Raw genomic sequence first — 178,536 nt, 5'->3', positions numbered from 1 at the left:
GTTCGAGCGGGTCGCGCGGGAGGGGTGTCGCACGTTCATGCTCGGGTATCAGAGCACGGACGGGGTCCCGATCACGGTGAACGACTGGCTGCTGTCGGACGTGCTGCGTGGGGAGTGGGGGTATACGGGCACGTTGATCACGGACTGGGACAACGTGGGCCGGATGGTGTGGGAGCAGAAGGTGCAACCCGACTACGCCCACGCCGCCGCCGCGGCGGTCACCGCCGGCAACGACATGGTGATGACGACCCCGCACTTCTACGAAGGGGCATTGGAGGCCGTGGAGCGGGGGATGCTGTCCCCGGACGCGTTCGATACCGCCGTGACCCGCATCCTCACCCTCAAGTTCGACCTCGGCCTCTTCGAGAACCCCCGACTCCCCTCGCCCGGGCTCGACGCGGTGGTGGGCAGCGGAGCGCACTCCGACCTCAACCTCGAGATGGCGCGGCGCTCGCTCGTGCTGCTGGAGAACGACGGGGTGCTGCCGCTCGGCGGGACAGCGCCGCTCACGGCCGCGGATCCGATCCGCGTCGCCGTCGTGGGTCCGCTCGCCGACGACGCGCAGACGCAGCTCGGCGACTGGGCCGGCGGATCCGGACAGGCCGGCTGGCTGGACGGCCAGCCCCGAGAGATGATCACCACGGTGCTGGACGGTCTGCGCGCGGTCGACGGACTGGCCGTACGGCACGCGCACGGCGCCGACATCCTCACCCTCGAGGACGATCCGCTCGGCGCCACCTTCCCCGACGGCCAGCCCCGCCCGCAGGTGGTCGTGCCCGCGGAGCCGGATCCGCGTCTCCTCGCCGAGGCGGTGCGGGCCGCGGAGGCGGCCGACGTCGTCGTGGCGGTCGTCGGCGACCGGATCGAGCTCGTCGGAGAGGGCCGCTCCACCGCGACCCTCGAACTCATCGGAGCCCAGAACGCCCTCCTCGACGCCGTGATCGCCACCGGGACACCCGTGGTCGTGGTGCTGCTGGCGTCGAAGCCGCTCGTGCTCCCGGCATCCGCGTCGAGGGCCGCCGCCGTGATCTGGGCGGCGAACCCCGGCATGCAGGGCGGGCGCGCGATCGCCGAGCTCCTCACCGGCGCGATCGAGCCGCAGGGGCGGCTGCCGATCTCGTTCGCGCGGCACGTCGGCCAGCAGCCGACCTACTACAACCAGATCCGCGGACAGCACGGCACGCGCTACGCCGACCTCACCCAGGCGCCGGCATGGACCTTCGGCGAGGGCCTCTCGTACACGACCGTGGAGTACTCCGCGCTCGCGCTGGTGTCGTCGTCGCTCGGTGCGGACGACACGATCGTCGCCGAGGTGACGGTGGCCAACACCGGCACCCGCCCGGTGCGCGAGACCGTGCAGGCGTACGTGCGTGACGTCGTCACGAGCACGAGCTGGACCGACAAGGAGCTCAAGGCGTACCGCCAGGTCGACCTCGCCCCGGGGGAGTCGCGCCGGGTCGTGATCGAGCTGCCGGTCGCCGACTGCACGATCGTGGACGCCGCGGGCGTCCGCCGGGTCGAACCCGGTGCCTTCGAGCTGCTGGTGGGTCCGTCGTCGCGCGACGAGGTGCTCCTCACCGCGGCCTTCGAGGTGGGGGCCTGACCGTCGGATCCGACAATTCGTCCGGAATCCTTGCAAAAGTTTCCGCCCGGCGGATCCGCTCTGCTTGGATGACCTGGTGCGAACGACTGATGAGGACACCGGCTTCCGGCCCGGAGCGCTGATCTGGCTCGCCGTCGCGACCTTCTCGATGGGCATCGACGGCTACGTGCTGGCAGGTCTGCTGCCCCAGATCGCCACGGATCTGCACGTGGACGCGGCGGCCGCCGGACAGCTCATGAGCGTGTTCGCCGCGACCGGTGCGATCGCCGGCCCGGTGCTGGGCGCGCTCACCGGACGGTGGGAGCGCAAGGCGACGATCGTGCTCGCGCTCACCGTGTTCGTGCTCGGCAACCTGCTGGTTGGGCTGGCCCCCACCTACTTCTGGGCGATGGCGGGCCGGGTGATCTCGGCCGTGGGCGGTGCGCTGCTGAACGCCGTGATCGGCTCGTACGTCATCGCGCGCACCCCCGCGCACTATCGGGGCAGGGCCCTCTCGCTCGTCATGGGCGGCTTCCTCTTCGCGACCGCGCTCGGCGTGCCCGTCGGGCTCGTGATCGGGCAGACCGACTGGCGGATCCCGCTGTTCCTCGTGGTCGGCGTCGGCACGGCCGCGCTCGTCGGCATCATCGCGCGGGTGCCGCGTCTGCACCTGCCGCCGCTGTCGCTGCGCGCGGCGCTGAGCCCGCTCACCCGGCCCGCGATCCTCGCGGTTCTCGTGGTCCCGATGGGGCTCATGTGCGCGAGCTACCTCTGCTTCACCTACGCGACGCTCATCCTGGGACCGCGCATCGGCGAGGGGTACCCGATGATCGGCGCGCTCTTCGGCTACGGCATCGTCAGCCTCGTCGGCAACATCGTCTCGGGCCGCGTGACCGACCGCCGCGGCCCGGTCGCGGTGCTCACCGTCATCGTCGCCACGGTGCTCGCCGCCGCCCTGCTGGGCTGGGCGGGGCTGATGCTTCCGGGCATCGCGGGAGCCGTCGCGGGACTCGTCTGGTTCCTGGCGTGCGCGTTCTTCAACGGCGGTTCCGGCGTCGCGGCTGGCGACGATGGTGCCGCCCGCGGTCGCTGCGCTCGTGCTCGCCCTGAACAACAGCGCGATGATGCTCGGCAGCGCGCTGGGCAGCGCCCTGGGCGGGCTCGCCCTCGCCGCCGGCGCCCTGCCGGACCAGCTGCTGCCGCTGTCGGGGGTCGTGCTCGCCATCACCCTCGGCGTGCAGCTCACCACCGCAGTGGCGCATCGGCGCCGGGCCCGGAGTGGCGCGGATACGGGCGAGCTCGGTGCCTCCGTGCCCCTCCCGGAGTCGTTGAGCGAGAACCGGGCGTAGCGAGGAGCGAGACGAGACGCGGCGGTCTCTCGCGAGAGCGCCGCGTTTCGTCTCGGTCGCCTTCGGCGGCCTCGCTCAACGACCCCGAGGGGTTTCGGTCGCCTTCGGCGTCCTCGCTCGACGGCCCCGAGGGGTTTCGGTCGCCTTCGGAGTTCTCGCTCGACGGCCCCGAGGGGTTTCGGTCGCCTTCGGAGTTCTCGTTCGACAACCCCGAGGGGTTTCGGTCGCCTTCGGCGGCCTCGCTCGACGACACCGAGGGAGGGCCGTGCTCGGCGGCCCGGCGGTCGTCAGCGACCTCAGCCGAGGGTGTACCAGGCGGCGGAGTCGGGGGGCAGCACGGTGCCCGCGTCCGGGGCGCTGTGCACGAGCACCGTGGCGCCCGAGGGAAGCGCGAGCGGTGCGGAGCCGAGGTTCGCCGCGATGTGCAGCTCGCCGCGGCGGAACGCGACGGCATCGGATCCGAGATCCTCCCAGACGAGCGACCCGGATCCGAGTCCGCGCTCCTTCCGCTGCCGCAGCAGCTCCCGGTAGAGGGCGAGGGTCGACGTGTCGGATCCGTCCTCCCGGGTGCGGGCGTACTCGGCCCACTCCGCGGGCTGCGGCAGCCACGAGGCGCCGGTGTCGTTGAAGCCGTACGACGGCGCCGTGCCGCTCCACGGCAGCGGCACCCGGCAGCCGTCGCGACCGTAGCGCTCGCCCTCCGTGCGGAACCAGGTGGGATCCTGGCGGAACTCGTCGGGGATCTCCATGGCCTCGGGAAGACCCAGCTCCTCGCCCTGGTACAGGTAGGCGGATCCGGGCAGCGACAGCATCACGGTGGTCGCGGCGCGGGCGCGTGCGAGGCCGAGGGCCCGGTCGGGCTTGGGCTCGTCCCGCGGGCCGATGCCGTCGCCCTGAGGGTTGTCCCAGGTGAGCGCCAGACGCGAGGCGTGGCGCACGACGTCGTGGTTCGACAGCACCCAGGTGCTGGGGGCGCCGACGGCTCCGAACGCGTCGAGGGAGTCGCGGATCACGGCGCGCAGGTCTCCGGCGTTCCACGCGGTCATCAGGTAGTTGAAGTTGAACGCCTGGTTCATCTCGTCGGGGCGCACCCACAGCGCGATCTGATCGAGCGTCGGCAGCCAGGCCTCGGCGCAGAGGGCGCGGTCGCCGTCGTAGGCCGCGAGAACGTCGTGCCAGTCGCGGTAGATCTCGTGCACGCCGGGCTGGCCCCAGTAGGGCACGTCGTCCTGATCGCCGCCCATCGAGTCGGCGTCGGCGGCGGGCGTGTAGTCCGGCAGCCCCGCCTTCTTGATCATGCCGTGGGCGACGTCGACCCGGAAGCCGTCGACGCCGCGGTCGAGCCAGAAGCGCAGCACGCCGCGGAACTCCTCGCGCACCTCGTCGTTGGTCCAGTCGAAGTCGGGCTGGCTGGTGTCGAAGATGTGCAGGTACCACTGCCCCGGCGTGCCGTCGGCCTCGGTCACGCGGGTCCACATGCCGCCGCCGAACACGCTCTGCCAGTTGTTCGGGGGCAGCTCGCCGTGCGCGCCCTTGCCGTCGCGGAAGATGTAGCGGGCGCGCTCCGGGCTGCCCGGGGCGGCCCTCAGTGCGGCCTGGAACCACGGGTGCTGGTCGGACGAGTGATTGGGCACCAGGTCGACGATCACGCGGATGCCGCGGGCGTGCGCCGCGGCCAGCATCGCGTCGAAGTCGTCGAGCGTGCCGAAGAGCGGATCCACGCCGCGGTAGTCGGAGACGTCGTAGCCCGCGTCCTTCTGCGGGCTCGGCATGAACGGGCTCAGCCAGATGGCGTCGACGCCGAGGTCCTGCAGCGCGTCCAGCCGTGACGTGATGCCGGGCAGGTCGCCGATGCCGTCGCCGTCCGCATCCGCAAAGGAGCGCGGATAGATCTGGTAGATGACGGCGGTGCGCCACCACTCGGAACCCGGGGCGGACTGCTGCTCGATCTCGGCCATGCGATCAGGCTACCGGGACGCGGGGGATCCCGGAAACGCGGGGATCGAATCGGTTCGATCGGCGGCGGGGCGCTGCGGTGAGGTCCCGGGTCCGTGCGCAATTCAGGCTGGATGCCGTGGGGCTGGTTCCCGACCCCGCAGAATCCGCAGATCCGCAGGGGTGGGACCGGCGTCTGGCCTGAATTGTGCGCGCGGGAGTACCGCCAGTACGGGGATCCGGGCTCAGCGGGGGATGAGGTTCGCCGGCTCCTCGCCCGCGAGCATGCGCTCGATCTGCAGGCGCACGAGTGCGGCGATGCGCGGGTTCATCGCGGTCGAGGCGCCGCCGACGTGCGGCGTGAACAGCACGCCCGGAGTGGTCCAGAGCGGGTGCCCCTCCGACAGCGGCTCCGGATCCATGACGTCGAGCGCGGCGCGGATCCGGCCGTTCTCGGCGACCAGCGCATCGGTGTCGACCAGGGTGCCGCGACCTACGTTCACCAGCAGTGCGCCGTCGGCCATGCGCGCCAGCATCGCCGCGTCGAACAGCCGGTGGGTCGCGGGGCCTCCGGGCAGCGACAGGATGACGATCTCGGCCTCGGGGAGGAGCGTGGGCAGGTCGGCCAGCGCGTGCACGGCGATCTCGCCGAGGCCCTCGACGACCTCCGTGCGGGCGGTCTGGCCGACCGCCGTGACGGCGACCTCGAAGCCGGCGAGCCGGCGGGCGACCGCCGTGCCGACGCCGCCGATCCCGACGAGCAGCACCCGGCGGTCGGAGAGGCTCGACGTGAAGGCGCGGTCCCACACGCCCGCGTCCTGCGCGCGCACGAACCGCGGCAGCTCCCGCTGTGCGGCGAGGGTCAGTGCCAGGGCGAGCTCCGCCGTGGCCGGCTCGTGCACGCTCGCGGCGTTCGCGAACGGGATGCCGGCGGGAATGCGGTCGATCACGGCCTCATAGCCGATCATCTGCCCCTGCACGAGGCCGACGTCCAGGTCCGCCAGTGCGGTGAGGTGCTGCCGGCCGAGGTAGGACGGCACGACGATGTCGATGCGCTGTGCGGGCGGGGGCGTCGCCATGTCCCACACGCGCACCTCCACTCCGTCGGGCAGCGGGCCGCGGGCGATGACGTCGGCGGCGAGTTCGGCGGTGGGGACGGTGACGAGGAGGCTCACCCTACGAGCGTAGGTCGTGCGCGCGATGCCGGAGCAGGCCACTCGGCGAGGACGGGATCCGGCACTCGGCGAGGACGGGATCCGGCGCTCGGCGAGGACGGGATCCGGCGCTCGGCATCGCCGCCGGCGGTTGACATCCTCGTCAACTGTATACATAATACTGAGTGCGTCCCGCACCCGAACGGCCCTTCAACGACGAAAGAGGTGGCGCCATGCCCCGCTCGAACCCTCGCCTGCTCCGCACGCTCGCTGCGGTCTCCGCCGGCGCCCTGATGCTCGGCCTCGCCGCCTGCAGCGGCGGAGGCGGCGCCTCCGCCGGTGGCAAGACCACCCTCGTCTGGTCGACCTGGGGCAGCGCCGACGAGCTCAAGCGCTATCAGGACTTCGACAAGGAGTTCATGAAGAAGCACCCGGACATCACCGTCAAGCTGCAGCCCGTCGCAGGATACGACGACTACCACTCCAAGCTTCTCGCACAGCTCACCAGCAACACCGCCCCCGACGTGTTCTACGTGGGCGACGACATGATCGGCCAGTTCGTCGGCTCGAACCGGCTCATGCCCGTCAAGGCGCTCATGGACGGCCCGAAGAGCCAGAGCAAGCTGGACGACTTCTCGCCGGGCCTGTTCGGCGCGGCGGAGAAGGACGGCGAGATCTACGCGGCCCCGAACGACTCCAACCCCGACGTGTTCTGGTACGACAAGGAGGCACTCAAGGCCGCCGGCATCACCGACGACCCGGCCACGCTCGCCGCCGAGGGGAAGTGGACGACCGCCGCCTACCTCGACATGAACAAGAAGCTCAAGGATGCGGGCCTCACCGGCACCATGTTCTGGAACTACTGGGCCACCCAGTGGAGCTGGCTGAGCTCGCAGGGCGTGGACGCGCCCTACGACGAGAGCGGGAAGTTCGTCGCGAACAAGAACCCCGACGCGGTCAAGGCGCTCGACCAGTTCGGCTCCCTGTTCCAAGACAAGACCTTCGTCGTCGCCGACACCCTGCCCGAGGGGGCGGGCGCGGACAGCGTCTTCGTCTCGCACAAGGCCGGATTCTTCGTGCAGGGCCGCTACACGATCGGCACGGTCGAGGCCGCCGGGGTCAAGGACTCCTACGACATCGCCCCCTGGCCCACGCCCGACGGGAAGGCGGCCCCGACGGGCGTCGCGACCTCGTTCCTCGCGATCAACAAGAACACCAAGGTCAAGGACGCGGCGTTCACGTTCTGGACCGAGTTCCTCTCGGCCGAGGGCCAGACCTTCCGGCTGCAGGGCGGCGGCAACGCGGTCCCGTCCATCAAGGGCGCCGACAAGGTCGTGCTCGACGGCTACCCGGCTCACGCCCAGACGTTCCTCGACATGCGCGACATCGGCTTCGTCAACTACGCGACCGAGGCGAAGCTGCCCGGCATCCGCTCCGGCATCGGCGACCAGTTCCTCGCCCTGTACAACGGCAAGCAGGACGCACAGGCGACCCTCGACGCGGTCGGCAAGCTGGTCCAGAACGGCAAGTGACGATGAGCACGCAAGCCGTGACCACTCGGGCGTCGTCGACGGCGCCCGAGTGGCGGCGTGAGGCCGGCTGGCGGCGGCGCGACCGTCGCTGGGGCTACGCCTTCGTCGGACCACAGCTGGTGGGGATGGGCATCTTCGTGCTCCTGCCCTTCCTCGCCAGCCTCGTGCTCGCCTTCGCGAAGTGGGACGGCCTGACCGACCTGAGCTGGGTCGGCCTCGACAACTTCGCCGCGGAGCTGTCGGATCCGCTCTTCGGCCGCGCGATCGTGAACACCCTGCTGATCGCGATCATCACGGTCCCGATCGGCCTGGCCCTCGCGGTCGTCATCGCGGTCGCGCTGGAGAAGCTCAAGACCCGCACCCTGTACCTCGTGCTGTTCTTCGCCCCGGTCATGACCTCGACGGTCGCCGTGGCGATGATCTGGCAGCAGATGTTCCGCGCCGACGGGGTGCTCTCGACCACGATCTCGAAGGTCTTCGGGGTCACGCCGCCGGACTGGCTGCAGGATCCGCGCCTGGCGCTCATCGCCGTGTGCATCGTGACGATCTGGTCGTCGCTGGGCCTCAACGTGATCATCTTCCTCGCCGGGCTGCAGAACATCTCGCCCTCGGTCATCGAGGCCGCGCGGATCGACGGCGCGGGCGCCTGGCGGCTTTTCACGAGCATCCGGCTCCCGCTGCTCTCGCCGATCGTCTTCTTCTCGTCGGTGGTCGCGTTCATCTCGTCGCTGCAGACCTTCGACACGGTCTACGTGCTGGTCAAGAACGCCGGTCCGGACAACGCGACCCGCACGATCGTCTACCACATCTACGACCTCGGCATGAAGCAGTTCAACTTCGGCCTCTCCAGCGCGGCGAGCATCATCCTGCTGCTGCTGACCCTGGTCATCACGGCGATCCAGTTCGCCGCCCAGAAGAAGTTCGTCCACTACGAGGATGACCCCGCATGAGCGTCGACGCCCCGCATCTGACCACCGGAGGCCGCGCACCCGCCACCGACTCCACGATCGCGCTCGTCGCACCGGGGCGACGGATCCGGCCGAAGCCGGCCGGCAAGGGCGCGCGCCGTGCCTCCGCCACGATCCTGCACGTCGTGCTGATCGTCGCCGGGATCGGGATGGTCTTCCCGTTCCTGTGGATGCTGCTGACCTCGTTCAAGACCCTGCCGCAGCTGCTGAAGGATCCGCTGTCGGTGATCCCGAACCCGTGGACGTTCGACAACTACGCGCAGGCGTGGGAGGCCGTGCCGTTCGCGCAGGCCTACCTGAACAGCGCCTACATCGCGGTGCTCGTCGTGATCGGCACGCTGATCACCGCGTCGATGGCGGGCTACGCGTTCGCGCGGATCCGGTTCCGCGGATCCAAGGTGCTGTTCATCGTGTTCCTCGCGACGCAGATGATCCCGAAGCAGGTCACGCTCATCCCGTTCTACCTGCTGATGACGCAGCTGGGCTGGGTGGACTCGCACCTGGCGCTGATCATCCCCGGCATGATCGCGAACCCCTTCGCCGTGTTCCTCATGCGTCAGTTCGTGCTGGCGCTGCCGAAGGAGCTCGAGGAGGCGGCGCTGGTCGACGGGGCCGGGCGGATCCGCACGTTCTTCACCGTCATCCTGCCGAACCTGAAGCCGGGGCTCGCGGCGCTGAGCATCATCGTCGCCATCGACGTGTGGAACTCGTTCCTCTTCCCGCTCGTGCTGCTGAACACCCCCGACCTGTTCACCGTGCCGCTGCTGCTGCAGTCGTTCCAGGGCCAGTTCGGATCCGTGAACTACGGGCTCGTGATGGCGGCCTCGGCGATCTCGACGGTGCCGATGCTCGTCGTGTTCGTGATCGGGCAGCGCCGGATCCTGAACAGCATGGCCGCATCGGGACTGGGAGGGCGCTGAGGTGCAGCAGACCGGGGAGTGCGAAGCCGAGGCGCACGAGGGCGGCGTGCGTTCCGTCGATGGGATGACCGCGGAGTCCCTCGCGCGGGCGGCGGGGCGCCATCTCGACCTGGAGACCGCGCCGTTCACGATCCCGCGCTCCCGGCTGCTCGTCTTCCGGGCCGGCGACGGCGTGCGCGTGCACACCTCGGAGTACGAGCGCAGCCTCGAGGAGTGCCGGGTGCTGGATGCCCTCGTCGTGCGCGACGCGCACGGTCGCGTGCTCCCGGTCGCCGACGTGCAGCCGCACCGGATCTCGTTCGGCGCGGTGGCCGCGATGGCCCCGTCGCCCGGTTCGCCTGGTTCGCCTGCCTCGACCGCTTCTCCCTCTTCGCCGACCCTGCCCTCGTCTCCCACGTCGCCTGCCTCGCTGGCGGAACCTCCGCTCCCGTCGCAGAAAGTGTCGGAAAACGGGACGGAAAGCGACGATAATCGCGACCTGAGCGGGGTGTCCCTGACCTTCGACGGGCTGCGGGCTCTGAGCGTGGGCGGCGACCCCGCGGCCTCGGTGCGGATCACGCGGCCGGACGGATCGGTCGAGGAGCACCGGATCGGATCGGGCCTGCGGCTGGACGTGGCCGACGACAGGAGCGTCACGGTCGCGGCGCAGCCCGCCGGCGCCCACACGGCGGCGGAGGAGGCCCGTGCGGCCGAGTGGGCGGACTGGTTCGACCGCTGCCCGCGGGTGCGCGCCGACCTGCAGGACATGGCGGCGTTCTGCTGGTGGGTGCTCGGCGCGAACATCGTCGAGCTGCCGGCGCTCGCCGGGGCCAGGGCGGTCGTGCCGTCGAAGATCGGCTACGTCGGGCTCTGGCAGTGGGACGCGTACTTCATCGCGGTCGGCCTGCGCCACGGGGATCCGGCGCTCGCGCGCGAGCAGCTCGAGCTCGCGTTCCGCTTCCCCCGTGCGAACGGACAGCTTCCCGACGTGGTGCACGAGGAGGGTATCCTCGCGACGAGCGACGACCTGCCCGAATCGGACCGGGCGAACCTCCGCCGCGCCGGATCCCGGATCGCGGATCCCACGGCGCCGGTGCCGCTGACCAAGCCGCCGCTCGCCGCCTGGGCGCTGCGCAAGGTGCTCGAGGTCGAGGACGCACCGGACTGGGCCGCGGCGCAGCTGGAGCGCGTGATCCCCTCGCAGGACTGGTGGTTCGCCGGTCCCGCGGAGAACGGGTCTGACTTGGACGGCGACGGGCTGCCCGAGTACGGGCATCCGTACTCGTCGGGTCTCGACGACAGCCCGGTGTTCGACGGGCCGATCCCGACCACGGCGCCGGATCTCGCCGCCTACCTCGTGCAGCAGGACCGCGAGATCGCGGCGCTCGCCGCCCGGTATCTGCCCGGCCATGACCCGGCGCCGCATCTCTCCCGCGCCGATCGCACCGCGCAGCTGCTCGTGGAGCGGCTCTGGGATCCCGCCGAGGAGCGGTTCATCGCCCGCGGCGCGGGGGAGCGCATCGCGAGCGACACCGTCCTCGGGCTGCTGCCGCTGCGCGTCGAGGGGCTTCCGGCCGAGATGCGCTCCGCGCTCGTCGATGCGATCGGCGACCCCGCGCGCTACGGCCTCGCGTGGGGGCTGCCCACGGTCTCCGCCGCGGATCCGGACTTCTCCGCGGAGCGGATGTGGCGCGGGCCGATCTGGGTGAACACGAGTGCGCTCATCGCGGAGGGGCTCGACACGGCGGGCGAGCCCGAGCGTGCCAGGGCGCTGCGCGAGCAGACCGTGCGCCTGGTGATCCACGGCGGCGGCCCGCACGAGTACTTCAACCCGCGCACCGGTCTCAAGGCCGAGCGCGCGACGACCGCGTTCGGCTGGTCCGCCGCGCTGTTCCTCGACCTCGCGGTGGCGCTGAGCCGCTGACGTCGCGGCGCTCCCGACGCCCCGCTGTTCGGCGACGTCGCGCGCCGGGCTCCCGCGCGCCCGCGCGCCGGATCCGCGCTCCCAGATCCGCGTTTCCCTCCCCTCACCGTCTTTCCCTCCCCGCAACTGCGCCTGTGGGGGGAGGGAAAGACGCCCAGGGGAGGGGAACGCGGACCAGGGGCGCTCCTCGTGCTCGGGCGGACCAGGGGCGCCCCTCGCGCCCGGCCCCTGCGACCCCTCACCATCGGGAGGACCGTCGCTCGGCGGATCCGACGTAGTGTTTGCGTCACCATCCGTGTACTGTATGCAATACACAATTCTGACGAGGAGGTCATGATGAAGCGACGCGGCATGTTCGCGCTGGCGATCGGGGCGACGGCGGCCATCGCCCTCTCCGGATGCGCCTTCGGCGGCGGAGCGCCCTCGAAGAACGAGACCCTGAAGCCCGGAGCCGAGGCGACCGGCACGATCACGATCTGGTCGTGGGACGTCGCCGCGACCGCGCTCAAGCGGCTCGGCGCCGACTACGAGAAGTCCCACAAGGGCACGACGATCAAGGTCGTCGACATCGGCTACGACAACGCCTACGACAAGATCTCGGTCGGGCTGCAGGCCGGGACGGGGCTGCCGGATCTGATCACGCTCGAGACCGACCACAACCAGAGTTACATCACGCAGTTCCCCCAGGGGTTCTCCGACCTGTCTCCCGTGCTCGGCGACAAGAAGGCCGACTTCGATCCGTTCAAGTGGTCGACCGGCACCGACAAGGACGGCAAGCTGCGCATGGCGCCCTGGGACTCGGGCACCGTCGGCCTGTTCTACCGCACCGACTACTTCCAGGCCGCCGGCGTGGATCCGGCCTCCGTCAAGACCTGGGACGACCTCGTCGCCGCGGGCGAGAAGATCAAGGCGGCCACGGGGCACACCCTGCTCACCGCCGATCTCTCCGCCGGAGGATCGCTCTCGATGTACCTGCAGCAGCAGGGCCAGGGATTCTTCGACGACAAGGGCGACATCACCGTGAACTCGCCCGCCGCGGTGCGCACCCTCACCCTGCTGCAGACGATGCAGAAGAAGGGGCTGATCACCAATGCGAAGGGCTGGGACGCGAGCGTCACCAGCGCCAAGGACGGCGACTCCGCGGTGACCCCCGAGGCGGTGTGGTGGATCGGCACGCTCGAGGGCGAGGCGCCCGAGCTCAGCGGCAAGTACGCCGTGCGCGACCTGCCCGTCTTCGACGATTCCAGCGCCCCGACCTCGAACAACGGCGGATCCGGTCTCGCGATCCCCGCGCAGGCCAAGAACCCGCAGCTCGCGGCCGACTTCCTGGCCTTTGTGCTGGCGAACACCGGCAACCAGTCGAGCATGATGCAGAAGGAGGGGCTCTTCCCGGCCTACCTGCCCGCGCTGAAGAGCGGCTTCTTCGAGCAGTCCAGCGACTACTTCGGCGGCCAGAAGGTCTTCCAGACCTTCGCCGAGCTGACGCCGAAGATCCCCTCGATCTCCTTCACCTCCGACCAGTCGGTCGCGAGCGACGCCGTGGCGAACGCGGTCGGCGCCGCCGTGCTGAACGGCGAGGATCCGAAGAAGGCGCTGGACGACGCGGCCGCGCAGATCGCGAACTCGACCGGCCGCAAGATCGCGGGCTGACATGACCGTCGCCGCCGTGCGGCGCTCCGACGAGGGGAGCCGCGACGACGACCGTCGCGGCTCCCCTCGCTCGGGTCGCCGGCTCGCCGCGCGCAGGCACCGCCCCGGGATCTGGTTCGCCCTTCCCGCGGCGGCGCTGCTCGCGCTGTTCTTCGCCTACCCGCTCGCGGTGTCGCTGCTGCAGAGCCTGTTCCGCACCTCCGGCGGGGTGAGCACGTTCGTGGGCTTCGACCAGTACGCGCGGATGCTGCGGGATCCGCTGGTGCTGAAGAGCCTCGGCAACGCGCTGTTGATCCTGGTCGTGCAGGTGCCGATCATGATCGCGCTCGCCGTCGGGCTCGCCTATCTGCTCAACCAGGCGTGGCTGCGGTTCCGCGCGGGGTTCCGGCTGCTCACGTTCCTGCCGTCGATCACCACGCTCGTCGCGTACTCGGTCGTGTTCCGCGTGATCATGACGACCGACGGCGGCATGCTGAACCAGTTCCTCGCGCTGTTCGGCGCCGGGCCCATCGACTGGCTCAACAACGAATGGTGGGCGCGGGTCGCCGTGATCGCCTCGATCACCTGGCGCTGGACCGGCTACAACATGGTCATCATCCTCGCCGGCCTCCAGTCGATCCCGCCCGAGCTCTACGAGGCGGCCCGCATCGACGGCGCGGGACGCTGGCAGACCTTCCGGCACATCGTCGTGCCCCAGCTGCGCCCGGTGCTCATCTTCACGAGCGTCACGTCGACGATCGGCGCGCTGCAGCTCTTCGACGAGAACTTCATCCTCACCGGCGGCGGACCCAACAACGCCACGCTCACCCCGGTGCTGTACCTGTACAAGGTCGGCTTCCAGCAGTTCGACTTCGGCTACGCGAGCGCCATCGCCTGGATGCTCGTGATCCTCACCGGGATCATCGCGCTCATCCAGTTCCGCATCATGAGGGAGAAGCCATGACGACGCAGCTGATCACCACCGGCCGGCGTCGCCGCGCCGGCCAGCCGTCCTCGTCCGGCGGGGAGCCGCTGCTGCGGCGGGTCGTGCTGCGCGCCCCGGTCTACGCGATCATGGTCGTGGCGAGCGTGCTCGCGCTCATCCCGTTCCTGTGGATGGTGATCGCCTCGACGCACAAGACCAGCGACCTCTTCGTCACCCCGCTGCCGATCCTCCCCGGCGGAGAGTTCTGGCAGAACCTGGGCCGGCTGCAGGAGAGCGTGGGCTTCGGCCAGGTGATGTTCAACAGCGTCCTCGTGGCCGTGGTCTACACGGTGTTCAGCTCGCTGATCAGCATCATGTGCGGCTACGGCCTCGCGACCTACCGGTTCCGCGGGCGCGGGGTGCTGCTCGGCGTGATCCTGGTCACGATGATGATCCCGATGCAGGTGCTGTTGGTCCCGCTGTTCCAGATGATGGCGAGCGCCGGATGGATCGACACCTATCAGGCGCTCGTCATACCGTTCCTCGCGAACGCGTTCGGCATCTTCCTGATGCGTCAGGGCTTCCTCGACTTCCCGACGACGCTCATCGAGGCGGCGCGGATCGACGGCGCCTCGGAGCTGCGCACGTTCTACCGCATCGTGCTGCCGGTGGCCCGCCCGCAGATCGCCGCCCTCGTGATCTACACCTTCATCAGCCAGTGGAACTCGTTCATCTGGCCGCTGCTCATGCTCAACTCCGAGGACAAGTACACGGTGCCCGTCGCGCTGAACACGATGATCGGACTCAGCCGCGTGGACTACTCCGGGCTGATGCTCGGATCCCTGCTCGCGACCCTGCCGCTGTTCGTGCTGTTCCTGGTGTTCCAGAAGCAGTTCGTGGCCGGCCTCCTCGGCGGCGCCGTCAAGGGCTGACCCGTCGGGCCGTTCTCGTCCCCGCGAGACCGAACCTGCGTCACGAGACCGTGGAACTCATCCGCGGTCTCGCGACGCAGGTTCGGTCTCGCGGACGGATGGTGCGACCGTGCGACCCGCGACCGTACGGACCTCAGGCCGAGAAGTAGGCGCTCGACGAGTTGTCGAGGATGCGCTGCATGCCGTGCGTCCAGTTGACCTTGAGCGCGGCGACCGCGGCGGGGACGTCGCCGTCGGCGAGGGCGTGCGCGATCGCGGCGTGCTCGGCGGCGACGCGGTCGATCTTCACGTCGTCGGCGACGAGGAGGGCCTCGTAGCGGTGGAAGGATCCCCGCACGCTCTCGATCACGTCGAGCAGGCGCCGGTTCGGGCACACCGACAGCATGAGCGCGTGCCACTCGTCGTCCTTGGTCATGACCAGGGAGTGCTCGACGTGCTCGTCGGTGAACGCGTCGGCGAGCTCGACGAGGCGCGCCCCCACGGCCTTCAGCTGGTCGACCGGGCTGAGCTCGAGGGCGAGGCTCTCCAGGGTCGCCATCACCGGGGCGAGGTCCTCGAACTCGCCGGCGCTGAGCGGCACGAAGCGGAAGCCCTTGCCGTTCTCGCTCGTGATCTGCCCCTCCGACTCCAGGGCGATCAGGGCCTCCCGCAGCGGAGTGCGGCTGACGCCGAGCTCGGCGGCCAGCTGCACCTCGTTGATCCCCTCGCCAGGCTGCACCTTTCCGGCGCGCATGCGGGTGAGCAGCTCCTCGCGCACCTGGGAACGCAGGTTCTTGCGTTCGATCGCCATTCGTTCTTCCCCTTCGGCCGGTGCGGTCAGCCTACGGCTTGACCGTATCCCCGCTTCCACCTACGCTTGTTGTATACAGAATACATTGAACAGATCTTCTGTACAGACTCAGAGAGGAGCCTCCGTGGCGCAGCATCCCGACGGCGAGCGGATCCGCGAGGTCCGCATCGACGCCCTGGCGTACGGCGGCGACTACAACCCCGATCAGTGGTCGGAGGACGTCTGGCGCGAGGACATCCGGCTCATGCTCGAGGCGGGCGTGAACATGGTGAGCCTGCCGATCTTCAGCTGGCCCCAGCTCGAGCCCGAGCCCGGCGTGTACGACTGGGGCTGGCTGGACCGGATCCTGGATCTGCTGCACGAGGCCGGGATCCGGATCGACCTCGCCACGGCCACCGCCACCCCGCCGTCCTGGCTGCTGCGGGCTCACCCCGAGATGGCCCCCTGGGACGCGGACGGGCACCGGCTGGAGTTCGGGTCCCGGCAGACCTACTGCCCCTCGTCGCCGATCTGGCGCGAGAACGTCGCCCGGATGACCCGCGCGATCGCCGAGCGCTACGGCGAGCACCCGGGACTCGCGATGTGGCACATCTCGAACGAGTACGGCGACCACGTCTCGCGCTGCTGGTGCCCCGAGTCGGCCCGGCACTTCCGCCGCTGGCTGCAGGACCGCTACGGCGACCTCGACGGACTGAACGAAGCCTGGGGCGTGAACGTCTGGGGCCAGCGCTACACGTCCTGGGAGCACATCGAGACGCCGAAGAAGGCGCCCGGCCCGGTCAACCCCACCAAGCTGCTCGACTTCGAGCGCTTCTCCTCCGACGCGATGCTCGAGCTCTTCCAGGTCGAGATCGACGTGCTCCGCGAGGTCACCCCCGACATCGCGGTCACGACGAACTTCATGAGCATGTTCCGCGACCTCGACTACTGGCGCTTCGCCGAGCGGGAGGACGTCGTCACCGACGACGCCTATCCGGATCCGATGGATCCGACGTCCCACGTCGGCGCGGCGCTCAACTACGGCCTCATGCGCTCCCTCAAGGGCGGCCGTCCGTGGCTGCTGTTGGAGTCGTCGGCCAGCGCGACCAGCTGGCGGGACATCAACGTGCCGAAGGCGCCGGGGAAGATCCGCGTGGAGAGCCTGCAGGCCGTCGCGCACGGATCCGACGCCGTGATGTTCTTCCAGTGGCGCCAGGCCAAGTACGGCCAGGAGAAGTTCCACTCGTCGATGCTCGGCCACCGCGGCGAGCGCTCGCGCAGCTTCCGGGAGACGAAGGCGCTCGGCAACGAGCTCCGCAGGCTCGAGCCGGTGCGCGGCAGCCGGGTGCGCTCCCGCGTGGCGCTCATCGTGGACTGGGACTCCTGGTGGGGATCCAGCGCGATCGAGTCGCTGCCGTCGCAGCGGCTGCAGTGGGCGCCGCAGGCTCGCGCCTGGCACCGCGCCCTCTCCACGCTGGGGCACCCGGTCGACGCCGTGCGCGCGGGGGGTGCCGACGCGGGGACGCCCTTCGACGGCTACGACGTGGTCGTGGCGCCCAACCTCTACGTGCTGGAGCAGGGGCAGGCCGATGCTCTGCGCGCCTTCGTGGAGCGCGGCGGGACCCTCGTCGTCGGGCCCTTCTCCGGGGTCGTCGACGCGACCGAGAAGGTGCACGACGGCGGCGCCCCCGGCCCGCTGCGGGGCCTGCTCGGCATCGAGGTCGACGAGCAGTGGCCGATCGCCGACGGCCGCACGGAATCCCTGGCCTACGGCGCGGACGTGCTCGAGGTGCCCAGCTGGAGCGAGTGGATCGAGGCCGACGCGGACGTCGAGATCCGCGGGGCGTACGCCTCGGGCGAGCTCGCCGGGCTTCCGGCGATCACCCGCCGTGCGGACGGATCCGGATCCGCCTGGTACGTCAGCGCCATGCTGTCTCCCGAGGGTCTCGTCACGGTGTTCCGCGACGTGCTGCGCACGGCCGGCCTCCCCGCCCGCGACGAGGTGTCCGTGCAGGCCGAGGCCGTCACGCGCTCGGACGACACCACCGACTACACCTTCCTGCTCAACCACGCGGCCGACCCGGTCACGTTCCAGCTGCCGGCCGCCGGCCTCGACCTGCTCAGCGGATCCGAGACGGGCGACGCCGTGACGCTGGACGCGTACGGAGTCGCGGTCGTCGCCACGCCGCGCGCGACGCAGATCCCTTTCCTCACCCTGACCCACACCCCCCCGGCCCACCCAGGCCACCCCGTCGAAGGAGCTGGCATGACGCAGACGTTCGTGCACCCCTACATCCCGAACACGGCGCCCGAGATCCACGCCGAGATGCTCGCCGCCGTCGGCGCCGCCTCGATCGAGGACTTCTACGCCGACGTGCCGGAGGACCTGCGCCTGCGCCGTCCGCTGGACGTGCCCGCGCCGCTGCCCGCCGAGCAGGACCTCGCCCGCCACGTGCGCGGGATCCTGGCGCAGAACCGCACCACCGAGGAGCGTCTGAGCTTCCTCGGCGCCGGGACGTACAACCACTACGTGCCCGCGGTCGTGGACGAGGTGATCCGTCGCAGCGAGTTCCTCACCGCCTATGCGGGCGAGCCCTACGAGGACCACGGACGCTTCCAGGCGCTCTTCGAGTACCAGTCCCTCATGGCCGAGCTGCTCGCGATGGACGTCGTGAACGTGCCCACCTATGACGGCTACCAGGCCACGGCCACCGGCCTCGCGATGGCCGGCCGCCTCACCGGCCGCCGCCGGGTGCTCGCCGTGAGCGACGTGCTGCCCGAGAAGGACTCGAAGGTGCGCGACTACACGCGCGCCGGGCTGGAGATCGAGCGGATCCCCAGCGTGGGCGGCATCGCGGACGTCGCGGCCCTGCGCGACCGGCTCTCCGACGACGTCGCGGCCGTCTGGGTCGAGACGCCGAGCTTCACCGGCGCCGTCGAGACGCGGCTGCGCGAGATCGCCGACGCCGCGCACGCCGCAGGCGCCGTCGTCGTGGTCGGCACCGACCCGATCGGCTACGGGGTGCTGACCCCGCCCGCGCTGCAGGGCGCGGACATCGTCACGGGCGACATCCAGTCGCTGGGCCTGCACCAGTGGTTCGGCGGCGCGCACGCCGGGTTCATCGCGGTGCACGACGAGCCGCGGTTCGTGATGGAGATGCCCTCGCGCCTCTTCGGCCTGGAGTCCACCGACGTGCCCGGCGAGTACGGCTTCGGCGACGTCGCCTACGACCGCACCTCCTTCGCGCACCGCGAAGAGGGCAAGGAATGGGTCGGCACCGCCGCCGCGCTGTGGGGGATCGCCGCCGGCGTGCACCTCGCGCTCATGGGACCGCAGGGCATGGCCGACCTCGGCGAGCTGCTGCTCGCCCGCACCGCCTACGCCCAGCAGCGGCTCGCCGCGATCGACGGCGTCCGCCTCGGCGACGACGCCCTGCACCTGCGCGAGTTCACGATCCGCTTCGACGGCGCCCGCGCCGCCGACGTCGTCGCCGCGCTGCGCGCCGAGGGCATCGAGCCCGGCGTCGTCGTGGACGAGCGGACGCTGCTCGTCTGCGTGACCGAGGCCACCTCCGCCGCCGACATCGACCGCCTCGCCGCTGCGCTCGCCGCGGCCATCGACACCGAGGAGAAGGACCAGTGAGCCTCCCCGTCGCCCCCAAGCCGAGCCCCCGCCGCTTCCAGCAGGCCGGCTGGGACGAGCCGATCGTCTTCGAGCTCTCCACCCCCGGAGAGCGCGGCGTCCTCGTGACGCCCGTCGAGCCCGTCGTGCGCGAGGCCGTCGGCGACGTCGTGGCCGCCCTCCCCGAGGGCATGCGCCGGACGACCCCGCCGGCGCTGCCCGAGATCGCGCAGATGCGGGTGCTCAAGCACTACCTGCGCCTCTCGCAGGAGAACCTCGGATCCGACCTCAACGTCGACATCGGGCAGGGCACCTGCACGATCAAGTACTCCCCGAAGATCAACGACCAGCTCATCGAGGTGCCGCAGCTGCGCGCGCTGCACCCCGCGCAGGACCCGGCCGACACGCAGGGCGCGCTCGAGGCCATCTGGCGTCTCGAGCGGCTCATGGCCGAGATCTCGGGCATGGACGCCGTCTCGCTCGCGTCCCCGGGCGGATCCGCGGGGATCTGGACGAACATCGCGATGATCCGCGCCTACCATGCGTCGCGCGGCGAGGCGGAGCAGCGCGACGAGGTCATCACGACGATCTTCAGCCACCCCTCGAACGCCGCCGCGGCCAAGGTCGCAGGGTACAAGGTCATCACGATCTACCCGGATGCCGACGGCTATCCGGACCTCGCGGCGCTCCGGGCCGCGCTCTCCGAGCGCACCGCGGCGATCATGGTGACCAACCCGGAGGACACCGGGATCTACAACCCCGCGATCAAGGAGTGGGTCGACGCCGCGCACGCGGTCGGCGCCCTCGCCTCCTACGATCAGGCCAACGCCGCGGGGATCCTCGGGATCACCCGCGCCCGCGATGCCGGGTTCGACGTGTGCCAGTTCAACCTGCACAAGACGTTCTCCGCCCCGCACGGCAGTGGCGGTCCGGGGGCCGCGGCCAACGCGGTGAGCGCGGCGCTCACGCCGTTCCTGCCCGGACCCCGTGTGGAGCGGGTCGACGGACGCTTCGTGGTGCGCGAGCCCGGCGAACTGTCCATCGGTCACGTCGCGCCGGCCCACGGCGTCATCCTGCACGTCGTGCGGGCGTATGCCTGGATCATGGCGCTCGGGGCCGAGGGCATGCTCGAGGCCTCCCGGATCGCGGTGCTGAACAACAACTACCTGCTGAAGAAGGTGCTCGAGATCCCCGGGGCGTCCGCGCCCTACGCGACCGGGCGCCGTCGCATCGAGCAGGTGCGGTACTCGTGGCAGGAGCTGTTCGAGGAGACCGGGATCTCCTCGGAGGAGATCGGCATCCGGATGGCCGACTACGGCTTCCACTACTGGACGAGCCACCACCCCTATGTCGTGCCGCAGCCGTTCACGCTCGAGCCCACCGAGTGCTACTCCAAGGCCGAGATCGACGAGTACGTCGCGGCGCTCGCCCAGGTCGCGCAGGAGGCGCGGGAGAACCCCGAGCTCGTCCGCACCGCGCCGCACAACCAGACCGTGCACCACACCCACCACGACGACCTGGACGACCCGGAGCGCTGGGCGATCACCTGGCGCGCCTACCGCCGGAAGTACTTCGGCGAAGCGCCGGACGGCCCCGCGCGGAGTGCCCTTCCGGATGCGGAGGCCGCGCTCGCCGAGCCCGTCGCGGTCGGAGCCTGATCGCGTGATCGGACTGGTCGTCAACCCTGTCGCCGGAGTCGGCGGGCCCGCGGGCCTCGCCGGCTCCGACGGTGCGGCCGTGCAGGCCCGCGCGGCGGAGCACGGCTCCGTCCCGCGGGCCGGCGGGCGTGCGGTGCAGGCGCTGGCGATCATCGCGCGCGCGCATCCCGGAGTGCGCATCCTCACCGCGGCCGGAGCGATGGGCGCCGCCGCGGTCGCCGAGGCGGGACTGGAGCCGGTCGTGGTGTTCACGCCGGTCGGGGATCCCACTTCGCCCGAGGACACCGCCGCCGCCGTGGCGGCCGTGGCCGCCGCCGGAGCGACGCTCGTGCTCGTCGCCGGCGGCGACGGCACCCTCCGCGACGCCGTGCGCGGGCTGACGCCGCCCCCGGGGTCGTCGAGCGAGGAGGCCTCGGGTGCCCGTCTTCCGGGGTCGTTGAGCGAGGACGCCTCGGGTGCCCGTCTTCCGGGGTCGTTGAGCGAGGACGCCGCAGGCGCCCGAGACGAAACGCCGTCTCCGTCCGGGCACCGTGCCCCGTCCCGCTCCGCCCGCTCGACGCCCACGGGCCGCCCGGCCGTGCTCGGCATCCCCGCCGGCGTCAAGATGTACTCGCCCGTGTTCGCGGTGAGCCCGGTCGCGGCCGGATCCCTCGCCGCCGACTGGATCGGGCCGGATCCCGTCCCCACCGCCGAGCGCGAGGTGCTCGACGTCGATGAGGCGGCGCTGCGCCGCGCCAGGGTCGAACCCGTGCTCTACGGCACGCTCCGCGTCCCCCAGCGTCTCGGCCGCACCCAGGCGCGCAAGGCGCCGACGCCCGCCACCGAGGAGGCCGCGGTCGCCTCCGCGGCACGGGCCGCGGTCGCCGCGATGCGCCCCGGCGTGCGGTACCTGCTCGGTCCCGGCGGCACCACCGCACGGATCGCGGCGGAGCTCGGCGTGGCAAAGACCCCGCTCGGCGTCGACGTCGTGCTCGACGGCGCCGTGATCGCCGCGGGCGCGGACGAGCGGCGCCTGCTGGACGAGGTCGCCGCCGGGCCGGCTCAGGCCGTGGTCACCGTCATCGGCGGCCAGGGCTTCCTGCTGGGACGCGGCAACCAGCAGCTCTCGGCGCGGGTGATCCGCGCGATGGGATCCGCTCCGCTCCTCGTCGTCGCCCCGGAGCAGAAGCTCGTCGACCTCGCCGGGCGCCCGCTCCTCGTCGACACCGGTGACGCCGAGCTCGACGCTGCGCTCGCCGGGCACGTCCGCGTCATCACCGGCGCCGCGGCCACCGCGTTCTACGCCGTCTCCGCCCCCGAGACCACCCCCGTCTGACCCCCACCCGCAAAGGAACCACCATGCGACTGCAGAACAAGAACGCCATCGTCACCGGAGGCGCCGGCGGCATCGGCCGCGCCACCTCCCTCGCCTTCGCCGCCGAGGGCGCCAAGGTCGCCGTCGTCGACCTGAACGCCGAGGCGGCCGAGGCCGTCGCCGAGGAGATCCGGGCGGCCGGCGGCACCGCCCTCGCGATCGGCGCCGACGTCTCGAGCGAGGCCGACATCGAACGCGTCGTCGCGGCGGTCGTGGACGGCTTCGGCGGTGTCGACGTCGTCTTCAACAACGCCGGGATCATCCGCCGCACCACGGCGGTCGAGACCACGGTCGAGGAGTGGGACCGCGTGTTCGGCGTCAACGTGCGCGCGATCTTCCTCATGTGCAAGCACGTCGTGCCCGTCATGGCGGCGAACGGCGGCGGATCCATCGTCAACACCGGATCCGGCTGGGGTCTCAAGGGCGGCGGGCAGGCGATCTCCTACTGCGCATCGAAGGGCGCGGTGGTCAACATGACCCGTGCGCTCGCGATCGACCACGGCCCGCAGGGCATCCGCGTGAACTCGGTCAACCCGGGCGACGTCGACACCGGCATGCTGCGCGACGAGGCCCGCCAGCTCGGTCAGGACCAGGCCGGCTTCCTCGCCGAGGCCGCGGAGCGGCCGCTGAACCGGATGGGCCAGCCGTCCGAGATCGCCGCGGCCGTGGTGTGGCTCGCGAGCGACGAGTCGTCGTACGTGACCGGATCCGCCCTCGTCGTCGACGGCGGCGGCATCGCCTGAGGCGCCGCCCCGCGTGCCGACCGCCCGGCCGCTCCGGTGCGGTGCGCGCGGTTCCCCGGGCGGTTCCCGGTGCGGTTTCCGGTGCGGTTCCCGGGCCGGCCGTCCGGGTGTCCGGCCCCGTTCGCGGTGCCCGCCCCCGATGCCCGCCCGGGATTCCCGGGTGTGGTTCCCCGGGTGCGCGGTTCCCCGGGGGCGCGTTTCCCTCCCTGAGCCGTCTTCCCCTCCCCGGGGAGTCGCTGCTGCGGGGAGGGAAAGGCGACCAGGGGAGGGGAACGGCGCTCGTCCCGGATCCCGTTCAGCGTGCTCGCGTAGAATCGGTCCAATGACCGACGCGCATTCCGACGCCTCCGACCTCGGCGACGCCGTCGGATCCGGCATCGACCCGAACGACCTCGCGACGACCCTCCGGGTGCTCGCCGAGCTGCACGAGCTCGACCAGACCCACCCCGACTTCATCGAGGTGCGCCGGGCCACGGCCGCGATGTTCAAGGCCGCCAAGCGGGTGCGCCGACGGGAGATCCGCGACGCGATCGCCGAGGCCGACAAGGCCGTGATCGCCGCGACCGCGACGGGCGCCCCCGACCGCATCGACGACGAGACCCGCGGCCTCGACCTCGCGTCGAGCGTGGTGGATGCGCCCACCGCGGGCGAGCTGCTGAAGCCCCGCAACTGCTACATCTGCAAGCAGCCGTACACGACCGTCGACGCGTTCTACCACCAGCTCTGCCCCGACTGCGCGCGGTTCAGCCACGGCAAGCGCAACGCGCGGGCGGATCTGACCGGCAAGCGGGCCCTCCTCACCGGCGGGCGCGCGAAGATCGGCATGCACATCGCGCTGCGGCTGCTGCGCGACGGCGCGCACACGACGATCACGACGCGGTTCCCGCGCGACGCCGTGCGCCGGTTCGCGGCGCTTCCCGACTCCGCCGACTGGCTGCACCGCCTGCGCGTGGTCGGCATCGACCTGCGCGATCCCGCCCAGGTGATCGCGCTCGCCGACTCGGTCGCGGCCCAGGGGCCGCTCGACATCCTCATCAACAACGCGGCGCAGACCGTGCGCCGCTCGCCGGGTGCGTACTCGCTGCTCGTCGACGCCGAGCTGCAGCCGCTTCCGAACGGCCCCCTGCCCGAGATGGAGACCTTCGGGCACACCGCGGATCCGCACCCCGAGGCGCTGCAGGCGTCCGTCGACGCGCATCCGCTGCTGTCGATCGCCTCTCTCGGCGGCACGATCGCCGAGCAGGGCGGCCAGGCGCTCACCGCCGACGACCTGGCGCGACTCGCGATGGCGCCCGGATCCTCGTCGCTCGCGAAGCACGCCGACGGCAGCGCGATCGACGCGGGCGGTCTCGTGCCCGACGTGAACCGGGTGAACAGCTGGGTGCAGAGCGTGGACCAGGTGGATCCGCTCGAGATGCTCGAGGTGCAGCTCTGCAACACCACCGCGCCCTTCCTGCTCATCAGCCGGCTGCGTCCGGCGATGGCCGCATCGCCCGCGCGCCGCAAGCACATCGTCAACGTCTCGGCGATGGAGGGTCAGTTCTCTCGGCGGTACAAGGGTCCCGGCCATCCGCACACGAACATGGCGAAGGCCGCGCTGAACATGCTCACCCGCACGAGCGCCGCGGAGATGCTGGAGACCGACGGCATCCTGATGACCGCCGTCGACACCGGCTGGATCACCGACGAGCGCCCGCACTACACGAAGGTGCGCCTCGCGGAGGAGGGCTTCCACGCCCCGCTCGACCTCGTCGACGGCGCCGCCCGCGTGTACGACCCGATCGTGCGCGGCGAGGCCGGGGAGGACGTGCACGGCGTGTTCCTGAAGGACTACGAGCCCAGCCCCTGGTGACCGCTCCGCCCCTGGTGACCGCTCAGCCTCTGGTGACCGCTCAGCCCTGACGTCGCGCCGCGCAGTCGGCCGTTCTGCAGGGAGGGTGCGCGTTGTGCAGGGCCGCAGCCTCCGGAAACGGCGTTCGGGGCCGGAAATCGCCAGGATTCAGCCCGCGGGTCCTGCACAACGGCGGGGCGGTCCTGCACAACGGCCGGGGCCTTCTGGATACCGAGGACCGGCGCCCGTCGTCCCCGGAAGGGACGTGCGCGGCGATACCCTGAGCGCACCGGATCCACCGTCCGGATCCCGTCCCGAAGGAGCGTCGCGATGATTCCCGAGATCAACTACTGGGCCGTCCTGCTCGCGACCGCGTCGAGCATGCTCGTCGGATCCGTCTGGTACGCCCGCGGTGTGTTCGGCACGCGCTGGGCCCGCCTCGCAGGGATCGACCTCGACAACCCCAAGGGCAACCCCGTCCTGGCCATCATCGCGACGGTGGTCGTGAGCTTCGTCACCGCGTGGGTGCTCGCGGGGGCGACGGCGATCGCCTGGCACTTCTACGGCGGATCCTTCTTCGTCTCGGCGCTGGTCACCTCGATCACGCTGTGGATGGGGTTCACGGCCGCGCGGTTCATCACGCACGACGCCTTCGAGGGGCGCCCCAGCTCGCTGACCGTGCTGAACATCGCGCACGAACTCGTCACGGTCGTGGTGATGGCCGTGCTCATCGGGGTCTGGCCGCCCGCGCTCGGCTGACCCGTTCAGCGCCGCACGGCGTAGCGGTGCAGGGTGACGCCTTCGTCGTAGGAGGCCTGCTCGAGCAGGTCGACGATCACCGGATCCCGGGTCTCGCCCGGACGCGGATCGTCGAACAGCGGCCGGCCGGATCCCAGGATCGCCGGGTGCGTGAACAGCAGCAGCTCGTCGAGCAGTCCGGCGTCGAGCAGGGCGGTGGCGAGCGTCGCTCCGCCGACGCCGATGTCCCCGTCCGTCTCGGCGCGCACGTCGGCCAGCCGGGCGACCGCATCGTCGCCGATCACCCGGGTGTTGTACGGGGCCTCGTGGCGGGTGCGCGAGACGAGGATCTTCGGCTTGTCGGTCCAGATCGCGCCGTACTCCTGCATGAACGCGGGCAGGGACCGGTCATCGCGGGCCGCGGGCCAGTAGTCCTCCATGATCTCGAACACGCGCCGGCCCTGCACCAGGAGCGCCAGTTCGGCGGCACGTCGATTGAACTCGCGGTGCAGCGGCTCGCCGATCCGCATCCAGTCGCCGCCGCCGTCCTCGCCGGGAGCGGCCTCGATCCGCAGATCCAGCGACACGTTCATCCAGTACACGAACCGGCCCATGCGGTCCTCCCATCGTCGGGGACGGTTCCGACGCTAGACCGGGGTGCCGCGCGGTGCAACGCCCCGGAACGGAGTCGTCCCCCTCAGCACGACCCGGGGGTCGTGCTGAGGGGGCCGACTCGAAAGCGGGGTGACTCAGGCGGCGGCGCGCGCGACCGCGGCGATCGCGCTCGTGAAGAACGGCAGGCCGTCGACGCCGCTGCGCATGGCGGCGGCCGTGTCGGGGCCGAAGCCGGGCTCGGTGGCGTGCTCGGGGTGCGGCATGAGGCCCACCACGTTGCCGGCGGGATTGGTGAGGCCGGCGATGTCGCGGAGGGATCCGTTCGGGTTCACACCCGTGTAGCGGAAGGCGACGAGGCCCTCGCCCTCGATGCGGTCGAGCGTCTCCTCGGAGGCGACGTACCCGCCCTCGGCGTTCTTCAGCGGGATGATGATCTCCTGGCCGGCGGAGAAGTCGCGGGTCCAGGCGGTGTCGGCGTTGGTGACCGTGAGCTTCTGGTCGCGGCGCACGAAGTGCTGGTGGTCGTTGCGGATCAGACCGCCGGGCAGCAGGTGCGCCTCGACGAGCATCTGGAAGCCGTTGCAGATCCCGAGGATGGGCATGCCCTTCGCGGTAGCGTCCTTGACCTCGGTCATGATCGGCGAGAGTGCGGCGATCGCGCCCGAGCGCAGGTAGTCGCCGTAGCTGAAGCCGCCCGGCAGGATCACGGCGTCGACCCCGTCGAGGTCGTGCGCGCCGTGCCAGAGCGCGACCGGCTCGGCGCCGGCGATGCGCACCGCGCGCTGGGCGTCGCGGTCGTCGAGGGAGCCGGGGAAGGTGACGACCCCGATCCGAACGGTCATTCGGCGGCCTCGGCGCCGCTCACGGAGACGGCGACGACGTCCTCGATCACCGAGTTGGAGAGCACCTCTTCGGCGACGCGGCGGGCCTCGGCGAGCACGGCGTCGGTGACCTCGCCGTCGACGGTGAGCTCGAAGCGCTTGCCGATGCGGACGTCGCTGAACGCGGTCACGCCCGTGCGGGCGAACGCCCCGGAGACGGCCTTGCCCTGCGGGTCGAGCAGTTCGGACTTGGGCATGACGTCGACGACGATGGTGGGCATGCGTGGCTCCAGGAAGTCGCGGGCGGGGGCGACACCAGTCTACCGCCCGGGCGCGGGCCGTCCTGCCGGGCGTCGGCGGGGGGTCCGGGGTGCGTTCAGCTGCGGAACACGGTGTGCACGTCGCCCACCACGTCGCGGCCGCCGAGCCCGTCGATCTCGAAGAGCACCGAGATCCCCGCGACCGTGTAGCCGAGCTCCTCGACGATGCGGCGGCCGGCCGCGAGGGTGCCGCCGGTCGCGAGCACGTCGTCGATGAGCAGGATCCGGGATCCGGCGGCCAGGTCGTCGTGCATCTCGATCGTGGCGGTGCCGTACTCGAGCGCGTAGTCGACGGAGGCCGCGGGCAGCGGCAGCTTGCCGGCCTTGCGGATCGGCACGAACCCGGTGCCGGCGGCGATCGCGGCCGCTCCGGCGAGGATGAACCCGCGCGCCTCGATCCCGGCCACGACGTCGAAGGACCCGAGGAACGGGGCCACGAGGGCGTCCGTTGTCGCGTGCAGCGCCTCGCGGTCCGCGAGCAGCGGCGTGATGTCGCGGAACAGGATGCCGGGTTCGGGGTAGTCCGGGATGGACCGGATGAGCGATTCGGCGCGGGCGAGCGCGGGCGAGGAGGTCACCGGACCAGGGTACGCGGCACAGCTGGGATGGCCGTCCGGTGACCCTCAGCGTCGGCGGATGAAACTGAGGATCGCCGTGTTGAACGCATCGGGCTGCTCGAAGAAGGGATCATGCCCTGCTTCGCTGATCAGCGCGCCCTCGCCGTCGCGGACGTGCTCGAGGATCGTCCGCATGCGCGGCGGCGGCATGTACAGATCGGCGTCTCCGCTCAGGACGAGGAGAGGCGTCGTGATGCTCTCGACCGCCGCCCAGGTGATGGTCCGGCCCGCTGCCTGCACCACGTTTGCCGGCTTGGAGCGCTCTTCATAGTGCTGCCACTGCGCGACGCCGTCCGGGTTCGCGGCGCGATACGAAGGGCCGAGCTCCTGGAAGGCCCCGGGCAGCGAGTTCCATTGCGCAGGCAGGAGGGCGGTGGTGACCGCGGTCCAGTCCGGCTCGGAGATGCCGGCGAGGGTCGATGCGACGGCGGCGCTGCGCAGGCGCTCCGGATGGGACAGGGCGTAGTCGAAGACGCCGAAGCCGCCGGCGGCGGTGCCGACGAGGTGGAAGCGCCTCAGGTCGAGCGCGTCGGCCAGCAGCTGCAGGTCTCCGGCGACCGTGCCGGTGTCGTCGGAGGGGCCGGCGTCCGAGCCGAAGAATCCTCGTCGGGAGAAGGAGATCGATCGATAGCCGGCCCGGGCGAAGGCGGCGTGCTGATAGCCGAACACCTCGCCACTGCCGCTGTACGGGTGCAGCAGCACGATCACGGGTCCGCGCCCTCCGGTGTCCCACACCCGCAGCCGCACCCCGGGACGGATCTGCACATCGCGCTGCGCGGCGGCGTCCTCCGGCATCGGCCTCCATGTCGTCTGAGCGTCGTAGCGCGTGACGCGTCCATGGCTGCGGCCGCCGTCGGGCGCAGCGGCGACCCTCCCTCCGGCGGCACGGGCCGAGGGTGCGGAGATCATCGCGCCGGCGGCTCCCAGGGCGAGGGCGCCGGCGCCGCCCGCGAGGGTGCGCAGCGCACTCCGGCGCGGCATGCCGGAGCGGGGAGTGATCGGGTCGTCGTGGGGGTTGGGTCTGGTCGTCGTCATGAGCGCTCCTCGGGTCGTCGTTGATTCGAGTACTGACGTACGCGACAGGCTACAGATGTATACAATGAAAAGCAAGAAAGCGGACCGAGGGTGCGATGCTCCTCGGTCCGCGACGGGGCGATGTCAGCGGGTCATTGTCCGCGGAGGCCGTCAGGATTGGTCGCGTAGATGCGCAGCCGCACGTCCCGAGCGGCGCTCATGTGCACCGTGGCGATCTCGGCGGCGCGATCCGCCTCCCGGTCGCGGATCGCGTCGAGCATCTCCTGGTGCTCGGTGAGCACTCGTTCCCATCGCCCGGGGTACTCGAGGGTGGTGTGCGGATGCCGGCGAAGCCGCATGATGAGTCGCCCGATCGACTCCTGGAGCGTGCTGTTGTGGCTCGCCTGCCACAGTGTCTCGTGGAAGCGGTTGTTCAGGGCGACTCGCTCGTCGAGGTTCTCGCCCAGGGCGAGCATCTCTTCGTGGATCGCTGCGAGGCGGGACAGGTCCAGCTCGGTGCGCCGGTTGGCCGCCGCGCGTGCGGCTGCCGCCTCCAGGGTCTCGCGCACTTCGTAGATCTCGAGGATCTCCTCGGGGCTCAGTTCGCGCACCCGGACACCCCGGCCGAAGCGCTCGACGAGGCCGTCCTGCTCGAGTCGACGCAGGGCGTCGCGGATCGGCGTGCGGCTCACTCCGAACTGCTCGGCGAGGGCGGTCTCCACGAGCGGCTCGTTCGCGGGCAGGGCGTTGGTGAGGATCAGTTCCCGGATCCCGTCGTACGCGGACACCGTCACGGTATTCCTCCCACTCCGGCGCGCGCGATGCGCGCCCTTTCCGTTACCGGACCCCCTTCGGGAGTCAGAGAACGATATCGCGCCGGTCCTATTGCATACAAGCGAGCACGGCTGTCCACGGCGGAGTGTGGTGGCGGTGGTTCCGCGCTCCGATCAACGGGAAGTGCCTTGTCGTGGGGTTGCCTAGGGAGAGCGGCAGGGTAAATATCCCATTGGATACAGTTGCGTGCTATTGCATTCATAACGTACAGTGGCCCCATACCGACGCCGAGACGCCTTCTGACGCCACGGTCGCGGTACGACAAACGGCGCCAGGTACCCGGATCCATGACCCGGAGACCCTCAGAGGGGCACAACGTCCCGCCCGGTCGGCGTCTTCCGAATCACGGAACGAATGAGGGAGCGATGCGGCTTTCACACCACGGCCATCGGCGGCCGGCGCGAGGATTCGCGTCGATCGCGCAGACGGGGGCCGACGTCCATGCCTAGGCTCGTGATCTTCTTCGGCAACCGCATCCTGATGTCGATCGTGCTGATCATCGTGGTGCCGAGCATCGCTTTCGTGCTGCAGGTGCTCACCCCCGGGAACGTCGCCCAGCAGATCCTCGGAGAGGCCGCGACACCGGCGGAGATCCAGCGTGTCGAAGAGCAGTACGGCCTGAACCGCCCCTTGCCGGTGCGCTACTTCGAGTGGTTCCGAGACCTGCTTCACGGATCCCTGGGCACCTCCTACCTGACGGGGCAGAAGGTGAGCGTGGTCCTGGAGCAGCGGGTGCCCGTGACCCTCGGCCTCGCCGCCCTCGCCCTCGCGGTCGCGATCGTCGTCGGGCTCGGTCTGGGCGTCGCCAGCGGTGTGCGCAAGGGATCCGGGGAGGCATGGTCAAACGCACTCTCGGTGGCAGGCATCGCCGTGCCGAGTTTCGTCCTCGGCCTGCTGCTCATCAACGTCTTCGCAGTGAACCTCGGCTGGTTCCCTGCGTCGGGATACGTGCAGCCCTCGGAGGATCCGGGGCAGTGGCTGCGGTCCCTCGTGCTGCCGGTTGCGGCGATCGCGACAGCGATGATCACGAGCATCGCCAAGCTCACGCGCGACCAGATGAAGTCGACCCTGTCCGCGCCCTTCATCCGGAGTCTGCAGGGGCGCGGCCTGCACCCCGGGAGCGTGCTGTTCAAGCACGCGCTGCGGAACTCGCTCATCCCCGTGGTGACGGCGATCGGACTCAATGCGATCACCCTGATCGGGGGGACCGTGCTCGTCGAGCAGATCTTCGCGTTGCCGGGTGTCGGGCTGGCGCTGTTCGAGGGCGTCACTCAGCACGACCTGCCGGTCACGCTCGGCTGCGCCCTGTACTTCACCCTCGGCGTCGTCATCATCAACTTCGTCACGGACGCCTCCTACGCGCTTCTGGATCCCCGACTCCGAGGAGGCGGTCGATGACCACCGCACGCCCTGCGCCGCCGCGCCCCACCACCGCCGCGCTCAAGGTGCCCTATCGCCGCCCTGCGCTCCTCGAGCGCATCGGCGAGCATCCCGCCGGAATCGTCGCCGCCTGCTGGGTCCTGCTGCTGGCGATCCTGTGCCTGCTCGCTCCGGTGATCGCCCCCTACGGGTACAACGATCAGGACCTGGGCAACGTGCTCGCCGGCCCCTCCGCCGCGCACTGGCTCGGCACGGATCCGCTCGGGCGCGACATCCTCAGCCGGCTGCTCTACGGCGGCACCGACGCCTTCGTCGGCATCGTGCAGGTGACCCTCGTAGCGGTGCTCGTCGGACTCCCCACGGGGATCGCGGCGGGGTACCTCAAAGGCGCCTTCGATGCGGTCAGCTCGCGGCTGGCAGACATCATCCTCGCGCTGCCGAGCCTCATCATCCTGTTGCTGCTGTTCGCCATCGACCCCTCCGCGCGTACTGCGGCCATGATCACGCTCGGTCTGCTCTTCTCGCCGTCGCTGTTCCGGATCGCGCGGGCGATGAGCCTGCAGGCGTCGCAGGAGCTCTACGTGCGTTTCGCCGAGGTGTCGCGCGTGCGCAAGGGCCTGATCATGCTGCGCCACATCCTGCCGACGGCACTTCCGCCGGTGGTGGTCAATCTGAGCCTCATGGCGGCCTTCGCGCTGATCATCCAGAGCGGCCTCGCCTTCCTGAACTTCGGTGTCCTGCCGCCGCAGGCCAGCTGGGGCGGGATGCTGCAGGACGCCCAGATGGTCATCTCGGAGGCCGCGTGGATGATGGTGCCGCCGGCGGTCGCGATCGGATCGCTCGTCGTCTGCTTCATCACGATCGGAGACGCTGCGCGGGACATCGTGGCCGCGGCGACGACACCGCGCCGGCGTTCGAGGCGAGGCGAATCGCTCGAGGTGAGCGTCGGATCGGTCGACGCCGAGGAGTCGATCGTGGTCGCTCCGTCCCCGACCGCGCTGCTGCGTGTTCGCGGCCTCGGGCTGAGCCGCGCCGCGAGCGGAACGGAGCCTGCGGCGCCGCTCGTCACCGATCTCGGCTTCGAGTTGCAGCCCGGCGAGTCGATCGGCATCGTCGGAGAGTCCGGTTGCGGGAAATCGGTGACCACCCTGGCCCTGCTCGGGCTGCTGCCCGCCAACATCACCGTGGATCGCGGAGAGGTCGTCTTCGACGGCGAGGACCTGACGACGGCGAGCAAGTCCCGCATGCAGCAGCTGCGGGGCCGCCGGATCGGCTACGTCTCGCAGGACCCGATGGTGGGCCTGGATCCCTGCTACAGAGTGTCCAACCAGATGATCGAGACGATCCGTCGTCACAGCGATCTGTCCAAGTCGGCCGCGAGCGAGCGAGCGATCGAGCTGCTGCGCTCCGTGCAGCTGCATGAGCCGGAGCGCGTGATGTCGCGCTACCCCCATGAGCTCTCGGGCGGGATGGCGCAGAGGGTGTGCATCGCGCTGGCACTGGCCGGCGACCCCGACGTGCTCATCGCCGACGAGCCGACAACCTCCCTCGATGTGACCGTGCAGCACGGCATCCTGCAGCTGCTCGAGCAGATCAAGCGCGACAAGGGGTTGAGCCTCATCCTCATCACGCACGACCTGAACATCGTGCCGGCGCTCTGCGACAAGCTGCTCGTGCTGTATGCGGGCGACGTGGTCGAGCACGGCCCGACCCTGGACGTCGTCACCCGTCCCCGTCATCCGTATACGCGCCGCCTGCTCGACTGCGGTCTGCACGGGGTCGAGCGCGGTGAGCCGTTCCCGCTCATCGAGGGCACCGTGCCCCATCCGGGAACGTGGCCCGACGGCTGCCGCTTCCGCGCGCGCTGCGGGCTGGCCACGGCGGCCTGCGCCGAACCCGGCGCACGAGCCGTACGCCGGGACGGCGCCGTCATCGCACGCTGCATCACCGTGCGCGAGGGCGCCTCCGAAGCCGCAGCCCTCGTCGGCGCGGTGCGGACGATCGCACGGCCCGTGTCCGTCATCGGCGACGACCCGAACGCAGAGGAGGCCGATCGTGGCTGAGAACACCGTCGAGGGGACGGCTTCCCCCACCCGGCGGAACGTCCTCCGTATCGAGGATCTGGCGATCGACTACCGTCAGGGCTTCGGGCGCACGTTCCGGGCGGTGCAGGGGATCACACTGGACATCGCTCCGGGCGAGACGGTCGGTCTGGTCGGCGAGTCCGGGTCGGGCAAATCCACGATCGGCAACGCGGTGCTGGGTCTCGAGCCGCCGGCGGAGGGGTCCGTGCAGGTGCTCGGCGAGGACGTCGCCCTGCGCGGACGCCGGTCGCACGAGCCTGGGCCCGTGCAGGTCGTGCTGCAGAACCCGTATCGGGCGTTCAATCCGTTCAAGTCGATCGCCTGGAGCCTCCTCGAGCCGTTGACGGCGGCCGGCGGAGGCGCGAAGCCGGGGCGCGACGGACTCGTGAGCGTGGCGCTCGCCGGCGTGGGCCTGGATCCGTCGTATGCGCGCCGATACCCGCGCGAACTCTCCGGCGGCCAGCTGCAACGCGTCGCGATCGCCCGCAGCCTCATCTCCGACCCCGCGCTCATCGTGTGCGACGAGCCGGTCAGCTCTCTGGACGCCTCGGTGTGCGGACAGGTGCTGAACCTCCTCACCGCGAAGCAGCGGGAGCGGGAGGTCGCCTACCTGTTCATCTCGCACGACATGAACGTCGTGCGGCTCATGTGCGATCGCGTCTACGTCCTCTACCGGGGACGGATCGTGGAGCAGGGGAGCACCGAAAAGGTGTTCGCCGATCCTCAGCACGAGTACACCCGAAAACTCATCGCCGCCATTCCCGATCGGGCCGAGAGCCTTCGTCAGCGCGCGGCGAACGCCGTGTGAGGGCGCCCGTTCCCGCGGCCGATCCATCCCCCTGAGAGGTACTTATGCGTTTCCCGCGACTCCGGCTCGTGCGAGCCCTGGGAGCGGCGCTGCTCGCCGGCGCCCTCGTGATCACTGCCGCAGGCTGCAGTTCCGGTTCGTCCGGGACGACGACCGGATCGAGCAAGAGCGGCAGAGGCGGAACGCTCACCGTCGCCCTGACCCGGGCGCCGGCGAGCTTCGATGCCGGAAGCATCGCCCGTTCCGGCCTGTCGAACGACTTCCTCGCCCCGGTCTATCAGCCGCTCATCGAGATCGATGAGAAGGGCAAGCTCGCCCCGAGTCTCGCCACGAAGTGGGAGTGGCTGGACGACACCAACACCACGCTGAAGCTGGAGCTGCGCGACGATGCGAAGTTCAGCGACGGGTCGCCGGTGACAGCCGCGGGCGTGATCGCCTATTGGCAGTACGCGCTGCAGACCGCGTACTCGCAGTACTGGCTCGGCGGGGCGACGTTCGAGACGCCGACGGAGCACGAGGTCGTGGTGCATCTGCAAGAGGACAAGCCGCGCCCGAATCTGCCCTGGGCGTTCACGACCTCGTTCTCGTCGCTGGGCTGGATCACCAACCCCGCCGCGCTCAAGGACCCGGACAAGCTCAAGCTCGAGGCCGCCGGTGCGGGGCCTTACGTCCTGGACACGAAGAACACGGTCACCAACTCGACCTACGTCTACACGCCCAACCCGTACTTCTACGACAAGGCGGAGGTGCGCTGGGACAAGATCGTGCTCAAGGTCATGCCTCAGGAGCAGACCCGTCTCGCTGCCTTGCGCACCGGACAGGTGGACGTGGCTGCCGGAGCGCAGCGTCAGGTCAAGGCGGCTCGCGATGCCGGGCTGCAGGTCGTCCTCGGAGCCGGGGGCGGCAAGCCGATCATCTTCGGCGATCTGGAAGGGAAGACCGTTCCGGCGCTCGCCGATCTGCGGGTGCGGCAGGCACTCGCGTATGCGGTGGACTGGAAGTCGATCGGTGCGGGGATCTTCGGCGACGACGTGATCTACAACCAGCAGATCTTCGCCGAGGGGTCCGAGGGCTATCTGCCCGATCTGGTGGACCTGCACCCGTACGATCCGAAGAAGGCGGAGCGGCTGCTCGCCGAGGCGGGCTATCCGGACGGGTTCGATGCGGGCCAGATGATCGTCGGGCCGGTCCCGGGCAACGCCGACCTGGCCCAGGTCTTGCAGGCGCAATGGGCGAAGATCGGCGTCACGGTGCAGCCGCTGGTGCTCGACCCGGCAGCCTGGAGCACGCAGATCAACGCGCACGCCTGGCCGTTGAACGTGTACTCGTCGATCTCGGCGCCGGTGGGACCGACGATCTCTGCGCTGCTCGACTCGAACAGCACCTGGCTGTCGCAGTCCGACTACAGCGGCCTCTACGCACTCATCGACACCGCCCAGCGGACACCCGCGGACACGGAGGCGAGCCGCAAGGCATGGCAGGACGTCGCCCGCTACGCCGCGGAGAACGTGCTCTATCTCGCCGGCGTCATGCCGACGACGTCGATCTTCGCGAAGAAGGACATCGGCGGGATCGTGATGAACGCTCCCTCGATGAGCTCGATCATGCTCTGGTACCGGAAGTGACGGACAGCACATGACCATGCAGACCCTCTCCGAATCCGTCACCGGCGGAATCCGGGAACGACAGATCGTCGTCGGCGAGGCCACCGGCGCGCTGTGGACCGCGGACGACGCGATCGGCGCCCCCCCGCTGCTGCTGATCGGCCATGCGGAGCGGCAGAACCGGACCAAGCCGGACGTCATCGCACTCGGACACGCCTACGCACGCGCCGGGTACACGGTGGTGGCGATCGACGCGCCGTGTCACGGCGGGCGGCATCGCACCTCACGGCACTGGGAGCTCATCGACGACATGGCCGTGCGCGCCGCGGTCGGCGACATGGGGACGGCCGCAGATCTGTTCCACGCCGAGATCGCGCCCCAGGGAGTCGCGGAATGGCATGCGACGCTCGACGCGCTGCAGCAGCTCGACGAGGTGGATGCGGCGGGGCCGGTGGGATTTCTCGGCGTCGCGCTCGGAAGCCTCATCGGGATCCCCTTCCTCGCTGCCGACGACCGCGTGACCGCCGCCGTGCTGGGGCTGCTGCGTCGCGACTCGGTGGACGAGAGCGCGACGCGGGTGCGGATACCCGTCGAGTTCCGCCTGCAGTGGGACGACGAGCTCGTGCCGCGCGATGCGGCTCTCACCCTGTACGACGACCTGGGTTCGGCCGAGAAGGCACTGCACGCGAATGCGGGCGGCCACCTCGACGTGCCCGCTCATGAGACGGAGAGCGCCCTGCGCTTCTTCGCCCGCCATCTCGGCGCGAATCCCTCGCCCCGTTTCGAGCGGCTCGGTGTCGAGTCGCTCGGTTCCCTTCAGTGACGAAAGCGGACTTCAGGAGAAACACATGCGATTCACGAGAACGAAAGCGGCGGCTGCGCTTGTCGCGACCGTGCTGGCCGGTGCGCTGGCTCTGACCGGCTGCGGCGGCGGAGGCGGCGGCAAAGCCGGCTCCTCCGCGGGCGGCGGCAAGGGCGGAACGCTCACCGTCGGCCTCACCCGAGCGCCGGCGAGCTTCGACGCCGGAAGCCTGTCCCGTGCCGGCCTGACCAACAACTTCCTCGCTCCGGCCTATCAGCCGCTCATCGAGATCGATGAGAAGGGCAAGCTCGCCCCGAGTCTCGCCACGAAGTGGGAGTGGCTGGACGACACCAACACCACGCTGAAGCTGGAGCTGCGCGACGATGCGAAGTTCAGCGACGGGTCGCCGGTGACAGCCGCGGGCGTGGTCGCGTACTGGCAGTACGCGCTGCAGACCGCGTACTCGCAGTACTGGCTCGGCGGGGCGACGTTCGAGACGCCGACGGAGCACGAGGTCGTGGTGCACCTGCAAGCGGACAAGCCGCGCCCGAGCCTGCCCTGGGCGTTCACGACTGCTTTCACCTCGCTGGGCTGGATCACCAACCCCGCCGCGCTCAAGGACCCGGACAAGCTCAAGCTCGAGACCGCCGGCGCCGGCCCTTACATCCTGGACACGAAGAACACGGTCACCAACTCGACCTACGTCTACACGCCCAACCCCAACTACTACGACAAGGCGGAGGTGCGCTGGGACAAGATCGTGCTCAAGGTCATGCCCCAGGAGCAGACCCGTCTCGCTGCCCTGCGCACCGGACAGATCGACGTGGCGGCCGGGTCCCTGCGTCAGGTCAAGTCGGCCAAGGACGCCGGCCTGCAGGTGGTGGAGGGTCCGGGATCCGCCCGTCCGATCGTCTTCGGAGATCTGAAGGGCGAGATCGTGCCCGCGCTCAAGGACCTGCGGGTGCGCCAAGCGCTCATGTATGCGGTCGATTGGCACAAGGCCGGTGCAGGCATCTTCGGCGACAACGTGGTCTACAACCAGCAGCTGTTCATCGAGGGCTCGGAGGGCTACGCTCCCGATCTCGTCGAGCGGTACCCCTACGACCCGGCAAAGGCGAAGCAGCTGCTGGCCGAAGCGGGCTACCCGGACGGCTTCGACGTGGGCGAGATGCTCGTCGGCCCGGTCGAGGGCAACAAGGAGATCGCTCAGGTGCTACAGGCGGAGTGGGCCAAGATCGGCGTCACGATGCAGCCGCTCGTGCTCGACCCGAGCATGTGGGGCACCAAGCTCGAGGCGCAGGTGTGGCCGGTCAACGCGTTCTCGGCGATCCTCGCCCCCGTCGGCCCGACGGTGACCGCGATCCTGGATCCGAACAGCTCATGGCTGGCCAACTCCGACTACACGGAGTTGTACCGCCTGATCGACGTGGCCCAGCACGAGACGGCGGACACCCCGGAGAACGCCAAGGCGTGGCAGGACGTCAACCGATACGTCGTGGAGAACGCCCTGCTGATCACGGGGGTCATGCCGAAGAACCTCTGGTTCGCGAAGCAGGACATGGCGGGCATCGTGATCAATCCGCCGTCGCTGACCTCCATCATGCTCTGGCATCGGAAGTGACGACGAGGAGCTGACGGATCATGACCAGGACCTGGGCGCCCACGATCGGCGGAGATCATCTCTACGCGCTGTGGACCGATGCCTCTGTGGAGGAAGGCTCGGACGAGTTCGAGAGGCTCGACGCGTTCTACAGCGACGTGCACATCGGCGAGGTCCTGCGGGAGAACCCCGGTTTCGTCACCGCGGTCCGTGGCGGGCGCGTCTCGCCCGCCACGGGCACCGGGTACGCGGCCGCACGGTGGGCGGCGCTCTACGGAGTCCACGGTGAAGCGGGGATCCAGGCCTACGCCGCGCGCAACGCATCCGGACCGGCGCCGCTCTTCAGCGCACTGCCTCCGCTGTTCCCGCACGCCCTGCGCGGACGGGGGCGGGGCCTGTACCGCCGGGTGGCGGTAGCCGGGGACGCGCCGGCGGCCGGGAGCGGCAAGCGCCGATCGGCGGCGCTCGTGCTGATCGCGCGGGGGACGGACGAGGATCCGCCGTGCTTGGAGGCTCTTCGCCGTGGCGGACGGATCCCGCGGGCGGGTCGGTACCAGCTGATCCACGACCTGAACGCAGAGGGCACGTCGTCGCCTCGGGTGATGGATCTGCTCGAGGCGGACAGCATCGCCGCCGCCACGGACCTCGCGGGGGCGGAGCTGGGGCGCCACGCGATCGTCTACGAGGTCCTGGCGGGGACGGACGTGCCGGCCGATCCGGTCGCCACGCGCCCCTGACGAGAACGACGACAAGCGAAGAAGGAGAGGAACACGAATGGGACGGTGGGATTCGATCCGCATCGTGGGTGCCTACGAGCACCCGGGCCGAGAGCTGCCGGACAAGTCGCTGGCGCAGATCCACACGGAGGTGGCGCTGGGCGCCCTCGCCGATGCCGGGCTCACGCTCGACGATGTGGACGGCTATTTCTGCGGGAACGACGCGCCGGGGAACGGCTGGATCTCCATGGCCGACTACATGGGGCTGCGCAACCTGCGCTACATGGACTCGACCGAGACGGGCGGATCCGCGCCGATCTATCACGTCGCGCACGCGCTGGCCGCGATCGCCGCGGGCGATTGCCGCGTGGCGCTCGTCACCCTCGCCGGGAAGTCCCGCACAGGCGAGCAGTCCGGCGGCGGAGGCCTCACCGTCCCCGAGGACGGCTTCGAGGACAGGATGGCGGGGTGGAACGGCCCGGTGGGCAATTACGCCCTCGCTGCCAAACGGCACATGCACGAGTTCGGCACGACCAGCGCCCAGCTCGCCGAGGTCAAGGTCGCCGCCTCCATCCACGCCTCCTTCAACCCGAACGCCTTCCTGAAGAAACGGGTCACCGTCGACGACGTCCTGAACTCGCCGATGCTGGCGGACCCGCTGCACCGCGACGACTGCTGCGTCGTCACGGACGGCGGCGGAGCGATCGTGGTCACGACGGCGGAGATCGCCCGCGACCTCGGCCTCGGGCGCCGCGCGGTGCGCGTGCTCGGTCACGGCGAGGCGGGCAAGATCGTCAACGGCGGGAAGGTCGACCTCACCTATTCGTCGGCGATCTGGTCCGGCGCGCGCGCCTTCGAGCAGGCCGGGCTCACTCCGCAGGACATCGACTACGCGTCGATCTATGACAGCTTCACCTTCACCGTGATCCAGATGCTCGAGGACCTCGGCTTCTGCGAGCGCGGTCAGGGCGGGCGCTTCGTGTTGGAAGGCGCGCTCGTCGCGCCGTTCGGCCGGCTTCCGGTCAACACCGACGGCGGCGGGCTCGCCAACAACCACCCCGGTGGGCGCGGAGGCGTGACGAAGCTCATCGAGGCGGTGCGCCAGCTGCGCGGCGAGGCGAACGAAGGCGTGCAGCTGCACGATGCCGGGCTCGCCCTCGTGCACGGCAACGGCGGCTTCCTCGGCACCCGGATGCGCAGCGCCACCATGATCCTCGGAAGGGAAGACGCATGAGCGAGATCATCACGGACGCCCCGTTGCCCGTGCCGGCACCGGCCCCGAACCCGGACACCGCCGAGTTCTGGACGGCTGCCGCGGAGGGCCGGTTCGTCATCAAGCGCTGCGAGGCGTGCGGCGAGGCGCACTGGTACCCGCGCCCGATCTGCCCGTTCTGCCACAGCGATCGCACTGTATGGGAGACGGGTTCCGGCCGCGGCACGGTCTACAGCTTCACCGTGATCCGCCGGGCTTACGGTCCCTGGCGCGAGGCGGCACCGTACCTCGTCGCCTACGTGACCCTCGAGGAGGGGCCGACCATCATGACGAACATCGTCGACTGCGAGGTCGACGACATCCGCATCGACGATCCGGTCGAAGTGGTCTTCCACGCCGGAGACGGGCACGTCGTCCCGCGATTCCGTCCCGCGCGCACGCGCTGAAGAGAGAGCACCATCATGCCGAACGACAAGATCTTCCCTTCCCCCGAGGCCGCGGTCGCAGATGTTCCGGATGGCGCGACCATCGCGGTCGCGGGCTTCGGGCTCACGCAGAGCTTCCCTTCCAGCCTCACCGTCGCGCTGCGCGCCCAGGGGGCGAAGGAGCTGTGCATCGTCGCGAACTCTCTGGGAGAGGGACCCTACCGGTCGATGACCCTCATCGAGAACCATCAGGTCAAGCGCTTGATCGTCTCGTTCTCGGCTCGGGCCAGCGGCGACCGCTCGCCCGCCGAGCAGCAGATCGCCGCCGGTGACATCGAGGTCGAGCTCGTGCCGCAGGGCACCCTCGTCGAGCGGCTGCGTGCGGCAGGCGCAGGCATCGGCGCCGTCTTCACCCGCACCGGCGTCGGCACGGTGGTCGCCGAGGGCAAGGAGGTGCGCACGATCGACGGCGTCGACTATGTACTGGAGAAGGCGCTTCCGGTCGACTACGCCCTGATCCGGGCGCGCCGGGCCGACCGCTTCGGCAACCTGGACTTCGCCGGCGTCGGACGCAACTTCATGCCGAGTTTCGCGAAAGGCGCGCAGATCGCGATCGCCGAGGTCGATGAGATCGTCGAGGGTGCGCTGCCGCCGGAGTCGATCGACCTGCCCGGCATCTTCGTCGACCGGGTCGTGCTGCAGACGGCCGACGTCAAGCCGCGGTTCTGGGCGGCCCGACCCGGTGCAGGGAGCGACGCCGCGCAGGAGTACAACGGCAAGAGAGGCTGGACCCGCGGCGAGATGGCGAAGATCACCGCCGACCTCATCCCAGAGGGCAGCTACGTCAACCTCGGGGTCGGCATGCCCACGCTCGTGTCGAACCACATCGCCGGGCGGGATGTCACCCTGCACGGCGAGAACGGCGTCCTCGGCTACGGCGAGGCCGCCGCGGAGGAGGACTACGACCCCGCGCTCTACAACGCCGGCGGGGAATACGTGCGTCTGCGTCCAGGCGGATCCTATTTCGAGAGCGTCACCGCGTTCGAGATGGTGCGCGGCGGCCACGTGGACGCGGTCGTTCTGGGGGGATTCCAGGTCGACGCGCACGCGAACCTGGCGAACTGGAGCCAGCCGGCGATGGTCGGCGGCGGCATCGGGGGCGCGATGGATCTCGTCGCCGGCGGTGGAACCGTCATGGTGATGATGACGCACACCGCGAAGAACGGCGCGCACAAACTCGTCGCCGAGTGCGACTACCCCCTCACCGGACCTGCGTGCGTGGACATCGTGGTGACGGACCTGGCGGTCTTCCGCTGGAACGGCGAGCGGTTCGTCGTGGAGCGCGTCGCAGACGGCTTCAGCTTCGACGAGATCGCCGAGCTCACCGACTTCCCGCTCGTCGCCTCCCCCGAGTTCACGGCCCGCGAGGGCGCATTCGCACGCGACTGAAGCGACCTGACGCAGAAGAACGCAAGACCCGAGAAGAGAGAAGACATGCTGCGACTCGCAGAGAATCTGGCCCAGTTCACCGGCGGTGTGATCGATCGAGGTTCCGGGGTGCGGTTGCACCTCGAGGACGGCACCGAGCTCTTGGACTTCGCCGCAGGAATCGCGGTGACGAGCACCGGGCACAGCCATCCCCACGTGGTGCAGGCCATCCAGGACCAGGTGGCGAAGATCCTGCTCCCCGCCTCGAGCCTCGGGCTGAACCGTCCGACGCTCGATTTCCTGGAGCGCTTCGGACCGTATCTGCCCGAGGGCATCGACCGGATGTGGTTCGGCAACATCGGTGCCGAGGCGGTCGAGACGGCGGTGCGCCTGGCGCGACACGCGACCGGACGCCCCAACATCATCGCCTTCGAGGGCGGGTTCCACGGGCGCACGATGGGAGCGGCCTCGCTCACGTCGTCGACGGCGAAAGTGCGTGCAGGCATCAGTCCGCTCATGGCCGGCGTGGTGTTCGCACCCTACCCGGCGCCGGCGCGTCTGCGGTCGGTCCAGGGCGACGCGACCGATCACGCGCTCGAGCAGCTCGACCGCATCCTCGCCACGATCTCGATCCCGCAGGATACCGCTGCCTTCCTCGTGGAAGCGGTTCAGGGCGAGGGCGGCTACGTTCCGGGCACGAAGCGGTTCTTCGACGGGCTGCGCGAGCGTGCGGACGCCCATGGGATCCTGCTGATCTTCGACGAGATCCAGGCCGGCTGGGGACGCACGGGACGCTTCTGGGCGTTCGAGCACTTCGATGCGCGCCCCGACATGATCGTGATGGGGAAGGGGATGGCGTCCGGCCTGCCGATCTCGGCGCTCGCCGCGTCGAAGGAGCTCATGGACAAGGCCTGGGCGGGATCCATGGGAGGCACGTTCTCCGGCCACGTCGTCACCGCTGCTGCAGCCCTCGCCACGCTCGACGTGTACGAGCAGGAGGAGCTCGTCGACAACGCCGCGGTGCAGGGCCAACGGCTGATCGACGGGCTGCGCGCCGTCTCGGAGAGCGTGGCGGAGGTGCACGAGGTGCGCGGACTGGGCCTCATGGTGGGAGTCGAACTGCGCCATGCCGACGGATCGGTCGGAACGGCGCTCGCGGCGCGGGTGCAGAAGGAGGCGTATGCGCGAGGGCTGCTCATCCTCACCTGCGGCATCGACCGCGACACGATGCGCATCGTCCCGCCGCTCGTGGTCGAGGCGGAGGATGTCGATCGTGCGGTGCAGATCTTCGGCGAGGCGCTGCACGCCGCCGTCGCGGGTTGAGCCGTGCCGGGCATGATCGGAGCAGTCGCCGGGATCGGCGGGATCCCGCGACGACGCAGCGGAGCGGGGATGCGCCCCGGGAGAGCGAGCAGACGATGACCTCACAGGCCGGACAGACCGTGCAGACGGTGCGGGGCCCCGTGTCCGCGCGCGCCCTCGGGCCGACGATGCCGCATGAGCACATCGTCTCGGACATGTACCGGGTGAACCGGCAGAAGGCGTCGTTCATGATGGACCTCTACGAGGCCGTCAACGACCTGCGCTCCTACAAGGCGGCGGGCGGCGCCACGATCGTCGACTGCACGAGCGGCGGCCTCGGGCGCGACCCGCACAAGCTGCTGCAGGCTTCCGTCGAGTCGGACGTGCACATCGTGATGGGATCCGGCTGGTATCGCGAGCCCTTCTACGAGGAGGACTTCAACAAGCTCAGCGTGGCCGTCCTCACGGAGCGGCTCGTCGACGACATCGAGAACGGCACCGACGGCATCCGCCCCGGTGTCATCGGAGAGATCGGCGCCGATCGCGAGTGGCTCTCCGCCGTCGAGGAGCGGGCTCTGCGGGCGAGCGCCCGTGCGCACCGCAGGACCGGTCTCGGAATCATCCTGCACGGCACGCGCTCGAAGGTCGGGCTGTGGCAGCTCGATGTGCTCGAGGAGGAGGGCGTCGATCTGCGCCGCGTCGCCGTGAGCCACTGCGACGGACTCGACGACGTCGACTACCACGAGGTCCTGGCCCGGCGCGGCGCCTTCGTGATGTACGACCGCAACGGCCCGCTCGACATCCCCCAGCAGGAGGAGCGCGTGCGCAACACCGTCGAGATGGTGCGCCGCGGGCTCGCCGACAAGCTCCTGCTCTCGCACGACGTCTGCTGGATCACCGACCGGGAGCGCCGCGGCGGCCCCGGGTACTCCTATGTGCTGCGCGAGATGCGCGGCGAGCTCATCGCGGCCGGTGTCGACGCGGAGATCGTCGAGCGGATCGTCGTCGACAACCCGCGCAGGCTGCTCGTCGGCGCATAGACGGGACGGGTACGCAACGGCTGAGGGCCGGAATGCAGAGCATTCCGGCCCTCAGCCGTTGCGCGGGGCTGCGGATCAGAGGAACGGTCCGTGATCGAGCACGGCGCGATCATGGCTCGGGATCACCTCGCAGTCGAGGGAGTCGATCGTCGCGAAGCTCGCGGCGTAGTCGGTGATGCTCGTGTAGAGGCCGGACGGGATGTGGGAGGCGGTCGCATCGCCCTCCCAGTTGACGTAGGCGTTCACGGTGTCGCCGGCGAGCAGGTAGCGGCGGTCGGCGCCCTGCACCAGCACGCCCTGCGAGCCGGGGGTGTGTCCCGGGAGCGCGATGACGGAGACGCCCTCGGCGATCTCGGTGTCGCCCTCGACCGTGCGGATCCGGTCCTCGGCGCGGCGCCACGGGGACTGCACACCGGGAAGGCGCTCGAACATCACGTTGTGCCACTCGACGGGATCGATCGCGTAGTCGACCTCGCTGCGCTGCACGATCACCTCCGCGTTCGGGAACAGGTCGTTGTTCGACGAGTGGTCCCAGTGCAGATGGGTGTTGATGACCGTGCGCACCTCCGCGGGATCGATGCCGAGCTTCTCGAGGGCGGCGGCCGGATGCTCGTCGACGGCACGGATCAGATCGTGGCCGTGCAGTCGTTTGACGGTGTCGGCATCGGGCGGTCCGGTGTCGACGATGATCGGCGATGCCCCGCCGGTGATCGCGAACATGATGAACACGGTGTCGAAGCGCTCACCCCACCCGCGCAGGTAGGTGACGGAGGGCATGTGCAGGCCGTTGATACGCCCCACGCACACCGGATGGATCTCGAGGCTCATGGCTCCCATCCTCTCGGGATTCGTCGCTGTGTCGCCGATGCGCGCCGAAGCCGGATCCGTCGCGGATCCAGCCCCGGCGAAGGCCGGAGAACCGGGCCCCGGCACGAGGTTGACAGCGAATGGATTTCATTGTGTACAATCGTACACGCAAGTACCGCACCGTGTGCAAAGGAACGCAACATGGAACATGAAACGCTCGCGCTCGACGAGGAACTGAGGCGCGACGCCCGCATCCCCGCCGTGTGGATGCGCGGAGGCACGAGCAAGTGCTGGATTCTGCGCGACGATCACCTCCCCATCGACCTCGCGGCGCGCGATGCTCTGCTCCTGCGGCTGTTCGGGTCACCGGACCAGCGTCAGATCGACGGAGTCGGCGGCGGCACGTCCACGACGAGCAAGGCGATGATCGTCGACGCGGCGGGTGCCTTCGACGGGGTCGTGGAATACGAGCTCGCTCAGGTCAGCGTCGCCACGCAGCGGGTCGAGTGGGACAGCAACTGCGGCAACTGCGCCTCGGCCGTCGCGCTCTACGCCGTGCAGGAGGGGCTCGTGCCGCTCACCGCGCCGGCCACCACGCTCACTCTCATCAACCGCCACTCCGGACTCGTGCTGGAGGCCGTCGTCCAGACCCCCGACGCACAGGTCCCGCCGCATGACGGCGACGAGATCGTGCCGGGCACCGTGTACCCCGGTGTGCGGGTCGTGCTGCGCTGGAGTCCGCCGACATGGTCCGAGTACGGCCGGACCCTGCCCACCGGCAGTCCCGTGGACGTGCTCATCGTCGACGGGAAACGGGTGCTGAGCACCATGATCGACGCCGGATCCCCCACCGCTCTGGTCTCGGTCGATGAGATCGGCTTCGAGGGCGGTCTGTCATCACGGCCCGCGGTGGCCGAGCTGCTGCCGTGGCTCATGCGATTCCGGCAGGCCGCCGCCGCGCGGATGGGTCTGCCCGGCGGGGGACAGGCGGTGCCCAAAGTCGGCATCGTCGGGCCCGCCGCGAGCGAGTCCGGGGCGGACATCGAGGCCCGCATGGTCTCGATGACCGAGCTCCACCCGGCGATCGGCATCACCAGCGCGGTCGCCGTGGCCGCCGCGGCGGGGATCGAGGGCAGCGCCGTGCACTCGCTGCTGCGCGCGTCCGCGCAGGTGCCGGCGTGCGAGTTCTCGATCGGCACGTTCGCGGGATCCGTCCGGCTCGGGGTCGAGCGGGGCACGGACGGATCGGCGCAGGCCGTCGACAGCGTGCGTTCGGCACGCCGGCTCGCCGACGCCACATTGTTCGTGGGACGGGACTGGGTCGACATCGTCAGCGAGGATGGGATGGACGTGAGGAGCCGGGCATGAGCGAGCGGGGCATCTGGATCGACAACGCGGAGCGACTCGGCTCCGGTGCGACGCTGGTCGTGCGCAGCCCTTACGACGACCACGTCGTCGCGAGGATCGCCTCGGCCTCGCCCGCCGACGTGGATGCGGCGATCGGCAGCGCCGCGCGCGCCCACGGCGAGGTGCTGCGGCATCTGCCCGCCCACGAGCGCTCCGCCGCTCTGCGCCACATCGCCGACGGCATCCGGGCGCGCCACGACGAGCTCGTCGACACGGTCGTCGAGGAGGGCGGCAAGCCCGTCCGCGACGCGCGACGCGAGATCGGACGAGCCGCCCAGCTGTTCTCCATGGCCGCGGATCTCGTCGCGACGATGCCGATCGGAGCGGTGCTTCCGATGGACTCGGTGCCCGGGGGTGAAGGCCGTTTCGGGTACACGATGCGCGTGCCGGTCGGTGTGATCGCCGCGATCGTCCCGTCGAACTCGCCGATCAATCTGGCGGCGAACAAGGTCGCGCCGGCACTGGCGATGGGTAACGCGGTGGTCATGAAGCCCGCCGATCAGACGCCGGTCTCGGCGCTGATGCTCGCAGAGATCGTGCGCGATGCGGGCCTCCCCGCGGGCGCCCTGAACGTGGTCATCGGCTCCGTCGACGACGCCGCGCGGCCGCTCGTCACGGACGACCGGGTGCGGATGGTCACCGTCACCGGGGGCGTCGCCACCGGCCGCGCGATCGCTGCGACCGCCGGGCTGAAGAAGCTCACGCTCGAGCTCGGCTCCAGCGCGGCCAACGTCGTCTGCGCGGACGCGGATCCGGTGGCCACCGCACGCACCCTTGCGACGAGTGCGTTCCTCTCCTCGGGGCAGGCATGCATCTCGGCGCAGCGGCTCATCGTGCACTCCTCGATCATCGAGGAGTTCTCGGTCGAGCTCGTCCGTGCGGCGGAGGCGATGGTGATCGGTGATCCCCGGGATCCCGAGACCGAGATCGGCCCGCTCGCTTCGGCCTCGCATCTCGAGCAGCTGCTCGAGTGGATCGATCAGGCGAAGTCTCTGGGTGCGACCGTGCTCACCGGCGGGGAGCGTCACGAGCGGACCATCCGTCCGACGGTGCTGCGAGACGTCCCCGCCGAGGCGGCACTGAGCTGCGAGGAGGCCTTCGGGCCGATCGCCACGCTCGCCGCCTTCGACACCATCGAGGAGGCGTTCGCCCTCGTCAACGACAGCCGGTTCGGCCTGCAGGCGGGCCTCTTCACGAACGATCTGCAGACGGCGTTCCGCGCCGCGAGCGAGATCGACGTGGGTGCGCTGTGGATCAACGACTCCTCGCGGTATCGGCAGGACAACTATCCGTTCGGCGGCCGCAAGCTCAGCGGCATCGGACGCGAGGGAGTCGAGTACGCGATGGAGGAGATGTCGGAGCTGCGCTTCGTGGGCATCCGGCTGGTCTCGACCGGCGGCCTGCCGGGCTGATCCGACCTCAGGAGCGATGACGATGACGATGACGCACGATTCCGACGGCTTCCCCTCCGCCCGGCTCTACTGGGTCGGCATCGACCCCGTCCCCGGTGTGCCCTCGGAGGATGTGGACCCCGCGGACGAGGCACGACGTGCGCTCGTCACCGCCGCGGAGGTCGAAGGGCTGGATCCGGCGACCATGACGGGGCTGCGCCTCGCGCAGCAGGACGCCCGTGGCGACATCGGCGCCCGGTACGTCGCGGCCTTCCGCGTGCCTCTCGAGCTCGACGCGGACGTGTTCGCCGCGGCGCGCGAGGCGCGGCCCTGGCCCGACGGCGTCGGTTTCGCTCCGCGCTGGCGGCTGCTGTTCGAGCGCTTCCTGAGCGTGGGAATGCCGGAGCCGGAGGGGGCGCAACTGGTGCTGGTGGGGATGACGCCCGCAGCGGACGCCACGGCGGAGCAGGTCGAGGAGTTCAACGCCTTCTACAACGGCACGCACCTCCCGGAGGTCCTGCATGACTGGGATTGGCAGCGCGCGGGACGCTACGAACGTCGAGCGGTCGTCGGCGGATCCGGTCCGCGCTATCTCGCGGTGTACGAGAGCGGCCCGACCGCGCGCATCTCGCCGCGCAGTGCGGAGGGCGTGCCGAACTACTCCAGCGGGCCGTACGCGTGGGAGCACCGCGACACCGCCTGGCGCCTCCGTTACGACGTGATCTGACCTCGGCACCGATCCCGAGGGGCGTGGAGACCGGCCGCGCGAGCCGCCCGTGCGGGTGCGGCTCGCGCGGCTTCCGGGCTCAGGCGTGGCGAGGGGACGTCAGGGCCGGGGCGCATCGAACGCGAGCAGGCGCGCGGGGTTGCCGACCATGATCTGCGTGATCGCGTCCTCGGGCACGCCGTGGCGGCGGAGCGCAGGAAGGAAGTGGTCCGAGATGTAGGTGAAGCCCTGCCCGCCGTACTGCTGCAGCTGGATGCGCTGACAGACGTCGTGGGCGAGCAGGAGCTGACCGGCGAAGCCGGCGTCGACCAGCTCGGCCACGCCGCGTGCCACACGATGATCGCCGATCGGCAGCCGGTGCAGCCGACGGCTGCCGGTGGTGCCGAGGAAATCGAACTCGATCGTTGCGCCGCGGCGCAGCAGCGGCAGCGCAGCTGCCTGCTCGACGGCGAGATCGTTCACGTGGCCGAAGACCACGCGGTCCGCGCCGAGACCCTCTTCGGCGATCGCCTCGAGCACCCGCAGGCGCTCGTCGCCGTGGCCGCCGCAGTGGAAGGTGAGCGGAGCCCCGGTGATGCGCCCCGCGCGTGCCGCCGAGCGGGTGATCTTCCACTCGTTGTCGGTGAGGGGAAGGTTCTCGGCACCGATCTCGCCGATGACGCCGGAACGGATTCCCGTGCCGTCTGCGCCGACGACGATGTCGTGCACCGTCTCGGCTGTCAGGTCGTCGACCGTTCGGCGATCCATCTCCGGGGGATGGAAACGCGGCGAGTACCAGCCGGCGCCCATCACGACCTGGACTCCGGAGGCCCGTGCGATCCGCCGGAGTGATCGCGGGTCCCGGCCGATCGGACGGCTCGTCACGTCGACGATGGTGCCGCCGCCCGCATCGCGGAAGGCCAGCACCTCGGGAAGCATCTCTGCGACGTCGCCGATGAGGTCGTTCGCCGCCAGCGGCCCACCCTGCCGCGTCCGTGCGAGGTTCTTCAGGCTCAACGGCTCCGCCGCCTCCGGCGCGTCCTCGCCGGGGCGCCGCCCCCACGCCGGCCTCCGCAGGTCGAGGAAGAGGTGCTCGTGCATCAGGGCGACGCCGAGCGTCGCCGGGTCGACGGGCCCGTCCACGGTGAGCGCCATCCCGCGCAGGTCGGGGACGTCGAGCCCGGTCAGCGGGTCGTACACGGAAGGGGATGAGGTCATGGGCGGGGCTCCGTCACGGTGCTCGTGGGCAGGGCGGCGGAGGCGATGGTGAGCCAGTCCTGCGGGTTCGTCGTCGTCAGGGCGGGAAGGAGCTCTCCCCCGCCGAAGTGCTCGAGGATCCAGAGGAACTGACGCGGCACGGCCGCATAGCCGCTGCCCCCGTAGGTGCGCAGATGATGCGCGCGAGCGACGCCGGAAGACACCAGCAGCCGTTCGAGATGCCCCTGGCCCGCCAGGCGCACGATCGCCGCTGCGACCTCCTGATCGTCGGCCTCGCTGTCCGCGGTGATGATGCGACCCAGGCGGCCGAACAGCACGCGGCACCCCGCCTCCAGCACCGACAGCAGTTCATCCGGCCGGGCCGCGAGTGCATCGGAGTGCGAGAAGGCGATCCGGTCCGGAGGCACTCCTTCGTCGGCGAACGCCGCCATCACGGCGGATCGGGCCTCGGGATCCGCAGGGAGCCGGATCATCACGGGCGCACCGCTGCGTCGGGCGGCCCGCCCCGCGGCGGTGAGCAGCAGCGCCTCGTCCGGGACGCGCGGGTCGAGCGGTGCCAGTTCGCCGATCAGGCCGGCGCGCACACCGGCGACGCCGAGCTCGAGCTCTCGCACGATCTCGTCGGCCACGTCGTCGACTCCGCGTCTGTCGAGCCCCGCGGCCCATGCCGGGTGGAACCAGCCGGCGCCCATCACCACGTTCACGTCGGTGCGGAGCGCGAGGCGGCGCAGGGCGGCGGGGGAGCGCCCGCGATCGGCGGTGGTCGCGTCGACGATCGTGCGGATGCCGAGAGCGGATGCGTCGAGCACCTCGTCCACGGCGAGCGCCTCGTCATCGAGGGTCTCGTCGGCGCGGTTCGGGGAGCCGGTCGTGAGCGTCGTCAGCAGCGGCAGGCTGAGCGCGGCCTCATAGCGCGTTCGCTCCGCGGCGGTGAGGGGGCGTCTCATCTTCGCCACCGTCCACGCCCGCGCGTGGTCCCAGGGGGGTGAGAAACTGCCGAAGACGTGCTCGCCGGGCAGCACCGGGCCGAGCTCGGCGGGGGGCCGAGGGCCGAGAACGGTCGTCGCGGTGCCCGCCGTCACGCGGGGCATCGCTCAGCGCTCCCAGTCCCAGCCCGCCTCGGGCCGCGGCCACCTCAGCACGGTCGCCGCCGTGCGGCCGAGGATCCACTCCTTCTCGCTCGCGCCGAGGAAGCCCAGTTCGTACCGTGTGTGGTCGAGGATCTCCCGGTAACTCGCGCGGAGCACCCGGGTGGTGTCGGATCCCCACATGAGACGTTCCGGTCCGTACCCGTCCACGATGCGCTCCAGCATCGGGGTGAGCGAGGGATACGGGTACTCCTCATCGGTGTAGTCGGGGATCGAGGAGAACTTCAGGAAGACGTTCGGGTACGCCGTGAGCGGGAAGAGATCGTCGATGTGCGCCCAGGCGTCGAATCCCGTGCGCTGGCCGATGAGCAGCCCCATGTGGTCGATGATGAGGGGCAGGCCGGGATGGCGTTCCGCGATCGCGGCGACCTTGCGCACCTCCTGTCCGAAGATCAGCAGCATGAGAGGGATCCCGAGTCGCTCGGCCTCGGCCCAGAACCAGGCGAAGCGATCGACGTCGAGCCAGTCGCGTCCGCGGAAGCTCGGATAGCTCATGCGGATGCCCCGCATGCCGGGGTCATCGAACCAGCGCTCGATGCGCGTCCGATCCGGATCCCACAGGTCGAATCGGCCCATCACGCCCAGGCGGTCCGGATGCTCGGCGGCCCACCGCAGCGCGGGGCGGTTGTCGTCGCCGGCCCAGATCGCCGGAACGATCGCCGTCGCGCTCACGCCGATCTCATCCATGGCGGGCAGGATCTCGGTCGGGGTCGATCCATGCGAGCCGTCCGGCGCCGGATCGCCGTAGTCGGGCCAAGGGTGCTCCGGCGAATTCGGGAGGTACATGTGGACCTGGGTGTCGAGGATGAACATGGCGCTCCTTCGCGATCGTCTGAGCGACGGCGCGGGCGGTCGTCGCCTCTCCGGCGGAGTGCCGCACCATCCAATTGTGTACGAGTGTACACAAACTCGTCGAGGGGGTGTCAAGATTTCGGACGGTGAGAACCGCGGGCGAGGAAGACGCCGACCGCCACGCCCGGGCTCTCCGACCGCCCTCCCTGCCCGCCCGGGGAAGGTGTTGACAGGCGTGGGAGCGCTCCCATAGTCTGGCGCGGATCGCGTGGGAGCGCTCCCACGCGACCTCTGCCCCACTATCGTGCCGCCCGAACGGCGCGCCGAGCGAAGGAGAGCGATGAACGCGTCCCCCCGTCGATTCCCGGACGGCTTCCTCTTCGGAGCCGCGACCGCGGCGTACCAGATCGAGGGCGCCGCCTTCGAGGAGGGCCGGACCGCATCGATCTGGGACGCGTTCGCCCGGGTTCCCGGAGCCGTGCAGAACGGCGACACCGGCGATGTCGCGTGCGACCACTACCACCGCTACGCCGACGACGTGCGGCTCATGGGCGAGCTGGGCCTGCAGGCCTATCGCTTCTCCACCTCGTGGGCGCGGGTGCGGCCCGACGGGGGCGCGGTGAATCCGGCGGGGCTCGCCTTCTACGACCGCCTCGTCGACGAGCTGCTCGCGGGCGGCATCGTGCCCTGGCTCACGCTCTACCACTGGGACCTGCCGCAGGCGCTCGAGGAGAAGGGCGGCTGGACCGCCCGCGACACGGTCGACCGGTTCGTCGACTACGCGCTCAGCGTGCACGACGCGCTCGGCGACCGCGTGCAGCACTGGACCACGCTGAACGAGCCGTGGTGCTCGTCGTTCCTCTCCTACACGGCGGGCGTGCACGCGCCGGGGCGGACCAGCATCGAGGACGGCATGCTCGCGGCGCACCACCTGCTGCTCGCGCACGGCCGCACGATCCAGGAGCTGCGGGCGCGGGACCCGGAGCTCGACCTCGGCGTCACGCTCAACCTCACGGTCGCCGACCCGGCCGATCCGCGCGACCCCGCCGACGTCGACGCGGCCCGGCGCATCGACGGCCAGTTCAACCGCTGGTTCCTGGATCCGGTCCTCCGCGGCGCCTACCCCGCCGACGTGGTCTCGGACATCCGGGACGTGGATCCGGTGGCCGTGCGGCGCTGGGCCGCGGCGATCCAGGAGGGCGATCTCGACACGATCGCCACGCCCCTGGACTGCCTGGGCATCAATTACTACCACGGCGAGCTGCTCTCCGGGACGCCGCAGCCCGGCGCCGAGGGCACCCCGCACGACGGCGCCGGCGACGGCGCGCGGCGCACCCGCTCGCCGTTCCCCGCCGCCGACGACGTGCACTGGGTCGAGCGGGGTCTTCCCCGCACCGGCATGGACTGGGAGGTGCAGCCGGAAGGGCTCACCCGGCTGCTGCGGCGGATCGGCACCGAGTACGCGCCCGGGCTGCCGCTCTACGTGACCGAGAACGGCGCCGCCTACGACGACGTCCTGGAGGGCGGCCGGCTCGACCCCGCGACGGGAGCGGTGACGGGCGGCGCCGTGCACGACGCGGAGCGGGCGATGTTCCTGCGCGAGCACGTCGCGGCGACCTTCGACGCGATCGATGAGGGCGTGGACGTGCGCGGCTACTTCGCCTGGTCGCTGCTGGACAACTACGAGTGGTCCTTCGGCTACGGCAAGCGCTTCGGCATCGTGCGGGTGGACTACGACACCCAGGAGCGGATCGTGAAGGACTCCGGACGCGAGTACGCGCGGATCATCGCCGCCCGGGCGGTCTGAGCGATGGTCGATCGGCCGGGCGCACGGCGGGCCGGATCCGCCGGCGACGATCCCCGACCGGGGACCCGGGTGCCGGATCCGGAGCGGCCGGGCCGCGCCACGATCGAAGAGGTCGCGGACGCCGCCGGCGTCTCCCGCTCGACCGTGTCGCGCGTCGTGAACGGATCGTCCGCGGTGAGCCCCGAGGCGCTCGCCGCCGTGCAGGACGCGATCGCCCGGCTGGGGTACGTGCCGAATCGCGCGGCGCGCTCGCTGGCCCTGCGGCAGACCCATGCGATCGCGCTGGTGGTGCCGGAGGACACCCGCCGCTTCTTCGGGGATCCGTACTTCGGCGCGGTCGTGGCGGGCATCGGCGACCGCATCGCGCGCTCGGACTACATCCTGAACCTGCTCATCGCGAGCGACGACCCGGGCGGGCGGATGACGGGGTTCGTGCGCAACGGCGGCGTCGACGGTGCGATCATCCTCTCGCACCACACCAGCGACGCGTTCGTCGACCGCATCGTCGAGGCGGTGCCGGTCGTCTTCGGCGGACGGCGCTCGACCGGCGGCGACGCCGACTTCTTCGTCGACGTCGACAACGTCGCGGGCGGACGCCAGGCCGTCGCGCACCTGATCGCCACGGGACGGAGCCGGATCGCGACCGTGACCGGACCGCTGTCCATGGCCGGCGCCGTCGACCGTCTCGAGGGGTTCCGCGAGGGACTGGCCGAGGTCGGGCTCGCGCCGTTCGCCGAGCTCTCCGGCGACTACTCCGAGGCGAGCGGCGTCCAGGCTGCGGAGGAACTCCTCGCCCGCGCCGGCGAGCCGGGCGGAGGCCTTCCCGACGCGGTGTTCGCGGCCAGCGACCTCATGGCGCGCGGCATGCTGCGCACCCTGCGCGGGGCGGGTCTGCGCATCCCGGAGGACGTCGCGGTCGTGGGCTTCGACGACTCGGCCGTGGCGCTGTCGACGGATCCGCCGCTCACGACCATCCGCCAGCCGATGCATGCGCAGGGGGAGGCGCTCGCCGGCGTGCTCATCGACCGGCTGACCGGAGCCGCCCCGCCCCGGCGCACCATCCTCGGCACCGAGCTGGTGGTGCGCGGGTCCGCCTGAGGCGAGGACCGTATTCAGGCTGGATCCGGCCCCGGAGCCGCAGCCGTGGGGTGTGGAGGCCGTCACGCGCGGTCCAGCCTGAGTTCGGCGGATCGGTCCGAGTACCGGCCGGGGGCGGCGCCTGCCTGCGATGTGCACTTCGGGCCGGATCCTGGCCGATCGGATGATGTGGATCCGGATTCCGCGTCCGTAGGCTGTGGCCATGGATCCCCGAGGAGAGCCGCGCGACGAGGCCGTCGTCCCCGACGGCGTGCGCGGAATCCTCGCTCCCGTGCGCTTCGGACGGGCGCTGCAGCTCGTGCTGATCGCGTTGATCGTGGTGAGTGCGATCCGGTATCTCCTCCGGCACGGCGAGGGCGAGAACGCGATCGCGATCATGGCCGGTGCCGCCGTGCTCGCCGTCATGGCGGTGCTGCAGGGCGTGGTGCCGCGCCGGGGTGCGTGGCCCGCGGTGTGGACGCTCGCGGTGAGCACGCTCTGGGCCGTGCTCACCCTCGTCGCCCCGTCCTTCGCCTGGTGCGCGGTGCCCCTCGCCTTCGCCGTGCTGCAGATCCTCCCGTTCTGGCCGGCGACGACCCTGGTCGCGGCGATGACCGCCGTCGTGATCGCAGCCGAGCTGCGGCTGGCGGTGCAGTTCGACCCGACGCTCGTGGCCGGGCCGATCGGGATCGCATTCGCGACGATCGTCGCCTATCGGGCGCTGGACCGCGAGGCCCGCGCCCGCCAGCAGCTGCTCGACGAGCTGACGGCGACCCAGGCCGATCTCTCCGCCGCGCAGCACCGTGCGGGGGCGCTCGCCGAGCGCGCCCGGCTCTCGCGCGAGATCCACGACTCCGTGGGGCAGGATCTGTCCAGCATCAATCTGCTGTTGCAGGCGGCCGAGCAGGGCTGGGATCGCCGACCGGACGCGGCGCGCGAGCAGGTGCGCTCGGCCGCCGGCGCCGCGCGCTCGGCGCTGGACGAGGTGCGCCGGGTGGTGCGCGATCTCGCTCCGGGCGAGCTCGAGGGCGCCGCCGGCTCGCTCCCCGCGGCCCTCGCCCGCGTCGTCGCGGAGGCTGCGGGCGACGGCTTGCACGTGCAGTTCGTCAGCCACGGCGCGGTCGACGGGGCGGGCATGGCGGAGGTTCCGCTGCCGGTCGCGTCGGCGATCATCCGCACCGTACGGGGCGCGCTCGCGAACGTCGCCGAGCACGCTCGCGCGTCCCGGGCGGTGGTGAGCCTGACCGTGCAGCCCGATGAGCTGCGCCTCGACGTCCGCGACGACGGCGTCGGCTTCGACGCCCGCCCCGCCGCCATGGCCGCCCTGGCCGCGCAGCGCCGCGCGGCCGGGCGGGGACAGGGGATCCGCGGCATGGCTGACCGCATCGCGCAGCTCGGCGGCGAGCTTCAGGTGGAGAGCACCCCGGGAGAGGGGACGACGGTGTCGCTGGTGTTCCCGCGGGGCGCGGATCCGCAGGAGGAGGACCGATGACCCTGAAGATCGTGCTCGTCGACGACCACCCGGTGGTGCGCGCGGGCGTGCGGGCGCTGGTCGAATCGGCCGATGACCTCGTCGTGGTGGGCGAGGCATCCAGCGCCGACGAGGCGGTGCAGGCGGTCGGGGCCGAGCGGCCGGACGTCGTGCTGATGGACCTCAGCCTCGGCGACGGCGAGGGCGGCATCGCCGCGACGAGCCGCATCCGCGCGCTGCCGGATCCGCCGGCCGTGCTCGTGCTCACCACCTACGACAGCGAGTCCGACATCCTGCGCGCGCTCGACGCCGGGGCCGCCGGCTACCTCCTCAAGGACACCCCGCCGGACCAGCTGTTCGCCGGGATCCACGCGGTGCACCGGGGAGAGCCCGCGCTCGCGCCCTCGGTCGCCGCGGTGCTCATGCGCCGTGCCTCGTCTCCGGAGCCGCGGATGACGGAGCGCGAGGTGGAGGTGATCGAGCTGCTCGCGGACGGGCTCGGCAACCGCGAGCTCGCGAAGGCGCTCTTCGTCTCGGAGGCGACGGTGAAATCGCACCTGTCGCACATCTACGGCAAGCTCGGCGTCGACACCAGGGCCGGCGCCGTGGCGGCGGCGATCGAGCAGCGCATCATCCGACGCTGACACGCACGCGGGATCCGCGGCCGGGTCGGGGCGCGGTCGGGTTCGGGGCGCGCCGATCCCCGGGCGGGGAGGCGCGTCACGATCAGCACACGGTGTCACGATCCGCACACGTGTTGACGTGGATTCGTGTGCTGATCGTCGCAGGGTGTGCCGATCGTCACACGCCCGGCGCCCACGGATCGGCGCGCCCGGCGCCAGGCACCGTGCCCGGCGTCCCGCGCCCGGCGCCCGCGGATCGGCGCGCCCGGCGCTCGGCACCGTGCCCGGCGCCCCGCACCCGCCGCCCCGTATGCGGAGCGCGCCCCGCCCCCGGCCGGGGGACCGGAGGGCGGGGCGTCGGCGCCGGATCCCCAGGGCTCCGGCGTCCTGCGATCACCCTCCGAAGGATCGCAGGAGGTTCCCCCCGAACAGCGCGAACGCGGTGATCCCCGCCGAGAGGATCACCGCCGCCGACGTGGCGGCGACGGCGAGCAGGGACACGCCCTGCCCGCCGAGGCGCTGTCCGCCGAGCCCGATCGTCACGCCCTCCCCGTGCGCGATCGGGACGGCGGTCTCGTCGCGGTAGGCCGCGGTCCGCGCCGCGAGGCGACGGTGCAGCTCCTCCGCGAGCTCGATGATCCCGCGCATGACGTCCGGTGCGTCGAACCGGGTGCGTGCGGGAAGGTAGAGGTAGGCGCGGTCCTCGACGAGCTCGAGCTCGCCCGCCGCGCCGAGGTCGAGCACGCGCGCCATGAGGTCGGGCGTGAAGATGTACAGCGCGTCGCGCTGGTACCCCTCGGGCACGAGCAGCTGGAACGTCGTGGCGAAGTGCCCCTCGAGGTCCATCCTGGCGCCGCGCAGGCCGAGGGTCGGCACGATGCTGCGGCGGCGGTTCCGCAGCACGATGTGCGGCACCTTGACCGGCAGCGGCAGTTCCACGAAGCCGAACGGACGCTGCAGGGTCGCCCCCTCGTCCCGGCTGCCGACGGAATGGACGATCCCGAGCTCGAACGGGATCCGCGGGTCGTCCGAGGCGACCACGCCGCGCTCCATCGACCGCCGCATGCGCGTGAACGCCGCCCCGGGCCGTCGGGTGTCCTGCAGCAGATCGGCGTACGCCCAGCCGTTGGTCCAGGCGAAGAGCGCGAGCTTCGCGCGTCGCGAGAGGGCCACGGCGTACCAGAGGAAGCCCGCCGCCCCGAGCAGTCCGTAGAACACCCCGAACCCGGCGAGCAGCGGCACCCGCTCGAGCATCCCGATCCGGCCCAGCCACCAGAGCGCGACGACGATCGCCGCGGTGAGCAGGAGCACCCCCGCGAGCACCGTGAAGAACCGGCGGTGCAGGGGGATCCCGGCCGCCCGTTCATAGCCGAGCAGAGTGCCGATGCCCGGTGTCGATCGCAGCGGCGCGAGCTCGATCCGCAGCGGTTCCGCGTCCGGCCGGGGTGCGCTCGGTGTCGCCGCGCTCACCCGATGCGCCAGGGCAGCGACGCCCAGGGGCCGTTGCGCTTCGCCGTCGCGGCGGCCTTGAACTCGCTCCAGCCGTCGCCGTACTTGTCGAAGGTCTTCTCGCCGATGCTCCCGTCGCTCCAGTGCATGACGCGCCCGACGATGTAGCTGAGGCCGAAGTCCGCCCAGGAGGAGAACGCGGGGCGGCCCCCCTCGTTGATGCGGCGGATGATCGCCCTGGCCTCCGGCACCTCCGCGTGGCCGAGCGCGACGCCCCAGGTCGTCAGGCCCACCGCCTGCCCCAGGGCGTAGCCGTCGAGGGTGCGCACGTACAGGTCGGGCGTCACGATGTCCTTCCCGACGAGCTTGCGCACCTGGGCTTCGACGCTCTCGATCGCCGTGACGAAGCCGCGGGCGTCGCGCTTGTCTCCGCCGGCCTCGAGGATCGCCGCGATCCACTCCTTCGCCTTCGGGACGCGCCCGAGGCGCTGCGCGAGCTCGGCGCGGAGGGACAGGCAGGTCACCCAGACGTCGCGGCGGCGGCGCACGGTCACGAGGCGGTCGATGGCGGCGAGCCAGCTCTCCCGCGTGGGCACGCCCCACATCTCGACGAGGTGCTTCTTGTCGTTCGCGCTGAGCGCGGGCGCGGTCGGGTCGTTCCAGGGCCCCGACGGCATGTTCACGATCTGCAGGAAGCCGAGGGCGATCTCGTCGGCCTCGCGGTCATCCGTGGAGAACTTCTCGGACGGCTTCACCTTCGCGGCCGGCATGATCCAGATCACGAGGAAGAACAGCACGACGACGCCGACGATCACCCAGACCCACCACTGCGCGATGAGCCATTCGACGACGCTTCCGAGGTCGTTCAGGTCGACGCGTGCGCTGGGGTGCATGGGAGGCCTTCCGTGCGGGCTTCTCGTAGGTTGAATGAGCATTCAGTTATTAATCTAGCGAATGGATCCGACACCCGGAAACGGATCCGGAAGGCGCCCGCGCATGGCACGCTCCCCCGAGCAGAACCGCATCGCCCGGGAGCGCTCGCACGAGGCCCTGCTCCAGGCGGCGATCGACGTGTTCGCGGAGCACGGGGTCGAGGGGGCGACCATCGCCGACATCACGCGTCGCGCCGGCGTCGCGCAGGGGCTGGTGAACTACTACTTCGGCGGCAAGGAGCAGCTCATCGCAGCGGTCATCGACCGCTGGTTCGCGATGCTGCTCGGGATCGCGCGCGGCGAGGGCCTGGAACCCGTGGCCCCGGCGCCGGACGACCTTCCTGCCGAGGTGCGGCTCGCGGCGATCATCGACACGGCGCTCGGGATGACGGCGGTGGCCCTCCCGCTGCAGCGCGTGGTCGTCGCCCTGCAGCAGCAGCCGACCACCCGCGCACTGTTCGCCGCCGCCGAGCGGCGCCACGTCGAGGGCGTGGCCGCGGCCGAGGACGCGGTGCGGGCGATCTTCCGGGAGCGGGGCGCGGCGGACCCGGCGATGGAGGAGATCATGCTGCGCAGCCTGCTCGACGGGATCGTCGGGCAGCGCATCGTCTACGGCGACTCGTACCCGCTCGAGGCCGCGCGCCGCTGGGTGCACCGCAGCTACGGGCTGCCCGAGCCCGCGGCGCCGCTGCCGGGTGCGACGAAGCCCGCGCCCGGCTCGGAATCCGAGCCGCGGACGCGGGCCTCGCGCTGATCAGGCCGGGTCGCCGCCCATCGGGCCGACCCCTTCGAGCGGACGCGGATCGTCCGCCCCGCTCCGGCGCAGCCGGGCGATCGCGTTGCCGCCGTGGTAGATGACGATCGCTGCGACCGTGGCGATCACGATGCCGCCGAGCATGAAGCCCGAGTCCTTGATCGAGATCGAGAAGCCGCCGACGGCGATGATGAGCGCGACGGCCGCCGTGTACTGGTTCACCGGCCGCGAGAAGTCGACGCGGTTGTCGACCCAGATCTTGATGCCGATCACGCCGATGAGGCCGTAGAGGCCGGTCGTGATCCCGCCGAGGACGCCCGGCGGCACCGAGTTGATGATAGCGCCGAACTTCGGCGACAGGCTCAGCAGGATGGCGGCGATGCCGGCCACCCAGTACGCCGCGGTCGAGTACACGCGGGTCGAGGCCATGACGCCGATGTTCTCGCCGTAGGTCGTCGTGCCGGATCCGCCGAAGAATCCGGCGAGGGTCGTCGAGACGCCGTCGGCGATGAGCGCCTTCCCGGTCTGCGCGTTGATCTCCGGATCCTCGACCATGGTCGCCACGCCCCGCACGTGTCCGACGTTCTCGGCGATGAGCACGAGCACGACGGGCAGGAACATCGCGATGCCGCTCCACACGGTCGGGGTGCCGAAGTCGGGCAGGTGGAAGGTCGGCAGGCCCACCCAGGCGGCCTTGTCGACGGCGGAGAAGTCGAGCTCGCCGCGGAACGCCGCGAAGACGTACCCCGCGATCACTCCGAGGAAGATCGAGATCCGCCCCAGGAAGCCGCGGAAGAGCACGGCGAACACGATGGTGATCGCGAGGGTGAAGGTCGCCGTGATCGGCGCCTGGGCGAAGTTGCCGTAGGCGGCACCGGCGAGGTTGAACCCGATCAGCGCGACGATCGTGCCGGCGAGCACGGGCGGCAGGAAGCGGTCCACCCACTTCACGCCGGCGACGTGCACGACGACGCCGATGATCGCGAGCAGCACGCCGACCGCGACGATGCCGGCGAGCGCGGCGCCGATGCCCTTGTCGGCGCCGGTCGCGTGCGCGGCGGTCGCCGCCGTCACCGGAGCGATGAACGCGAACGAGGATCCGAGGTAGCTGGGCAGCTTGTTGCGGGTGATGAGCAGGAACAGGATCGTGCCGATGCCGCTGAACAGCAGCGTGGTCGGCACGGGGAACCCGGTGAGGATCGGCACCAGGAACGTCGCGCCGAACATCGCCACGACGTGCTGCACGCCGATCGCGATCGTCGCGGGCCAGTTCAGGCGCTCATCGGGGCGGACGACGGCGCCGGGTTCGACCGTGCGCCCGTCGCCGTGGATCTTCCACAGGGCCATGCGGACTCCTCGGGATCGGGGGAGGGGGCTGGGGAAACCCTATCCTGAACGTTCCCTGGGAGATGCGGCCACCACCTCCGAGTCGTCCCCCTGAGCACGACCTATGGCCCGTGCTCAGGGGGACGACTCGAATGTGCGGGGTCAGGCCGTCAGGCGCGCCAGGAGCTCGGCGTAGCGGGCGGCCGTCCGGGCGACGACGTCCTCGGGCAGCACCGGCGGCGTGCCCTGCTTGTCCCAGTGCGCGGAGAGCCAGTCGCGCACGATCTGCTTGTCGAAGCTCGCCATCCGCTCGGCGGGGGTGGATCCGGTCCGCCAGGCCTCGGCGTCCCAGTAGCGCGACGAGTCGCTCGTCAGCACCTCGTCCGCGAGGCGGAGGGTGCCGTCCTCGTCGACGCCGAACTCGAACTTCGTGTCGGCGAGGATGAGCCCGCGCTCCTCGGCGATCGACGCGGCGCGGCGGTACACGGCGAGCGAGATGTCGCGCAGCTGCGCGGCGCGCTCGGGCCCGACGAGCTCCTCGGTGCGGGCGAAGGTGATGTTCTCGTCGTGCTCGCCCATCGGCGCCTTGTAGGCCGGGGTGAACAGCGGCTCGGGCAGGCGGTCGCCGTTGTGCAGGCCGTCCGGCAGCGGGATGCCGCACACCGTGCCGTCCGCCTGATACTCCGCCCAGCCGGATCCGGTCAGGTAGCCCCGCACGACGCACTCGATCGGGAGCATGTCGAGCTTCCTCGCGAGCATCGCCCGGTCGGCGACCTCGGGCGGGACGTCGCCGTCGACCAGGTGGTTCGGAATCGGATCCGCTCCCTCGGCCAGCCGGTCGAACCACCAGCGGCTGAGCGCGGTGAGCAGGGCGCCCTTCTCCGGGATCGGCGGCTCGAGCGCGAAGTCGAAGGCGCTCACCCGGTCGCTGGCGACGACGAGCAGGCGCTCGTCCGCCGGATCCTCCGGGGCGTACAGATCGCGGACCTTGCCGGAGTAGAGGTGACGCCAGCCGGGGAGATCGAGGGGTGTGCTCACGCGTCCATTATCGCGGTGCCCGTCGATGTCCGTGGCCCCGCGTAGGTTGCCCCGGTGAGCACCGACTTCCCCCTCGAGATCACGACCGACCGCCTCCTGCTGCGCCGGCCGGTCCCCGACGACCTCGCGGACGTGTTCGCGGTCAATGCGGATCCCCGGGTCTGGACGCACTTCCCGAGCCTGCGCCCCACCGCGCCCGAGCAGATCGGGACGATGATGGAGCGCTGGTGGCGCAGCTGGGAGCGCGCGGGGCTCGGCAGCTGGACGGTACGGCTGCGGGAGACGGGACAGACGATCGGCAACGGCGGCTGCACGCTGCTCGCCTCCGACCCTGACGATCCCGCGGCGCGCGTCTGGAATCTCGGCTACCGGCTCTCGGCCGACCACCACGGGCACGGCTATGCGACCGAGCTCGCCCGCGCGGCGAGGGCGGCGGCGGCCGAGGTCATGCCCGAGGTGCCGGTGATCGCCTTCCTCGTCGAGCACAACCGTCCGTCCGCGGCGGTCGCGGAGAAGGCCGGCCTGTCTCTCGTGCACCGTGCCTCGGACGCGGGCAACCCCGATCCCGCCGTGATGCGGCTCGTCTATGCGGATCGCCCGCTGTCCGCCGTCCAGCTCGCCACGGCGCTGCGGTGACCCGAGCCTCGGGACTGGCGTCGGCGATCGTTCGGGCGTATAGTCCTAAACGGATAGTCCACATGGACTAGTTGGGATGGAATGATCGTGAAGGATCCGGTGCTCACGCCCCTCGGGGTGATGGTGCTCGCGCTGCTGAGCGAGGGCGACATGCACCCGTACGAGATGGCGCGGCTGCTCCGGGCCCGTCGCGACGACCGGATCATCCCGATCTCCAACGGCACGCTCTATCACACGGTCTCCCGCCTGCACGGGCAGGGACTGCTCGAGGAGGTCGGCGTCGACCGCGACGGCAACCGCCCCGAGCGCACGACCTACGCCGTCACCCCGGCGGGCACGGAGTCCGTGCGCGAGTGGGTGCGCCGCGAGCTCGGGGGCAGCCGGCGGCGGACGTCGTTCCGGGTGGCCCTGGCCGAGGCGCACAACCTCGAGCGGGCCGAGGCCGTCGACCTGCTCACCCAGCGGCTCGAGCTCCTCCGGGAGGAGCTCGAGGCGATCGGCGCCGGGCTGGACGGCGCCGCGACCCGTGACGTGCCGGAGCAGTACCTCCTCGAGCCGATCCGCCACCGCCTCATGCTGCAGGCGGAGATCGAATGGCTCGATGCCCTCATCCCCCGGATCGCCGCTCCCGACTTCGCGTGGGGGCCGGATCCGGACCACCTTCTTGCCAAGCGAAAGGCTCACCACGATGGCTGAATCCGTCAGCACGTCGACCGGCGCGTACGCCGCCGGCCACAAGCCGAAGAGCCCGTGGCCCGCCCTCTGGGCGCTCGTCATCGGCTTCTTCATGATCCTCGTCGACACCACGATCGTGTCGGTCGCGAACCCGGCCATCAAGGCCGCGCTCGACCCCTCGACGAACAACCTCGACAACGTCGTGTGGGTGACCAGCGCCTACCTGCTCGCCTATGCGGTTCCGCTGCTCATCACGGGGCGCCTCGGCGACCGGTTCGGCCCGAAGAACATCTACCTCATCGGTCTCACGATCTTCACGCTCGCCTCGCTCGGCTGCGGCCTGTCCGGCTCGCTCACCGCGCTGGTCGCGTTCCGTGCCGTGCAGGGTCTCGGCGCCGCGCTGATGACGCCGCAGACCATGGCCGTGATCACCCGCACGTTCCCCGCCGAGCGCCGCGGCGCCGCGATGGGGCTGTGGGGCGCGACCGCCGGAGTGGCGACGCTGGTCGGCCCGCTGGCCGGCGGCCTGCTCGTGGACGCCTTCGGCTGGGAGTGGATCTTCTTCATCAACCTGCCGGTCGGCGTGATCGGCTTCGTGCTCGCGTGGATCCTCGTCCCGCGCCTGCAGACGCACGAGCACCGCTTCGACATCGTCGGCGTCTTCCTCAGCGCGATCGGCCTCTTCCTCATCGTGTTCGCGCTACAGGAGGGCGAGCACTACGACTGGGCCGGCTGGATCTGGACGATGATCGGCGCCGGCGTCGTCGTGATGGCCGTGTTCCTGTGGCAGCAAGCCAAGACGCGCAGCGAGCCGCTCGTGCCGCTCGAGCTGTTCCGCGACCGCAACTTCTCCGTCGCGAACCTCGGCATCGCCGCGGTGGGCTTCACGGTCACCTCGATGTCGCTGCCGATGATGTTCTTCTACCAGCTCGCCCGGGGCCTCACCCCGACCCAGGCGGCCCTCCTGCTCATCCCGATGGCCGTGCTCTCGGGCGTGCTCGCTCCGCTCGCCGGGCGGATCCTCGACCGCGTCGACCCGCGGGTGCTGCTCGTGCCCGGGCTCGGGCTGACCGTGCTCGCCCTCGTCTGGTACGCGCTGCTGATGAACCCCGACACCCCGATCGGCATGTTCCTGCTGCCCTCGGCGCTCATGGGCATCGGTCAGGCCGGCATGTGGGGGCCGCTGGCCACCACGGCCACGCGCAACCTCGCGCCGCGCCAGGCGGGCGCCGGAGCCGGCATCTACAACACCACCCGTACGATCGGGTCGGTGCTGGGCTCCGCCGCCATCGCGGCCTACATGCAGAGCCGCCTCGTCGAGAACCTGCCGGGCGCCGCCGACCACGGAGGCGACTTCGGCACGGGCAAGCTGCCCGAGTTCGTGGTCAAGGGCTTCTCCGCGGCGATGTCGCAGACGATGATCCTGCCCACGATCGTGCTCGCTGCGGGCGTGGTCGCGATCCTGTTCATGAAGCGCCCGGAGCACCTCCGCACGCGCTGAGCGCCGGCGCTCCCGTCGCCCGGCTGTCTCGTCGACGCCCCCTCTGAGTGCCGACGCCCCCTCGTGCGTACGTCAACACGAGGGGGCGTGGAGGCTGCGAGGGGGGCGTCGACGTGCGGAGGGGCTCCACGGAGCGGCGTTGGCGAACGTGCCGAATTACTCCGCGACGCGGGCGGCGATGTCGGTGCGGTGGTGCGCACCGTCGAGGCGGATCCGTCCGATCGCCTCGTAGGCGCGGGCTCGCGCATCGGCGAAGTCGGATCCCGTCGCGACGACGTTCAGCACGCGCCCGCCCGTGGCGATGAGGTCGCCCTCCGGCGCGTCGGGAGCGGCGGTCGCGGCGTGCACGATGCCGACGCCCTCGACCGCGGCGGCCTCCGCCAGGCCCCCGATCGGCCGTCCCGTCTGCGGCGCCTCGGGGTAGCCCTCGCTGGCGAGCACCACGGTGATCGCGACGTCGTCGGTGAACACGGGCTGCGGCTGGTCCTCGAGGGTCCCGGTGGCCGCGGCGAGCAGGAGCCGGGACAGCGGGGTGCGCAGTCGTGGCAGCACCACCTGGGTCTCGGGATCGCCGAAGCGCGCGTTGAACTCGATCACCCGCACGCCGGCCGGGGTGAGGATGAGGCCCGCGTAGAGCAGGCCGATGAACGGCGTGCCCTCGGCGTCGAGCTGCTTCACGACGGGCATCGCCACGGTGCGCGTGACCTCGTCGACGAACGCGGCCTCGCTGCCGAACTGCTCGGCGAGCCACGGCAGCGGAGAGTAGGCGCCCATGCCGCCGGTGTTGGGCCCCTCGTCGCCGTCGAAGGCGCGCTTGAAGTCCTGCGCCGGGCTCAGCGCGCGCACGGTGTCGCCGTCGCTGAGGAAGAACAGCGAGACCTCCGGGCCGGTGAGGAACTCCTCGATGAGCACGGGGCCGTGCGGCAGGTAGTGCTCGGCGTGGGCGAGTGCGGCCGCGCGGTCGTCCGTGACGATGACGCCCTTGCCCGCGGCGAGGCCGTCGGCCTTCACCACGTACGGGGCGCCGAGGGCGTCGAACGCCGCATCCACTTCGGCGGCGGAGCTCGCGCGCATGGCGCGGCCGGTCGGCACGGAGGCCGCCTCCATGATCCGCTTCGCGAACGCCTTGGACCCCTCGAGCTGGGCGGCGGCTCGGCCGGGCCCGAACACGGGGATCCCGTGGCCGCGCACCACATCGGCGACGCCCGCGACGAGCGGCGCCTCGGGCCCGATCACCACGAGGTCGACGCCGTGCTCGTCGGCGAACGCGCGCACCGCGGATCCGTTCATCGGATCCACCTCGACCAGGGTCGCGTGCCGTGCGATCCCGGCGTTGCCGGGGGCGCAGAGGATCTCGTGCCGCTCCTGCTCGGCGCGCAGGGCGAGGATGATCGCGTGCTCACGAGCACCGGAACCGAGGACGAGGATCTTCACCCGCCCAGCCTACCGAGCGTGCCCGGCGCGTTTCGCGGGCCGTCTCCGTCGAGACTCGGCCGTTCTGCAGGGCGGCCTCGCGTTGTGCAGGGTGAGAGCAGGGACTGGACCGGTTTTCCGGGCAGATCCCGGCGAATCAGGCGGGGTCTCCCTGCAGAACGGCGGACCCTCCCTGCACAACGGCCCGGATGCTCCCGTGACCTCCGCCGTGCGCGTCACACCTCGAGGCGGATCGGCCTTTCGTCGGAGCGGTCCCAGGGCAGCGTCCATCCGGCGGCGTCGAAGACCGCATCGAGCACCATCGCCGTGAACCCCCACACGATCGTCCCGTCGACGTCGAACGCCGGCCCGCGGAAGGTCATCCCGCCGCGGGTCAGCGTCGAGGTGTACCGGGTGGCCGGATCCAGCAGCGTCGCGACGGGCACGCGGAAGACCTCCACCGTCTCGGCATGGTCGACGGCCGCGACGCGGGACGGCGAGCGCCACCAGCCGAGCACCGGCGTGACGAGGAAGTTGCTGACCGCGAGCGGCAGGGCGGGCAGCGTGGCGAGCACCTCGACGCCGACCGGGTCGAGCCCGGTCTCCTCCTGCGCCTCGCGCAGGGCGGTCGCCGCGGCGTCGGCGTCGTCGGGCTCGCGTCGCCCACCCGGGAACGACACCTGGCCCGGATGCGAGGAGAGGGTCGCCGCCCGGCGCTGCAGCAGCACGTCGAGATCGGCGGGGACCGTGGTCGCCGCGGAGTCGGCGTCCTCGTCGTCGAGGCGACCGAACAGGATCAGCACGGACGCGGGGTGCGCATCCGCGTCGACGCCGCCCAGACGGCGGTGATCGAGCGCGAGCGGCGACCTCGAGGCGGAGAGCAGGTCCGCGCGCGCGTCGGCACCGGCGCGGGGCGCGGCGGAGTCCGGGGTGAGGGCCATCGCATCGAGCCTAAGCCCGCGGTCAGGGTCGTGGGCGGATCCGTCCCGGGCGATGCCTAGGCTGGATCCATGGCGACGAGGATCGACACGACAGCGGGCCGCGCGGCGCTCGACGCCGCCCGCACCGCCCTTGCCGCGGGGGAGCGGCCCGCGCGCTCGGACTACGCGACCGCGGTGCGCTACCTGCTGCAGCTGCTCGACGAGAAGGCCCCCGGCAACAGCGTCGAGGTGCGGGTGCCGCCGTTCGGCGCGGTGCAGGTCGTGCAGGGCCCGCGGCACACCCGCGGCACCCCGCCGAACGTCGTGGAGCTGGATCCGGCGACGTGGATCGCCGTCGCGACCGGATCCGAGACCTGGGACGACGCGGTCGAGGGGGGCCGGATCCAGGCTTCGGGCACGCGCGCCGACCTCACCGCGCTGCTGCCGCTGCGGTACTGACCCCGCTCCGGAACCGCGCACAGGTGCGCGTGGGACAATGGACCCATGAGCACGTCGCAGCCGGACCGCACGCCCGAGATCGAGATCGCGCGTGTCCGTCGTTCGCCGCGCTGGGGCGTCTTCCTCGGCATCGGCGTGGGGGCCGGCGTGATCGCGGCGTTCCTGCTGACCGTGTTCGGCAACTTCGAGGCCTCGGCGGCCACGCAGGTCGCCTATCCGTTCGGCCAGGTGTTCGGGTTCCTGCTGCTGTGGACGGTCCCGGTCGGCATCGCGGTCTTCGGCGTCGTCGCGCTGCTGCTCGAGCGGGGCGCCCGCCGCAGCGAGCGCGTGGTGCGGGTGGACCACCAGACGATCGCCGAGTAGCCGCGCGGCGCCCCGACATCCCTCGACGGACCAGGCGCCCGGATCCGGTCAGGCGACCTCGGCGATGACCGGACGGATCGCGGTGTCGAAGTCCACCGGGTCGTGACGGAGCGTGTCCGTCACGGCGATGCTGAACGCGCCGATCCGCCAGATCCCGCGCTGTGCGAGCGGCAGCACGTGCACGTTGAGCTCGAACGAGTGCGCGCGGCGGCCTGTGTCGCGCTCGAACTCGGCGAGCGCCGCCGCGTACGCCCGGTAGGGGTCGCCGGTGCCCGAGACGGACCGGGCGTACCGGTGCTGCGCGTCTCTGGCGTAGCGGAGGACGTCGGCGGCGAACGGCGTGATGGCGGTGCGCAGCCGCTCCGCGCCGCGGGTGGGCAGTGCGACCACGGTCTCGAAGCCGTCGACGAGTTCCAGGGGCGTTTCGGAGGGGTGCGTGACGGGCTCCACGGTCATCTCCCAGTAGCTGCGCCACTGCCGTTCCAGTGCGTCGTCGGCCTCGCCGTCGTCGAAGGTCCGCAGCGGGTGGTCGCGCAGCGTCGGCAGGTCCTGGGGCTCGCGGATCCCCAGGCGCTGGCGCAGGGCGAGCGCGACCAGCACCGGTATGCCGGCCTCCTCGCGGACCAGCCACTGCGGCTTCTCCGTCATGGCCCCATGGTACGGATTCCCGGGGGCTGTGGAGCGGTCGATTCGGGTTTCGAGGGGCGATGCGCGTCGCGGATCCGACGAACACCGCCCCTCGCACGGGAGAAGGCGGGGCGGATCAGCCGATCGTGCGCGCGACGGCGTCGAAGGCCCTGATCGTCCACAGCAGGCGCTCGCCGTCCTGCGGGGTCGGCCAGCTGGAGAGCTTGGCGGCCACCACGTTCGCCGCGCGGTTGACGTAGACCATCTGCCCGTGGATGCCGAGCGCCAGGAACACGTCCGATCCCGGGTAGGGGAACCAGAGGCCGTTGCGGTACATGCCCCCGGGCATGAGGGTCGGCTCGGCGGCGTTCGCGAACGCCGCGCGGGAGTCGGGCGCCCCGGCCACGGTCTCGGCGATCCACGCGGACGGCAGCACCTGGCGTCCGTCCATCGCCGCGCCGTCGCGCAGGAACAGGGTGCCGAAGCGCAGCAGGTCGCGCAGCGACGCCGAGACGCCGCCGTCGAACATCCCCGCGCCGACCGCGTCCACGCCCACGTTGGCTCCGAACTCGGCGCCCATCGGGCTCCAGAGACGCTCCGACATGAGGTCGGCCGCGTGCACTCCGGTCGCGCCCTCGAGCACGAACGCCAGGGCGTCCGTCTCGCAGGACTTGTAGTCGAACCGGCCGCCGTGCGGACCGTCCGCGCCGAGCGTGGCGAGGAAGTCGCGGAGGGTGTGCGGCGTGTCCGGATGCCGCCGCGGCGCCCACCCGATCGCCTCCTCGAGCAGGCGCACCTCGGCGTTCTCGTCGAGGTAGGCCTCGGAGAACCGCACGCCCGTGCGCATGTCCAGCAGGTCGCGCACGCGTGCGCCGTCGTAACCCGACCCCGCCAGCGCCGGGACATACGCGGTGACCTGCGCGCCCGGATCCAGCTCGCCGGCGCCCACGAGCGTTCCGGCGACCGCGGTCGTCAGGGACTTGCTCACCGACATCAGCAGGTGCAGGACGCCCGGCGACATCGTGCCGACGTACTGCTCGCCCATCACGGCGCCGTCGCGCGCGACGATCCAGCCGTCCGTGTAGGTCGAGGCCATCACGTCCTCGAACGGCGCCGATCGCGGCTCCCAGGGATGCGGCACGTCGATGTGGCCGAGGTCGGCGGGCACCGACGGCAGCGGGAGCGTGCGTCCGCGGGACGAGATCTCGTGCACGGGCAGGAAGTCCGCCATGTGCTGCATCGACCAGCGGAGGTTCGGCTCCTGCTGCCACGCCTCGAGGGGAGGGATGAACCCGTCGACCGGGCGGGCGCCGTCCGGGACTGTGACGGGTACGGCACCCGTCACCGGGGCCGGGCCCGTCCAGTTCTCGGTCGGCGGGGGTGTCACGTCGCCACTCATGAGGTCGAATCGGTTCCGATCTGCTCGTGCTCGTCGATCTCCGCCGCGGGCGGCAGCGGCGTGGCCGCGTACATCGCCCGGATGGACTCGATGAGATGCTTCGCGCGGATGGACAGGCGCCCCGAGGGCGTCTGCAGCCGGCCCTTGGTGACCAGGATTCCCAGATCCGCGCCCTTCCAACGGTAGTCGCCCGGGCCGTAGATCCGCAGGAAGAACGACTCCGCCTCGTTTCCGAGCAGGTGCCAGTCCAGGTCGCCCTGCGAGAACGCGAGCCGGCCGTAGGCGTCCAGCACGTAGCGTCCGGTCGGGGGCGCCACATCGATGTGCTCCACCGTCGCGTCGGTGTGCTTGATGATCATGTGGCTCCACTGGTCGGCCGCGGCGAGCTCCTCCCAGCGGTCGTTGATCTCGTCGACGTCGAGGTCGAACTCGACGCCGGAGTACTCCAGCAGGTGGAACACGAACAGCGGGATGTCGGCGTACGCGCCCGCGGTCACGTTGGTGATCGCGGAGGCGCCGGAGATGCGCGGGTTCAGCTCGCCCAGGTACACGTCGCCGGTGTCGGTGTCCAGCAGCACGTCGACCTCGAAGAATCCGCGGTAGCCCTCGGCGCTCAGCGCATCGCCGAGCTTGCGCACCAGGCTCGTCGCGGCATGCCGGGTGGGCTCGTCGAGCACTCCCGGGAACATCTCGTTGCCGGCCCAGCCGCCGCGGTACGGCGTGAGCTCCTTGTGCCCGGTGATCTCGGTCATGAACGGGCCGACGACGGTGCCGTGCCGCGTGAGCACGGCCTCCACGGCGATCGGGCGGTTGTTGATCCGCTTCATGACCTTGAGCTCGGATCCGACGATCTCCTTCGCGTTCTTGTCGAAGGAGGCCGGATCGGTGATGAAGTAGGTGGTCTTGCCGGAGTCGCCGTAGGCGGTCTGCACCACGAGATCGGATCCGAGCCCCGCCTTCTCGGCCTGCTCCCGCAGGTCCTCGAACGAGCTCACGGTCGTGATGATGTTGGGCACGCTGGGAACACCCACGGCGTCGGCGATCCGCGTGGTCACCATCTTCGAGTCGAGCCGCTCGCGGAGGGAGGCCTTGGGCAGGATGAGCTCGTAGCCGAGCTCCTCGCAGATCGCCTCGGTCTCCTCATCGAAGAACACCAGCGCGATGCGCGGCTTCTCGCCCGCCGGCGTGAGCCGGGCGATGTGCGCACGTACCTCGTGGTGGCGCAGCAGCCAGTTGTTGATCTGCTCGCCGCTCTCCCACTCGATGTACGGCTTGTGGATCGGGCTGAACACGCGCGGGTGCGCACCCTGCCAGCTGTCGTAGTAGGTGATGTAGGAGAAGCCCCGCACCCAGCGGTCCAGGCCCAGCAGGTTGAACGCAGAGGCGCCGACGAAGAAGATCGGCGTGCGGTTGGTGCGGAAGTAGTGCCGGATCTCGGACATGTTCCGCAGGCCGTGACGGCGGGCGGGAGCCTCGCCGGCGGCGATCTCGGGGTCGAGGGCCGGCACGGCCACCGGGAGCGGACTGGTCGTCGGGCCCGCCGTCGTGGCCGACCGCGGCACGGGCTTGCGCCCGCGGGAGCGGGCCGGAGACGCCTTCGTCGCCGGGGTCGCCTCCTTCGCCGCGGCTGCGCTCGCCCCTCGCCGACGCGGTGCCGGCGTCACGGCCTCTGCAGTGTCCTCGACGGGGGGCTGCGCCGCCCCCGGGTCCTTCTGAGTACGTGCCACGATGGTCCTCTCCGTTCGCGTAGGCGCGGCATCGTCGCCGCGCTTGCAGAGTTCTCTTGGGATCGGGGGGAGTCAAGTATTACCAGGTCCGGACCGGATCCACCAGCACCGCCGGCCTCCGAGTCGCGACGCGGATCGCCTCCGGCCCGGTGGCGGGTCGCACGGGGGCCGCGCACAGCCGCTCGCCGGTAGGATTGACTGGTGTCCTCCCGCACCTATGCTGAGGCCGGCGTCGATACGGCAGCCGGCGATCGCGCCGTCGAACTCATGAAGTCCGCCGTCCGTGCCACGCACGGACCCGAGGTGCTCGGCGGGGTCGGCGGATTCGCCGGGCTCTTCGACGCCACGGCCCTGCTCGGCTACCGCCGGCCGCTGCTCGCCTCGAGCACCGACGGCGTCGGCACGAAGGTCGCGATCGCGCAGGCCGTCGACAAGCACGACACGATCGGGCACGACCTGGTCGGCATGGTCGTCGACGACATCGTCGTGGTCGGCGCGAAGCCTCTGTTCATGACCGACTACATCGCCTGCGGCAAGGTGGTCCCCGAGCGCATCGCCGACATCGTGCGCGGCATCGCCGAGGCCTGCGAGCTCACCGGCACCGCCCTCGTCGGCGGGGAGACGGCCGAGCACCCCGGCCTGCTGGGCGTCGACGACTACGACGTCGCGGGCGCGGCGACCGGCATCGTCGAGGCGGATCGGATCCTCGGATCCGAGCGCGTGCAGGACGGCGACGTCGTGCTCGCCCTCGCCTCCAGCGGCCTGCACTCCAACGGATACTCGCTCGTGCGGCACATCCTCGCCAAGGCCGGGATCGGCTACGGCGACCGTTCGGACGAGCTCGGCGCGACCTGGGGCGAGGCGCTGCTCACCCCCACCCGCCTCTACACGACCCCGCTGCTCGGGATCGCGGATCGCTTCGAGGGCGCCGTCCACTCCCTCAGCCACGTCACCGGCGGCGGCATCGCGGCGAACCTCGCCCGCGTGCTGCCCCAGGGGTCCTGGGCCGAGGTCGACCGCTCCACCTGGTCGCCCGCCGCGGTGTTCCGCGTGCTGAGCGACCTCGCGGGCACGAGCCTCGAGTCGAGCGAGGGCACCTGGAATCTCGGCATCGGCTTCCTCGCGGTCGTCGACGCGTCGTCCGCCGCGGCGATCGCCGCGGCGCTCACGGAGGGCGGCATCGACACGTGGCAGGTCGGAACGGTGCGGCTCGACGCCGTCGCCGCCCGCCCGGCCGGCGATTTCGAGCAGGGCGCCAAGGGCGTCGACGGCGGTGCCGTGCGCCTGGTCGGCGCCTACGCGAACGGAGCGAACTGACCCCCATGTGCGGCATCGTCGGAATGGTCGGGCACGCCCCGGTCAACCAGGACATCTACGACGCGCTCCTGCTGCTGCAGCACCGCGGGCAGGACGCGACCGGCATCGCCACCGCGGAGCCCAACGGGGTCATGCACATGGCGAAGGCGCAGGGCATGGTGCGCGAGGCGTTCCGCACGCGCGACATGCGGTCGCTGCTCGGCAACGTCGGCCTCGGCCACGTGCGCTACGCCACGAAGGGCACCGCGTCGAGCGAGGAGGAGGCGCAGCCGTTCTACGTGAACGCGCCCTACGGCATCATCCTCATCCACAACGGCAACCTCACGAACACGCGTGAGCTGACGGCCGACATGGCGCAGCGCGACCGCCGCCACCTGAACTCCTCGAGCGACACCGAGCTGCTGCTGAACGTGCTCGCGCACGAGCTACAGACCACCACCTCGACCGTCGATCTCGACTCCGAGCGCATCTTCGAGGCGGTCGCGCGCACGCACGAGCGCATCGAGGGCGCCTACGCCGTCATCGCGATCATCGCCGGCTACGGCCTGCTCGCGTTCCGGGATCCGTTCGGGATCCGCCCGCTCATCCTCGGCAAGCGGGAGCGCGAGGGCAAGGACGAGTGGGTCGTCGCGAGCGAGTCGCTCGTCCTCGAGAACGGCGACTACGAGGTGGTCCGCGAGATCGAGCCCGGCGAGGCCGTGTTCATCACCAACGACGGCACCCTGTTCTCGAAGCAGTGCGCCTCGGATCCGGCTCTCGCGCCGTGCGCCTTCGAGTACGTCTACCTCGCCCGTCCCGACTCGGTCATGAACGGCGTCTCGGTGTACGAGTCGCGGCTGCGGATGGGCGACCGCCTCGCCGACACGATCGCGAAGCACGTGCCGCTCGACGAGATCGACGTGGTCATGCCGATCCCCGACTCCTCCCGCCCCGCGGCGATGGAGGTGGCCCGCAAGCTCGGCAAGGAGTACCGCGAGGGCTTCTACAAGAACCGCTACGTGGGCCGGACGTTCATCATGCCGGGCCAGGCGGTGCGAAAGAAGAGCGTGCGCCAGAAGCTCAACGCGATGTCGACCGAGTTCAAGGGCAAGAACGTGCTGCTCATCGACGACTCGATCGTGCGCGGCACGACGTCGAAGCAGATCATCCAGATGGCCCGCGACGCGGGCGCCGCCTCGGTGATCTTCGCCTCTGCCGCCCCGCCGATCCGGCACCCGCACGTGTACGGCATCAACATGCCGTCCAAGCACGAGCTCATCGCGCACGGCCGCACGATCCCCGAGATCGCCGAGGTTCTCGGCGCCGATCGTCTCGTGTACCAGGAGGTCGAGGATCTCAAGGCGGCGATCACCGAGGGATCCGCCCTGACCGATCTCGACATGAGCCCCTTCGACGGCCGGTACGTGACCGGAACGGTCACCGAGGAGTACCTGGGCTGGCTCGAGGGGTCGCAGACCTCGTGACGTCGCGCGGTCCGGAGGTCCGGCCGCTCTGGCGCGGACGCACGCTGGCGGTGCTCGGCATCGTGCTCGTCGCGTTCTCGCTGCGCTCGGCGGTGGCGTCGCTGTCGCCGGTCGTGGACCACGTCGCGCGGGACTTCCCGATGCCCTCGGCGGTGGTCGGCCTGATCGGCACCGCGCCGCCGGTGTGCTTCGCCCTGTTCGGCCTGCTCACGCCGCTCATCGAACGCCGGCTGGGCCTCGAGCGGGTCGCCGTCATCGCGCTCGGCGCCGTCACGGTCGGACTCGTCGCGCGCGGGCTCGCGGTCGACTCGTCGACCCTGCTCATCGCGACCGCGCTCGTGTTCGCGGGCGTCGGCATGGCCAACATCCTGATGCCGCCGCTCGTGAAGAAGTACTTCCCCGACCGGCTCGGGCTCATGATGACGCTGTACACGACGGTGATGGCGTTCTCCACGTTCCTGCCGCCGCTCGTCGCCGTGCCCGCCGCGGACGCCGCCGGCTGGCGGGTGTCCCTGGCGATGTGGGCGGTGTTCGCGCTCGCCGGCACCATCCCGTGGATCGTGATGCTGCTGCGCACGCGCTCCGAGGCTGCTGCGGCACCCGCCGCCCCGGCCGATCCTTCCGGCACGGCACCGGATCCTGACCGCATCTCGTTCGAGGACGCGACCGCTCTGTCGACCGGGCCGATCGTCACGGCCCCGTCGAGCTCCCGGGTCTTCTCGCGGCTGGCGCGGATCCCGCTGGCCTGGACGCTCGCGGGCGTCTTCGGCACCTCGGCGAGCATGGCGTACACCGCGTTCGCCTGGCTGCCGACGATCCTCGTGGAGCACGCCGGCACGACGCCCCAGCAGGCGGGACTGCTGCTGTCGCTGTTCGCGTTCACGGGTCTGCCGGCGTCGCTCATCGTGCCCGTGCTGATCGTGCGGTTCCGTGCGACGACCGCGCTGTACGTGATCGGCGCGCTCGGCGCCGTCGTCGGCCTCCTGGGCCTGCTGCTCGTGCCCGCGCCGTCGGTCGTGTGGCTGTGGGTGCTGCTGTACGGCCTCGCGGGCCTGCTCTTCCCGCTCGCGCTCGTGCTGATCAGCATCCGCGCGCGCGAGCCGGAGACGGCGGTGGCCCTCAGCGGCTTCGTGCAGAGCACCGGCTACGTGCTCGCGGCGGTATTCCCGTTCCTGCTCGGCGTGCTGCACACCACGACCGGCGGCTGGCAGGTGCCGCTCATCGTGCTCACCGCGCTGCTCGTCGCCTCGATCCCCGCCGGCGTCTACGCCGGGCGGCATGTCACCGTCGAGGCCGCGTGGGAGCGCCGGAACGGCCGGCGCTGGTAGCAGACCGGCGGCCCGCGCCGCGCACCGACCCCGCGTCAGAGGGGCGGCCGGCGCCGCGCAGCCGTTCTGCAGGGAGGCCGAGCCGTTCTGCAGGGCCGGACAGCCGAGACGGTACCTGCCTCGCGGAACGACGAGGAGCATTGCGGCGACGCTCCTGCAGAACAGCACGGGGCCCCTGCAGAACGTCGTGCTGCGCGGCGACCGGCCCGCGCGGCTCAGCCGACGACGACCTCGTCGCCGACGCGGATCGTGCCGCCCGACCCCGAGGCATCGGACACCGCGCCGCTCACCCCGGGCAGGAGGAGCATCCGTCCCAGCGTCGGCTCGTCCTGCCCGAAGGATCCGGTGAGCGTCTTCAGCACGCTCGCGTCGCGCTCGCCGGTGTCGGGGTTGGCATGCGTCGCCAGGCAGCGGACGATCGGCACGGCGGCCGCGAAACGCACCGCTCCGATCGTCACCTCGCCCTGCCAGGACAGCTCGTCCCAGGCGTCCACGCCGCCGATCACCACGTTCGAGCGGAAGCGCCGGTCCTCGACCTCGTGCTCGAGGGCCGCGCTGAGCGCGTCGATGCTGGCGGTGCTGTGCAGCGACACGTAACCGCGTCTGCTGTCCTGGAACCGGGAGGTCTCGCCGTCGCCGACGAGCACCAGCGGCAGCCGGCCCGGTCGCTGCAGGCGCTTGGCATCGGGGGAGCCGAGGACGAACGCGGTGAGGGCATCCGCCAGCGCCACCCGGCCCGCGTCATCCAGACCGGCCTCCACGAGCGTCTCGCCGTCGTGCTCGATGCGCACGCGCCGGGCTTCGTCGTCGTACTCCAGCCGCAGGGCGGCGAGTCCGGGGAACGTCTCCAGGGCCAGCCCCTTCGACTTCGGCCAGTAGTCCAGCCCGTCGCGCTCGTCGGGGGTCGCCGCGTCGGCGAAGCGGAAGGCGAGCACACGGTCGCCGGCGATCCGTCCGTCCGCCTGAACGGTGACGGAGGTCACCTTCTCGGGCGTGAAGCCCTTGACCGGGTGGCGGTAGAGCGCGACGACATGAGGCATGGATCCATCCTCGCAGGGCGGCGCGGTGGACCGGGACAGGCCGTGCAGGGCCGGTCGGAGTCGTTCGGGAGCCATGCGGCTCGCTCACCGACGACGAACCCCGCCGCGAGCGGACTCGGGCGGGGTTGCGGGTGACGGAGCTCAGGCCTTTTCGAGCTCGTCCTCGTCTTCGTCGGCGTACTGATCCGCCCACTTGTCGACGTACTGGTCTTCCGTCTCCGGGTGCCCCAGCTCGCGCTCCAGCGCGGAGTAGTTCACCGACGGACTGTACGACTTGAGTTCGCGGGCAATCTTGGTGTGCTTTGCCTTCTGACGGCCACGGCCCATGCGCGAGACCCCCTTACTGTAAGCAGCGGGCGGAACGGGGCTCGCTGTCTATTTCCGGCACCGGCTCGCGGCCGGTAAGAGTAGCATCCAGGATAGCACGAGGGCCACCTCACCTCGCCGTGACGGGGCTCGCCGCAGACCGGCCGGAAGGGAACGACGAGATGACCGACAGCGCCCCCACCCCCGACGATCGCGAACTGCAGAACGCGCAGCTGCAGAAGGCGGTGATCGTCGCCCTGCGCCCCGGCCAGCCGCGCCGGGTGCTCGCCGAGGCGATGCGGTTCGCCGGACTGCTGTCCGCGCCGCTCGTCGTCGTGCACGTCGACGTCACCCGGTTCGTGACCTTCGAGGACCCGGACGGCATGGTGCATTCGGCGCCGATCGACCTGAACATCGACACCGGCGCCGAGGAGTTCGCCGAGCTGCGCGCCGAGGTCGAGGACGCGCTCGCGGGGTCCGGTCTCACCTGGACCGCGCGCCAGCTGGTCGGCGACCCGGCGCTCGCGATCAAGCACCTGTCCGGCGAGCTCGACGCCCAGCTGATCGTGGTCGGCACCCGCAGTCGCGGCCTCGGCGAGTCGATCCGGGAGTTCTTCACCGGATCCGTCGCCGCGCGGCTCTCGCATCGTCAGTCCCGGCCGATCCTCGTCGTGCCGCTCGAAGAGCCCATCGCCGACGACAAGAAGGACCCCTGGGCGGAGTAGATCCGCTCCGCCCCCGTCCCGCCTGCCCGCGCCCGGCCGCCCGGCTGTGGCTGTGGGGGCCTGTTGACCGCGAGACCGAACCTGTGTCACGAGACCGACGATGGTTTGCTCGGTCTCGTGACGCAGGTTCGGTCTCGCGGTCGGTGGGCGTCGGCCCGGTGGGCGTCGGCCCGGTGGGCGTCAGTCCCGCGGGCGTGCCGGACCTGCGGCGGCGAGCGCCGCGGTGACCGCGTGCGCGGCCTCGTCGAGCGCGCGGTCGAGCTGCGTCACCACGGTGGCCGGCAGCAGGCCGCCCTTCGCGACGTGCGTGCGCAGGTCGGCCCGCACCCGCGCACGGAACTCGTTGATCGAGGCGTCGGCGCGGCGCAGCTCCTCGCGGCTGGCGATCCGCCCGTCGGCGCGGGCGGAGGCCTCGCGGTACGACGAGGCGGCGGCACCGGAGCGCTCTTCGCGGGCCGCGGCGGCGAGGTCGGCGCGGAGGCTCTTCATGGCCTCCTGCACGCTCTGGCGCACCTCGTTCGCGATCAGGCGCACCGAGTCGTTGAGACCCGCCTCGATCCCCTGCAGATCGCCCTCGCGGGCGGTGAGCTCGGCTCGCCCCGCGTCGGTGATCGCGTAGATCGTGGTGCGGCCGTCGGCCGTCTTGGTGACGAGGCCCTCCTCCTCGAGCTTGGCGAGCCGGGGGTAGATCGTGCCGGCGCTGGGCGTGTAGGTGCCGCCCGTGCGGTCGGTGAGGGCCTGGATGATGCCGTAGCCGTGCTGCGGCGATTCGGCGAGCAGCGCCAGCAGGTACAGCCGCAGGTCGCCGTGCGAGAAGACCGCGGGGCTCACAGCAGGTCCTCCCCGTCGGCGGTGAACGACACCGGACCCTCGGCCGCGTCGCGGCGCAGCACCGTGATGTCCCCCGAGACGGTGTTCACCCGCACGTCGGCGAAGGTGCCGGACAGCTCGCCCCGGGATCCGGTGAAGTTCGAGGGTCCGGAGCCGCCGCGGGGCACGCCGTCGATCGTGATGCGGCCGCTCAGTGCGCGGGCCACGTAGTTCGCGGCGAGGTTCTCGTCCAGGCGCACGGTGGCGTCGCCGGAGACGCTGTTCAGCGACACGGTGTTGACCGGGCCGGTCGCATCGATGAGCATCGCGCCCGACACGCTGTCGATCGTGGCCTTGCGCACCTCGCCGGTCACCGCGACGCCGCCCGAGACCGTGTTGGCCACGGCGGTGCCGGTGAGGCCGTGCACCTGCACGTCTCCCGAGACGGTGTTCACGTTCAGGTCGCCGGTGTGCGTGTCGACGATGAGGTCGCCCGAGACGGTGTTCAGGCGGGCGTCCTCGGTGAGGCCCGAGACGAGCGCGCCGGCGCTCACCACGCCGAGGTTGAGCGCGATGTCCCGCGGGACCGCGACGCTGATCTCGGCCTTGGGGCCGCCCGCGCCGAAGTTGCGGAACACCTCGAGGAAGTTGTCCCACCCGATCTGCGGGTGGTCGATCTCGATCTGGGTGCCGTCCGACTCGATCCGCAGATCCTTGATGGTGACGTTGTGCACCTCGATCCGGATGCCCGGCTCGTCGTGGGCGATGACGTCGACCTGTCCGCCGACGAGTCCGATCTTGAGCTTCGACGCGCGCTCGATGTCGATCACGCGCTCCTGCCCGGGGGCGATGAGCCACTTCTCGGTCATGTCTGTTCTCCTGTGGAAGAGGGATCCCGATCCAGCATCGAGATATATCGTGTTTCAGAGCATAACACGATATATCTCGAAATCGTCAAGAGCTTTCCCGGATCGCCCTCCGTCGGCTCCTGCCCGGGCAGGTCCGGCTCCTGCCCCGGTCTCGCCCGGATCCGGCCCGGTTCCCGCCCGGATCGCGGGCGGGCATCGTGCTGTTGCCCGCCGGGGTGGGGCGGGCGCGGGTCAGGCCGTCGGCGGGGTGTGCCAGATCCGCTCGATGTAGTCGCGGATGGAGCGGTCGGAGGAGAAGAATCCGCACCGGGCGACGTTGAGGATCGCGGAGCGCGTCCAGCCGTCGGGGTCGGCGTAGGCGGCGTCCACGCGCTCCTGCGCCGCCATGTACGAGGCGTAGTCGGCGAGCACCATGAACCGGTCGTCGTAGAGCAGGTTCGACACGATCGGCTCGAACACCGAGCGGTCGCCGCCGGAGAACGCGCCCGAGGCGATGAGGTCGATCGCCCGTCGGAGGCCCGCGTCGGCCTGGTAGAACTCCGCAGGGTGGTAGCCGTCGCGGCCGAGCTGCTCCGCCTCCGGCTCGGTCATCCCGAACAGGAAGAAGTTCTCGTCGCCGACCAGCTCGCGGATCTCGACGTTCGCCCCGTCGTCGGTGCCGATCGTGAGGGCTCCGTTCAGTGCGAACTTCATGTTGCCGGTGCCGGAGGCCTCCTTGCCGGCGAGCGAGATCTGCTCGCTGAGATCCGCGGCGGGGATGACGCTCTCGGCGAGGGTGACGTTGTAGTTCGGCGGGAACAGCACCTGGAGCCGCCCCTCCAGGCGGGGATCCGCGTTGACCACGGATCCGACCGCGTTGATGAGGTGGATGATCCGCTTGGCCATCGCGTAGCCCGGCGCGGCCTTGGCCCCGAACAGCACGGTGCGCGGCTGCAGGGCGTCGAGCGGGACGCGCCCCGAGACGACGCCTTCGTACTCGCTCACCACGTGCAGCACCTTGAGCAGCTGCCGCTTGTACTCGTGCAGGCGCTTGACCATCACGTCGATGAGGTGCCCGTCGCCGACCCGCATGCCGTCCCGCGCCTGCAGCACGTCGTTCAACCGCGCCTTGTTCGCGGCCTTCACGGCGGCGAACGAGGCGCGGAAGCCGGCGTCCTCGGCGAGCGGCTCGAGTGCGCGCAGGCGCTCCAGGTCCGTGATCCAGCCATCTCCGATCGCCTCGGTGATGAGCCCCGACAGCCCGGGATTCGCGAGCCGCAGGAAACGGCGCGGGGTGACGCCGTTGGTGACGTTGGTGAACTTCTGCGGGAAGAACTCGGCGAAGGCGGGGAGCACCTTGTCGCGCAGCAGCTGCGAGTGCAGCTCGGCGACGCCGTTGACCTTCGCACCCGCGACGGTCGCGAGATAGGCCATCCGCACGGCGCGCACCGGGAACTCGGCGATGATCGACATGTCGCGGATCCGCATCTCGTCGTCGCCGAAGCGGGCGCGTACGGCGTCGAGGAACTCCTCGTTGATGCGGTAGACGATCTCCAGATGCCGCGGCAGCAGGCGACCCAGCAGCTCCACCGGCCACACCTCGAGCGCCTCGGGCAGCAGGGTGTGGCAGGTGTACGCGAAGCACTGCTGCGCGACCGCCCACGCGGCGTCCCACTCCAGACCGCGCTCGTCGACCAGCACCCGCATCAGCTCGGGGACGGCGATCACCGGATGCGTGTCGTTGAGCTGGAAGATCACCCGCTCGGGCAGCCGCGCGAGGTCGAACCCCTCGGGCAGCCGCGCGAGGAAGTCCCGGATCGAGGCGGCCACGAAGAAGTACTGCTGCTGCAGACGCAGCTCCTTCCCCTGCGGGGTGGAGTCCTCGGGATAGAGCACCTTGGAGATGTTCTCCGCGAAGGTCTGCGCGCGCACCGCCTGCTCGTAGTCGCCCGAGTTGAAGATGCGCAGATCGAAGGCGTCGGTCGCCTTGGCGCGCCACAGCCGCAGGGTGTTCACACGGTCGTTCCCGAATCCCGGGACGAGGTAGTCGTAGGGCACGGCGCTGACGTTCCAGCCCGGGATCCACCGGCTCGCGCCCGCCGCATCGGTCTCGGTGCGTCCGCCGAACGAGACGGTCTGCGCGGCCTCGGGGCGCGGCTGCTCCCACGGAGCGCCGAGCGTGAGCCAGGCGTCCGGCTGCTCGACCTGCTGGCCGTCCTCGAAGGTCTGCCGGAAGATCCCGTACTCGTAGCGGATCCCGTAGCCGATGCTGGGCACGCCGAGCGTCGCGAGCGAGTCGATGAAGCAGGCGGCCAGGCGGCCCAGGCCGCCGTTGCCGAGCCCGGGCTCGATCTCGTGCCGGCGCAGCTCGTCGAGGTCGATGCCGCAGGCGGCCATCGCCCCCTCCGCCGCCTCCGTCAGACCCCCGGCGAGGAGGTCGTTGTCGAGCTGGTCTCCGAGCAGGTACTCCGCGGAGAGGTAGCAGACCGTCTTCGGCTGCTCCTCGGCCTGGCGGTGCTGGTCGTGCAGCCAGTGCACCATGAGGAAGTCGCGCACGGTCCGGGCGAGCGCGAGGTAGCGGTCGTTGACGCTGGCCTCGTCCAGCGTCACACCGCCGGAGAAGCTCAGGTTGCGCAGGAACTGCGCGCGGAAGCCCTCGACGGTCGCGGGCAGCTCGAGTGCGGGGACGGGCGCGGTGGCGGAGGTGGTCACGGGACGACCGTACCGCAGGGGCTCCGGCCGTCATCCGACCTCTTCTTGACATTGACGCGACGTCAACTTCTACGCTGATCAGAGAACGACGGAAGGAGGATCCCATGGCGCACCGGGACTGGTCGATCCAGGAGATCGCACGGCTGACCGGCACCACGAGCCGCACCCTGCGGCACTACGACGACATCGGCCTGCTGCCCCCGACGCGGATCGCGTCGAACGGCTACCGGCACTACGACGAGGGCGCGCTCGTGCGGCTGCAGCGCATCCTGCTGCTGCGGGAGCTCGGGCTGGGCCTGCCCGCCATCGCCGGCGTCGTCGGCGCGGATCCGATCCCGTCGACGCGGCGGGAGGCCTCCGGCGCATCCCGGGGATCCCGGGGAGCCGAGGCCGAGGCCGCCGCGCTCGACACGCTCCTCGTGCAGCTGCGCACGGAGCAGGCCAGGCTGGCGCGGCAGATCGCGTCGGTCGAGCACACCATCACCACACTGAGAGAAGGAGAGGAACTCATGCCAGAGAACATGTTCGACGGCTTCGATCACACCCGGTACCAGGAAGAGGTCGAGTCCCGCTGGGGCAAGAAGGCCTACGCCGACGGCGACCGCTGGTGGCGCGGGCTGAGCGCCGACGAGAAGGCGGCGTGGAAGCAGCGCGTCGCCGACCTCGGCACCGACTGGATCGCGCTCGCCGAGGCGGGCGCCGACCCGGCATCGCCCGAGGCCCAGGACGTGGCGCGCCGTCACGTCGAATGGCTCACCGGCGTCCCCGGCACCCCTGCTTACGGCGCCGGGGGAGACCGCAAGGCGTACGTGATCGGCCTGGGCGAGATGTACGTGGCAGATCCGCGCTTCGGCGCGAACTACGCCACCGATGCCGACCGCGCCGGAACGGAGCAGGGCACGGCGGGCGCGGAGTTCGTCCGCGACGCCCTGCGCGTCTACGCCGAGGGGAACCTGTAGCCCCGCAGGAGGGGAGTGTCGCGGTGCGCACGTTCCCGCCGGCGAAAGAAGGAGACGTCGCCTCGATGCCCGTCGAGGCGACGTCTCCCCTCATCGGGGTGGATCCTGCTCCGCCGGGGCGGGATCCCTCCGGCCCGGATCCGCACGGCGCCTTCGACGCCCGGGATAGGCTGGCACCACGATGGGCATCTCGCGGCGAACCCTGCTCGTCGGCGCCGGAGCCGGTGCCGTCGCAGTGGTCCTCGCGGCCTGCACCCCCGAACCGCAGCCCACGACGTCGCCCACGAGCGCTCCGCCCTCGCCGACTCCGAGCGTGCCGCCCGGCGCCGCACCGGAGCCGACCGCCTGGATGCGCAGCACCTGGTCGACGGACGCGTACTCCCGCGGCGCGATGAGCTATTTGCCGGCCGGGGCGACGCCTCAGCTGCGCAAGGACCTCGCGGAGCCGGTCGGCGACCGGGTGCTCCTGGCCGGCGAGACGACGGACCCGGATCATCCCGGAACGGTTCCGGGCGCGATCGACGCGGGCCGGCGGGCCGCCGCACTGCTCATCGCCGCCTCGGCGAGCGGCGAGCGCGTCGCGGTGGTCGGAGCCGGTGCCGCCGGCGCCGCCGCCGCGCGCGCTCTCACGGACGCGGGGCGCGTGGTGACCGTGTTCGAGGCGCGCGAGCGCACGGGCGGGCGGATCCACTCGCTAGCCGAGAAGAAATGGCCGATCCCGGTGCAGTTGGGCGCGTGGCTCTCCGCGGGCGACGATGCGGGGAGCCTGGGCGGCGAACTGGCGGCGCAGGGCGTCCATCAGCTGACGTTCGACACCCCCACGGGCTGGTCGAAGGACGGTGCGGCGCCCGCGATCGACCCGGGGCCGCTGCGGCGCGCGATCGAGCAGGCGGCGAACGCGCCGGCCGACATGCCGGTCGACGCCGCGCTCAAGGCCGCCGGGGCCGATACCGCCGATCCGGCGCTCGCCGCGGCACTCGCCTGGCTGCAGGCGACCACGGGCGTCGACGCGGAGAAGGCATCGAGCTGGTTCCCGCCGGCCTTCGCCCCCGACGCGCTCAAGGGCGCCGACGGCGACGTCGGCGTGCTCGTGAACACGCCTCTGGACGGCATCAAGGTCACGCTCGCGTCGCCGGTGACGCGCATCGCCTACGACGACTCGGGGGTGAGCCTGCGCCTGGGCACCGGGGAGTCGCTGTCGTTCGATCGCGTGATCGTGACGGTGCCCCTCGGCGTGCTGCAGCACCGGGCGATCGAGTTCGCCCCGCCGCTGCCGTTCGCGCACCGGGGTGCGATCGCAGCGCTCGCCTCGGGATACGTGGAGACGGTGTGGGTGCAGTTCGACGAGGCGTTCTGGAACGTCGACGCCGACCTGTGGCACGTGGTGGGCGGCGACGCCCCCCTGCGCACCTGGTTGAACCTCCAGCCGGTGACCGGCAGGCCCGTGCTCGTGGGTCTCGTCGGCGGGCCCGAGGCCGAGGCCTTCGCGAAGCTCGGGGACGGCGAAGCGGAGGCCGTGGTCCGCGAGTCCCTGCGGGTCTTCATGGCGGCGACGCCGACGCCCTGATCTCAGGCCGGATCCGACCGTTCGACATGTGTCCGGTCAGGTCTCGCCAGATCCGTCCGCGCCATGGTGGGCAGCCGGCTCAGCGCGACGAGACCGCACGCGACCGCAGCGAAGATCGCCAGCGCGATCACGCAGGTCACGATCATCTCCGGCAGTCCCGACACCTGCCGCGGGTCGAGGAAGTAGTACGGATACCAGCCGACCAGGCTGCCCCGCCAGATCGTGAACACTCCCCAGACGACGGGGTAGAGCAGCACGTACGGCACGATCCGCCACGAGGCGGCCCGTCGTCCGGGGCCGAAGACCCAGGCGACGACGGTCCAGGCCGGCAGCACGAAGTGCAGCACGACATCCGACCACGGGACCCAGATCGGGATGCCGTGCAGGCCCGCCTGCCAGACGATGAGCGCGAACGCGATGCCCGCCGTGATGGTCCAGCTGAGCACGACCGCGCGGGCGGTGGTGAGCCAGGCGGGATCCTCGGTCGTGCGCAGCGCGACGATCCCCGCGATCAGGGCGAGCACGGCGAACACGATGTTCGACTCGATCGTGAGATAGGCGAGGAAGTTCTGGCCGGCGATGGTCTGCGAGCCCAGGCCCCAGAGCAGGCGGTCCACGAGGGCGAGTCCGCACATGGCCGCGGTCAGCAGACGCGACCAGCCGAAGGCCGTCCTCACAGTCACGCGTGCATCGTCCTCCTCGGCCGCATCGGGGGAGCGGATCCGTCGGGAAGGGCCGCCGCCACGCGGCCGAGTCTACGGAATCGACGTGGGAGCGGGGCCATCGTGCGCCGCTCGAAGGGCGCGCCGAGGCGCGAGGTCTAGGCTGGCGGGCGTGAACTCGCCCGTCCCGCTCCGCCTCGCACTCGTCGTGGCGGGGGGTGTGATCGGCACGGCCGCGCGTCTGGGGCTCGGGCTCGCCCTGCCCGCTCCGAGCGGCCACGGGCTGGCCGCGGTGCCGTGGGCCACGCTCATCGCCAACGTGGTCGGCGCCTTCCTCATTGGCGTGCTCGCCGCGCGGCTGCCCTCCTCCAGCGCCGTGCGCGTCTTCCTCGGAACCGGCGTGCTGGGCGGATTCACCACCTACAGCGCCTTCGCCGTGGGCAGCGTCACCCTGTGGCACGCGCAGCCCGCGCTGGCGGCGGCCTACGCCGTCGGCAGCGTCGTGCTCGGCATCGCCGCGGCGGCGCTGGGGCTCGACCTCGCCCGTCCCCGTTCCACGCACACGCAGGCGCACGGATGAGTCCCCTCGTCTTCCTGTTCGCCGCGCTCGCCGGGGGCCTGGGTGCGGCGCTCCGCTATCTCGTCGACCTCGGGGTCGCGCGGCTCGCCGGCACCCGGTATCCGTGGGGCGTGCTCGTGATCAACCTCACCGGCTCCTTCGCGCTCGGCGTGATCACCGGCGGGTTCCCGGGCGCCGCGTTCATCGTGGGCGCGGGTCTGCTCGGCGGGTACACCACCTTCAGCACGGCGATGCTGGACACGGTCGCGCTCTGGCGGGACGGATCCTCCCGGGCGGCCGCCTTCAACGCCGCCGGCATGCTTCTGCTGGGGATCCTCGCCGCCGTCGGCGGGCTCGCCCTCGGCGCGGCGCTCGCGGGCTGACCGCGGGAGAGCGACGGCAGCGATCGTCGCGAAGAGGGACGGCGGCGCCGGCGCTCAGCCCCGGGAGCGGAGGTCGTGCGGATCGACGCCGATGTCCTCGGCCCACAGCTCGGGACGCTCGCTCATCATCCGTTCCATGAGCGCGATGCAGTCGGCGTCATCGGCGACCACGAGCTCCTTCCCGTGCGAGCGCAGCCACGCCTCGGACTCCTGGAAGCTGCGGTTCTCGCCGATCACGATGCGCGGGATCTCGTAGAGCATCGCCGTGCCGGCGCACATGTAGCAGGGGGAGAGGGTCGTGTAGAGCACGCTCTCCCGGTAGACCCGGGCGGGCAGCCGGCCGGCGTTCTCCAGGCAGTCGGTCTCGCCGTGCCGGATCACGCTGCCCAGCTGCACGCGACGGTTGCGGCCCACGGCCAGCACCTCGCCGTCGTGCACGAGCACGGCGCCGATCGGGATGCCGCCCTCGTCCCACCCGATCCGGGCCTGGTCGACGGCGAGGTCCAGGAAGCGACGGTCCTGCGCGTTCAGCTGCATGCCGTCATCGTAGTCACGCGGGCCGGTCGGGCGGATCCGCCGTCCCGCGCCGGTTCAGTCGCGCACCCGCACCGAAAGGCAGGTCACGCAGCCCTCGAGCTTCTCGAACTCGCTGATCGGCGTCTCGATCACGGTGAGCCCGCGGTCGCGGAACAGCTGAGCGCTCTGCGGGGCGTCCGACGACATCAGCACCGTGTCCTCGTCGAGGACGACGACGGCGGTGCCGTGCTCCTCGGGCACGGCGAGGAACTGCGGGTAGATCGACGGGTCGTCGACGAGCGGCGGGTAGCCGATCACGGTCCCGTCGGGGAGCGCCGTGACCCCGCTCTTCAGGTGCAGCACCTTGGTGACCTCGACGGGGACGACCGTCCAGCCGCGGGGCGCGAGCAGCGCGTCCATCTGGCGGATGCCCTCGGGGTTCGTGCGCAGGGTCTGCCCGACGTAGACGGTGCGGCCGACCTTGAGCACGTCGCCACCGTCGAGCGTGCCCGGTGCCTCGATCGCGGCGAAGCCGATCCCGGCCTTCTCGAGGGCCGCGCGGGTCGTGTCGATCTCGCCGCGCCGCGAGTCCGCGCCGGGGCGGGTGAGCAGGGCGAGGTCGCCGAACATGACCACGGTGTCCTCGACGAACACCCCGTCGGCGTGCGCGTCGTCGGGCTCGATGTCGATCACGTCCCAGCCGAGGGAGCGGTACACGTCGACGTACGCCTCCCACTGACGCTGCGCGAGGGCCGGATCCACCGGGACGCGCTCGAGATGGGTGAGCTCGCCCTCGGCGAGGCGGGGCGACGGGCGACGGACGAGAAGGCGCGACATCGTCCCAGCGTAGACGCCGGGGGCGGGTGCCCGCCTTCGATACACGAACGCATCTAGACTCGTCACGTATCCGGGCCCGCCCGTGCCGCCGCGTGCGCGCCGGAGGTCCGCGTGCACCGATCGAGAGGTCTGACGTGTCCACACTCGCCGTCCTGAGCCTGCGCAACCGCGCCCTCATCGCCCTCATCACGATCGTGGCCGCCGTGTTCGGCGGGCTCGCCCTGACGAACCTCAAGCAGGAGCTGATCCCGTCGATCGAGTTCCCGCAGCTCGCGATCGTCGCCAGCTACCCCGGCGCCTCGCCCGAGGTCGTCGAGCACGACGTGTCGACCCCGATCGAGACGGCGATCCAGGGCGTGCCGGGCCTGGACACCTCGACCGCGACGAGCACGACGAACTCCTCCGTGATCCAGGCGTCCTTCACCTACGGGACGAACCTGGCGACGGCCGAGCAGAAGATCAACCAGGCCATCGGCCGGATCAAATCCCAGCTGCCCGACGGGGTGGATCCGCAGGTCATCACGGCGTCGATCGACGACTTCCCCGTGATCCAGGTCGCGGTCACCGGCTTCTCCGACGCGGAGGCGGCGCAGCAGCGCCTCACCACCACGATCATCCCGAAGATCGAGCGGCTCAAGGGCGTGAACGCGGCCTCGCTCGTCGGCGGCCAGGGCAAGCGCCTCACGATCACGCCCGACACCACCGCGCTGCTCGCGGCGGGGCTCTCCTCGAGCGCGATCAAGGACGCGCTGCAGCAGAACGGCACGCTGTTCCCGGGCGGATCCATCACCGAGGACGACAACACGCTCACGGTGCAGACCGGCGAGAAGCTCACCAGCGTCGAGCAGGTGCAGGCGATCCCGCTGATCGGCGCGACGGCGCCCGGCACCACGGTCGGGTCCGTCGCGAAGGTCGAGATCGACGGGGATCCGGTCACCTCGCTCTCCCGGGTCGACGGCAAGACCGCTCTGACGATCGCGGTGACCAAGCTCCCGTCGGCGAACACGGTCGACGTGTCCAAGGCCGTCACCGCGCTCATCCCGCAGCTCAAGAAGGACCTGCCCGGCGCGACGTTCACGACCGTGTTCGATCAGGCGCCGTTCATCCAGCAGTCGATCGAGTCGCTCGCGCAGGAGGGCCTGCTGGGCCTCCTCTTCGCGGTGGTCATCATCCTCATCTTCCTGCTCTCGGTGCGCTCGACCCTGGTCACCGCGATCTCGATCCCGACCAGCGTGCTCATCACGTTCATCGGCATCCAGGCCTTCGGGTACTCGCTCAACATCCTCACGCTCGGCGCGCTCACGATCGCGATCGGCCGCGTCGTCGACGACTCGATCGTCGTGATCGAGAACATCAAGCGGCACTACGTGCAGGGCGCGGACAAGAAGACCGCGATCCTCAGCGCCGTCCGCGAGGTCGCGATGGCCGTCACCGCCTCGACGATCACCACGGTCGCGGTGTTCCTGCCGATCGCCTTCGTCGGCGACATGACGGGCGAACTGTTCCGTCCGTTCGCGCTCACCGTGACGATCGCGATGGCGGCGTCGCTGCTCGTCGCGCTCACGATCGTGCCGGTGCTCGCCTACTGGTTCCTGCGTCCCGGCAAGCCGCTGCTCGGCCCCGACGGGCACGCGATCGACCCCGAGCACGAGGACGCCCCGCCGACCCTTCTGCAGCGCGCCTATCTCCCGATCCTGCGCTGGACCCTGCGGCACTCCTGGACCACGCTCGCGCTCGCCGTCGTGGTGCTCATCGGCACGATGGCCGCGGCTCCGCTCATGAAGGTGAACTTCCTCGGATCCAGCGGGCAGAACACCTTCACGATGACGCAGTCCCTGGGCCAGGCGCCGAGCCTCGACGCCGAGGACAAGGCCGCGCAGAAGGTCGAGGAGGCGATCAAGGACATCCACGGCATCAAGACCGTGCAGGTCTCGATCGGCTCGAGCGGATCCGCTCTGCGGGACGCGTTCTCCGGCGGCGGATCCGGCATCACCTACTCGATCACGACGGATCCTTCGGCGAACCAGGAGACGGTGCAGGCCGACGTCCGCGCCGCCGTCAAGAAGCTCGACGGCGTGGGGGACATCACGATCGCCGCCTCGGAGGGCTTCGGATCCAGCGACATCCAGGTGAAGATCACGGCGCCGGACGACAAGACGCTCGCGACGGCGACCGACGCCCTGGTGAAGGAGCTCAAGGGCTCGTCCGGCGTGAACCAGGTCACGAGCAACCTCTCGGCCTCGCTCCCGTTCATCTCTGTGGAGGTCGACCGCGCGGCCGCCGCGCAGCACGGTCTCAGCGAGGTCGCGGTCGGCGGCATCGTCTCGCAGGCGATGCGTCCGCAGCAGATCGGATCCGTGGAGATCGACGGCTCCTCGCTCTCCGTGTACCTGCAGAGCGCGAACCCGCCGAGCACGGTCGACGAGCTCAAGGCGCTGACGATCCCGAGTCGCACCGGCCTGCTCCGGCTCGACCAGATCGCGACCGTGCAGCAGAGCGAGAGCCCGGCGTCGGTCACGACCCAGCGCGGGCAGCGCACCGCGACCGTCTCGGTGTCGCCTGCGGGCAACGATCTCGCGAGCGCCTCGGCCTCGGTGTCGAAGGGGATCGCGAACGCGAAGCTCCCGTCGGGGGCCGACGCGTCGCTCGGCGGCGTGGTGACGCAGCAGCAGGACGCGTTCGGTCAGCTCGGGCTCGCGATGCTCGCGGCGATCCTCATCGTCTACATCGTGATGGTCGCGACGTTCAAGTCGCTGCGTCAGCCGATCCTGCTGCTGAGCTCGGTGCCGTTCGCGGCGACGGGCGCGATCCTGCTGCAGATCGCCACCGGCGTGCCCCTGGGCGTGGCGTCCCTCATCGGCGTTCTCATGCTCATCGGCATCGTGGTGACGAACGCGATCGTGCTCGTCGACCTGGTGAACCAGTACCGCGAGAAGGGCATGAACGCGCACGACGCCACCATCGCGGGCGGATCCCGGCGTCTGCGGCCGATCCTGATGACGGCGCTCGCGACGATCTTCGCGCTCACCCCGATGGCCCTCGGCATCACGGGCCATGGCGGCTTCATCTCGCAGCCGCTCGCGATCGTCGTGATTGGCGGCCTCGTGTCGTCGACCGTGCTGACCCTGCTCGTGCTGCCGACTCTCTACAACCTCGTCGAGGGCGCGCGGGAGCGGCGGGCCGCCCGGCGTGCGGCGAAGCGCGGAGAGGGTCCGGATGCGGCGGGCGGCTCGGGCGCCGGCGGGACGCCCGAGGCGCCGGGTGGTCCTGCGGCCGGTGCGGCCGGTGCGGCAGCGCTTCCGGGGGCGGATCCGGTGGGTTCGGCGGCTGCGGAGTCCGGCGCCGTCGACGCGGCGGCCGCGGCTCCGTCGGGAGCGCAGCCTGATCCGGAATCCTCGGATCGCGGGCCTGCGGATCTCGGGCTCTCGGATCGCGGGCCTGCGGATCTCGGGCTCTCGGATCGCGGGCCTGCGGATCTCGGGCTCTCGGATGTCGGGCCCGCGGATCCGAGACTCGCGAATCCGGAGTCCGCGGATCCGGGACCCACCGGGTCGGGAACCTTCGGGGCCGAGTCTGTCCTGACGGCTTCCGAACCGTCGACGTCCACGAGCAAGCTCGCGGCGATCGCCGCTGCATATGTGGATGGCACGGACGCGCCGGCGCACCACCCGACCCGCCGTGAGCTGCGTGAGAGCGGTCAGCCGGACGGTTCATCGGGTCAATGACGGGTCATTGACGGGTATTGACCGAAGGCATCGCTGGCGGCTGAGGTGACACGCGCCGCCCTGGCGGAGATGGCCTGCGCGGGGCGTCAAGCCACCCGGCGGAACCGTTGCGGCGGCGGGTCGATGCCCCGGAAGAGATACCGCAGGGCCGGCCGCTGCGGCAGCGGGATCTGCTCGCCGTCGCGGTGATGCAGCACGAACTCCTGTTTCCCGTTCCGGGTGATCCGCCATCGTCCGTGGTGCAGGTTCATGTGGTGGAACCGGCAGAGCAGGATCCCCCGGTCGACATCGGTGTTCCCGAGGTCTCGGTGCCATTCGTCGATGTGGTGCGCTTCGCAATACGATGCGGGTCTGTCGCAGCCGGACCAGCGGCAGCCGCCGTCCCGGATGGCGAGTCCGATCCGCTGCCGTGACGTGAACAGGCGCGATTCGCGCCCGACGTCGAGCGGGTTTCCGCACGAATCCACCGTCACCGTGACCGCCCCCGCTTCGCAACGTCGCCGCTCGGCGACTCCGGAGGGCAGCACGGTCAGACCGTCCTCGGTCATGACCACCGCACCGGCGGTGCCGTCGACGTCCACGGTCTGCACGAGTCGGAGTCCGGGCTGCCTGGCGCCGAGCACCGCTTTCGCGTCGGCGAGGACCCCGGCACGGACCAGATCCAGGAACAGGTCGTACACGAGCTGGTCGTTACGACGAGGATCGGCGGTCAGTTCAGCGGCCGCGGCCTTCTCCTCGGGATCGACGAAGCGGGGCCCGCCGCGGCGTGGGCGCATGGCGGCCGCGACGATCGCGTCGAAGAACGCGCCGCCTTCGTCGTCGAAAGAGATCGACGCCCGCCTCGCGCCATCCTGATCCGTCCAGGTCCGCAGTGCTCGCCGCTCGTACCTGGCCAGGAATCGCGCCTCGGCACCTTCAGGATCCAGGATGTCGCGGATCGCGCGAGCGGCGCCCGCCAGCTGCTCCGGCGAATCGTGTCCCGCAGCGGCGATGAGCTGCTCCGCCGCCGTCGCCCATGCCTGGCATGCGGCGTCGTCCCCGGCGCCTTCGCCTCGGCCGACGTCCGCGGCGTCTTCGCCTCGGCCGACGTCGACAGGGCCTCCCCGCGCGTCCGCAGGCGCACCTCGGGGGGCCGCGCGCGGTGCGGGCGGCTCGCCGAGCCCGCGTCGGATCGCATCGTGCTGCGCCGTCGTGATCGCACCCGACAGCACAGCCAGGCCCAGAGCGGCATGCCACGGCATGCCGCGCCCCGGCGGCGCACCCGCACAGTCGGTAGCACTGTCGTCGGCTCTCCGCCCGTCGGCTCCCCGCCCGCCGACCGCCAAGTCGCCGACCGCCGCGCCGCCCGGATCCGTCCCGCGCCCCGTCTCGTCGGCGCCGAGCCGGACCGCGTCCGCCTGCGCGATCTCGCGCAGCGCCTCGCCCACCCTCACCTGCCGGGCCGCCTCCGCCTGGGAAGACCCGGTCAGGTCCTGCACGAGCGCGATGGCGTTGCGATGACCGCGCGACTGCGCGAGCCCGCCGTGCCCGGCATCCCGGGGTGAACGCGCCGCAAGCGTTCCGGCTCCGACCGCGCGGAGCCGTTCGCTGAACCGCGCGAGCGCATCCGCGGCCGTGATCGCCCGCACGCAGTGGTCATCGTCGAGACGGTCCATCGCCGACACGAGATCCGCCGGCTCGAGCGCGTCACCGAGCAGCCCGCGCAGCAGAGCCAGCTGCGTGTCCGCCTCGGTGAAAAGTCCCATGCCTGATTCTCTCGGCCGTCACCATCGTTGCGAGAGGCGTTCGAGGATCTGTGCACAACTTCCCGATGCCGTGGCCTGTGCAGGCCGGGGTCAGCCGAGTTCGTGCTCGTGCACGGTCGTCGTGAGCGTCGTGCCGTTGAGGTCGAGGTAGAGCACCTGCTCGGTGACGGTCATGGTCACCGTATTGCGGCGTTCCAGCAGCGGTACCGCCGAGTCGATGAACCCCGGGTCGAAGCTGTAGACCCGGATCTCGTCCGCCCGGTGGATCCGCTTGCCCTCCCACGGCGCCATGACCTTGGCCGGGTCGCGGTGGGTGTAGACGACGGTGCGCTCGGCCAGCCGGGATCCGTAGTGCAGACGCTCGGCGTCAGGTGCGCCGACCTCGATCCAGCCGGTGGTGCGCCCGGTCAGGTCGCGCACCACCACCGCGGGCTCCTCCGTGCTGGAGAGCCCCTCGCTGAACGTGATCCCCTCGGTGAACTCCAGGCCGTACGCGAGCAGCCGGGTCAGCATGTACGCGTCGGTCTCGGAGGGATGCCGCGCGACGCGCAGCGAGTAGTCCTCGTACACGCCGCGATCGGTGTCCGCCAGCTGCACGTCGAAGGTGTGGATCGTCGCCCCGATAGCCATAGGGGTCAACTTTACGGGGTGAGGAGGCCGCGTCCCCGTGTGGTCGCCACAGCGGAGAAGACCGCCTCCGCCGATGTCAGCGGTGGTCGCCGCGGCCGCTCAGCTGGGCGAGGAGGTGGTCGAGGATCGGATCCAGCACCGCGAGGCCGTCGCGCACCCCGCCACGCGACCCGGGCAGGTTCATCACGACGGTGCGCCCGGCGACCCCGGCCACCCCGCGGGTGAGCAGGGCCATCGGGGTCGCGGCGAGGCCGCGGCGGCGCAGCTCCTCCATGAGCCCCGGGATCTCCCGGTCGAGCAGGGCGGCGGTCGCCTCGGGGGTGCGGTCGTCGGGGGAGAGCCCGGTGCCTCCCGTCGTGAGCAGCAGGTCCGGAGCGCCGGCGAGCGCGGTGGCGAGGGCTTCCGCGATGCCGGCGTCGGCGACGACGACCGGGTCGCCGACCGCGAACCCGCGCTCGGCCAGCCACGCGCGGATGACGGGCCCGGTCTCGTCGGCATAGACGCCCGCCGAGGCGCGGGTCGACGCCACGAGCACGGTCGCGGATCGGGCGGACGCGGGCGCTTCGGTCATTCCGCGGTCCAGTCGCCGCTCTTGCCGCCGGACTTCGCGAGCACGCGGATGTCGCCGATCACGGCGTGCTTGTCGACGGCCTTGATCATGTCGTAGAGGGTGAGCGCGGCCACGCTCGCGGCCGTGAGCGCCTCCATCTCGACCCCGGTGACGCCCTTCGTGACGGCGGTGGCGATGATGCGCACGCGGTCCCCTTCCGGCACGAGGTCGATCTCGACCCGGCTCAGCGGCAGCGGGTGGCAGAGCGGGATGAGGGCCGACGTCTGCTTGGCGCCCATGATCCCGGCGACGCGCGCGGTGCCGAGCGCCTCGCCCTTGGGGAGCGACCCGTCGGCGATCCGGGCGACCACCGCGGCGGTCGTCTGCAGCACGGCCTGCGCGCGCGCCTCGCGGCGGGTCACGGCCTTGTCGGTCACATCCACCATGTGCGCGGACCCATCGGCCCGCAGGTGCGTCAGCTCGCTCATCACGTCTCCATACTCGGGCACGCCCGTGCTCATGCGGATGCTCAGCCGCCGGCGAAGGGCGGCAGGATGTCGACGGTCTCGCCGAGGGTCCGGGAGTCGTCGCGGCTGACGGTGCCGTCGACGAGGAAGGATCCGGACTTCAGCACCTTCGCCATCGGGGCGCCGTAGCGCGCGAGCAGCTCGGCGCGCAGGGCGCCCACCGTCGACGCGGCATCCGGGTCGTCGAGGGTCAGTCTTTCCTGATCGCGTCCGGCGGCCTCGGCTGCTGCGGCGAAGTACCGCACGGTGATGGTGGCCATGTCCTCAATCTAACCCGTATCGCGGAAAACTGGATCCGCATCATGGAAAGTAGACCGTCCCGCGAGGAGTTCCCCGCGTACACTCGATCCTATGATCGCGCTCGTCGAGCCGGGGCCGGAACTGCCGCCCGAACACATCGTCCGGTACAGCCGCCAGCTCATGCTGCCCGGCTTCGGCGAGACGGCGCAGCGGCGCCTCCGTGCGGCCCGGGTGCTGGTGATCGGGGCGGGCGGCCTCGGTAGCGCGCTCGTCCCCGCGCTCGCCGGCAGCGGCGTCGGCACGATCGGAGTGATCGACGACGACGTCGTGGAGCTGTCCAATCTGCACCGCCAGCTCAGCCACGGCATGGACGACATCGGCCGGTCCAAGGTCGGGTCCCTCGCCGACACCGTTCGCGACATCGACCCCGGGATCCTGGTGCGCCCGTACCGCGAACGCGCGACCGCCGAGACGCTGCCCGGGATCCTCGCCGAGTACGACCTCCTCGTCGACGGCAGCGACAACTTCCCGACCCGCTACCTCGCAGACGACGCCGCGCGCCTCGCGGGCAAGCCCCTGGTGTGGGGATCCATCCTGCGCTTCCAGGGGCAGGTCGGCGTCGCCGTGCCCGAGGTCGGCTTCCGCGATCTCTTCCCCGTGCCGCCGGCCGCGGACGAGGTGCTGTCCTGCGAGCTCGGCGGCGTGCTCGCGAGCCTATGCACCGCGATCGGATCCTTCATGGCGACCGAGGTCGTGAAGCTCGTCACGGGCATCGGCGAGCCCCTCGTCGGCCGCGTGATGTTCTACGACGCGCTCACCGCGCGCACCCGGGAGATCGGGTTCCAGCGGCCCGAGGACGCGCCGGCGGTGAGCGAGCTCGTCGACTACGAGCTGTTCTGCGGCACCGGTCCCGCGGAGGAATCCGGGGCGCTGTCGGCCGCGGAGGTGCTGCGACTGAGGCGCGAGGGAGGGGTGCGGCTGCTCGACGTGCGGGAGCCGCACGAGACGCTCGTGCAGGGGATCCCCGACGCCGGCGTGCTGCCGCTCGGAGCGCTCGAGGAAGGCGCCGCGGTCCCCGCGTTCCTCGCCTCGGGCGACGGCCCGCTCGTCGTGTTCTGCGAGAAGGATCCGCGCTCGCGGCGGGCGGTGCGGGTGCTGCGCGAGCGCGGCGTCGAGGCGCACTACCTCGCGGGCGGGATCAGGGCGTTCGCCGCCGTCGGAGGCGAGACCGAGGGCCCCGGTGCAGCACCGGCGCCGAACGATCGGAAGGATTCGGAGTGACCGAACGCGCGATCATCAGCGATCAGCCGCTGAACGAGGAGGCCATCCGCGCGGCGGTGGGCGATGCGGCGCACGGAGCGACGGTGATGTTCTGCGGCGTCGTCCGCGACCACGACGGCGGGCAGGCGGTGCACTCGCTCGACTATCGGGCGCACCCCGACGCAGAGCGGTTCCTCGCGGAGATCGTCGAGCGCGTGGGGGCGGAGACGGGGCTGCTCGTCGCGGCCGCCCACCGCGTCGGCGACCTGCGGATCGGCGATGTCGCGCTGTTCGCCGCCGCGTCCGCGGGCCACCGCAAGGAGGCGTTCGAGGCGTGCGAGCGCCTGGTCGAGGAGATCAAGCGGGGCGTGCCCATCTGGAAGCGCCAGCACTACGCGGACGGCGTCTCGGAGTGGGTCGGGCTCTGAGCCGCCGGTGGCTCTGCCCGCACCCGCCCTTGCGTCGACGCCCCCTAGGGTGGCCGACGCCCCCTCGTGGGGACGTATCGCAGCGGAGGCGTGGATCGCAGGAGGGGGCGTCGACGCAGAGAGGGCGTTTCGGGCCGCGCGGCGCGGGGCGGTCAGCCGCCGATGTAGCTCATCTCGATGCGGTGCCGGTCGGCGCGCAGCTCGGGGGTCAGGCTCGAGCGGATCTCCGAGTACCGGTCGTCGCGCACGCCCCAGATGCGGGCGAGCGTCGCGGTGAGCTCGGCGTCGTCGGCGCCCCCGCGCAGCAGCGCGCGCAGGTCGTGGCCCTCGGTCGCGAACAGGCACGTGAACAGGCGTCCCTCTGTGGAGAGCCGCGCGCGGTTGCACGTGCCGCAGAACGCGTTCGTCACCGAGGAGATCACGCCGATCTCGCCGGATCCGTCGACGTAACGCCAGCGCTTCGCGGTCTCGCCCGGGGCGGCGGGGGAGACGGGCTCGAGCGGGAAGCGCGCATCGATCGCCTGGACGATCTCGGCTGAGGGGACGACCTCGTCCAGACTCCAGCCGTTCGTCGCGCCGACGTCCATGTACTCGATGAAGCGCAGCACGTGCCCCGTGCCGCGGAAGTGCTCCGCGAGGCTCAGGATCTCGCCGTCATTGAGCCCGCGCTTCACCACGGTGTTGAGCTTCACGGGCATGCCCGCCGCCTGCGCCGCATCGATGCCCTGCAGCACGCGCGCGACGGGGAACTCCACGTCGTTCATCCGCCGGAACAGCCCGTCGTCGAGGGAGTCGATCGAGACGGTGACCCGGTCGACGCCGGCTTCCCTGAGCGCCTCCGCTTTCACGGCCAGGGCGGATCCGTTGGTGGTCAGGGCGATCTCGGGCTTGGCCCCGTCGAGCGTGCGCAGGGCCGCGAGCCGGGCGACGAGGTCTTCGATCCCCCGGCGCAGCAGCGGCTCGCCGCCGGTGAGGCGCAGTTTGCGCACGCCGTTCGCCAGCGCGGCACGGGCGATCCGCTCGATCTCCTCGAAGCTGAGCAGTTCATGCCGTTCGAGGAATGCATAATCGCGGCCGAACACCTCTCGCGGCATGCAATAGACGCAGCGGAAGTTGCAGCGGTCGGTCACGGAGATCCGGAGGTCGCGCAGCGGCCGATCCCGGGCGTCGAGGACGCCGGACGACGGCAGCTGCGTGGGGGACATCGGTCGCCCTCCTTCCGAGGGGCAACCGTAGCACCGGCGCGACGGTATGGGATCCGTTCGGCGTCAGCGACCGGCGGAGGCGGCGGAGCGGAGCGAGACGTCGGCCTCGTCGATGCGGAACGCGAGACGCTGACCCTGTCGCAGCCCGAGCGCGACCGCGTGCGTCGACGGGCAGTCCACGGCGATGCCGGGATGCTCGACGGTGTGCAGGCGGATCCCGCCGGGGATCGGATCCCGTTGCGCGACGCGTCCGGCCCACCGGTTCGGACCGGAGGCGACCGTCTCCAGGGCCTCGGCATCCGCGCGCACGGATCCCGGTGCGAACACGGCGCTGGCGGGCTCTCCCGCCCCGACGGCGTCGCCGTGGCCGCGCAGCACGAGCCCTCCCGACGTCCGCACCGCGCCGTCGCCGGTGCCGACCGCCTCGACGCGGTTCACGCCGGCGAGCGCGGCGACGAACTCCGAGCGCGGGTGGCCGAGCACTTCGGCCGTCGGACCCGACTGCACGATCGCGCCGTCGTGCATGACGATCGTGCGCGCGGCGAGGATGAGCGCGTCCATCGGGTCGTGCGTGACGAGCACGATCGGGATCGCGCGGCGTCCCGAGCCCCGCTCCGCGTCCGCGGCCCCGTCGTACCGACCGTCGACCGTGCCCTGCTGTGCGGCGATGAGGCGCCGCGCCTGTGCGGCCGACGGGGCGTCGAGGGCTGCGAACGGCTCGTCCAGCAGCAGGGCGTCGGGCTCGGCGGCGAGGGCCCGGGCGATCGCCGCCCGCTGCTGCTGCCCGCCGGAGAGCTCCGCGGGTCTCCGGCCTGCGAGGCCGCCGAGCCCCACCTCCTCGAGGCGCTGCTCGGCACGGCGACGGGCCTCGACGCGTCCGACGCCCTGCGCCCGAGGGCCGAACGCCACGTTCTCCCGCACCGACAGGTGGGGGAACAGCAGGGGGCGCTGCCCGAGCAGCGCGATCCTCCGGCGTGCGGGCGGCACATGCACCGCGCGCGTCCGCGGCGAGCCCGCCGGCTCGTCCAGCACGCGTCCGGCGACCTCCACCGAGCCGTGCAGGGGCAGGATCCCGGCGATGGCGTTCAGCAGCGTCGACTTCCCGGATCCGTTGGGGCCGATCACAGCGAGGATCTCGCCCGGGAGCGCCTCGAAGGCGGCGGAGAGGGCGAACCCGCCGCGTCGGGCCTGCAGGTCGACCCTCATCGCACGGCCCCCGGGCGCCAGCCGCGCACCAGCACCAGGGCGGCGACGGCGACGAGGATGAGCATGAGTGAGAGTGCGATCGCGGTGTCCTCCTCGACGCCGGCGCCGTTGAACGCCGTGTAGATCGCGAGCGGCATCGTGCGGGTGACGCCGGCCGCGTTGCCCGCGAACAGCGCCGTCGCGCCGAACTCCCCCAGCGCCCGGGCGAAGCACAGCACGGTGCCGGCCACGAGCCCGGGCGCCGCGAGCGGCAGGGTCACCCGGCGGAACACGGTGAACCGGCCGGCGCCGAGGCCTGCGGCGACGCGCTCGTGCTCGGTGCCGATCGCGCGCAGCGCCCCCTCGATCGAGATCACGAGGAACGGCAGCGCCACGAACGCCTGCGCGATCACGACCGCGGCGGTCGTGAAGGGGATCCGGATGCCGGCGAGGGCGAGGGCGCCGCCGAGCAGGCCGTTGCGTCCGAGCAGCGCGAGCAGGGCGATGCCCCCGACGAGCGGCGGCAGCACGAGGGGGAGGGTGGTCAGGGTGCGCAGCACCGCGGCGAGCCACGCGGGGCTGCGTGCCATCGCGACGGCGAGCGGCACGCCGAGGACCGCACAGATCGCCGTCGCGACGGTGGCGGTCGCGAGCGACAGCCCGAGCGCCTGCAGCGCCGCGGGGGAGGTCATGGCCGCGGGCACGGTGGCCCAGTCCAGGCGCGTCAGCAGGGCGACGAACGGCAGCACCAGCAGCAGCACGGCGACCACGGCGGGCACGAGGAGCCAGGCCGGGAGGTGCTCGCCGCGCGGACGCGGGGAGGGGATCCCGCCGAGGGCGGTCGCCGTCGTCGTCGACGAGGCGGCCACGTCGGACGGGATCCTCCCCCGCGCGCTCATTCCCCGCCGAATCCGAGGTCGGCGAGGATCTTCTGGCCCTTGTCCGAGAGCACGAACTTCTGGAAGGCCGCGGCCGCCTCCGGGTTCTTCGAGCCCTTCAGCACCGTGATCGGGTACTTGTTGATCGCCTTGTCGGCACCGGCGATCACGATGCCGTCCACGGCGGGGCCGGCGGCCTTGACGTCGGTCGTGTAGACGAGCCCGGCGTCGGCCTCCCCGGCCTTGACCTTCGCGAGGACGGCGGTCACGTTCTGCTCCTCGCTGACCGGGGTCACGGCGACGCCGGCCGCGTCGAGCAGGGTCTTGGCCGCGTTCCCGCAGGGCACGGCGGGGGCGCACAGCACGAGCTTGATCCCCGGGTCCGCGAGGGACGAGAGATCCTTCACCTTCAGCGGGTTGCCCGGGGCGACCGCGATCTGCAGCACGTTCGTGGTGAACACGGGGGCGTCTCCGGCGAGCGAGGCCTGCGTCACCTTGTCCATGTTCTTCTGGTCTGCGGAGGCGAACACGTCGACCGGCGCTCCCTCGATGATCTGGGTGGCGAGGGTGGACGACCCGTCGTAGGTGATCGGGTTCACGTGCACCTTGGGGTTCGCGGCCTCGAACTCGGTGGTGATCTGGTCGAACGCCTTGTTGAGCGAGGCCGCGGCGAACACGGTCAGCTCACCGCTCACGGCCGGTGCCGCGGTGGTCGCGGTCGGCGTGGGGGTCGACGCGGGGGCGGAGCCCGTCGAACAGGCGGTGAGGGCCAGTGCCGCGGCGAGCACGGTGGCGGCGATCGCGGGGAGGCGGAGGCGGGTCGGGTTCATTCCGGATCAGGCCCTTTCGGCTTCGATGATCATCATGGTGGCCTTGGTGACGGCGACGGCCTTGCTCCCGACCTCGAGCCCGAGCTCGACGGCGGCCTCGGCGCTCATCAGCGACACGATGCGGTGCGGGCCGCTCTGCAGCTCGACCTGCGCCATCAGCCCCTCCACGCGCACGGCGGTCACGAGGCCGACGAAGCGGTTGCGCGCGCTGCGCACCAGATCGTCGCCGGGATCCGGTTCGTTCGCGAGCGCCTTCGCGCGCTCGGCGAGCTCGGCGCCGGGCACGACCTGGTGTCCTGTGCCGTCCGTGGAGAGCGTGAGGATCCCGTCGGCGGCCCAGCGGCGCACGGTGTCATCGCTGACTCCCAGGAGGCTCGCGGCCTCGCGGATCCGAAAATGCGTCATGAGGATGACCATAGCGCCGCAGATGCGGAGGATCAAACAGATATACCGCGATGCGGAATGTGGATTCCGAAAAGTTGTGGACGGCGTGGGCGAACACTGTTACTGTCGACCCCAGCCCGAGGCCGCAACAGCCGTCTCGGGTGGGATGACAACCTAGCGGTTCGACGTACTTATCTCGAGGAAGGGCCCGAAGAGGGGCCCGACCGGAAGCCGTATCACTGCGACGACAGCAAGGAAGCTCTCCATGAACAGCACCCCTGTGCCTTCTCACAGCAGTGTGCCCTCGTCCGCCGCTGCGACGACGCCCGCCGAGTATCTCGCTCAGGCCGTCGCCCTCGCCACGGACAACGTCCGAAACGCCGGAGGTCCGTTCGGCGCCCTCGTCGTCTCGGCCGACGGCCGGGTCTTCGAGGGCGTCAACCGGGTCACCGCGAATCTCGATCCCTCGGCGCACGCCGAGGTGACCGCGATCCGCAATGCGTGCCAGCAGCTCGGCACGTTCGACCTCTCTGGCGCCACCCTCTACACGAGCTGCGAGCCGTGCCCGATGTGCCTCGCCACGTCGCTGTGGGCGCGCATCGACCGCGTCTACTTCGCGGCGAACCGCGACGACGCCGCCGATGCGGGCTTCGACGACGCGGTGTTCTACCGCTATTTCGAGGGAGGGCCCGAGGACAGGGCGATCATGCCCGTGAGCGACATCGCCCTGCCCGCTGAGGAGCGCGTCGCGCCCTTCACGGAGTGGAGCCTCACCACCACCCGCATCGAGTACTGACCCGAACCGAAGAAACCAGGAGCAGACAATGACGTCACCCACTCCCTCCCCCGACACCGAGGGCACGCCCGTCTCCTCAGGCGGCTCGCCGTTCTCCCGCACCGCGGAAGACCTGCCGCCCCTGAAGACGGGCACCAGCACCACCGTCGACGCCGAACCGAAGAACGCCTTCGACCGGTTCTTCGAGATCACCCGCCGCGGCTCGACCGTCGCCAGGGAGATCCGCGGCGGCATCGTGACCTTCGTCACGATGGCGTACATCGTGATCCTCAACCCTCTGATCCTCGGCGGCACGAAGGACGTCGCCGATCACGCGCTGCAAGCCGCGCAGATCGGCGCCGCGACCGGCCTCACCGCCGGCGTGATGACGATCCTGTTCGGCGTGATCGCCCGGCTGCCGTTCGCGCTCGCCGCGGGTCTGGGGATCAACTCCTTCCTCGCCGTGTCGGTCGTCGGCCAGGTCACGTGGCAGGAGGCCATGGGCCTCGTCGTCATCAACGGCGTGCTGATCGTGCTGTTCGGCGCCACCGGGATCCGGACCGCGATCTTCAAGGCCGTGCCGCAGGCGCTCAAGGCGGCGATCACCGTCGGCATCGGCCTGTTCATCGCCTTCATCGGCTTCGTCGACTCCGGCTTCGTGAACCGCACCCCGGCAGGACCTCCGGTGCAGCTCGGCGAGGGCGGATCGATCACCTCGGTGCCCACCCTCATCTTCCTGCTCGGCGTCGTCGTCATCGCGATCCTCGTGGCCCGCAAGGTGCCGGGCGGGATCCTGATCGGCATCGTCGCGACCACGATCATCGCGATCATCGCGCAGGCCGTGCTGCAGCTGGGTCCGTCCTTCAAGGACCCGAACGGATGGCACATGACCATCCCGCAGCTGCCCAGCACGTGGGTGACCGTCCCCGACTTCGGCCTCGTCGGCCAGTTCGACCTGTTCGGCGCCTTCGGACGCATCGGCGCGCTGTCTGCCACGATGCTCGTGTTCACCCTGGTGTTCTCGAACTTCTTCGACGCGATGGGCACCATGACGGGCCTCGCGAAGAACGCGGGCCTCGCGTACAAGGACGGCACGTTCCCGCGGCTGCGCTCCGCGTTCATCGTCGAGGGCTTCGGCGCGGTCGCCGGTGGTGCGACGTCGACCTCGTCGAACACCGTCTACGTCGACAGCGCCTCGGGCATCGGCGAGGGCGCCCGCACGGGGCTCGCCTCGCTCGTCGTGGGCGCGCTGTTCCTGCTGTCGATGTTCGTCACGCCGCTCACGCTGGTCGTGCCGATCGAGGTCGGATCCGCGGCGCTCGTCGTCGTCGGTGCGATGATGATGGCCCAGATCCGCGAGATCAAGTTCGACAAGTTCGCCGTCGCGCTGCCGGCCTTCCTCACGATCGTGACGATGCCGCTGACCTACTCGATCGCCAACGGCATCGGCGTCGGCTTCATCTCCTGGGCGCTGGTCAACGCGGCGTCCGGGCGGGCGCGCAAGGTGCACTGGCTGATGTGGGTTGTCGCCGCCGGCTTCGCGCTCTACTTCGTGCGCGGTCCGGTGGAGGCTCTGCTGCCGCACTGACGCCCGACGTCCGGGGCCCCGATCCGCATCCGCGGGTCGGGGCCTTCGGCGCGTGGTCACGGCGCTCGGTGCGCCGTTGTGCAGGGCGTCGGGTGCGGTATGCAGGACGACGGACTGTGTTTCGGAGGGCGGCGCCTGTGATTCCGCGGCATGGCGTCGACGAGGATGTCGGCGGCCCTGCACAACGGCGGGGCGGCCCTGCACAACGGCGTCGATCGCTGCGCAACGTCAGCGCGGGATGCGCAGCTCGGGCCAGGCGGCGAGGTCGGCGGGCTCGTCGATGTCGTCGCCTCGGCCCAGGTCGCCGCACTCCACGTCGTCGACGAGGTGCCGGTTGCGCGCGATCCAGGTGCGCGCGGCCGCATCCCCGGTGGCGAGGGCGGCGGCGGAGCACAGGTCGGCGGTGTCGAACACGACGGGGTTGCCGGGACTCCCGCTCCACATCGCACGGGTCACGCGTCCCGGCTCGTGTGCGGCGAGCAGGCGGCGGATCACGGCGGCATCGACGCCCGGCTGGTCCACGAGCAGCACCACCACGGCGTCCGGCGGGGTATCGGCGACCACGAGGGGCAGCACGGCGGCGCGCAGCGAGGCGGACATCCCGAGGTGCGCGTCGTGCACCTCGACCGCGCTCGCCGCGGGGCAGCGGGCCCGCAGCCAGCTCTGCACCGTGCCGCGGGCGGGGCCCACCGTCACGGCGACGGTGCAGCCGGCCTCCACCGCGGCACGGGCGGCGCGCGTGACGAGCACCTCGCCGTTCCACGGCAGCAGCGCCTTGGGCCCGCGGCCGAGCCGGGTCCCGCTGCCCGCGGCCAGCACGATCGCGTGCGGGTGCCGGCGGCTCATTCCGCGAGCCCTCGCGGAGCCGTCTCCTCGGTCGTCGAGCGAGCGGAGCGAGACGAGACGCGGTGCTCTCGCAGAGACCGCGTCTCGTCGCGGTCGCCTTCGGAGTCCTCGCTCGACGACCCTTCGGCATCGCGCTCCAGGATCGCGGTGTGGATCCGGTCCCGCGTGAACGGCGTCTCGGTCATCCGGATCCCCGTCGCGTCGCGGATCGCCGCGGCGAGCGCCGGGGCGATCGGGTTGAACGGCGACTCGCTCATCGACTTCGCGCCGAGCGGTCCGAGCACGTCCGAGGTCTGCGCGAAGTGCACCTCCGAGCGCGGGATGTCGGCGAACGTCGGCACGTGATACTGCCGCAGGATGTCCGTGGTCACCCTGCCGGACTCGTCCACCCGCACGATCTCGTGCAGCGCCGCACCGATGCCCTGGGCGATCCCGCCCTCGACCTGACCGCGGCACTGCTCCGGGTTGACCACGACCCCGGCGTCGGCGGCGTGGATCGACCTCAGGATCCGCAGCTCTCCCGTGCCCTCGTCGATCGCGACGCGGAAGCCCTGCACGTTGAAGGCGACCGAGCGCGGTGTGCCTCCCCAGTACCCCTTCTCCTCGAGCGGCTCTCCGCGCCGGGCCGCATCGTCGGCGAGGTCGGCGAGCGTCACCGACTGCTCGCCGCGGATCACGCGCCCGTCGATGAGCACGCACTCGCCGACGGGCGCGTCGAGCAGCTCCGCCGCGCGGGTCAGGATCCGCTCCGCCAGCGCGGTCGCGGCGGCGTGCGTGGCGCGGCCGGCGACGACGGTGCCCGTGGAGCCGAAGGCCCCGGTGTCATGCGGCACGAGATCGGAGTCGGACTGGCGCAGCCGGACGGTGCGGGTCGTGGTCCGCAGCACGGTCGCGGCGATCTGCTGGTGCACCGTGGACGTGCCGTTGCCGAACTCCGCCGTGCCCACGTCCAGGCCGAACGCCCCGTCGGCCTCGAGCCGGATCCTCGCGTGCGCGTGGTGCCCTCGCGGCGGGACCGTCGCGATCATCGCGACCGCGGATCCCTCCCCGAGCCGCCAGCCCGGCGCGAGTGCGGCCCGGTCGCCCTCGCGGTCCTGCGCCAGGCCGTCGCGCACGAGCCGGACGCACTCGTCGAGGCCGTAGCTGCCGATGATGAGATCCGGCTCCTCGTGCGCGGCGATCATCGCGTCGTCCTGCCCGATGAGGTTCGCGGCGCGGAACGCGAGCGGATCCGCGCCCAGCCGTCGGGCGAGCTCGTCGACGGTTGACTCGATCGCGAAGATCATCTGGCTCAGGCCGTAGCCGCGGAACGCGCCCGAGGGCACGGTGTTCGTGTAGACCACGTCGGCGTCGATCTTCTTCGCCGCCGCGCGGTACACGGCGATGGACTCGCCCACGCCGTGGAACATCACCCCGGGTCCGTGGTTGCCGTAGGCGCCGGTGTTGGAGCGCACGTCGACGCCGATGCCGGTGATCCGGCCGTCGGCGGTCGCGCCCATCCGCACCCGGATGCGGAACGGATGCCGCACGCTCGTCGCGGTCAGCACCTCCTTGCGGGAGAACTCGACGCGCACCGGACGGCCCGTCGCCATCGTCGCGAGCAGGGCCAGATCCTCGGTGAACACCTCCTGCTTGCCGCCGAAGCCGCCGCCGACGCGGGCGGAGTAGACGCGCAGCAGCTCCTTGTCGATGCCGAAGATCCGGGCCAGGGTGCGCCGGGCGAGGAACGGCACCTGGGTGCTGCTGCGCACCACCCACCGGCCGTCCGGATCCTGCCAGGCGAGGGATCCGTGGGTCTCGAGCGCCGTGTGCGAAACGCGGTGGGTGTGGAACGTGCGCTCCTCCACCACGTCGCTCGCCGCGAGCGCCGCGGCGAGGTCTCCGACCTCGGAGCTCATCTCCATCACGATGTTGGCCTCTGCGCGGGCGACGCCCTCGGGGTCGGGCACGGATCCGCCCGCGGCCTGCGCCCGCTGACCCGCGGCGGAGGCCGCGCCGTGCAGTGCGAGGGTGCCGGGGTGATCGGCGAGCTCCGGATCCGTGTTCGCGGGCAGGACCTCGTAGTCCACGACGACGAGACGAGCGGCGCGGTCAGCCGCACGCTGCGACTCGGCGACCACCAGCGCGACGCGCTGGCCCACGAAGCGCACGTACTCGTCGAACACCCGGGTGTCGGAGGGGTCGTCGGCCTCGATCTCGTGCTGCGCCGTCGAGAACGCGGTCGTGGGGGCGTCCTCGCGGCTGAGCACGCGGACGGCCCCTGGCTCCTCCAGCGCGCGGGTCGCGTCGACGCGCACGACCCGGGCGTGCGCGTGCGGGCTGCGCACCACGGCCGCGTACAGCAGCGGGGCGGGGAGCTCGCCGGGGTCGATGTCCATCGTGTAGCGGACGGTGCCGGTCACCACCCCGGTCGCTGCGGGGGCGCCCGTCGCGCGGCCGACGCCGCCGGCGCGGTCGTCGATGTTCACGGTGCCGCGCACCGCGTCCTCGATCGCGCGGTAGCCGGTGCAGCGGCAGATGTTGCCCTTGAGCGTGCGGCCGAGGTCCTCTTCGGCGCCGGCGGGCATCGAGGCGACCGTGCACACCATGCCCGCCGTGCAGAACCCGCACTGGAACCCGGCGGCGCGCCGGAACCGCTCCTGCACCGGATGCGGATCCTCGGGGGTGCCGAGTCCCTGGACCGTCACGATGTCGCGGCCGGCGGCGCGGTGCGCGGGGTACACGCAGCTGTGCACGGCGTCGCCGTCGACGATCACGGTGCAGGCGCCGCAGTCGCCGCCGTCGCAGCCCTTCTTCACTCCGGAGGAGCCCTGGCCGCGCAGCCAAGTGCGCAGGCACTGCCCGGGCTCGGGGGCCACGGCGACCGTGCGTCCGTCGACGGTCGCGGTCGGCCCGCCGGCGGGAGGCTCGTGCGAGAAACAACCGTCTGCGTGAGACATCACCGCAGCCGTGGCGTCTCGTGCAGGATCCGGCGTCTCGCGCGGTGAGCGGTAGCCGGTCCCGATGTTCTCGGCGGTCATCGTGCCGTCCTCTCGATGCGCAGGTCGCCGGTGACCCGCCCGATCGCGTCGTCGACGCCGGTCGCGAGCCCCGGCAGCAGCTCGGCGAGGATCTCGTCGCCGAGGCGGTGCGTCATGCGGCGCCGCCAGGCGGGCTCGCCGTGGATGTCGTCGTACCAGCCGCGGGTGCGTCCGACCGCGGCGTCGACGGCCGCACGCCAGGCGGCGCCGTCCGCGGGGACGACCGTCCCGCCCTCGCCCGGATCCGCGGCGACGTCGAGCACGATCGGGTGGAACGTCGAGGCGGTCACCGTGAGGCGCAGTGCGGACGCGGACGTGCGGCGCGCGATCAGCAGGGCCGCGGAGCGCCCGCGCTCGGTCAGCGAGATGCGACGGAACGCGGGCTCCTGCGCCAGCACGCTCCCCGGCACGACGAAGCTGCGGATCAGCTCGCCGTCGGCCAGACGGGTGCGCGCGGGGCCCACGACGAGCTCGGCGACCGGGGTGCGGCGGGTGGTGCCGTCGGGGCGCAGGATCACCGCTGTCGCATCCCAGGCGCTGAGCAGCGAGATCATGGGACCGGCGGGCAGCGCCGTGGCGACGTTGCCGCCGACGGTCGAGACGTTCCAGATCTTCCAGGAGGCGACGAACGCGTCGCAGGCCGGGGGGATGAGATCCAGCCCGGGCAGGCTCGCGCGGGGCATGCCGCCGGGGAAGGGGTCATCGGCGAGGGCGCGCAGGTCGGCGATCCGACAGGTGGCGGCGATCTCGAGCGCGGGCTCCTCCCCGGGCGCCGTCCCGTGCCAGGTGATCGGCGCCCAGCCGGCGCCGGTGATGTCGAGCAGGCGGGTCGGGGCGCCGCGGGTGATGTCGGTGCCGTAGGAGTAGATCACCGTGCCGCCGGCGAGCCACGAGTCGCCCGGCCGCCATCGCCGGGGATCGGCGCACATCAGCACCTCGTCGACGCTCGTCACATCCATGCGGCGTCCTCCGTGATCGCGGTCGCAGCGGCGTGTGCGGGGACGGCGGCGCAGCTGCGCCCCGCCGGAGTCCGGTCCCGCGGTGCCGGACGCCGTGCGGTGCGCCGGGAGTCGTGCACGTCGCCCGCGGTGTCGCGCAGCCGTACGGGAGAGATCGCGGACGCAACCGTCGCGGATCCGGATCCGGACCCCGCCCTCGCGGCCGATTCGACGAGGATCAGCTCGGCGAGGATCGAGATCGCCACCTCGGCCGGGGTGCGCGCGCCGAGGTCGAGGCCGATCGGGGAGTGCAGCCGCTCGAGGTGCGCCGCGGTGAGGCCGCCGGCCCGCAGCTCCTGCACCCGCTTCTCGTGCGTGACGCGAGATCCCATCGCCCCGACGTAGGCGACGTCGCGCCGCAGGACCGCGTCGAGCACCGGCAGGTCGAAGCGCGGGTCGTGGGTCAGCACGACGATCGCGGTGCGCGCGTCGATGCGGCCGGCGGCGATCTCCTGCGCCAGATGCTCGGCGGGATGCGCGAGCACCACCTCGTGCGCACCGGGGTGGCGGTCGCGGGTCGCGAACACCGGGCGCGCATCGCAGACGGTGACCCTCCGGCCGAGCGCCGCCGCGGCCTGTGCGAGCGCCGCCGAGAAGTCGTTCGCCCCGTAGATGATGAGCCGTGCGGAGGTCGCGGTCGACTCGACGAGCAGGCGCCGCACGACGGGGCACTCGGGCGTGGACCGGTCGGTCACGTCGACCACGTGGGCGCCGCCGCTGCGCAGGGCGGCGCGGATCCGGTCGGCGGCGTGCCCGGCGGCACGGGCGACCTCCGCCGGCAGCTCGTCGCCGTCGAAGGCCGCGCAGAGCGGGTCGGGGCGCTGTGCGATCCCGAGCCCTTCGGCGGTGAGCAGGGCGCCGGCGGTGGTGTCGTGCAGCGGGAGGTCGCGCACCAGATGCGCGCGCGCGTCGACGCCGCCGAAGGCGCGCAGCGGCTGCACGAGCACGCGCACGTCGCCGCCGCACATCAGCCCGATCGAGAGGCCGTCGTCGTCGGCGTAGCCGAAGGAATGCAGCTCGGTCGCGCCGGAGTCCAGGCAGGACACGGCGGCGTCCACGACGGCGCCCTCGACGCAGCCCCCGGAGACGGATCCGATCGTGCGGCCGTCGTCGCGCACCGCCATCGAGGTGCCGGCGGGGCGCGGGACGGATCCGGAGACCTCGACGATCGTCGCGATCGCCCAGCGGCCGGGGTCGGCGAAGCACTCCGCGTACTCGGGGATGCGGTCCAGCATGGGGCACCTTCCTCATCCAGGTGCCGGCCATCGGCGCCTGATCAGGGCGGTGCATCGGGACTCTGCGGGAGGAACCTATCTGGCGAGGAGGAACCCCGGGTCACAATCCACGGCGTCACCGCCTGGGATGCCCGGTAGATGGTTCACTGTCGTAACCCGCCTAGGCCTGGGATGATTCTACGGCCGTCCTCCGCGGAGAGCAAGAGGAAGATCCGCATAACGGACTTTGGTTTCCGTCATGCGGATTACTGACCGTCCGCACGGCGAGCGATTCCCCGCGTCCAGACAGGGCGGAGGGTCGGATCCGCGCTCCTCCGCTCTGCACGGTTAGCGTGGACCGGGAGGACCCATGAACACCGATTCCGAGCTCCACGCCCGGCTGGACGAGATCTTCGCCGCGCGCGACCGCGCGCGGATGGCGCCGACGATCGCGGCGTTCCTCGAAGTGCTCGCCGAGCACCCCGACGATCCGGCGGTGCTCTACGAGGTCGGCGGCGCCTATGACACCGACGGTCAGGAGGAGACCGCGCTCGGCTATTACCGCCGTGCGATGGCGGGAGGCCTGGACGGGCGTCGGCTGCGGCAGTGCTACCTGCAGTCCGGCAGCACGCTGCGCAACCTCGGACGTCTCGACGAGAGCCTCGCCGCGTTCGACGAGGGCATCGCGCGGTTCCCCGAATCGGAGTCGCTCGGCCTCTTCCGCGCGCTCACCCTGCACGCGATGGGGCGGCCGAGCGCCGCGCTCGGAGCCGTGCTCACCGTGATCGCGGACCGGTTCCCGACCGCGGAGGTGCAGCGCTACGAAGCCGCGCTCCGCGGCAACGCGGCGTATCTCGCGACCCTGGACGACTGACCCGCACCACGCCGAGCGCCGGTTTCGCCCGGCGGCCGGTGCGCCCGCCGCCGGGCTCGCCTCAGATGCGCCGCCCGCTGATGCTGAGGGCGCAGCCGAAGAAATGCCGACGCACCTCCACCTCGAGTCCGGGCTCGGCCCGGAAGGCCTCGACCGCCCGGGATCCGTCGCCGAAGCCGGCGAGGTAGCGGTGCAGCATCCGGTACTCGGTCGGATCCGTGAGCAGCAGCAGACCGGCGAGCGGCACGATCCAGCGCAGGTAGGCGCGGTATGCGGTGCGCAGCGGACCGCAGCCCGGTTCGGTGATGTCGATGAAGGCGAAGGATCCGCCTGGGCGCAGGGTCCGGACGACCTCGGCGGCGAGGCGCTCCAGCTGCCCGGCGTCGAAGGTCTTCAGGCCGTACGCGCTGACCACGACGTCGAAGGAGGCGTCCTGCGACGTCCCCGCGAGCGCATCCTCCTGGCGCAGCCGCACCCGTCCGCCGAATCGTGCCCGGTTGCGGATGCGCGCCTGTGCCGTCATCTGCGCGGAGAAGTCGACGGCGGTGATCTCGGCTCGGGGAAGGCGGCGCTCGATCTCGGCCCAGGTCTCGCCCCGTCCGCTCATGAGGTCGAGCACGCGCCGCGGCGACCCGGTGGCCCGCACCAGGGAGAGCAGCTGGCGCCGCCACAGCGCCGAGAACCCGAGCGACAGGACGAGGTTCATCCGGTCGTATGACGACGCCATGCGGTCGAAGAGCCGGCGCACGTCCGCGGGTTCGTAGAGCGGGTCGGCCGCGCGGCAGAGGGCGAGGGGCGGGCGGCGCAGGAGGTCGGTCATGGGGCGACTCTAGCGGGTGAACTGAACATGTTCAATAAAGCCTCGCGCGTGCACGCGAGACCCGGCGGGACCGCGGCTACTCCGCGACGGCCGCCTCGTCGATGAGCTGCAGGATCCGGGCCGCGACGCTCACCGCGATCACGGCCGGCTGCTTGCCTGACACCTCGGGGATCCCGATCGGCGTCGTCACGCGCGCCAGGTCGGCGTCGGTCTGGCCGAGCTCGCGCAGCTTCTTCTGGAAGCGCGCCCACTTCGACGCGGAACCGATCAGCCCGATGGATCCGACCTGATCCGAGCGCAGCGCCTGGTCGACGACCGCCAGGTCCTCGACATGGTCGTGGGTCATGACCAGCACGTGCGCGCCGGGGGTGAGGCCGGCGAGCGCCGCTTCGGGGACGGGTGCGTGCACGACCCGCACGCGGGCGACCGCGTCGCCGAGCACGCCGCTGCGCCCCGGAGCGCCGATCCGCTCCTCGGCGAGCATCTCCGCGCGCGAGTCGACGAGGACGAGCTCCAGCTCGTGCCGGGCGAGGATGCGGGCCAATTCGAGGCCGACGTGGCCGAGCCCGAACACGGCGACCGAGGGGGTGACCCGGATCGGCTCCAGCAGCATCGTGACCTCTCCTCCGCAGCACTGCACGCCGTACTCGGTGACGGCCTTGTCGCTGAGCGTGAGTGCGAGCAGCTCGGGCTCGGCGGAACCGCCGGCGAGCATCCGGCGCGCCTGCTCGATCGCGGTCTGCTCCAGGTTGCCGCCCCCGACCGTGCCGTGCACGGCGTCGGGGGAGACGACCATCTTCGCCCCGCCGTTGCGCGGGGCGTGGCCGCGCACCGTCGCGAGAGTCACGATCACGGCGGGGATCCGCCGCGATCGCAGCTCCTGCAGCGCGTCCAGCCAGTCCATGGTGTTCCTTGTTCTTCCGAGTCGTCCCCCTCAGCACGACCTATCGCCCGTGCTGAGGGGGACGACTCGGAGGTGGGAGAGGTGGGAGAGGGGGGAGAGGACGTCAGTCGCCGGCGGCGGTCACGAGGGGGCGGTCCGCGGCGGGCGCCGGTGCGGCCTCGACGCCCGCGTCCTGCGCGGCGCGGACGGCCCAGAACACGGCCTCGGGCGTCGCCGGCGACGCGAGCTCGACCGAGTGCCCCTCGGGCCCGAAGGCGGCGACCGCGTCCCGGAGCGCCTCGCGGGCGCTGAACGCGAGCATGAACGGCGGCTCGCCCACGGCCTTGGATCCGTAGACCGCGCCCTCCTCGCGCGCGTTCTCGAACAGCCGCACGTGGAACTCCTCCGGCATCTCGGAGAAGCTCGGCAGCTTGTACGTCGAGGCGGACTGCGTCTGCAGCCGGCCGCGGTGCGGTCCGTCGCTCTCGTCCCAGCGCAGCTCCTCGAGCGTCAGCCAGCCCACGCCCTGCACGTACGCGCCCTCGATCTGACCGATGTCGAGCATCGGGGAGAGCGAGTCGCCCACATCGTGGATGATGTCGACCCGGCGCACCCGGTAGGCGCCGGTGAACTCGTCCACCTCGACCTCCGTCGCGGCCGCGCCGTAGGCGAAGTACTTGAACGGGGATCCCTGCATGATCTCCGGGTTCCAGTGCAGGCCCTCGGTGCGGTAGTAGCCCGCGGCGAACAGCTGCACGCGCTGGAAGTACGCGGCCTTGACGACCTCGCCCCAGGAGACGCGGTTCACCGGAGCGCCGAGCGCCGTCACGAAGCCGCCGCCGAAGCGCACGTCGCGCTCGTCGACGCCGAGCATGCGCCCCGCGACCTTGGCGAGCCGGTCGCGGATCTGCTCGCAGGCGTTCTTCACCGCGCCGCCGTTGAGGTCGGCGCCCGAGGACGCCGCCGTGGCGGAGGTGTTCGGCACCTTGTCGGTACGGGTCGGGGCGAGGCGCACCCGGTGCAGCTCGACGCCGAGCGCCGTCGCCGCGACCTGCAGCATCTTCGTGTGCAGGCCCTGGCCCATCTCGGTGCCGCCGTGGTTGACGAGGATCGAGCCGTCCTTGTAGACGTGCACGAGCGCACCGGCCTGGTTGAACGCGGCGAAGTTGAACGAGATGCCGAACTTGATCGGCGTCATCGACAGGGCCCGCTTGACGTGCGGACTGGTCTCGTTGAACCGCGCGATCTCCTCGCGTCGGGCGGCCACCTCGGCCTCGTCCGAGAGCTGGCCCCAGATCGTCTCCAGCCGGCCCGCGTCCTTCACGAGCTGCCCGTACGGGGTCGTCTGGCCCGGCTGGTAGAAGTTGCGCCGGCGCAGTTCGAGCGGATCGATCCCGAGCGTCGGGGCGACCCGACCCAGGATGTCCTCGATGAGGAAGACGCCCTGCGGCCCGCCGAACCCGCGGTAGGCGGTGTTCGAGGTCTTGTTGGTCTTCACGATCTGCCCGTAGGCGTGCACGTTGGGGATCCAGTAGGAGTTGTCCAGGTGGCAGAGCGCACGGCCCAGCACCGGCTCGGACAGGTCGATCGACCAGCCGCCGTCGCAGGTGAGGGTGGTGTCGAGCGCCTGCAGCAGCCCGTTCTCGTCGAAGCCGACCTTCCATGCGATGTGGAAAGGGTGCCGCTTCCCGGTCATCGTGATGTCCTGCGTGCGGTTCAGGCGCAGCCGCACCGGGCGGCCGGTGAGCTTGGCGCCGAGGGCCGCGATCGCCGCGAATCCGTGCGGCTGCATCTCCTTGCCGCCGAAGCCGCCGCCCATGCGCAGGCACTGCACGGTGATCTCGTTCGCCGGGATCCCGAGCACGTGCGAGACCAGATCCTGGGTCTCGGTCGGGTGCTGGGTGGAGCACTGGATGAAGTACTGCCCCTCCGAGTCGCGGATCGCGAACGACGCGTGCGTCTCGAGGTAGAAGTGCTCCTGGCCGCCGAACTCGGTCACGCCCTCGAAGACGTGCGCCGAGGCCGCGAGACCCGCCGCGGCGTCGCCGCGCTGCACCGTGCGCGGGGTGCCCTGGAACGACTGCGCGGCGAGCGCGTCCTGCACCGTGATGAGCGAGGGCAGCGGCTCGTACTCGACCGTCACGCGCTCGGCGCCGAGTCGGGCGGCCTCCTGCGTCTCGCCGAGCACCCAGACCAGGGCATGGCCGTAGAACATGGCCTCGCTCGGGAACAGGGGCTCGTCGTTGCGGATCCCGGCGTCGTTGAGGCCGGGGACGTCGTCCGCCGTGAGCACGCGCACGACGCCGGGCACCTCGTAGGCGCCGGACACGTCGACGGTGACCTTCGCGTGCGCGTTCGTGGACTGCACCGGCCAGGCGGTGAGCACGCCCGCGGTCTGCTCCGCGATGTCGTCGGTGTACATCGCCGCGCCCGTGACGTGCAGGGCGGCGCTCTCGTGGGCGGCGCGCAGGCCGACGACGGGGTTCTCCGGGCGGTCGGCGAGAGTGCTCATGCCGACACCTCCTTCGATGCGAGAGTGGTCTGACTGTAGAGCTTGAGCAGCGCGGTGCCGAGCATGTGCGAGCGGTACGCGCTGCTGGCGCGGTGATCGGACATCGGCGTGCCCTCGCCGCGGAGCACCTCGGAGGCGGCCTTCACCGTGGCGATGTCCCAGGGCCTGCCGATCAGGGCCTCCTCGGTGGCGCGGGCGCGCAGCGGGGTGGCGGCGACGCCGCCGAGGCCGATCGTGGCGCCGGTCACGACCCCGCCGTCGATGTCGAGCGCGAACGCGACGGCGACGCTGGAGATGTCGTCGAAGCGGCGCTTCGCGATCTTCTGGAAGGCGGTCGTGGTCGCCAGCGGCAGCGGGATCCGGATCGCCTTGATGAGCTCGTCGGGCTGCTTGACGGTCTGCCGGTAGCCGGTGAAGTAGTCGGCCAGGTCGACCTCGCGCTCGCCGGCGACCGAGGCGAGCACGACGCTCGCGCGCAGCGCGAGCAGGGCCGGCGGGGTGTCGCCGATCGGGGAACCGGTGCCGAGGTTGCCGCCCAGCGTGCCGCGATTGCGGATGAGGCGCGAGGCGAATTGCGGGAGCAGCTGCGCGAGCAGCGGGACGCGTCCGTCCAGCCGCTTCTCGATGTCGGAGAGCGGGAGTGCGGCGCCGATCTCGACGTAGCCGTCCGCGCCGGAGGCGACGTCGTCCCCGACGGTCAGGGTGCGCAGCTCCGGCAGCTGCTCGATCGCGACGACGAGCGGGGCGCGACGGCCGCGGATGTTGACCTCGACGCCCCAGTCGGTGGATCCGGCCACCAGCAGCGCATCCTCCTCGTCGTGCAGGATCCGCAGCGCCTCGGCCAGAGTCGCGGGGCGGACGAAGCGCGCTCCGTCGACCTCGGCATCGGTCGCGACAGGCTGCGGCGCGGGCTGGGCGAGCCGCTGCTGCAGCGGGTCGTCGGCCTCGGGCGACCCGAGCGTGTAGGCGGCGTCGCGGATGGGGCGGTAGCCCGTGCAGCGGCACAGGTTGCCGCTCAGCGCGTGCAGGTCGAAGCCGTTCGGCCCGTGCTCGGGGTCGTGGACGGGCACGACTCGTCGGCCGCGTCGGCCGCGTGCCGGTCGGCGCGGTAGTACTCGCCCGCCATGCTGCAGGCGAAGCCGGGCGTGCAGTAGCCGCACTGCGATCCGCCCGCCTCGGCGAGCTTGGACTGCACGGGGTGCAGGTCGTCGGGGGAGCCCAGGCCCTCGGCGGTGACGACCTCCTGGCCGTCGAGTGCGTACACGGGCACGAGGCAGGCGTTGACCGGGGTCCATGCCGTGCCGCCGTCGGCGGTGGGCGTGGCGAGCAGCATCGCGCAGGCGCCGCATTCGCCCTCCGCGCAGCCCTCCTTGCTCCCGGAGAGACCGGTGTCGCGCAGCCAGTCCAGGGCGGTCGCATGCGCCGGGGTCCCTGCGAGCGGGCGCAGTTGTCCGTTGACGGTGACGGCGATGTCGGTCATGCGAATCTCCTCGATTCCGGCGACAGTGTGCGAAGCGGCTCGGGCCGTGCCTCTGTGAGACGGAGCCTAGGCCCGGGGGCCTCCGCGTGGGGGTCTTTCTCCTGTTGAGAGGAGCGCAACGCTGTGTGGTCAGGCGTCGTCGCCTCGGCCTTACCGCCAGTAGATTCGCGCTGTTTCCGGTATACGGAAACCGTGTTCCGAAAACATCGCCAGCCTAGGCCGACGGACACGGGTCCGTCAAGGGTGGACGGCCGAGCGCGTCGTGCTCAGTGCGCGTTCGTCGCGCTCGAGATGTCCGCCACGACCTCGCGCAGCACCGGGATCGCCTGGTCCGCGAAGTCCTCGCCGACGCGCGACACGGGGCCGGAGATCGAGACCGCGGTCAGCACCGGCATGCTCGGCACGGCCATGGCGAAGCAGCGCACGCCGATCTCGTGCTCGCCGTCGTCGACGGCGTATCCGCGTTCGCGGCTGAGGGCGAGATCCGCGAGCAGGGCATCGATGGTGTCGAGCGAGCGCTCGGTCGAGTGCGGCATGCCGGCGCGGCCGATGATCTCGCGCACCTGGTCGTCGTCGAGCTGGGCGAGGATCGCCTTGCCGACGCTCGTGGAGTGCAGCGGGGCGCGTCCGCCCACCTCGGTGAACATGCGCATGGCGTGCGGCGACGGCGCCTGCGAGACGTACACGACGCTGTCGCCGTCGATCGTGGCGAGGTTCGCGGTCTCGCCGAGCCGTGCCACGAGCGACTTCAGCTGCGGCATGGCGAGCTGGCCGAACTGCCGGTTCGCGACCTCTCCCAGCCGCACGAGCTTCGGACCGAGCGCGTATCGCCGATTGGCGAGCTGGCGCGCATAGCCCTCGGAGACGAGCGTGCGCAGCAGGCGGTGGATCGTGGGCAGCGGCAGCTCGGCCGCCGTGGCCAGCTGGCTGATGGTGGCGTCACCGCCCGCATCCGCGATGAGCTCGAGCAGGTCGAACACACGGGAGACCGACTTGACGCGCTCCGGACCCTCGGTGGCCATGCGGATCCTCTCGCCTCGCGATCACCGGCGCAGGATATCCGCATGCCGGAAGATGATTCCCGAGCAGAGTATCCCACGCCGGCAGAGACCGGGCCCGGCCTTCGTTCATCGAGGCGTGCGGCCACCGGTCGAAGTCATCGACGGAGTCGCCCGCACGCGCCCATCGCCGTGCACGGTGGACGGCCGTGCGATGAGGGACGGACTATTGGTCGTGGCGAGTGTATTTCCCCGGGCGATCGTGGACGGAGTGTCCCGGCGGAGGAGCCTGGTCCGCGTGATCGGCGTCGGTGTATGCGCCCTTGGTCTCGAGGTCCGGCCCCGTATCCTCGGTCCGCGTGTACCGGCCGCGCAGGGATCTGCGCGACGTCGGCTTGCCGTCGATGTCGGTGTACTGTCCCTCGTCTTCGTCAGCGGGTTCGCCTGTGCGGCCCGTTGCGACTTCCTCGTTCATGCTTCCTCCTCGGAGGACGGCTCGTCGCCCTGGGAGAAGCGTACGTCCGCGATCGCCGGGACGTCAGGGTCGCGGGCGAATGTCCATGTCGCGCTCAGCCGGGGGAGGGCTCTGCCGCAGACGCCGTCGGCTCAGGCGGCGAGCGTCACGCCCCACTGCACGGTCCAGGTCTCGCCCGGATCCAGGTGGCGGAGTCCGCGGCCGGAGTTGAACGCCTCGGCGGGCGCCGACATGGGCTCGAGGGCGACCACGAGCTCCTGACCGGGGTAGCTCGTGCTCGTGTACGCCTGGAGGTAGTCCAGTCCCGTGCCCTGCCAGAGCGTCACGACGCGACCGTCCGGAGCGGTGAGGGTGCTGTGCACGCGCCCGTCGTCCTCGCGCCGGAGCGTGGCGAAGCCCGTGTCGAGCTGCACGTCGGCGAGGCGCCGGGGCGTGCGCAGATCGGTGCCGTCGGAGACCGGCGACTCGCCGATCGGCAGCAGGCGGTCGTCCGTCTCGAAGAAGGTCTCGGCGGGGATGTGCAGCAGCAGCTGCTTCGGATCCGCGCCCGAGACGGTGAGGAAGGGATGCGTGCCGAGCGCGACGGGGGCCGGATCCCCGGAGCGGTTCACGATCGTGTGCTCCGCGGTGATGCCGTCGGGCCCGAGCGTGTAGCGCACGCTCGTCTCCAGCAGATAGGGGTAGCCGATCTGCGGCACCACGTCCGCGCGCAACAGCACGCTCGCGTCGCTCTGCTCCGCGATCTCGTAGGCGGTGTAGCGCAGCAGCCCGTGGATCGCGTTGTTCAGCTTCGGTTCGGTGATCGCCAGCGCCCTGGTCTCGTCGCCGTCGCTCCAGATCCCGTCGCGGATCCGGTTCGGCCACGGCACGAGGACGACGCCCGCGCAGGACGGGGCGGGACTGTCGTCGGGGTAGGGCGGCACGACGGTGGTGTCGCCGACGACGAGGTGCCGCAGCGAGGCGCCGACCTGCGAGATCTGCGCGCGGACACCGTCCGCGTCGAGGTGGATCTGGACGCCGGTCGGAGTGGTCATGCCGCCATCGTAGGACCGGCTGACGTCGTGGCGTCCGTCGGTGTCGGCGATCTTCCGGGACGGAGGGGGCTCCCAGGCGGCTCGGCTAGGATGGGGGCGTCGGCTTCGGGCGACCGTGACCTCCGGGATCCCCGGCGGGCGCGGTGCTGCGATTGTGTGTGAGCCCAGGGGCCGATGGTGAGTTCGGCGGACGTCGCCGAGCGCTTCATCCATCACATGAATGGCCCCCGGCCGACGACTGCCCGGGTATCCCCGCGCCCCACGAGGGCGGCGGGGCGCTGTTCTCGTGCGAGAACCAGACAAGGACATACCCGTGCCCAAGAACCACAAGCCCAAGGGCGGACGCCCGGCAGCGAACTTCGAGCCGCGCTACGCGAAGAAGACCTCCTTCCACGATCGCCACAACCAGGGCCGCCCGGCCCGCGACGGCGAGTCCGGTCGCGGCGGCTACGACCGCGACGCCCGCCCGGCCCGCGACGACCGCCGCGTGGACTCTCGTCCCGGAAGCCGTTCCCCGAACCATCGCGGCTACCGCGCCGAGCCCGCTGCGGGCGAGCGCGCGCCGAAGCAGCGCTGGTCCGCGCAGGAGCGCGCCGGCCGCGACGAGTCGCGCGCGATCCGCAACCGCGCCGAGTCCGGCCGCATCGACGCCCCGCACCGCCGGGACGAGCGTCCCCGTTTCGATCGGGACGACCGTCCGCGCCGCGACGACCGTCCGCGCTACGACGACCGCGCCGGCCGGACCGAGCGTCCCCGTTTCGACCGGAACGATCGTCCGCAGCGCGACGACCGTCCGCGTTACGAGGACCGTGCCGGTCGGGCCGAGCGCCCGCGTTTCGACCGGAATGACCGTCCGCAGCGCGACGACCGTCCCCGTTATGACCGGAACGATCGTCCGCAGCGCGACGACCGTCCGCGTTACGAGGACCGTGCCGGTCGGGCCGAGCGCCCGCGCTACGACCGCAGCGACCGGCCGCAGCGGGACGACCGTCCGCGTTTCGACCGGGACGACCGTCCGCGCCGCGACGACCGGAACGAGCGTCCGCGCTTCGAGCGGAACGAGCGTCCGCGCTTCGACCGGGACGACCGTCCCCGCCGCGACGACCGGCGCACGGCGCGTCCGGCGCGCGACGACTGGAACCGCGGCACGGACCGCGTGCCGAAGCAGGAGCAGCTGGAAGACGTCGTGCACGAGCGCCTCGAGGCGCAGACGGTGCAGGCGGCGGAGGTCGCGGACGTGACGTTCGCCGACCTCGGACTCGGATCCAACATCGTCGAGATCCTCGCGAACATGGGCGCCGAGACGCCGTTCCCGATCCAGGCCGCGTCGGTGCCCGCCGTGCTCGAGGGCCGCGACGTGCTCGCCCGCGGGCGCACCGGATCCGGCAAGACCATCGCCTTCGGCGCCCCCCTCGTCGAGAGCATCCTGCAGTCGCAGAAGGGCAAGAAGCGCGAGTTCGGCCGCGCGCCGCGGGCGATCATCCTCGCCCCCACGCGTGAGCTGGCGCTGCAGATCGATCGCACGGTGCAGCCGATCGCGCGCAGCGTGGGGCTGTTCACCACGCAGGTCTACGGCGGCGTGCCGCAGGCCCGCCAGGTCGGCGCGCTCAAGAAGGGCGTCGACATCGTCATCGGCACCCCCGGCCGCATCGAGGACCTCATCAACCAGGGCAAGCTCGACCTCTCCGACGTGCGGATCGCCGTGCTCGACGAGGCCGACCACATGTGCGAGCTCGGGTTCGTCGAGCCCGTGCAGCGGATCCTGCGCCACACGGGCACCGCGCTTCCCGGCGGGGCCTCCAGCCAGAAGCTGCTCTTCTCGGCGACGCTCGACCGCGAGGTCGCCGCCCTCGTCGACGAGTTCCTCGTGGATCCGGCCGTGTTCGAAGTCGCCGGCGAGACCCAGGACTCCGGCACGATCGAGCACCGGGTGCTCGTCATCGAGCACCGGGACAAGCCCGAGATCCTCGCCTCCCTCGTCGATCGTGACGGGCGCACCCTCGTCTTCTCGCGCACCCGCGCCTTCGCCGAGCAGCTCGCGGAGCAGTTCGAGGACGCCGGGATCCCGGCGGTCTCGCTGCACGGCGATCTGAACCAGGCCAAGCGCACCCGCAACCTGCAGAAGCTCACCTCCGGACGGGTGAACGTGCTCGTCGCGACGGACGTCGCCGCGCGCGGCATCCACGTCGACGACATCGACCTCGTCGTGCAGGCCGATGCCCCCGACGAGTACAAGACGTACCTGCACCGCGCGGGCCGCACCGGGCGCGCCGGCAACGCGGGCCGCGTCGTGACGCTGATCACCCGTCAGCGCCGCCGCCGCATGACCGAGCTGCTCGACCGCGCCGAGATCGACGCGCCGTTCGAAGAGGCCCGCCTCGGTGACGACCTCATCGAGGAGATCGCCGGTCGCGTGCCGACCGCGGCCGATCTCACCTCCTGATCGCGACGCACCCCGAGCGACACGAAGGGCCGAGGGGCGAGGATCCTGGATCCTCGCCCGTCGGCCCTTCGTCGTCTCAGAGGTCCAGGACCCAGTCGTTGCTGAGGAGCACGCCGCCGCGGAACGGGAACGGCGTGGTGCCGCGCAGGACGAAGCCCGCGCGACGGCAGAGCGCATTGGACGGCGCGTTGTCGACGGACGGATAGGCATGGAGCTCGTCATGTCGTCCGTCGGCACGGACCACGCCGATGAGCTCGTCAAGCGCCAGCCCCGCGTAGCCGTGGCCCTGGTGTTGCGGAAGAACTCCCCATCCGGTCTCCCAGGCGACCTTCTCGCCCTCGTGGATCTCCCAGTAGCCGATCGATCCGACGGGCTCCGACCCGTCGACGATCACGAGCATCCGCCCCGGCAGGTCCTCCTTCAGGTAGCGGAGATGTCGCTGCTCCAGCTCCTCCGCGCTCTCGGTCGTGACGAGATGCGCCGTCATCTCCGGGGTGTTGAAGGCATCGAGCAGCGGTCGGTCTCCGGGCTGCCAGGGGCGGAGGTTCACCATGGGGCGACGGTATCGGCCGGCACCGACATCGGGTCGAGACGGCCGCAACAGGGCCCCGACGACCGCGTGGATCCGAACCTGGGAATTCGAGCAAAATATCTTGCTACATCTCGGGATCCTCGGTGGGCTCCCAGGAACAGTGATGCAGGATCGTTACCTTGTACGCCCGACCCGAGGGCGTTGCGCCGCTACCCGAGCGGCCCCGAGGACTTCAAGGATCGTTACTTCGTCATGTCGAGAAACCCGTTCTTCCGCTCTGCCCGTCGCAAGACCGTCACCATCGTCGGCGCCGCCGCCGTGCTCGGAGCCCTCGCCGTCGGCGGGGCCGTGCTCGTCGCGCCGACCGTCGCCGCCGCCGCTCCGGCGATCGCCCAGGTCGACGACGTGACCGCCTACAACCAGCGCTCGCAGGTGCGCGCCGCGCTCGACACCGCGAAGACCGCGATGAGCGATGCCGCCGCCGTGAACGCCGACGTGAAGGCGTCGGGGCTCGATCTCGGGCAGGGGCGCAAGATCGTCGACGTGACCGGGCTCCGCTCGGCGCACGAGGTGCTGTCCGACGCGGCGTCCGACAAGGCCGCCGTGCACACCGACCTCGCCGTCGCCGTCGCCGACTACTCGGAGAAGGTCGAAGCGCAGGTGACCGAGGTGCGCGGCAACCTGAACAACGCCGTCGCGCAGAAGCAGGCGGCGGACGCGGCCGCGGCCCAGGCCGCCGCGGAGGCCCAGGCGGCCGCGGAGGCGCAGGCTGCCGCGAACACCCCGGACGGCGCCCGCGCCACCGCGCAGCAGCTGATGGCCAGCGAGTACGGCTGGGGTGATGACCAGTTCCAGTGCCTGAACTCGCTGTGGAACAAGGAGTCGGGCTGGGATTACCAGGCCTACAACCCGTCCGGTGCGACCGGCATCCCGCAGGCGCTGCCGGGTGACAAGATGGCGACCATCGCCGACGACTGGGCCACCAACGCGACCACGCAGATCAAGTGGGGCCTCGGCTACATCTCCAGCGTGTACGGCAGCCCCTGCTCGGCCTGGGGTCACTCGCAGGCCACGAACTGGTACTGAGCCCGGATCCGGCTCCGCGGCGGAGGCCGCGGACGTCAGAACAGGGTCGCCGACGGCTCCGGTGCGCGCACGGCGCGCACCGGAGCCGTTCCGCGTGCGCGGGCGGGACGGTCCTCGGAATGCAGCGCCTCGAGACCGTGCAGTCGGATCAGCGGCTTGACGCGCCGGCCGAGCCACTGCCGGTAGTCCTTCGGGGCCTCGGCGGCCGCACCCGGGTACAGTGCCCGATACGACGACAGCAGGTCGGGCCGATGCTCGGAGAGCCACTGGAGGAACCACGGCTTCACGCCGGGCCGCAGGTGCAGCGCTCCGTAGATCACGTGATCGGCGCCCGCCTCCTTGATCCGTCGCAGCGCATCGTCGATCGCGGCCACCGAATCGGTGAGATGCGGCAGGATCGGCATCAGGAACACCCCCACCCGGAATCCGGCGTCGCTGAGGGCCCGCACTGTGTCGAGTCGCGCCTGGGTCGACGGCGCCCCGTGCTCGATCGCCTCGCGCAGCGTCTCGTCGAACATCGCGATCGACAGCTGCACGTCGACCGGCACGCGGGTCGCGGCTTCGACGAGCACGGGGATGTCGCGGCGGATCAGCGTGCCCTTGGTGAGCACCGAGAACGGCGTACCGGAGTCCGCGAGCGCGCGGATGATCCCCGGCATGAGCCGGTACCGCCCCTCCGCGCGCTGATACGGATCCGTGTTGGTCCCGAGGGCCACCGTCTCGTGCCTCCAGGATCCCCGGCGCAGCTCCTTCTCGAGCGTCTCGACCACATTCACCTTGACGACGATCTGCGAGTCGAAGTCGCGCCCCGCATCCAGATCCAGGTAGGTGTGCGTCCCCCGGGCGAAGCAGTAGACGCAGGCATGACTGCAGCCGCGATACGGGTTGACCGTCCAGGAGAAGGGCATCTTCGACGGACCGGGCACGTGGTTCAGCGCCGACTTCGCCAGCACCTCGTGGAAGGTCATCCCCGCGAACTCCGGCGTCGTCACCGTCCGCAGGAATCCGGTGCGGTTCTCCATGCCCGGCAGCGCCTGCGCGTCGGTGTCGTCGATCCTCTGCCCCTGCCATCTCATGACGATATTCGAACATAAGAACGATAGTGGGTCAAGGCCGATGGGGAGAAAGATTCGAGGATGGGAGATCTTCAGGTCGGGCGGTGAGAATGGAGCCGTGGCATACCCGAGGCACCCGACACGCTCTCGCGGCATGCATTCGCGCGTGGTGCTGCTGTTGTTCGTCACGATCGGATTGGCTGTCGCGCTGATCGGCGCGCTCTGGTCGCTCGCCGACGGCTCGGCGCAGAACGGTCCCGCCGGCGCGGCCGAGGATCCGGATCCGGTCGCCGCGGTGGCGGGGATCGAGATGCCCGCGGCCGCGACGAGCCTGCCCGCGGTGCGGCTGCGCGCCGTCGCCGTCGCGGACCCGTGCGGGCAGGCCTCGGTGCAGCAGGCGCTGGCCTCGGGCGGGGATGACGCGGTGGTGTCGGCGTTCGGCGGGGGTGCCGCGTTCCGCGCCGCCGTGGCGACGGGGAACGCGCCGTGCATCGACCTGTCCGATCCGCACCGCGACTGGGTCGTGGTGAACAAGGCGCGCCCCCTGAACCCGGTGACGTTCGCGCCGTCCTCGTTCGGGGACGTCGCGCTGTCGGTGGACGGCGCCGGCTCCCTCCGCGCGGACACGGCCCAGGCGCTCGACCAGCTGTCCGCCGCCGCGGATGCCGCGGGCGTCGGGACGATCGCGCTCGCCAGCGGTTACCGCTCCTACGACACCCAGGTGCAGACCTACTCCGGGCAGATCGCGCAGTACGGACAGGCGCAGGGGGACGCGCTCTCCGCCCGTCCCGGACACAGCGAGCATCAGACCGGGCTCGCCGCGGACGTCGTCTCCTGCGCGGGCGGCTGCGGCAGCATCGACTCGTTCGGCGGCACCGACGCCGGCGCCTGGGTCGCGCAGAACGCCTGGCAGTACGGCTTCATCGTCCGCTACGGGGCCGGACAGACGGGGGTCACCGGCTACGACCCCGAGCCCTGGCATCTGCGCTACCTCGGCGTGCCGCTCGCGACGGCCTATCACGACGGCGGCTACGCCACCCTCGAGCAGTTCTTCGGGCTCCCCGCGGCCCCGGCGTACCCCGGCTGACCGGCCGCGCGGGGCCGCCCGGTCCGGGGTATGGACCCATCGCACAAACGTGACACGGAGTCTCACGCGGGGTGGGATGCATTCCCACAATCGACGCCGGGATCCGCGGGATCCCGCATAGGATCGCCAGTGCGAAGACGCATCAACGATCTGGAGGAGCGCGATGGAACGCGACATCTACGACGAGGATCACGAGGCTTTCCGGGGTCTCGTCAAGGACTTCATCGGCCGCCACGTCACGAACGAGGCCATCGACCGCTGGGAGGCGGCCGGCGAGATCGATCGCGCGACCATGCTCGCGGCGGGCGAGGCCGGCCTGATCGGGCTCTCCGTGCCCGAGGAGTTCGGCGGGGCCGGCATGCTGCAGGACTACCGCTTCCGCACCATCGTGATGGAGGAGGTCATCGCCGCAGGTGCGGGGTCGCTGGCCGGGGCCTTCGGGATCCAGGACGACCTGGCCGTCCCCTACCTCGTGCACATGGGCACCCCCGAGCAGAAGGCGAAGTGGCTGCCCCGCATGGCGACCGGCGAGGTGCTCGGCGCCCTCGCGATGACGGACCCCGGCGCCGGCTCCGACCTGCGCGGCATCAAGACCAACGCGAAGAAGGTCGACGGCGGCTACATCCTCAACGGCGCGAAGACGTTCATCTCCTCGGGCACCACGGCGGACATCGTGGTGACCTTCGTCAAGACGGGGGAGGGCAACCGGCCCGACGCGTTCAGCCTGCTGATCGTCGAGAAGGGCATGGAGGGCTTCGACCAGGGCAAGAAGCTCAGCAAGATGGGCTTCCACGGGTGGGACACCGCCGAGCTCAGCTTCACCGACGTCTTCATCCCCGACGAGAACCTCATCAGCGGCAAGGAGGGTCAGGGGTTCATCCAGCTCATGATGAACCTCCCGCTCGAGCGCTTGTCGATCGGCGTCGCCGCGGCGGCCGCGGCCGAGGCGGCGACGAACTGGACCATCGCCTACACGAAGGACCGCGAGGCGTTCGGAGAGCGCATCGCCGACTTCCAGAACACCCGCTTCCGCCTCGCCGACATGGTCACCACCACCGAGGTGATGTGGGCGTACGTCGACCGCGCGCTGCTCGCCTACAAGGACAGCAAGCTGTCGGCCGAGGACGCCGCGAAGGTCAAGTTCTGGACGACGGAGCGCGAGTGGGAGGTGCTCGACACCGGCGTGCAGCTCCACGGCGGCTACGGCTACATCATGGAGTACCCGATCGCGAAGGCCTTCACCGACGCCCGGGTGCACCGCATCTACGGCGGCACCAACGAGATCATGCGCGACCTCGTCGGACGCCAGATCGCGGGCAAGCGCTGAACGCCTCCTGAGCGCAGAAGGGCCCTCGGATCCACGGATCCGGGGGCCCTTCTCGTCGCCGTGCCGGATCGTCCTCCACAATCGCGGATCCGGAGCAGTTCTCCACCGATCCCGTGGGCGGCCGGCCGGACGCTTCGCCGGGCCGCCAGGCTGAGCGCATGAATCCCGACGCTCTGCGCGATCTCGCGCTCGATGACGATGACGACCTCCGCGACGCGGTGGAGCTGCTGCTCCACCGCGCGAACCAGCGGCAGCTGTGGCTGCTCTTCATCGACGGCCGGGGGCGGCTCGGTGAGCCGCTCATGCCGATGGCCGACTATCCCTCCGACCCGCTCGAGGTGGTGCCGATCGACGATCTCGGCGACGTGGCACAGGCGCAGGCCCTCGCGCACCGGATCGGAATGCTCCGTGAGATCACCGGCAATGCCGCCGTGGTGCTCGTGTGGGAGCGGGTCGGCGATGCGCGGGTGGGCGGAGAGGAGGACGATGTGCGTCTCTGGGCCCGGGCGATGCGGCGGCAGGCGTCGTCGCTCGGCGTTCCGCTGCGGGCGCAGTTCCTGCTGCACGCGTACGGTGTGCGCCAGCTCCACGCCGACGACTGGGCCTGAGCATGCCGGTGTCGCCGCAGGGGTAGGAAGAGAACTCCTACTTTGGTAGTATCCCGGGTGTGGCGCACGTGAAGGTCAGTCTCAGCCTGAGCGAGGAGGACCTCGCCTTCCTCGACGCGGAGACGCGCGACGGGCGTTACGCCTCCCGCTCGGCCGCCACCCAGGAGGCGGTACGCCTGCTGCGGGAGAGTCGTCTCGCCGATGCCTATGCCGCCGCTTATGCCGAGGGCTACGACCGGGAGTGGGACGGAGCCGTCGGGGACGGGCTCGCGCCCGCGTCCGCGTGAACGAGGGCTGGGCGCTTCGGCGCGGACAGATCGTGCTGGTCTCTCTCGATCCGGCGGTGGGTTCGGAGGCGAGGAAGACTCGTCCGGCCGTGATCGTGACCAACAACACGGCCAACGCGGTCGCCGGACGCAGCATCCGAGCGACCATCACGGTCGTGCCCCTGACGTCGAACACGGACCGGATCCTGCCTTTCCAGGTGCTGCTCTCGGTGGAGGCTACCGGGCTCGATCGCGATGCCAAGGCCCAGGCCGAGCAGGTCCGCACGATCGCCGTGGAGCGCGTCGTGCGACCGGTCGGCAGAGTCCCCGCGGAGCTCATGGGTGCACTCGACGAGGCGCTCCGCGTTCACTTGGCGCTCTAGGGTCCTGCAAGCGCGGAGCTCCGGGCGACGTGACGCCCGGCGGCGTCCTGCGGTGTCGTCCGACGCCCTCGGATCCACGGATCCGAGGGCGTTCTCCGTGCACGGCCGCCTGCGGGAAACCCGGCGGGAAGAACTTCGGTATTCAGTGTTGCTATGTACCGGTACTCAGTGTTACTGTCTACCAGTAGTCAACATCACTGAGTAGATGAAGGAGGCGATCGCGATGGCGAGTCAGATGACCGAGATGCTCAAGGGCACCCTCGAGGGGATCGTCCTGGCGATCCTGGCCGAGCGATCGGCCTATGGATACGAGATCACCACGCGGCTGCGGGACGGAGGCTTCTCCGACATCGCGGAGGGCACCGTCTACGCGCTGCTGGTGCGCATCGAGCAGAGGGGCCTCGTGGACGTCGAGAAGGTCCCGTCCGAGAAGGGGCCGCCGCGCAAGGTGTACTCGCTCAACACGCAGGGGCGGGATCAGCTCGCCGAGTTCTGGAGGACCTGGAGCTTCCTCGCAGAGCACATCGAACAGCTCCGCCGCACCGACAGCACCCGCACGACCGACACGAATGAAGGAGCCTGACATGGCCGCCAAGTGGATCGAAGCCCTCACCGGGTCCCTCGAGCAGAAGAAGCAGTACAAGCAGGACAAGGCCCGCATCGAGGCCCTTCCGTCCCCCTATGCGGAGGCCGCCACCGCGATGCACCGCTATCTCATGTACGCCGGCGGGATCACCGACGGCGACACCATGGTGCAGATGTACACCGACATGGCCGATCTCTGGGAGCGCGCCGCCGTCGACCGCACCCCGGTGCGCGACATCGTCGGCGATGACCCGGTCGACTTCGCCGAGACGTTCGCCAAGGCGTACGCCGGCCGCGAGTGGATCGACAAGGAGCGCGCCCGGTTCGCGAAGGCGATCGACGACGCCGAAGGAAAGGGGAACCGATCATGACCACCCTCACCGCCCCCGCGATCCGCGTGCGGGGCGTCACCAAGGCGTTCAAGGACCTGCAGGTCCTCCGCGGCGTCGACTTCGAGGTCGAGCGGGGCAGCATCTTCGCCCTGCTCGGCTCGAACGGCGCCGGCAAGACCACGCTGGTGCGGATCCTGTCGACGCTGCTCAAGGCCGACGGGGGATCCGCGACCGTGCACGGCAACGACGTCGCCGCGGCGCCGAACGCAGTGCGCGAGGCGATCAGCCTCACCGGGCAGTTCGCCGCCGTCGACGAGATCCTCACCGGCCGGGAGAACCTCGTGCTCGTCGCGAAGCTGCGTCACCTGAAGGATCCCGGATCCGTCGCCGACGCCCTGCTCGCCCGGTTCTCGCTCACCGACGCCGGAGGGCGGCGCGCCGGCACCTACTCCGGCGGCATGCGTCGCCGGCTCGACATCGCGATGAGCCTGATCGGCGATCCGCCGATCATCTTCCTCGACGAGCCGACCACCGGCCTCGACCCGCAGGCGCGGATCGAGGTGTGGGACACCGTGAAGGAGCTCGCGCACGGCGGCACCACGGTGCTGCTCACCACCCAGTACCTCGACGAGGCGGAGCAGCTGGCCGACCGGATCGCGATCCTGCACGAGGGCACCATCATCCAGAACGGCACCCTCGCCGAGCTGAAGAAGCTGCTGCCGCAGACGACCGTCGAGTACGTCGAGAAGCAGCCCACCCTCGAGGAGGTCTTCCTCGCCCTCGTCGGTCCGTCGGCGGCCGGCAGCCAGACCGAGAAGGAGGCATCGAAATGACCAGTCACGTCCTCAGCGACACCGGCACGCTCACCGGCCGTTCGCTCAAGCACATCCTGCGCAGTCCGGACACGATCATCACCACGGCGGTGACCCCGATCGCGCTCATGCTGCTGTTCGTCTACGTGCTCGGCGGGGCGATCCACACCGGATCCGACCAGTCGTACATCGACTACATGCTGCCCGGCATCCTGCTCATCACGATCGCCTCGGGCATCGCGTACACCTCGTACCGGCTGTTCCTGGACCTGCAGGGCGGGATCTTCGAGCGGTTCCAGTCCATGCCGATCGCGCGATCGAGCGTGCTCTGGGCGCACGTGCTCACCTCGCTCGTCGCGAACATCGTCTCGGTGGCGATCGTGGTCGGCGTCGCGTTCGCGATGGGCTTCCGCACCGGGGCCTCGGTCGGGGCGTGGCTCGCCGTGGCCGGGATCCTCATCCTGTTCACCCTGTCGCTGACCTGGCTCGCCGTGATCGCGGGCCTGAGCGCCAAGACCGTGGACGGTGCGAGCGCGTTCAGCTACCCGCTGATCTTCCTGCCGTTCATCAGCTCGGCGTTCGTGCCGACCTCGTCGATGCCCGGGCCCGTGGCCTGGTTCGCGGAGTACCAGCCCGTGACCTCGATCGTGAACACCATCCGCGCGCTGTTCGACGGCCGGCCCGTGGGATCCAGCATCGGGATCGCACTCGCCTGGATGGTCGGGATCCTGGTCGTCGCCTATGCCGCCGCGATCGTCATCTACCGGAAGAAGATCAGCTGAGCCGTGCTGCGACCGGCTGATCCGAACCGGATCGAACCGCCTTCGGCGCCCCGTGCGCCCGGAGGCGGTTCGAGGCGGTTCGGGCGGCGTCTCAGCTCAGCGGCACCGCGGCGGCCTCGCGTGCGGCGCGAGAGGCGGGCGAGGCGGATCCGATCCGCCAGTACCCGCAGAAGCTCACCTGCTCCTTGTCGACGCCGCGCTCGCCGACGAGCAGCTTGCGCGCACCGGAGGCCAGCGCCTGCTCGCCGGCGGCATAGGCGTGGAACGGTGCGTCCGGCAGCGACAGGTCGCGCAGGGCGGCGAGGACGCGCGATCCCGGCCGGTGCGCCGCGGTGCGCACGATCCGGTGCACCGCGATGCCGGCGGGATGCGGGAAGTCGAGCGCGTCCTCGGCGGTCGGCGCCTCGAGCAGCACGGATCCCGTCGCGTGCGCGGGAAGGGAGGCGCAGATCGATGCGATCGCGGGGAGGGCCGTCTCGTCGCCGACGAGCACGACCCGGTCGGTCCCCCGCGCGGGGTTGAAGGTGAGTCCCTCGTCGATGACGAGCACGGGCTCGCCGGGGCTGCAGGTCTCCGCCCAGCGGGACGCCGGGCCCGCGGTCCCCTCGGCGGCGGAGCCGTGCAGCACGAAGTCGACGTCGAGCTCGGCGCCGGCGGCGGTCGTCGCGGGCCGGAACGCGCGCACGCTGTAGTTGCGCATGACCGGGCGCTCGCCGTCGGGGATGCGCAGGAACTTCAGGTAGCCGAGCGTGCTGTTCGCCTTCGCCGGCACGCGGCCGAGCCCCGCATCGCCGCCGACGGGCAGGAAAAGCCGGAACCACTGGTCGTAGCCCATCGGCGTGAACCGCTCGATCTCACCGCCGCCGAAGGTGACGCGGATCCAGTGCGGCGCGAGCCGCTCCGTCCGCAGCACGGTGAGGGGCACGAGCCCGGCCGAGGCCGGCTTGACCATCTTGCTGTACGCCATCGGGAACCTTTCGGGGTCGGGTCAGAGCCGCCAGGGGAAGAACAGGACGAAGATCGTCGCGGATGCGGCGAGCATCAGGACGAGGAAGACGATGTCGCGCCCACCGAACGGCACCTCGTGCCGTTCGGTGCGGGTCGGATAGGCGCCGAAGGCCCGCGCGTCCATGGCGAGCGCCACGCGCTCGGCATGCCGGATCGCGCTCGCCAGCAGAGGCACGATGTACCCCCAGCCGCGTGCGATCCGAGCGAACGGGCCCCGTCCGCCGTGGGTTCCGCGCACCCGATGCGCCGCGCGGATGACGCCGAGCTCGTAGCCGAACCGCGGCACGAACCGGTACGCCGCGAGCGACGTGTAGCCGATCCGGTAGGGCACGCGCAGCTGCTGCACCCCCGCGCGCGCGAGGTCGGGGCCGGTGGTGGTGAGACCCGGGATGAGCGCCAGTCCGAGGATCGCCGCGAGCCGCAGGCCCGTCGCGAGCCCCGATTCCAGGGCGCCGGCATGCAGCACCCAGCCGCCGATCCGCAGCACCTCCGGGGTCGCGGCGACCCGCGCCGGATCCGTCCACAGCGCCATGGCGGCTGCGAGCACGAGGACGCCCGCGGGGACCGCCGCCAGCAGCAGCGCCCAGACGCGTCCGGTGAGGCGGGCGCCGGTGAGGACGACGGCGTAGGAGAGCGCGAGGAACGCCGTCGGCGTCGCCAGGTCGCGCACGAACAGCAGCACCACCATCGCGGGCACCACGGCGCCGAGCTTGGCGAGCGGGTTCAGGCGGTGCAGCCAGGCGTGCGGAGGATGCGGCGCGGCGTAGGGATCGAGGTGAGAGCGGTCGTCGGCGCGCGCGGCGGCCGGGTTCTCCGCCGGGGTGCCGGGAGGGGGCGCGACGGCGCCGGCTGCCGTGCTCGGGTCGTCGTCGTCCGCCGGGTTCGCGCCGGCTGCCGTGCTCGGGCCGTCGTCGCCGGACGGGGTGCGCGGCGGTGCCGCGTCGTCGGAGAGCAGGGTCCGCAGGGCGGGCGGGATCGCCGCATAGGCCGCGGGGAGGGGGATGCCGCCATCGCGCACCAGCGCCGGCGTCGCGCCCGCGGCGACGACGGATCCGCCCTCGACGAGCACGGTGTGCGTCGTGTGCCGCACGACGAGATCGAGGTCATGCGTGACGAGGAGGATCGTCGTGCCCTCGGCGCGCAGCTCGCGGAACAGGGCGAGCAGCTCGTCGGTGCGACGGAGATCCTGGCCGAAGGTCGGCTCGTCGAGCACCAGGATCCTCGGGCGGGCGATGAGCGCGGTGCCCACGGAGAGACGGCGCTTCTCGCCGCCGGAGAGCAGGTAGGGGTGCGTCCTGGCCTTGTCGGCGAGGCCGAATCGGTCGAGCATCGCCTGCACGCGTTCGGCGATCTCGGCCGGCGGCGTGTGCTGCAGTCGAAGCCCGTGCGCGAGCTCGTCGAACACGGTGTGCGCGATGAACTGGTGCTCCGGGTTCTGGAACACGAAGCCGCGGTGGGCGGCGAGGGCGCGCGGCGACGCCGTCGCCGGATCGATCCCGTCGAGGAGGACGCGACCGCGCGGCGGGGACACGACGCCGGCCAGCGCCTGCACGAGCGTGGTCTTGCCCGCGCCGTTCGGTCCGATGACGGCCGTGATCGAGGCGCGGGCGATGTCGAGGTCGATGCCGTGCAGGACCGGGACGCCGCCGCGCACCACCGCGAGGCCGCGCGCTGTGATGATCGGCTCGGTGGTGGTCGTGGCGTCGAACTCCGTCGATCCGGGGTCTTTCGCGGGCGATGCGCCGATCGTCCGCGAGGTCGACGGAGGTTCGGACAGCGGCGCATCCGGGTCCCGGCCGGACAGCGGCGCACCCGCATCCCGGTCACGCAGCGCGTCCTCGAGTTCCGCGGCGGTGAGCGGGAGCGGGTCGAGGGGATCCGCCCGCAGCCCCGGTACCCGGGCGTTCAGCCTTCGTGCGGCGAGGGCGGCGGTGGGCAGGCGCACCCCGAGCCCGATCAGGTCGTCGGCGTGCGCGCGGAGCACCTCCGCGGCGGGGCCGTCGAAGGCCTGCCGGCCTTCGTGGTCGAGCACGAGAGCCCGGGTCGCCAGGGGCAGGACCCCGTCGAGATCGTGCTCGACGAGGACGATCGCCCGGTCGGGGCCGGCGATGTCGGCGAGCGCGGCGTGCACCTCGGCGGCGCCCGCCGGATCGAGGTTCGCCGTGGGCTCGTCGAGGATCAGCACGGGCGCGGCGGTGGCGAGGGCGGCGGCGATCGCGAGGCGCTGCTTCCCGCCGCCGGACAGCCGGTCGGGATTCTCGTGCCTGCGCTCCCACAGGCCCATCCGGCGCAGGGCCCGCTCCGCCCGATCGAGCACCTCCGCGACCGGCAGGCAGAGGTTCTCCAGAGCGAACGCGACCTCGTCGAGCAGGGATCCGGTGACGATCTGCGCATCCGGATCCTGGAAGACGATGCTGACGTCGCGGCTCAGCACGGCGACCGGGGTCGTCGCGGTGTCGTGGCCCCGGATCGCGACGGATCCGATGACCCCGGCCTCGAGCGAGTGGGGGATCAGGCCGCCGAGCGCGAGCGCGAGAGTCGACTTGCCCGATCCGGAGGGGCCGAGGAGCAGCACGACCTCGCCGGCGCGCACGTCGAAGGACAGGTTCCGCACGGCGGGGTCGTCCGCACCGCGATGCGTGATCGTGAGATCGCGCACGCGCAGGAGCGGGGCGGGGGGCATGGGGCTCCGATCGGGAAGCTTGCTTAGGCAAGCCTAACCTAGGCGACGCAGGCGTCGCAGACGATCGGATGCGCTCAGTGCGGGGCGACGCCGGCGCGGCGCAGCGAGATCCCGATCCGCAGCCCGATCGCGGTCCAGGCGATCGGGCCGAGCACCGCCAGGGGGAGGTAGATGATCCGCGCCCAGAGGGGCAGTTTGTCCAGGTCGACGGCGAAGAACACCACGACCGCGATGATCACGCCGATGATCGCGGCAGAGACGAAGAACCGCCACGCACCCCAGGCGCGGTACCGCGTGAGGGCCGCGACGCCCTCCTGGATGAGGCCGAACAGCAGGGCGGTGCCGAGGAAGCGCGGGAACCAGATCGGATTGAAGGCGCTCGCCACCAGCGCGGCGAGCACGTGGGTGAGCAGCGCGACCAGGGGTCGGCGCAGCACCTCCTGCGCGATGATGCCCGGCAGCACATGCGAGCCCAGCACCAGCCCGTAGGCGAAGGGCGCGCCCGCGATCACGGGGATCGTGACCCACCCGGCCGCCGCGCCGAGGAGTCCCGTGGCGACCCCGATGGCGGCGCAGACGAGCAGGATCCGCGTGGGCAGCGGGGAGCGGGCGGCGGGCACCCGTCCAGCGTACCGGCGGCGTCGGACAGCGCGGCCGGGAGAAACCGGCCCCGGGTCGCACCCGTCCCGGAGGGCTCAGATCCGCCGGCGTCGCGGCATGAGACGCACCGGTGGGATCGGCGGTGCGGGGATCCGCTCGTCGCCGTGCCCGACGACGTGGCCGAACCGGTCGGATCCGGCCTCCCAGTCCTCGCGCGCCTGCGCGATCTCCTCGTGACTGCGGGCGGCGAAGTTCCACCACATCACGAGATCCTGCTCGAAGGGCTCGCCTCCGAGGACGAAGAGCAGCGCGCCGCCCTCGCTCGTCACGGTGACGGAGGCGCGGGAGTCGCCGAGGAACAGCACGTCGTCGACGTCGAGCGCGGTCTCCGCGAGCTCGGCTCCCGAGACGCGGGCGTCACCCGTGACGAGCAGCAGTCCGTGCTCCCAGGCCGGGTCGAAGGGCAGCGCGACGGTCGTGCCGGGTGCCACGCGGATCTCCGCGCCGACGATGGGCGTGTGGGCGGTCGCCGGGGAGGAGACACCGGCATAGGAGCCCATGACCACGGTGACCTCGGCGTCGGATCCGCTCTCCGCGCGCAGTGCGAGCCCCGGCAGGGACAGATGCTGCTCGAACCCGGGAGTCCCGGTCGCGGCGCCGTCCGGCAGCACCACCCAGAGCTGCAGGGCGTCGAGCGGCCCCGCCTCCTCGCCCACCGAGTACTCGGAGTGGGCGATGCCGTTCCCGGCGGTCATCAGGTTCAGCTGCCCGCGGCGCAGGACCACGTCGCTGTCGATCGTGTCGCGGTGCCGGATCTCGCCGACCAGCGGCCAGGTCACCGTCTGCAGGCCGATGTGCGGATGCGGCTCGACGCGCATGCGCACCTCGGCCGGGCCGAAGCGGTCGAGGAAGCACCAGGCGCCGATGGTCGGCACATCCTTGCTCGGCAGCACCCGCAGCACGTTCATCGCCCGCACGCCGCCGAGGGGCACCTCGCGCGCCTCGAGCAGCGCGGCGCGGGGGCCGTGCAGGCTCATGCCGGGTCCTCGGCGGACGGCTCGGCGGGGAAGCGCACCGTGGCGCCCGGCACCTCGTGCGTGCGCAGGTACTTGTTGATGTACGGGCAGTACGGCACGATCGTGTCGCCGGTGGCGGCCGCGTCGGTGAGCGCCTCCGCGGCGAGCTTCGACGCGAGACCCTGCCCCTGGAACGCCGGATCCACCTCGGTGTGGGTGAACAGGATCATCCCGGGGCGGCGCTGGAACTCGGCGAACCCGGCGAGCTCGCCGTCGCTGGTGATCTCATAGCGGGACTCTGCCTCGTTCAGGGTCACGGCGGTCTCGGGCATGACGCTCCTTCGTCGATGGCGGCGGTTCGCGTCCAACCTACGCCCGGACGGAGGCGCCGGGGCCGGGACGAACCCGGCTCCGTGCCCCCGGGGGCGCTCGCACAATTCAGGCTGGTCCGCGGCGGAAGGACGGAAAGTCCCCGGTTCCGTCCGCTTCTGCGCCCTCCAGCCTGAATCAGGATGGGCGAGGCGCCCTGTGGACAACGGCCTCGGGCGTCGGCCCGCCTCGTTACGCTGGAGGCATGCCCCAGAACGATCCGCGAGACCCCTATGCGGATCTGCCGTGGTCCGACGCGCCGCTCGACGACCCGTACGCCGACCTGCCCTACGCGGATGAGCCGTGGGAGGCTGCGCCCCCGCCCGAGGAGGGCGAGTGGGCGGGATCCCCGGGGGCGGTCCCGCAGAGCAGCTTCCCGGTTCCCGCCGCCCTTCGGGAGCCTCCGGCGCCGGCGGCTCCCGCGCCCAGCCGGTTCCCCACGCCGCTCGCCGCGCTCGCCACGGTCTACGGTTACGACGCGTTCCGCGGCGACCAGGCCGCGATCATCGACCAGGTGGTCGCCGGCGGCGACGCGGTCGTGCTCATGCCGACCGGAGGCGGCAAGAGCCTCTGCTACCAGATCCCCGCGCTCGTCCGCGAGGGCACCGGTCTCGTCGTCAGCCCGCTCATCGCGCTCATGCACGATCAGGTCGACGCCCTGCGCGCCAACGGCGTGCGCGCCGAGTACCTGAACTCCACGCAGACGGCGGCCGAGCGCGCCGAGGTCGAGCGGGCGTACCTCGCCGGCGAGGTCGACCTCCTCTACGTCGCCCCCGAGCGGCTCTCGAACGCGCAGACCCTGGGGCTCCTGCAGCGCGGATCCCTCAGCGTCATCGCGATCGACGAGGCGCACTGCGTGTCGCAGTGGGGTCACGACTTCCGCCCCGACTACCTCGCGCTCGGGGGCCTGGCCGAGCGCTTCCCCGGCGTCCCCCGCATCGCGCTCACGGCGACCGCGACGCGCGAGACGCATCGCGAGATCACCGAGCGGCTGCACCTGCCGCAGGCGAAGCACTTCGTCGCGAGCTTCGACCGGCCCAACATCCAGTACCGGATCGACCCCAAGGTCGACGTCCGCAAGCAGCTCGTCTCCTTCATCCGGAGCCAGCCCGAGGGATCCGCCGGCATCGTCTACGCGCTCAGCCGCTCCTCGGTCGAGCAGACGGCCGAGTACCTCAGCGCGCAGGGGCTCGACGCGATCCCGTACCACGCGGGGCTCGACGCGGGTACGCGCGCGGCGCACCAGTCGCGGTTCCTGCGCGAGGACGGCGTGATCGTGGTCGCCACGATCGCCTTCGGGATGGGCATCGACAAGCCGGACGTGCGCTTCGTGGCGCACGTCGATCTGCCGAAGTCGGTCGAGGGGTACTACCAGGAGACCGGTCGCGCGGGCCGCGACGGCGAGCCCTCGGTCGCGTGGATGGCGTACGGCCTCGGCGACGTGGTGCAGCAGCGCCGCTTCATCCAGCAGGGCGAGGGCGACCGCGCGACCAAGCAGCGGCAGAACCAGCACCTCGACGCGATGCTCGCGCTCTGCGAGACGGTCGACTGCCGTCGGCAGAACCTGCTCGGCTACTTCGGCCAGGCGGCGGAGCCGTGCGGCAACTGCGACACCTGCCTCACCCCTCCGGACAGCTGGGACGGGCTGATCCCCGCGCAGAAGCTCCTCTCCACGATCGTCCGGCTGCAGCGCGAGCGCCGCCAGTCCTTCGGGGCGGGGCACCTCATCGACATCCTCCGCGGCGCATCGACGGAGAAGATCCGCAAGTTCCGGCACGACGAGCTCGCGACCTACGGGATCGGATCCGACCTCACCGACGCGCAGTGGCGCTCGGTCGTGCGGCAGCTGCTCGCCCAGGGACTCATGCAGGCGCAGGGCGAATACGGCACCCTCGCCGTGAGCGAGGCGAGCGGCGGCGTGCTCGCCGGGACGACCCCGGTGAAGCTGCGCCACGATGTCGTCTCCCGCGCGGGTTCGGCCGGGGGAGGGCGCTCCGCCAAGAGGAACGCGGCCGAGGCGCTCGCCGAGGCAGATCGGGGGCTGTTCGAGGCGCTGCGGGCCTGGCGTGCGCAGACCGCGCGCGCACAGGGCGTGCCGGCGTACGTCGTGTTCGGCGATGCGACCCTGCGCGCCCTGGCCGAGCATCGCCCGGCGCAGGCGTCCGACCTGGTGGGCATCAGCGGCATCGGCGAGAAGAAGCGCGAGGCGTACGGCGAGGCCGTGCTCGAGGTCATCGCGGCCGAGGGATGACCCCGCCCGGCGGCGAGGGCCTTCGGGACTCACCGCGGCAACAATCGGCCGTGCGCCCGCGGCGAGGAGGTCGGGCCCGCGCCCGAGGGGACCTCCTGTCGTCACCTCGGTGAAACACACTCGCGAGGGCGTGCGCGACAGTGACACCATAGGGGTCCACCCCGAGCCCGATCGTCCGGCCCGGCGGTGCAGCACAAGGGGGTGCCGCCGATGATCCGCATCGCCGACAAGCAGCGGGAGCCCGGTCCGGGGATGCCGGTCAGCACGTGGCGGCTGCGTGCCGACGCCTGGGAGTTCCTGCGGTTCGCGGTGAAGCGCCTCGCCCTCGAGGGCGAAGCCCGCGACGCCGTCGCGAACGCCGAGGAGATCCGGCGCAACCTGCGGGCGCTCGAGACGATCGAGCTGTACTGGGCGGGTTTCGGACAACGCTACGTGCGCCGCATCGGCGAGCTCATCGAGCAGGGCGACCCGGCGGGCGCCCTCGATCGCATCGGCCGGGTCGTGCACCGCCTGCGCCGCACCTCGGTGCCGGGTGCGACGGAGCCGACCGCCGACGAGATCGAGCTGGCCGAGCAGCAGGACGACCACGATCCGCGGACGCGGTTCGAGGTGCTGCTGATCGACGAGACCACCGAGGCCGACCGCGACGGAGCCCATGCCGAGATGCGGCGGCTGCGCAGCGACGCCGACGACTTCATCTACGACCTGGTGATCGTGCCCTCGGCCGACGACGCGATCGCGGCGCTGCTCACGAACCCCGGCATCCTCGCCTGCATCGTGCGGCCGGGGTTCAGCGACCGCACGCGCCAGCCGCTCAGCCCCGACCTGCACGCGACGGTCGACCTCGCCCACGCGCAGGCCGCGGCAGCCCCCGCCGCGGCGCGCAGCTCGATCCCGTCGGTGCAGCGGGTGCTCCGCCTCGCCGACACCCTGCACGCGCTCCGTCCCGAGGTGGATCTGTACCTCGTCGCGGGCGCCCACATCGAGGATCTGGCGGGCGCGCTCACGCACCGGTTCCGCCGCGTGTTCCGCCGCGAGGACCAGCTCGAGCTGCACCTGTCGCTGCTGCGCCGGGTCTCGCACCTCTACGACGCGCCGTTCTTCGCGGCCATCCAGAACCACGCCCGCCGCCCGGTCGGGGTCTTCCACGCGCTGCCGGTGGGCCGTGGCGGCTCGGTCGTCAGCTCGAAGTGGATCCGGGATCTCGCCGACTTCTACGGCATGAACCTCCTGCTGGCCGAGACCTCGGCGACCTCGGGCGGGCTCGACTCGCTGCTCGCGCCGACCGGGGCCATCAAGAAGGCGCAGGATCTGGCCGCGCGCGCGTTCGGCGCGCAGCGCACCTTCCTCGTCACGAACGGCACCTCGACGGCGAACAAGATCGTCCATCAGGCCCTCGTCGAGCCGGACGACGTGGTGCTCGTGGACCGCAACTGCCACAAGTCGCACCACCACGCGCTCATGCTCACCGGCGGCAGGACGGCCTACCTCGAGGCCTACCCGCTGAACGACTTCGCCTTCTACGGGGCCGTGCCGATCGACCGGATCAAGCAGGTCCTGCTCGACTACCGCGCCGCGGGGCGGCTGCACGAGGTGCACCTGATCACGCTGACCAACTGCACGTTCGACGGCATCGTCTACGACCCGGCCCGGGTGATGGCCGAGTGCCTCGCGATCAAGCCCGACCTGGTGTTCCTCTGGGACGAGGCGTGGTTCGCGTTCGCCGCCTTCCATCCGATCACCCGCCAGCGCACCGCGATGGCGGCGGCGAAGCGCCTCGAGGAGACGCTGCGCTCCGCCGGGCACGCGGCCGCGTATCGGGCGCAGCGGGAGCGTCTGATCGATCCGGCGACGGGGGACCCCCGCGACGACGACGCGTGGAGGAGCGAGCAGCTGATCCCGCCGCCGGACGCGCGCATCCGGGTGTACGCCACGCAGTCGACGCACAAGACCCTCACCGCGCTGCGGCAGGGATCCATGATCCACGTCTACGACCAGGACTGGGCGCTGGAGGCCGAGTATGCCTTCCACGAGGCGTTCATGACGCACACCTCGACATCGCCGAACTACCAGATCCTGGCCTCGCTCGATCTGGGCCGGCGTCAGGTCGAGCTCGAAGGGTACGAGCTCGTGCAGCGCCAGCTCGACCTGGCGACCAGCCTCGCCCAGTCGGTGGCGCGGCATCCGCTGCTGCGGCGCACCTTCCGGGTGCTCACCGCGCGCGACCTCATCCCGCAGCAGTACCGGCAGACGCGGCGGCCGATGCCGCTGCGCGACGGGTTCTCCGAGATGTGGCGCGCGTGGACGCAGGACGAGTTCGTCATCGATCCGAGCCGGGTCACGATCGAGATCACCGGCACGGGCGTCGACGGCGACACCTTCAAGCACACGCACCTGATGGACCAGTACGGCATCCAGGTCAACAAGACCAGTCGCAACACGGTGCTGTTCATGACGAACATCGGCACCTCGCGCAGCGCGATCGCCTACCTCGTCGAGGTGCTCGTCAAGCTGGCGCAGCGGTTCGAGCGCGAGCGCGCCTCGGGGGAGCGTCCGCCCCTCGAGGAGGGACCGGCCATGCCGCCGCTGCCCGACTTCAGTGCTTTCGCGCCGGCGTATGCGGCGGGATCCGGGCTCCCGGACGGCGATCTGCGGGCGGCGTTCTACGACGGGCAGCGCCGCGGCCTGATCGAGTACGCGACCCCGGAGGCGCTGCGCGAGCGGGTGGCGCACGGCGAGCGCCCCGTCTCGGCGGGATTCGTGACGCCGTATCCGCCCGGGTTCCCCGTGCTCGTGCCCGGCCAGATCGTCACCGCCGAGGTGCTCGACTTCATGGCCGCGCTGGACACCCGGGAGATCCACGGCTTCGACCCGGTGCGGGGCTACCGCCTGATCCGCTGAGCCGCCGGGCCGCTCGGGGATCGCCCGCACCGCGATCCTGTGGGGAGCCGACAACCGCCCGGATCCTCGTCCGGCTGCTCCGTTGGGGGATCTCCACAGCGGCCTTCGCCTCACGTTGTGTCAGACCTACCATGAAGACATCCCCGAAACCTCACGAGAGGATCCTCATGGTCGACGCCGCCGTTCGGACGAACACCGCGAAAAGCACCCAGGACGACACCGCGACGCGCATCGACGTCGACGCGGTCGGAGACCTGCTGCTCGGCACCTGGGCCGATACCCGCCGTGAGGCCCGCGAGATGATCAAGGATCCGGCGTTCTGGCGCGACGACTCGCTCGGCAAGGACGAGCACCGCGAGCGCGTGCTGAGCCAGATGCACCTCCTCGTGCAGAACAAGGCCGTGCACCGCGCCTTCCCGAAGCGGCTCGGCGGCGAGGAGAACAACGGCGGCAACATCGCCGGGTTCGAGGAGCTCGTGTCCGCCGATCCGAGCCTGCAGATCAAGTCGGGCGTGCAGTGGGGACTGTTCGGATCCGCCGTGCTGCAGCTCGGCACTGCGGAGCACCACGACCGGTGGCTCCCCGGGATCATGAGCCTGGAGATCCCGGGCGCCTTCGCGATGACGGAGATCGGGCACGGCTCCGACGTCGCCTCGATCGGCACCACGGCGACGTACGACCCTGCGACCGAGGAGTTCGTGATCAACACGCCGTTCCGCGCGGCGACCAAGGAGTACCTCGGCAACGCGGCGCTGCACGGCGTCGCGGCGACCGTGTTCGCCCAGCTCATCACCGATGGCGTGAACCACGGCGTGCACTGCTTCTACGTGCCGCTGCGCGGCGAGGACGGCGTCGACCTCCCCGGCATCGGCCGTGAGGATGACGGGCTCAAGGGCGGCCTGAACGGCATCGACAACGGCCGGCTGAGCTTCGACCACGTGCGCGTGCCCCGTACCAACCTGCTCAACCGCTACGGCGACGTCGCGGCCGACGGCACCTACACGAGCGCGATCGACAGCCCCGGACGCCGCTTCTTCACGATGCTCGGCACCCTGGTGCAGGGCCGGGTCTCGCTCGACGGCGCCGCGTCCTGGGCCTCGGCCCTCGGCCTGTACATCGCGATCACCTATGCCACGCAGCGCCGCCAGTTCAACGGCGCGAGCGGCGAGGAGACCACGCTCCTCGACTACGGCAAGCACCAGCGCCGTCTGCTCCCGCGCCTGGCGACCACCTACGCGCAGCTGTTCGCGCACGACGAGTTCCTGCAGAAGTTCGACGGCGTGTTCTCCGGTCGCACCGACACCCCGGACGATCGCGAGGATCTGGAGACGCTCGCGGCGGCGCTCAAGCCGCTCTCGACCTGGCACGCGCTGGACACCCTTCAGGAGTGCCGCGAGGCCTGCGGCGGCGCCGGCTTCATGTTCGAGAACCGTTTCGTGGGCCTGCGGGCGGATCTCGACATCTACGTGACGTTCGAGGGCGACAACAACATCCTGCTCCAGCTGGTCGGCAAGCGGCTGCTCACCGACTACGCGCGTCAGTTCACGGGCGCCGACGCCAAGGCTCTCGCGAAGTTCGCGGTCGAGCAGACCGCGGGACGGGTGTTCCACGGTGCCGGGCTGCGCCAGTTCGGGCAGGCGGTCGCGGATCTCGGATCCACGGCGCGCTCGGTCGAGAACGGGCTGCGCGCCGAGCAGCAGCACGAGCTGCTGTCCGACCGGGTGCAGCAGATGGTCGCCGACATCGCGGGCCGGCTGCGCGCCGCGGGCAAGGACAAGGAGCTCGGCGAGAAGCTGTTCAACGAGAACCAGGCCGAGCTCATCGAGGCGGCCCGCGCGCACGGCGAGCTGCTGCAGTGGGAGGCGTTCACGGACGCGATCGGCCGCATCGAGGACGAGGACAGCAAGACCGTGCTCACCTGGCTGCGCGACCTGTTCGGCCTGCAGCTCATCGAGAAGCACCTCGCCTGGTACCTCATCAACGGGCGTCTGTCGACGCAGCGCGCGGCGTCGGTCTCGCGCTACATCGACCGGCTCTGCGCGCGTCTGCGTCCGCACGCCCTCGATCTCGTGAACGCGTTCGGCTACGAGCCCGAGCACGTGCGGGCCCCTCTCGCCTCGGGCGCGGAGCAGATCCGCCAGGACGAGGCCCGCGCGTACTACGCCGACCTCAAGGCCTCGGGCGAGGCCCCGGTCGACGAGAAGGCGCTGAAGAAGGCCCGCCAGCTGTAGCACGTGCCCGATGGCGTCGTGAGGCGAGCGACGGATCCGGATCCGCCTCCGGGGTCGTTGAGCGAGCGCAGCGAGACGAAACGCGGTGCCCCGTCGGAGCACCGCGTTTCGTCTCGGTCGCCTGCGGCGTCCTCGCTCAACGACCCCGTCGCGGACTCACTCCCCGGCGACGCGGGCGGTGAGGTGCTCGGCGAGCGGCAGATCGGTGGCGAGCACGACGCGCACGGTCGCGCCGTCGTGGTCGACTGCGCCGAGACGCTGTCCGCGCAGGTCGAAAACCGTCTGCCCGCGGCCGGGGCCGGAGGTGGTGTCGACCAGGGCGGGCACCGCGGGGGCGACCGTCGGCACCACCGTGCCGACGGCGATCGCCGCGGCGAGCGGGTCGTGCAGGGCGCTGCACCGGCGTCCGTAGGCGGGACGGTAGAAGTCCATGTAGAAGTCGAGCATCCCGGCGACCGAGCGCGCGACGGCGGATCCGGAAGCCGCGAGGCGGTCGCGGTGCGACTCCTCGAACACGTTCTCCATCGTCACGTCCAGCGGCACGACCACGACGGGCCATCCCGCGGCGAAGACCGCGGCCGCGGCCTCGGGGTCGTTGCCGATGTTCGCCTCGGCGAGCGCGGTGATGTTGCCCGGCACGAGCGCGGCCCCGCCCATGAGGGTCACCCGGGAGATCCGGGAGGGGAGCGTCGGATCCTGCGCGAGCGCGGCGGCGAGGTTCGTGAGCGGCCCGACCGCGAGCACCTGCAGCGATCCGGGGTGCTCGTGGGAGAGGCGGATCAGCAGATCGGCCGCGGTGCCCTCCGCGACCGCGCGCGCGGGCTCGGGGAGGGCGACGCCGCCGACGCCGTCGTCGCCGTGCACGTGCGGCGCACCGCCGTCGTACCCGTGGCTGAGGAAGTCGTGCGCGCCGATCGCGACGGGGACGTCGTCGCGATCGGCGAGGGCGAGCAGGCCCAGGGTGTTGCGCGCGGCCTGAGCCGCGGTGGTGTTGCCGCTGACCGTGCCGATCCCGGTGAGGACGATCTCGGGCGAGGCCAGCAGGTAGGCGAGCGCGAGCGAGTCGTCGATGCCGGTGTCGCAGTCGAAGTACAGCGCGGTGGGGGTTTCGGTCATCGGATCCTCCTCGGGATGCGGACGGGTCGGGGGCTCGGGGCGGCGTCGGGCGCGCGGGTCAGTCGGTCTTGGGCAGCAGGAACAGGCTCGCGACGAGGGCGAGCACGCTGATCCCCACGGAGATCCACAGTGCCACCCCGAAGCCGCCCGACACGACGAACGGTGCGACGACGGCGATGCCGAGGCTCGCGCCGAAGCCGAACGCGGTGCCGTTCATGCTGGGCAGGACCGCGGGGGCCTCGTTCGGCGACTGCAGCACGCCCAGTCCGTTGGTCGTCGTGAGCACGACGCCGTTGTAGGTGACGCCGAGCAAGGCGAACATCGCGAAGACGGTCCAGGGGCTGAACGGGAACAGCGCGATCACGATGAGCGCGGCGATCGAGAGCGCGAGGCCGATCCGCAGCATCGGGATCCAGCCCACCCGGCCGGCGAGCCAGCCCGACAGCGGGGCGGCGGCGAGGCCGATGAGCGCGGGCGGGGTCAGGTACAGCAGTGCGGACGTCGAGGCGTTCAGGCCGTAGCCGACCGCCTGGTTCTGGCTGAGGATCACGATGGTGAAGTTGATCACCGCGAACACGCTCGACAGGGTCAGCACCGTCACGACGAGCACCGGCCAGACCTGACGCGAGCGCAGGTGCTGCACGGCGACGAGAGGGGTGCGGCGGCGCTTCTCGATCATCACGAAGGCGCCGAAGGACACGGCGGTCCCCGCGAGGAGCAGCAGCGCGAGCGGCGAGAGCCAGCCCTGGCCCGACCCGGTCGACACGAAGTAGGTGACGCAGATGAGGCCGATCGACAGTGCGGCCGCGCCCCACCAGTCCATGCGCCCGGACGAGGACGGCTCGCCGTCCCGAGGCACGGCGAACAGGACGGCGACGATGGCGACCACCGCCACGACGAGGATCACGACGAACAGCGAGCGGAAGCCGTAGGCGTCGGCGAGCAGGCCGCCGATCCAGCCGTCGACACCGCCGACGCCGCCGTTGATCGCGGTGAGCACGCCGAGCACGGTCGGGAAGACCGCGGCGGGCAGGGTCTCGGCGAGGATCACGTAGGAGATCTGGAACGCGGCGCTCGAGGCGCCCTGCAGCACCCGGCCGACGAGCAGCACGGGGAGGTTCGGGGCGACGAGGCACAGCACCGTGCCGAGCGCGATGAGGGCGAGCACGATGAGCAGCGCGCGCTTGCGGCCGATGAAGTCGCTCCAGCGGGCGAGCACGATGCCGCCGACCGCCCCGGCGAGGAAGAAGAGCGACGACACCTGGGAGACCGCGTCCATGGGGGCGCCGAGCTGCTTCGAGATGTCGGGCAGCGCGGGGCTGATCATGCTCGAGTTCAGCTGGAAGGCGACGACCGTGAGGATCAGGGTCGCCACGAGCAGGACGGAGCGGCCGCCGCGGAGAGGCTCGGGCCGGTCGAGCGCGGCAGGGGCGGGGGAGAGCTGCACAGTGACTCCTTCGTCAGAGAGGGGCATCGCCACCTCGGGTTATATGATGTTATACCTCTGAGGTAGAACATCTGCAAAGTGTGATCCCATGCTTGAATGAACGGCGAGCGCGGCCCGACGACGGGCCGGCTGTGCGCGGTGGAGGAGATCCGATGACGGACGTGGAGCAGTTCCTGGGCAGGCCGCTGACCGCGCCCGTCGGCCAGCCGCTCCGCGTCGCGGTGTACTCCCGTCTCGCCGACGGGATCCGCTCGGGCGTCTTCGCCCTGGGATCCGCGCTGCCGAGGGAGACCGAGCTCGGCGTCGCGCTCGGGGTCTCCCGCACCGTCGTCCGCGAAGCGCTCATGCTGCTGGAGGAGGACGGACTGATCCGGACCCGCCGCGGGATCGGCCGCTTCGTCGCCGAGGACCTCCCTCTCGTCGGGCTCGAGGAGCTGCGCCCCCTCGAGGCCGCGCTCGCCGAGGGCGGCGACGACGTCGTCGTGCGCCAGACCGAGTTCGTCGTGCAGCCGACCACCGACTACGTCTCGAGCCACCTGGGCCTCGATGAGGCGGCGAACACCTGGTTCCGGGAGAGCGTGGTCGAGCGGGGCGGCGAGCCGATCGCGATCCTGCAGGAGCACCTGCCCGCGGGGCGCTACCTCACCGACGCGAATCCGCAGATCGCCGCCGTGCTCGAGGAGGCGACCGGCGATCCGAGCAGCCTGATGACGGCGCTCTCCGCCCGTGGCGCCGTGTTCGGCGCGGGGGTGTGCGAGATCACCGCGAACGTCGTCGGCCGCACCCGCGGCGCCCTGCTCGGACTCGCACCGGACTCGCCGGTGCTCATCCTCACGCAGACCGCCTCGTCGGGCGGAGCCCCCGTGTATCTCGCCAAGTGCATCGTCTCCGCGAAGGCGGGCGTCCTCTCGGTCGTGCAGACCGCGCAGTGACCCGCCCGCCCGCCCTCGCCCCGTCTGAACTGGAGTCCCCATGACCGCGCCCCTCGCCCTCGCCGTCGTCGGCAGCATCAACGTCGACCTGACCGCGCGCGCCGCGCGTCTGCCCGGACCGGGCGAGACCGTCGGCGGCGGACGGCTGTCGCGGGAAGCCGGCGGCAAGGGCGCCAACCAGGCCGCAGCCGCCGCGCGTCTCGGCGCCGCCGTGCGGATGGTGGGCGCAGTCGGACCCGATCAGGACGGATCCTGGATGCTCGACGAGCTGGCGACCGCCGGCGTCGACACGGGGGCGGTGCGGCGCGGCACGGAGCCCACCGGAGTGGCGCTCATCGTCGTGGACGCGGCGGGGGAGAACCAGATCGCGGTGTGCGAGGGCGCCAACGGCGAGGTGGGCCTGGACGGCGTCGTCTTCGGATCCGACGAGGCGGTGCTCGCGCAGCTGGAGATCTCGATGGAGGTGATCTCCGCGCTCGCCGCGGCCGCACCGGGCTACTTCGCGGTCAATGCGGCGCCGGCGCTCGACCTGCCCGCCGCGGTGGTCGAGCGGGCGGACCTCATCATCGTCAACGAGACCGAGTACGCCCTGCTGCCCGCGCTGCGCACCGCGCGACGCGTCGCCGTCACCTACGGCGGCGACGGCGCGAAGCTCTTCGAGCACGGGGAGCTCGTCGCGCAGGCGCCCGCGGTGAAGACGAGCGTGGTGAACAGCGTCGGCGCGGGTGACGCGTTCTGCGCCGCACTGACGATCGCGCTCGCCTCGGGTGTCGACGCGCAGCGCGCGCTCTCGGGCGCCTGCGCCGTGGGCGCGGCGGCGGTGGCCGACCCGCGCTCGCAGCCGCGTCTCGCCCGGCTGGAGCAGTACCTGCCGGCCAGATGACCGCACCCCCGCCGGGATGTCGGGGCCCTCGCCTAGCCTGGTCGTCATGACGATCCCCGCCGACGACCGCGTGCGCTGCCCCTGGACCGGAGAGGATCCGGAGTACCGCCGCTATCACGACGAGGAGTGGGGCACGCCCCTGCACGGCGATCGCGCGCTGTTCGAGAAGATGTCGCTCGAGGGGTTTCAGGCGGGGCTCAGCTGGATCACGATCCTGCGCAAGCGCCCGCGGTTCCGCGAGGTGTTCGCGGGGTTCGATCCCGCGGTGGTCGCGGAGTTCGGCGAGGACGACATCGCGCGTCTGATGGCCGATGCCGGGATCATCCGCAACCGCGCGAAGATCGAGGCGACGATCGGCAACGCCCGGCTCGTGCGCGAGATGGCCGACGGAGAGCTCGACGAGCTCATGTGGTCGTTCGCCCCCGCCGCCGCCGAGGTCCGCCCGCGCTCGATGACGGACGTCCCGGCGGTGACGCCGGAGTCGCTGGCGATGAGCAAGGCGCTGCGCAAGCGCGGGTTCCGCTTCGTCGGTCCCACCACGATGTATGCGCTCATGCAGTCCGCGGGCATGGTCGACGACCACCTCGTCGGCTGCTGGCGCGCCGCCTGAGACCCGAGGGCCCTGCGCCGCGCCTCGGACGGCGTCTGCCTCAGCCGCGCACCTCGCGCTCGTTCGCACCCGCCATGCGGGCCTCGCGGGCGCCGGTCACGCTGCGCACCGGCTGGTCGTAGCCCTGCGGGTTCGCCACCTCCGAGGCCGTCTCGGTCTCGTGGTGGTGCCGCTTGTCGGTGTTCCGGTAGCGCTGGTACTGGAACAGGAAGAACGCGGGGCCGGTGAGCAGGAACAGCAGCGGAACCCAGCTCCCGTCGCTCGAGGAGCCCGACGAGGCGTGCACGATCATCGTGGGCAGCGCCCCGGAGAACAGCAGGCCGGAGAGGTCCATCGTCACCTCCAGAAGATGAAGCCGGTCAGGACGGTGCCGATGATCCCGAACACCTCGGCGATGCCGGAGAAGATCCACAACCGGGTCGTGTTGATCGGCACCGAGCCCATCGTCTCGCCCGTGCGCCCGTTGACGGCGATGTAGTGCAGCAGCTGGCGGCCGTTGCCCTTCGTCTCCAGATAGCTGTACAGCCAGACCGGCAGATACGCCGAGATCCAGCGGTCGCCGACGACGTGGATGTCCTGCTGCTCCCAGCGCACCCCGCGGTCGTAGAAGCCGACGGTCTCCGCGGCCCGGAACCGGCCGATGTCCTCCGCCTGCTCCTGCGCGGGGGCGAACAGCGTGGTGAGGTCGAGGTCGCGGCGCTGCGAGGTGAAGCCGGAGAGGTAGTTGGCGTCGTAGCGCACCGCGTTCTTGGTGTCGAACGGCATGATCGCGTTGATGATGTTGTTCGTGTTGCGGCTCGCCTCGAAGTCCCGCTTGTCGGCGGCGGACTCGATCGTCAGGTCGTCGACGTAGAGCGAGAACGTGCGGCCCACCTGGTACACGTCGTAGTCGTAGCGGGTCTCGCGGTCGTCGCCCTGACCGACCGTGTACTTGCGCGTCGTGTGCTCGCCGGTGCCGGCGAACTGCACGTTCGCGTTGAAGTCGACGACGAGGTAGGGCAGGTACACGCCCATCACGTTCTCGGGGGCGAACTGGGCCGTGAACCGGCGGTTCGCGAAGAACCGCCGCTTCTTCACGAACTCCGCGATGCGCGCGACAGCCTCGTCCTTGGGCAGCGAGAACGGGAGCACCACGTCGGGCACCGCGCCGTTGTCGATCTGCTGATTCACCGAGAGCGTGTTGCGGCACCAGTGGCATCGCGCCTGCATCGCGTGCGCGGTGTCGATCGCGATCTCGGCGCCGCAGGCCTGGCACTTGAACGTGACGACCTCGTCCACTCCCGGAACGATGGATCCGGATCCGGATCCGATGTGCCGGCCGCGCAGCTCGCTGATCGGGGTGTCCAGTCCGAACGCGGCGACCGCGTTCTCCTGCGCCCAGCGATGCCGGCAGAAGCGGCAGAACAGCATGCCGGAGGCGATGTCGAAGCCGATGTCGGTGGATCCGCACTTGGGGCACTTGTCGAGCCCGTCGCCCTTGTCGGATCCGGTGCGGATCACCTGGGGCCCGTCGTGCTCGTCGTAGGTGATCTGCGGAGCCTCGCCGGGGGCATACCCTGCGTTCGCCTCCTGCTCGCGCACGTTCTTCACGTCGTCCCAGGTGGCGTCCTTCATCGCGTCGGCCGGCGTCTCCTCGGTCGCCTGCTCGCGGGGGATGACCCCGTCCGGGGGCGCGTACGCCGAGGGGCCCGCGCCCTCGGGGAGGGGAGCGGCAGGCGGAGGCGGTGGGGGTGGCGGAGGCGGCGGGGGCGGCGTCCCGGGGGCGGATCCACCCGGGCGAGACGGGTCGGACATCGGGGGAGGCTACAGTCCGAGGGCCTTGGCCTTGGCGGCGTCGTAGTCCGCCTGGGTGATGAGCCCCTGATCCAGCATCGCCTTGTACTGGGTGAGCTTGGCGAGCGGGTCATCGGCGGTGGGCGCCGCAGCCGCGGGCGCGGCTTCGGGCGCAGGGGCCTGCGCGGCCGGGGGCTGCGGCGTGGGGACCTGCTGGTAGGCCGGGGTGACGCCCTGCTGCTGGAGCCCTCCCATCGCGCCGCCCGCGGCGTTCAGGCCCATGCCCATCATCGCGATGTTGGTCGCGCCGCCGCCGCTCTCGCCGGCGGCCTGCATGCCCCGGGCCACCGACTGCTGCAGGAAGGAGTTGCCGCGGGCGCCGCCCAGGGCGTCGGCCTTCTGCACGTCGGCGAGCAGGGCGCGCGTGGTCTCGTCGTATTCGATGGCCTGCAGCGCGACGCTCACGATCGTGATCCCGCGGGCGCTCGTCCAGCGGTAGCCGTTCTCCACCGCGGCGGACAGCGACTGAGCGAAGCCCATCGAGTCGGCCTGGATCTTCGCCATCCGATTGCCCTTGGCGGGATCGTTCGTGTACAGCGAGAACGCCGGGGCGAGCGAGGAGACGACCTCGTTGAACAGCTGCGTCGCCGCGTCGTTGTCCATGTCGGTGAAGTCGAACACGCCGCCGCCGGGCTGCAGGTAGGTGAGCGGCACGAACTGCGACGCGAACAGGATCGGATCCACGATGCGCATCGTGTAGGTGCCGCGCGTGATCGCGCCGACCTGGGTGCCCAGGTAGGCGTCGTCCCAGTAGATCTCCGACTGCGTGCCGAAGCGGTTGTTGGGGAGCTCCCGCAGGTTCACGTAGAACACCAGCTGTTGGCTGCCCGGCTGCCCGCCGAACTTGAACCGCTCCCACGACTGGGTGATGAGCGGGCTCACGAACCCGTCTCCGGCGAAGATCGACTTCGAGTTCGGGTCGGAGCTTTGCCACTCGTAGCCGCCGGGCTGCGCGATGAAACCGGTGATGTGGCCGTCCTGGAAGGTGAGCACCCCGGTGCCCTCGGGGACGATGATCTTGGATCCGTTCGTGATGATGTTCTCGGATCCGCGCACGTTCGACCCGCGCCCGGCGTTCTGGCCCTGGGCGACGGCGGGGAAGATCGCGGCCGTCGGCGCGAGCCCCTGCGGCGGAACCAGGAAGTCCTTCCACTGGTCGGCGAGCGTGCCGCCGAGTGCACCGACGAATGCCTGGATGAATCCCATGATCGCGTCCCCTGACGTCGGGACGCCCCTGGCGGGGCGTCTGGGTCCGGCAGGAGGCCGGCGCCCCCTATCCACGCTCTTCCTACCACAGCGGCGTTCCGAGGGGGAGAGCGAACTGTCGGCCCGTGCGGCGGGAGGGGTCAGGCGGTCTCCGGCTTGCGGAACGCCTGACGCATGTGATCGCTGGTGAGGAAGTCGGCGACGCCGATCATGATGAGACTGAAGACGATCTGCTCGGTCACCATCCAGGCGGGATACAGCCCGGGGATGGCCGCCATCACGAGCGTGATGACGGGGAAGATCTGGGCGAACAGGCGCAGTCGCTGGTACGCCCAGCGCCAGCCCAGGGCGGCGCGCCACGCGAAGTAGAAGAGGGTGACGGTCATCGCGAGCACGATGAGCGCGCGCATCCACACCGCGAACGGCACCGCGGCGATGCTCCCCGCCTGCACCGCGATCACGACGGCCACGACGACCGCAGCGATCCCGATCACGAGCTCGACGGCGAGCAGCCAGAACACCCAGCGGAAAGCGCGGACGGTGCGGTGATGATCGCGATCGGCTTCGGCGATCTTCTCGTGGGCGTTGCGGCCGCCGGCGATGCGGTCCACGCGCAGCAGCAGCGGCTCCACGCGCCGCAGCACAGGGTCGAGGAACATGCTCCGAGCGTACGGCTCCGCCCTATGCCGAGCGCGCGGATCCTGGCCCGCCGGCGGGAAATCGATCGAAGGGTGGAGGGGCGGATAGGGGCGCACGTCAGCGGTGTCGGCCGTTCCTTCGGGGTCGTAGCGAGGACGCCGGAGGCGACCGTCCCTTGGGATCGTTGAGCGAGGACGCCGGAGGCGACCGAGACGAAACGCGGTCCCTCATCAGTGACGGCGTTTCGTTTCGTCTCGCTCCTCGCTGCGCTCGGTGCTCGCTCAACGACCCCGGGAGAACGGATCTGCGATTGCGGCGCACGTGCACCGCGAGCCGGAAAAGCGCGTCGGGCGTGGATCCGGATGGGGAGTTCTCCCCATCGCCGTTCCCAGGAAGCCGACATACACTCTTACAGTCCCCTGACAATTGCGCATGGGACAGCTGTGCTGCACGGTCGGGGGGAAATTCGTGGTGAAGTCGTTCGCGTGGTTGCGGATGCGACCGAAGACCCTCGCTTCTGCGGCCGGCGTGACCGCCGCGGCCCTCGCCGTCACCGGCATGGCGTTCGCCTATCAGGGCAACCCCACCGCCGAGGTCGACCTGCACGACGGCGGCGTGTGGCTCACCAAGACCTCGAGCCTGCTCGTCGGACACTTCAACAATCAGTCCCGGGTGCTCGACGGCGGACTGCGCACCGGCGGCGAGAACTACGACGTGCTCCAGTCGGGGGGCACCGTGCTGGTCGCCGACCGCTCCGCCTCGACCCTCACCGCCGTCTACCCGGCGCGCGTGGTGCTCAGCGACGCCGTGCTGGTGCCGGGCGGCGCCAAGTCGGCCCTCGGCGGCACGACCGTCGCCATCCTCGACCCCAAGGAGGGCAAGCTCTGGGTGCGCCAGGCCTCGTCGCTGAGCGGGTTCAAGGCCGCCGGAACGAAGCCCTCGGCGACCCTCGGGGCCGGTGCCGACATCGCGGTCGGCACGGACGGCACGGTCTACGGCGTCTCCGCCAAGGACCGCACCATCGTCACCGTGCACGTCGACGAGCAGGGGGATCCGCAGCCGCCGTCCACCGAGAAGATCGAGCTCGCCGACGACGCGAAGCCCACGATCACCGTCGTCGGCGACACCCCCGTGGTGCTCGATGCGGACGCCAAGACCGTCTTCGCCGGGGGACACCGCACGCAGCTCGACGGCGCGGAGGTGAAGAACCTCGATGCCGCGGTGCTGCAGCAGCCTTCGGCGGAGAACACCTCGGCGGTGCTGGCCACGGCCGACGCGCTGATCACCGTGCCCCTCGACGGCTCCGCGGCTTCGGCCCGGGACATCGGCGGCACCGGCGCCCCCGCGGCCCCCGTGTTCCTCAACGGGTGCACCTACGGCGCGTGGGGCGGATCCGCCAAGTTCCTCCGCGACTGCATCGGCTCCGCGGACGACCTCGCGACTTCGATCGAGGGCGCGGAGAGCAGCTCCACCCTGGTGTTCCGCGTCAACCGCGACGTGGTGGTGCTCAACGACACCGCGAGCGGGGCCGCCTGGATGGCCACCGACAACCTGCAGCGCGTCGACAACTGGCAGGACATCGTGCCGCCGGAGGGCAGCTCCGAGCAGCAGGACGAGACCACCGACGACCAGGTCGAGACCACCCTGCCCAAGCGCACGCCCGAGAACACGCCGCCGGTCGCGCACGACGACGAGTTCGGCGTCCGTCCGGGCCGCACCACGATGCTGCCCGTGCTCGACAACGACACCGACGCCGACGGGGACGTGCTGGTCGCCTCCCTCGCCCAGGAGCAGCCTCCGATCGGCGAGGTGCAGCCGATCAACAACGGCGGGGCGCTGCAGATCGCGGTGCCGGAGGACGCGACCGGATCCGCGTCGTTCCAGTATCAGGCCGATGACGGCCGGGGCGGCAAGGCCACCGCGAACGCGTCGATCAGCGTGCACGACTGGAGCGTGAACGCCGCCCCGAAGCAGCGGCGCACTCCCGGTCTGCTCGTCGAGGCCGGCGGGACCGTGACGTACAACGCCCTGCCCGACTGGATCGATCCGGACGGCGACGACGTGTACCTCAAGGATGTCGAGGCCGCGCCCGGCGACGAGGTCGACTACACGCCGGACGGGCAGCTCACCTACCGGGCCGTGGCGAGTCTGCCCGGCCGCAAGGAGATCCGGATCCAGGTCGCCGACGCGATGGGCGAGCTGACCAGCGGCACGATCCGACTCGACATCCGCCCTGCCGGCACCACGACCCCGAAGACGAACGCCGATCACTACGTCACCCGCGCGGGTGAGCAGGTCACGGCCGACCCCCTGCTGAACGACACGAGCTCGGGCAAGGAGCAGCTCCGCCTCACCCGCGTCGACGAGACGCCGGGCGCCGTGATCACCCCGAACTTCGCCGAGGGCACGTTCACGTTCCGCGCCGAGCTTCCCGGCACCTACTACATGCAGTACCTCGTCAGCGCCGGTCCCAATGCGGTGCCGGGGCTGGTCCGCGTGGACGTGCTCGACAAGACGGCCGAGGCGGCGCCGCCGACCGCGGTGCGCGACGTGGCGCTGCTGCCCAGCGGCGGCGACGTGCTCGTCGGGGTGCTGAACAACGACATCGACCCGGCCGGCGGGATCCTCGTCGTGCAGTCGGTCACCGTGCCCCCGCACAGCGGCGTGGGCGTGTCGGTGCTGAACCACGAGACCCTGCGGGTCACCGATCAGGGCAACCTCGACAAGGAGGTGCGGATCAGCTACCGCATCTCGAACGGATCCCAGACCGCGGACGGCGACGTCATCGTGATCCCGATCCCCGCGCCCGCCAAGCTCGACCCTCCGACCGCGAACGACGACACGGCCGTGGTGCGCGCGGGCGACGTGGTGACGATCCCGGTGCTCGCGAACGACAAGCACGCGCCCGGCACGACGCTGCACGTGGCGCCGAACCTCGTCGAGCCGCTCGTCGATCCGAAGTACGGCGAGGCGTTCGTGTCCCAGGACACCGTGCGCTTCCGCGCCGGCGACACCCCGCGCACGGTCTACGCGACCTATGAGGCGGTGGACTCCAACGGGCAGAAGGCCGCCGGGTACATCACGATCCAGATCCTGCCGGTCGACGAGAAGGCCAACACCGCGCCGCGCCCGCACGATCTCACCGTGCGGGCCCTGAGCGGCACCAGCGTGCGCATCCCTGTCCCGCTGGACGGGCTCGACGCCGAGGGCGACTCCGTGGAGCTCGTGGGCCTGGACTCCGCGCCGAAGCAGGGGCAGGTCACCGAGGTCGGCTCGAACTACCTCACCTACACGGCCTTCGACAAGACGAGCGGCATCGACACCTTCACCTACAAGGTGCGCGACCGCCTCGGCAAGGAGGCGACCGCCACGATCCGGGTCGGCATCGCCCCGGGCGCCAACATCAACCAGGCGCCCTACGCGGTCAAGGACTCGATCGTGATGCGGCCGGGCCGCACCGTCGCGGTCGCCGTGCTGACGAACGACTCGGATCCGGACGGCGACACGATCGGCCTGGTCAAGAACGGCATCGAGACCGCCGCGGGCGTGGACGGGCTCCAGGCCCGGGTGTCCGGCGACCGCGTGCTCATCACCGCGCCCGACCGCCCCGTGCAGACCTCGGTGCAGTACACCGTCGCCGACGCGCACGGCGCCACCGCCACGGCGCCGGTGCAGATCACGGTCGCCGAGGACGTCCCCCTCGTCGCACCGGTCGCCCGGGACGACCGCATCCAGGCATCCGACGTGAAGGGCGAGGCCCTGACGGTCGAGGTGCCGGTGCTGGACAACGACGAGGATCCGGACGGCACGATCGACGCGCTCAAGCTCAGCGTCGGCGACCCCACGGCGAAGGTGCTGCCGAACCGGAAGATCCAGGTCACCGTCACGGACCAGCGGCAGCTGGTGCAGTACTCCGTCACCGACCAGGACGAGCAGACCGCGTCCGCGTTCATCTTCGTCCCCGCCCTGTCCGAGCTCGCGCCGACCCTCCGCTCGACCAAGCCGGTCGAGGTCAAGAGCGGCGAGACCATCGAGCTCCCGCTGTCGAAGTACGTCGCCGTGGCGGGCGGCGGCGACGTGCGCATCACCGAGGCCGGCAAGGTCAGCGCCGTCAACGGCAACGGCGCGTCGCTGCTGAAGGACGAGCACACCCTCGTCTACACCTCCAAGCAGGGCTACTTCGGCGACGACGCGCTCACCTTCGAGGTGACCGACGGCACCGGACCCGACGATCCGAAGGGGCGCAAGTCCACCCTGAGCCTGCCGATCACCGTGCTCCCGCCGGACAACCAGCCGCCCGCGTTCACGAACGCGCAGGTGTCGGTCGCGCCCGGCGAGGACGCGCAGAAGGTCGACCTCGCGGCGCTCACGAAGGATCCGGATCCGGGCGATGCGAAGAAGATCAGCTACAAGATCACCGGACAGCCCGACCACGGCATCACGGCGAGCCTGGACGGCTCGACGCTGAGGGTGCAGGCCGACTCCCAGACGCCGAAGGGCTCCGGCTCGACCGTGCAGCTGAGCATCACCGACGGCACCACGGAGCCGGTCACCGGCACCGTCGCCGTGACGGTCGCCGCCTCCACGCGGCCGCTCGCCGTCGCCAACGAGGACACGGTGCCGCAGGCCGACCAGGGCAAGGCGGTCACGATCCCGGTGCTGCAGAACGACGTCAACCCGTTCCCGGACAAGCCGCTGAAGATCCGCTCCGTGAGCGTGCAGACCGGCGACGCCGACGGCGCGTCGGTGCAGGGCGACAAGGTCGTGATCACGCCCAGCAAGGCGTTCGTCGGCCAGATCGTGGCGACCTACCGGGTGCAGGACGCGACGAAGGATCCCGACCGCGAGGTGGACGGCCGCATCGTCGTCACGGTGCAGGGCGTTCCCGATGCGCCGGGCGCCCCGCAGGTGACGAGCGTGCAGGACCGCACGGTGGTGCTGAACTGGTCGCCGCCGTCGAACAACGGCGCCGAGATCACCGGCTACACCGTGCGCGCCACGAGCGGAGGCAGCTACTCCAAGCCGTGCACGTCGACCACGTGCACCCTGGACGGGCTGACGAACAACGTCGAGTACACGTTCGCGGTGACCGCCACGAACCGCGTGGGCGAGGGCAAGCCGTCGCCGACCTCGGCCGTGGCGCGCCCGGATGCGCGGCCGGACACCCCGAACCCGCCGACCCTGAAGTTCGGCGACAAGTCGCTGGACGTCTCGTGGACCACGCCGACGACCCCGGGATCCCCGGTGACCTCGTACAACCTCGAGATCTCCCCGGCGCCGCCGAGCGGCACCGCGACGAAGACCGGGGTGACCGGCACGTCGGTGAAGTGGGACGGCCTGGAGAACGGCGCGAACTACCAGGTGCGCGTGCAGGCGGTGAACCGCGCCCCCGAGCCCTCGAGCTGGTCGGGCTGGTCGGCGTCGGAGGTTCCGGCGGGTCCGCCGACGGCTCCCGGCACCCCGCAGGCGCAGAGCGCGCCGTCCGTGGGCAACCAGTCGCAGATGACCGTGAGCTGGACCCCGGCCGGCGCCAACGGCGACCCGATCTCCAGCTACGAGCTGCAGGTCATGCAGGGCGGATCCGTGGTGCGCACGATCACCGTCCCCGGCAGCTTGACGAGCCAGGCCGTGACGGTGGGCAACTCGACCGCCGACTACACGTTCCAGGTGCGCGGCAAGAACAAGTCGCCCTCGCCGGGCGCCTGGTCCGCGCCGTCCAGCCCGCGGCGCGCCTTCGGGCAGCCGGGGGCGACGACCCTCACCAAGGTGGTGGAGGGCGACAACAACATCGCCGTCGAGTACACGCTGGCGGACGCCAACGGGGCCAGCGGATCCGAGATCCACTACGAGTACTCGACCGGGGGCAACTGGAACCGTAACTGGGATGGGCGCAACATCCCGGCCACGAACAACAACAGCTACACGGTGTCGGTGCGCGCCTACTCGGTCGTCGGCGGGCAGGAGTCCCAGCCCGGTGACGCAGGCTCGAAGGGCAATGTCCGCCCGTACGGTCCGATCGGGAAGCCGGACGTCAGCGCGACCAACAACGGCCAGAGCATCACGCTCGCCTGGAACGCGCCGGCGCCGAACGGGCGCCCGGTCACCATGAAGGTGCGCATCGACGGCGGCGGATGGCAGTCGGTGGCGAACAACGGATCGACCGTGGTCGGCAACGGTTATGACCAGACGCACACGATCGACGCGCAGGCCTTCGTGAACGACGGCGGGGTCAGCCAGCAGTCCAGCGTGGTCTCCGCCTCGCGCAAGACCAACAGCCCGCCGCCGCCCCGCGTGTGGGTCACCCAGGGCGCCGCCGCCGGCAGCGGGTGCGTCAACGGATGCCGCCTGATGGTCGTGAACTGGCAGAACCTGAAGATCGGCAACTACACGGTGACCTGCCACTCCAGCGTGGACGGCCAGATCGGCGGCAACCACACCGTGAACTTCGACGGCTCCGGCAGCCAGCAGCTCTCCTGCTGGAAGGGCCGCGACGGCGTCGACGTCTGGGTCGACATCGTCGGCTGGGGCGGCGGAGTGGACACCGAGAAGAGCTTCTGGGCGAGACCGTAGCCGGGCGAGGACCGGCCCGCGCAGCACAGCAGACGAACGACGAGCAAGAGGAACCACAGACATGACGATGACCCCCGAGCAGGCGACCTGGTTCCAGGGCACCTTCAGCCGCCTGGCCGACAACGTCGACCGTGCCCTGCAGGGCAAGCGCGACGTGGTGAGCCTCGTGATCGCGTCGATGCTGGCCGAGGGGCACGTGCTCCTGGAGGACGCCCCCGGAACGGGCAAGACGAGCCTCGCGAAGGCGCTCGCCGCGACCGTGCAGGGCACCAGCAGCCGGATCCAGTTCACGCCCGACCTGCTGCCGTCGGACGTGACCGGCGTCACGATCTACGACCAGAACACCCACACGTTCGAGTTCCACCGCGGCCCGGTGTTCGCCTCGATCGTGCTCGCCGACGAGATCAACCGCGCCTCGCCCAAGACGCAGTCGGCCCTCCTCGAGGTGATGGAGGAGTCGCGGGTGACCGTCGACGGCGTCGCCCACGAGGCCGGCCGTCCGTTCCTCGTGATCGCGACGCAGAACCCCATCGAGCAGGCGGGCACCTACAAGCTGCCCGAGGCGCAGCTCGACCGCTTCCTCATCAAGACCTCGATCGGCTACCCCGACCTCGATGTCACGGCGTCGATCCTCGCGGGCGCCGCGGAGCGCAACCCGTCCGCGAAGCTCGCCCCGGTCATCACCACGAGCGCGGTCGCCGACATGGCCGACCTCGCCGCCGCCGTGCACGTCGAGCCCGCGGTGCTGCGCTACATCGCCGAGCTCGTCGAGGCGACCCGGGCCGACACCGCGATCCGCCTCGGCGTCTCGGTGCGCGGGGCGCTCGCCATGGTCCGCATCGCCAAGGTGTGGGCCGCCGCGCACGGTCGTCACTACGTGCTGCCCGACGACGTGAAGGCGCTCGCCCGGCCGGTGTGGCTGCACCGCCTGCTGCTCGACCCGGAGGCGGAGTTCGCCGGCACCACCGCCGAGACCGTCATCGCCCGCGTGGTCGAGAAGGTCGCCGCCCCCCAGGCGCGCGCCGCCTGATCCGGCGCCGGTCCGTCCCCGCACGGCGGTCCGCCACCCCGGCCCCTGCCCCGCAACGCCGGTCCCTGAGCCGCAACCCCGGTCCCTGAGCTTCGTCGAAGGGACATCCGAAGACAGAGAGCACGCATGACCACGACCGCCCCGGCGCGCAGCACCGATCGCCCGGCCGGATCCGACCGCGAGGCCGGCTGGCGCGACATCCTCGCGCTCGTGCTCGCGCGCGGGGGGACGCGGCTCCGCCTGATCGCCGGCGCGGTGCGCCCGCTGGCCTGGGTGCTCGCGGGTGCGGCCCTGGGATGCCTCCTGATCGCGCTGCCGCTCGGCTGGATCGAACTGGCCGTGATCGCGCTCGTGCTCGCCGTCGTGCTCGTGCTGTGCACGCTGTTCCTCATCGGGCGCACCGCCTACGACATCACCCTCGACCTGGCGCGCACCCGCGTCGTCGTCGGAGAGCGGGCGGTGGGGGCGCTGACCCTGGCCAACCGCGGCAGCAGGGCGATCCTGCCCTCGCGCGTCGTGCTGCCGGTCGGCGCCGGCCGCGGCGAGTTCGGCATCAAGCGGCTCGCCCCCGGGGAGGAGGCGGAGGAGCTCTTCGCCATCCCCACCCACCGGCGCGGCGTCGTGTCGGTCGGCCCGGTCAGCGTCGTCCGCGGCGATCCGCTCGGGCTGTTCGAGCGGGCGCACCGGCGCGACGATCCGATCGACCTCTTCGTGCACCCGCGCACGATCGCCTTCGACGGGCAGTCGCTCGGCTTCCTGCGCGACCTGGAGGGGCTGCCGGCGTCGGATCTGTCCCGCGACGACGTCTCCTTCCATGCGCTCAACGAGTATCAGCCGGGCGACGACCTGCGTCGGGTGCACTGGCGCTCCTCGGCGCGCACCGGGGTGCTCATGGTGCGTCAGTACGAGGAGACGCGCCGCTCGCACTTCGTCATCGGCCTGAGCCGCGCGAACTCCGAGTACGCCGAGCCGGAGGAGTTCGAGCTCGCGATCTCCCTGGCCGGATCCGTGGGCCTGCGTGCGATCCGCGATGCGCAGCACGTCGAGCTGCGCGTGCAGGGCCGGGCGCTGGCGTCCGGCACGGGCAAGCAACTCCTCGACTCGCTCGCGGGCGTCGAGGAGGGCCGCGCGAAGGACGGCGGGCTGGCGGCGCTGGCCGGCACCGTCGCCGCGCACATGCCGCTGTCCAGCGTCGTGGTGCTCGTCGGCGGCAGCCGCACCTCGCCGGAGGAGCTGCGCGCCGCCTGCGCCCGCCTGCCGTTCGGGTCGCGCGTGCTCGCCATCGTCGCCGATCTCGGCGAGGCCCCGTCACTGCGCCGCATCGGCGAGGCCGATGTGATCACGGTCGGCGCGCTCGAGCAGCTGCCGCTCGCCCTCGGGAAGGTGCTCGCATGATGGCCCGTCGCCTCACCGACCTCGTCGCGGTGGCCCTGCTCATGGGCGCCGGCATCGCCGGATGGTGGCCTTCGTTCGCGGGCGGATCCTTCCTGCCCGCCGCGCTCGGCGGCCTCGTGCTGGGTCTCGGTGTGGCCCTGCTCTGCGCCTGGCGCGGCTGGGGGATCCTGCCGACCGCCGGACTCACCGTGCTCGCCTACTTCGTCTTCGGCGGGGCGCTGGCCCTGCCGCAGACGACGCTGTTCGGCTTCGTGCCCACCGGCCAGACCCTGGGCGCGCTGTCGGCCGGCGCCGTCACCAGCTGGAAGGCGATGCTCACCACGGTCGCGCCGGTGGCGGTGGGGGACGGCTACGCGCTGGTGCCGTTCCTGTCCGCCCTCGTGTTCGGGGTGCTGACCGCCGCGCTCGCGCTGCGGCTGCGCCGGGTCGCGTGGGCGCTGATCCCCGCGGCGGCGCACCTCATGCTGGTGATCGCCATGGGCGTCCCGGATCCGGCGGCCCCGATCGCGCAGGGCGTCGTCTTCGCCCTCGTCTCGGTGGCCTGGCTCGCGCTGCGCGGCCTCGGCGGCGAGAGCGCGGACGCCGCGGTCCCGGTCGCGGCCGACGGGTCCCGCTCCTCCGCCCTGCGCCGTCGCCGCATCCTCGCCGGGGCGGCCGTGCTGGTCGTCGCCGGCCTCGCCGGCACGGGCGTCGCCGCCGCGACGACGCTCGCCGAGCCGCGGCACGTGTTCCGCGACGTGGTGCTGCCGCCGTTCGACGTGCACCAGTACGCGAGCCCGCTGCAGTCGTACCGCGGGTACGTGAAGGACCACCGCAAGGACACCCTGTTCACCGTGAAGGGGCTGCCCGAGGGCGCCCGCATCCGGGTCGGCACGATGGACGCCTACAACGGCGTCGTCTACGACGTGTCGGACAAAGGTGTCGGCTCGTCGGGGGCGTTCAGCCCCATCCGCGACAACATGTCGGCCGGAGCCACCGGCTCCGCGGCCACACTCGATGTCACGATGGACGCGTACACGGGCGTGTGGCTGCCCGACGCCGGCGCCGTCAGCCGGATCACGTTCGCCGGATCCGACGCCGATGCGCTGCGGCGCGGCACCTACTACAACGACTCGACCGGCACGGCGGTCGCCACCTCGAAGCTGCGCAAGGGCGACACGTACACCCTGGACACCACGATCCCCCGCACCTGGACGGACAAGCAGCTCGACGGCCTCGCCTTCGGATCCGTCGCGATGCCGAAGTCGGCCGAGGCGCCAGAGAAGCTGGCTTCGCTCGCCTCCGACACGGTCGCCGACGCGAAGACGCCCATCGCGCAGGTGCGGGCGCTGGTGAAGAAGTTCTCCGAGGAGGGCTTCTTCAGCCACGGCCTGGAGGGCGAGGCCCTCAGCCGCGCCGGGCACACCGAGGAGCGGATCTCCACGTTGATCGACGGGCAGCAGATGATCGGCGACGACGAGCAGTACGCCGTCGCGATGGCGCTCGCGGCCCGCTCCCTGGGCATCCCCGTCCGGGTCGTGATGGGCTTCTACCCGGAGAAGGGCCAGAAGGGCACGTTCTCCGCCAACGGCGACAACCTGCACGCCTGGGTCGAGGTGAACTTCGAGAAGGCCGGGTGGGTGGCCTTCGACCCGACCCCGCCGAAGGACAAGGTCCCGCAGGACCAGATCACCAAGCCCAAGGTCGTCCCCAAGCCGCAGGTGCTGCAGCCGCCGCCCCCGCCGCAGGAGCCGGTCGAGCTTCCGCCCAGCGTGCCCGACCAGCGCGGCAACCAGGACGGCCCGGACAACCTGTGGGGCATCCTCGGCACGATCCTCGCGATCGGCGGCAGCGTGCTGCTGGTGCTCGCGATCCTCGCCGCGCCGTTCATCGTGATCGGCGCCTGGAAGGCGGCCCGCCGGCGCCGGCGACGCGTCGCGGCACTCGCCGCCGACCGCATCAGCGGCGGCTGGGACGAGCTCACCGACCGCGCCGTGGACTACGGGGCGCGCCTGCCCTCCGGCGCCACCCGGGCCGAGGAGGCCCGCACCGTGGCCACCGCGCTCACGGTCCCCGCGGTGACCGCGCTCGCCGACCACGCGGACGCCCAGGTGTTCGGCCCGTCCGAGCCGACCGCCGAGGACGTCGATGCGTTCTGGCTCGAGGTCGACGGCATCGTGGCCGGGATGGGCAAGGAGGCGAGCTGGCGGCGCCGGATGATCGCGCGCCTCAGCCTGCGCTCGCTGCTCGGCGGCTCCCGTCTCTCGGCCGGGTTCCAGGGGCTGCGCGACGCCGCGACCGAACGCGTCCGCCGGCCCGGGTCCGGCTCTGGCGCGAGTTCGGGCGCACCTGGCACGATCGAGAGCACACCAGCCACGCAGCGCGGCACCCGAGCCGCACGCCGCGGATCCGAGAGCGAGACCTCATGACGAACGCCCCGAGCAGCGCCGGCGCGACGACGCCTCCGGTCGCGCCGACGTCTCCGGCCGCCCCGATCGCGCCGCTCCCGCGCCGCGTGGCCGCCTATCTCATCGACGCGGCGATCGCGTCGCTGCCCGCGATCATCGGATCGGCGGTCGCCTTCGCGATGGCCGGCGCGGCGAGCGGCGGGGGAGCGACGGCCGTCGCCTCGGCGCTCCTCACCGGGATGGGCATCACGAGCCTCGTGATGCTCGCCTGGTTCCTCGTCTACAGCTTCCTGCAGGGATCCGGCGGATCCATCGGCATGCGCATCCTGCGGCTGCGGCTCGTGCGGGACGGCAGCGAGGCGCCGCTGGGCTTCGGACGTGCGCTGCTGCGCAACGTCGTGTTCGGTCTCAGCGCCGCGATCGTCGTCGGCTACTTCACGCCGCTGTTCGACGGCTCCGGCCGGTTCCAGGGCTGGCACGACCGGGCGGCAGGCGCGATCATGCGCGATGCGCGCACCGCCTCAGGACCGTCGGCCGCACCCGCGGGCGCCGGCGTCATCGCCGAGCCCTCCGCTCCCGCGCCGACGCTCGCGACCGTGCCCGGCGCGCCGCAGCCCGCGGCCGGCTCTCGGGCGCCGTTCGTCCTGACGACGCCGGATCCGCTCCTGCTCCAGGCCGCCCCCGCCGCGTCGTTCGCCCCGCCGGCGGGTGCACCCGCCGCGTCCACGGGGCACACCCTGCCGAACGCCCCGAGCGCCGGCGGGCCCGTCGCGGCCCCCGCGGCCGAGGCCGACCCGCACGATGCGACGGTGCTGTCGGCCGCGGCGCAGGCCGCCGCCGACGCCGCGCACGCGATGATCACGGTCGTCCCCGGGGTGAGCCCGTCGGTGCCGGCCCCCGCCGCTCCCGTGGTCTCGGGGCCGGAGACCGTGGCGCCGGCGCGACCGCCCGTGCCGGCGGCCGCGCCCGCCACCGTCGCGGACGCCCTGGCCCTGACCCCCGTGGTGCATCCCGACGAGGAGGACCTGGAGGAGACGCGGATCTCGATCCCGGGGCACCGGCTGCAGTTCGTCTGGGACGACGGCGCACGCGCCACCGTCTCCGGGCGCACGCTGTTCGGTCGCAATCCGGCGCCCGAGGCCGGCGCGACGGTCGTCGTCGTCCGCGACGAGACCCTGTCGCTGTCCAAGACCCACTTCGAGGCCGCGGCCGAGGCCGCCGGCGGCTGGGTGATGGACCGGCACTCGACCAACGGCATGACGATCGTGCGCGACGGGGTGCGGATCGCCTGCCCGCCCGGCGAGCGCGTGCGGATCCGTCTCGGCGACGCCATCGAGATCGGCGACCGGATCGTCACCGTGGGCGGCTACGCATGACGCCGGCGATCGTCGCGCGGTCGGGCGCTGCCACGCACACCGGGCTGCGCCGTGCGCTCAACGAGGATGCGCTGCTCGCTCAGGCGCCGCTGTTCCTCGTCGCCGACGGCATGGGCGGGCATCAGGCCGGCGACGTCGCCAGCACGACCGTGATCGAGGGCTTCGCGCAGCTGCGGGGCCGGCCGGTGCTCACCATCGACGACGTCAGCTTCACCCTGGCCCGCGTGCGCGCGGCGGTCGACGCGATCGGCGGCACCACGGCTCCGGCGGACGGGGGCTCGATGGCCGGCACCACGCTCAGCGGCGTGACGATCGCCGCCGTCGACGGCGTCGGCTACTGGCTGGCGATCAACATCGGCGACTCGCGCACCTACCGGCTCTCCGGCGGCGTGCTGGAGCAGATCTCGGTCGACCACTCCGTGGTGCAGGAGCTCATCGACGCGGGCGAGCTGCGCGCGGCGGACGCCCCCCGGGACCGCCGCCGCAACATCATCACGCGGGCGATCGGCGCGGGCAGCACCGGCGAGGCCGACTACTGGATGATCCCGGCCCGCGTCGGCGATCGGATCCTGGTCTGCTCCGACGGTCTGAGCAGCGAGGTGGACGACGAGGAGATCCGGACCCTGCTCGCGATGCACGAGGATCCGCAGGCCGCCGCGGAGCGCCTGATCGACCGCGCCCTCGAGCACGGCGGGCGCGACAACGTGACCGCGGTCGTCGTGGACGCGCTCCACGTGAGCACGCGTCCGGGGCGCGACGGCGCAGCCGGCTTCGACGACGAGGACATCGACTCCGACACGCGACCGCGTGCCGAGGCCATGGGAGGGATGCGCTGATGAACACCGTCTACCGCGCAGGGTCGTGGTTCGCGCTGATCGGCCCCCGGGCCGTGATCGTACTGCCTCCGGATGCGGACGCCGCGCTCGTCGCGAGGCTGTGGGAGCGGGTCGCCGCCGACGAGGCCTCCTTCGCCGAGGTGGTCGATGCGCTGACGGCCGCGGGCGGCGGGTCGTTCGCCGCGATCCCGCCGTTCGCCGCCGTGGTGCGCGAGGGCGAGCACGCCCGGATCGCGGTGCGTGGGCGGGTGCGGGCGCGCGTGGTCGCCGCGGGCGACGAGCGCGAGATCACCGGGGCCGAGGTCACCACCTGGAGCGAGCGGTTCGTGCCCGGCATGACCGGCATCGAGATCCGGGTCGAGGACGGCGCGGAGGATCCGGCGCTGCCGATCGTCGCGGGCGTCGTGCGCGCCGGTGTGATCATCGCCGGCACCGCGCTCCTTCCCGAGCCGTCGGCCGAGGCTGCGCCCGAGGTCCGCGCGTCATCCGACGGCGACCCCGCTGTCCCGGCTCCGGGCTCGTCTGACGAGGAGCTCGCCCCGTCGCCAGCGTCGTCTGATGAGGCCCCCGTCCCGTCGCCCTCGTCGTCTGATGATGACGTCGTCTCGTCGCCCGCGTCGTCTGATGATGACGTCGTCTCGTCGCCCGCGTCGTCTGATGATGACGTCGTCTCGTCGCCCGCGTCGTCTGATGATGACGTCGTCCCGTCTCCGGGGTCGTCTGATGAGGACGACGTCCCGGCTCCGGGGTCGTCTGATGATGACGTCGTCCCGGCTCCGGGGTCGTCGAGCGAGGACGCCGCAGGCGACCGAGACGAGACGCCGTCCCCCGCGGATGAGCCCGATCCCGAGCCCGTCGAGGGGACCACCACACAGGATCCCGAGCCGGAACACCATCCCGCGCCGCTCGTCCCGGCCGCGGACGAGGACGACCTCGGCGACACGGTGATCAGTGCTCCGGCGCCGGTGGAGACGATCCTCCCCCCGGCCGACACCATCGCGGCGCCGCTGGGCGGGCACACCCTCGACTTCCGCCCGGCACCGACCGCCCCGGTGCAGGCCGGCCCTGCGCAGGCCGCCCCGGCGCAGGCCGCCCCGACGGCGCCGCAGACCGGGAGCGCCCCGGACGACGGCGACCACGACGGCGCGACCATCTCCCTCGCTCAGGCGCGGGCCCTGCGCGGCGACCTCCCCGTCGCGCCGACCGTCGCGGGCGCGGTTCCCACGCCCGCCGAGCCGGTGCCCGCGCCCGTGTCCGCCGTGCCCGGGATCACGCTGGAGCCCGCGCGCCCCGGTGCCGCGGACCCCGCCCCCGCTGCAGCCGTGACCACCGGCCCTCGGGTGCGGCTGTCCTCCGGGCAGGTCGTCGCGCTCGACCGCACGGTCGTGATCGGACGCCGCCCGCGGGCCACGCGTTCCAGCGGTGCCACCCTGCCGCACCTCGTGGCGGTCGACAGCCCGCAGCAGGACATCTCGCGCAGCCACCTCGAGATCCGCCCCGAGGCCGACGCGGTCGTCGTGCTCGACCTGCACACCACGAACGGATCCACGCTGCTGCGCCCCGGCGCCGAGCCGGTGCGGCTGCACCCCGGCGAGCAGACCATCGTGGTCACCGGGGACGTGATCGATCTCGGCGACGGGATCACCGTCGCGTTCGAGGATCTGCCGTGAGTCGTCCGCCGTCCCCGCCGCCGCAGCTGGAGGGGTTCGACTACGTCGAGCCGCTGGGCACCGGCGGGTTCGCCGACGTCTTCCTCTACGAGCAGCAGCAGCCGCGTCGCCGCGTGGCGGTCAAGGTGCTCCTCGCCGACCGGCTCGCGTCGGGCGCCGCCCAGGAGTTCGCCGACGAGGCGAACGTCATGGCGATGCTGTCCACGCATCCCGCGATCGTCACGATCTATCAGACCGGCGTCGCCGCCGACGGACGCCCGTACCTCGTCATGGAGTACTGCCCGCGGCCGAACCTGCAGCAGCGCGCCCGCAAGGAGCCGTTCAGCGTGGCCGAGGCGCTGCGCGTCGGCGTCCAGGTCGCCGGAGCCGTGGAGACCGCGCACCGCGCCGGGGTGCTGCACCGCGACATCAAGCCCGCGAACATCCTCGTCACGGCCTACAACCGGCCCGCCCTCACCGACTTCGGCATCGCCTCGACCACGGGCGCGGTGAGCGAGGCCGCGGGCATGTCGATCCCCTGGTCGCCGCCGGAGTCGTTCGGCGACCCGCCGCAGGGCGGGGTGCGCTCGGACGTCTACGCGCTCGCCGCCACCCTCTACACGCTGCTCACCGGGCGCAGCCCGTTCGAGAAGCCGGGGCAGCGCAACAGCGGCGCCGATCTGATCGCGCGGATCGAGGGCGAGCCGCTGCCGCCGCTGGGGCGCGCCGATGTGCCGGAGAGCCTCGCCCGCGTCCTCGAGCGCGGCATGGCGAAGAATCCCGCCGACCGCTTCGGCAGCGCCGTGGCGTTCGCCCGGGCGCTGCAGAAGGTGCAGATCGAGCTCTCGCACTCGGTGACCCCGATCGACATCGTCGACGACCATCAGCCGGAGCGCGAGCACGACGATGACGACGACGGCCTGACCCGGGTGCGCGAGGTCGTCAGCATCGACCCGAGTCACACCGCCACCCGGCCGTCGGCGACGACGAGCCCCGTGCAGGCCCCCGTCGTCCCTGCGGCGCCCGGCCCGCGGTTCGGCCCCGCCGGAGCAGCCGAGGACGAGACCTCCGCACGCACGATGATCCGGGTGCCCGCGGCAGCCGCGCCGGCGCCGCCGGTCGCCCCCGTCGCGCCGGTCGACGCCGGCGACGATGCGCCGACCGTGCTGCGCCCGCCGCGTACGGTGAGCCCGGACGCCGGGGCCGTCGCGGCGGAGAGGGTACCGGCCCCCGCCGCTCCCGCACCGACGGACCGCTCCGTCGCCCCGGCGTCCCGCCGAGGCCTGATCTGGGGCCTGGTCGCGGCGGCGGCGGTGGTCGTGCTCGCCGGCGGATCGGTGCTCGCGGTGAACCTGCTCAACGCGAACCCGCCGAAGCCGAAGCCGACCGCCGTGGAGAGCGCGGATCCGCAGGATCCTCTCGGCGACATGACGGCGACGCCGAAGGACGTCGTCGGCACGCCCGACGGCGCAGGCTCCGTGCGCTTCACCTGGACCAACCCGAGCCCGCAGAAGGGCGACTCCTACCTCGTCACGGTGGTGACGCTCGCGGGAGACGGCGACATGACCAAGGTCGACGCGCCGGAGATCACGGTCCCCGCGCAGCCCGGCGGCACGACCTGCATCGATGTCGTGCTGCGCCGGGAGAACGGCTCCGGTTCGTCGACGGTGAGAGGATGCACCTCATGACCATGGACCCCGAGGTCACGCAGGATCCGACCCGTGCGCGGGTGACGGTGGAGTTCGCGGGGGAGTACTTCCCGATCGAGGCCGGAGGCCGGTTCGTGGTGGGGCGCGAGGGCGACCTCGCCATCGACGACAACCTCTTCCTGCATCGGCACTTCCTCGAGATCGCCGAGTCGGCCGGCCTGTGGTGGCTCGCGAACATCGGCGCGCGCCTGCAGGCGACGGTGACCGATGCGACCGGCGGAGTGCAGGCCTGGCTCGCGCCCGGCGCCCGGCTCCCCCTGGTGTTCGCGACCACGAGCGTCGTGTTCTCCGCGGGGCCCACCACGTACGAGTTCACGATCCACGCCTCCGAGCCGACCTTCCGGGAGACCCGGCGCGAGCGCGAGTTCGACGGCGATTCGACGATCGGCGACGTGCCGTTGACGCTCAGCCAGAAGCAGCTTCTGGTGGCCCTCGCCGAACCGCTGCTGCGCCGCGACGGCACGGGCATGAGCGCCCTGCCGTCCAGCGCCGACGCCGCGGCGCGCCTGGGCTGGACCGTCACCCGCTTCAACCGCAAGCTCGACAACGTGTGCGACAAGTTCGACCGCATCGGCGTGCCCGGCATGCGCGGCGGGGTGGGCGGATCCGCGACCAACCGGCGGGCGCGCCTCGTCGAGCACGTGATCGCCTCGCGCCTCGTCGGCAAGGCCGATCTGCCGCTGCTCGACGTGAAGGATGCGGATCCCGGCGACGCGGAGTGACCGGATCCGACCGGACGACGGATGGGGAGTCGTCCCCATCGACGGCCCCGTCGGATCTTCCGTAGGCTGGACGAATGCTGCGGGTCGGGCTCTCCGATCCGGACGATCTCGGAGGGGTAGCTGGGCATGCCGGAGGTGAAGGCGGGCCGCTCGAACGCGCCTCAGGACATGATCTGGGAGGTCGAGGAGCACAAGCCGGTGATCGAGGGCCTCGACGCCGCAGGCCGCCCCGACCCCGCGTACGCCGCAGCCCTGGGGCTCGTGCGCGCGCCGTTCGGGCGCCGCGCGGCGTCGGCGGTGATCGACGCCGCGATCTGGTTCGTCGTCCAGCTGCCGCTGTGGTTCGGCGCGGTGCCCTTGCTGCTCAAGTTCGCCGCGGGGACGATCTCGCTGTACGGATTCGTGAACCACCCGGACTTCCGGCTCTCGGTGATCATGGCCGCGGTGACCGTCGTGCTCAGCCTCGCCTTCGCGGTGGTGCAGCTCGTGCTGCAGGGAGTCCGGGGGCTCACGATCGGGAAGGCGATCACCGGCCTGCGCCTCGTGAGCGTGCGCACGCTGGAGCGCGCGGGCGTCGGTGCCGTGCTGCTGCGCTTCCTCGTCCTGGTGGGTGCGAGCCTCGTGCCCCTGCTGGGGGTCGTGTTCCTCCTCTCGCCGCTGTTCGACCCGGAGGGGCGCGGCCGCGGATGGCATGACAGGGCGTCCCGGGTCTGGCTCGTCGACGTGCGCAACGGCCTGAACCCGCTCGACGAGAAGCGGATGCGCCTGGCCAGGAAGATGGTGAAGGCGGATCCGGTGCCGGAGCGCTCCGCGCTGCCGTCGCTCGCCACGCCGGTGGGGCCGACCGCGGCTCCCGCCTACCGCCCCGGCAGCCGCATCAGCGCCGGGGTGCTCGGCGTCGCCCGACCGCATGCCGCCCCCGGCGGCCTCGAGGCGCCGGCGACCCCGACGATGACGCCGCTCGCGCCGGTGGCGGTGCCCGACCCGACGCCCGTCCCCGACCCGGCGCCCGTCCCCACGGCCGCTCCGCCGCAGACGCCGGTCGCCCCGGTCGCGTCGCCGGCACCGGTGGCTCCGCCGCAGACGCCGGCCGCCCCGCCTGCTCCCGCGCCGCAGCCGACCGTCGCGGCTCAGCCGACCGTCGCGCCGCAGCCCGCGCAGCCCCCGGCCGCGCCTCAGCCGACCGTCGCGCCTCAGCCCGCGCAGCCCCCGGCCGCGCCGCAGACCCCGTCCGCGGCGCCGGTCGCGCGCTACGCGCTGCGGCTCGACACGGGGGAGAGCATCCCGGTCGTTGAGGCCGTGCTGCTCGGGCGGAACCCGGATGCCTCGGGCCACCCGGACGCGCGCCCGCTGCCGCTCGCGGATGCCAGCAAGTCGCTGTCGAAGACCCATCTGCTCGTGCGGCCGGTGGCGGCCGGATTCGAGATCACCGACTGCGGGTCGACCAACGGATCAGGACTGATCCGCGACGGGATCGAGTACGCCGCGCCCGCCGGAGCCCCGGTTCCGGTGCGCGACGGCGACACCATCCGCATGGGTGACCGCCTGGCGACCGTGGTGGCGCTGTGAGCGGATCGGGAGGGCCGAACGCGCGCGGCGTTCGGCCGAGGGGGGATGAAGGACACGCATGAGGCTGAAGCTGACGCTGCACCGGCCGGTGGGCGAACCCGCCGACATCGTGATCACGACGGACTCGACCGCGACGGCCGGTGATGTGGCGCGGCACGTCGCCGCCGCCGATCCGACGCGCGCCACCCCCGTCGCGGAGGGGGACGTCGTGACCCTCGCGGTCGCGCCGCCGAACGGCAAGCGGCTGATCCCGCTCGAGCCGGATGTGCCCATCGGCGAGGCGGGGATCGGCTCGGGATTCGCGGCATCGATCGTCAACTACGGCCCGGAGTACGCGGCCTCGGGACGCAACGACATCGTCGGCATGCTCGTGGGGACGGCCGGCGCGCTCGCCGGACAGGAGTTCCCGATCCGGTCGGGGCACGTGATCCTGGGACGCGACGCGGCGAGCGATGTGGTCATCGCCGACCCCATGGCGTCCAAGCGGCATGCACGGCTCGAGGTCGGCGCGTACATCGAGGTCGTCGACCTGAACTCCGCGAACGGCGTGCTCGTCGACGGCGTCGCGGTGCAGCGCGTCCGCATCGAGGAGGGCGAACCGTTCGTCATCGGCAGCACCACGTTCGTGCTCCGCCTGGTCCGGTCCTTCGACGGCTCCGCCACAGAGGAGCCGATCATCGAGCGCGGGGGCGGGCTGCTCTTCAACCGGAGCCCCCGCGTCGAGGTGCGCTACCCGGGCACGCGGTTCACCCTCCCGCGCATCCCGACCGAGCGGATCGGCAAGCTCTTCCCGTGGCCGATCATGGTGACGCCGATCCTGATGGGCGCGGCGCTGTACATGATGAACGGCAACCCGCGATCCCTGCTCATGATCGTGATGACGCCGCTCATGGCGTTCGGCAACATCATCAACCAGTCGGTGCAGAGCAAGAAGACCGAGGGGCACGAGATCGGGGTCTTCGAGCGGCAGTTCGAGCAGCTCGAGGAGGACTTCTACCGCGGCAAGCCCGAGGAGGAGAAGGCGCGCAACGCCGAGGCGCCGCCCGTCGCCGAGATCTTCGACCACGCCCTGCGCCTCGGGCCGATGCTGTGGACGAGACGGCCGGAGCACTGGAACTTCCTCGGGCTCAGGCTCGGCAGCCGGCAGCTGCCGGCCCGCAACGACGTCGACGAGGAGGAGAGCCCCGAGGGCCTGCCCGAGTACGTCGATCGCATCGATCGGCTCCGTGCCCGCTACGAGCACGTCGACGACGTCCCGGTGTTCGACCTGCTCAGCGACGCCGGCTCGATCGGCATCGCCGGGCACCAGGGGCCGGCCGCCGACACCATGCGCGGCGTCGCCGTGCAGCTGCTGGGCCTGCACGCGCCCAACGACGTGGTGGCCGTCGCCTTCGCCGACTCCGCCTGGACGCCCGAGCTCGACTGGCTGAAGTGGATGCCGCACACGTCCAGCGAGCGGTCGCCGTTCCGCGACATCGCGCTCGCCGACTCCGCCCCGACCTCGGCGGCGCTGCTGAACCAGCTTGAGGAGCATGTGCGCCGGGCGGCCGGCGAGGGGCTGGACTCGGAGCCGCGGGGCCCGTTCAAGGAGGACTGGAACCCGCTGCTGTACGGCTCCGACGTCGCCCGTGCGGCGACCGAGCACAAGAAGACGCCGCCGGTCTCGGTGATCGTCTTCGTCAGCGGCGACGCGCCCGTCGACCGCGGCCGCCTCACGGACGTCCTGGAGCGCGGCGCCGACCACGGCGTGCACGCGGTGTTCGTCGCCCCGACCGTGGAATCCCTGCCCGCGGCGTGCCGGAGCTACATCGACGTCACCGCCGGACTCGAGTCCGCCACGGTGGGCCTGGTCCGCAACGGCGAGAGCTTCGACGACGTCCGCGTCGAGGGCGTGTCGAACGACTACATGAACATGCTGGCCCGGCGGCTGGCGCCCGTGGTCGATGCGAGCACCGTCGTGCACGACGCCTCGGACATCCCGGGATCGGTCATGTTCCTCCAGCTCGTCGATCCGCAGATCGCCGAGGACCCGCAGGTCGTGATCGAGCGGTGGCGGCAGAACAACACGATCGTGGACCGCTCGCCCAACCCTCGGCCGCGGCTGAAGAAGGCGGGCACTCTCCGCGCGATCATCGGCCAGGGCGCGAGCGATGCCATGACCCTCGACCTGCGCACCCAGGGCCCGCACGCCCTCGTCGGCGGCACGACCGGCGCCGGCAAGAGCGAGTTCCTGCAGGCCTGGGTGCTCGGCATGGCGGCGGCGCACAGCCCCGACCGGGTCACCTTCCTGTTCGTCGACTACAAGGGCGGATCCGCCTTCGCCGACTGCGTGGAGCTTCCGCACTGCGTCGGACTGGTCACCGACCTCAGCCCGCATCTGGTGCGGCGCGCGCTCACCAGCCTCCGCGCCGAGCTGCAGCACCGCGAGCACCTGCTGAACCGCAAGAAGGCCAAGGACCTTCTCGAACTCGAGAAGCGCCAGGATCCGGAGTGCCCGCCGGCGCTGGTGCTCGTCATCGACGAGTTCGCGGCTCTGGCCTCCGAGATGCCCGAGTTCGTCGACGGCGTGGTGGACATCGCGCAGCGCGGCCGGTCGCTGGGCATCCACCTGATCATGGCGACGCAGCGCCCCGCCGGCGTCATCAAGGACAACCTGCGGGCGAACACGAACCTGCGCGTCGCGCTGCGCATGGCCGACGAGGCCGACTCCCGCGACGTCGTGGACGACCCCATCGCCGCGACGTTCTCGCCGACCATCCCCGGCCGCGCGATCGCCAAGACCGGACCGGGCCGGCTCGTGCCGTTCCAGTCGGCGTACGCGGGCGGCTGGACCGGTGCCGACGAAGCGGCCGTCGCCGACGTGCGCGTGGCCGAGCTGCGCTTCGGCGCGACCGCCGAATGGGAACCCGATCGTCCGGCCGATTCCGACGCGCACGAGGAGGACCTCGGCCCGAACGATCAGAAGCGGATCGTGTCGACCCTCATCCACGCCGCGGACGTCGCGGGGCTCCCGCGGCCCCGGCGTCCGTGGCTCGACGACCTGCCGCTGCTCGTGGATCTGAACGACCTGCCCAACGACGGCGACACCCGGATCCCGCTGGCGCTCCTGGACGTGCCGGAGAAGCAGCTCCAGGAGGCGGCCGTGTTCGTCCCCGACCGCGACGGCTCGCTCGTGGTCTACGGCACGTCGGGTTCGGGCAAGTCGACCCTGCTCAAGAGCATCGCCACCGCGGCCGGCATGCGCCCCGATCGGGGGCGCGTGCAGGTCTACTGCCTCGACTTCGCCTCCGGGGCGCTCGGTTCGCTGAACACCCTGCCGCATGTCGGGTCGGTCGTGGACGGCGGCGACGTGGAGCGCATCCAGCGGCTGCTCCGCACGCTCGACAGCGAGATGGATCGCCGGTCGGCCCTGTTCTCCGCCGCCAGCGCGGCCTCCGTGCAGGAGTACCGCGAGCTCGCGGATCCGAACATGCCCCGCATCCTGCTGCTCGTCGACAACTACCCCGAGTTCAAGAAGGACTGGGAGGTGACGGCAGGACGGGGTCCGTTCTACCGGATCTTCATGCGGATCCTCGGCGAGGGACGCACGCTGGGCGTGCACACCGTGATCACCGCCGACCGCGGCAACGCGGTGCCCAGCGCGGTGGCGGCGAACATCTCCCGTCGCGTCGTGCTGCGCATGGGCGACCCGACGCAGTACATGCTGCTGGGCGCCCCGCGCGACGTCCTCGATGAGCAGTCGGCTCCGGGCCGCGCCGTCGTCGACGGGCACGAGGCGCAGATCGCGGTGCTGGGCGGCACGATGAACGTCGTGGAGCAGACCAAGGCGCTCGGCGCCCTCGGAGAGCGCCTGCGTGCGCAGGGGGTGCGCGACCTTCCCGAGATCGGCGCGCTGCCCACGCTCGTGCCCGCCTCGGAGATGCCGGCGCAGGTCGACGGGCTGCCGGTCTTCGGCGTCGCGGACGACACTCTCGCGCCGTACGGCTTCGAACCCGTCGGATCCTTCGTGATCGCCGGTCCCCCGGCGTCGGGCAGGACCAACGCCCTCAAGGCGCTCGTCGTGGCCATGGAGCGGTTCAACCCGCGGATCCAGATGTACCACTTCGGCACCCGGCGCTCCGAGCTCAAGGATTTCCGCCCCTGGACGCGCAGCGCGATCCGCCCGGAGGACGAGAAGGATCTGGCGACCGAGCTCGCGGAGCTGGTCGTCAGCGACGCCCCGGACGGCCGGATCCTCATCGTCATCGAGGACATCCCGCACCTCGCGGACGGTCCCGCGGATCGTCCCATGCGCGCCCTGCTGCAGGCCATGAACAACAGCGATCACATGCTGATCGCCGATGCGGAGATCAGCCGCGCGAGCGGCAGCATCGGCGTCCTCGGCGAGTGGAAGGCGGGGCGCCAGGGCATCGTGCTGAAGCCCGACACCTACGACGGCGACACGATCTTCAAGACGCCGTTCGGCCGGGTCAAGCGCAGCGACTTCCCCGTCGGCCGCGGCATCTTCGTGCAGGCCGGCCGGGCCGTCACGATGCAGATCCCCTTCGTCCCCGAGGCGCCTTGAGCGCCCGGGAATCGGGGATCGGCCGATGGGTAGTTCTCCCCATGTGCGGTCGGCGGATCGTTGGTTAGCCTGGGGGCAATGGGCTGAGCAGCCTGATTGAGAGACAGACCTGGAGGGGTTCGCATGGCCGGACACGATTTTGGCGCAACGTACAGCGAGATGGAAGGCGCGGCGTCGCGTCTGCGTGACGGACGCAGCAGCGTCACCGACACGCTGAAGGAGCTGCAGGGCGTCATCGACGACCTGGTGCAGGACGGCTTCAAGACGGAGAACGCGTCCGACGCGTACTCGTCGGCGTACGAGGAGCTCACCACCTCCCTCGACGACGCCGCAGAGGCCGTGAACGACATGGCGCAGGCGCTGGAGCGCATGGCGGACCAGATCCGCGACACCGACTCCAGCATGGCCGGTGGCGCCTGAGCCAACCCGCTGCCCGGGGTCGTGATGTCGAGAGGATCGGCGTCACGACCCCTTGCTGTGTGCGCGCCCGGTTCGTGCGCGCACACGGCGGCGTCTGCGCCTGCCGGCGGGCGCCGCATAGAATCGCCACGAGCACGATCGGAGCGCTGGACGGATGAGCGGAACGCAGAGCTACTACTGGTACACGTTGTCGACCCAGATGGTCGTCCAGGCCGACGAGCGGCCCACGGAGGACTCGATCGGGCCCTTCAGCAGCGCCGCCGAGGCGGAGGACTCGCCCGCCCTGCTGATCGAGCACGCGCGCGCCTGGCTCGAGAGCGAGGAGAGCGAGCCGTTCCGCGAGATGGCCGCCGAAGCCGACGAGAGCGCCGACTACGCGTGACGACCCCGTCGAACGCCGGGGTGCGCCGTCACGAGATCCGCAGGCGGCTCCTCGCGGCGGTGCTCGTGCTCCTGCTCGCCGCGGGGCTCGCGGCCTGCACCAAGGCGCGGTCGGGGAAGGCCTCGGCGGGGCCGGTGGCCGGCACGAAGGTGGTCGTCGGATGGTCGGGGGCATTCACCTCCGTGAACGCGGCGCAGTCGCCCACCGCGGGCAACCTCGACATCGCCGCGGCGACGCGCGGTCGGTTCGGTGACGTCGTCGATGGGCAGTTCGTGCCCGACACCGGGTTCGGCACGGTGAAGATCGTCTCCGAGTCGCCCTTCACGGTGCGCTACGACCTGGCCCAGCCGGCCTGGTCGGACGGCATCCCCGTCGACGCCGCCGACCTGCTGCTGGGATGGGCCGGCGCGTCCGGCCGCCTCGACCCGGCTCCCGGAGCGGACGCGCAGGAGGATGCGGATTCGGTCCCCCGGATCGACGAGTTCGCGCGATCGATCGACGTCACGTTCCCGCACCCGAGGATCGACTGGCAGAGCGCGGTCGGCGCTCCCGTGCCCGCCCATGTCGTCGGGCGCCTCGCCTTCGGGCTGGACGATCCGATGGAGGCCAAGCAGGCCGTCATCTCGGCGATCCGGAAGGGCGATACCACCGCGCTCGCCGAGATCGCCGAGGTGTGGAAGAAGGGGTTCGATCTCCCGAAGAAGGGGGCCGTCCCGGACCGGCTCCTGCTCTCCAGCGGTCCGTTCCGGGTCGATCGGGTCGAAGGCGCCCCGGGCGGGCAGAGCGTGCGACTGGTCGCGAACGCGGGATACGCCGGTGCGCCGAAGCCGAAGGTCGCCCGCATCGATCTCGTTCCTCCGGGCGCGCAGCCGGTGGCCGAGGCGGGCGCCGGGCTGGACATCGTCCAGGTGGCTCCCACGGCCGAGAACCGCGCGCCGATCCACGAGCTGGAGCTCAAGGACTTCACCGTCACGACCACCAACGACGGAACGCTGTGGACGATGATCCTCAACCCGGCCGGGGTGTTCGCGTCTCCGCAGGCCCGTACCGCGTTCTTCCACGCGGCACCCGCGAACGCGATGATCCAGGGCGGCGGAGGCGAGTGGGCATCGGCCTACGCCGGCACGTCGTCGATGGTCACCTCACCCGATTCCGCGGCCTACAAGGTCGTGGACGAGGGCTCGGGGTTCGCCTCGGCACTCGGCACGCCGGGCGACGATCCGGCGCTGCAGCGCCGGACGGCGGGAGTTGACGACGGCGCGCGGGTGTGCGTGCTGTACGACCGCGGCAGCGAGTTCGCGCGCGGGGCCTTCGCCGCGCTGCAGGCCGCGGCGGGCAAGGAGGGGTGGGGCGTCGCCGACTGCGGCAGCGACGATGTCGCCGCAGCCCTGCCGCAGCGCGCCTGGGATGCCGTGATCACCCGGGTGCCGCTTCCGCAGACGCCCGACCAGATCGCCGCGCAGTGGGGGGCAGGAGGGTCGGCCGCCCTCACGCCGTTCGCGGATCCGTCCCGTGATCAGCTGATCGCGCAGCTCGCGAAGACCACGGACGTGTATCAGGCGCGGGACCTGCGCGCCCAGATCGAGGCATCGATCGTGCGGTCCGCCGTGGCCCTCCCGATCGCGACGAACCCCCGGCTCACCGTCGCCGATCGCGGCACCGGGGGCGTGTCCGTGCGCAACGGAGAGGCCCCCTCCCTGCTGGGCGGCGCGGCCGCCTGGACCTCCGCGCGCTGAGCGGCGATGGGGAGTTCTCCCCATCGCGTCGTCGGGGGACGCTCTCGTAGGGTCGAGGGGAGGGGTCTTGGAAGGTCAGCGTCCGGAGGTGCTGTCGTGGGAATGATGTTGCCGAATGAGCTTGTCTGGGTGATGGAGAAGCTGGGTTTTGATTGGCCTGATATCGATGAGGATGAGGTCAGTAAGGGTGCGACTCTGG

The 178,536-nt window shown here is 71.4% G+C and carries 150 protein-coding genes and 1 pseudogene; 86 read left to right on the top strand and 65 right to left on the bottom strand.

Annotated elements, in window-relative coordinates; translation table 11 throughout:
- The 3 genes and pseudogenes from J8G10_RS17020 to J8G10_RS17010 all read left to right on the top strand — a co-directional run.
- Positions 1 to 1,603, top strand: a 1,603-nt coding sequence (locus tag J8G10_RS17020) for a glycoside hydrolase family 3 C-terminal domain-containing protein (RefSeq protein WP_251447731.1), incomplete at its 5' end; no start/stop codon positions are given.
- Between the two features lie 148 nt (positions 1,604 to 1,751).
- Positions 1,752 to 2,576 (top strand): annotated as a pseudogene (locus J8G10_RS19650) (MFS transporter); the annotation flags it as partial.
- A 76-nt stretch (positions 2,577 to 2,652) separates the two neighbouring features.
- A complete protein-coding gene (locus J8G10_RS17010) occupies positions 2,653 to 2,931 on the top strand; it encodes a hypothetical protein (RefSeq protein WP_251447727.1) in 279 nt (92 codons plus the stop codon).
- 296 nt (positions 2,932 to 3,227) lie between these two features.
- Here J8G10_RS17010 and J8G10_RS17005 read toward each other — a convergent pair whose 3' ends face one another.
- Both J8G10_RS17005 and J8G10_RS17000 read right to left on the bottom strand, forming a co-directional pair.
- Positions 3,228 to 4,889, bottom strand: coding sequence for a glycoside hydrolase family 13 protein (locus J8G10_RS17005; RefSeq protein ID WP_251447725.1), 1,662 nt, complete (start codon positions 4,887 to 4,889; stop codon positions 3,228 to 3,230).
- 222 nt (positions 4,890 to 5,111) lie between these two features.
- Positions 5,112 to 6,041 (bottom strand): NAD(P)-dependent oxidoreductase, encoded by a 930-nt coding sequence (locus J8G10_RS17000; RefSeq protein WP_251447723.1) that lies wholly within the window; start codon positions 6,039 to 6,041, stop codon positions 5,112 to 5,114.
- A 212-nt stretch (positions 6,042 to 6,253) separates the two neighbouring features.
- On the opposite strand from J8G10_RS17000, the gene J8G10_RS16995 reads away from it, so the two are divergent.
- The 7 genes from J8G10_RS16995 (at position 6,254) to J8G10_RS16965 (ending at position 14,829) form a co-directional block, all read left to right on the top strand.
- Entirely contained in the window at positions 6,254 to 7,552 is a 1,299-nt protein-coding gene (locus J8G10_RS16995) for a sugar ABC transporter substrate-binding protein (RefSeq protein WP_251447721.1), read from the top strand.
- Positions 7,553 to 7,554: 2 nt separating this feature from the next.
- Positions 7,555 to 8,502 carry a carbohydrate ABC transporter permease gene (locus J8G10_RS16990; RefSeq protein WP_251447719.1) on the top strand — a complete coding sequence of 316 codons (948 nt, stop codon included), beginning with the start codon at positions 7,555 to 7,557 and terminating at the stop codon, positions 8,500 to 8,502.
- Positions 8,499 to 9,440, top strand: a complete 942-nt coding sequence (locus J8G10_RS16985; protein ID WP_251447717.1) for a carbohydrate ABC transporter permease — start codon at positions 8,499 to 8,501, stop codon at positions 9,438 to 9,440. Before J8G10_RS16990 ends, J8G10_RS16985 begins: the two co-directional genes overlap by 4 nt.
- A 64-nt stretch (positions 9,441 to 9,504) precedes the next feature.
- Complete coding sequence (locus J8G10_RS16980; RefSeq protein ID WP_251447715.1) at positions 9,505 to 11,343, top strand: amylo-alpha-1,6-glucosidase; 1,839 nt, start codon at positions 9,505 to 9,507, stop codon at positions 11,341 to 11,343.
- A gap of 333 nt (positions 11,344 to 11,676) precedes the next feature.
- Positions 11,677 to 12,993, top strand: a complete 1,317-nt coding sequence (locus tag J8G10_RS16975) for an ABC transporter substrate-binding protein (protein WP_251447705.1) — start codon at positions 11,677 to 11,679, stop codon at positions 12,991 to 12,993.
- Between the two features lies 1 nt (position 12,994).
- Positions 12,995 to 13,936, top strand: coding sequence for a carbohydrate ABC transporter permease (locus J8G10_RS16970; protein ID WP_251447701.1), 942 nt, complete (start codon positions 12,995 to 12,997; stop codon positions 13,934 to 13,936).
- Entirely contained in the window at positions 13,933 to 14,829 is an 897-nt protein-coding gene (locus J8G10_RS16965; RefSeq protein ID WP_251447698.1) for a carbohydrate ABC transporter permease, read from the top strand. The genes J8G10_RS16970 and J8G10_RS16965 overlap by 4 nt, the downstream gene beginning before the upstream one ends.
- Positions 14,830 to 14,962: 133 nt before the next feature.
- Here J8G10_RS16965 and J8G10_RS16960 read toward each other — a convergent pair whose 3' ends face one another.
- Positions 14,963 to 15,619, bottom strand: a complete 657-nt coding sequence (locus J8G10_RS16960) for a GntR family transcriptional regulator (protein ID WP_251447694.1) — start codon at positions 15,617 to 15,619, stop codon at positions 14,963 to 14,965.
- 124 nt (positions 15,620 to 15,743) lie between these two features.
- Here J8G10_RS16960 and gcvPA point away from each other — a divergent pair, with 124 nt between their 5' ends.
- The 6 genes from gcvPA to J8G10_RS16930 all read left to right on the top strand — a co-directional run bounded on the left by gcvPA (position 15,744) and on the right by J8G10_RS16930 (position 25,565).
- Positions 15,744 to 19,241, top strand: a complete 3,498-nt coding sequence (gene gcvPA, locus J8G10_RS16955) for an aminomethyl-transferring glycine dehydrogenase subunit GcvPA (protein ID WP_251447690.1) — start codon at positions 15,744 to 15,746, stop codon at positions 19,239 to 19,241.
- Positions 19,238 to 20,878, top strand: a complete 1,641-nt coding sequence (gene gcvPB, locus J8G10_RS16950) for an aminomethyl-transferring glycine dehydrogenase subunit GcvPB (RefSeq protein ID WP_251447687.1) — start codon at positions 19,238 to 19,240, stop codon at positions 20,876 to 20,878. Before gcvPA ends, gcvPB begins: the two co-directional genes overlap by 4 nt.
- Positions 20,879 to 20,882: 4 nt before the next feature.
- Positions 20,883 to 22,193 (top strand): hypothetical protein, encoded by a 1,311-nt coding sequence (locus tag J8G10_RS16945; RefSeq protein WP_251447684.1) that lies wholly within the window; start codon positions 20,883 to 20,885, stop codon positions 22,191 to 22,193.
- Positions 22,194 to 22,216: 23 nt separating this feature from the next.
- Positions 22,217 to 22,975: an SDR family NAD(P)-dependent oxidoreductase gene (locus tag J8G10_RS16940; protein WP_251447681.1), complete on the top strand. Its 759-nt coding sequence runs from the start codon at positions 22,217 to 22,219 to the stop codon at positions 22,973 to 22,975.
- Positions 22,976 to 23,297: 322 nt separating this feature from the next.
- On the top strand, positions 23,298 to 24,827 hold the full coding sequence (locus J8G10_RS16935) for an SDR family NAD(P)-dependent oxidoreductase (protein WP_251447677.1): 1,530 nt from the start codon (positions 23,298 to 23,300) through the stop codon (positions 24,825 to 24,827).
- 309 nt (positions 24,828 to 25,136) lie between these two features.
- Positions 25,137 to 25,565 carry a DUF1761 domain-containing protein gene (locus J8G10_RS16930; RefSeq protein ID WP_251447674.1) on the top strand — a complete coding sequence of 143 codons (429 nt, stop codon included), beginning with the start codon at positions 25,137 to 25,139 and terminating at the stop codon, positions 25,563 to 25,565.
- A 5-nt stretch (positions 25,566 to 25,570) separates the two neighbouring features.
- Here the strand turns inward: J8G10_RS16930 and J8G10_RS16925 are convergent, their stop codons facing one another.
- From J8G10_RS16925 to J8G10_RS16900, 6 genes are all read right to left on the bottom strand, one after another.
- Positions 25,571 to 26,158 (bottom strand): dihydrofolate reductase family protein, encoded by a 588-nt coding sequence (locus J8G10_RS16925; RefSeq protein WP_251447671.1) that lies wholly within the window; start codon positions 26,156 to 26,158, stop codon positions 25,571 to 25,573.
- Positions 26,159 to 26,293: 135 nt separating this feature from the next.
- Entirely contained in the window at positions 26,294 to 27,001 is a 708-nt protein-coding gene (gene purQ / locus J8G10_RS16920; RefSeq protein WP_251447668.1) for a phosphoribosylformylglycinamidine synthase subunit PurQ, read from the bottom strand.
- Complete coding sequence (purS, locus tag J8G10_RS16915) at positions 26,998 to 27,261, bottom strand: phosphoribosylformylglycinamidine synthase subunit PurS (RefSeq protein WP_251447665.1); 264 nt, start codon at positions 27,259 to 27,261, stop codon at positions 26,998 to 27,000. Before purS ends, purQ begins: the two co-directional genes overlap by 4 nt.
- Before the next feature lie 95 nt (positions 27,262 to 27,356).
- Positions 27,357 to 27,878, bottom strand: coding sequence for an adenine phosphoribosyltransferase (locus J8G10_RS16910; protein WP_251447662.1), 522 nt, complete (start codon positions 27,876 to 27,878; stop codon positions 27,357 to 27,359).
- A 45-nt stretch (positions 27,879 to 27,923) separates the two neighbouring features.
- On the bottom strand, positions 27,924 to 28,952 hold the full coding sequence (locus J8G10_RS16905; RefSeq protein WP_251447659.1) for an alpha/beta fold hydrolase: 1,029 nt from the start codon (positions 28,950 to 28,952) through the stop codon (positions 27,924 to 27,926).
- A gap of 131 nt (positions 28,953 to 29,083) precedes the next feature.
- On the bottom strand, positions 29,084 to 29,725 hold the full coding sequence (locus J8G10_RS16900) for a GntR family transcriptional regulator (protein WP_251447656.1): 642 nt from the start codon (positions 29,723 to 29,725) through the stop codon (positions 29,084 to 29,086).
- A gap of 481 nt (positions 29,726 to 30,206) precedes the next feature.
- Between J8G10_RS16900 and J8G10_RS16895 the strand changes: the two genes are divergently transcribed.
- The 12 genes from J8G10_RS16895 to J8G10_RS16840 all read left to right on the top strand — a co-directional run bounded on the left by J8G10_RS16895 (position 30,207) and on the right by J8G10_RS16840 (position 44,167).
- Entirely contained in the window at positions 30,207 to 31,163 is a 957-nt protein-coding gene (locus tag J8G10_RS16895) for an ABC transporter permease (RefSeq protein ID WP_251447653.1), read from the top strand.
- The gene (locus J8G10_RS16890) at positions 31,160 to 33,208 is read left to right on the top strand and encodes a dipeptide/oligopeptide/nickel ABC transporter permease/ATP-binding protein (protein WP_251447650.1); all 2,049 of its coding nucleotides are present in this window, start codon (positions 31,160 to 31,162) and stop codon (positions 33,206 to 33,208) included. Before J8G10_RS16895 ends, J8G10_RS16890 begins: the two co-directional genes overlap by 4 nt.
- On the top strand, positions 33,201 to 34,037 hold the full coding sequence (locus tag J8G10_RS16885) for an ABC transporter ATP-binding protein (protein WP_251447646.1): 837 nt from the start codon (positions 33,201 to 33,203) through the stop codon (positions 34,035 to 34,037). Before J8G10_RS16890 ends, J8G10_RS16885 begins: the two co-directional genes overlap by 8 nt.
- Before the next feature lie 44 nt (positions 34,038 to 34,081).
- On the top strand, positions 34,082 to 35,662 hold the full coding sequence (locus tag J8G10_RS16880) for an ABC transporter substrate-binding protein (protein WP_251447642.1): 1,581 nt from the start codon (positions 34,082 to 34,084) through the stop codon (positions 35,660 to 35,662).
- A 10-nt stretch (positions 35,663 to 35,672) separates the two neighbouring features.
- Positions 35,673 to 36,464 carry an alpha/beta hydrolase gene (locus tag J8G10_RS16875; RefSeq protein ID WP_251447641.1) on the top strand — a complete coding sequence of 264 codons (792 nt, stop codon included), beginning with the start codon at positions 35,673 to 35,675 and terminating at the stop codon, positions 36,462 to 36,464.
- 25 nt (positions 36,465 to 36,489) lie between these two features.
- Positions 36,490 to 38,064, top strand: coding sequence for an ABC transporter substrate-binding protein (locus J8G10_RS16870; RefSeq protein ID WP_251447639.1), 1,575 nt, complete (start codon positions 36,490 to 36,492; stop codon positions 38,062 to 38,064).
- 20 nt (positions 38,065 to 38,084) lie between these two features.
- Positions 38,085 to 38,780, top strand: coding sequence for a hypothetical protein (locus J8G10_RS16865; RefSeq protein ID WP_251447637.1), 696 nt, complete (start codon positions 38,085 to 38,087; stop codon positions 38,778 to 38,780).
- A gap of 37 nt (positions 38,781 to 38,817) precedes the next feature.
- Positions 38,818 to 39,993 carry a thiolase domain-containing protein gene (locus J8G10_RS16860; protein ID WP_251447635.1) on the top strand — a complete coding sequence of 392 codons (1,176 nt, stop codon included), beginning with the start codon at positions 38,818 to 38,820 and terminating at the stop codon, positions 39,991 to 39,993.
- Positions 39,990 to 40,418 carry a Zn-ribbon domain-containing OB-fold protein gene (locus J8G10_RS16855; RefSeq protein WP_251447631.1) on the top strand — a complete coding sequence of 143 codons (429 nt, stop codon included), beginning with the start codon at positions 39,990 to 39,992 and terminating at the stop codon, positions 40,416 to 40,418. The genes J8G10_RS16860 and J8G10_RS16855 overlap by 4 nt, the downstream gene beginning before the upstream one ends.
- A gap of 15 nt (positions 40,419 to 40,433) precedes the next feature.
- Positions 40,434 to 41,846, top strand: a complete 1,413-nt coding sequence (locus J8G10_RS16850; RefSeq protein WP_251447628.1) for a 3-oxoacid CoA-transferase — start codon at positions 40,434 to 40,436, stop codon at positions 41,844 to 41,846.
- Between the two features lie 45 nt (positions 41,847 to 41,891).
- Positions 41,892 to 43,148 (top strand): aspartate aminotransferase family protein, encoded by a 1,257-nt coding sequence (locus J8G10_RS16845; RefSeq protein ID WP_251447625.1) that lies wholly within the window; start codon positions 41,892 to 41,894, stop codon positions 43,146 to 43,148.
- A 95-nt stretch (positions 43,149 to 43,243) separates the two neighbouring features.
- On the top strand, positions 43,244 to 44,167 hold the full coding sequence (locus J8G10_RS16840; protein ID WP_251447621.1) for a phosphotriesterase: 924 nt from the start codon (positions 43,244 to 43,246) through the stop codon (positions 44,165 to 44,167).
- A 75-nt stretch (positions 44,168 to 44,242) separates the two neighbouring features.
- Here J8G10_RS16840 and J8G10_RS16835 read toward each other — a convergent pair whose 3' ends face one another.
- Positions 44,243 to 44,995 (bottom strand): N-acyl homoserine lactonase family protein, encoded by a 753-nt coding sequence (locus J8G10_RS16835; RefSeq protein WP_251447619.1) that lies wholly within the window; start codon positions 44,993 to 44,995, stop codon positions 44,243 to 44,245.
- A 180-nt stretch (positions 44,996 to 45,175) separates the two neighbouring features.
- On the opposite strand from J8G10_RS16835, the gene J8G10_RS16830 reads away from it, so the two are divergent.
- From J8G10_RS16830 to J8G10_RS16820, 3 genes are read left to right on the top strand one after another with little or no spacing between them, the layout of a single operon-like run.
- Entirely contained in the window at positions 45,176 to 46,342 is a 1,167-nt protein-coding gene (locus J8G10_RS16830) for a PrpF domain-containing protein (protein WP_251447616.1), read from the top strand.
- Positions 46,339 to 47,793 (top strand): aldehyde dehydrogenase family protein, encoded by a 1,455-nt coding sequence (locus J8G10_RS16825; protein WP_251447613.1) that lies wholly within the window; start codon positions 46,339 to 46,341, stop codon positions 47,791 to 47,793. Before J8G10_RS16830 ends, J8G10_RS16825 begins: the two co-directional genes overlap by 4 nt.
- 22 nt (positions 47,794 to 47,815) lie before the next feature.
- The gene (locus tag J8G10_RS16820; RefSeq protein ID WP_251447610.1) at positions 47,816 to 48,499 is read left to right on the top strand and encodes a hypothetical protein; all 684 of its coding nucleotides are present in this window, start codon (positions 47,816 to 47,818) and stop codon (positions 48,497 to 48,499) included.
- A 99-nt stretch (positions 48,500 to 48,598) separates the two neighbouring features.
- Here J8G10_RS16820 and J8G10_RS16815 read toward each other — a convergent pair whose 3' ends face one another.
- Genes J8G10_RS16815 through J8G10_RS16805 form a run of 3 tightly spaced genes read right to left on the bottom strand, consistent with a single transcriptional unit; the run spans position 48,599 to position 51,657 of the window.
- On the bottom strand, positions 48,599 to 49,696 hold the full coding sequence (locus J8G10_RS16815) for a phosphotriesterase (RefSeq protein WP_251447606.1): 1,098 nt from the start codon (positions 49,694 to 49,696) through the stop codon (positions 48,599 to 48,601).
- Positions 49,693 to 50,787: a hypothetical protein gene (locus J8G10_RS16810; RefSeq protein WP_251447603.1), complete on the bottom strand. Its 1,095-nt coding sequence runs from the start codon at positions 50,785 to 50,787 to the stop codon at positions 49,693 to 49,695. The genes J8G10_RS16815 and J8G10_RS16810 overlap by 4 nt, the downstream gene beginning before the upstream one ends.
- A 3-nt stretch (positions 50,788 to 50,790) precedes the next feature.
- The gene (locus J8G10_RS16805; protein WP_251447599.1) at positions 50,791 to 51,657 is read right to left on the bottom strand and encodes an amidohydrolase; all 867 of its coding nucleotides are present in this window, start codon (positions 51,655 to 51,657) and stop codon (positions 50,791 to 50,793) included.
- Between the two features lie 319 nt (positions 51,658 to 51,976).
- Here J8G10_RS16805 and J8G10_RS16800 point away from each other — a divergent pair, with 319 nt between their 5' ends.
- From J8G10_RS16800 to J8G10_RS16785, 4 genes are all read left to right on the top strand, one after another.
- On the top strand, positions 51,977 to 53,443 hold the full coding sequence (locus J8G10_RS16800) for a GH1 family beta-glucosidase (protein ID WP_251447597.1): 1,467 nt from the start codon (positions 51,977 to 51,979) through the stop codon (positions 53,441 to 53,443).
- A gap of 3 nt (positions 53,444 to 53,446) precedes the next feature.
- Positions 53,447 to 54,541: a LacI family DNA-binding transcriptional regulator gene (locus J8G10_RS16795; protein ID WP_251447595.1), complete on the top strand. Its 1,095-nt coding sequence runs from the start codon at positions 53,447 to 53,449 to the stop codon at positions 54,539 to 54,541.
- Positions 54,542 to 54,743: 202 nt separating this feature from the next.
- Entirely contained in the window at positions 54,744 to 56,012 is a 1,269-nt protein-coding gene (locus J8G10_RS16790; protein ID WP_251447593.1) for a sensor histidine kinase, read from the top strand.
- The gene (locus J8G10_RS16785) at positions 56,009 to 56,635 is read left to right on the top strand and encodes a response regulator transcription factor (RefSeq protein ID WP_251447591.1); all 627 of its coding nucleotides are present in this window, start codon (positions 56,009 to 56,011) and stop codon (positions 56,633 to 56,635) included. The genes J8G10_RS16790 and J8G10_RS16785 overlap by 4 nt, the downstream gene beginning before the upstream one ends.
- A gap of 372 nt (positions 56,636 to 57,007) precedes the next feature.
- Here J8G10_RS16785 and J8G10_RS16780 read toward each other — a convergent pair whose 3' ends face one another.
- Positions 57,008 to 58,084 (bottom strand): hypothetical protein, encoded by a 1,077-nt coding sequence (locus J8G10_RS16780; RefSeq protein ID WP_251447589.1) that lies wholly within the window; start codon positions 58,082 to 58,084, stop codon positions 57,008 to 57,010.
- Positions 58,081 to 58,956, bottom strand: coding sequence for a DUF1266 domain-containing protein (locus tag J8G10_RS16775; protein WP_251447587.1), 876 nt, complete (start codon positions 58,954 to 58,956; stop codon positions 58,081 to 58,083). Before J8G10_RS16775 ends, J8G10_RS16780 begins: the two co-directional genes overlap by 4 nt.
- 103 nt (positions 58,957 to 59,059) lie before the next feature.
- Here J8G10_RS16775 and J8G10_RS16770 point away from each other — a divergent pair, with 103 nt between their 5' ends.
- On the top strand, positions 59,060 to 59,749 hold the full coding sequence (locus tag J8G10_RS16770) for a TetR/AcrR family transcriptional regulator (RefSeq protein ID WP_251447585.1): 690 nt from the start codon (positions 59,060 to 59,062) through the stop codon (positions 59,747 to 59,749).
- On the opposite strand, the gene J8G10_RS16765 is transcribed toward J8G10_RS16770, so the two are convergent.
- Together J8G10_RS16765 and J8G10_RS16760 are read right to left on the bottom strand one after the other, a co-directional pair.
- Positions 59,750 to 61,096 carry a uracil-xanthine permease family protein gene (locus J8G10_RS16765; RefSeq protein WP_251447581.1) on the bottom strand — a complete coding sequence of 449 codons (1,347 nt, stop codon included), beginning with the start codon at positions 61,094 to 61,096 and terminating at the stop codon, positions 59,750 to 59,752.
- Positions 61,097 to 61,237: 141 nt separating this feature from the next.
- Positions 61,238 to 62,113, bottom strand: a complete 876-nt coding sequence (locus J8G10_RS16760; RefSeq protein ID WP_251447578.1) for a phosphoribosylaminoimidazolesuccinocarboxamide synthase — start codon at positions 62,111 to 62,113, stop codon at positions 61,238 to 61,240.
- A gap of 54 nt (positions 62,114 to 62,167) precedes the next feature.
- On the opposite strand from J8G10_RS16760, the gene J8G10_RS16755 reads away from it, so the two are divergent.
- The 3 genes from J8G10_RS16755 to J8G10_RS16745 all read left to right on the top strand — a co-directional run bounded on the left by J8G10_RS16755 (position 62,168) and on the right by J8G10_RS16745 (position 64,925).
- On the top strand, positions 62,168 to 62,749 hold the full coding sequence (locus J8G10_RS16755; protein WP_251447575.1) for a GNAT family N-acetyltransferase: 582 nt from the start codon (positions 62,168 to 62,170) through the stop codon (positions 62,747 to 62,749).
- Positions 62,750 to 62,830: 81 nt separating this feature from the next.
- A complete protein-coding gene (locus tag J8G10_RS16750) occupies positions 62,831 to 63,445 on the top strand; it encodes a PadR family transcriptional regulator (protein ID WP_251447572.1) in 615 nt (204 codons plus the stop codon).
- Complete coding sequence (locus J8G10_RS16745) at positions 63,438 to 64,925, top strand: DHA2 family efflux MFS transporter permease subunit (protein ID WP_251447569.1); 1,488 nt, start codon at positions 63,438 to 63,440, stop codon at positions 64,923 to 64,925. The genes J8G10_RS16750 and J8G10_RS16745 overlap by 8 nt, the downstream gene beginning before the upstream one ends.
- Before the next feature lie 156 nt (positions 64,926 to 65,081).
- On the opposite strand, the gene purD is transcribed toward J8G10_RS16745, so the two are convergent.
- Both purD and J8G10_RS16735 read right to left on the bottom strand, forming a co-directional pair.
- Positions 65,082 to 66,359 carry a phosphoribosylamine--glycine ligase gene (gene purD, locus J8G10_RS16740; RefSeq protein WP_251447565.1) on the bottom strand — a complete coding sequence of 426 codons (1,278 nt, stop codon included), beginning with the start codon at positions 66,357 to 66,359 and terminating at the stop codon, positions 65,082 to 65,084.
- 215 nt (positions 66,360 to 66,574) lie between these two features.
- Positions 66,575 to 67,279 carry a CoA pyrophosphatase gene (locus tag J8G10_RS16735; RefSeq protein WP_251447562.1) on the bottom strand — a complete coding sequence of 235 codons (705 nt, stop codon included), beginning with the start codon at positions 67,277 to 67,279 and terminating at the stop codon, positions 66,575 to 66,577.
- 69 nt (positions 67,280 to 67,348) lie between these two features.
- Between J8G10_RS16735 and J8G10_RS16730 the strand changes: the two genes are divergently transcribed.
- On the top strand, positions 67,349 to 67,717 hold the full coding sequence (locus J8G10_RS16730; protein WP_251447559.1) for a sterol carrier family protein: 369 nt from the start codon (positions 67,349 to 67,351) through the stop codon (positions 67,715 to 67,717).
- A gap of 45 nt (positions 67,718 to 67,762) precedes the next feature.
- Complete coding sequence (locus tag J8G10_RS16725; RefSeq protein WP_251447556.1) at positions 67,763 to 68,080, top strand: potassium transporter Trk; 318 nt, start codon at positions 67,763 to 67,765, stop codon at positions 68,078 to 68,080.
- A 48-nt stretch (positions 68,081 to 68,128) separates the two neighbouring features.
- Here J8G10_RS16725 and J8G10_RS16720 read toward each other — a convergent pair whose 3' ends face one another.
- The 3 genes from J8G10_RS16720 to J8G10_RS16710 all read right to left on the bottom strand — a co-directional run bounded on the left by J8G10_RS16720 (position 68,129) and on the right by J8G10_RS16710 (position 71,833).
- Complete coding sequence (locus J8G10_RS16720; RefSeq protein WP_251447553.1) at positions 68,129 to 68,728, bottom strand: zinc-binding alcohol dehydrogenase; 600 nt, start codon at positions 68,726 to 68,728, stop codon at positions 68,129 to 68,131.
- A 115-nt stretch (positions 68,729 to 68,843) separates the two neighbouring features.
- The gene (locus J8G10_RS16715; RefSeq protein ID WP_251447550.1) at positions 68,844 to 70,094 is read right to left on the bottom strand and encodes a serine hydrolase; all 1,251 of its coding nucleotides are present in this window, start codon (positions 70,092 to 70,094) and stop codon (positions 68,844 to 68,846) included.
- An 8-nt stretch (positions 70,095 to 70,102) separates the two neighbouring features.
- Positions 70,103 to 71,833, bottom strand: coding sequence for a biotin carboxylase (locus J8G10_RS16710; RefSeq protein ID WP_251447547.1), 1,731 nt, complete (start codon positions 71,831 to 71,833; stop codon positions 70,103 to 70,105).
- Positions 71,834 to 72,034: 201 nt separating this feature from the next.
- Between J8G10_RS16710 and purM the strand changes: the two genes are divergently transcribed.
- The 3 genes from purM to J8G10_RS16695 are packed head-to-tail and all read left to right on the top strand — an operon-like array spanning position 72,035 to position 75,941.
- On the top strand, positions 72,035 to 73,150 hold the full coding sequence (purM, locus tag J8G10_RS16705; RefSeq protein ID WP_292887860.1) for a phosphoribosylformylglycinamidine cyclo-ligase: 1,116 nt from the start codon (positions 72,035 to 72,037) through the stop codon (positions 73,148 to 73,150).
- Positions 73,151 to 73,155: 5 nt separating this feature from the next.
- A complete protein-coding gene (gene purF, locus J8G10_RS16700; protein ID WP_251447544.1) occupies positions 73,156 to 74,613 on the top strand; it encodes an amidophosphoribosyltransferase in 1,458 nt (485 codons plus the stop codon).
- The gene (locus J8G10_RS16695) at positions 74,610 to 75,941 is read left to right on the top strand and encodes an MFS transporter (RefSeq protein WP_251447541.1); all 1,332 of its coding nucleotides are present in this window, start codon (positions 74,610 to 74,612) and stop codon (positions 75,939 to 75,941) included. Before purF ends, J8G10_RS16695 begins: the two co-directional genes overlap by 4 nt.
- A gap of 215 nt (positions 75,942 to 76,156) precedes the next feature.
- Here the strand turns inward: J8G10_RS16695 and J8G10_RS16690 are convergent, their stop codons facing one another.
- A complete protein-coding gene (locus tag J8G10_RS16690) occupies positions 76,157 to 76,981 on the bottom strand; it encodes an MOSC domain-containing protein (protein WP_251447538.1) in 825 nt (274 codons plus the stop codon).
- 141 nt (positions 76,982 to 77,122) lie between these two features.
- Positions 77,123 to 77,308 carry a DUF3073 domain-containing protein gene (locus J8G10_RS16685; RefSeq protein ID WP_251447535.1) on the bottom strand — a complete coding sequence of 62 codons (186 nt, stop codon included), beginning with the start codon at positions 77,306 to 77,308 and terminating at the stop codon, positions 77,123 to 77,125.
- A gap of 161 nt (positions 77,309 to 77,469) precedes the next feature.
- Between J8G10_RS16685 and J8G10_RS16680 the strand changes: the two genes are divergently transcribed.
- Positions 77,470 to 78,012, top strand: a complete 543-nt coding sequence (locus J8G10_RS16680; RefSeq protein ID WP_251447532.1) for a universal stress protein — start codon at positions 77,470 to 77,472, stop codon at positions 78,010 to 78,012.
- 180 nt (positions 78,013 to 78,192) lie between these two features.
- Here J8G10_RS16680 and J8G10_RS16675 read toward each other — a convergent pair whose 3' ends face one another.
- The 3 genes from J8G10_RS16675 to J8G10_RS16665 all read right to left on the bottom strand — a co-directional run bounded on the left by J8G10_RS16675 (position 78,193) and on the right by J8G10_RS16665 (position 82,382).
- Positions 78,193 to 78,843, bottom strand: a complete 651-nt coding sequence (locus J8G10_RS16675) for a PadR family transcriptional regulator (RefSeq protein ID WP_251447529.1) — start codon at positions 78,841 to 78,843, stop codon at positions 78,193 to 78,195.
- Complete coding sequence (locus tag J8G10_RS16670; RefSeq protein ID WP_251447526.1) at positions 78,840 to 79,691, bottom strand: DUF4097 family beta strand repeat-containing protein; 852 nt, start codon at positions 79,689 to 79,691, stop codon at positions 78,840 to 78,842. The genes J8G10_RS16675 and J8G10_RS16670 overlap by 4 nt, the downstream gene beginning before the upstream one ends.
- 231 nt (positions 79,692 to 79,922) lie before the next feature.
- Positions 79,923 to 82,382, bottom strand: a complete 2,460-nt coding sequence (locus J8G10_RS16665; protein WP_251447524.1) for a glycogen/starch/alpha-glucan phosphorylase — start codon at positions 82,380 to 82,382, stop codon at positions 79,923 to 79,925.
- Positions 82,383 to 82,486: 104 nt separating this feature from the next.
- Between J8G10_RS16665 and J8G10_RS16660 the strand changes: the two genes are divergently transcribed.
- A complete protein-coding gene (locus tag J8G10_RS16660; RefSeq protein WP_251447521.1) occupies positions 82,487 to 83,341 on the top strand; it encodes a MerR family transcriptional regulator in 855 nt (284 codons plus the stop codon).
- Positions 83,342 to 83,522: 181 nt separating this feature from the next.
- On the top strand, positions 83,523 to 84,908 hold the full coding sequence (locus J8G10_RS16655) for an FAD-dependent oxidoreductase (RefSeq protein ID WP_251447517.1): 1,386 nt from the start codon (positions 83,523 to 83,525) through the stop codon (positions 84,906 to 84,908).
- Between the two features lie 2 nt (positions 84,909 to 84,910).
- Here J8G10_RS16655 and J8G10_RS16650 read toward each other — a convergent pair whose 3' ends face one another.
- Positions 84,911 to 85,591: a Pr6Pr family membrane protein gene (locus tag J8G10_RS16650; protein WP_251447514.1), complete on the bottom strand. Its 681-nt coding sequence runs from the start codon at positions 85,589 to 85,591 to the stop codon at positions 84,911 to 84,913.
- Between the two features lie 151 nt (positions 85,592 to 85,742).
- Between J8G10_RS16650 and J8G10_RS16645 the strand changes: the two genes are divergently transcribed.
- Together J8G10_RS16645 and J8G10_RS16640 are read left to right on the top strand one after the other, a co-directional pair.
- On the top strand, positions 85,743 to 86,150 hold the full coding sequence (locus J8G10_RS16645) for a CrcB family protein (RefSeq protein WP_251447512.1): 408 nt from the start codon (positions 85,743 to 85,745) through the stop codon (positions 86,148 to 86,150).
- Positions 86,147 to 86,512: a CrcB family protein gene (locus tag J8G10_RS16640; protein ID WP_251447510.1), complete on the top strand. Its 366-nt coding sequence runs from the start codon at positions 86,147 to 86,149 to the stop codon at positions 86,510 to 86,512. The genes J8G10_RS16645 and J8G10_RS16640 overlap by 4 nt, the downstream gene beginning before the upstream one ends.
- 54 nt (positions 86,513 to 86,566) lie before the next feature.
- Here J8G10_RS16640 and J8G10_RS16635 read toward each other — a convergent pair whose 3' ends face one another.
- Positions 86,567 to 87,049: a nucleoside deaminase gene (locus J8G10_RS16635; protein ID WP_251447508.1), complete on the bottom strand. Its 483-nt coding sequence runs from the start codon at positions 87,047 to 87,049 to the stop codon at positions 86,567 to 86,569.
- Positions 87,050 to 87,103: 54 nt separating this feature from the next.
- Entirely contained in the window at positions 87,104 to 87,865 is a 762-nt protein-coding gene (gene ddaH / locus J8G10_RS16630) for a dimethylargininase (protein WP_251447506.1), read from the bottom strand.
- 134 nt (positions 87,866 to 87,999) lie between these two features.
- On the opposite strand from ddaH, the gene J8G10_RS16625 reads away from it, so the two are divergent.
- Positions 88,000 to 91,590: an efflux RND transporter permease subunit gene (locus tag J8G10_RS16625; protein ID WP_251447504.1), complete on the top strand. Its 3,591-nt coding sequence runs from the start codon at positions 88,000 to 88,002 to the stop codon at positions 91,588 to 91,590.
- An 86-nt stretch (positions 91,591 to 91,676) separates the two neighbouring features.
- Here J8G10_RS16625 and J8G10_RS16620 read toward each other — a convergent pair whose 3' ends face one another.
- From J8G10_RS16620 to J8G10_RS16600, 5 genes are all read right to left on the bottom strand, one after another.
- Positions 91,677 to 93,335: an HNH endonuclease signature motif containing protein gene (locus tag J8G10_RS16620; RefSeq protein WP_251447502.1), complete on the bottom strand. Its 1,659-nt coding sequence runs from the start codon at positions 93,333 to 93,335 to the stop codon at positions 91,677 to 91,679.
- 90 nt (positions 93,336 to 93,425) lie between these two features.
- Positions 93,426 to 93,965 carry a YaeQ family protein gene (locus tag J8G10_RS16615; RefSeq protein WP_251447500.1) on the bottom strand — a complete coding sequence of 180 codons (540 nt, stop codon included), beginning with the start codon at positions 93,963 to 93,965 and terminating at the stop codon, positions 93,426 to 93,428.
- A gap of 76 nt (positions 93,966 to 94,041) precedes the next feature.
- Complete coding sequence (locus J8G10_RS16610) at positions 94,042 to 94,536, bottom strand: molybdenum cofactor biosynthesis protein B (protein ID WP_251447497.1); 495 nt, start codon at positions 94,534 to 94,536, stop codon at positions 94,042 to 94,044.
- Positions 94,533 to 95,036: a cyclic pyranopterin monophosphate synthase MoaC gene (gene moaC, locus J8G10_RS16605; protein ID WP_251447494.1), complete on the bottom strand. Its 504-nt coding sequence runs from the start codon at positions 95,034 to 95,036 to the stop codon at positions 94,533 to 94,535. The genes J8G10_RS16610 and moaC overlap by 4 nt, the downstream gene beginning before the upstream one ends.
- An 8-nt stretch (positions 95,037 to 95,044) precedes the next feature.
- On the bottom strand, positions 95,045 to 95,302 hold the full coding sequence (locus J8G10_RS16600) for a MoaD/ThiS family protein (RefSeq protein ID WP_251447492.1): 258 nt from the start codon (positions 95,300 to 95,302) through the stop codon (positions 95,045 to 95,047).
- Between the two features lie 91 nt (positions 95,303 to 95,393).
- Between J8G10_RS16600 and J8G10_RS16595 the strand changes: the two genes are divergently transcribed.
- Both J8G10_RS16595 and J8G10_RS16590 read left to right on the top strand, forming a co-directional pair.
- Positions 95,394 to 96,563, top strand: coding sequence for a ThiF family adenylyltransferase (locus J8G10_RS16595; protein ID WP_251447490.1), 1,170 nt, complete (start codon positions 95,394 to 95,396; stop codon positions 96,561 to 96,563).
- Positions 96,560 to 96,970, top strand: a complete 411-nt coding sequence (locus tag J8G10_RS16590) for a molybdenum cofactor biosynthesis protein MoaE (RefSeq protein WP_251447488.1) — start codon at positions 96,560 to 96,562, stop codon at positions 96,968 to 96,970. Before J8G10_RS16595 ends, J8G10_RS16590 begins: the two co-directional genes overlap by 4 nt.
- A gap of 152 nt (positions 96,971 to 97,122) precedes the next feature.
- On the opposite strand, the gene moaA is transcribed toward J8G10_RS16590, so the two are convergent.
- The 5 genes from moaA to J8G10_RS16565 form a co-directional block, all read right to left on the bottom strand.
- Positions 97,123 to 98,175: a GTP 3',8-cyclase MoaA gene (gene moaA, locus J8G10_RS16585; protein WP_251447486.1), complete on the bottom strand. Its 1,053-nt coding sequence runs from the start codon at positions 98,173 to 98,175 to the stop codon at positions 97,123 to 97,125.
- A 63-nt stretch (positions 98,176 to 98,238) separates the two neighbouring features.
- Positions 98,239 to 99,381, bottom strand: coding sequence for a sulfate/molybdate ABC transporter ATP-binding protein (locus tag J8G10_RS16580; protein ID WP_251447484.1), 1,143 nt, complete (start codon positions 99,379 to 99,381; stop codon positions 98,239 to 98,241).
- Positions 99,378 to 100,229, bottom strand: a complete 852-nt coding sequence (locus tag J8G10_RS16575; RefSeq protein WP_374208791.1) for an ABC transporter permease — start codon at positions 100,227 to 100,229, stop codon at positions 99,378 to 99,380. The genes J8G10_RS16580 and J8G10_RS16575 overlap by 4 nt, the downstream gene beginning before the upstream one ends.
- A 26-nt stretch (positions 100,230 to 100,255) precedes the next feature.
- Positions 100,256 to 101,068: a molybdate ABC transporter substrate-binding protein gene (modA, locus tag J8G10_RS16570; RefSeq protein ID WP_251447464.1), complete on the bottom strand. Its 813-nt coding sequence runs from the start codon at positions 101,066 to 101,068 to the stop codon at positions 100,256 to 100,258.
- 6 nt (positions 101,069 to 101,074) lie between these two features.
- Positions 101,075 to 101,473, bottom strand: coding sequence for a molybdopterin-binding protein (locus J8G10_RS16565; protein WP_251447462.1), 399 nt, complete (start codon positions 101,471 to 101,473; stop codon positions 101,075 to 101,077).
- Positions 101,474 to 101,717: 244 nt separating this feature from the next.
- On the opposite strand from J8G10_RS16565, the gene J8G10_RS16560 reads away from it, so the two are divergent.
- Positions 101,718 to 102,248, top strand: a complete 531-nt coding sequence (locus J8G10_RS16560; protein WP_251447459.1) for a nucleoside deaminase — start codon at positions 101,718 to 101,720, stop codon at positions 102,246 to 102,248.
- A gap of 28 nt (positions 102,249 to 102,276) precedes the next feature.
- Positions 102,277 to 103,815 carry an NCS2 family permease gene (locus J8G10_RS16555; protein ID WP_251447456.1) on the top strand — a complete coding sequence of 513 codons (1,539 nt, stop codon included), beginning with the start codon at positions 102,277 to 102,279 and terminating at the stop codon, positions 103,813 to 103,815.
- 228 nt (positions 103,816 to 104,043) lie between these two features.
- On the opposite strand, the gene J8G10_RS16550 is transcribed toward J8G10_RS16555, so the two are convergent.
- From J8G10_RS16550 to J8G10_RS16535, 4 genes are all read right to left on the bottom strand, one after another.
- Entirely contained in the window at positions 104,044 to 104,661 is a 618-nt protein-coding gene (locus J8G10_RS16550) for an NTP transferase domain-containing protein (RefSeq protein WP_251447453.1), read from the bottom strand.
- Positions 104,658 to 107,600 carry a molybdopterin-dependent oxidoreductase gene (locus J8G10_RS16545; RefSeq protein ID WP_374208792.1) on the bottom strand — a complete coding sequence of 981 codons (2,943 nt, stop codon included), beginning with the start codon at positions 107,598 to 107,600 and terminating at the stop codon, positions 104,658 to 104,660. Before J8G10_RS16545 ends, J8G10_RS16550 begins: the two co-directional genes overlap by 4 nt.
- Positions 107,601 to 107,677: 77 nt before the next feature.
- A complete protein-coding gene (locus tag J8G10_RS16540) occupies positions 107,678 to 108,640 on the bottom strand; it encodes an FAD binding domain-containing protein (RefSeq protein ID WP_251447447.1) in 963 nt (320 codons plus the stop codon).
- Complete coding sequence (locus J8G10_RS16535; RefSeq protein WP_251447443.1) at positions 108,631 to 109,914, bottom strand: XdhC family protein; 1,284 nt, start codon at positions 109,912 to 109,914, stop codon at positions 108,631 to 108,633. Before J8G10_RS16535 ends, J8G10_RS16540 begins: the two co-directional genes overlap by 10 nt.
- Positions 109,915 to 110,263: 349 nt before the next feature.
- Between J8G10_RS16535 and J8G10_RS16530 the strand changes: the two genes are divergently transcribed.
- Complete coding sequence (locus J8G10_RS16530) at positions 110,264 to 110,767, top strand: tetratricopeptide repeat protein (protein ID WP_251447440.1); 504 nt, start codon at positions 110,264 to 110,266, stop codon at positions 110,765 to 110,767.
- A 61-nt stretch (positions 110,768 to 110,828) separates the two neighbouring features.
- Here J8G10_RS16530 and J8G10_RS16525 read toward each other — a convergent pair whose 3' ends face one another.
- The 8 genes from J8G10_RS16525 to J8G10_RS16495 all read right to left on the bottom strand — a co-directional run bounded on the left by J8G10_RS16525 (position 110,829) and on the right by J8G10_RS16495 (position 118,969).
- Positions 110,829 to 111,587 carry a class I SAM-dependent methyltransferase gene (locus J8G10_RS16525; protein ID WP_251447437.1) on the bottom strand — a complete coding sequence of 253 codons (759 nt, stop codon included), beginning with the start codon at positions 111,585 to 111,587 and terminating at the stop codon, positions 110,829 to 110,831.
- Positions 111,588 to 111,663: 76 nt separating this feature from the next.
- Entirely contained in the window at positions 111,664 to 112,491 is an 828-nt protein-coding gene (gene xdhC, locus J8G10_RS16520; protein WP_251447435.1) for a xanthine dehydrogenase accessory protein XdhC, read from the bottom strand.
- 103 nt (positions 112,492 to 112,594) lie between these two features.
- Positions 112,595 to 114,982, bottom strand: a complete 2,388-nt coding sequence (gene xdhB, locus J8G10_RS16515; RefSeq protein WP_251447432.1) for a xanthine dehydrogenase molybdopterin binding subunit — start codon at positions 114,980 to 114,982, stop codon at positions 112,595 to 112,597.
- The gene (locus J8G10_RS16510) at positions 114,979 to 116,052 is read right to left on the bottom strand and encodes an FAD binding domain-containing protein (protein WP_308220725.1); all 1,074 of its coding nucleotides are present in this window, start codon (positions 116,050 to 116,052) and stop codon (positions 114,979 to 114,981) included. Before J8G10_RS16510 ends, xdhB begins: the two co-directional genes overlap by 4 nt.
- The gene (locus J8G10_RS19595) at positions 115,998 to 116,462 is read right to left on the bottom strand and encodes a 2Fe-2S iron-sulfur cluster-binding protein (RefSeq protein WP_308220724.1); all 465 of its coding nucleotides are present in this window, start codon (positions 116,460 to 116,462) and stop codon (positions 115,998 to 116,000) included. The genes J8G10_RS16510 and J8G10_RS19595 overlap by 55 nt, the downstream gene beginning before the upstream one ends.
- A gap of 266 nt (positions 116,463 to 116,728) precedes the next feature.
- On the bottom strand, positions 116,729 to 117,484 hold the full coding sequence (locus tag J8G10_RS16505) for an IclR family transcriptional regulator (RefSeq protein WP_251447430.1): 756 nt from the start codon (positions 117,482 to 117,484) through the stop codon (positions 116,729 to 116,731).
- Between the two features lie 202 nt (positions 117,485 to 117,686).
- On the bottom strand, positions 117,687 to 117,935 hold the full coding sequence (locus J8G10_RS16500) for a hypothetical protein (RefSeq protein ID WP_251447428.1): 249 nt from the start codon (positions 117,933 to 117,935) through the stop codon (positions 117,687 to 117,689).
- 131 nt (positions 117,936 to 118,066) lie between these two features.
- On the bottom strand, positions 118,067 to 118,969 hold the full coding sequence (locus J8G10_RS16495; protein ID WP_251447426.1) for an aldose 1-epimerase family protein: 903 nt from the start codon (positions 118,967 to 118,969) through the stop codon (positions 118,067 to 118,069).
- Positions 118,970 to 119,282: 313 nt separating this feature from the next.
- Between J8G10_RS16495 and J8G10_RS16490 the strand changes: the two genes are divergently transcribed.
- Positions 119,283 to 121,412: a DEAD/DEAH box helicase gene (locus J8G10_RS16490; RefSeq protein WP_251447424.1), complete on the top strand. Its 2,130-nt coding sequence runs from the start codon at positions 119,283 to 119,285 to the stop codon at positions 121,410 to 121,412.
- Positions 121,413 to 121,488: 76 nt separating this feature from the next.
- On the opposite strand, the gene J8G10_RS16485 is transcribed toward J8G10_RS16490, so the two are convergent.
- The gene (locus J8G10_RS16485; protein WP_251447422.1) at positions 121,489 to 121,965 is read right to left on the bottom strand and encodes a GNAT family N-acetyltransferase; all 477 of its coding nucleotides are present in this window, start codon (positions 121,963 to 121,965) and stop codon (positions 121,489 to 121,491) included.
- A 231-nt stretch (positions 121,966 to 122,196) separates the two neighbouring features.
- Between J8G10_RS16485 and J8G10_RS16480 the strand changes: the two genes are divergently transcribed.
- The gene (locus J8G10_RS16480; RefSeq protein ID WP_251447420.1) at positions 122,197 to 123,030 is read left to right on the top strand and encodes a phospholipase; all 834 of its coding nucleotides are present in this window, start codon (positions 122,197 to 122,199) and stop codon (positions 123,028 to 123,030) included.
- Positions 123,031 to 123,065: 35 nt separating this feature from the next.
- Here J8G10_RS16480 and J8G10_RS16475 read toward each other — a convergent pair whose 3' ends face one another.
- Positions 123,066 to 124,106: an Rv2578c family radical SAM protein gene (locus J8G10_RS16475; protein WP_251447417.1), complete on the bottom strand. Its 1,041-nt coding sequence runs from the start codon at positions 124,104 to 124,106 to the stop codon at positions 123,066 to 123,068.
- A 133-nt stretch (positions 124,107 to 124,239) separates the two neighbouring features.
- Between J8G10_RS16475 and J8G10_RS16470 the strand changes: the two genes are divergently transcribed.
- The 9 genes from J8G10_RS16470 (at position 124,240) to J8G10_RS16430 (ending at position 130,267) form a co-directional block, all read left to right on the top strand.
- Positions 124,240 to 125,172, top strand: coding sequence for a D-alanyl-D-alanine carboxypeptidase family protein (locus J8G10_RS16470; protein ID WP_251447414.1), 933 nt, complete (start codon positions 124,240 to 124,242; stop codon positions 125,170 to 125,172).
- Positions 125,173 to 125,335: 163 nt separating this feature from the next.
- Entirely contained in the window at positions 125,336 to 126,499 is a 1,164-nt protein-coding gene (locus tag J8G10_RS16465) for an acyl-CoA dehydrogenase family protein (RefSeq protein WP_251447412.1), read from the top strand.
- Positions 126,500 to 126,657: 158 nt separating this feature from the next.
- Positions 126,658 to 127,107, top strand: a complete 450-nt coding sequence (locus J8G10_RS16460) for a hypothetical protein (RefSeq protein WP_251447409.1) — start codon at positions 126,658 to 126,660, stop codon at positions 127,105 to 127,107.
- A 59-nt stretch (positions 127,108 to 127,166) separates the two neighbouring features.
- Positions 127,167 to 127,394, top strand: coding sequence for a ribbon-helix-helix domain-containing protein (locus tag J8G10_RS16455; protein WP_251447406.1), 228 nt, complete (start codon positions 127,167 to 127,169; stop codon positions 127,392 to 127,394).
- Entirely contained in the window at positions 127,349 to 127,756 is a 408-nt protein-coding gene (locus J8G10_RS16450; protein ID WP_308220722.1) for a type II toxin-antitoxin system PemK/MazF family toxin, read from the top strand. Before J8G10_RS16455 ends, J8G10_RS16450 begins: the two co-directional genes overlap by 46 nt.
- A gap of 223 nt (positions 127,757 to 127,979) precedes the next feature.
- Positions 127,980 to 128,339 carry a PadR family transcriptional regulator gene (locus J8G10_RS16445; RefSeq protein ID WP_251447401.1) on the top strand — a complete coding sequence of 120 codons (360 nt, stop codon included), beginning with the start codon at positions 127,980 to 127,982 and terminating at the stop codon, positions 128,337 to 128,339.
- Position 128,340: 1 nt separating this feature from the next.
- On the top strand, positions 128,341 to 128,712 hold the full coding sequence (locus tag J8G10_RS16440) for a DUF1048 domain-containing protein (RefSeq protein ID WP_251447398.1): 372 nt from the start codon (positions 128,341 to 128,343) through the stop codon (positions 128,710 to 128,712).
- Positions 128,709 to 129,506 carry an ABC transporter ATP-binding protein gene (locus J8G10_RS16435; RefSeq protein ID WP_251447394.1) on the top strand — a complete coding sequence of 266 codons (798 nt, stop codon included), beginning with the start codon at positions 128,709 to 128,711 and terminating at the stop codon, positions 129,504 to 129,506. Before J8G10_RS16440 ends, J8G10_RS16435 begins: the two co-directional genes overlap by 4 nt.
- The gene (locus J8G10_RS16430; RefSeq protein WP_251447391.1) at positions 129,503 to 130,267 is read left to right on the top strand and encodes an ABC transporter permease; all 765 of its coding nucleotides are present in this window, start codon (positions 129,503 to 129,505) and stop codon (positions 130,265 to 130,267) included. Before J8G10_RS16435 ends, J8G10_RS16430 begins: the two co-directional genes overlap by 4 nt.
- Before the next feature lie 91 nt (positions 130,268 to 130,358).
- Here J8G10_RS16430 and J8G10_RS16425 read toward each other — a convergent pair whose 3' ends face one another.
- The 5 genes from J8G10_RS16425 to J8G10_RS16400 form a co-directional block, all read right to left on the bottom strand.
- Positions 130,359 to 131,234 carry a siderophore-interacting protein gene (locus J8G10_RS16425; RefSeq protein ID WP_251447388.1) on the bottom strand — a complete coding sequence of 292 codons (876 nt, stop codon included), beginning with the start codon at positions 131,232 to 131,234 and terminating at the stop codon, positions 130,359 to 130,361.
- A 21-nt stretch (positions 131,235 to 131,255) separates the two neighbouring features.
- Positions 131,256 to 133,958, bottom strand: a complete 2,703-nt coding sequence (locus J8G10_RS19645; protein ID WP_374208790.1) for an ATP-binding cassette domain-containing protein — start codon at positions 133,956 to 133,958, stop codon at positions 131,256 to 131,258.
- Positions 133,959 to 134,032: 74 nt separating this feature from the next.
- Positions 134,033 to 134,578, bottom strand: coding sequence for an ECF transporter S component (locus tag J8G10_RS16410; protein WP_251447385.1), 546 nt, complete (start codon positions 134,576 to 134,578; stop codon positions 134,033 to 134,035).
- A 75-nt stretch (positions 134,579 to 134,653) separates the two neighbouring features.
- Positions 134,654 to 135,595 carry a pirin family protein gene (locus J8G10_RS16405; protein ID WP_251447382.1) on the bottom strand — a complete coding sequence of 314 codons (942 nt, stop codon included), beginning with the start codon at positions 135,593 to 135,595 and terminating at the stop codon, positions 134,654 to 134,656.
- Complete coding sequence (locus J8G10_RS16400) at positions 135,592 to 135,906, bottom strand: GNAT family N-acetyltransferase (RefSeq protein WP_251447379.1); 315 nt, start codon at positions 135,904 to 135,906, stop codon at positions 135,592 to 135,594. Before J8G10_RS16400 ends, J8G10_RS16405 begins: the two co-directional genes overlap by 4 nt.
- A gap of 242 nt (positions 135,907 to 136,148) precedes the next feature.
- Between J8G10_RS16400 and recQ the strand changes: the two genes are divergently transcribed.
- The 3 genes from recQ to J8G10_RS16385 all read left to right on the top strand — a co-directional run bounded on the left by recQ (position 136,149) and on the right by J8G10_RS16385 (position 143,326).
- A complete protein-coding gene (gene recQ, locus J8G10_RS16395) occupies positions 136,149 to 138,194 on the top strand; it encodes a DNA helicase RecQ (protein WP_251447376.1) in 2,046 nt (681 codons plus the stop codon).
- Positions 138,195 to 138,404: 210 nt separating this feature from the next.
- A complete protein-coding gene (locus J8G10_RS16390; protein WP_251447373.1) occupies positions 138,405 to 141,095 on the top strand; it encodes an aminotransferase class I/II-fold pyridoxal phosphate-dependent enzyme in 2,691 nt (896 codons plus the stop codon).
- A gap of 167 nt (positions 141,096 to 141,262) precedes the next feature.
- On the top strand, positions 141,263 to 143,326 hold the full coding sequence (locus tag J8G10_RS16385) for an acyl-CoA dehydrogenase (protein ID WP_251447369.1): 2,064 nt from the start codon (positions 141,263 to 141,265) through the stop codon (positions 143,324 to 143,326).
- Between the two features lie 156 nt (positions 143,327 to 143,482).
- Here J8G10_RS16385 and J8G10_RS16380 read toward each other — a convergent pair whose 3' ends face one another.
- Positions 143,483 to 144,442 carry a nucleoside hydrolase gene (locus J8G10_RS16380; protein ID WP_251447366.1) on the bottom strand — a complete coding sequence of 320 codons (960 nt, stop codon included), beginning with the start codon at positions 144,440 to 144,442 and terminating at the stop codon, positions 143,483 to 143,485.
- 58 nt (positions 144,443 to 144,500) lie between these two features.
- On the bottom strand, positions 144,501 to 145,889 hold the full coding sequence (locus tag J8G10_RS16375) for an MFS transporter (RefSeq protein WP_251447363.1): 1,389 nt from the start codon (positions 145,887 to 145,889) through the stop codon (positions 144,501 to 144,503).
- A gap of 152 nt (positions 145,890 to 146,041) precedes the next feature.
- Between J8G10_RS16375 and J8G10_RS16370 the strand changes: the two genes are divergently transcribed.
- From J8G10_RS16370 to J8G10_RS16360, 3 genes are read left to right on the top strand one after another with little or no spacing between them, the layout of a single operon-like run.
- The gene (locus tag J8G10_RS16370; protein ID WP_251447360.1) at positions 146,042 to 146,821 is read left to right on the top strand and encodes a GntR family transcriptional regulator; all 780 of its coding nucleotides are present in this window, start codon (positions 146,042 to 146,044) and stop codon (positions 146,819 to 146,821) included.
- Between the two features lie 40 nt (positions 146,822 to 146,861).
- Positions 146,862 to 147,704, top strand: a complete 843-nt coding sequence (locus J8G10_RS16365) for a PfkB family carbohydrate kinase (RefSeq protein WP_251447357.1) — start codon at positions 146,862 to 146,864, stop codon at positions 147,702 to 147,704.
- A 46-nt stretch (positions 147,705 to 147,750) separates the two neighbouring features.
- Positions 147,751 to 148,314 (top strand): DNA-3-methyladenine glycosylase I, encoded by a 564-nt coding sequence (locus tag J8G10_RS16360; protein WP_251447354.1) that lies wholly within the window; start codon positions 147,751 to 147,753, stop codon positions 148,312 to 148,314.
- Between the two features lie 40 nt (positions 148,315 to 148,354).
- Here J8G10_RS16360 and J8G10_RS16355 read toward each other — a convergent pair whose 3' ends face one another.
- The 4 genes from J8G10_RS16355 to J8G10_RS16340 all read right to left on the bottom strand — a co-directional run bounded on the left by J8G10_RS16355 (position 148,355) and on the right by J8G10_RS16340 (position 152,012).
- Positions 148,355 to 148,648, bottom strand: coding sequence for a hypothetical protein (locus J8G10_RS16355; protein ID WP_251447351.1), 294 nt, complete (start codon positions 148,646 to 148,648; stop codon positions 148,355 to 148,357).
- 2 nt (positions 148,649 to 148,650) lie between these two features.
- A complete protein-coding gene (locus J8G10_RS16350) occupies positions 148,651 to 150,108 on the bottom strand; it encodes a TFIIB-type zinc ribbon-containing protein (RefSeq protein ID WP_251447348.1) in 1,458 nt (485 codons plus the stop codon).
- A gap of 9 nt (positions 150,109 to 150,117) precedes the next feature.
- Complete coding sequence (locus J8G10_RS16345) at positions 150,118 to 151,353, bottom strand: SPFH domain-containing protein (RefSeq protein ID WP_251447345.1); 1,236 nt, start codon at positions 151,351 to 151,353, stop codon at positions 150,118 to 150,120.
- 140 nt (positions 151,354 to 151,493) lie between these two features.
- Positions 151,494 to 152,012, bottom strand: coding sequence for a hypothetical protein (locus J8G10_RS16340; RefSeq protein ID WP_251447342.1), 519 nt, complete (start codon positions 152,010 to 152,012; stop codon positions 151,494 to 151,496).
- A gap of 448 nt (positions 152,013 to 152,460) precedes the next feature.
- Between J8G10_RS16340 and J8G10_RS16335 the strand changes: the two genes are divergently transcribed.
- The 14 genes from J8G10_RS16335 to J8G10_RS16270 all read left to right on the top strand — a co-directional run bounded on the left by J8G10_RS16335 (position 152,461) and on the right by J8G10_RS16270 (position 178,337).
- Complete coding sequence (locus tag J8G10_RS16335) at positions 152,461 to 158,562, top strand: Ig-like domain-containing protein (RefSeq protein WP_251447339.1); 6,102 nt, start codon at positions 152,461 to 152,463, stop codon at positions 158,560 to 158,562.
- Between the two features lie 61 nt (positions 158,563 to 158,623).
- The gene (locus tag J8G10_RS16330; RefSeq protein WP_251447336.1) at positions 158,624 to 159,592 is read left to right on the top strand and encodes a MoxR family ATPase; all 969 of its coding nucleotides are present in this window, start codon (positions 158,624 to 158,626) and stop codon (positions 159,590 to 159,592) included.
- A 126-nt stretch (positions 159,593 to 159,718) separates the two neighbouring features.
- Positions 159,719 to 160,987, top strand: coding sequence for a DUF58 domain-containing protein (locus tag J8G10_RS16325; protein ID WP_251447333.1), 1,269 nt, complete (start codon positions 159,719 to 159,721; stop codon positions 160,985 to 160,987).
- Positions 160,984 to 163,395 (top strand): transglutaminase domain-containing protein, encoded by a 2,412-nt coding sequence (locus J8G10_RS16320; protein WP_251447330.1) that lies wholly within the window; start codon positions 160,984 to 160,986, stop codon positions 163,393 to 163,395. Before J8G10_RS16325 ends, J8G10_RS16320 begins: the two co-directional genes overlap by 4 nt.
- A complete protein-coding gene (locus J8G10_RS16315; RefSeq protein ID WP_251447327.1) occupies positions 163,392 to 164,750 on the top strand; it encodes an RDD family protein in 1,359 nt (452 codons plus the stop codon). The genes J8G10_RS16320 and J8G10_RS16315 overlap by 4 nt, the downstream gene beginning before the upstream one ends.
- Positions 164,747 to 165,586: a PP2C family serine/threonine-protein phosphatase gene (locus J8G10_RS16310; RefSeq protein ID WP_251447324.1), complete on the top strand. Its 840-nt coding sequence runs from the start codon at positions 164,747 to 164,749 to the stop codon at positions 165,584 to 165,586. The genes J8G10_RS16315 and J8G10_RS16310 overlap by 4 nt, the downstream gene beginning before the upstream one ends.
- Complete coding sequence (locus tag J8G10_RS16305) at positions 165,586 to 167,256, top strand: FHA domain-containing protein (protein ID WP_251447321.1); 1,671 nt, start codon at positions 165,586 to 165,588, stop codon at positions 167,254 to 167,256. The genes J8G10_RS16310 and J8G10_RS16305 overlap by 1 nt, the downstream gene beginning before the upstream one ends.
- Positions 167,253 to 168,923, top strand: a complete 1,671-nt coding sequence (locus J8G10_RS16300) for a serine/threonine-protein kinase (RefSeq protein WP_251447318.1) — start codon at positions 167,253 to 167,255, stop codon at positions 168,921 to 168,923. Before J8G10_RS16305 ends, J8G10_RS16300 begins: the two co-directional genes overlap by 4 nt.
- A complete protein-coding gene (locus tag J8G10_RS16295) occupies positions 168,920 to 169,666 on the top strand; it encodes a hypothetical protein (RefSeq protein WP_251447316.1) in 747 nt (248 codons plus the stop codon). Before J8G10_RS16300 ends, J8G10_RS16295 begins: the two co-directional genes overlap by 4 nt.
- Before the next feature lie 126 nt (positions 169,667 to 169,792).
- A complete protein-coding gene (locus tag J8G10_RS16290) occupies positions 169,793 to 171,235 on the top strand; it encodes an RDD family protein (protein WP_251447313.1) in 1,443 nt (480 codons plus the stop codon).
- Positions 171,236 to 171,293: 58 nt separating this feature from the next.
- The gene (locus J8G10_RS16285; RefSeq protein WP_251447310.1) at positions 171,294 to 175,799 is read left to right on the top strand and encodes an FtsK/SpoIIIE domain-containing protein; all 4,506 of its coding nucleotides are present in this window, start codon (positions 171,294 to 171,296) and stop codon (positions 175,797 to 175,799) included.
- A gap of 123 nt (positions 175,800 to 175,922) precedes the next feature.
- Positions 175,923 to 176,219: a WXG100 family type VII secretion target gene (locus tag J8G10_RS16280; protein ID WP_251447307.1), complete on the top strand. Its 297-nt coding sequence runs from the start codon at positions 175,923 to 175,925 to the stop codon at positions 176,217 to 176,219.
- A gap of 154 nt (positions 176,220 to 176,373) precedes the next feature.
- Positions 176,374 to 176,601 carry a hypothetical protein gene (locus tag J8G10_RS16275; RefSeq protein ID WP_251447304.1) on the top strand — a complete coding sequence of 76 codons (228 nt, stop codon included), beginning with the start codon at positions 176,374 to 176,376 and terminating at the stop codon, positions 176,599 to 176,601.
- Positions 176,598 to 178,337 carry an ABC transporter substrate-binding protein gene (locus tag J8G10_RS16270; RefSeq protein WP_251447301.1) on the top strand — a complete coding sequence of 580 codons (1,740 nt, stop codon included), beginning with the start codon at positions 176,598 to 176,600 and terminating at the stop codon, positions 178,335 to 178,337. Before J8G10_RS16275 ends, J8G10_RS16270 begins: the two co-directional genes overlap by 4 nt.
- Positions 178,338 to 178,536: the final 199 nt, after the last annotated feature.

The organism is Microbacterium sp. USTB-Y (assembly GCF_023703415.1).
Lineage (GTDB): Bacteria > Actinomycetota > Actinomycetes > Actinomycetales > Microbacteriaceae > Microbacterium.
The sequence above is the reverse complement of the archived record's forward strand: the minus strand, read 5'-3'. Positions and strand labels throughout refer to the sequence as shown.

Bases quoted from the DNA above. Each gene is read 5' to 3' on its own strand.
- J8G10_RS17005 (WP_251447725.1), bottom strand. From the start codon at position 4,889: ATGGCCGAGATCGAGCAGCAGTCCGCCCCGGGTTCCGAGTGGTGGCGC.
- J8G10_RS16640 (WP_251447510.1), top strand. From the start codon at position 86,147: ATGAGTCCCCTCGTCTTCCTGTTCGCCGCGCTCGCCGGGGGCCTGGGT.
- J8G10_RS16370 (WP_251447360.1), top strand. From the start codon at position 146,042: ATGACGGACGTGGAGCAGTTCCTGGGCAGGCCGCTGACCGCGCCCGTC.
- J8G10_RS16765 (WP_251447581.1), bottom strand. From the start codon at position 61,096: ATGGCCCTGTGGAAGATCCACGGCGACGGGCGCACGGTCGAACCCGGC.
- J8G10_RS16690 (WP_251447538.1), bottom strand. From the start codon at position 76,981: ATGCCTCATGTCGTCGCGCTCTACCGCCACCCGGTCAAGGGCTTCACG.
- J8G10_RS16935 (WP_251447677.1), top strand. From the start codon at position 23,298: ATGACCGACGCGCATTCCGACGCCTCCGACCTCGGCGACGCCGTCGGA.
- J8G10_RS16830 (WP_251447616.1), top strand. From the start codon at position 45,176: ATGGAACATGAAACGCTCGCGCTCGACGAGGAACTGAGGCGCGACGCC.
- J8G10_RS16325 (WP_251447333.1), top strand. From the start codon at position 159,719: ATGACCACGACCGCCCCGGCGCGCAGCACCGATCGCCCGGCCGGATCC.
- xdhC (WP_251447435.1), bottom strand. From the start codon at position 112,491: ATGGACTGGCTGGACGCGCTGCAGGAGCTGCGATCGCGGCGGATCCCC.
- J8G10_RS16615 (WP_251447500.1), bottom strand. From the start codon at position 93,965: ATGGCTATCGGGGCGACGATCCACACCTTCGACGTGCAGCTGGCGGAC.
- J8G10_RS16390 (WP_251447373.1), top strand. From the start codon at position 138,405: ATGATCCGCATCGCCGACAAGCAGCGGGAGCCCGGTCCGGGGATGCCG.
- J8G10_RS16505 (WP_251447430.1), bottom strand. From the start codon at position 117,484: ATGGCCACCGAGGGTCCGGAGCGCGTCAAGTCGGTCTCCCGTGTGTTC.
- J8G10_RS16545 (WP_374208792.1), bottom strand. From the start codon at position 107,600: ATGTCTCACGCAGACGGTTGTTTCTCGCACGAGCCTCCCGCCGGCGGG.
- J8G10_RS16800 (WP_251447597.1), top strand. From the start codon at position 51,977: ATGAACGCGTCCCCCCGTCGATTCCCGGACGGCTTCCTCTTCGGAGCC.
- J8G10_RS16400 (WP_251447379.1), bottom strand. From the start codon at position 135,906: ATGCCCGAGACCGCCGTGACCCTGAACGAGGCAGAGTCCCGCTATGAG.
- J8G10_RS16975 (WP_251447705.1), top strand. From the start codon at position 11,677: ATGATGAAGCGACGCGGCATGTTCGCGCTGGCGATCGGGGCGACGGCG.
- J8G10_RS16530 (WP_251447440.1), top strand. From the start codon at position 110,264: ATGAACACCGATTCCGAGCTCCACGCCCGGCTGGACGAGATCTTCGCC.
- J8G10_RS16610 (WP_251447497.1), bottom strand. From the start codon at position 94,536: ATGACCGAAGCGCCCGCGTCCGCCCGATCCGCGACCGTGCTCGTGGCG.
- J8G10_RS16805 (WP_251447599.1), bottom strand. From the start codon at position 51,657: ATGTTCATCCTCGACACCCAGGTCCACATGTACCTCCCGAATTCGCCG.
- J8G10_RS16860 (WP_251447635.1), top strand. From the start codon at position 38,818: ATGGGACGGTGGGATTCGATCCGCATCGTGGGTGCCTACGAGCACCCG.
- J8G10_RS16720 (WP_251447553.1), bottom strand. From the start codon at position 68,728: ATGACGGAGAAGCCGCAGTGGCTGGTCCGCGAGGAGGCCGGCATACCG.
- J8G10_RS16430 (WP_251447391.1), top strand. From the start codon at position 129,503: ATGACCAGTCACGTCCTCAGCGACACCGGCACGCTCACCGGCCGTTCG.
- purF (WP_251447544.1), top strand. From the start codon at position 73,156: ATGTGCGGCATCGTCGGAATGGTCGGGCACGCCCCGGTCAACCAGGAC.
- J8G10_RS16670 (WP_251447526.1), bottom strand. From the start codon at position 79,691: ATGACCGAGAAGTGGCTCATCGCCCCCGGGCAGGAGCGCGTGATCGAC.
- J8G10_RS16305 (WP_251447321.1), top strand. From the start codon at position 165,586: ATGAACACCGTCTACCGCGCAGGGTCGTGGTTCGCGCTGATCGGCCCC.
- J8G10_RS17010 (WP_251447727.1), top strand. From the start codon at position 2,653: ATGGTGCCGCCCGCGGTCGCTGCGCTCGTGCTCGCCCTGAACAACAGC.
- J8G10_RS16880 (WP_251447642.1), top strand. From the start codon at position 34,082: ATGCGTTTCCCGCGACTCCGGCTCGTGCGAGCCCTGGGAGCGGCGCTG.
- J8G10_RS16290 (WP_251447313.1), top strand. From the start codon at position 169,793: ATGCCGGAGGTGAAGGCGGGCCGCTCGAACGCGCCTCAGGACATGATC.
- J8G10_RS16330 (WP_251447336.1), top strand. From the start codon at position 158,624: ATGACGATGACCCCCGAGCAGGCGACCTGGTTCCAGGGCACCTTCAGC.
- J8G10_RS16660 (WP_251447521.1), top strand. From the start codon at position 82,487: ATGGCGCACCGGGACTGGTCGATCCAGGAGATCGCACGGCTGACCGGC.
- J8G10_RS16360 (WP_251447354.1), top strand. From the start codon at position 147,751: ATGACGATCCCCGCCGACGACCGCGTGCGCTGCCCCTGGACCGGAGAG.
- J8G10_RS16750 (WP_251447572.1), top strand. From the start codon at position 62,831: ATGATCGTGAAGGATCCGGTGCTCACGCCCCTCGGGGTGATGGTGCTC.
- J8G10_RS16785 (WP_251447591.1), top strand. From the start codon at position 56,009: ATGACCCTGAAGATCGTGCTCGTCGACGACCACCCGGTGGTGCGCGCG.
- J8G10_RS16555 (WP_251447456.1), top strand. From the start codon at position 102,277: ATGACGTCACCCACTCCCTCCCCCGACACCGAGGGCACGCCCGTCTCC.
- J8G10_RS16895 (WP_251447653.1), top strand. From the start codon at position 30,207: ATGCCTAGGCTCGTGATCTTCTTCGGCAACCGCATCCTGATGTCGATC.
- J8G10_RS16810 (WP_251447603.1), bottom strand. From the start codon at position 50,787: ATGCCCCGCGTGACGGCGGGCACCGCGACGACCGTTCTCGGCCCTCGG.
- J8G10_RS16655 (WP_251447517.1), top strand. From the start codon at position 83,523: ATGGGCATCTCGCGGCGAACCCTGCTCGTCGGCGCCGGAGCCGGTGCC.
- J8G10_RS16560 (WP_251447459.1), top strand. From the start codon at position 101,718: ATGAACAGCACCCCTGTGCCTTCTCACAGCAGTGTGCCCTCGTCCGCC.
- J8G10_RS16385 (WP_251447369.1), top strand. From the start codon at position 141,263: ATGGTCGACGCCGCCGTTCGGACGAACACCGCGAAAAGCACCCAGGAC.
- J8G10_RS16275 (WP_251447304.1), top strand. From the start codon at position 176,374: ATGAGCGGAACGCAGAGCTACTACTGGTACACGTTGTCGACCCAGATG.
- J8G10_RS16295 (WP_251447316.1), top strand. From the start codon at position 168,920: ATGACCATGGACCCCGAGGTCACGCAGGATCCGACCCGTGCGCGGGTG.
- J8G10_RS16870 (WP_251447639.1), top strand. From the start codon at position 36,490: ATGCGATTCACGAGAACGAAAGCGGCGGCTGCGCTTGTCGCGACCGTG.
- purQ (WP_251447668.1), bottom strand. From the start codon at position 27,001: ATGACCGTTCGGATCGGGGTCGTCACCTTCCCCGGCTCCCTCGACGAC.
- J8G10_RS16475 (WP_251447417.1), bottom strand. From the start codon at position 124,106: ATGAGATGGCAGGGGCAGAGGATCGACGACACCGACGCGCAGGCGCTG.
- J8G10_RS16940 (WP_251447681.1), top strand. From the start codon at position 22,217: ATGCGACTGCAGAACAAGAACGCCATCGTCACCGGAGGCGCCGGCGGC.
- moaC (WP_251447494.1), bottom strand. From the start codon at position 95,036: ATGAGCACGGGCGTGCCCGAGTATGGAGACGTGATGAGCGAGCTGACG.
- J8G10_RS16470 (WP_251447414.1), top strand. From the start codon at position 124,240: ATGCATTCGCGCGTGGTGCTGCTGTTGTTCGTCACGATCGGATTGGCT.
- J8G10_RS16795 (WP_251447595.1), top strand. From the start codon at position 53,447: ATGGTCGATCGGCCGGGCGCACGGCGGGCCGGATCCGCCGGCGACGAT.
- J8G10_RS16820 (WP_251447610.1), top strand. From the start codon at position 47,816: ATGACGATGACGCACGATTCCGACGGCTTCCCCTCCGCCCGGCTCTAC.
- J8G10_RS16280 (WP_251447307.1), top strand. From the start codon at position 175,923: ATGGCCGGACACGATTTTGGCGCAACGTACAGCGAGATGGAAGGCGCG.
- J8G10_RS16775 (WP_251447587.1), bottom strand. From the start codon at position 58,956: ATGCACCCCAGCGCACGCGTCGACCTGAACGACCTCGGAAGCGTCGTC.
- J8G10_RS16550 (WP_251447453.1), bottom strand. From the start codon at position 104,661: ATGAGCCGCCGGCACCCGCACGCGATCGTGCTGGCCGCGGGCAGCGGG.
- J8G10_RS16730 (WP_251447559.1), top strand. From the start codon at position 67,349: ATGGCGACGAGGATCGACACGACAGCGGGCCGCGCGGCGCTCGACGCC.
- J8G10_RS16855 (WP_251447631.1), top strand. From the start codon at position 39,990: ATGAGCGAGATCATCACGGACGCCCCGTTGCCCGTGCCGGCACCGGCC.
- J8G10_RS16990 (WP_251447719.1), top strand. From the start codon at position 7,555: ATGAGCACGCAAGCCGTGACCACTCGGGCGTCGTCGACGGCGCCCGAG.
- J8G10_RS16350 (WP_251447348.1), bottom strand. From the start codon at position 150,108: ATGTCCGACCCGTCTCGCCCGGGTGGATCCGCCCCCGGGACGCCGCCC.
- J8G10_RS16815 (WP_251447606.1), bottom strand. From the start codon at position 49,696: ATGACCTCATCCCCTTCCGTGTACGACCCGCTGACCGGGCTCGACGTC.
- J8G10_RS16905 (WP_251447659.1), bottom strand. From the start codon at position 28,952: ATGACGACGACCAGACCCAACCCCCACGACGACCCGATCACTCCCCGC.
- J8G10_RS16580 (WP_251447484.1), bottom strand. From the start codon at position 99,381: ATGAGGGTCGACCTGCAGGCCCGACGCGGCGGGTTCGCCCTCTCCGCC.
- J8G10_RS16425 (WP_251447388.1), bottom strand. From the start codon at position 131,234: ATGGCGTACAGCAAGATGGTCAAGCCGGCCTCGGCCGGGCTCGTGCCC.
- J8G10_RS16340 (WP_251447342.1), bottom strand. From the start codon at position 152,012: ATGTTCCTCGACCCTGTGCTGCGGCGCGTGGAGCCGCTGCTGCTGCGC.
- J8G10_RS16680 (WP_251447532.1), top strand. From the start codon at position 77,470: ATGACCGACAGCGCCCCCACCCCCGACGATCGCGAACTGCAGAACGCG.
- J8G10_RS16405 (WP_251447382.1), bottom strand. From the start codon at position 135,595: ATGAGCCTGCACGGCCCCCGCGCCGCGCTGCTCGAGGCGCGCGAGGTG.
- J8G10_RS16980 (WP_251447715.1), top strand. From the start codon at position 9,505: ATGACCGCGGAGTCCCTCGCGCGGGCGGCGGGGCGCCATCTCGACCTG.
- J8G10_RS16930 (WP_251447674.1), top strand. From the start codon at position 25,137: ATGATTCCCGAGATCAACTACTGGGCCGTCCTGCTCGCGACCGCGTCG.
- moaA (WP_251447486.1), bottom strand. From the start codon at position 98,175: ATGTCCCCCACGCAGCTGCCGTCGTCCGGCGTCCTCGACGCCCGGGAT.
- J8G10_RS16310 (WP_251447324.1), top strand. From the start codon at position 164,747: ATGACGCCGGCGATCGTCGCGCGGTCGGGCGCTGCCACGCACACCGGG.
- J8G10_RS16735 (WP_251447562.1), bottom strand. From the start codon at position 67,279: ATGGCCCTCACCCCGGACTCCGCCGCGCCCCGCGCCGGTGCCGACGCG.
- J8G10_RS16285 (WP_251447310.1), top strand. From the start codon at position 171,294: ATGAGGCTGAAGCTGACGCTGCACCGGCCGGTGGGCGAACCCGCCGAC.
- J8G10_RS16745 (WP_251447569.1), top strand. From the start codon at position 63,438: ATGGCTGAATCCGTCAGCACGTCGACCGGCGCGTACGCCGCCGGCCAC.
- J8G10_RS16345 (WP_251447345.1), bottom strand. From the start codon at position 151,353: ATGGGATTCATCCAGGCATTCGTCGGTGCACTCGGCGGCACGCTCGCC.
- J8G10_RS16315 (WP_251447327.1), top strand. From the start codon at position 163,392: ATGACGAACGCCCCGAGCAGCGCCGGCGCGACGACGCCTCCGGTCGCG.
- xdhB (WP_251447432.1), bottom strand. From the start codon at position 114,982: ATGAGCACTCTCGCCGACCGCCCGGAGAACCCCGTCGTCGGCCTGCGC.
- J8G10_RS16970 (WP_251447701.1), top strand. From the start codon at position 12,995: ATGACCGTCGCCGCCGTGCGGCGCTCCGACGAGGGGAGCCGCGACGAC.
- J8G10_RS16875 (WP_251447641.1), top strand. From the start codon at position 35,673: ATGACCATGCAGACCCTCTCCGAATCCGTCACCGGCGGAATCCGGGAA.
- J8G10_RS16925 (WP_251447671.1), bottom strand. From the start codon at position 26,158: ATGGGCCGGTTCGTGTACTGGATGAACGTGTCGCTGGATCTGCGGATC.
- J8G10_RS16865 (WP_251447637.1), top strand. From the start codon at position 38,085: ATGACCAGGACCTGGGCGCCCACGATCGGCGGAGATCATCTCTACGCG.
- J8G10_RS16495 (WP_251447426.1), bottom strand. From the start codon at position 118,969: ATGACCACTCCGACCGGCGTCCAGATCCACCTCGACGCGGACGGTGTC.
- J8G10_RS16995 (WP_251447721.1), top strand. From the start codon at position 6,254: ATGCCCCGCTCGAACCCTCGCCTGCTCCGCACGCTCGCTGCGGTCTCC.
- J8G10_RS16535 (WP_251447443.1), bottom strand. From the start codon at position 109,914: ATGCTGGACCGCATCCCCGAGTACGCGGAGTGCTTCGCCGACCCCGGC.
- J8G10_RS16770 (WP_251447585.1), top strand. From the start codon at position 59,060: ATGGCACGCTCCCCCGAGCAGAACCGCATCGCCCGGGAGCGCTCGCAC.
- J8G10_RS16595 (WP_251447490.1), top strand. From the start codon at position 95,394: ATGATCGCGCTCGTCGAGCCGGGGCCGGAACTGCCGCCCGAACACATC.
- J8G10_RS16445 (WP_251447401.1), top strand. From the start codon at position 127,980: ATGGCGAGTCAGATGACCGAGATGCTCAAGGGCACCCTCGAGGGGATC.
- J8G10_RS16850 (WP_251447628.1), top strand. From the start codon at position 40,434: ATGCCGAACGACAAGATCTTCCCTTCCCCCGAGGCCGCGGTCGCAGAT.
- J8G10_RS16440 (WP_251447398.1), top strand. From the start codon at position 128,341: ATGGCCGCCAAGTGGATCGAAGCCCTCACCGGGTCCCTCGAGCAGAAG.
- J8G10_RS16725 (WP_251447556.1), top strand. From the start codon at position 67,763: ATGAGCACGTCGCAGCCGGACCGCACGCCCGAGATCGAGATCGCGCGT.
- J8G10_RS16435 (WP_251447394.1), top strand. From the start codon at position 128,709: ATGACCACCCTCACCGCCCCCGCGATCCGCGTGCGGGGCGTCACCAAG.
- J8G10_RS16890 (WP_251447650.1), top strand. From the start codon at position 31,160: ATGACCACCGCACGCCCTGCGCCGCCGCGCCCCACCACCGCCGCGCTC.
- J8G10_RS16525 (WP_251447437.1), bottom strand. From the start codon at position 111,587: ATGACCGACCTCCTGCGCCGCCCGCCCCTCGCCCTCTGCCGCGCGGCC.
- J8G10_RS16460 (WP_251447409.1), top strand. From the start codon at position 126,658: ATGAATCCCGACGCTCTGCGCGATCTCGCGCTCGATGACGATGACGAC.
- J8G10_RS16320 (WP_251447330.1), top strand. From the start codon at position 160,984: ATGATGGCCCGTCGCCTCACCGACCTCGTCGCGGTGGCCCTGCTCATG.
- ddaH (WP_251447506.1), bottom strand. From the start codon at position 87,865: ATGTCGCGCCTTCTCGTCCGTCGCCCGTCGCCCCGCCTCGCCGAGGGC.
- J8G10_RS16985 (WP_251447717.1), top strand. From the start codon at position 8,499: ATGAGCGTCGACGCCCCGCATCTGACCACCGGAGGCCGCGCACCCGCC.
- J8G10_RS16790 (WP_251447593.1), top strand. From the start codon at position 54,744: ATGGATCCCCGAGGAGAGCCGCGCGACGAGGCCGTCGTCCCCGACGGC.
- J8G10_RS16965 (WP_251447698.1), top strand. From the start codon at position 13,933: ATGACGACGCAGCTGATCACCACCGGCCGGCGTCGCCGCGCCGGCCAG.
- modA (WP_251447464.1), bottom strand. From the start codon at position 101,068: ATGAACCCGACCCGCCTCCGCCTCCCCGCGATCGCCGCCACCGTGCTC.
- J8G10_RS16600 (WP_251447492.1), bottom strand. From the start codon at position 95,302: ATGGCCACCATCACCGTGCGGTACTTCGCCGCAGCAGCCGAGGCCGCC.
- recQ (WP_251447376.1), top strand. From the start codon at position 136,149: ATGCCCCAGAACGATCCGCGAGACCCCTATGCGGATCTGCCGTGGTCC.
- J8G10_RS16845 (WP_251447625.1), top strand. From the start codon at position 41,892: ATGCTGCGACTCGCAGAGAATCTGGCCCAGTTCACCGGCGGTGTGATC.
- J8G10_RS16565 (WP_251447462.1), bottom strand. From the start codon at position 101,473: ATGACGCATTTTCGGATCCGCGAGGCCGCGAGCCTCCTGGGAGTCAGC.
- J8G10_RS16365 (WP_251447357.1), top strand. From the start codon at position 146,862: ATGACCGCGCCCCTCGCCCTCGCCGTCGTCGGCAGCATCAACGTCGAC.
- J8G10_RS16825 (WP_251447613.1), top strand. From the start codon at position 46,339: ATGAGCGAGCGGGGCATCTGGATCGACAACGCGGAGCGACTCGGCTCC.
- J8G10_RS16465 (WP_251447412.1), top strand. From the start codon at position 125,336: ATGGAACGCGACATCTACGACGAGGATCACGAGGCTTTCCGGGGTCTC.
- J8G10_RS16835 (WP_251447619.1), bottom strand. From the start codon at position 44,995: ATGAGCCTCGAGATCCATCCGGTGTGCGTGGGGCGTATCAACGGCCTG.
- J8G10_RS16500 (WP_251447428.1), bottom strand. From the start codon at position 117,935: ATGAACGAGGAAGTCGCAACGGGCCGCACAGGCGAACCCGCTGACGAA.
- J8G10_RS16380 (WP_251447366.1), bottom strand. From the start codon at position 144,442: ATGACCGAAACCCCCACCGCGCTGTACTTCGACTGCGACACCGGCATC.
- J8G10_RS19595 (WP_308220724.1), bottom strand. From the start codon at position 116,462: ATGACCGACATCGCCGTCACCGTCAACGGACAACTGCGCCCGCTCGCA.
- J8G10_RS16620 (WP_251447502.1), bottom strand. From the start codon at position 93,335: ATGGGACTTTTCACCGAGGCGGACACGCAGCTGGCTCTGCTGCGCGGG.
- J8G10_RS16840 (WP_251447621.1), top strand. From the start codon at position 43,244: ATGACCTCACAGGCCGGACAGACCGTGCAGACGGTGCGGGGCCCCGTG.
- J8G10_RS16485 (WP_251447422.1), bottom strand. From the start codon at position 121,965: ATGGTGAACCTCCGCCCCTGGCAGCCCGGAGACCGACCGCTGCTCGAT.
- J8G10_RS16480 (WP_251447420.1), top strand. From the start codon at position 122,197: ATGTCGAGAAACCCGTTCTTCCGCTCTGCCCGTCGCAAGACCGTCACC.
- J8G10_RS16355 (WP_251447351.1), bottom strand. From the start codon at position 148,648: ATGGACCTCTCCGGCCTGCTGTTCTCCGGGGCGCTGCCCACGATGATC.
- J8G10_RS19645 (WP_374208790.1), bottom strand. From the start codon at position 133,958: ATGCCCCCCGCCCCGCTCCTGCGCGTGCGCGATCTCACGATCACGCAT.
- J8G10_RS16960 (WP_251447694.1), bottom strand. From the start codon at position 15,619: ATGGCGATCGAACGCAAGAACCTGCGTTCCCAGGTGCGCGAGGAGCTG.
- J8G10_RS16685 (WP_251447535.1), bottom strand. From the start codon at position 77,308: ATGGGCCGTGGCCGTCAGAAGGCAAAGCACACCAAGATTGCCCGCGAA.
- J8G10_RS16635 (WP_251447508.1), bottom strand. From the start codon at position 87,049: ATGCAGCTGAACGCGCAGGACCGTCGCTTCCTGGACCTCGCCGTCGAC.
- purS (WP_251447665.1), bottom strand. From the start codon at position 27,261: ATGCCCACCATCGTCGTCGACGTCATGCCCAAGTCCGAACTGCTCGAC.
- J8G10_RS16540 (WP_251447447.1), bottom strand. From the start codon at position 108,640: ATGGATGTGACGAGCGTCGACGAGGTGCTGATGTGCGCCGATCCCCGG.